General features: G+C 72.8%; 184 protein-coding genes, 1 tRNA gene, 3 rRNA genes and 2 pseudogenes (1 of these 190 only partly in view). 60 read left to right on the top strand and 130 right to left on the bottom strand.

Features of this window, described 5'->3' with window-relative positions; genetic code table 11:
• Positions 1 to 2,156, bottom strand: partial view of a vitamin B12-dependent ribonucleotide reductase gene (locus tag IE326_RS03680; RefSeq protein ID WP_150236079.1) — the 5' portion only. Its footprint begins 748 nt before the window's first position; only the first 2,156 of its 2,904 coding nucleotides appear in the window; its start codon is at positions 2,154 to 2,156; its stop codon lies off the left edge, out of view.
• Between the two features lie 173 nt (positions 2,157 to 2,329).
• Complete coding sequence (nrdR, locus tag IE326_RS03685) at positions 2,330 to 2,836, bottom strand: transcriptional regulator NrdR (RefSeq protein WP_150236080.1); 507 nt, start codon at positions 2,834 to 2,836, stop codon at positions 2,330 to 2,332.
• A 439-nt stretch (positions 2,837 to 3,275) separates the two neighbouring features.
• Here nrdR and lexA point away from each other — a divergent pair, with 439 nt between their 5' ends.
• Positions 3,276 to 4,064 carry a transcriptional repressor LexA gene (gene lexA, locus IE326_RS03690; RefSeq protein WP_030754404.1) on the top strand — a complete coding sequence of 263 codons (789 nt, stop codon included), beginning with the start codon at positions 3,276 to 3,278 and terminating at the stop codon, positions 4,062 to 4,064.
• A 130-nt stretch (positions 4,065 to 4,194) separates the two neighbouring features.
• Here lexA and IE326_RS03695 read toward each other — a convergent pair whose 3' ends face one another.
• The 5 genes from IE326_RS03695 to IE326_RS03715 form a co-directional block, all read right to left on the bottom strand.
• On the bottom strand, positions 4,195 to 6,168 hold the full coding sequence (locus IE326_RS03695) for an ATP-dependent DNA helicase (RefSeq protein ID WP_190040807.1): 1,974 nt from the start codon (positions 6,166 to 6,168) through the stop codon (positions 4,195 to 4,197).
• A gap of 50 nt (positions 6,169 to 6,218) precedes the next feature.
• Positions 6,219 to 8,066, bottom strand: coding sequence for an IucA/IucC family protein (locus tag IE326_RS03700; RefSeq protein WP_190040808.1), 1,848 nt, complete (start codon positions 8,064 to 8,066; stop codon positions 6,219 to 6,221).
• Between the two features lie 60 nt (positions 8,067 to 8,126).
• Positions 8,127 to 8,924: a GNAT family N-acetyltransferase gene (locus tag IE326_RS03705; RefSeq protein WP_190040809.1), complete on the bottom strand. Its 798-nt coding sequence runs from the start codon at positions 8,922 to 8,924 to the stop codon at positions 8,127 to 8,129.
• Between the two features lie 137 nt (positions 8,925 to 9,061).
• A complete protein-coding gene (locus IE326_RS03710; protein ID WP_190040810.1) occupies positions 9,062 to 10,930 on the bottom strand; it encodes an IucA/IucC family protein in 1,869 nt (622 codons plus the stop codon).
• Positions 10,931 to 10,968: 38 nt separating this feature from the next.
• On the bottom strand, positions 10,969 to 12,312 hold the full coding sequence (locus tag IE326_RS03715; protein WP_150236311.1) for a diaminobutyrate--2-oxoglutarate transaminase family protein: 1,344 nt from the start codon (positions 12,310 to 12,312) through the stop codon (positions 10,969 to 10,971).
• Between the two features lie 607 nt (positions 12,313 to 12,919).
• On the opposite strand from IE326_RS03715, the gene IE326_RS03720 reads away from it, so the two are divergent.
• The gene (locus tag IE326_RS03720) at positions 12,920 to 14,095 is read left to right on the top strand and encodes a trypsin-like serine peptidase (protein ID WP_150236085.1); all 1,176 of its coding nucleotides are present in this window, start codon (positions 12,920 to 12,922) and stop codon (positions 14,093 to 14,095) included.
• 78 nt (positions 14,096 to 14,173) lie between these two features.
• Here IE326_RS03720 and hflX read toward each other — a convergent pair whose 3' ends face one another.
• The 6 genes from hflX to miaA form a co-directional block, all read right to left on the bottom strand.
• On the bottom strand, positions 14,174 to 15,667 hold the full coding sequence (hflX, locus tag IE326_RS03725; RefSeq protein WP_150236086.1) for a GTPase HflX: 1,494 nt from the start codon (positions 15,665 to 15,667) through the stop codon (positions 14,174 to 14,176).
• Positions 15,668 to 15,874: 207 nt separating this feature from the next.
• Positions 15,875 to 17,416 (bottom strand): M1 family metallopeptidase, encoded by a 1,542-nt coding sequence (locus tag IE326_RS03730; protein ID WP_190040811.1) that lies wholly within the window; start codon positions 17,414 to 17,416, stop codon positions 15,875 to 15,877.
• A 164-nt stretch (positions 17,417 to 17,580) separates the two neighbouring features.
• Entirely contained in the window at positions 17,581 to 19,740 is a 2,160-nt protein-coding gene (locus IE326_RS03735) for a RelA/SpoT family protein (RefSeq protein WP_190040812.1), read from the bottom strand.
• A 216-nt stretch (positions 19,741 to 19,956) separates the two neighbouring features.
• Positions 19,957 to 20,832 (bottom strand): diaminopimelate epimerase, encoded by an 876-nt coding sequence (dapF, locus tag IE326_RS03740; protein ID WP_190040813.1) that lies wholly within the window; start codon positions 20,830 to 20,832, stop codon positions 19,957 to 19,959.
• A gap of 100 nt (positions 20,833 to 20,932) precedes the next feature.
• Complete coding sequence (locus IE326_RS03745; RefSeq protein ID WP_150236312.1) at positions 20,933 to 21,385, bottom strand: hypothetical protein; 453 nt, start codon at positions 21,383 to 21,385, stop codon at positions 20,933 to 20,935.
• 108 nt (positions 21,386 to 21,493) lie between these two features.
• A complete protein-coding gene (gene miaA, locus IE326_RS03750; RefSeq protein ID WP_150236090.1) occupies positions 21,494 to 22,432 on the bottom strand; it encodes a tRNA (adenosine(37)-N6)-dimethylallyltransferase MiaA in 939 nt (312 codons plus the stop codon).
• Between the two features lie 223 nt (positions 22,433 to 22,655).
• Here miaA and IE326_RS03755 point away from each other — a divergent pair, with 223 nt between their 5' ends.
• Positions 22,656 to 22,946, top strand: coding sequence for a hypothetical protein (locus tag IE326_RS03755; protein WP_229915193.1), 291 nt, complete (start codon positions 22,656 to 22,658; stop codon positions 22,944 to 22,946).
• A 28-nt stretch (positions 22,947 to 22,974) separates the two neighbouring features.
• The gene (locus tag IE326_RS03760; RefSeq protein WP_190040815.1) at positions 22,975 to 23,274 is read left to right on the top strand and encodes an antitoxin; all 300 of its coding nucleotides are present in this window, start codon (positions 22,975 to 22,977) and stop codon (positions 23,272 to 23,274) included.
• Positions 23,275 to 23,370: 96 nt separating this feature from the next.
• On the opposite strand, the gene IE326_RS03765 is transcribed toward IE326_RS03760, so the two are convergent.
• Both IE326_RS03765 and miaB read right to left on the bottom strand, forming a co-directional pair.
• Positions 23,371 to 24,084: a class III extradiol dioxygenase subunit B-like domain-containing protein gene (locus IE326_RS03765; RefSeq protein ID WP_190040816.1), complete on the bottom strand. Its 714-nt coding sequence runs from the start codon at positions 24,082 to 24,084 to the stop codon at positions 23,371 to 23,373.
• Positions 24,085 to 24,322: 238 nt separating this feature from the next.
• Positions 24,323 to 25,852: a tRNA (N6-isopentenyl adenosine(37)-C2)-methylthiotransferase MiaB gene (gene miaB / locus IE326_RS03770; RefSeq protein WP_150236094.1), complete on the bottom strand. Its 1,530-nt coding sequence runs from the start codon at positions 25,850 to 25,852 to the stop codon at positions 24,323 to 24,325.
• A 251-nt stretch (positions 25,853 to 26,103) separates the two neighbouring features.
• Here miaB and IE326_RS03775 point away from each other — a divergent pair, with 251 nt between their 5' ends.
• The 5 genes from IE326_RS03775 to IE326_RS03795 all read left to right on the top strand — a co-directional run bounded on the left by IE326_RS03775 (position 26,104) and on the right by IE326_RS03795 (position 30,683).
• On the top strand, positions 26,104 to 27,135 hold the full coding sequence (locus tag IE326_RS03775; protein WP_150236095.1) for a GlxA family transcriptional regulator: 1,032 nt from the start codon (positions 26,104 to 26,106) through the stop codon (positions 27,133 to 27,135).
• Positions 27,136 to 27,342: 207 nt separating this feature from the next.
• Complete coding sequence (locus tag IE326_RS03780) at positions 27,343 to 27,963, top strand: isochorismatase family protein (protein WP_190040817.1); 621 nt, start codon at positions 27,343 to 27,345, stop codon at positions 27,961 to 27,963.
• A 155-nt stretch (positions 27,964 to 28,118) separates the two neighbouring features.
• A complete protein-coding gene (locus IE326_RS03785) occupies positions 28,119 to 28,841 on the top strand; it encodes a DedA family protein (protein WP_150236097.1) in 723 nt (240 codons plus the stop codon).
• 10 nt (positions 28,842 to 28,851) lie between these two features.
• Positions 28,852 to 30,048 carry a sensor histidine kinase gene (locus IE326_RS03790; protein WP_229915194.1) on the top strand — a complete coding sequence of 399 codons (1,197 nt, stop codon included), beginning with the start codon at positions 28,852 to 28,854 and terminating at the stop codon, positions 30,046 to 30,048.
• Positions 30,039 to 30,683 (top strand): response regulator transcription factor, encoded by a 645-nt coding sequence (locus IE326_RS03795; RefSeq protein WP_190040819.1) that lies wholly within the window; start codon positions 30,039 to 30,041, stop codon positions 30,681 to 30,683. The genes IE326_RS03790 and IE326_RS03795 overlap by 10 nt, the downstream gene beginning before the upstream one ends.
• 90 nt (positions 30,684 to 30,773) lie before the next feature.
• Here IE326_RS03795 and IE326_RS03800 read toward each other — a convergent pair whose 3' ends face one another.
• Entirely contained in the window at positions 30,774 to 31,961 is a 1,188-nt protein-coding gene (locus IE326_RS03800; protein ID WP_190040820.1) for a four-carbon acid sugar kinase family protein, read from the bottom strand.
• 707 nt (positions 31,962 to 32,668) lie between these two features.
• Here IE326_RS03800 and IE326_RS03805 point away from each other — a divergent pair.
• A complete protein-coding gene (locus IE326_RS03805) occupies positions 32,669 to 33,667 on the top strand; it encodes a TAXI family TRAP transporter solute-binding subunit (RefSeq protein WP_190040821.1) in 999 nt (332 codons plus the stop codon).
• 18 nt (positions 33,668 to 33,685) lie between these two features.
• On the opposite strand, the gene IE326_RS03810 is transcribed toward IE326_RS03805, so the two are convergent.
• Positions 33,686 to 35,083 carry a sensor histidine kinase gene (locus tag IE326_RS03810; RefSeq protein ID WP_150236101.1) on the bottom strand — a complete coding sequence of 466 codons (1,398 nt, stop codon included), beginning with the start codon at positions 35,081 to 35,083 and terminating at the stop codon, positions 33,686 to 33,688.
• A gap of 18 nt (positions 35,084 to 35,101) precedes the next feature.
• Positions 35,102 to 35,827, bottom strand: coding sequence for a response regulator transcription factor (locus IE326_RS03815; RefSeq protein WP_150236102.1), 726 nt, complete (start codon positions 35,825 to 35,827; stop codon positions 35,102 to 35,104).
• Positions 35,828 to 36,088: 261 nt separating this feature from the next.
• Between IE326_RS03815 and IE326_RS03820 the strand changes: the two genes are divergently transcribed.
• The 8 genes from IE326_RS03820 (at position 36,089) to IE326_RS03850 (ending at position 42,865) form a co-directional block, all read left to right on the top strand.
• Positions 36,089 to 36,874: an amino acid ABC transporter ATP-binding protein gene (locus tag IE326_RS03820; RefSeq protein ID WP_150236103.1), complete on the top strand. Its 786-nt coding sequence runs from the start codon at positions 36,089 to 36,091 to the stop codon at positions 36,872 to 36,874.
• 54 nt (positions 36,875 to 36,928) lie between these two features.
• Positions 36,929 to 37,747 carry a glutamate ABC transporter substrate-binding protein gene (locus tag IE326_RS03825; protein WP_150236104.1) on the top strand — a complete coding sequence of 273 codons (819 nt, stop codon included), beginning with the start codon at positions 36,929 to 36,931 and terminating at the stop codon, positions 37,745 to 37,747.
• A 114-nt stretch (positions 37,748 to 37,861) separates the two neighbouring features.
• The gene (locus IE326_RS03830; RefSeq protein WP_030757233.1) at positions 37,862 to 38,536 is read left to right on the top strand and encodes an amino acid ABC transporter permease; all 675 of its coding nucleotides are present in this window, start codon (positions 37,862 to 37,864) and stop codon (positions 38,534 to 38,536) included.
• On the top strand, positions 38,533 to 39,423 hold the full coding sequence (locus IE326_RS03835; protein ID WP_190040822.1) for an amino acid ABC transporter permease: 891 nt from the start codon (positions 38,533 to 38,535) through the stop codon (positions 39,421 to 39,423). The genes IE326_RS03830 and IE326_RS03835 overlap by 4 nt, the downstream gene beginning before the upstream one ends.
• A gap of 371 nt (positions 39,424 to 39,794) precedes the next feature.
• Positions 39,795 to 41,588 (top strand): FAD-dependent monooxygenase, encoded by a 1,794-nt coding sequence (locus IE326_RS03840; protein WP_190040823.1) that lies wholly within the window; start codon positions 39,795 to 39,797, stop codon positions 41,586 to 41,588.
• Between the two features lie 32 nt (positions 41,589 to 41,620).
• The gene (locus IE326_RS41805) at positions 41,621 to 41,707 is read left to right on the top strand and encodes a putative leader peptide (RefSeq protein ID WP_350975135.1); all 87 of its coding nucleotides are present in this window, start codon (positions 41,621 to 41,623) and stop codon (positions 41,705 to 41,707) included.
• Between the two features lie 247 nt (positions 41,708 to 41,954).
• The gene (locus IE326_RS03845; protein ID WP_229915195.1) at positions 41,955 to 42,455 is read left to right on the top strand and encodes a cupin domain-containing protein; all 501 of its coding nucleotides are present in this window, start codon (positions 41,955 to 41,957) and stop codon (positions 42,453 to 42,455) included.
• Positions 42,452 to 42,865, top strand: coding sequence for a rhodanese-like domain-containing protein (locus tag IE326_RS03850; protein ID WP_190040825.1), 414 nt, complete (start codon positions 42,452 to 42,454; stop codon positions 42,863 to 42,865). Before IE326_RS03845 ends, IE326_RS03850 begins: the two co-directional genes overlap by 4 nt.
• Before the next feature lie 290 nt (positions 42,866 to 43,155).
• Here the strand turns inward: IE326_RS03850 and recX are convergent, their stop codons facing one another.
• The 6 genes from recX to IE326_RS03880 form a co-directional block, all read right to left on the bottom strand.
• Positions 43,156 to 43,722, bottom strand: coding sequence for a recombination regulator RecX (gene recX / locus IE326_RS03855; RefSeq protein WP_190040826.1), 567 nt, complete (start codon positions 43,720 to 43,722; stop codon positions 43,156 to 43,158).
• A 4-nt stretch (positions 43,723 to 43,726) separates the two neighbouring features.
• Positions 43,727 to 44,863: a recombinase RecA gene (gene recA, locus IE326_RS03860; protein WP_190040827.1), complete on the bottom strand. Its 1,137-nt coding sequence runs from the start codon at positions 44,861 to 44,863 to the stop codon at positions 43,727 to 43,729.
• Positions 44,864 to 45,090: 227 nt separating this feature from the next.
• Positions 45,091 to 45,693, bottom strand: coding sequence for a hypothetical protein (locus IE326_RS03865; RefSeq protein ID WP_229915196.1), 603 nt, complete (start codon positions 45,691 to 45,693; stop codon positions 45,091 to 45,093).
• A 219-nt stretch (positions 45,694 to 45,912) separates the two neighbouring features.
• Positions 45,913 to 46,725 (bottom strand): SGNH/GDSL hydrolase family protein, encoded by an 813-nt coding sequence (locus IE326_RS03870; RefSeq protein ID WP_190040828.1) that lies wholly within the window; start codon positions 46,723 to 46,725, stop codon positions 45,913 to 45,915.
• Positions 46,726 to 47,060: 335 nt separating this feature from the next.
• Positions 47,061 to 48,197 (bottom strand): AI-2E family transporter, encoded by a 1,137-nt coding sequence (locus IE326_RS03875; RefSeq protein WP_150236314.1) that lies wholly within the window; start codon positions 48,195 to 48,197, stop codon positions 47,061 to 47,063.
• A gap of 261 nt (positions 48,198 to 48,458) precedes the next feature.
• The gene (locus IE326_RS03880; protein ID WP_030757261.1) at positions 48,459 to 48,653 is read right to left on the bottom strand and encodes a DUF3046 domain-containing protein; all 195 of its coding nucleotides are present in this window, start codon (positions 48,651 to 48,653) and stop codon (positions 48,459 to 48,461) included.
• 79 nt (positions 48,654 to 48,732) lie between these two features.
• Here IE326_RS03880 and IE326_RS03885 point away from each other — a divergent pair, with 79 nt between their 5' ends.
• Positions 48,733 to 49,683 carry a hypothetical protein gene (locus tag IE326_RS03885; RefSeq protein ID WP_190040829.1) on the top strand — a complete coding sequence of 317 codons (951 nt, stop codon included), beginning with the start codon at positions 48,733 to 48,735 and terminating at the stop codon, positions 49,681 to 49,683.
• A gap of 54 nt (positions 49,684 to 49,737) precedes the next feature.
• Here the strand turns inward: IE326_RS03885 and IE326_RS03890 are convergent, their stop codons facing one another.
• Genes IE326_RS03890 through IE326_RS03900 form a run of 3 tightly spaced genes read right to left on the bottom strand, consistent with a single transcriptional unit; the run spans position 49,738 to position 51,708 of the window.
• A complete protein-coding gene (locus IE326_RS03890; protein ID WP_150236113.1) occupies positions 49,738 to 50,055 on the bottom strand; it encodes an AzlD domain-containing protein in 318 nt (105 codons plus the stop codon).
• Positions 50,052 to 50,837: an AzlC family ABC transporter permease gene (locus IE326_RS03895; protein WP_373310157.1), complete on the bottom strand. Its 786-nt coding sequence runs from the start codon at positions 50,835 to 50,837 to the stop codon at positions 50,052 to 50,054. The genes IE326_RS03890 and IE326_RS03895 overlap by 4 nt, the downstream gene beginning before the upstream one ends.
• A gap of 10 nt (positions 50,838 to 50,847) precedes the next feature.
• The gene (locus IE326_RS03900; protein WP_190040830.1) at positions 50,848 to 51,708 is read right to left on the bottom strand and encodes an AraC family transcriptional regulator; all 861 of its coding nucleotides are present in this window, start codon (positions 51,706 to 51,708) and stop codon (positions 50,848 to 50,850) included.
• Positions 51,709 to 51,866: 158 nt separating this feature from the next.
• Between IE326_RS03900 and IE326_RS03905 the strand changes: the two genes are divergently transcribed.
• From IE326_RS03905 to IE326_RS03915, 3 genes are all read left to right on the top strand, one after another.
• Positions 51,867 to 56,513, top strand: a complete 4,647-nt coding sequence (locus IE326_RS03905; RefSeq protein ID WP_190040831.1) for an Lhr family ATP-dependent helicase — start codon at positions 51,867 to 51,869, stop codon at positions 56,511 to 56,513.
• 185 nt (positions 56,514 to 56,698) lie between these two features.
• Positions 56,699 to 57,517 carry a DNA-formamidopyrimidine glycosylase family protein gene (locus IE326_RS03910; protein WP_190040832.1) on the top strand — a complete coding sequence of 273 codons (819 nt, stop codon included), beginning with the start codon at positions 56,699 to 56,701 and terminating at the stop codon, positions 57,515 to 57,517.
• A gap of 32 nt (positions 57,518 to 57,549) precedes the next feature.
• Entirely contained in the window at positions 57,550 to 58,314 is a 765-nt protein-coding gene (locus IE326_RS03915; protein ID WP_190040833.1) for an SDR family NAD(P)-dependent oxidoreductase, read from the top strand.
• Here the strand turns inward: IE326_RS03915 and IE326_RS03920 are convergent.
• The 10 genes from IE326_RS03920 to IE326_RS03965 form a co-directional block, all read right to left on the bottom strand.
• Positions 58,262 to 58,531: a hypothetical protein gene (locus IE326_RS03920; RefSeq protein ID WP_150236118.1), complete on the bottom strand. Its 270-nt coding sequence runs from the start codon at positions 58,529 to 58,531 to the stop codon at positions 58,262 to 58,264. The genes IE326_RS03915 and IE326_RS03920 overlap by 53 nt on opposite strands.
• A 255-nt stretch (positions 58,532 to 58,786) precedes the next feature.
• The gene (locus IE326_RS03925; protein ID WP_150232211.1) at positions 58,787 to 59,257 is read right to left on the bottom strand and encodes a Dps family protein; all 471 of its coding nucleotides are present in this window, start codon (positions 59,255 to 59,257) and stop codon (positions 58,787 to 58,789) included.
• Between the two features lie 184 nt (positions 59,258 to 59,441).
• A complete protein-coding gene (locus IE326_RS03930; protein ID WP_030757288.1) occupies positions 59,442 to 59,825 on the bottom strand; it encodes a helix-turn-helix domain-containing protein in 384 nt (127 codons plus the stop codon).
• A gap of 94 nt (positions 59,826 to 59,919) precedes the next feature.
• A complete protein-coding gene (locus IE326_RS03935; protein ID WP_150232210.1) occupies positions 59,920 to 60,456 on the bottom strand; it encodes a CinA family protein in 537 nt (178 codons plus the stop codon).
• Complete coding sequence (gene pgsA, locus IE326_RS03940; protein WP_190040834.1) at positions 60,453 to 61,133, bottom strand: CDP-diacylglycerol--glycerol-3-phosphate 3-phosphatidyltransferase; 681 nt, start codon at positions 61,131 to 61,133, stop codon at positions 60,453 to 60,455. Before pgsA ends, IE326_RS03935 begins: the two co-directional genes overlap by 4 nt.
• The gene (gene rimO / locus IE326_RS03945) at positions 61,130 to 62,617 is read right to left on the bottom strand and encodes a 30S ribosomal protein S12 methylthiotransferase RimO (RefSeq protein ID WP_190040835.1); all 1,488 of its coding nucleotides are present in this window, start codon (positions 62,615 to 62,617) and stop codon (positions 61,130 to 61,132) included. Before rimO ends, pgsA begins: the two co-directional genes overlap by 4 nt.
• Before the next feature lie 231 nt (positions 62,618 to 62,848).
• Positions 62,849 to 63,670 (bottom strand): helix-turn-helix domain-containing protein, encoded by an 822-nt coding sequence (locus tag IE326_RS03950; protein ID WP_150232206.1) that lies wholly within the window; start codon positions 63,668 to 63,670, stop codon positions 62,849 to 62,851.
• Between the two features lie 308 nt (positions 63,671 to 63,978).
• A complete protein-coding gene (locus tag IE326_RS03955) occupies positions 63,979 to 66,825 on the bottom strand; it encodes a DNA translocase FtsK (protein ID WP_190040836.1) in 2,847 nt (948 codons plus the stop codon).
• 149 nt (positions 66,826 to 66,974) lie between these two features.
• Entirely contained in the window at positions 66,975 to 67,649 is a 675-nt protein-coding gene (locus IE326_RS03960; protein ID WP_030757308.1) for a response regulator, read from the bottom strand.
• 300 nt (positions 67,650 to 67,949) lie between these two features.
• The gene (locus tag IE326_RS03965) at positions 67,950 to 73,496 is read right to left on the bottom strand and encodes a HAMP domain-containing protein (RefSeq protein ID WP_190040837.1); all 5,547 of its coding nucleotides are present in this window, start codon (positions 73,494 to 73,496) and stop codon (positions 67,950 to 67,952) included.
• A 269-nt stretch (positions 73,497 to 73,765) separates the two neighbouring features.
• On the opposite strand from IE326_RS03965, the gene IE326_RS03970 reads away from it, so the two are divergent.
• The gene (locus IE326_RS03970; protein WP_190040838.1) at positions 73,766 to 76,411 is read left to right on the top strand and encodes a SpoIIE family protein phosphatase; all 2,646 of its coding nucleotides are present in this window, start codon (positions 73,766 to 73,768) and stop codon (positions 76,409 to 76,411) included.
• Positions 76,412 to 76,530: 119 nt separating this feature from the next.
• Here the strand turns inward: IE326_RS03970 and IE326_RS03975 are convergent.
• The 7 genes from IE326_RS03975 to thyX all read right to left on the bottom strand — a co-directional run bounded on the left by IE326_RS03975 (position 76,531) and on the right by thyX (position 85,847).
• Positions 76,531 to 76,603 (bottom strand) — tRNA-Thr (locus tag IE326_RS03975).
• Between the two features lie 5 nt (positions 76,604 to 76,608).
• Positions 76,609 to 76,725 (bottom strand): 5S ribosomal RNA (rrf, locus tag IE326_RS03980).
• Between the two features lie 77 nt (positions 76,726 to 76,802).
• Positions 76,803 to 79,924 (bottom strand): 23S ribosomal RNA (locus IE326_RS03985).
• Positions 79,925 to 80,207: 283 nt separating this feature from the next.
• A 16S ribosomal RNA gene (locus IE326_RS03990) occupies positions 80,208 to 81,732 on the bottom strand.
• The 16S, 23S and 5S rRNA genes sit together here with 1 tRNA gene alongside, the layout of an rRNA operon.
• 512 nt (positions 81,733 to 82,244) lie before the next feature.
• Positions 82,245 to 83,930, bottom strand: coding sequence for a ribonuclease J (locus tag IE326_RS03995; RefSeq protein ID WP_150232200.1), 1,686 nt, complete (start codon positions 83,928 to 83,930; stop codon positions 82,245 to 82,247).
• 99 nt (positions 83,931 to 84,029) lie between these two features.
• Entirely contained in the window at positions 84,030 to 84,929 is a 900-nt protein-coding gene (gene dapA, locus IE326_RS04000) for a 4-hydroxy-tetrahydrodipicolinate synthase (protein ID WP_150232199.1), read from the bottom strand.
• Between the two features lie 177 nt (positions 84,930 to 85,106).
• The gene (gene thyX, locus IE326_RS04005) at positions 85,107 to 85,847 is read right to left on the bottom strand and encodes an FAD-dependent thymidylate synthase (protein WP_150232198.1); all 741 of its coding nucleotides are present in this window, start codon (positions 85,845 to 85,847) and stop codon (positions 85,107 to 85,109) included.
• A 190-nt stretch (positions 85,848 to 86,037) separates the two neighbouring features.
• On the opposite strand from thyX, the gene IE326_RS04010 reads away from it, so the two are divergent.
• A complete protein-coding gene (locus tag IE326_RS04010) occupies positions 86,038 to 86,277 on the top strand; it encodes a hypothetical protein (RefSeq protein WP_030753972.1) in 240 nt (79 codons plus the stop codon).
• A gap of 54 nt (positions 86,278 to 86,331) precedes the next feature.
• Entirely contained in the window at positions 86,332 to 86,880 is a 549-nt protein-coding gene (locus IE326_RS04015) for an SCO5741 family PH domain-containing membrane protein (protein WP_190040839.1), read from the top strand.
• Here IE326_RS04015 and IE326_RS04020 read toward each other — a convergent pair.
• The 6 genes from IE326_RS04020 to eccD all read right to left on the bottom strand — a co-directional run bounded on the left by IE326_RS04020 (position 86,870) and on the right by eccD (position 93,909).
• Complete coding sequence (locus IE326_RS04020; protein WP_150232195.1) at positions 86,870 to 87,322, bottom strand: hypothetical protein; 453 nt, start codon at positions 87,320 to 87,322, stop codon at positions 86,870 to 86,872. The genes IE326_RS04015 and IE326_RS04020 overlap by 11 nt on opposite strands.
• A 5-nt stretch (positions 87,323 to 87,327) precedes the next feature.
• Complete coding sequence (gene dapB / locus IE326_RS04025) at positions 87,328 to 88,080, bottom strand: 4-hydroxy-tetrahydrodipicolinate reductase (RefSeq protein WP_150232194.1); 753 nt, start codon at positions 88,078 to 88,080, stop codon at positions 87,328 to 87,330.
• A gap of 23 nt (positions 88,081 to 88,103) precedes the next feature.
• Positions 88,104 to 89,480 carry a M16 family metallopeptidase gene (locus IE326_RS04030; RefSeq protein WP_190040840.1) on the bottom strand — a complete coding sequence of 459 codons (1,377 nt, stop codon included), beginning with the start codon at positions 89,478 to 89,480 and terminating at the stop codon, positions 88,104 to 88,106.
• Positions 89,477 to 91,687 (bottom strand): polyribonucleotide nucleotidyltransferase, encoded by a 2,211-nt coding sequence (locus IE326_RS04035; RefSeq protein ID WP_150232191.1) that lies wholly within the window; start codon positions 91,685 to 91,687, stop codon positions 89,477 to 89,479. The genes IE326_RS04030 and IE326_RS04035 overlap by 4 nt, the downstream gene beginning before the upstream one ends.
• Before the next feature lie 266 nt (positions 91,688 to 91,953).
• A complete protein-coding gene (rpsO, locus tag IE326_RS04040; protein WP_030753991.1) occupies positions 91,954 to 92,244 on the bottom strand; it encodes a 30S ribosomal protein S15 in 291 nt (96 codons plus the stop codon).
• A gap of 165 nt (positions 92,245 to 92,409) precedes the next feature.
• Complete coding sequence (eccD, locus tag IE326_RS04045; protein ID WP_190040841.1) at positions 92,410 to 93,909, bottom strand: type VII secretion integral membrane protein EccD; 1,500 nt, start codon at positions 93,907 to 93,909, stop codon at positions 92,410 to 92,412.
• 258 nt (positions 93,910 to 94,167) lie between these two features.
• Here eccD and eccCa point away from each other — a divergent pair, with 258 nt between their 5' ends.
• From eccCa to IE326_RS04065, 4 genes are all read left to right on the top strand, one after another.
• On the top strand, positions 94,168 to 98,130 hold the full coding sequence (gene eccCa, locus IE326_RS04050) for a type VII secretion protein EccCa (RefSeq protein ID WP_190040842.1): 3,963 nt from the start codon (positions 94,168 to 94,170) through the stop codon (positions 98,128 to 98,130).
• A gap of 354 nt (positions 98,131 to 98,484) precedes the next feature.
• A complete protein-coding gene (locus tag IE326_RS04055; RefSeq protein ID WP_150232184.1) occupies positions 98,485 to 98,982 on the top strand; it encodes a hypothetical protein in 498 nt (165 codons plus the stop codon).
• Between the two features lie 73 nt (positions 98,983 to 99,055).
• On the top strand, positions 99,056 to 101,323 hold the full coding sequence (locus IE326_RS04060; protein ID WP_190040843.1) for a DUF6571 family protein: 2,268 nt from the start codon (positions 99,056 to 99,058) through the stop codon (positions 101,321 to 101,323).
• A 67-nt stretch (positions 101,324 to 101,390) separates the two neighbouring features.
• The gene (locus IE326_RS04065; RefSeq protein ID WP_190040844.1) at positions 101,391 to 101,939 is read left to right on the top strand and encodes a hypothetical protein; all 549 of its coding nucleotides are present in this window, start codon (positions 101,391 to 101,393) and stop codon (positions 101,937 to 101,939) included.
• 152 nt (positions 101,940 to 102,091) lie between these two features.
• Here IE326_RS04065 and IE326_RS04070 read toward each other — a convergent pair whose 3' ends face one another.
• From IE326_RS04070 to eccB, 7 genes are all read right to left on the bottom strand, one after another.
• The gene (locus IE326_RS04070; RefSeq protein ID WP_030754007.1) at positions 102,092 to 102,388 is read right to left on the bottom strand and encodes a WXG100 family type VII secretion target; all 297 of its coding nucleotides are present in this window, start codon (positions 102,386 to 102,388) and stop codon (positions 102,092 to 102,094) included.
• A gap of 62 nt (positions 102,389 to 102,450) precedes the next feature.
• The gene (locus IE326_RS04075; RefSeq protein ID WP_030754010.1) at positions 102,451 to 102,813 is read right to left on the bottom strand and encodes a WXG100 family type VII secretion target; all 363 of its coding nucleotides are present in this window, start codon (positions 102,811 to 102,813) and stop codon (positions 102,451 to 102,453) included.
• A 94-nt stretch (positions 102,814 to 102,907) separates the two neighbouring features.
• A complete protein-coding gene (locus IE326_RS04080; RefSeq protein ID WP_190040845.1) occupies positions 102,908 to 104,215 on the bottom strand; it encodes a S8 family serine peptidase in 1,308 nt (435 codons plus the stop codon).
• Positions 104,216 to 104,242: 27 nt separating this feature from the next.
• On the bottom strand, positions 104,243 to 106,012 hold the full coding sequence (locus IE326_RS04085; protein ID WP_190040846.1) for a hypothetical protein: 1,770 nt from the start codon (positions 106,010 to 106,012) through the stop codon (positions 104,243 to 104,245).
• A 6-nt stretch (positions 106,013 to 106,018) separates the two neighbouring features.
• Complete coding sequence (locus IE326_RS04090) at positions 106,019 to 106,465, bottom strand: DUF2563 family protein (protein WP_190040847.1); 447 nt, start codon at positions 106,463 to 106,465, stop codon at positions 106,019 to 106,021.
• A 217-nt stretch (positions 106,466 to 106,682) separates the two neighbouring features.
• Positions 106,683 to 107,927: a type VII secretion-associated serine protease mycosin gene (mycP, locus tag IE326_RS04095; protein WP_190040848.1), complete on the bottom strand. Its 1,245-nt coding sequence runs from the start codon at positions 107,925 to 107,927 to the stop codon at positions 106,683 to 106,685.
• Positions 107,924 to 109,447, bottom strand: a complete 1,524-nt coding sequence (gene eccB, locus IE326_RS04100) for a type VII secretion protein EccB (protein WP_190040849.1) — start codon at positions 109,445 to 109,447, stop codon at positions 107,924 to 107,926. The genes mycP and eccB overlap by 4 nt, the downstream gene beginning before the upstream one ends.
• 182 nt (positions 109,448 to 109,629) lie before the next feature.
• Here eccB and eccE point away from each other — a divergent pair, with 182 nt between their 5' ends.
• The 9 genes from eccE (at position 109,630) to IE326_RS04145 (ending at position 121,728) form a co-directional block, all read left to right on the top strand.
• Complete coding sequence (eccE, locus tag IE326_RS04105) at positions 109,630 to 110,991, top strand: type VII secretion protein EccE (RefSeq protein WP_190040850.1); 1,362 nt, start codon at positions 109,630 to 109,632, stop codon at positions 110,989 to 110,991.
• On the top strand, positions 110,988 to 111,707 hold the full coding sequence (locus IE326_RS04110; RefSeq protein WP_150232169.1) for a hypothetical protein: 720 nt from the start codon (positions 110,988 to 110,990) through the stop codon (positions 111,705 to 111,707). The genes eccE and IE326_RS04110 overlap by 4 nt, the downstream gene beginning before the upstream one ends.
• A gap of 179 nt (positions 111,708 to 111,886) precedes the next feature.
• A complete protein-coding gene (locus IE326_RS04115; RefSeq protein WP_150232167.1) occupies positions 111,887 to 112,120 on the top strand; it encodes a DUF397 domain-containing protein in 234 nt (77 codons plus the stop codon).
• A 480-nt stretch (positions 112,121 to 112,600) separates the two neighbouring features.
• Positions 112,601 to 115,774 (top strand): SCO5717 family growth-regulating ATPase, encoded by a 3,174-nt coding sequence (locus IE326_RS04120; RefSeq protein ID WP_229915198.1) that lies wholly within the window; start codon positions 112,601 to 112,603, stop codon positions 115,772 to 115,774.
• Positions 115,775 to 115,972: 198 nt separating this feature from the next.
• Positions 115,973 to 117,841: an ABC transporter substrate-binding protein gene (locus tag IE326_RS04125; protein WP_150233175.1), complete on the top strand. Its 1,869-nt coding sequence runs from the start codon at positions 115,973 to 115,975 to the stop codon at positions 117,839 to 117,841.
• Positions 117,842 to 117,843: 2 nt separating this feature from the next.
• Positions 117,844 to 118,905, top strand: coding sequence for an ABC transporter permease (locus IE326_RS04130; RefSeq protein ID WP_150232163.1), 1,062 nt, complete (start codon positions 117,844 to 117,846; stop codon positions 118,903 to 118,905).
• On the top strand, positions 118,902 to 119,786 hold the full coding sequence (locus IE326_RS04135) for an ABC transporter permease (protein WP_190040851.1): 885 nt from the start codon (positions 118,902 to 118,904) through the stop codon (positions 119,784 to 119,786). Before IE326_RS04130 ends, IE326_RS04135 begins: the two co-directional genes overlap by 4 nt.
• The gene (locus tag IE326_RS04140; RefSeq protein ID WP_190040852.1) at positions 119,783 to 120,751 is read left to right on the top strand and encodes an ABC transporter ATP-binding protein; all 969 of its coding nucleotides are present in this window, start codon (positions 119,783 to 119,785) and stop codon (positions 120,749 to 120,751) included. The genes IE326_RS04135 and IE326_RS04140 overlap by 4 nt, the downstream gene beginning before the upstream one ends.
• On the top strand, positions 120,748 to 121,728 hold the full coding sequence (locus IE326_RS04145) for an ABC transporter ATP-binding protein (RefSeq protein WP_190040853.1): 981 nt from the start codon (positions 120,748 to 120,750) through the stop codon (positions 121,726 to 121,728). Before IE326_RS04140 ends, IE326_RS04145 begins: the two co-directional genes overlap by 4 nt.
• 85 nt (positions 121,729 to 121,813) lie before the next feature.
• Here IE326_RS04145 and IE326_RS04150 read toward each other — a convergent pair whose 3' ends face one another.
• Together IE326_RS04150 and IE326_RS04155 are read right to left on the bottom strand one after the other, a co-directional pair.
• The gene (locus IE326_RS04150) at positions 121,814 to 122,740 is read right to left on the bottom strand and encodes a hypothetical protein (RefSeq protein WP_190040854.1); all 927 of its coding nucleotides are present in this window, start codon (positions 122,738 to 122,740) and stop codon (positions 121,814 to 121,816) included.
• Positions 122,741 to 122,833: 93 nt separating this feature from the next.
• On the bottom strand, positions 122,834 to 123,964 hold the full coding sequence (locus tag IE326_RS04155; RefSeq protein WP_150232153.1) for a type III polyketide synthase: 1,131 nt from the start codon (positions 123,962 to 123,964) through the stop codon (positions 122,834 to 122,836).
• A gap of 189 nt (positions 123,965 to 124,153) precedes the next feature.
• Between IE326_RS04155 and IE326_RS04160 the strand changes: the two genes are divergently transcribed.
• Positions 124,154 to 125,422, top strand: a complete 1,269-nt coding sequence (locus IE326_RS04160) for a cytochrome P450 (RefSeq protein ID WP_190040855.1) — start codon at positions 124,154 to 124,156, stop codon at positions 125,420 to 125,422.
• 3 nt (positions 125,423 to 125,425) lie between these two features.
• Here IE326_RS04160 and IE326_RS04165 read toward each other — a convergent pair whose 3' ends face one another.
• The 9 genes from IE326_RS04165 to rimP form a co-directional block, all read right to left on the bottom strand.
• Positions 125,426 to 126,385 carry a bifunctional riboflavin kinase/FAD synthetase gene (locus IE326_RS04165; RefSeq protein WP_190040856.1) on the bottom strand — a complete coding sequence of 320 codons (960 nt, stop codon included), beginning with the start codon at positions 126,383 to 126,385 and terminating at the stop codon, positions 125,426 to 125,428.
• 40 nt (positions 126,386 to 126,425) lie between these two features.
• Positions 126,426 to 129,884 (bottom strand): S1 family peptidase, encoded by a 3,459-nt coding sequence (locus IE326_RS04170; protein ID WP_190040857.1) that lies wholly within the window; start codon positions 129,882 to 129,884, stop codon positions 126,426 to 126,428.
• Between the two features lie 161 nt (positions 129,885 to 130,045).
• The gene (truB, locus tag IE326_RS04175) at positions 130,046 to 130,945 is read right to left on the bottom strand and encodes a tRNA pseudouridine(55) synthase TruB (protein ID WP_150232145.1); all 900 of its coding nucleotides are present in this window, start codon (positions 130,943 to 130,945) and stop codon (positions 130,046 to 130,048) included.
• Complete coding sequence (gene rbfA / locus IE326_RS04180; RefSeq protein WP_030754072.1) at positions 130,942 to 131,382, bottom strand: 30S ribosome-binding factor RbfA; 441 nt, start codon at positions 131,380 to 131,382, stop codon at positions 130,942 to 130,944. Before rbfA ends, truB begins: the two co-directional genes overlap by 4 nt.
• Before the next feature lie 27 nt (positions 131,383 to 131,409).
• Positions 131,410 to 131,703: a DUF503 domain-containing protein gene (locus IE326_RS04185; RefSeq protein ID WP_150232140.1), complete on the bottom strand. Its 294-nt coding sequence runs from the start codon at positions 131,701 to 131,703 to the stop codon at positions 131,410 to 131,412.
• A 138-nt stretch (positions 131,704 to 131,841) separates the two neighbouring features.
• A complete protein-coding gene (gene infB, locus IE326_RS04190; RefSeq protein WP_190040858.1) occupies positions 131,842 to 134,919 on the bottom strand; it encodes a translation initiation factor IF-2 in 3,078 nt (1,025 codons plus the stop codon).
• Between the two features lie 149 nt (positions 134,920 to 135,068).
• Positions 135,069 to 135,359: a YlxR family protein gene (locus IE326_RS04195; protein ID WP_150232135.1), complete on the bottom strand. Its 291-nt coding sequence runs from the start codon at positions 135,357 to 135,359 to the stop codon at positions 135,069 to 135,071.
• A gap of 95 nt (positions 135,360 to 135,454) precedes the next feature.
• Complete coding sequence (nusA, locus tag IE326_RS04200) at positions 135,455 to 136,450, bottom strand: transcription termination factor NusA (protein WP_150232134.1); 996 nt, start codon at positions 136,448 to 136,450, stop codon at positions 135,455 to 135,457.
• A 2-nt stretch (positions 136,451 to 136,452) separates the two neighbouring features.
• Complete coding sequence (gene rimP, locus IE326_RS04205) at positions 136,453 to 136,950, bottom strand: ribosome maturation factor RimP (RefSeq protein WP_150232132.1); 498 nt, start codon at positions 136,948 to 136,950, stop codon at positions 136,453 to 136,455.
• Positions 136,951 to 137,141: 191 nt separating this feature from the next.
• Here rimP and IE326_RS04210 point away from each other — a divergent pair, with 191 nt between their 5' ends.
• The 4 genes from IE326_RS04210 (at position 137,142) to IE326_RS04225 (ending at position 140,031) form a co-directional block, all read left to right on the top strand.
• Entirely contained in the window at positions 137,142 to 137,702 is a 561-nt protein-coding gene (locus IE326_RS04210) for a hypothetical protein (protein WP_190040859.1), read from the top strand.
• Positions 137,699 to 138,118: a ferritin-like domain-containing protein gene (locus IE326_RS04215; protein ID WP_150232128.1), complete on the top strand. Its 420-nt coding sequence runs from the start codon at positions 137,699 to 137,701 to the stop codon at positions 138,116 to 138,118. The genes IE326_RS04210 and IE326_RS04215 overlap by 4 nt, the downstream gene beginning before the upstream one ends.
• A 32-nt stretch (positions 138,119 to 138,150) precedes the next feature.
• Entirely contained in the window at positions 138,151 to 139,050 is a 900-nt protein-coding gene (locus IE326_RS04220) for an aminoglycoside phosphotransferase family protein (protein ID WP_190040860.1), read from the top strand.
• A 96-nt stretch (positions 139,051 to 139,146) separates the two neighbouring features.
• Positions 139,147 to 140,031, top strand: coding sequence for a slipin family protein (locus tag IE326_RS04225; RefSeq protein WP_190040861.1), 885 nt, complete (start codon positions 139,147 to 139,149; stop codon positions 140,029 to 140,031).
• A gap of 427 nt (positions 140,032 to 140,458) precedes the next feature.
• Here IE326_RS04225 and IE326_RS04230 read toward each other — a convergent pair whose 3' ends face one another.
• The 12 genes from IE326_RS04230 to IE326_RS04285 all read right to left on the bottom strand — a co-directional run bounded on the left by IE326_RS04230 (position 140,459) and on the right by IE326_RS04285 (position 157,589).
• Positions 140,459 to 142,162 carry a proline--tRNA ligase gene (locus tag IE326_RS04230; protein WP_190040862.1) on the bottom strand — a complete coding sequence of 568 codons (1,704 nt, stop codon included), beginning with the start codon at positions 142,160 to 142,162 and terminating at the stop codon, positions 140,459 to 140,461.
• A 71-nt stretch (positions 142,163 to 142,233) separates the two neighbouring features.
• Positions 142,234 to 142,779: a GNAT family N-acetyltransferase gene (locus IE326_RS04235; RefSeq protein ID WP_150232120.1), complete on the bottom strand. Its 546-nt coding sequence runs from the start codon at positions 142,777 to 142,779 to the stop codon at positions 142,234 to 142,236.
• A gap of 28 nt (positions 142,780 to 142,807) precedes the next feature.
• Positions 142,808 to 143,653, bottom strand: coding sequence for a GNAT family N-acetyltransferase (locus tag IE326_RS04240; protein ID WP_150232119.1), 846 nt, complete (start codon positions 143,651 to 143,653; stop codon positions 142,808 to 142,810).
• A gap of 128 nt (positions 143,654 to 143,781) precedes the next feature.
• Positions 143,782 to 144,939: a flavodoxin-dependent (E)-4-hydroxy-3-methylbut-2-enyl-diphosphate synthase gene (ispG, locus tag IE326_RS04245; RefSeq protein ID WP_150232116.1), complete on the bottom strand. Its 1,158-nt coding sequence runs from the start codon at positions 144,937 to 144,939 to the stop codon at positions 143,782 to 143,784.
• Positions 144,940 to 145,043: 104 nt separating this feature from the next.
• On the bottom strand, positions 145,044 to 146,351 hold the full coding sequence (locus IE326_RS04250; protein WP_190040863.1) for a M50 family metallopeptidase: 1,308 nt from the start codon (positions 146,349 to 146,351) through the stop codon (positions 145,044 to 145,046).
• On the bottom strand, positions 146,348 to 147,598 hold the full coding sequence (gene dxr / locus IE326_RS04255; protein ID WP_190040864.1) for a 1-deoxy-D-xylulose-5-phosphate reductoisomerase: 1,251 nt from the start codon (positions 147,596 to 147,598) through the stop codon (positions 146,348 to 146,350). Before dxr ends, IE326_RS04250 begins: the two co-directional genes overlap by 4 nt.
• Before the next feature lie 34 nt (positions 147,599 to 147,632).
• Positions 147,633 to 148,898: a 3-phosphoshikimate 1-carboxyvinyltransferase gene (gene aroA / locus IE326_RS04260; RefSeq protein WP_150232110.1), complete on the bottom strand. Its 1,266-nt coding sequence runs from the start codon at positions 148,896 to 148,898 to the stop codon at positions 147,633 to 147,635.
• A 127-nt stretch (positions 148,899 to 149,025) separates the two neighbouring features.
• Positions 149,026 to 150,471, bottom strand: a complete 1,446-nt coding sequence (locus IE326_RS04265) for an aldehyde dehydrogenase family protein (protein WP_190040865.1) — start codon at positions 150,469 to 150,471, stop codon at positions 149,026 to 149,028.
• Positions 150,472 to 150,659: 188 nt separating this feature from the next.
• On the bottom strand, positions 150,660 to 152,186 hold the full coding sequence (locus IE326_RS04270) for an outer membrane protein assembly factor BamB family protein (RefSeq protein ID WP_190040866.1): 1,527 nt from the start codon (positions 152,184 to 152,186) through the stop codon (positions 150,660 to 150,662).
• A gap of 88 nt (positions 152,187 to 152,274) precedes the next feature.
• A complete protein-coding gene (locus IE326_RS04275; protein WP_308440299.1) occupies positions 152,275 to 153,327 on the bottom strand; it encodes an EamA family transporter in 1,053 nt (350 codons plus the stop codon).
• Between the two features lie 126 nt (positions 153,328 to 153,453).
• On the bottom strand, positions 153,454 to 155,013 hold the full coding sequence (locus IE326_RS04280) for a PucR family transcriptional regulator (RefSeq protein ID WP_190040867.1): 1,560 nt from the start codon (positions 155,011 to 155,013) through the stop codon (positions 153,454 to 153,456).
• 143 nt (positions 155,014 to 155,156) lie between these two features.
• Positions 155,157 to 157,589, bottom strand: a complete 2,433-nt coding sequence (locus IE326_RS04285) for an ATP/GTP-binding protein (RefSeq protein WP_190040868.1) — start codon at positions 157,587 to 157,589, stop codon at positions 155,157 to 155,159.
• A gap of 254 nt (positions 157,590 to 157,843) precedes the next feature.
• On the opposite strand from IE326_RS04285, the gene gabT reads away from it, so the two are divergent.
• On the top strand, positions 157,844 to 159,178 hold the full coding sequence (gene gabT / locus IE326_RS04290) for a 4-aminobutyrate--2-oxoglutarate transaminase (protein WP_150232100.1): 1,335 nt from the start codon (positions 157,844 to 157,846) through the stop codon (positions 159,176 to 159,178).
• 111 nt (positions 159,179 to 159,289) lie between these two features.
• The gene (locus tag IE326_RS04295) at positions 159,290 to 160,057 is read left to right on the top strand and encodes a phosphatase PAP2 family protein (protein WP_190040869.1); all 768 of its coding nucleotides are present in this window, start codon (positions 159,290 to 159,292) and stop codon (positions 160,055 to 160,057) included.
• Here IE326_RS04295 and IE326_RS04300 read toward each other — a convergent pair.
• The 8 genes from IE326_RS04300 to IE326_RS04335 all read right to left on the bottom strand — a co-directional run bounded on the left by IE326_RS04300 (position 159,990) and on the right by IE326_RS04335 (position 169,823).
• Positions 159,990 to 161,813 (bottom strand): chitinase, encoded by a 1,824-nt coding sequence (locus IE326_RS04300; RefSeq protein WP_190040870.1) that lies wholly within the window; start codon positions 161,811 to 161,813, stop codon positions 159,990 to 159,992. The two genes, IE326_RS04295 and IE326_RS04300, sit on opposite strands and share 68 nt — an antisense overlap.
• 206 nt (positions 161,814 to 162,019) lie before the next feature.
• Positions 162,020 to 162,502 (bottom strand): hypothetical protein, encoded by a 483-nt coding sequence (locus tag IE326_RS04305; RefSeq protein WP_150232094.1) that lies wholly within the window; start codon positions 162,500 to 162,502, stop codon positions 162,020 to 162,022.
• Positions 162,503 to 162,630: 128 nt separating this feature from the next.
• The gene (locus IE326_RS04310) at positions 162,631 to 164,049 is read right to left on the bottom strand and encodes an NAD(P)/FAD-dependent oxidoreductase (protein ID WP_150232092.1); all 1,419 of its coding nucleotides are present in this window, start codon (positions 164,047 to 164,049) and stop codon (positions 162,631 to 162,633) included.
• 37 nt (positions 164,050 to 164,086) lie between these two features.
• Positions 164,087 to 164,881: an ABC transporter permease gene (locus tag IE326_RS04315; RefSeq protein ID WP_150232089.1), complete on the bottom strand. Its 795-nt coding sequence runs from the start codon at positions 164,879 to 164,881 to the stop codon at positions 164,087 to 164,089.
• Complete coding sequence (locus tag IE326_RS04320) at positions 164,881 to 165,810, bottom strand: ABC transporter permease (RefSeq protein ID WP_150232087.1); 930 nt, start codon at positions 165,808 to 165,810, stop codon at positions 164,881 to 164,883. The genes IE326_RS04315 and IE326_RS04320 overlap by 1 nt, the downstream gene beginning before the upstream one ends.
• Positions 165,807 to 166,955 carry an ABC transporter ATP-binding protein gene (locus IE326_RS04325; RefSeq protein ID WP_150232085.1) on the bottom strand — a complete coding sequence of 383 codons (1,149 nt, stop codon included), beginning with the start codon at positions 166,953 to 166,955 and terminating at the stop codon, positions 165,807 to 165,809. Before IE326_RS04325 ends, IE326_RS04320 begins: the two co-directional genes overlap by 4 nt.
• A gap of 56 nt (positions 166,956 to 167,011) precedes the next feature.
• Positions 167,012 to 168,259 (bottom strand): ABC transporter substrate-binding protein, encoded by a 1,248-nt coding sequence (locus IE326_RS04330; RefSeq protein WP_150232083.1) that lies wholly within the window; start codon positions 168,257 to 168,259, stop codon positions 167,012 to 167,014.
• Between the two features lie 49 nt (positions 168,260 to 168,308).
• Positions 168,309 to 169,823 (bottom strand): gamma-aminobutyraldehyde dehydrogenase, encoded by a 1,515-nt coding sequence (locus tag IE326_RS04335; RefSeq protein WP_190040871.1) that lies wholly within the window; start codon positions 169,821 to 169,823, stop codon positions 168,309 to 168,311.
• A 175-nt stretch (positions 169,824 to 169,998) separates the two neighbouring features.
• Between IE326_RS04335 and ybiA the strand changes: the two genes are divergently transcribed.
• Positions 169,999 to 170,586 (top strand): riboflavin biosynthesis intermediates N-glycosidase, encoded by a 588-nt coding sequence (ybiA, locus tag IE326_RS04340; RefSeq protein ID WP_150232079.1) that lies wholly within the window; start codon positions 169,999 to 170,001, stop codon positions 170,584 to 170,586.
• On the opposite strand, the gene IE326_RS04345 is transcribed toward ybiA, so the two are convergent.
• The gene (locus IE326_RS04345; protein WP_190040872.1) at positions 170,551 to 171,219 is read right to left on the bottom strand and encodes a DUF4190 domain-containing protein; all 669 of its coding nucleotides are present in this window, start codon (positions 171,217 to 171,219) and stop codon (positions 170,551 to 170,553) included. The genes ybiA and IE326_RS04345 overlap by 36 nt on opposite strands.
• Before the next feature lie 74 nt (positions 171,220 to 171,293).
• Between IE326_RS04345 and IE326_RS04350 the strand changes: the two genes are divergently transcribed.
• Genes IE326_RS04350 through IE326_RS04360 form a run of 3 tightly spaced genes read left to right on the top strand, consistent with a single transcriptional unit; the run spans position 171,294 to position 173,812 of the window.
• Positions 171,294 to 172,325 (top strand): adenosine deaminase, encoded by a 1,032-nt coding sequence (locus IE326_RS04350; RefSeq protein WP_150232075.1) that lies wholly within the window; start codon positions 171,294 to 171,296, stop codon positions 172,323 to 172,325.
• Positions 172,326 to 172,346: 21 nt separating this feature from the next.
• Positions 172,347 to 173,036, top strand: a complete 690-nt coding sequence (locus IE326_RS04355) for a glycerophosphodiester phosphodiesterase (RefSeq protein WP_150232072.1) — start codon at positions 172,347 to 172,349, stop codon at positions 173,034 to 173,036.
• Positions 173,033 to 173,812 carry an SAM-dependent methyltransferase gene (locus IE326_RS04360; protein WP_150232071.1) on the top strand — a complete coding sequence of 260 codons (780 nt, stop codon included), beginning with the start codon at positions 173,033 to 173,035 and terminating at the stop codon, positions 173,810 to 173,812. Before IE326_RS04355 ends, IE326_RS04360 begins: the two co-directional genes overlap by 4 nt.
• 24 nt (positions 173,813 to 173,836) lie before the next feature.
• Here IE326_RS04360 and IE326_RS04365 read toward each other — a convergent pair whose 3' ends face one another.
• Positions 173,837 to 174,487: a nitroreductase family protein gene (locus IE326_RS04365; RefSeq protein ID WP_190040873.1), complete on the bottom strand. Its 651-nt coding sequence runs from the start codon at positions 174,485 to 174,487 to the stop codon at positions 173,837 to 173,839.
• A gap of 74 nt (positions 174,488 to 174,561) precedes the next feature.
• Here IE326_RS04365 and IE326_RS04370 point away from each other — a divergent pair, with 74 nt between their 5' ends.
• Entirely contained in the window at positions 174,562 to 175,254 is a 693-nt protein-coding gene (locus IE326_RS04370) for an IclR family transcriptional regulator (protein ID WP_190040874.1), read from the top strand.
• Here IE326_RS04370 and IE326_RS04375 read toward each other — a convergent pair.
• From IE326_RS04375 to IE326_RS04385, 3 genes are all read right to left on the bottom strand, one after another.
• On the bottom strand, positions 175,217 to 175,756 hold the full coding sequence (locus IE326_RS04375) for a hypothetical protein (protein WP_150232064.1): 540 nt from the start codon (positions 175,754 to 175,756) through the stop codon (positions 175,217 to 175,219). The two genes, IE326_RS04370 and IE326_RS04375, sit on opposite strands and share 38 nt — an antisense overlap.
• Positions 175,757 to 175,818: 62 nt before the next feature.
• Complete coding sequence (locus IE326_RS04380; RefSeq protein ID WP_190040875.1) at positions 175,819 to 177,006, bottom strand: polyamine ABC transporter substrate-binding protein; 1,188 nt, start codon at positions 177,004 to 177,006, stop codon at positions 175,819 to 175,821.
• Between the two features lie 129 nt (positions 177,007 to 177,135).
• Positions 177,136 to 178,572: a gamma-aminobutyraldehyde dehydrogenase gene (locus IE326_RS04385; protein WP_150232062.1), complete on the bottom strand. Its 1,437-nt coding sequence runs from the start codon at positions 178,570 to 178,572 to the stop codon at positions 177,136 to 177,138.
• A 204-nt stretch (positions 178,573 to 178,776) separates the two neighbouring features.
• On the opposite strand from IE326_RS04385, the gene IE326_RS04390 reads away from it, so the two are divergent.
• The 6 genes and pseudogenes from IE326_RS04390 to IE326_RS04415 all read left to right on the top strand — a co-directional run bounded on the left by IE326_RS04390 (position 178,777) and on the right by IE326_RS04415 (position 184,869).
• On the top strand, positions 178,777 to 179,268 hold the full coding sequence (locus IE326_RS04390; protein ID WP_030758710.1) for an Lrp/AsnC family transcriptional regulator: 492 nt from the start codon (positions 178,777 to 178,779) through the stop codon (positions 179,266 to 179,268).
• Positions 179,253 to 180,632, top strand: coding sequence for an aspartate aminotransferase family protein (locus IE326_RS04395; protein WP_190040876.1), 1,380 nt, complete (start codon positions 179,253 to 179,255; stop codon positions 180,630 to 180,632). Before IE326_RS04390 ends, IE326_RS04395 begins: the two co-directional genes overlap by 16 nt.
• A gap of 286 nt (positions 180,633 to 180,918) precedes the next feature.
• Positions 180,919 to 181,566, top strand: a pseudogene (locus IE326_RS04400) (ABC transporter ATP-binding protein); the annotation flags it as partial.
• Complete coding sequence (locus tag IE326_RS04405) at positions 181,548 to 182,699, top strand: hypothetical protein (protein WP_150232058.1); 1,152 nt, start codon at positions 181,548 to 181,550, stop codon at positions 182,697 to 182,699. The pseudogene IE326_RS04400 and the gene IE326_RS04405, both read left to right, overlap by 19 nt.
• A 52-nt stretch (positions 182,700 to 182,751) precedes the next feature.
• Positions 182,752 to 183,879, top strand: a complete 1,128-nt coding sequence (locus IE326_RS04410; RefSeq protein ID WP_190040878.1) for an LOG family protein — start codon at positions 182,752 to 182,754, stop codon at positions 183,877 to 183,879.
• Positions 183,880 to 184,869, top strand: a complete 990-nt coding sequence (locus IE326_RS04415) for a hypothetical protein (RefSeq protein WP_190040879.1) — start codon at positions 183,880 to 183,882, stop codon at positions 184,867 to 184,869.
• Here IE326_RS04415 and IE326_RS04420 read toward each other — a convergent pair.
• The 9 genes from IE326_RS04420 to rpsB all read right to left on the bottom strand — a co-directional run bounded on the left by IE326_RS04420 (position 184,854) and on the right by rpsB (position 194,718).
• Positions 184,854 to 185,912, bottom strand: a complete 1,059-nt coding sequence (locus IE326_RS04420; protein WP_190040880.1) for an ABC transporter ATP-binding protein — start codon at positions 185,910 to 185,912, stop codon at positions 184,854 to 184,856. The genes IE326_RS04415 and IE326_RS04420 overlap by 16 nt on opposite strands.
• Positions 185,912 to 187,525, bottom strand: coding sequence for an ABC transporter permease (locus IE326_RS04425; protein ID WP_190042145.1), 1,614 nt, complete (start codon positions 187,523 to 187,525; stop codon positions 185,912 to 185,914). The genes IE326_RS04420 and IE326_RS04425 overlap by 1 nt, the downstream gene beginning before the upstream one ends.
• Before the next feature lie 38 nt (positions 187,526 to 187,563).
• On the bottom strand, positions 187,564 to 188,652 hold the full coding sequence (locus IE326_RS04430; RefSeq protein WP_190040881.1) for a thiamine ABC transporter substrate-binding protein: 1,089 nt from the start codon (positions 188,650 to 188,652) through the stop codon (positions 187,564 to 187,566).
• Positions 188,653 to 188,873: 221 nt separating this feature from the next.
• A complete protein-coding gene (gene rlmN / locus IE326_RS04435; protein ID WP_150232049.1) occupies positions 188,874 to 189,986 on the bottom strand; it encodes a dual-specificity RNA methyltransferase RlmN in 1,113 nt (370 codons plus the stop codon).
• A 241-nt stretch (positions 189,987 to 190,227) separates the two neighbouring features.
• Positions 190,228 to 191,337: a phosphatidate cytidylyltransferase gene (locus tag IE326_RS04440; RefSeq protein WP_150232046.1), complete on the bottom strand. Its 1,110-nt coding sequence runs from the start codon at positions 191,335 to 191,337 to the stop codon at positions 190,228 to 190,230.
• Positions 191,337 to 191,894 (bottom strand): ribosome recycling factor, encoded by a 558-nt coding sequence (gene frr, locus IE326_RS04445; RefSeq protein ID WP_030758692.1) that lies wholly within the window; start codon positions 191,892 to 191,894, stop codon positions 191,337 to 191,339. Before frr ends, IE326_RS04440 begins: the two co-directional genes overlap by 1 nt.
• A gap of 50 nt (positions 191,895 to 191,944) precedes the next feature.
• Positions 191,945 to 192,709 carry a UMP kinase gene (gene pyrH, locus IE326_RS04450; RefSeq protein WP_030758690.1) on the bottom strand — a complete coding sequence of 255 codons (765 nt, stop codon included), beginning with the start codon at positions 192,707 to 192,709 and terminating at the stop codon, positions 191,945 to 191,947.
• Between the two features lie 166 nt (positions 192,710 to 192,875).
• On the bottom strand, positions 192,876 to 193,712 hold the full coding sequence (tsf, locus tag IE326_RS04455; RefSeq protein WP_030758688.1) for a translation elongation factor Ts: 837 nt from the start codon (positions 193,710 to 193,712) through the stop codon (positions 192,876 to 192,878).
• A gap of 112 nt (positions 193,713 to 193,824) precedes the next feature.
• Entirely contained in the window at positions 193,825 to 194,718 is an 894-nt protein-coding gene (gene rpsB / locus IE326_RS04460; protein ID WP_150232044.1) for a 30S ribosomal protein S2, read from the bottom strand.
• 266 nt (positions 194,719 to 194,984) lie between these two features.
• On the opposite strand from rpsB, the gene IE326_RS04465 reads away from it, so the two are divergent.
• A complete protein-coding gene (locus IE326_RS04465) occupies positions 194,985 to 195,434 on the top strand; it encodes a M23 family metallopeptidase (RefSeq protein WP_190040882.1) in 450 nt (149 codons plus the stop codon).
• 71 nt (positions 195,435 to 195,505) lie between these two features.
• On the opposite strand, the gene IE326_RS04470 is transcribed toward IE326_RS04465, so the two are convergent.
• The 17 genes from IE326_RS04470 to IE326_RS04550 all read right to left on the bottom strand — a co-directional run bounded on the left by IE326_RS04470 (position 195,506) and on the right by IE326_RS04550 (position 208,680).
• Positions 195,506 to 196,072 carry a TetR/AcrR family transcriptional regulator gene (locus tag IE326_RS04470; RefSeq protein ID WP_150233166.1) on the bottom strand — a complete coding sequence of 189 codons (567 nt, stop codon included), beginning with the start codon at positions 196,070 to 196,072 and terminating at the stop codon, positions 195,506 to 195,508.
• Positions 196,073 to 196,125: 53 nt separating this feature from the next.
• Entirely contained in the window at positions 196,126 to 196,962 is an 837-nt protein-coding gene (gene whiG / locus IE326_RS04475) for an RNA polymerase sigma factor WhiG (protein ID WP_150232041.1), read from the bottom strand.
• A 239-nt stretch (positions 196,963 to 197,201) separates the two neighbouring features.
• The gene (dprA, locus tag IE326_RS04480; RefSeq protein WP_190040883.1) at positions 197,202 to 198,362 is read right to left on the bottom strand and encodes a DNA-processing protein DprA; all 1,161 of its coding nucleotides are present in this window, start codon (positions 198,360 to 198,362) and stop codon (positions 197,202 to 197,204) included.
• Positions 198,359 to 199,972 (bottom strand): YifB family Mg chelatase-like AAA ATPase, encoded by a 1,614-nt coding sequence (locus IE326_RS04485; protein WP_190040884.1) that lies wholly within the window; start codon positions 199,970 to 199,972, stop codon positions 198,359 to 198,361. Before IE326_RS04485 ends, dprA begins: the two co-directional genes overlap by 4 nt.
• The gene (locus IE326_RS04490) at positions 199,972 to 200,337 is read right to left on the bottom strand and encodes a YraN family protein (RefSeq protein WP_150233164.1); all 366 of its coding nucleotides are present in this window, start codon (positions 200,335 to 200,337) and stop codon (positions 199,972 to 199,974) included. Before IE326_RS04490 ends, IE326_RS04485 begins: the two co-directional genes overlap by 1 nt.
• A 114-nt stretch (positions 200,338 to 200,451) precedes the next feature.
• Positions 200,452 to 200,760 carry a DUF2469 domain-containing protein gene (locus IE326_RS04495; RefSeq protein ID WP_005311352.1) on the bottom strand — a complete coding sequence of 103 codons (309 nt, stop codon included), beginning with the start codon at positions 200,758 to 200,760 and terminating at the stop codon, positions 200,452 to 200,454.
• Between the two features lie 55 nt (positions 200,761 to 200,815).
• The gene (locus tag IE326_RS04500) at positions 200,816 to 201,277 is read right to left on the bottom strand and encodes an NUDIX hydrolase (RefSeq protein ID WP_030759456.1); all 462 of its coding nucleotides are present in this window, start codon (positions 201,275 to 201,277) and stop codon (positions 200,816 to 200,818) included.
• A gap of 275 nt (positions 201,278 to 201,552) precedes the next feature.
• On the bottom strand, positions 201,553 to 202,308 hold the full coding sequence (gene lepB / locus IE326_RS04505; protein ID WP_190040885.1) for a signal peptidase I: 756 nt from the start codon (positions 202,306 to 202,308) through the stop codon (positions 201,553 to 201,555).
• Positions 202,309 to 202,361: 53 nt separating this feature from the next.
• The gene (lepB, locus tag IE326_RS04510; protein ID WP_190042146.1) at positions 202,362 to 203,336 is read right to left on the bottom strand and encodes a signal peptidase I; all 975 of its coding nucleotides are present in this window, start codon (positions 203,334 to 203,336) and stop codon (positions 202,362 to 202,364) included.
• On the bottom strand, positions 203,272 to 204,279 hold the full coding sequence (gene lepB / locus IE326_RS04515; protein WP_150232033.1) for a signal peptidase I: 1,008 nt from the start codon (positions 204,277 to 204,279) through the stop codon (positions 203,272 to 203,274). Before lepB (IE326_RS04515) ends, lepB (IE326_RS04510) begins: the two co-directional genes overlap by 65 nt.
• Positions 204,272 to 205,213, bottom strand: a complete 942-nt coding sequence (gene lepB, locus IE326_RS04520) for a signal peptidase I (RefSeq protein ID WP_229915199.1) — start codon at positions 205,211 to 205,213, stop codon at positions 204,272 to 204,274. The genes lepB (IE326_RS04515) and lepB (IE326_RS04520) overlap by 8 nt, the downstream gene beginning before the upstream one ends.
• Before the next feature lie 69 nt (positions 205,214 to 205,282).
• On the bottom strand, positions 205,283 to 205,633 hold the full coding sequence (gene rplS / locus IE326_RS04525) for a 50S ribosomal protein L19 (RefSeq protein WP_043229374.1): 351 nt from the start codon (positions 205,631 to 205,633) through the stop codon (positions 205,283 to 205,285).
• Positions 205,634 to 205,760: 127 nt separating this feature from the next.
• The gene (gene trmD / locus IE326_RS04530; RefSeq protein WP_190040886.1) at positions 205,761 to 206,582 is read right to left on the bottom strand and encodes a tRNA (guanosine(37)-N1)-methyltransferase TrmD; all 822 of its coding nucleotides are present in this window, start codon (positions 206,580 to 206,582) and stop codon (positions 205,761 to 205,763) included.
• Positions 206,579 to 207,175 carry a ribosome maturation factor RimM gene (rimM, locus tag IE326_RS04535; RefSeq protein ID WP_150232030.1) on the bottom strand — a complete coding sequence of 199 codons (597 nt, stop codon included), beginning with the start codon at positions 207,173 to 207,175 and terminating at the stop codon, positions 206,579 to 206,581. The genes trmD and rimM overlap by 4 nt, the downstream gene beginning before the upstream one ends.
• 77 nt (positions 207,176 to 207,252) lie before the next feature.
• Positions 207,253 to 207,492: an RNA-binding protein gene (locus IE326_RS04540; RefSeq protein ID WP_005311361.1), complete on the bottom strand. Its 240-nt coding sequence runs from the start codon at positions 207,490 to 207,492 to the stop codon at positions 207,253 to 207,255.
• Between the two features lie 2 nt (positions 207,493 to 207,494).
• Positions 207,495 to 207,932 (bottom strand): 30S ribosomal protein S16, encoded by a 438-nt coding sequence (rpsP, locus tag IE326_RS04545; RefSeq protein ID WP_030759471.1) that lies wholly within the window; start codon positions 207,930 to 207,932, stop codon positions 207,495 to 207,497.
• A gap of 154 nt (positions 207,933 to 208,086) precedes the next feature.
• A complete protein-coding gene (locus IE326_RS04550; protein WP_150232028.1) occupies positions 208,087 to 208,680 on the bottom strand; it encodes a hypothetical protein in 594 nt (197 codons plus the stop codon).
• A gap of 342 nt (positions 208,681 to 209,022) precedes the next feature.
• Here IE326_RS04550 and IE326_RS04555 point away from each other — a divergent pair, with 342 nt between their 5' ends.
• Positions 209,023 to 209,748 (top strand): class I SAM-dependent methyltransferase, encoded by a 726-nt coding sequence (locus IE326_RS04555; protein ID WP_150232027.1) that lies wholly within the window; start codon positions 209,023 to 209,025, stop codon positions 209,746 to 209,748.
• A 19-nt stretch (positions 209,749 to 209,767) separates the two neighbouring features.
• On the opposite strand, the gene ftsH is transcribed toward IE326_RS04555, so the two are convergent.
• The 7 genes and pseudogenes from ftsH to IE326_RS04590 all read right to left on the bottom strand — a co-directional run bounded on the left by ftsH (position 209,768) and on the right by IE326_RS04590 (position 221,082).
• A complete protein-coding gene (ftsH, locus tag IE326_RS04560; protein WP_190040887.1) occupies positions 209,768 to 211,726 on the bottom strand; it encodes an ATP-dependent zinc metalloprotease FtsH in 1,959 nt (652 codons plus the stop codon).
• Positions 211,727 to 211,871: 145 nt separating this feature from the next.
• Entirely contained in the window at positions 211,872 to 213,425 is a 1,554-nt protein-coding gene (gene ffh / locus IE326_RS04565; protein WP_150232023.1) for a signal recognition particle protein, read from the bottom strand.
• Positions 213,426 to 213,544: 119 nt separating this feature from the next.
• Entirely contained in the window at positions 213,545 to 216,004 is a 2,460-nt protein-coding gene (locus tag IE326_RS04570; protein WP_190040888.1) for a [protein-PII] uridylyltransferase, read from the bottom strand.
• A 285-nt stretch (positions 216,005 to 216,289) separates the two neighbouring features.
• Positions 216,290 to 216,628, bottom strand: a complete 339-nt coding sequence (locus tag IE326_RS04575) for a P-II family nitrogen regulator (RefSeq protein ID WP_015036464.1) — start codon at positions 216,626 to 216,628, stop codon at positions 216,290 to 216,292.
• The gene (locus IE326_RS04580) at positions 216,625 to 217,968 is read right to left on the bottom strand and encodes an ammonium transporter (RefSeq protein WP_150232020.1); all 1,344 of its coding nucleotides are present in this window, start codon (positions 217,966 to 217,968) and stop codon (positions 216,625 to 216,627) included. The genes IE326_RS04575 and IE326_RS04580 overlap by 4 nt, the downstream gene beginning before the upstream one ends.
• Before the next feature lie 386 nt (positions 217,969 to 218,354).
• Positions 218,355 to 219,734, bottom strand: a pseudogene (gene nsdA, locus IE326_RS04585) (transcriptional repressor NsdA); the annotation flags it as partial.
• 163 nt (positions 219,735 to 219,897) lie between these two features.
• Positions 219,898 to 221,082, bottom strand: coding sequence for an IS701 family transposase (locus IE326_RS04590; protein WP_190040889.1), 1,185 nt, complete (start codon positions 221,080 to 221,082; stop codon positions 219,898 to 219,900).
• Between the two features lie 592 nt (positions 221,083 to 221,674).
• On the opposite strand from IE326_RS04590, the gene IE326_RS04595 reads away from it, so the two are divergent.
• Complete coding sequence (locus tag IE326_RS04595) at positions 221,675 to 222,328, top strand: bifunctional DNA primase/polymerase (protein ID WP_150232017.1); 654 nt, start codon at positions 221,675 to 221,677, stop codon at positions 222,326 to 222,328.
• A 160-nt stretch (positions 222,329 to 222,488) separates the two neighbouring features.
• Here the strand turns inward: IE326_RS04595 and ftsY are convergent, their stop codons facing one another.
• Complete coding sequence (ftsY, locus tag IE326_RS04600; RefSeq protein ID WP_190040890.1) at positions 222,489 to 223,742, bottom strand: signal recognition particle-docking protein FtsY; 1,254 nt, start codon at positions 223,740 to 223,742, stop codon at positions 222,489 to 222,491.
• Between the two features lie 170 nt (positions 223,743 to 223,912).
• Here ftsY and IE326_RS04605 point away from each other — a divergent pair, with 170 nt between their 5' ends.
• A complete protein-coding gene (locus IE326_RS04605) occupies positions 223,913 to 224,884 on the top strand; it encodes an LLM class flavin-dependent oxidoreductase (protein WP_190040891.1) in 972 nt (323 codons plus the stop codon).
• Between the two features lie 3 nt (positions 224,885 to 224,887).
• On the opposite strand, the gene IE326_RS04610 is transcribed toward IE326_RS04605, so the two are convergent.
• The 3 genes from IE326_RS04610 to IE326_RS04620 all read right to left on the bottom strand — a co-directional run bounded on the left by IE326_RS04610 (position 224,888) and on the right by IE326_RS04620 (position 230,384).
• Entirely contained in the window at positions 224,888 to 226,321 is a 1,434-nt protein-coding gene (locus IE326_RS04610; RefSeq protein ID WP_150232012.1) for a sugar porter family MFS transporter, read from the bottom strand.
• 106 nt (positions 226,322 to 226,427) lie between these two features.
• Positions 226,428 to 229,970, bottom strand: coding sequence for a chromosome segregation protein SMC (smc, locus tag IE326_RS04615; RefSeq protein ID WP_190040892.1), 3,543 nt, complete (start codon positions 229,968 to 229,970; stop codon positions 226,428 to 226,430).
• Positions 229,971 to 230,165: 195 nt separating this feature from the next.
• Positions 230,166 to 230,384: a hypothetical protein gene (locus IE326_RS04620; protein ID WP_030759512.1), complete on the bottom strand. Its 219-nt coding sequence runs from the start codon at positions 230,382 to 230,384 to the stop codon at positions 230,166 to 230,168.
• Between the last annotated feature and the right edge of the window lie 302 nt (positions 230,385 to 230,686).

The following is a 230,686-nucleotide window of genomic DNA, read 5'->3' on the forward strand; positions in this document are numbered from 1 at the left end:
TCGGCCTTCTCGTCCTCCTTCTTCTTGGCGGAGAGCGGCTGGCCGACCTTGCAGTTGTCGCGGTAGATCGCGAGCGCCTTGACGCCCATCTTCCACGCCTCGAAGTAGACCTCCTCGACGTCCTCGACCGTGGCCGTCTCCGGCAGGTTCACGGTCTTGGAGAGGGCGCCCGAGATCCACGGCTGGATCGCGGCCATCATGCGGACGTGGCCCATCGCGGAGATGGAGCGCTCGCCCATGGCGCAGTCGAAGACCTCGTAGTGCTCGGCCTTCAGGCCGGGGGCGTCGATCACGTTGCCGTGCTCGGCGATGTGGGCGACGATCGCCTCGATCTGCTCCTCCTGGTAACCCAGGCGGCGCAGGGCCTGCGGGACGGTGCCGTTGACGATCTGCATCGAGCCGCCGCCGACGAGCTTCTTGAACTTGACCAGGGCCAGGTCGGGCTCGAGACCGGTGGTGTCGCAGGACATCGCGAGACCGATGGTGCCGGTCGGGGCGATGACGGACGCCTGGGCGTTGCGGAAGCCGTTCTTGGCGCCGAGGCGGATCACGTCCTGCCAGGCCTCCGTGGCGGCGGCCCAGATCGGGGTGTCCAGGTCGTCCATGCGGACGGCCTTGGTGTTCTCGTCGGCGTGCTGCTGCATGACGCGCTGGTGCGGCTCGGCGTTGCGGGCGTAGCCGTCGTACGCGCCGACGACCGCGGCGAGTTCGGCGGAGCGCTTGTACGAGGTGCCGGTCATCAGGGAGGTGATGGCACCGGCGAGGGCGCGGCCGCCGTCGGAGTCGTACGCGTGGCCGGTCGCCATCAGCAGGGCGCCGAGGTTGGCGTAGCCGATGCCGAGCTGGCGGTAGGCGCGGGTGTTCTCGCCGATCTTCTGGGTGGGGAAGTCGGCGAAGCAGATGGAGATGTCCATCGCGGTGATGACGAGCTCGACGACCTTGGCGAAGCGCTCGACGTCGAAGGACTGGTGGCCCTTGCCGTCGTCCTTGAGGAACTTCATGAGGTTCAGCGAGGCGAGGTTGCAGGACGTGTTGTCCAGGTGCATGTACTCGCTGCACGGGTTCGAGCCGTTGATGCGGCCGGACTCGGGGCAGGTGTGCCAGTGGTTGATCGTGTCGTCGTACTGGATGCCCGGGTCGGCGCAGGCCCACGCGGCCTCGGCCATCTTGCGGAAGAGCGCCTTGGCGTCGACCTCCTCGATGACCTCGCCGGTCATGCGGGAGGTGAGGCCGAACTTCCCGCCGGACTCGACGGCCTTCATGAACGTGTCGTTCACGCGGACGGAGTTGTTGGCGTTCTGGTACTGGACGGACGTGATGTCGTCGCCGCCCAGGTCCATGTCGAAGCCCGCGTCGCGCAGCGCGCGGATCTTCTCCTCCTCCTTGACCTTGGTCTCGATGAAGTCCTCGATGTCGGGGTGGTCGACGTCGAGGATGACCATCTTGGCCGCGCGGCGAGTGGCGCCACCGGACTTGATCGTTCCTGCGGAGGCGTCGGCGCCGCGCATGAAGGAGACCGGGCCGGAGGCGTTGCCGCCGGAGGAGAGGAGCTCCTTGGAGGAGCGGATGCGGGAGAGGTTCAGGCCGGCGCCGGAGCCGCCCTTGAAGATCATGCCCTCTTCCTTGTACCAGTCGAGGATCGACTCCATGGAGTCGTCGACGGACAGGATGAAGCAGGCCGAGACCTGCTGGGGCTGCGGCGTGCCGACGTTGAACCAGACCGGCGAGTTGAAGCTGAAGATCTGGTGGAGAAGGGCGTAGGTGAGCTCGTGCTCGAAGATCTCCGCGTCCGCGGGCGAGGCGAAGTAGCCGTACTCCTCACCGGCCTTCGTGTAGGTCTTCACGATGCGGTCGATGAGCTGCTTGAGACCGGTCTCGCGCTGCGGGGTGCCGACGGCCCCGCGGAAGTACTTGCTGGTGACGATGTTGACCGCGTTCACCGACCAGAAGTCGGGGAACTCGACGCCACGCTGCTCGAAGTTGATCGAGCCGTCGCGCCAGTTGGTCATGACGACGTCACGGCGATCCCAGTTCACCTCGTCGTACGGATGCACGCCGGGGGTGGTGTGGATGCGCTCGATCCGCAGACCCTTGCTCGCCGCCTTGGCTCCCTTGGTGCGGGAACCACGTGCCGGGCCGCTCGCCGTCTCTGTCATGCCGCCTCCCATATACGGGCAAAACACCCTTTGGCGCCCAGATAATCCCAGAGCACCGTCGTCTGTACTACGTTCTGTACTGCTTGCCCACGGGTACCGCGCAGGTCTCCCGGGGCAGGTCTCCACGGCCGCACCGCGGCCGGTCTCCGGGCCCGCGAGGACCCGGACCGCCGTCAGTCGGCGGCGCCGGCGGGAACGGGCACCTCGGAGGTGCCGGTCCCACCGGTCTCAGCGGGAGGCCGCACGCGGAGTTCCGCGATGGCGGCCTCGAAGTCTTCGAGCCCCTCGAAGGCCTTGTAGACGGATGCGAAGCGCAGGTACGCGACGAGGTCGAGCTCCTGCAGCGGTCCGAGGATGGCCAGGCCCACGTCGTGGGTGGTCAGCTCGGCACTGCCGGTGGCGCGCACCGCCTCCTCGACCCGCTGGCCGAGCTTGGCCAGGGCGTCCTCGGTGACCGGCCGCCCCTGACACGCCTTGCGGACGCCGGAGACGACCTTGGCGCGACTGAAGGGCTCGGTGACCCCGGAGCGCTTGACCACCATGAGGGAACAGGTCTCCACGGTGGTGAAACGGCGGGCGCAGTCGGTGCACTGGCGGCGACGTCGGATCGACGTGCCGTCGTCGGTGGTGCGGCTGTCGACGACGCGGCTGTCGGGGTGCCTGCAGAAGGGGCAGTGCATTGGTTACGACCCTCTTCCTGACGGCACGACCGAACAGCCTCGCCGGGCCCGCCGAGGCCCTCGAAGCGACCACCAGCATAGGCGATCGTGGGCGCCCCGGCAGACCGGGGACCACTATCCCTGGGTGGCCGATGACATCCAACCACTAGATCTTGGGTTGAGGACGTTGCGACACCCCCGCGTGTCGCGGAGCCCCGGAGCCGCGTCCGTGCTCCGCGAATGGGAGACTGGGAGGGCGCGCCGGGCCGGACCGACCCAGCCGCGAAGGCTACCGTAAGGAGCGGGATCGACCCTCCCGAGGGGCCGCCTCCCATACACCCCCACCCCTATACCCGTAAGGCAATTTGCGGATTTTCACTCGAACGTGTGTTTGGCGCAACCTTTCGAAAGCTACTACCGTTGTGCCAGCCAGGGAGACCATTCGAGAGGGGCCGACGACGTGACCACCACCGCAGACAGCGCCACCATCACCGCCCAGGACCGCTCCCAGGGCCGACTCGAGCCGGTGCACGCCATGAACGAAACCGCCATGAACGGCGAGGAGCCCGGGCGGCCCGCCCGGGCCCTCCCCGGACGGCCTCCAGGCATCAGGGCCGACAGCTCCGGCCTCACGGATCGCCAGCGCCGGGTGATCGAAGTCATCCGCGATTCGGTCCAGCGGCGCGGCTACCCGCCGTCGATGCGCGAGATCGGTCAGGCGGTGGGCCTGTCCAGCACGTCGTCGGTGGCCCACCAGCTGATGGCCCTGGAGCGCAAGGGCTTCCTCCGCCGCGACCCGCACCGCCCGCGGGCGTACGAGGTCCGCGGTTCGGACCAGCCCAGCACCCAGCCGACCGACACCACCGGCAAGCCCGCCGCGTCCTACGTGCCGCTGGTCGGCCGGATCGCGGCCGGCGGACCCATCCTGGCCGAAGAGTCCGTCGAGGACGTCTTCCCCCTCCCCCGGCAGCTCGTCGGGGACGGCGAACTCTTCGTCCTCAAGGTCGTCGGCGACTCCATGATCGAGGCCGCCATCTGTGACGGCGACTGGGTCACGGTCCGCCGCCAGCCCGTCGCGGAGAACGGCGACATCGTCGCCGCCATGCTCGACGGCGAGGCGACGGTGAAGCGCTTCAAGCGCGAGGACGGCCACGTCTGGCTGCTGCCGCACAACGCCGCGTACCAGCCCATCCCCGGCGACGAGGCCACGATCCTCGGCAAGGTGGTCGCCGTTCTGCGGCGGGTCTGACCCCACCTCGCCGGCCCGACCGGGCCCCGGGATCCACTGCGCCGGTCCCGGGGCCCGCTCCACGTCACGCGATTCCTGGCACACGAAGGCCCCGGCACCCGCCGGGGCCTTCGTCCGTCCCGGACCGGCCTCAGACGCCGTCCGCCTTGGCCTTCGCGTCGATCGCCGCCAGCGACTTCCGCACCTGATTGCGGTCGAACGTGTACCAGAAGTCCGGCATGGAGGCCTTCAGGTAGCTGCCGTACCGCTTGGTGGCGAGCCGCTGGTCCAGTACGGCCACCACGCCCCGGTCGCCGGTGGCCCGGACCAGACGGCCGGCACCCTGGGCCATCAGCAGCGCCGCGTGCGTCGCCGCCACGGCCATGAAGCCGTTCCCCCCGGCCTCCTCGACCGCCTTCTGGCGCGCGCTCATCAGCGGGTCGTCGGGGCGCGGGAAGGGGATCTTGTCCATGACGACCAGCTGGCAGCTGGCCCCCGGCACGTCCACGCCCTGCCACAGCGACAGGGTGCCGAACAGACAGGTCCGCGGATCCGCCGAGAAGTTCTTGATCAACTCGCCCAGGGTGTCCTCGCCCTGGAGCAGGATCGGGAACTCCGGGATGCGGCCGCGCAGCTCCTCCGCCGCCAGCTGCGCCGCCCGCATCGAGGAGAACAGGCCCAGGGTCCGGCCGCCGGCCGCCTGGATCAGCTCGGTGAGCTCGTCCAGCATGTCGCCCCGGTCGTTGTCCCGCTTCGGGGGCTCCAGGTGCTTGGCGACGTACAGGATGCCCTGCTTGGGGTAGTCGAACGGGGAGCCGACGTCGAGGCCCTTCCAGACCGGCAGGTCGTCCCCGGTGGTGCCCTCGGGGGCGAGGCCCAGCGAGGCGCCCACGCCGTTGAAGTCGCCGCCGAGCTTGAGCGTGGCCGAGGCGAGGACGACGGAGCGCTCGGCGAAGAGCTTCTCCCGCAGCAGGCCGGAGACCGAGAGCGGCGCGACCCGCAGCGAGGCGCCGAACCGGTCGTGCCGCTCGTACCAGACGACGTCGTACTCGGAGCCCTGGGTGATCCGCTCCGCGACGCCGTGCACGGTCTCCACCGAGGCCATCGCCTGCTTGCGGACCGCGTCCTCGTCCTGCACCGAGCGGTCCCGGGTGTTCCCGAGGGCGGTGATCACGGCGCGGGCCGCGTCGCGCAGCGCCATCAGCGCGTACGCGAGGTCTTCCGGCACCTCCTCCAGGCGGCCCGGCAGCGCCAGCTCCATGACCCGCTCGAAGCCCTCGGCGGCGGTCTGGAGCTGGTCGGCGACCTTCTCGTCCACGAGCTTGGCGGCCCGGCGCACCGCCCGGTTCACCTGCCCCGGGGTGAGCTCGCCGGTGGCGACACCGGTCACCCGGGAGACCAGCTCGTGGGCCTCGTCGACGATCAGGACCTCGTGCTGCGGCAGCACGGGGGCGCCCTCGATGGCGTCGATGGCGAGGAGGGCGTGGTTGGTGACGACGACGTCGGCCAGCTTGGCGCGCTCGCGGGCCGCCTCGGCGAAGCACTCCGCGCCGTACGCGCACTTGCTCGCGCCGAGGCACTCACGGGAGGAGACCGAGACCTGGCCCCAGGCCCGGTCGGACACGCCGGGTGTCAGGTCGTCCCGGTCGCCGGTCTCCGTCTCGTCCGCCCAGTCCCGCAGCCGGATCAGGTCCTGGCCGAGCTTGCTGGTGGGCGCGGCCGCCTCGAAGGGGTCGAAGAGGCCCTCCTCCTCGTCCTGCGGCACCCCCTCGTGGAGGCGGTGCAGGCAGAGGTAGTTCGACCGGCCCTTGAGCATGGCGAACTGGGGGCGGCGGCGCAGCTGCGGATGGAGCGCGTCGACCGTCCGCGGCAGGTCGCGCTCGACGAGCTGGCGCTGGAGCGCCAGGGTGGCCGTGGCCACCACCACCCTCTCCCCGTGCGCGAGCGCCGGCACGAGATAGCCGAGCGACTTTCCGGTGCCGGTGCCCGCCTGGACGAGCAGGTGGGAGTTGTCGTCGATGGCCTCGGCCACGGCCTCGGCCATGGTGACCTGGCCGGGCCGCTCCGTGCCGCCGACGGCGGCGACGGCGGCGTGGAGGAGGTCGGGGAGGGATGGCTTCGTCATAGCGGTCCCAGCCTACGGGTCGGCACCGACAGCGACGGCACTCCCCGGGATCACGCGAGGGGGTTGGGAACGGTGCCGTGGACGGCGGCGTGCGGGCGGTCGGAGCGGTCGCGGTAACCGTCCATGTGCAGCCGGTTGCGGTTGAGGCAGAGCCGTTCGATCCGGGGGGTGAGCAGGTCGAAGAGCTCGAACCGTTCCTTCAGCTCGGGGAAGCGTTCCTGGTGGCGGAGGATCTCGGCGCGGACGAGGGCCCAGAAGTCCGCTTCGGGGACGTCGAGTTGTTCCTCGCAGAGCGGGGCGAGGTAGCGGAAGACGCCGACGAAGAGCCCCGAATGGATGAACTGGGTGAGGAAACCGGGTTCCTCGGTGAGGAGGACGGCGCGGACGTCGTCGGGCATCGCGTCGTGCTCGGGGAGCGGGTGGGCGCTGATGTTGACGTCGTCGACGAAGTCCTTGATCGCCAGCCGGACGGGCACGTCCTGCTCGTCGTAGACGACGATCGCGTTCTCGCCGTGCGGGGAGAAGACGGTGCCGTAGCGGTAGAGGAAGTGGAGCAGGGGCGGGAGCAGGGCGGCGAAGAGGCGGCGGAGCCAGACGGACGGGGTCAGGCCGGAGCGCTCGACGAGCTCGGCGACGAAGGCGCGGCCCCCGCGGTCGGTGTGGAGCAGCGAGGCGAGGGTGCGGGCGCGTTCGCCGGGCGGCAGGCGGAGCGGTTCGCGCCAGATCGCACCGAGCAGTTCCTTGTACTGGTACGGGACTTCGGGCAGCCGGTCGTAGAGGGGGTGCTCGACGGTCACGGAGGCGACCTCGCCGAGGAGGATCACGCCGCACTCCTCACGGAGGAAGGGATCGGCGTCGCGCAGGCCGTGGACCCAGGCCGTGACGGCGGGGGCGGCGAGGGTGCGCTCGGTGGGTAGGCCGCGCCAGACGAGGGTGTTGAGCACGGAGAGCGGCAGTTTGACGGTGTGCCGGTCGGGTCTGCTGGTGTTGAGGAAGGTGCGGATGGACTGCTGCGGCAGCCGGAGGTCGTCGTCGGCGGGGAGCGGGACGACGGTGCCGGAGGCGATGGCGGGGGCGTAGAGCGGGAGCAGGACCTCGTCCCACTGCCAGGGGTGGACGGGCAGCAGGAGGTACGCGTCGGGGTCGAGGCCGCGGGCGGCGAGTTCGGCCCGGAACGCCTCCCGGACGGGCGGGTCGAGCTCGCGGTCGTAGAGGCGGTCGGGGGTGCCGAGTCCCCCGACGCCCCGGTAGGCGGCGATGCGGTTGCTGACCGCGATCCAGGGGAGGCGGGTGGCGCGGCGGGCTTCGGGGGCCCAGCGGGCGGCGTCGCCGGCGGAGAAGCCGATGCGGCCCTTGTTGAGGACGAGCCAGGGGTGTCCGGTCTGGTGGCCTTCGAGTTCGGCGTAGGAGAGGTCGGCGAGGCGGTCGGCGGTGAGGGCGGTGTGGTCGAGGCGGGCCTCGGCGGCGAGGGTGGTGGAGAGTTCGCGGATGAGGTGGCCGAGGGTGGCGCCGTCGAGGCCGAGGAGTCCGCGGGCGTGGACGAGGAAGTGGAGGGGGTCGGTCAGCGGCCGGCCGTCGTGGGTGACGGTGCCGGGGTCGACGCGCCAGCTGCCGTAGGCGCCGCGGCGGGCGGTGAAGGCGAGGGCGGTGCCGTCGTCGAGGGTGAGGGCGTACCGGCCGGGGCGGCCGTCCCCGTCTCCGGGGCCGCTGCCGGGGCCTTCGGGCACGGGGACGGGTTCGAGGATCTCCTCGTAGGCGAACTCCCCGAGGGCTTTGGCGAGGGTGCGGGCCGAGGCGCGGGCCCAGGCGGCGGGGTTGAGCTCGGGGGGCGCGAGCAGTTCGGGGGCGGGGGCAGCCTGGGGGCGTGCGGAGTCACGGGGTGCTGGGGACGTCGTCACAAAGACTCCTCGAAGTGGGAACCGCCGTGGGGCGAGCGGTGCGTCGAAGGCGGAGGGTGTTCACAGAACGTGACGGAGGGACCGGTCACGGATCATGAGCGCGGCTCGTTTGTCGGGGAGGTCGATCTCCGCCGCGTAGCGGAAGCCGCCGCCGAGGAAGGCCGAGACGGAGGGGGTGTTGCGGATGTCGGGTTCGGCGACGACGCGGGTGCAGCGGGGACGGTGGTCGAGGACGAGATCGGCGACGGCCCGCAGGAGTGCGGTGCCCATGCCGCGGCCCCGGTTCGCGACGTCTCCGAGGAGGAGGTGGACGCCCGTGTCGTGCGGGCGGGCGGGGTAGGCGCGGGCGAGCGGGTCGAGGTCGGCGCGGTAGATCTCGAAGTAGCTCATCGGGGTGGAGTCGAGCACGCCGAGGCAGGGGACGCTGCGGCCGTCGCCTTCGAGTTGGGCGCGGACGTGGTCGGCGGTGACGGTCTCGGGGCCGGCGAGTTCCCAGAAGGCGGCGACGGCGGGGTCGTTCATCCACCGGGTGAGCAGGGGGAGGTCGCGCTCCAGGCGGACGGGGACGAGGCGGAAGCCGCCGAAGCGGGTGTCCGCGGGGGCCCAGGAGGCGACGGAGTCGAGGAGGTCGCCGTCGAGGCGTCCGTTCGCGAGGGCGTCGTGGTCCGCGGTGCCGGGGGTCCGGCCGGTGCCGTCGGCGGACGGGGGCGGCGGCTTCTCCCCGGCGAGGAGGGCGAAGAGGTCGTCGACGCGGAGGTCGAGGGTGTCCTCCCCCGCCGGGTCTGCCGGTGGGAGGTGGGCGGGCACGGTCTCGGTCTTGATCTCGGTGTCGTGTCCGTGGTCCGGATGTATGGACATGGGGAGGGTCTTCCGTGGGTCGGGGGCGTCCCGGCGGTGGGTGCGCTCGGGACGCGCCGGTGGGTGCGGGTGGGTGGAGGGGCGGGCCGCCTCTCGCAGGTGTGAGGAGACGGGCCGCCTCTCGCGACCGGAGGGGTTCAGGCGCGGAGGGGGTTGGTGATGGTGACGTAGACGGACTGGGTGTCGACGGGGCCGACGAGTTCGTCGAGGCCGTGGAGGCGGGTGAGGAGGTTGGCCTTGCTGCGGAGGGTGGCCGCTTCGAGGAGGCGGTGCGGCAGGGGGGAGCCGAGCGCGGTGGCGGAGGTGAGGAAGCTGCGGAGGGCGGCGAGGAGGATCCGCTCGTCGGCGAGGTGCTGGGCTCCGAAGGCGCCGATCAGGCCGAGGACGTTGTTGATGCCGAGGTAGTAGGCGAAGCGTTCGTCGGTGACCTGGTCGGAGACGAAGGTGTCGCTGTGGGCGCCGATGCCGGGGAGGCGGCTCTCCAGTTCGGCGCGGTGGGACTCGCGGAAGTAGTAGCCCTGGTTGTCGCGGTAGCGGCCGCCGGTGGGCCAGCCGTCGGCGTCGAGGAGGACCAGGGTGTTCTGCTGGTGGGCTTCCAGGGCGATGCCGGCGTGGCCGTCGAGCCAGAGGACGGGGCGGACGACCTGGTCGAGGTAGCGCAGGAACCACTCGGCGGAGACGGCGGTGACGGGTCGGCCGGTGCGGGCGGAGAGGCCGCCGATGAGGTCGGCGAGCCGGGAGACCATGCCGGGGGCGCCGGGGCGGGGGCGGGGGGTGGTGAGGGCCGCGAGGCAGACGGCGTCGTCGCCGGGGCCGAAGGGGTTGTGCCGGATCATCAGGTCGAGTCCGGGGAGGGGGGTGCCGTCGGGGGCGTCCACGCCGAGCCAGGCGGGGTCGCGGACGATGTCGAAGCCGGGGTGGGCCGCCTGCCATTCGTCGACGAGGCCGGTGCGCAGGAGGCGGTGGACCTCGACGCCGCGGTGGAGTTCCTTGCGGAGGTTCTCCCGGCGGGAGTTGGTGATGCGCAGGCCGAGGGAGAGCTTGAGCATGGCGCGGGCGCCGGGGCGGTGGACGGTGCGGACGGAGGAGGTGGGGTGCCAGCGGCTGCCGTGGGGGCCGAGGTCGTGGAGGAGTCCCCGGTCGAGGAGGGCGCGGACGTCGGGGCGGTGGAGGAGTTCGCGGGCCTGCCAGGGGTGGAGGGGCAGGGGGGCGGTGCCGGTGGGGTGGGCGAGTCCTTCGGCGAGGCCGGTGGCGAGCTGTTCGGCGGTGACGGGGCGGCCCTGCTCGGTCCAGGCGGAGTCGGAGGCGAGGAGGGAGTGGTCGACGGCGAACCAGTGGAGGGGGAAGGAGCCGTGGAGTTCGGGCGAGTAGAGGCGGGACTCGGCTTCGGAGAGTCCCTCGCGGCTCTTGGGGGTGGGGTGGAGCGGGTGGCCGAGGAGGAGGGACTGCTCGGCGGCGAGGAAGGGGTCGGCGTCGGGGTGGGGCCGGGGGTCGCGGCGGCGCTCGGTGAGGAAGTCGGCGGTGCGGCGGGCGGAGTCGGCGACGCGGCCGACGAGTTCGGTGGCCTCGGGGCGGCCGGTCTCGCGGCTGAGGAGGGCGGCGAGGGTGACGGCGTCGACGGCGGGGGCCGTGGAGGGCAGGCCCTCCAGGGTGGGGGTGCCGAAGCGGTGCCAGCCGGTGGGCGACCAGTACGCGACGGGGACCAGGAGGGCGGTGCCGCTGGCGTCGAGGGGGATGCGGAGGGTGGGGCCGGTGGGGGCGGGGAGGTTCTTCTCCCGGACCCAGCAGCGCAGGAGGTTCTCGGCGGCGGCGGTGTCGGCGGCCCGCTGGGGGTCGGGGTCGTCGAGCGGGTCGGTGGCGGGCGCGCCGGGCCGGTGGGAGGTGGTCCGGTCGCTTCCGGGGCGGGGGGTCCGGAGCGGGGCGGGACCGATGTGCTGGCGCGGGACCGTGGGCTCCTCGGCGTCGGGGTGGGTCTCGGACAGCGGGGAGGCGGGGGTGGCGTTCACGCGGGTTTCCTTGGGGAGGGGGCCGGGGGCGGTCCGGGTCAGTGGGACGGGCCGGGAGCGGTCCGGTGGGGGCCGGCCGGCCGGGGGACGTGGGCCCGTTCGGCGGCGGCGAGGGCGTCGGCGAAGCGGTCGAGGACGGCGGTCGCCTGCTCGTCGGTGAGGGTGAGCGGGGGGAGGAGGCGGACGACGGCGGAGTGGCGGCCGCCGAGCTCGACGATGAGGCCGCGGGCGAGGCATTCCTGCTGGACGGCGCGGGCGAGGGCCGGGGCGGCGGGCGGGACGGGGTCGTCGGGGCCGGCGGCGTCGGGGTCGACGAGTTCGACGCCGATCATGAGGCCGCGGCCGCGGACGTCGCCGACGCAGGGGTGGGCGGCCTGGAGGCCCTGGAGGCGGCCGAGCATGCGGGCGCCGAGGGTGGCGGCCCGGTCGGCGAGCCGGTTCTCCCGGACGTACGCGAGGGTGGCGGTGCCGGCGGCCATGGCGAGCTGGTTGCCGCGGAAGGTGCCGGCGTGGGCGCCGGGTTCCCAGGCGTCGAGGCCGGAGCGGTACACGATGACGGCGAGCGGGAGGGAGCCGCCGATGGCCTTGGAGAGGACCATCACGTCGGGGACGACGCCGCTGTGTTCGACGGCCCAGAAGGTGCCGGTGCGGCCGACGCCGGTCTGGACCTCGTCGACGACGAGGGGGACGGAGTGCCGGGCGGTGATGCTCCGCATGCGGCGCATCCAGGCGTCGGGGGCGGGGAGGACGCCGCCCTCGCCCTGGACGGCCTCCACGATCATCCCGGCGGGGGCGGTGACCCCGCTCTTGGGGTCGTCGAGGAGGGTGGCGGTCCAGCGGGCGGAGAGTTCGGCGCCGCGTTCGCCGCCGACGCCGTAGGGGCAGCGGTACGACTGGGGGTACGGGAGCCGGGTGACGCTGACGTCGTCGGCGCCGCCGGAGACGGCGAGGGCGCCGGCGGTCATGCCGTGGTAGGCGCCGGTGAAGGCGAACAGGCCGCGGCGGCCGGTGGCGGTGCGGACCAGTTTCAGGGCGGCTTCGACGGCGTCGGTGCCGGCGGGTCCGCAGAACTGGATGCGGGCGTCGGCGGCGAGTTCCGGGGGGAGGGTGGCGAAGAGCTCGGAGGTGAAGGCGTCCTTGACGGGGGTGGCGAGGTCGAGGACGTGGAGGGGGGCACCGGAGTCGAGGACCTTGCGGACGGCTTCGAGGACCACGGGGTGGTTGTGGCCGAGGGCGAGGGTCCCGGCGCCGGAGAGGCAGTCCAGGTACCGGCGGCCGTCGGCGCCCTCGATGGTCAGGCCGCGGGCGCGGACCGGGACGATCGGCAGGGAGCGGGCGTAGGTGCGGGCGGCGGACTCGCGCTGGGCCTGCCGCCGCAGGATGGCCTCGTACCCGCTCCCCGCCGCCGTCCCGTACCCCCGCCGGGTCGACGCGGTGGGCCCGGCGACCGCCGGCGCCTCGGGGCCGGGATCGGAGCCGGAGGCCGTGTCGGGGGCCGCCTCGAAGGCCGTGTCCGCGCCGGCCGTCGGACCCGTGTCCGTGCCGGCCGTCGCGCCCGCACCCGTGCCCGGGGCCGTGTCCGCGCTCGTGTCCGGTTTCGTCTCGGGGGGTGTGGGCTGGGTGGCTGGGGCTGATTCGGTCACGGCCACGGCTCGGTGTCCTCCCGCGATAACGGTTGCGTTGCACATCGACGGGCCGCCGGGCCGCCCTCAAGGGCCCTGCCGAGCGCCGCCGTTGTGTCCCCCGTACGTACCAACGACGGGAACTGCCGGGGAACACGGGCCGGGGGCAAGATCCTTGGCGTGTCCCGGATCACGTCCTGGCAACGGCCGTACCGGCTCCGGAACCGCGGGCGGGGCGCGTACCGTCCCCTCCGGCACCGGCATAGTGGGGGCAGTCGGCCCCGCGCCCGTTCGGACACGGGTGCGACCGATGCCCTGACATGCACCAGTTGACGTGAGTAGTACGTAGTCCCAGGGGGATCACGAGATGCGATCGATTCGTCCGCTGCTGACGGCGGCGTCCGCCGTCGCGGCGCTGACGCTCACCGCGACGGCCTGCGGCCCGACCGAGGAGAACGCGGGAGACAAGCCCAGTGCGCCGGTGAGCGAGAACCCGGTCGACAAGATCAAGATTCCGGAGGACCTGAAGCAGCGGCTGAAGGACCACGGGATCGATGTCGACAAGTGGCGCGACGGCGAGTGGAGGAACTGGGACAAGGACAAGTGGCTCCGCGAGGCGAAGGACTTCGTCAACCCGATCATCGAGGACCTCTGGGACCCGGGCCGGATGCGGGACGCCGAGCGTCCCGAGCGGCCGGTCGAGGAGGAGGACATCTCGGGTGACAAGGGTGTCACCGACCCGACGCCGGACCCGGTGAAGGCGACGGCGGTCGGGGCGAAGTACCACGCCAACTCGCCGGCCTCCGGCAAGGTGTTCTTCGACAGCCCCGAGGGTTCGATGGTCTGCTCGGCCACCGTGGTGAAGGACCCCGCCCACCCGGGCAAGTCCAACATGGTGTGGACCGCCGGCCACTGCGTCCACAAGGGCAAGGAGGGCGGCTGGTACCGCAACGTCGTCTTCGTCCCGTCGTACAACGACGCCGCGCTGGAGACCTCCGCGCTGGAGAAGGCGACGCGTGAGCAGATCGCCCCGTACGGCGTGTGGTGGGCGGACTGGGTGAAGACCTCCGACCAGTGGATCGCCCAGGGCGCGTCCACCGGCGGCGCGGGCGCCCCGTACGACTTCGCGGTGATCCAGGTGACCCCGGAGAAGGGTTCGTCGGGCAAGTCGCTGGAGGAGACGGTGGGCACGGCCCTGCCGGTCGAGTTCAACGCTCCCGCGGTTCCGAAGATCGCGGACATGACGGCGACCGGTTACCCGGCGGCGCCGCCGTTCGACGGCCAGAAGATGTTCCGGTGCACCGACAAGCCGGGCCGGCTGTCGCTGATGGCGGAGCAGCCGACGATGTACCGCATCGGCTGCACCATGACGGCCGGTTCGTCCGGTGGCGGCTGGGTCGCCCAGGGCAAGGACGGACAGCCGGCGCTGGTGTCGAACACCTCGATCGGCCCGTCGACGGCCGGCTGGCTGGCGGGTCCGCGCCTGGGCCCCGAGGCCAAGGCCATGTTCGACGAGGTGAGCAAGAAGTACGCCGGCCAGTAGGCGGCGGAAGACCGTGAAGAAGGCGTCGGCCCCCTCCCGGATCCGGGAGGGGGCCGACGCCTTCTGTGCCGGTGCCCGTCAGTGCGCGGCGGGGACGTACGGTGCGAGGACCGCCGCCAGTTCCTCGTGCACCCGGGCCTTGACCAGGGTGCCCTCGGGGGTGTGCTCCTCGGAGAGCATCTCGCCCTCGGCGTGGACGCGGGAGACGAGACCGCCCTGCGTGTACGGCAGGAGAACCTCGATCTCCACCTCCGGGCGCGGCAGCTCGCGGTCGATCAGGGCGAGCAGCTCCTCGATGCCCTCGCCCGAGCGGGCGGAGACGGCCATGGAGTGCTTCTCGACGCGGAGCAGGCGCTGGAGGACCAGCGGGTCGGCCGCGTCGGCCTTGTTGATGATCACGATCTCCGGCACGTTCACCGCGCCGACGTCGCGGAAGACCTCGCGGACGGCGGCCAGCTGCTCCTCCGGGACGGGGTGCGAGCCGTCCACCACGTGCAGGATGAGGTCGGCGTCGGCGACCTCCTCCATGGTGGAGCGGAACGCCTCGACCAGGTGGTGCGGCAGGTGCCGGACGAAGCCGACGGTGTCGGCCAGGGTGTAGACCCGGCCGGACGGCGTCTCGGCCCGGCGGACGGTCGGGTCCAGGGTGGCGAACAGTGCGTTCTCCACCAGGACGCCGGCGCCGGTGAGGCGGTTGAGCAGCGAGGACTTGCCGGCGTTGGTGTATCCGGCGATGGCGACCGACGGCACCTTGTTCCGGCGCCGCTCCTGCCGCTTGATGTCACGGCCGGTCTTCATCTCCGCGATCTCCCGGCGCATCTTCGCCATCTTCTCGCGGATGCGGCGCCGGTCGGTCTCGATCTTGGTCTCACCGGGACCACGGGTGGCCATGCCGCCACCGCCGCCGCCACCCATCTGCCGGGAGAGCGACTGGCCCCAGCCGCGCAGGCGCGGCAGCATGTACTGCATCTGCGCGAGGGCGACCTGGGCCTTGCCCTCTCGGGACTTGGCGTGCTGGGCGAAGATGTCGAGGATCAGGGCGGTCCGGTCGACCACCTTGACCTTGACGACGTCTTCGAGGGCGATGAGCTGGCCGGGGCTGAGCTCGCCGTCGCAGACGACGGTGTCGGCGCCGGTCTCGACGACGATGTCCCGCAGCTCCTGGGCCTTGCCGGAACCGATGAAGGTGGCCGGGTCGGGCTTGTCGCGGCGCTGGATGACGCCGTCGAGGACGAGGGCACCGGCCGTCTCGGCGAGGGCCGCGAGCTCCGCGAGGGAGTTCTCGGCGTCCTGCACGGTCCCCGAGGTCCAGACGCCGACGAGCACGACGCGCTCCAGGCGCAGCTGCCGGTACTCGACCTCGGTGACGTCCTCGAGCTCGGTGGAGAGGCCCACGACGCGGCGCAGTGCGGCGCGCTCGGAGCGGTCGAACTGGTCGCCGTCCCGGGCTCCGTCGATCTCGTGGCTCCAGGCGACGTCCTCTTCCATCAGGGCATCGGCCCGAAGGCTCTCGGTGCGGCGCGACTGCGCGAAGCTCTGCTCGTCCTGGGAAGGGGAAGAAGAGGAGGTCATTGGATCCTTACGTCGGTGGAAACGATGGTGTCGGTACAACGTGCGGCGGTGCCGGAAGATTCCCTCGCGGGTTTCGCCGGCCGGCCGCGTCGCCGACCTGAAAATGGTGACACGGCCGCCGGGCGCCCGTCACCCGGGTTTCCCGGGCGCCCTCGGGCAAACCCCGCCGGGCCCCCGGGGAGGGCCCCCGGTGCCCCGTGGATCCTCTCAGGGGGCCTTCTGCGCGGGCGGGAGGCTGCGCCAGTCGGGGTGTCCTGGCATGGGCGGGGTCTTCTCCCCGTACAGCCACGCCCGGAAGAAGGCGCCGAGCTCGCGGCCGGAGACCTGTTCCGCGAGGGCCGTGAAGTCGGCGGTGGAGGCGACGCCGTCCCGGTGGACGGCCACCCAGCGCCGTTCCAGCCGGTCGAAGGCGTCGGTGCCGATCGTCTCCCGGAGGGCGTAGAGGACGAGCGCGCTGCCGTCGTACACGACCGGCCGGAAGAGGCTGATCTTCTGGCCGGGCGCGGGCGGGCGGGGTGCCGCCGGCGGTCCTCCGTCCGCGCGCCAGCCGTCGGAGGCGGCGTACGCGGCCTTCATGCGCCGTTCCAGGGACTTGCCGGCCGTCTCGTCGGCGTACAGCGCCTCGTACCAGCTGGCGTGTCCCTCGTTGAGCCACAGATCGGACCAGGTGCGGGGGGAGACGCTGTCGCCGAACCACTGGTGGGCCAGTTCGTGGACCATGACCGCGTCCACGTACCACTGGGGGAAGCGGGGGTCGGTGAAGAGCCGCTCCTCGAAGAGGGAGAGGGTCTGCGTCTCCAGCTCGAAGCCGGTGGTGGCGTCGGCGATCAGCACGCCGTACGTCTCGAAGGGGTACGGGCCGACCTTGCCCTCCATCCACTCCAGGTGGCCGGGGGTGCGGCGCAGCCAGGGCTCCATGGCCTCCCGGTCCTGGGTGCGGACCACGTCGCGGACGGGGAGGCCGTGCGGGCCGGTGCGGTGCAGGACGGTGGAGCGGCCGAGGGAGACCTGGGCGAGTTCGGTGGCCATGGGGTGGCCGACGCGGTAGGTCCAGGTGGTGGTGGCGCCGTGGTCGACGCGGCCGGTGGGCAGGCCGTTGGCGACGGCCGTCAGCTCGCTCGGGGCGGTGATCCGGAAGGTGAAGAACGCCTTGTCGGAGGGGTGGTCGTTGGAGGGGAAGACGCGGTGGGCGGCGTCGGCCTGGTTGGCCATGACGAGGCCGTCGGAGGTGCGGACCCAGCCGCCGTTCGCGGCGGGGCCGCGCGGGTCGCTGGTGTGACGGACGGTGACGGTGACCGTCTCGCCCGCGTCGACGGGGACGATCGGGGTGACGATCAGGTCCTCGCCGCTGGTCTCGTGGGCGGCGGGCAGGCCGTCGACGGTGACGTCCGAGACGGTGCCGTGGGTGAAGTCGAGGTGGAGCCGGTCGAGGTCGGTGGTGGCGAGGGCGTCGACGCGGGTGACGGCGGTGAGCGGCTCGGTGTTCACGCCGCTGTAGGTGAGGTCGATGTCGTACGCGAGGACGTCGTAGCCGGGGTTGCCGAGGTGGGGGAAGAGCGGGTCGCCGATGCCGAGCGGCGTGGGGGCGGGCAGCGCGGCCGCGACCAGGCCCGCGGCGGCGGCGACGAGGGCGGCGGACCGGAGCCAGGGCCGGCGGACCGGCCGGCGCGGCGGACGCGCGGGGCCGCCGGGGGGCGGGCCGGTGGGGACGGGGGCCGGCGGCGGGACGGGCAGGGAGGTGTGCGCCATGCGCCAGGGCTACCAGGGGCCGCCCCCGCTCCCCCGGCCGACGCGCGCACCCGCCACCCGAAGGAGTCACGCGCGGGTGGACGGCACCCCGGGTCCCACCGGTGGCGGGGCGGTCCGGGGTCCGGGTCGGAGCGTGGGCGCGGCCCGCGTCGCAGGACCTCGCCTCAGAGACCGTGGGTGCGGCCCACGTCGTAGACGCCGGGGACGTCGCGCATGGCCCTCATGAGGCGGGGGAGTTCGGCGGCGTCGAGGAGTTCGAGGGTGTACGTGTGGCGGACGCGTTGCTCGTTCGGGGGTTCGACGGTCGCGGAGACGACTTCGGCGCCGGCGGTGGCGATGGCTTCGGTGAGGTCGGCGAGGAGACCGGGGCGGCCGAACGATTCGGCGACGAGGGTGACCCGGCAGTGGGCGGCGTCGCCCCAGCGGACCGGGACGGCGGTCCGGCCGAGGCGGCGCATGGTGTCCACGGCCGGACAGCCGGTGCGGTGGGCGGTGACGGCGCCGCCGCGGACCCGGAAGCCGGTGATCTCGTCGGGGGGCACGGGGGTGCAACAGCCGGCCGGGCGGACCGGGGCCGGAGGCCCACCGTCGAGGTCGGCGTGGAGTTCCGCGCGGGAGTTGCGGTCGGCGGCGACGCTGAGCTGCGGCCGGGGGGCGGCGGCGGGCTGGTGGGCGGCTTCCGGGTGTGCCTGGAGCCAGGCGGTGATGGCGATCCGGGCGGCGGGGGTGCGGGCGTGGTCCAGCCAGGCCGGGGAGGGGCCGGAGCCGGTGTCCTGGGCGAGGAGCAGCTGCACGGTGTCGCCGTCGGAGAGGGGGGTGCTCAGCGGGGCGAGCCGGCCGTTGACCCTGGCGCCGAGGCAGCCGTGGGCGGCCTCGCCGTGCTGTGCGTAGGCGGCGTCGACGCAGGTGGCGCCTGCGGGCAGCCCCAGGGTGCCGCCGTCGGCGCGGAAGACGGTGATCTCCCGGTCCTCGGCGAGGTCGGCGTGGAGCGAGTTCCAGAAGGTGTCGGCGTCGGGGGCGGACTGCTGCCAGTCGAGGAGGCGGGCGAGCCAGCCGGGCCGGGTGGGGTCGGTGCGCTCGCCGTCGCCGGCGGTCTCGAAGCCCTCGGACGGGTCGGCGGCGTCCGGGGCGGTGCTGTCCGGGGTGGTGGCGTGGGGGCTGCCGAGGGCGACGACGCCCGCCTCCGCGACCTTGTGCATGCGGTGGGTGCGGATGAGGACTTCGGCGACGGCCCCGTCGGGGGCGGCGATCGCGGTGTGCAGCGACTGGTACAGGTTGAACTTGGGCGCCGCGATGAAGTCCTTGAACTCGGAGATCAGCGGGGTGAAACAGGTGTGCAGCTCGCCGAGGACCGCGTAGCAGTCGGCGTCCTCGGCGACGAGGACGAGGAGCCGCCCGAAGTCGCAGCCGCGCAGCTCGCCGCGCTTGAGGCGGGCGCGGTGGACGGAGACGAAGTGGCGGGGGCGGACGAGGACGTCGGCGGCGATGTCCGCCTCGCGCAGGACGGCGGCGACCTGTTCGGCGGCGGCGGCGAGGGCGTCCGTGGAGCCGGTGCCGGCGGGGCCGGCGATGAGCGCGCGGGTGGTCTCGTACTCCTCGGGGTGGAGGATGGCGAAGACCAGGTCCTCCAGTTCGGTCTTGAGGGCCTGGACACCGAGCCGTTCGGCGAGGGGGATGAGGACGTCCCGGGTGACCTTGGCGATGCGGGCCTGTTTCTCCGGCCGCATCACGCCGAGGGTGCGCATGTTGTGGAGGCGGTCGGCGAGTTTGATCGACATGACCCGGACGTCGTCGCCGGTGGCGACGAGCATCTTGCGGAAGGTCTCGGGTTCGGCGGCGGCGCCGTAGTCGATCTTCTCCACCTTGGTGACGCCGTCGACGAGGTACGCCACCTCGTCGCCGAACTCCCGGCGCACCTGATCGAGCGTCACCTCGGTGTCCTCGACGGTGTCGTGGAGGAGGGAGGCGGTCAGGGTGGTGGTCTCGGCGCCGAGTTCGGCCAGGATCAGGGTGACCGCGAGGGGGTGGGTGATGTACGGCTCGCCGCTCTTGCGGAACTGGCCGCGGTGCGAGGACTCGGCGAGGACGTAGGCCCGGCGCAGCACCGACAGGTCGGCGTCGGGATGGTGGGCCCGGTGCGCCTCGGCGACGTGGCTGATGGCGTCGGGCAGCCGGTCGCGGGGGGCCGGTCCCGCGGTGGCGCCGAGCAGGGCGGCCCGGCCGATCCTCCGCAGATCCAGGCGGGCGCGTCCGCGCCTGCGGACGCCCGTGTCGGTGATCGCGGCCTCGGCCGCGCTCACGGGGTTCGTGGCCTCTGCGCTCATGGGGCACCTCCGGCGACGTCGACCGGCGGTGGACGGGCGGGGAGAGCCCGGGGGGCCGGTGCTTGATGCTACCGACCCCACCACGTGGCGCAGTCACGCTCTCGCCCAGCGTGAATCGGATCACCCATTCGAGCGATCCCGGAGTCGTTGACTGTTTCGATTCGACCGCCCGGGCGGACGGGCGGTGGACAGCGGGTGAAGGACGGGGGCGGGAACTCAGCCGGCGGCGAGCCAGGAGGGGTCCAGGGTGCCTTCGGCGACGATGACGGCGGGGCCGGTCATCTCGATCTGGCCGTCGGGGTGCTCGGTGATGACCAGGGTGCCGCCGAGGACGTCCACGGTGTACGAGACGGGGGCGCCGGTCTCGGCCGGGTCCGTGCCGTCGCGGCGGGCGGCGGCGACGGCCACGGCGCAGGCGCCGGTGCCGCAGGAGCGGGTCTCGGCGGCGCCGCGCTCGTGGACCCGCATGGCGACGTGGCGGGGGCCCCGGTCCGCGACGAACTCGATGTTGACCCCGTCCGGGTAGACCGCCGCGGGCTCGTACGGCGGCTCGTCGTACAGCGTGCCCGCGTGGGCGAGGTCCTCGACGAAGGCGACCGCGTGCGGATTGCCCATGTTCACGTTGCGCGCGGGCCAGCTGCGGCCGTCGACGGCGACCGTGACGCCCTCCTCGGGGAGGACGGCGCGGCCCATGGCGACGGTGACGGAGCCGTCCTTGTCGAGGTGGACGTGCTTGACGCCGCCGCGGGTGGCGACCGCGACCTCTCCGGCGGTGACGTGGCCGGCGTGCTCCAGGTAGCGGGCGAAGACCCGGACGCCGTTGCCGCACATCTCGGCGACCGTGCCGTCGGCGTTGCGGTAGTCCATGAACCACTCGGCCTCGTCGGCCATGGCGCGGGCCTCGGGGTGGGCGGCGGTCCGCACGACGTGCAGCACGCCGTCGCCGCCGAGTCCGGCGCGGCGGTCGCAGAGCCGGGCGACGAGGGCGGGGGGCAGGTCGATCTCGTTCTCCGCGTCGGGGACGATCACGAAGTCGTTCTCGGTGCCGTGGCCCTTGAGGTAACGGAGCGGGGTGGTCTGCGTGCTGGTCACGAGATCAACTGTACGGTGCCGCCCGGACACCCGTTCCGGGTTGTCCACAGGGCGGGCCCGCGCGGCCCGGCGGGGAGCCGCCGGAAGGGCCCGGCGGGCTTCAGCGGAGCCGGGCGACGCGCCAGACCGCGAGGGCGACGAGGGCCGCGATGGTCGTCACGTACAGGAGGAGGAACCGCCAGTCCGGCCGCTCGCCGGAGCCGCGCTGCGGCAGGCCCGGCCAGGTGTAGCCGACCTTGCGGGCGGCCATCACGCCCCAGCCGGCGGCGCAGAAGCTGATGAGCAGCCCCAGCATGGCGACGACGGCGCCGCCGTCGCCGGAGCCGAAGGCCAGCGGGAAGGCGAACATCAGGGAGCCGACGGCGGCGAGTCCCAGGATGGGGGCGAGCTGCCAGATCCGCAGCAGGCGCCGGGGGCGCAGCTCGACCTCGACCTCGGCCGCGTCGACCTCCACCGCGGTGCCCTCGGCGTCGTCGGGTCCGTCCGGGGTCAGCCCCGGGGCATCCCCGGGGACCGCCTCGTGCTGTTCTCTGTCGCGAGGGCCGGCCTCCATCGCCACGCGCCCTCCCAACTCGGACTCCACTTGGTCGATCGATGCTCGATGATGGCACGCTCCTGACCGCCGAAATGACGGGCAGGGCGTCCCGATGCCATCACGTGATCAGGCTGTAACCGCTCGTTCGACCAACGACAGCGCCTCCCCGGGGAGTTCCCCCCGGTGGTCGGCGGCCCCGCTGAGCCAGTGGACGCGCGGGTCGCGCCGGAACCACGAGTCCTGACGGCGGGCGAAGCGCTTGGTGGCGCGCACGGTCTCCGCGCGCGCCTCGTCCTCGGTGCACTCCCCCGCGAGCGCCGCGAGCACCTGCTGGTAGCCGAGCGCGCGGGAGGCCGTGCGCCCCTCGCGCAGTCCGACCGCCTCCAGGGCGCGGACCTCGTCGACGAGGCCGGCCTCCCACATGCGGTCCACGCGCGTGGCGATCCGCTCGTCGAGCTCCGGGCGGGCCACGTCGACGCCGATCTGGACGGTGTCGTAGACGGACTCGTGGCCGGGGAGGTTGGCGGTGAAGGGCTTCCCGGTGATCTCGATGACCTCCAGGGCGCGGACGATCCGGCGTCCGTTGCCGGGGAGGATCGCGCGGGCCGCCTCGGGGTCGGCGGCGGCGAGCCGGGCGTGCAGGGCGCCGGAGCCGCGCTCGTCGAGCTCCGCCTCCAGGCGGGCCCGGACGGCCGGGTCGGTGCCGGGGAACTCCAGGGCGTCCACGGCGCCGCGCACGTACAGGCCGGAACCGCCGACGAGGACGGGGGTGCGGCCCTCGGCGAGCAGCCGGTCGATCTCGGCGCGGGCGAGGCGCTGGTACTCGGCGACGCTGGCGGCCTCGGTGACGTCCCAGACGTCGAGGAGGCGGTGGGGGACTCCGCCGCGCTCCTCCGGCGTCAGTTTGGCGGTGCCGATGTCCATCCCGCGGTAGAGCTGCATCGAGTCGGCGTTGACGACCTCGCCCCCGAGCTGCTGGGCCAGGAAGACTCCCAGATCGGACTTTCCGGCCGCCGTGGGGCCGACGACGGCGATGACCCGCGGTGCGGGAGCTGCGCTTCTCACCGCCCCAGTCTCGCAAACCTCCCGGGCCGTCCCCGAACGGGCGACGTGACAGGGGGGTGGGGGGTTCGTTGCCCGTTGCGTGGTTCCGGCCGCTCGCCGGACGTGCCACGGCCGTGTTGCGGCCGTCATGTCCGCCGTGCGGCACCCCCGACGAGTAGGGTGTGGAGTAAATATGGGCGTTTTCTCAAGGTTTCGCCGGAAGAAGGCGGTCGCGACGGAGGATGTGGCCGATGTCTCCCCGGTGGGGACCGAGGCCCTCGGGTCCGAAGCGGCGGACGCCGGAGCGGTGGAGTCGGAGTCCGTGGAGCCGGAGGCTGCGAAGTCGGAAGCCACCGGTTCCGGCGGGTCCGGCGGTGGGGTGACGCGGGTGACCGTCGCGGGGCTGCCCGCGGCGGCCGGGGACGTTCCCGGGACGGCGGAGGCCGCCGTGGAGTCCGTGGAGATCCCTCGGCAGCAGTCGGCCGTCACCGCCGCGGACACGGGGAGCGAGACCGGGGAAACCGCCCGCAGGTAGGCAGGACACGGACACGGAGAGGTGCCCCATGGGTCTCCTGGATTCACTGAAGGCCAAGCTGGGCCCGGCCAAGGACAAGGTCTCGGACCTCGCCCAGCAGCACGGGGACAAGATCGACCAGGGTCTGGACAAGGCCGCGAAGATGGTCGACGAGAAGACCAAGGGCAAGTACAGCGACAAGATCCAGTCCGGTACGGGCAAGGCCAAGGAGGCCATCGACCGGATCGGCCAGAAGGACGACGGCACGCCGGGTGACGGCAAGCCCGGCGGGGGCGCGCCGGGTGACGGCAAGCCCGGCGGGAGCACGCCCCCGCCTCCGGCCGCCTGAGTCCCGCCCGTACGGCGGACGGCCGCGGAGCACCCGCTCCGCGGCCGTCCGCCGTTCCGGTGGTCCGGTGGTCCGGTGGTCGGGTGGTCCGGGCCGTCAGGACCAGACGGCGACCAGGTACTCGACGCCGTACGGGACGTCTTTGTACAGGAGGCGGCCGGCCAGGCCCGCGCCCTCCGCGGCGCCCGCGAGGACCTGCCAGGGGGCACGGCCGGCCGCCTTCAGTTCGTACGCGAGGCCCGCGTCGAGCGCGAGGACGCCGGGCACGTCGGCGGAGCCCAGGACGCGGGCGGCCTCGGCGTCGAAGCCGGCGGCCCGCTCGTCGAGGTAGCCGGGAGCCTTCACCGTCCGGCAGGCGCTGCCGTCGCCCAGGACGAGCAGGGCGACCCGCCCGGCCGATGCGGCGAGGCTCCGGCCGGCCTCCGCACACTCCTCGGGGGTGGCGCGCTCGGCGATCCCGAAGCCCTCCACGGCCGCGCCGGAGGCGTCCGCCCCGCCGGTACGGGAGAGCAGCCAGGCGCCCACGGCGAGCGGGGCCGGCAGCGGGCGGCCCCCGGGACCCTCCCCGAGGCGGACCGAGAGGTCGACGCCGAATCCGGCGAAGGAGCCGGTGGAACCGGCCGGGAAGGCGCCCTGGGCGTCCTGGGGCACCGGCCCGACGACGTACAGCCGGTCGGGCCGGGCGGCGGCGAGCACCCCGAGGGCGTCCGCGCAGTGCGCCCGCGCGGCGTCCAGCTCGGGGGCGGCACCGCTCGCGACCTCGGGCACGAGGAGCGGCGGGCAGGGGCACACGGCTGCGGCGACAAGCATGATCCGCAGCCTACTGCCCCGGCACCGCGCGGGGCCTGCCTCTCAGAACCTGCTGCTCAGGGCCTGCCGCACGGAGGGAAGGCCGGGCACCGCCCGGGACCCGGGCCGGAGCCCGTGACTGGAGCGGAGCCCGTACCCGGCGCGGGGCCCGAGCTCGGCCCCAGCCCCGGTCCCGGTCGCCGATCCCGGTCCCGGCCGCCGATCCCGGACCCGGGCCCGGCGGTCGTCGAACCTCCCGTCAGTGCCCCACGCCGCAAGCCGGCGCGTCGGCGGCCGGGAGCGGCTCGGGGACGCCGATCTTCGGCAGGCCGAGCAGGACGCCGGCCGGCTTGGCGGCGGCCTCGGCGGTGCGCTTCTCCCAGGCGTCGCCCGCGCGGGTACGGCGGACGGCCGTGGTCGGGCCCTCGGCGAGCAGGTGGTGCGGGGCGGCGTAGGTGATCTCGACGGTCACGACGTCGCCGGGGCGGACGTCCTGGTCCGGCTTGGTGAAGTGGACGAGGCGGTTGTCGGGGGCGCGGCCGGAGAGGCGGTGGGTGGCGCCGTCCTTGCGGCCCTCGCCCTCGGCGACCATGACCTCCAGGGTGCGGCCGACCTGCTTCTTGTTCTCGTCCCAGGAGATCTCCTCCTGGAGGGCGACCAGGCGCTCGTAGCGGGCCTGCACGACCTCCTTGGGGATCTGCCCGTCCATCTCGGCGGCCGGGGTCCCGGGGCGCTTGGAGTACTGGAAGGTGAAGGCGTTCGCGAAGCGGGCCTCGCGGACCACGTGCATGGTCTGCTCGAAGTCCTCCTCGGTCTCGCCGGGGAAGCCCACGATGATGTCGGTGGAGATGGCGGCGTGCGGGATCGCGGCGCGCACCTTCTCGATGATCCCGAGGAAACGCTCCTGCCGGTACGAGCGGCGCATGGCCTTGAGGATCGGGTCCGAGCCGGACTGGAGCGGCATGTGCAGCTGGGGCATCACGTTCGGCGTCTCGGCCATGGCGGCGATGACGTCGTCGGTGAAGTCGCGCGGGTGCGGAGAGGTGAAGCGGACCCGCTCCAGGCCCTCGACGGAGCCGCAGGCGCGGAGGAGCTTGCTGAACGCCTCGCGGTCGCCGAGGTCGGAGCCGTACGCGTTCACGTTCTGGCCGAGCAGGGTGATCTCGGAGACGCCCTCGGCGACCAGCGCCTCGATCTCGGCGAGGATGTCGCCGGGGCGGCGGTCCTCCTCCTTGCCGCGCAGGGCGGGGACGATGCAGAAGGTGCAGGTGTTGTTGCAGCCGACCGAGATCGAGACCCAGGCCGCGTACGCCGACTCGCGGCGGGTCGGCAGGGTGGAGGGGAACGCCTCCAGGGACTCGGCGATCTCGACCTGCGCCTCCTGCTGGACGCGGGCGCGCTCCAGGAGGACCGGCAGCTTGCCGATGTTGTGGGTGCCGAAGACGACGTCGACCCAGGGGGCCCGGTCGACGATGGTCTGGCGGTCCTTCTGCGCCAGGCAGCCGCCGACGGCGATCTGCATGCCGGGGCGGGCGGTCTTCATCGGGGCGAGGTGGCCGAGGTTGCCGTACAGCTTGTTGTCGGCGTTCTCGCGGACCGCGCAGGTGTTGAAGACGACGACGTCGGCGCCGTCGGCGTCCTTGGGGGCGCGGACGTAGCCCGCCTCCTCCAGCAGACCGGAGAGCCGCTCGGAGTCGTGGACGTTCATCTGACACCCGTAGGTGCGAATGTCGTAGGTCTTCGGTCCTTCGATGCCCACTGTGAGACTCCGGTCGCTGCTGCTGGTCATGACATCCAAGAGTAGGCGCTCCGCCGCGGGGTCCGGGCCGGGCGGCGGGGCGGCGGAGTCCGGCCGCGCCGACGGCCCCCGCGGCGGCCGTGCCACGGGGTCGCGGTATCCGGCCACGGGGTCGCGGCGTCCGGCCGTGGGGTCGGCCGGGCACCCGGTGGTGACGTCGGCGGAGGCGTCCGGCCGCGGTGTCCGGATGTGACAGGGAATCGTCATTGCCGTCACGGGGCGGGGCGGGCGAAGGTGGGGGCATGTCCGAGACCCGTTCCACCGCGGCCCCCGGGGCGCACCCCGTCCACCGGGTCGTCGTCGCGGTCTTCCCCGACGTGGACCTCCTCGACGTCACCGGGCCCGCCGAGGTCTTCGCGCTGGCCAACCGGGAGGCGGGCGGCCCCGCCCGCTACCGGGTGCGGCTCGCCGCGCCCGGCGGCGCCGGGGAGGTGCGGACCTCGGCGGGGGTGCGGCTGGTCGCGGACCTCGGCTTCGACGAGGTCGGCGCGGACGTGGACACCCTCCTGGTGCCGGGGGCGGTGGACCCGGGGGAGCACGGCGGGGTCGTCGCCCGGCTCGACCCCGAGGTCGTGCGGTGGGTGCGGGAGACCGCGCCGCACGCCCGGCGGGTGGCGTCGGTCTGCGTCGGCGCCCACGTGCTGGCGGCGGCCGGGCTCCTCGACGGGCGGACCGCGACGACCCACTGGTCCACGGCCGCGCAGCTGGCGGCCGACCATCCGGAGGTCTCCGTCGACCCCGATCCGATCTTCGTACGGACGGACCGGGGCCGACTGTGGACCGGGGCCGGGATCAGCGCCTGCCTCGACCTGTCCCTCGCCCTGGTGGCGGAGGACCTGGGCGAGGAGACCGCGCTCGCGGTCGCCCGGCAGCTCGTGATGTACCTGAAGCGGCAGGGCGGCCAGAGCCAGTTCTCGGTGCCGCTGAGCCGTCCGGCGGCCGGCCGGAGGGACATCGACGAGCTGCGGCTCTGGATCGCGGACCACCTCGACGAGGAGCTGTCCGCGGAGCGGCTCGCCGCCCGGATGTGCCTGAGCGAGCGGCACTTCGCCCGGGTCTTCGCGCAGGAGACGGGGTCCAGCCCCGCCGCCTACGTGGAGGCGGCCCGGATCGAGGTGGCCCGGCGCCACCTGGAGTCCTCGGACGCGCCGCTCGCCGAGGTGGCGGCGCGGGCGGGGCTGGGCTCGGTGGAGACCCTGCACCGTGCGTTCCGGCGGCAGCTCGCGACCACGCCGGCGGCGTACCGGCGACGGTTCCGCACCGGGACCGGCTGACCTCTCCGCCCCGCCCGATCCCCTGCCTCCCGATTCCCTGCCCTCGATTCCCTGCCCGCGTCCCTCCCCCGGGGCCCCTGCCCCCGGCCCCTGCCCCGATCTCCTCCCTCCCCTCCCTCGATTCCCTCTCCGCGCGGGCGGGCGGCTCCGCCGCGCCCCCGAGCAGTCCGTTTTCCCACCAAAGATCCCTGTCTGAAAGGTTCAGAAATGAGCATCACCCCGTCCACTCCCCTGCGTGCCCTCTCCGGTCTGTCCGGCGAGCCGGCCCGCCTCTCGGAGTCGGTCCTGGTCCTCATCGACGTCCAGAACACCTACCGGTCCGGCGTGATGGCGCTGGAGGGCGCCGAGGAGGCCGTCGCCGAGGCGGCGCGGCTCCTCGCCCGGGCCCGTGCCGCCGGCGCGCCGGTCGTCCACGTCCAGCACGACGGCGGCGCGGGCTCCCCGTACGACCTCACGGCGCCCGTGGGCGCGATCAGCGACGAGGTGGCCCCGGCCGAGGGCGAGCCGGTCGTGGTGAAGACCTTCCCGAACTCCTTCCACGCCACCGAACTGGAGAAGGTCCTGACGGACCTGGGCTTCGCGGCGGGCAGCGGGAAGGACCTGGTCCTGGCCGGGTTCATGACCCACATGTGCGTGAACTACACCGCCCAGGCCGCCTTCAACCTGGGCTACCGGCCCACCGTCGTCGCCGAGGCCACCGCCACCCGGGCCCTCGCCGCGCCGGACGGGACGGTCGTGCCCGCCGCCGAGCTCAAGCGGGCCGCCCTGACCGCGCTGACCGACGTGTTCGCCGTGGTGGTGCCGACGGCGGCGGACCTGCGGGCCTGAGCCGTACGGCCCCGCGGTGGGCGTCCGGCCGCCCTGCGGTTTTCCGCAGGGCGGCCGGACGGGAACACGCATACCGGCTCCGACCTGCGGTTCCTAGGTTGAGGAGCGTCCCCGGCGAGACCGCCCGGGACGCTCCTCACGCCCTTGGAGAGCCCATGACGCCGCCCCCGGCCGCCCTCGTCCTCGCCCTCGCCCCCACCTCAGCCCCCACCTCCGCTTTCGCTGTCGCTTCCGCTTCCGCCCAGGAGCCCGCCGGCGGGATCGCCGGCTGGGCGGCCGGGCTCGTCGACACCCTCGGCGGGCCGGGCGCCGGGCTCGCCATCGCCCTGGAGAACCTCTTCCCGCCGCTGCCCAGCGAGGTGATCCTGCCGCTGACCGGCTTCGCCGCCGGGCAGGGCGTGCTCGGCCTCGCCTCCGCCCTCTTCTGGACGACGCTCGGCTCGGTGGTGGGCGCGCTCGCCCTGTACGTGCTCGGCGCGCTCTTCGGCCGGGAGCGGATGCACGCGGTGTGGGCGCGGCTGCCGCTGGTGAAGGCCACGGACCTGGAGCGCACCGAGGCGTGGTTCCGGCGGCACGGCGCGAAGGCCGTCCTCCTCGGCCGGATGGTGCCGATCTTCCGCAGCCTGATCTCGGTCCCCGCCGGGGTGGAACGGATGCCGGTCCCCCTCTTCCTCCTCCTCACCACCCTCGGCAGCCTCGTCTGGAACGGCGTGCTGGTCGGCGCCGGTTACGCGCTCGGCGACCGCTGGGAACTCGTCGAGGCGTACGTGGGCGTGGCCTCCAAGGCCGTCGCCGTCCTGGTGCTCCTGGCCGCCGCGGCCTGGCTGACGGTACGGCTCCGTGGCCGCCGGGCCGACGCCCGGCACCGGCGCGCCTAGGGTGGGGGACGTGAACGGGGGCGCTGGGAACGGGGCGGAGGCACGGTCGGCGGCGCGTCGTGCGGCGGGGGTGCTCGCCGGGTGCCTGACCGCGCCGCTCGGGTCGGCCTATCTGCTCCTCTCGGGCGTTCCCCTCGGGCCGTTCCTGCTGTGGCCGCGGACGCGTCCGCACGCCCTCGGGCTGCTCGGTTCCGGTGCCCGGCGGCTCGCCGGGGTGGAGCGGAGGCGCCGGACCGTCTTCTTCGGCGACCGGTTCCCCGAGGCGTACGGGCGGGAGGCGTCCGAATCGGAGGCGTACGGGGGCGACGGGGCCGTGCTGCGCTATCTGGCGGTCCGGTCCTGGGCGGGGCTCGTGTGCGGGACCGTGCTCGGGCTGGTCGGCTTCGGCGCGGTGCTCGCCGGACTGCTGGTCGCCGGCGTGGCGCGGGGGACCACCGGGGTGGCGGAGCTGCTGGGACAGCTCGTCCTCGGCGGGGTCCTGCTCTTCCTCGGCCTCCAGGGCCTGGCCGCGCTCACCGCCCTCGACGCCCGGCTGGCCCGGGAGCACTTCGGGCCTTCGGAGCGGGAACTGCTGCGCCGCCGGATCGACGAGCTCTCCGTCAGCCGGGCCGCCGTCGTCGGGGCCGTGGACGGGGAGCGGCGGCGGATCGAGCGGGACCTCCACGACGGGGTGCAGCAGCGGCTCGTGGCGCTCGCCATGCTGATCGGGCGGGCGCGGCGCGGCGCCGGGCGCGACCCCGGGCGGGCCGCGGAGCTGCTGGACCAGGCGCACCGGGAGGCACAGGAGGTGCTGGCCGAACTGCGCGAGGTGGCCTGGCGGGTGTACCCGTCGGCGCTGGACAGCCTCGGCCTGGAGGAGGCGCTGGGCGGGGTGGCGCAGCGGTGCGCGCTGCCGCTGCGGATCGCGTACGAGGTCGAAGGGCCGCTGCCGCGTCCGGTGGAGACGGCCGCGTACTTCGTCGTCTCCGAGGCCGTCACCAACGCCGCCAAGCACTCGGCCGCCTCGGCCGTCTCCGTACGGGTCGCGAGGGCGCCCGGCGGTCCGCTGACCGTGCGGATCGAGGACGACGGCCGGGGCGGCGCGGACCCGGCGGGCAGCGGCCTGACCGGACTGCGCGGACGGGTCGGCGCGCTCGACGGCGTCCTGCGCGTCGACAGCCCCCTCGGGGGACCCACCACCATCGTCGCGGAGCTGCCGTGCGCGTGATCCTGGCCGAGGACTCGACCCTGCTGCGGGAAGGACTCGCCCGCCTGCTCGCCGAGGAGGGGCACGAGGTCGTCGGGGCGTTCGGCGACGCCGTGACGCTGGTCGCCGAGGCGGAGGCGCTGCGCCCCGACGTGGTCGTCGCCGACATCCGGATGCCGCCGACCCACACCGACGAGGGGCTGCGCGCGGCCGTCGAGATCCGCGAACGGCTGCCGGGGACGGGGGTCCTGGTGCTCTCCCAGCACGTGGAGCGGAGCTACGCGGCCCGGCTGCTCGCGGCCGGCGCGGAGCGGGTCGGCTATCTGCTGAAGGACCGGGTGGCGCAGGTCGAGGAGTTCCTCGACGCGCTGGAGCGGATCCACGCGGGCGGGGCGGCGATCGACCCGGAGGTCGTGCGCCAGCTGGTCGTCCGCAGCACGCGCGCCGACCCGCTGGCCCGGCTGACCCCGCGCGAGCGGGACGTCCTCCAGGTGCTCGCGCAGGGCTGCACGAACACGGCCATCGCGCGGCGGCTGCACCTGTCCCTGAGCGCGGTGGAGAAGCACCTCAACGCGGTCTTCGACAAGCTGGAACTGCGCGGGACCGAGGGCCACAGCCCCCGGATCCTCGCGGTGCTGCGCTGGCTGGAGGCGTGACCGTCCGGGCCCGGCTCCCGACGGGGAACGGCTCCCGGCCGGTCCCCGTCTGCCGGCCCGTCCCGGCTGCCGGCCCGCCCCGGTTCCCGGTCAGCCCCGGTTCCCGGTCAGGAGGGCGTGGAGGCGCAGGAGGGTCCGCTCGTCGCCGAAGCCGCCCGCCTTGATGACGACGGGGACCGGGGGGACGTCCGCCGGGCCCGCGAGGGTGCCGCGGGCGATGCCGGGTTCGGGTTCGTCGTGCAGGTCGATGCCGTGGGCGCCGAGCGCGCGCAGGACGGCCTCCGCGGTCTCACCGCCGGTGAGCACCAGGCCGTCGAAGGGGTCGCGGGCGGCCAGGGCCGCGACGGAGTCCGCGAGGAGCCGCGTCAACTCCGCCGGATCCGCCCGGCGTTCGTGGGGCGTGTGCAGGATGCGTACGGGGGCGGCCGCGGCCCCCGGCAGGTCGGCGGGGCCGCCGGCGACGGCGCTCGCCGCGCCCGGCTCGGCGGCCAGCAGGGCGAGCTGGCGGCGGGTGGCGGGGTTGGCGCTGCCGACCGCCACCAAGGGGCGCCGCGCGGGCGGGAGTCCGGCGGCTCCGGCGGCGTCCCCCGGGAGGGCGTGGTGGCGGGCGAGGGCGGCGGCCAGGCCCGGGGAGCCGACCCACAGGACGGCGCGGTGGTCGGGGACGGCGGCGACGATCCGGTCCAGGTCGGCGTCGGTGGCGGCCGAGCAGACGAACAGGCCGCCGTCCGGGAGGAGTTCGGTCAGCTCCTCCGGCCGGTCGGCGCCGACGAGGACGGCCTCCGGGAGCACGCGGGCGAGGTCGGCGGTGCGGACGGGGTGGGCGGGGTCGCGGGCGAACTCGCTCTCGTCGACGCGCACCCCGCGCACGTACTGGACGCCGTGGCGGGTGGTGCGGCCCTCGGCAGGGAAGGCCGGGGCGACGACGACCGCCGGCCGCCCGGAACCCTCCCGCGCGGCCCGGACCTCGGCCGCCACGTGACCGCGCAGGGTCGAGTCCACGGTCTTGAGCAGCAGCTCCGCCCCGGCGAGGTCCCGGGCCGCCTCCCGCGCGCGCTCCGCGGCCGCCGTCTCGTCCAGCAGCCGGCTGCCGAGGTCGACGGCGAGGACCCCGCCACCGCCCGGACCTCCGCCCGGACCTCCGATCGGGCTTCCGGAGAGGAGGACCCGCGCGGGGTGGCCGGTGCGGCGGAAGGGGGCCGCCCCGTCCCCCGCGCTGGTCAGGTCGTCGGCGAGGACGGCGACGCGGGGCGGGGTGACGGACGGGGCGGGGCGCATCGGCGGTTCCTCGGGTCGTACGGACGTGGGCGGGGGCACCTGCCCCCGCCCACCCTCACCCGCGCGGCCCGCCCGGTCCAGCGCCGGAGCCCTTTCCGCCGGTCCGCGCGCGGCCGCGGGGACGGCGGCCGGGGCGCGGGCGGCGGGGGCTGCGGCACGGAGGCGGCGATATGGTCATGGGCATGCCTGAACTCCCTGGGGACGGGGGCGAGTCAGCGGCTCGGCCTGGGCCAGGGGCGGGCAGAGGGGGACCTGCCCTCAAGATCACCGAGCGCCTTCCGACGCTAACCGGACGGGCCCCGGCACCACGGCAGGACACACGGCACGACGCCTCCGGCCGGGCCCGCTCACCACTTCGGCGGAGCGCGTTCGGACTCCGGCGGGACGCGCCCGGCTCCGGCACGCCGCACGACCCGCCACCCGGCGCGGAACCCGCACACCGGAGCCGTACGGACCACGACACGGAAGCGGCGCACCGGAGCCGTACGGGCCGCGGCGCCCCTCCCGTACGGGACACGCCACCCCCTCCCGTGCAGGACACGCCCCCTCCCGTACACGCCCGCCGTGGCTCCCGGTGTCCCCTCCGCCACCCGGAGCCACGGCCGGGGGTCCTGGGCGCGCGCCGGGGCTCCGGCGCAGCGGACATCACAGCCTCCGGGGTCCTCCTCCCTGGCCAGTGGCGCCCGCGACCTGGCAGGATCGCCGACATGCTCGCCTCCCTCACCCGCGCCGCCCGCCGCCGCGTCCTCGCGTTCGCGGCCGTGCTGCTCGCGGTGTGCGGGGTGCTGCTGTGGTGGCTGGCGCCCTTCGGGCCCGCCACGCCCAGCGGGTCGATCACGTTCAGCACCGGGGTCCCGAGCGGGGTCTACCAGCGCTACGGGGAGCTGCTCAAGCAGGCCATGGCCAAGGAGCTGCCCGACGTGTCGATCACCCTCAAGAACAGCGAGGGCTCGCAGCAGAACCTGGCCCGGGTGGCCTCCGGCGAGGCCGACTTCACCGTCGCGACCGCCGACGCCGTGGCGCAGTACATCCGCGACCGCCGCCCCGGCTTCGAGCGGCTGCGGGGCTGCGCCCGCCTCTACGACGACTACGTGCAGCTGATCGTGCGCAAGGGGTCGCCGGTGACCCAGGTCTCCGACCTGCGGGGGCTGCGGGTCGGCGTCGGGCAGGACGGCTCCGGCGTGCGGCTGATAGCGGACCGGGTCCTGGCCGCGGCCGGGCTCACCCCGGACCGGGACGTGCGGGCGGAGCCGGTGGGCATCGACACGATGCCGGCACTGCTGGAGCGCGGCGAGCTCGACGCGTTCTTCTGGTCGGGCGGGCTGCCGACGCAGGCCGTGCAGTCCCTGGCGGAGCGCTTCCCGGTGCGGCTCGTGCCGATGGACGAGGACCTGGTGGACGCGCTGCGGGGGGTGGGCGCCTCGACCCGGCACTACCGCTCGGCGGTGATCCCGGCCGACGCGTACGCGAAGGCGCAGGACGGGCAGGCGGTGGAGACGCTGGCGGTGGCGAACCTGATGGTGACGACGGCGGAGGCCGACCCGGACCTGGTGGAGGGCTTCACCAGGTCGGTGATCGGCAGCCGGGACAGCATCGGCAGCCGGGTGCACCCGGCGCAGCTGGTGGACCTGCGGACGGCCGTCTACACCGAGCCGCTGACCCTCCACGACGGCGCCCGCCGCTACTACCGCTCGGTCAAGCCCTGAGTCCTCCGCCGTCCGCCGTCACCTCTCCGAGGGCGCGTACCTCGGCACGGTGACCGTCACCCGCAGCCCGTGCGGCTCGTTCGGGGCGAAGGCGATGCCGCCGCCCGCGGCGGTGAGCAGGACGCGGGCGATGGAGAGGCCGAGGCCGGAGCCCTTGACGTTCTGGTGGCGGCCGGAGCGCCAGAAGCGGTCCCCGACCCGGCTCAGCTCCTCCTCGGTGAGACCGGGGCCGAGGTCGGCGACGACCACCTCGACGGCGTCCCGCCCGGCGAGGACCCGTACGGTCACCCGTTCTCCCGCCGGGGTGAACTTCAGCGCGTTGTCGACGACCGCGTCCAGGGCGCTGGACAGGGTCACCGGGTCCGCCCAGCCGGTGGCCGCCCCGCACTCCCCCACCAGGGCGACGCCCTTGTCGTCGGCGACCGGCCGCCAGGAGGCGAGCCGCTCGGCGGTGAGGGCGCCGACGTCGGTCAGCCGCAGGTCGGCGGCGGCGTGCTCGGCGAGGGCCAGGCCGAGGAGGTCGTCGAGGACCTGCGCGAGCCGCTTGCCCTCGGTGCGCACGGAGGCGATCTCCTCGTTGTCCTCGGGGAGTTCGAGGGCGAGGAGTTCGATGCGCAGCAGCAGTGCGGCGAGCGGGTTGCGGAGCTGGTGCGAGGCGTCGGCGACGAACGCCCGCTGCTGTTCGAGGGATTCCTCGACATGGTCGGCCATCTCGTTGAACGAGCGGGCGAGGCGGCGCAGTTCGGGCGGCCCGCCGGCCTCGGCGACCCGGGAGTTCATCCGGCCGGTGGCGATGTCGTGGGTGACGCCGTCCAGCACCCGGACCGGGCGCAGCACCCAGCCGGTGAGGCGGACGGCGGCGCCGACGGCGAGCAGCATGGCGGCCGCCTCGCCGGTGAAGATCACCAGCCAGTCGCGCAGGATGCGGGCGCGGAGCTCGCCGGTGGGCGAGTCGGTGACGACGACGGCGACGACGTCCCCGTCGCGGACGACGGGCGAGGCGATGGTGAGGCGGGCGTGCGGCTGCCAGGGCCAGATCTGCGGCGGGTCGTGGCTGCGGCGGCCGAGCAGGGACTCGTTGAAGGCCCGGCGGCCCTCCCCCTCGGAGGGGACGGCCCAGCCCTCGGGGGCGGCGGCCATGGCCCGGTTGTCGCGGTAGAAGATGCCGGCCCGGATGCCGTAGACGTCGTGGTAGCTGACGAGCTCCCCGCCGAGGGTGGCGCGGCGCTCGCCGTCTCCGGTGGCGAGGTCGCCGACGAACTGGGCGAGGGCGGCGAAGCGGGCGGCGTCGTCGAGGCGGTCGACGACGACCCGCTGCTGCTGGGCGGCGGCGGTGCTGGCGGCGAGCGGGAAGCCGAGGGCGAGGAGGACCCCGGCCATCAGGACGATGAGCAGGGGGAGGAGGCGGGTGCGCACGGGCGGGGCGGCCGGGGGTTACGCGGCCGGGGCGACCAGGCGGTAGCCGACGCCCCGCACGGTCTCGATCAGGGCGGGCATGCGCAGCTTGGAGCGGAGCGAGGCGACGTGCACCTCCAGGGTGCGGCCGGTCCCCTCCCAGCTGGTCTGCCAGACCTCGGAGATGATCTGCTCGCGGCGGAAGACGACGCCGGGCCGCTGGGCCAGGAGGGCGAGCAGGTCGAACTCCTTGCGAGTGAGGGCGACGGGCTCGCCGTCGACGCTGACGCGCCGGGTGGGCAGCTCGACGGCGACGGCACCGAGGCGGAGCACGCCGGCCTCGGCGGAGCCCGGGGAGCCCGCGGGGCCCGCGGCGTCGTCGGCGGGGCCGGGGGAGCGCCGGGCGACGGCGTGGATGCGGGCGAGCAGTTCGCCGGTGTCGTAGGGCTTGACGACGTAGTCGTCGGCGCCGAGGTTGAGGCCGTGGATGCGGGAGCGCACGTCGCTGCGGGCGGTCACCATGATCACCGGGGTGGTGGTGAGCTTCCGGACGCGGGCGCAGACCTGGTAGCCGTCCTGGTCGGGGAGGCCGAGGTCGAGCAGGATCACCCCGTACGAGGGCCGGTCGCCCTGCGCGGTGGGCAGGACGGCCTGGAGGGCCTCCTCGCCGTTGCGGGCGTGGGTGACGGCGAAGCCGTGCCGGGCGAGGATCGCGGAGAGGGCCGCGGCGACGTGGTCGTCGTCCTCGACGAGCAGCAGTCGCATGGTCTTCTCCTCTCGTTCGCCGGGGCGTCCCCGATCGGGGCACGAACGCCCATGAACGCCGATCACCGACGTCACAGTCAAGTGTCCCCCTGCGGACCGCCCGCTTCCGTTATCCAGCCGGTACGGCTCCGCGGACCGTCCTCACGGAGGGTGGCCACCCGTGGCCCTATCGTTATCCTCAATTTCCGCTCAGATGTGATGACGGTCATCCGGACGGGTCTCTAGTGTCCTCCCAACCGAGGAGGACGGAGCAAGAGGCCGATGAGCGAAGTGGCAGTGTCCAAGGACCCCGAGGGCTCCCCCCGCCCCCTGGAGGACCTGGTCGTCCTGACCGGGGTGAACAAGCACTTCGGCGCGCTGCACGTGCTGCAGGACATCGACCTCACGATCGGCCGCGGTGAAGTCGTCGTCGTCATCGGGCCGTCGGGTTCGGGCAAGTCGACGCTGTGCCGGACGATCAACCGCCTGGAGACGATCGACGCGGGGACGATCACGATCGACGGGAAGCCGCTGCCCGCGGAGGGCCGGGAGCTGGCCCGGCTGCGGTCGGATGTCGGCATGGTCTTCCAGTCCTTCAACCTCTTCGCGCACAAGACCGTGCTCGAGAACGTGATGCTGGGTCAGATCAAGGTCCGCGGGACGGCGAAGGCCGAGGCGGAGACCAAGGCCCGGGCCCTGCTGGAGCGGGTCGGCGTGGCCGCGCAGGCCGACAAGTACCCGGCGCAGCTCTCCGGCGGCCAGCAGCAGCGCGTGGCGATCGCCCGCGCCCTGGCGATGGACCCGAAGGTGATGCTCTTCGACGAGCCGACCTCGGCGCTCGACCCGGAGATGATCAACGAGGTCCTGGAGGTCATGCAGCAGCTGGCCCGGGAGGGCATGACGATGGTGGTCGTGACGCACGAGATGGGCTTCGCCCGCTCCGCCGCGGACCGGGTCGTCTTCATGGCCGACGGCCGGATCGTCGAACAGGCCACTCCCGAGGACTTCTTCAGCAACCCGCGCAGCGACCGCGCGAAGGACTTCCTCTCCAAAATCCTGCACCACTGAGCGAGTCGACGACCTAGTCTTCGCAACTCAACGCTACCCAAGGGACGTTCACCCATGAAGCTTCGCCACGCCTCCGCGGCCGCCGCGGCCGTCGTCCTCGCCCTGACCGCCACCGCCTGCGGTTCCGGTTCGGACTCCGGCAGCAACGGTGACAAGATCACCATCGGCATCAAGTTCGACCAGCCGGGCCTCGGCCTGAAGACCCCGGACGGCTCGTACGCCGGCTTCGACGTCGACGTCGCCAAGTACGTCGCCAAGGAGCTCGGTTACTCCGAGGACAAGATCACCTGGAAGCAGGCCCCCTCGGCCGAGCGCGAGAACCTCATCAAGAACGGCGACGTGAAGTTCGTCGTCGCGAGCTACTCGATCAACGAGAAGCGCCTGAAGGAGGTCGACTTCGCGGGTCCGTACTTCCTGACCCACCAGGACCTGCTGGTCCGCGCCGACGACACCACGATCACCAAGGTCGAGGACCTCAACTCCAAGAAGCTCTGCTCGGTCACCGGCTCGACCTCCGCGCAGAACGTCAAGGAGAAGCTGGCCCCGCAGGCCGACCTCCAGCAGCTCGGCGGCTACTCCGAGTGCCTCACCGGCCTGGAGAACAAGGCCGTCGACGCCCTCACCACGGACGCCTCCATCCTCGCGGGCTACGCCTCGCAGAAGGAGCACCAGGGCAAGTTCAAGCTCGTGGGCCTCTCCATGAGCGACGAGAACTACGGCATCGGCATCAAGAAGGGCGACTCCGAGCTCAAGGGCAAGATCAACAAGGCCCTGGAGAAGATGGTCTCGGACGGCACCTGGGACAAGCTCGTGAAGCAGAACTTCGGCCCCTCCGGCTACAAGAACGAGCCGGCCCCGAAGATCGCGGGCTGACCCGCCCCCGTCGTGACGGCCGCCCCTCGGGGGCGCGGCCGTCACGGCACCACCGGCCGCTGCCCACGCACCGGCCGTCCGACCGACCGACCACCAGGGGAGAGCGCGGGCATCGTGTTCGACTTTCTTGATTCCGGGCAGTACGACCTGCTCGGCGCCTTCTGGGTGACGGCTCAGCTCGCCCTCTACTCGGCGATCGGCTCGCTGATCTGGGGCACGGCCCTGGTGGCCATGCGGGTGAGCCCGGTCCCGCTGATGCGCGGCTTCGGCACCGCGTACGTGAACCTCGTCCGCAACACCCCGCTGACCGTGGTCATCGTGGCCTGCTCCTTCGGCCTCAACCAGACCCTCCAGGTCACCCTCGGCGGCGACACCTTCGAGCAGATCGGCTTCCGGCTCGCGGTCCTCGGACTCACCGCGTACACCGGCACCTTCGTCTGCGAGGCGCTGCGCTCCGGCATCAACACGGTCCCGGCCGGCCAGGCGGAGGCGGCCCGCGCCCTCGGCATGAGCTTCACCCAGGTCCTGACGCTGGTGATCCTGCCGCAGGCGTTCCGCGCGGCGATCACCCCGCTCGCCAACGTCCTCATCGCCCTCACCAAGAACACCACGGTGGCGGCGGCGATCAGCGCCGCCGAGGCCGCCTTCCTGATGAAGGCGATGATCGAGAACGAGGCGGACGCCCTCTTCGTCATCTTCGGGATCTTCGCCTTCGGCTTCATCGTCCTGACCCTCCCCACCGGCCTCTTCCTGGGCTGGGCGGCCAAGCGACTGGCGGTGAAGCGGTGAACTCCGTCCTCTACGACGTCCCCGGCCCCAAGGCCAAGGCGCGCAACGTCGTCTACACGGTCGTCTTCCTCGCCGTCCTGGGCCTGGTGGCCTACTGGGTGCTCTCCGCCATGGCGGACAAGCACCAGCTGGAAGCCGACAAGTGGAGCCCGTTCGTCACCGACTCCCGGGTCTGGACGACGTACCTGCTGCCCGGCCTGGTCGAGACCCTGAAGGCCGCAGCGCTCTCCATCCTGATCGCGCTGCCGCTCGGCGCGGCCCTCGGCATCGGCCGGCTCTCCGACCACCGCTGGGTCCGGGTCCCGGTCGGCGCGGTCGTCGAGTTCTTCCGGGCCATCCCGGTGCTGCTGCTGATGATCTTCGCGAACCAGGTCTACGCCCAGTTCACTCCGATCAGCTCCGACTTCCGCCCCCTGTACGCGGTCGTCACCGGCCTGGTGCTCTACAACGCCTCCGTCATCGCCGAGATCGTCCGCGCCGGCGTCCTCTCGCTCCCCCGGGGCCAGGGCGACGCGGCCGTCGCGCTCGGCATGCGCAAGGGCCAGACCATGCTGTACGTGCTGCTGCCGCAGGCCGTCACGGTCATGCTGCCCGCCCTGGTCAGCCAGCTCGTCGTCATCGTGAAGGACACCGCCCTCGGCGGCGCGATGCTCGGCTTCGGCGAACTGCTCAGCCAGAACCGGCAGATCACCGCGAACTACGGCGCCAACACCATCGCCGCCTTCACCGTCATCGCCCTGATCTACATCGTGCTCAACGCCCTCCTCACCCAGTGCGCCGCCCTCCTGGAGAAGCGGCTCCGGCAGGGCCGGAAGGCCGCCGCGGTGAAGGACGCCGGCCCGATCACGAACGTCGAGATGGGCGGCGCCGGCGCCACCGGAGTCTGACCACGGCTCGGGCCCCGCCCCGACCGGGCCCGGACTCCCCGCGGCCCGGCCCCTACGACCACCCTCCCGACCGGCCCGGTTTCCCCCAAGTTCCGCGCCCGTCCACTTCCGGCCCCGTCGCCCTCCACCGGACCGCCCGCCTCCGGTGAAAGGGCCGGGGCCGGAGGTCCTGGTGGGGCCGGAAGGGGCGCGAGGGACCGCTCCGAGCGGCCGGGAACCGCCCCGGCCGGGCCCCGACCGCACCACGCCCACCGCGTCACTTGACGCAAAACACCCTGACTGGGTTGCATACGGTCTGTGATCAAGCACCGGGCTCGTGCCACACTCTGCTGTGCTGCCCCCATGACTTTCCGGCCTTTTGGAGCCGCGCCGTGGACCCGGTGATCATCGTGGGCGCGGGGCCGGTCGGCCTCGCGCTCTCCCTCGCGCTCGCCGCGCAGGGCGTGCCCAGCGTCGTCCTCGACGAGGCCTCCGACAAGGAGGAGCCGCGCCCCGCTCGGACCGTCGTGCTGCGCGCCGACATGGCCGCCCTGGTCGAACGGCTGGGCTGCGCCACCGTCCGCGACGAGGGCCTGCGCTGGGTCGGCTGGCGCGGCATGCAGCGCCGTCGGCAGACCCGCCAGGTCGCCTTCGACCTGGGGCTCGGCGGCACCGAGGAGTGGTCCGAGGACCCGGCCGCCCCCGCCGCTCCGGCCGCCCCCCTGCACATCCCCCAGCACGCCCTGGCCCGTGGCCTGCGCGACGCCATCGCCCGCGAACCGCTCGTCCGGCTCGTCACCGGCTCCCGCCTCGACGACGTCGAGCAGGACCGCACCGGGGTCGTCGCCCGCACCCGCGGCCCCGAGGGCACCTGGTGGCGCGGCAGCCACCTCGTCGGCTGCGACGGCGCCCGCTCGACCGTCCGCAAGCTGCTCGGCGTCCGCTTCCCCGGCCGCACGGCGGTCGAGCGGCACGCGGTCGCCGCGCTGCGCACCGAACTCCCCTGGCCCGGCGAGTCCCTGCTGCACCGTCAGCCCCCGTGGCGCGGGGCCGGCGAGGAGATCACCGCCCGTCCGCTGCCCGACGGCGCGTGGCGGATCGACTGGCTGCTGCCCCCGCGCGGCGACCTCGTCACGCCGGACGCGCTCGTCGCCCGGATCCGCGAGACCCTGGCCGGCTGGTGCGAGGGCACCACTCCCCCGTACGAGCTCCTCGACACGGGCGTGCACACCCTGCACCACCGGCTCGCCCGCCGCTGGCGCGTCGACCGGGTGCTGCTCGCCGGGGACGCGGCCCATCTGCTCGGCGCGATCGGCACCCAGGGCCTCGACGAGGGGCTGCGGGACGTCGACAACCTCGCCTGGAAGCTGGCCCTCGTCTGGCACCGGGCCGCCCCGGACGCCCTGCTGGACAGCTACCAGAGCGAGCGCCGCACCGCCGTCGCCGCACGGCTGCGCGCGGCCGACCAGGCCCTGCCCGCCCTGCGCGGCGGAGGCGGGCTGCGCCAGTACCTGCCGGGCGCGATGCGCGGCCCCGACGCGCTGCTGGCCGACGGGCACCTGGGCCGGGGCCCGCTGGGCGCCTCGCCGGCCCATCCGCACTCGCCGCTCGCGGCGCCCTTCACCGAGGGCATGATCCCGGTGGGCACGCCGCTCGGCGCGCCCGTCGAGGACGTCCGGGTGACCGCCCCGGACGACACGACGGTACGGCTCCGGGACCGGCTCGGGCAGGCCCGCTTCCTGGTCGTGCTCGTCGCCCCGGGCACCGGGGTGTGGGAGCGCCGCCACTGGCGGACCGCGGGTCTGATGCCCCGGCTGGAGGAGGCCGCCGAGGCCCTTCCGGTGGCGTCGGAGGTCCTGGTGACGGACGCCTACCCGGGCGCGCCCGCCCACGCCGTGCTGCTCGTCCGCCCCGACGGCCACCTGGTCGCCGCCTTCGCCGGCGTACGGCCGGAGGAGCTGCACGCGGCGGCCGACGCCGCCCGGGGCGCCGCCCCGCAGGAGACCCCGGAAGGCCCCGAGGACCCGGAGGAGGAACCGTCCGGGAAGAAGGCCCGCGCCAAGGCCGCACGGACGGCAGGGGCCGCCGGAACGGCCGAGTCTGCCGCCGAGGCGGCGCTCTCCGTCGAGCTCCCTGCACCCGCCGAGGCGTCCCTGGGACACGACCGGACCGCGGACGTCCATTGATTCGCGCGGGCGCGCGTGGTGTACTCCGGAACGTGACCGACACCGATGTACGCCTGTGGCGGAGGGTCCACATGGACCTGATCCGCTACGCGGGCTGCGTGTGTCGCCCGTCCCGCTGAACTCGCTCCCCTTTCCCCGCGCGCCCGCCCCGCCCGTCCCGGACCTCCGTCCGGCACGGTGTCCCCGGCGTCCCCTCGGGCTCCCGCCGGTCCGCCGCGCGGCGCGCACCCGGCGATTCCAGGACGGTCACCCGTGCCCGCGACTTCTGTCACCCCTCCCCCCGCGCCCCTTTCCTCCGCGCCCTCTTCCCCCGCGTCTCCCGCCCCCTCCCCCGCCCCCGCCTCCCCACTCCCCTCCGCCCGGGCGGTGACCGGTCCGCCGACGGCGGCCGAGCTGCTCGACTTCGCCCGCCGCACCGCCGCCGACCGGGCCCTCGTCGACTCCCTGCCGCTCGACCCGGAGGGCCGCACCTGGGTGCGCCTGGACGGCCCCGGCGGCAGTGAGGCGTGGCTCATCGGCTGGCCGCCCGGCACCGGCACCGGCTGGCACGACCACGCCGAGTCCTTCGGCGCCTTCGTCACCGCCCGCGGCAGCCTGACCGAACACGCCCTCTCCGTCCGCCTCCCGGCGGGCGGCTGGAAGACCCTGGAGCTGGCCGAGGGCCTCGACCGCTCCCGCCGGCTCGGCCCCGGCGACGGCCGTGCCTTCGGCCGCGACCACCTCCACGAGGTGCTGAACCCCTCCCCCGACACCCACGCGGTCTCGGTGCACGCCTACTACCCGCCGCTCCCGCTGATCCGCCGCTTCAGCCGGACCGGCCCGGTGCTCCGGCTGGAGCAGGTCGAGCGCCCGGAGGACTGGCAGTGAGCGGGGAGCGCGTCGGCATCGACGAACTCCTGGAGCGGGTGCGGTCCGGCCTCGACCGGATCGACGCCCGTGGCGCGTACGAGGAGTACGAGGCGGGTGGGGCGCTCCTGGTCGACATCCGTTACGCGGCCCTGCGGGAGCGGGACGGCCTGGTCCCGGGCGCGCTGGTGGTGGAGCGGAACGAGCTGGAGTGGCGGCTCGACCCGCTGGGCAGTCACCGGTCCCCGCGGGCGACCGGGCACGACCTGCGGGTGGTGGTGTTCTGCAACGAGGGGTACGCCTCCTCGCTGGCGGCGGAGTCCCTGCGCCGCCTGGGCCTGCACCGCACGACGGACCTGATCGGAGGTTTCCAGGCGTGGAAGGCGGCGGGCCTCCCGGTCCTGCTCCCCACCGGCCGCCCGCGCATCTGACCCCGGCCGGGACGAACCGGCCGCTCGCGTGGTCTGCCCCCGGCCGGGACGAACCGGCCGCTCGCGCCTCTGACGCCGGGCGGAGCGGACCGGCCGGAACGACCGGCCCAGCCGGAACGGCTCCCCGGGCCAGGCCCGGGGCTCCCCTGGGTCTGTTCCGGAGCTCCCCCGCACCTATTCCGGGAACTCCCCACATCGCTGCGAGGACTTCCCCGCTCCCCGGGCGCAAGGCTCCCGGGGAGCGCCGGCAGCGTCCCTCGGGCTCGGGCTCGGCACCGGGCACCCGGCTCTCAGTAGCCGTCCTCCAGGCCGTCGGTGGACTCGCCCTCTTCTTCCAGCGCCCGGCGCACCACCCGCAGGGCCATGCCCTCCGGGTATCCCTTGCGGGCGAGCATGCCCGCGAGGCGTCTGAGGCGGCGGTCGCGTTCGAGACCGCGGGTGGCGCGGAGCTTGCGCTCCACCAGTTCGCGTGCGGTGGCCTCCTCCTGCTCGGAGTCCAGTCTGTCGACGGCCTCCTGGACGAGGCCGGGGTCGACGCCCTTGGTCCGCAGCTCGCGGGCGAGGGCCCGGCGGGCGAGGCCGCGCCCGTGGTGCCGGGACTCCACCCAGGCGCCCGCGAAGGCGGCGTCGTCGATGAGGCCCACGTCCTCGAAGCGGGCGAGGACCTCCTCGGCGACGTCGTCGGGAATCTCCCGCTTGCGCAGGGCGTCGGCCAGCTGCTTGCGCGTGCGGGGGGTCCCGGTGAGCAGGCGCAGGCAGATCGCCCGCGCCCGCTCGGCCGGGTCCTGGGGTGACAGCTCCTTCTCGGCCCTCGACGAGTCGGGGCTGTCACCCGGCCATTCGGTGCGACCGGTCACCGGTTCAGCTCTTGGCCGCGGTGGCCTTGGTCGCCTTGGCGGTCTTGGCCGCCGTGGCCGGGACGGCCTTGGCGTCGTCCGCGGCAGCGGCCGCGTCCGCCGGGGCCGCCGCGTCGGTGTCCGCTTCGGCCTTCGCGGCCTCGGGACGGACGCCGACGCCCAGCTTCTCCTTGATCTTCCTCTCGATCTCGTTGGCGAGGTCGGGGTTGTCCTTGAGGAAGTTGCGGGCGTTCTCCTTGCCCTGGCCGAGCTGGTCGCCCTCGTACGTGTACCAGGCGCCGGCCTTGCGGACGAAGCCGTGCTCGACGCCCATGTCGATCAGACCACCCTCGCGGCTGATGCCCTGGCCGTAGAGGATGTCGAACTCGGCCTGCTTGAACGGAGGCGCGACCTTGTTCTTCACGACCTTGCAGCGGGTGCGGTTGCCGACCGCCTCCGTGCCGTCCTTGAGGGTCTCGATGCGGCGGATGTCGATGCGCACCGAGGCGTAGAACTTGAGCGCGCGGCCACCGGTCGTGGTCTCCGGCGAGCCGAACATCACGCCGATCTTCTCGCGGAGCTGGTTGATGAAGATCGCGGTGGTCTTGGACTGGTTGAGGGCGCTGGTGATCTTCCGGAGGGCCTGGCTCATCAGGCGGGCCTGGAGACCCACGTGGGAGTCGCCCATCTCGCCCTCGATCTCCGCGCGCGGCACGAGCGCCGCGACGGAGTCGATGACGATGAGGTCGAGGGCGCCGGAGCGCACCAGCATGTCGACGATCTCGAGGGCCTGCTCGCCGTTGTCCGGCTGGGACAGGATGAGGTTGTCGATGTCGACGCCCAGCTTGCGGGCGTACTCGGGGTCGAGGGCGTGCTCGGCGTCGACGAAGGCGACCTGTCCGCCGGCCTTCTGCGCGTTGGCCACGGCGTGCAGGGTCAGGGTCGTCTTGCCGGAGGACTCCGGGCCGTAGATCTCCACGACACGGCCGCGCGGCAGGCCGCCGACACCGAGGGCGACGTCGAGGGCGGTCGATCCGGTGGGGATCACCTCGATCGGCTCCTGGGTGCGGTCGCCCATGCGCATCACGGCGCCCTTGCCGAATTGGCGTTCAATCTGTGCGAGTGCGGCGTCGAGCGCCTTCTCGCGGTCGGTTCCTGCCATGGGTTCCACCCGGGGTGCTTGAGTCGATCGCTTCATGTGAAAGACGCTAACCCCTGCCACTGACAATGGGCCCTCGCGTCCCTCCGACCTGTGGACAACTCGCCGAGTCGCCCGCGATTCCAGGGGCCGGAACCTTCATGAGAATAGATGTTCGATTTTTGTGTCAAGCGCGCCACGCGCCCCCCTGTGGACAACCTCCCCGCCCTTCCCTCCCCTGCCCCCGCGCCCTACTCGACGCCCTCGCCCCAGCCGGGGCCGAACCCCTCGCCGGCCGCCTCCGCGGCCCCCGCGCCCGGCTCCCGGTCGGCGCGGTTCAGCGCGTCGCCGATCAGCCGGGTGGCGAAGTCGGCGTCGCCGGTGATCCGGTTGATGTGCTCCGCCAGCAGCAGGGCGGTGGCCTCCAGTGCGGTCATCTCCTCCTGCGTCCAGTCGCCGTACTGCCGGCGCCAGAGGTTCGGGCTCAGTCCGGTGCCGGCCGCGATCGCCATGCCGGCCATGGTGGGGATCGCCTCGGGGCTGACGCTGCGGGGCATCATCCGCAGCGTGGCGACCAGGCTGGGGACCACGTACTCGATGACGTCCCGGTCGTGCTCCTCGTGGACCCGCCTCAGCCACTTCATGAACATGAAGACGAGCGTGCAGGCGCCGTCCAGCAGGTCGCGGACGCCTTTCAGGTCCAGGGAGGCGACGAGCTGGTCGAACAACTGCTGCTGTTCGGTGTCCGTCCCGGTCCTGCCGTCGTGGACGGCCTTGAGCCGGGAGTCGATCACCATGAGCGCCCCGTCCACGTCACCGACGGGGGCGTAGCGGGGGTCGCAGGGCGATGGCACGGGCTTCCTCCTCGTATGACCGCGTCGGCGCGGTCAGTCCGTACGGTAGGAGGCTCATCGGACGGGTTCGGGCCGATCGCGGAAACGACCTTCTGACGACTGAACCCGCCCGGCACGTTGACCCCAGACCGGACACCCCGGCACGTCGACCCCCGGCACGGCTCCCCACCCCGGCCCTCCAAGCCCCTGCCCGGCCCTCACTGCCGCCGCCCGGCCCCCTCACCTCCCCGCCGCACCGCTCCCGGCGAGCCCTCCGGCGGGGTCCACGGGCAGGAGGTCGGGACGCTTGGCGGCCCGGCCGTCGCCGGACGACCGGCCGCGCACCCGGCGCAGCAGCCAGGGTCCGAGGAAGGACCCCGCCCAGGCGACCTCGCCCGCGGCGGCGCGCAGCGCGCCGGGGACCGGGCGGGGCGGCAGCGGCCGGGTCCAGGCGTCGTCGCTGCCCGGCAGGGCGAGCGCGTCGGCGACCGCGGCCGCGATGCGGGCGTGTCCGAGCGGGGAGGCGTGCAGCCGGTCGGCGCTCCACAGCCGGGGGTCGGTGACGACGTCGTGGTGGGCGGTCTCCGCGACGACGACGCCGTGCCGGCGGGCGGCCTCCCGGATCCGGTCGTTGAGGGCGTGCACGCGGGGCGCGAGCGGGCGGGCCAGCGGGGTGATGCGGCCGACGTCGGGGAAGGTGAGGGTCGCGACCCGGACCCCCTCGCCGGTCAGGGCGGCGAAGACGGCCTCCAGGTGGCCGCCCGTCTCGTCGGCGTCGAAGCCCGGCCGGAGCAGGTCGTTGACCCCGGCGACGACGGTGGCGAGGTCGGGGCGGAGCGCGAGCGCGGCCGGCAGCTGTTCCGCGCGCACGGCGGCGGCCAGCCGGCCCCGCACGGCGAGGTTGGCGTAGCCGACCCCGGGCGCGGCCTCGGCGAGGTGTTCGGCGAGCCGGTCGGCCCAGCCGCGCAGGCCCGTCCGGTCGTCGCCGTCGCCGACGCCCTCGGTCTGACTGTCGCCGAGGGCCACATACCGGCGGTACTCGTGCGTGCCCATCCGTCGGCCACCTCTCCCGTTCCCGTACCCACTCCGCCAACTATTCAACTTTTTTACTATAGAGGGACGGGGCCGTACGGGGAGCGGGCGACCCTGGCACCCGCTCGCCCTCACCGCCGTCCTGCCGGGCGGGCTGCCTCTCAGGGCGGGCGCGGCGCTGCCGCCGGCCGGCCGGGCTGGCGGCCGCCCCGGGACGCCGGCCCCGCTCGTCTCCGCGCTGCCCCTGGTCACCCCGCTGCTCCTCGCCGGCCAGGGACGGGTCCGGCACGCCTTCCGGGGCCGCGTCACCGGCCCCTCGTCCTTCTGGCCCCGCGGTCCCGCCGGTCCGTCGGCCGTCAGTCGTCCCCGGAGCCCCTCTGGCTCTCCTTCTCGCGGTGGAGGGCCTTCTGGAGCCGCGCCACGACCGCCTCGCCGTACCGCCGGTGGCCGTGCACCCGGGGGTCGTCCATGACGTCGTACCGCTTCACGTACGCCCCGAGGAAGGCCTGGAGGGTGGCCACGGCCGGGATGGCGATCAGCGCGCCGACCGCGCCGAGCAGCGCCGTGCCCGCGATCACCGAGCCGAAGGCCACCGCCGGGTGGATGTCGACGGTCTTGGAGGTGAGCTTCGGCTGGAGGACGTAGTTCTCGAACTGCTGGTAGACCACGACGAAGCCGAGCACCCACAGCGCGTACCAGGGGTTCACCGTGAAGGCGATCAGCATCGGCAGGGCGCCGGCCAGATAGGTGCCGATGGTGGGGATGAACTGCGAGACCAGGCCGACCCAGACGGCGAGTGCGGGGGCGTAGGGCACTTCCAGGATCTCGAAGAGCACGAAGTGCGCGATGCCTGAGATGAGGGCCATCAGGCCGCGGGAGTAGAGGTAGCCGCCGGTCTTGTCGACGGCGATCTCCCAGGCGCGCAGCACCTCGGCCTGCCGGGCGGGCGGCAGGACGGAGCAGAGCGCACGGCGCAGCCGGGGTCCGTCGGCGGCGAAGTAGAAGGCGAAGAGGAAGATCGTCAGCAGTCGGAACAGGCCGCCGAGGACGGTCGCGGAGACGTCGAGGACGCCGGTGGCGCTGTTCTGGACGTACTTCTGGAGCCAGTCCGAGTTGAGGACGCTGTCCTGGACCTCGACCCGGGAGAGGTCGGTGTGGAAGGTCAGGTTGATCCACTTGATGAGCGAGTCGAGGTACTTGGGGAAGTTCTCGACCATGTCGACGATCTGGCCGGCGAGCATCGAGCCGAGCAGCACGACGAAGCCGATGCCGGCGGCCAGGACGCCGAAGAAGACCAGGAAGGTGGCGAGGCCCCGGCGCATCCCGCGCGCCGCCATGCGGCCCACGGCCGGTTCGATGGCGAGGGCGAGGAAGAAGGCGAGGAGGATGTTGACGAGCAGGCCGACGAGCTGGTGGAAGGCCCAGTTGCCGAGCTGGAAACAGGCGTAGAGGGCGAGGGCGAGGACCAGCGCGCGGGGCAGCCACCGGGGCATGCGCGCCCCGGACGCCCCGCCGGTGCCGGGGACTTCGGCGGGCGGCTGCCCGCCGGGGCCGCCGGCGGGGACGCCTGGGGCGGTGGCGGGGACGCCGGGCGGCGTGCTCGCGCCGGACGTCCCTCCAAGGACGGCGGCGGACGGCGCCGCCGTCTTCTGGGCGGTCTTCTCGGTGTCGTCAGTCGGGGCCACCCCGCAAGTCTCGCGCACCCGGCGGACAATCCGCCCGGGTCGGCCCGGAGCACTCCGGCGAAGGGCCCGTCAGCGCTTCTCGGCCGGGACGTCCATGGCGGCGCAGACGACCCGCCAGACGTCCTTCGCCTCCCAGCCGGAGTCCAGCGCCTCGTGGACGGTCCGGCCGCCCAGTTCGGACAGGACGTGGTCCCGCGCGAAGGAGTCGGCATAGCCGGAGCCGAAGTGATCGGCCATCCGTTCCCAGAAAATCGTCAACCGCATGACTCCAGTATCCCGCTCCCAAGAGTGCAGCCCGGCCGTCGGGGCTTGCCACCGCGCGGTTCCGCCCTACCGTCGGAACATGGCCGAAAAACCCCTCTCCTCCCCGCCCGCTCCCCCGGCGGCCCCCGGATCGCCGCTGGCCCGTGCCGAGCGGTTCGTCTGGCTGACGGCCCGGGTGCTCGAACAGCGCCGTTTCGCCTACCACTTCCTGCGCGGCGGCGCGGACGCGGTGGAGACGGCCCTCAGCGCGTACCTCGACGAGGACGGCGGTTACGGCCACGCCCTCGAACCGGACCTGCGGGGGCCGGTCAGCCAGCCGCTGCACACCGCGCACGCGCTGCGGGTCCTGGACTCCATCGGGCGCTGCGGCGGCCTGCGGGTGGAGCGGATCTGCCGCTATCTGACGGCGGTCTCCACGCACGAGGGGGCGCTGCCGGCGATCCACCCCTCGCAACGCGGCTACCCGTCGGCGCCGTTCGTGCCCGTCGTCGACGATCCGCCCGGCGAACTGCTCTCGACGGGGCCGGTGGTCGGCGTGCTCCACCGCAACCAGGTCTGGCACGCCTGGCTGTTCCGGGCCACCGAGTTCTGCTGGACCGCCGTGGAGTCGCTGGAGAAGTCTCACCCGTACGAGGTGCAGGCGGCGGTGGCCTTCCTCGACTCGGCCCCGGACCGGCCGCGGGCACGGGCGGCGGCCGACCGGCTGGGGCGGCTGGTGCGCGAGCAGCGGCTCGCGGTGCTGGACCCGGACCACCCGGAGGACTTCCCGGTGGCCGACGGGTACGCGCCCGGCGAGCACCACTATCCGCACGACTACGCGCGCGTGCCGGACTCGCTGGCCCGCGACTGGTTCACCGACGAGGAGCTGTCCCGCTCGCTGGACTTCCTCGCGGCGGAGCAGGCCGAGGACGGCGGCTGGCCGATCCGGTGGCGGGCCTGGGCGCCGGGCTCGGCCCTGGAGTGGCGGCCGATCGTCACGATCGAGGCCCTGCGCACCCTGCGCGCCCACGGGCGTCCCGTGGACGGCTGAGCCCCGCCCGCGCGCGGGTGCGCGGGCGGGGTCGCGGATCCGTGGACGGGCGGCTCAGCCGCCCAGGGCCCGTGCCCCCGCCGTCACCGCGACGGCGGCGCCCACGACGACCAGGAAGGGGGCGCGCAGGACGAGCGCCAGTGCGGCGGCGGCGACGCCGGCGACCCGGGCGTCCAGGACGAGGTCCGTCCCGGTGCCGAAGGTCTGCTGGGCGGTGAGGGCGGCCAGCAGGGCGACGGGGAGGAGCGCGGCGAGCCGCTGGACCAGCGGGCGCTCCAGGGTCTGCGCCGGGACCAGCAGGCCGATCAGCTTGACCAGGTAGCAGCCGGCGACGGTGAGTCCGATCGCGAGCCAGACGTGGGTGCCGTTCATCGGACGGTCTCCTCCTTCCGTGCCCGCCTGCCCCGGAACCAGAGGACGGCGGGGGCGGCGAGCGCCGAGACGAGGACGGGGACTCCGGCCGGGAGCACGGGCAGCAGGCCCAGGCCGAGGAGGACGGCGATCCCGGCGGTGGCCCGCTCGGTCGTGGTCTTCAGCATGGGGGCGAGCAGCGCGAGGAAGACGGCGGGCCCGGCGGCGTCCAGCCCCCAGGCGGCGGTGTCGCCGAGGGCTTCGGCGCCGAGCGCCCCGAGCAGGGTGGTGAGGTTCCACAGGACGTAGAGGGTGAGTCCGGTGGCGGTGAAGCCGAGCCGGGCGGACCTGCGGTCCGGCTGGGCGAGGGCGACGGCGGTGGTCTCGTCGATGACCCACTGGGCGGCGAACGGCTTCGCGAACCCCGGCAGGGCGAGGAGCTGGGAGAGCCGCAGTCCGTAGAAGGCGTTGCGGGTGCCGAGGAAGAAGGCGCCGGCGGCGGCCGTGAACGGGTTCCCGCCCCCGGCGAGCGCGCCGACGAGGGCGAACTGCGAGGCGCCCGTGAAGACGAGCAGGCTGAGCGCGCAGGTCTGGAGGAGGGTGAGGCCGGCGCCCGCCGAGGTCACGCCGAAGGCGAAGCCGGAGAGCCCGACGGCGACGCCGACGCCGAGCGCGTCGCGGACGACGGCGCTGTCGGACCGGCGCGCACCGCCGGTTCCGGCCGCGCGGGGGCCTTCGGCGGGCCCGGTGGGTGTGTCGTCACGTATCTGCCCCGTGGCGGGGTGTGCTGTCTGTTCTGCCACGTCAGGGACGTTACGGGCCGGGCGGCGGCCCGTCTTGTACGTTCTTGCGCCCCGCGCCCCGGGAGCGCTGGTAGGCGCCCGGCGGGACGCCGACGCTCCGGGTGAAGTGCCGGTTCAGGTGCGGCTGGTCCGTGAAGCCGACGGCGACCGCCGCCTCGGCCGGCGGGGTCCCGGCGTCCAGCAGCCGCCGCGCCCGCCGCACCCGGGCGTCGGTGAGCCAGGTGTGCGGCGGCATGCCGTACGCGGCGCGGAAGGCCCGCAGCAGGGCGAAGGGGCTGGTGCCGAGGTCGGCCGCGAGCCGCTCCAGGGTCGGCGGCCGCTCCATCCGCTCCTCCAGGACGGCCCGCGCCCGCGCCGCGTCCCGGGCTCCCGCGCTGCGGGGCGCGAGGGGGCGCACCTGGCCGCCGTGGCTGCGCAGCAGACGCGCGGTGGCCAGGCGGAGCAGGCTGTCGGCGGCGAGCGCGTTGCCCTCCTCGGCGGCCCGGTGGACGCCGATGACGAGCTGGGCGGCGTACGGATCGTCGACGACGGGCCGGGTGAAGCCGACCGGCCCGCGGATGTCGAGGACGTCGGCGGCGATGGAGCGGATGAGTTCCGCGTCGGGATAGATCGTGCGGTAGGTCCAGCCCTCGGGCACCCCCGCGTGCCCGGTGTGCGGGGTGTCGGGGTTCACCAGGGCGATCTGTCCCGGCCCCGCCCTGACGAGGTCGTTCTTGTAGTGGAAGGCCTCGACGCCCTCGGTGATGGCGGCGTAGACGAAGGTCTCGTGGGTGTGCCGGGAGAACGCCTTGTGGATGTAGTGGGCGTGCAGCAGGTCGACGCCGGGCAGCTCGGCGTACTGCCAGTACCGCGCCCTCTCGCCCCTCGCCATTCCCCCATTCTGCGCGTGCCCCGGCCGGACGACGACCGGCCGTCTCACGGTCCGGACGGCCGCCCCCTCTCACCCGATCCGGCGAAGGGCGTCCGGGGCCGGGCACGGTTTTCCACAGGTCCCGGCGGTTGTCGGTGGCGGGGTGCACGATGGGGGGCATGGTCACGTCCGCGCTCGAAGACTTCTCCCCGGCCACCCGCGGGTGGTTCACCGGGGCGTTCACCGCGCCCACCGCCGCCCAGGAGGGCGCCTGGCGGGCCATCGGCGCGGGCTCGGACGTGCTCGTGGTCGCGCCGACCGGCTCGGGCAAGACGCTGGCCGCCTTCCTCGCCTCCCTGGACCGGCTGGCGTCCTCGCCCGTACCGGCCGAGCCGAGGAAGCGCTGCCGGGTGCTCTACGTCTCCCCGCTGAAGGCGCTCGCCGTCGACGTGGAGCGGAATCTGCGCTCGCCCCTGACGGGCATCCGGCAGGAGGCCGTCCGGCTCGGGCTGCCCGAGCCGGACGTGCGGGTCGGGATCCGTTCCGGCGACACCCCGGCCGCCGAGCGCCGCTCGCTGGCCGTCAAGCCGCCGGACATCCTCATCACCACCCCCGAGTCGCTCTTCCTGATGCTGACCTCGGCCGCCCGGGAGGCGCTGTCCGGGGTGGAGACGGTCATCCTGGACGAGGTCCACGCGGTCGCCGGCACCAAGCGGGGCGCGCACCTGGCCCTCACCCTGGAGCGGCTCGACGAGCTGCTGGCCCGCCCCGCGCGCCGGATCGGCCTGTCGGCCACGGTCCGCCCGGTCGACGAGGTCGCCCGCTTCCTCTCACCCAACCGCCGGGTGGAGATCGTGCAGCCCCCGTCGGGCAAGGAGTTCGACCTCTCCGTCGTCATGCCCGTGGAGGACCTGGGCGAGCTGGGCGGCTCCCCCGCCTCCGAGGGGAAGGAGGGCGGCGACCGGCCGTCGATCTGGCCGCACGTCGAGGAGCGGATCGCCGACCTCGTCCAGGCCCACCGCTCCACGATCGTCTTCGCCAACTCCCGGCGCCTCGCGGAGCGGCTCTGCAACCGGCTGAACGAGATCGCCTACGAGCGGGCGACCGGCGAGCCCGCCCCCGAAGGGGCCCCGCCCGCCGAGATCATGGCCCAGTCGGGTGCGGCGAAGGGCGCGCCGCCACTGCTCGCCCGCGCCCACCACGGCTCGGTGTCGAAGGAGCAGCGCGCCCAGGTCGAGGAGGACCTGAAGGCGGGGCGGCTGCCCGCCGTGGTCGCCACCTCCAGCCTGGAGCTCGGCATCGACATGGGCGCGGTCGACCTGGTCGTCCAGGTCGAGTCACCGCCCTCCGTGGCCTCCGGCCTCCAGCGCGTGGGCCGCGCCGGGCACCAGGTCGGCGCGGTCTCCACGGGCGTGGTCTTCCCGAAGTACCGGGGCGACCTGGTGCAGGCGGCGGTGGTCACCGAGCGGATGCGGTCGGGGGCCATCGAGTCGCTGCGGATCCCGGCCAACCCGCTGGACGTGCTGGCCCAGCAGCTGGTCGCGATGGTGTCGCTCGACACCTGGCAGGTGGACGACCTGCTGGCGGTGGCGCGCCGGGCCGCCCCCTTCGCCTCCCTCCCGGAGTCGGCCTTCACCGGCGTCCTCGACATGCTCGCGGGCCGCTACCCCTCGGACGCCTTCGCCGAGCTGCGCCCGCGCGTGGTGTGGGACCGGATCGCGGGCACGGTCACCGGCCGCCCGGGCGCGCAGCGGCTCGCGGTCACCTCCGGCGGCACCATCCCGGACCGGGGCCTGTTCGGGGTGTTCCTCGCGGGCGCGGACCCGAAGAGGGGCGGCGGCCGGGTCGGCGAGCTGGACGAGGAGATGGTGTACGAGTCGCGGGTCGGCGACGTCTTCACGCTGGGCACCAGCTCCTGGCGGATCGAGGACATCACCCGTGACCGGGTCCTGGTGTCACCGGCGCCGGGCGTGCCGGGGCGGCTGCCGTTCTGGAAGGGCGACCAGCTGGGCCGCCCCCTCGAACTGGGCCGCGCGGTGGGCGCGTTCCTGCGGGAGCTGGGCGCGCTCGGCGAGGACGACGCCCGGCTGCGGCTGGCCTCGGCGGGCCTGGACGCCTGGGCGGCGGACAACGTCCTGGCGTATCTGCGGGAGCAGCGCGAGGCGTGCGGGCACGTGCCGGACGACCGCACGATCCTGGTGGAGCGGTTCCGCGACGAGCTGGGCGACTGGCGGGTCGTCGTCCACTCCCCCTTCGGGGCGCAGGTGCACGCGCCGTGGGCGCTGGCGCTGGGCGCCCGGCTCTCCGAGCGGTACGGCATGGACGCGCAGGTGATGCACGCGGACGACGGCATCGTGCTGCGCCTGCCGGACGCCGACCTGATGGACCTCGACATGGGTCTCGACCTGCTGGACCACGAGCCGGTCGGCCCGGGCCCCCGGGCGGACGCGGAGTACGACGCGGACAAGGCGCCGGTCGGCGCCGCGGACACGGTCTTCGACAAGGACGAGGTCGCGCGGGTCGTCACCGACCAGGTGGGCGGCTCCGCGCTGTTCGCCTCCCGGTTCCGCGAGTGCGCCGCCCGGGCCCTCCTGCTGCCGAGGCGGAATCCGGGGAAGCGGACCCCGCTCTGGCAGCAGCGGCAGCGGGCCTCCCAACTGCTCCAGGTGGCGAGCGAGTTCGGCTCCTTCCCGATCGTCCTGGAGACCGTCCGCGAATGCCTCCAGGACGTCTTCGACGTCCCCGGCCTGACCGAGCTGATGGGCGACATCGAGGCCCGCCGGGTCCGCCTCGTCGAGGTCACCACCACCGAGCCGTCCCCCTTCGCCCGCTCCCTCCTCTTCGGTTACGTGGCGCAGTTCCTGTACGAGGGGGACTCCCCCCTCGCCGAGCGGCGGGCGGCCGCCCTCTCCCTGGACGCCCGGCTGCTCGCCGAGCTGCTGGGCCAGGCCGAGCTGCGCGAGCTGCTCGACCCCGAGGTCCTCGCCGAGCTGGAGCGGGAGCTCCAGTGGCTCACCGAGGAGCGGCGGATCAAGGACCCGGAGGGCGTCGCGGACCTGCTGCGGGTCCTCGGCCCGCTGACCGGCGCGGAGCTGGCCGCGCGGGGCGCCGAGGAGGGGTGGGCGCGGGAGCTGGCCCGGTCCCGGCGTGCGATCGAGGTGCGGATCGGGGGCACGGAGCACTGGGCGGCGATCGAGGACGCGGGCCGGCTGCGGGACGCGCTCGGCACGGCGCTGCCGGTCGGCGTGCCCGAGGCGTTCACCGAGCCGGTCAAGGACCCCCTGGGCGATCTCCTCGCCCGGTACGCCCGCACCCACGGTCCCTTGACCTCCTCGCAGGTCGCCGCCCGCTTCGGGCTCGGCGGCGCCGTCACCGACGGCGCCCTCCAGCGCCTCGCGGCGACCGGCCGGGTCGTCCAGGGCGAGTTCCACCCCTCGGGCATCGGCCAGGAGTGGTGCGACGCCACCGTGCTGCGCCGGCTGCGCCGCCGCTCCCTGGCGGCCCTGCGGCACGAGCTGGAGCCGGTGCCCCCGGCGGCCCTCGCCACCTTCCTTCCCCAGTGGCAGCACCTGGGCGGCAGCGGGCTGCGCGGGATCGACGGCCTGGCCCGGGCGGTGGAGCAGCTCCAGGGCGCGCCGGTGCCGGCGTCGGCCCTGGAGCGGCTGGTGCTGCCGTCCCGGGTGCGGGACTACTCCCCGGCGATGCTCGACGAGCTGACCACCACCGGCGAGGTCGTCTGGGCCGGGGCGGGTTCCCTGCCGGGCAAGGACGGCTGGGTGTCGCTCTATCTGGCGGACGCGGCCCCGCTGCTGCTCCCGCCGCCGCATCCGCTGGAGCTCACCGCGCTCCACGAGTCGGTGCTGACGGCGCTGGCGGGCGGGTACGGCCTGTTCTTCCGGCAGATCGCGGACCAGGTCCGGATCACCACCCATCCGGACGCCACCGACCCCCAGCTCGCCGACGCCCTGTGGGACCTGGCCTGGTCGGGCCGGCTCACCAACGACACGCTGGCGCCGCTGCGGGCCCTCCTCGGTTCGGGCCGCACGGCCGGCTCCACCGCGCACCGGGCCCGCCGCACGGTGCCGCGCGGACGTTTCGGGACGCCGGGCGCGACCCGTCCGGTCTCCCGCTCGGGCCCGCCGACGGTCTCGGGGCGGTGGGCGCTGCTGCCGCCCCCGGAGCCGGAGCCGACGCACCGGGCGCACGCGCTGGCCCGCACCCTCCTGGACCGGCACGGGGTGGTGACCCGCGGCGCGGTGGCGGCCGAGGGCGTCGAGGGCGGTTTCTCTGCGGTCTACCGGGTCCTGTCCGCCTTCGAGGACAGCGGCCAGGCCCGGCGCGGCTATGTGGTGGAGGGGCTGGGCGCGGCCCAGTTCGCGATGGACGGGGCCGTGGACCGGCTGCGGGCGGCGTCGACCGCGCGGGACCGGGGCGTGGAGGCGGCCGCGGGTCCGCGCGCGGTGGTGCTGGTCGCCGCCGATCCGGCGAACGCGTACGGGGCGGCGCTGCCGTGGCCGGAGCCGCCGACCGGGGCCGGTCACAAGCCGGGCCGGAAGGCGGGCGCCCTGGTGGTGCTGGTCGACGGCGAGCTGACGCTGTACGTGGAGCGCGGCGGCAAGACGGTGCTGTCCTGGCCGGCGGAGCCGGACGACCCGGCCCTGACGGCGGCGGCCGGCGCCCTGGCCGAGGCCGCGCGGGCGGGCGCGCTGGGCACGGTCACGGTGGAGCGGATCAACGGCACGGCGTCCCTGACCTCGCCCCTGGCCCGCCCGCTGGAGGCAGCCGGTTTCCTCGCCACCCCACGCGGCCTCCGGCTCCGCTCCTGACCCCGCCGAGGAGACGGGCCCGACGCGGGAGACCGGACCTGCGCGGAGGACGGGCCCGGCGCAGGAGACCGACCCCACCGAGGAGACCGACCCGGTGCAGGACACCGACCCCACCGAGGAAACCGGGCCGGCGCAGGAGACCGGACCCGCGTGGTCCGAAGGAACGACCGTGAGGAGGCCGTCCCGTGCCCGAAGGAGACACCGTCTGGCAGGTCGCCCACCGGCTGCACGCCGCGCTGGCCGGGCGGGTGCTGACCCGCGCGGACCTGCGGGTGCCCCGTTTCGCGACCGCCGACCTCACCGGCCGCGCGGTGCTGGACGTCACCCCGCGCGGCAAGCACCTGCTGGCCCGGATCGAGGGCGGGCTCACCCTCCACTCGCATCTGCGGATGGAGGGCGCCTGGAAGGTGTACGCGACCGGGGAGCGCCCCCGGGGCGGCCCCGAGCACCAGATCCGGGCCGTCCTGGGGAACGGGGAGCACACCGCGTACGGCTACCGCCTGCCGGTCCTGGAGCTGCTCCGCACCGCCGAGGAGGACCGGGCGGTGGGGCACCTCGGCCCCGATCTGCTGGGCCCCGACTGGGATCCGGGGGAGGCGGTCCGCCGGCTCCTCGCCGATCCGGCCCGCCCCCTGGGCGAGGCGCTGCTGGACCAGCGCAACCTCGCCGGGATCGGGAACGTGTACAAGTCGGAGCTGGCGTTCCTCGCGGCCGTGACGCCGTGGCTGCCGGTCGGCGAGCTGGCGCCGGACGTCCCCGCCAGGCTGGCGGCGACCGCCCACCGTCTCCTGGAGGCGAACAAGGACCACCCCGACCGGCGCACGACGACGACCCGCCACCCGGGCACCCGGCTGTACGTCTACGGCCGCGAGGGCCGTCCCTGTCTGCGCTGCGGGGGCGCCGTCCGCCGGGCGGAGCAGGGCGACCGGGTGTCCTACTGGTGTCCGGGCTGCCAGCGCGGCCCCGACCGGGCCGCCGGGAATCCCCGCCCGCCACACAATTGACGATCCGTCAGATACGGTCGTACGGTCCCGCCATGAGCCTCTCGGCGTACGACCTCACCGGCCGCACCGCCTTCGTGACGGGCGCCGCGAGCGGCATCGGCCGCGCGAGCGCGGTCCTCCTCGCCCGGGCGGGCGCGGCCCTGCACCTGGCGGACCGGGACGAGCCCGGGCTGAAGGAGACGGCGGCGCTGATCGCCCGCGAGGGCGGCACCGCCGCCGTCCACCCGCTCGACGTGACCGACCGGCGGGCGCTCGCCGCCGCCGTGGACGCGGCGGGCCCCCTCCACGTCATGGCTGCGGTCGCCGGGATCATGCACACCAGTACGGTCCTGGAGACCCGCGAGGAGGATCTCGACCGCGTCCTCTCCGTGAACTTCAAGGGCGTGCTGTACGCCTGCCAGGAGGCGGCCCGCTCGATGATCGCCTCCGGCACGCCGGGGTCGATCGTCACCATGGCCTCGGGCGCGATGGACACCGCGAGCCCCGGCCTGCTCTGCTACAGCGCCGCCAAGGCCGCCGTCGTCCAGCTCACCAAGACCCTCGCGGTGGAGGCGGGCCCGCACGGTATCCGGGTCAACGCGGTCGCGCCGGGCTGGATCCGCACGCCCATGACGGACCGTCACGAGCCCGCCGCCCAGGAGCAGGCCGAGGCCGTGATGGCCCGTCACTCACCGCTGCGGCGGGTCGGCGAGGCCGAGGACGTCGCCCACGCGGTCCTCCATCTCGCCTGCGACGCCTCCGCGTTCACGACGGGGCAGATCCTGCGCCCGAACGGCGGCGTCGCCATGCCCTGGTGAGCCGGGCCCGGGTGAGGAGGGCGGGACGGGAGGAGGCGGCCACGTGCACCGGCAGCAGGCTCAGCCCCCAGCCTCCCGCGACCACGACCCCCTCCACCGGTCCGGTCTCACCCGGAACCAGCAGCAGGCGCAGCACCGCCCACCACCAGAGCCCCCCGGCCACCAGTCCGACCGCGATCAGCGGGAGCGTCACCAGCGGAACCCGTCGCCGTACCATGGCCGCCTCCTGCGCTCGACGCTAGACCGGCAGGATCACCCTGCGGGAGGGCGCACCGGTGTCAGCTCCGGCGCGCACCCCGCGCGCGATCCGGCGGACGCCCCCGCGCGCGCAGTACCACGCACCCTCGGCGCCACCCCGGAGCCCACCGTCACGGGCCGCGTGGACGCGCGCCGCATCGACGCGCGCCCCGTGGACCCTCTCGTCTCCCGCGGCCCGCTTCGCGGCGGCCGCCCGTATCGTCACGCCGGCCGCCTAGGCACTCTCCGCCTGGAACATCCACGCGTGCTTCTCAAGGTCGGCGGTGAGGGAGATGAGGATGTCCTGGCTGATGGGGTCGGGATCGCCGGTGGCGTCCACCCGTTCCCGCATCCGGGTGATGACGGCACCGAGCGAGGCCACCATGATCTGCACGGCCTCCGCGTCCTTGATCCAGCCCTCGGGCACCGTCCCGATCGCGCTGCTGGAAGCCACCGTCGCCGCGCGCCCGTCCGGGTTGACGCCGAGCGCCGAGGCCCGCTCGGCCACGGTGTCGGAGTGCAGACGGGCGGTGTCCACCACCTCGTCGAGCTGGAGGTGGACGGAGCGGAAGCGCGGCCCCACGACGTTCCAGTGCACCTGCTTGGCGACCAGTGCCAGGTCGACCAGGTCGACGAGGGCTCCCTGGAGGGCATTGCCGACCGTCTTGAGGTCGGCCTCGGACAGCGGGCTCTTCACGACAGACATACGGGTATCTCCAACCAGTCGTACGTTCCCCCCACCATGGCACGCCTGTCCGGAATCCGGCATCTCAAACAAAACGCATGAAAAGCTAGACGCGGGGAAAGACCCGTGAGAGAGCCCGGAACGACGGAGCCCCGGCCGGCACCCCGCACAGGGGGTGTCGACCGGGGCTCCGACCCGTTCGGACTCAGGCGGCGACGACGTCCACGGCCTCCGCGGGCGCCTTGATGGTCACCCGCTCGGTGGGCACACCGGCCACCGACGTCACCGACACCGAATTGAGCATCGGACGGACCGGTACGGGAACCGGTTCGCTCGACGCAGCCGACTCGGCCAGCTCGGCCAGGGACAGTTCGTCGCTCACTTCACGCATGAGCTCGGACATCCGTACGTCCAGCGCGTCGCAGATCGCGGAGAGCAGCTCGGAGGAAGCCTCCTTCTGCCCCCGCTCCACCTCGGAGAGATAGCCGAGCGAGACTCGGGCGGACGAGGAGACTTCGCGCAGAGTACGGCCCTGGCGCTGGCGCTGCCGACGCAGCACGTCACCCAGCAGGCGACGGAGCAGAATCATCGGTGGCTCCCTCCTCGGACCGCGTAGCCGCATCCTTCACGCCCCACCGTACCGCCTCGCGCCGCGGCCGTGCGGGGAGCGATGTCGTGTTCACTCAGGGCTGCAAACATCCATTCCCCCCGTTCTGTTCCGTATCCTGTGCCCGCGCATTTCCCGAGAGTTCTTCGTGCAACAGTTCCAGCGCGCTTCGCACGCTCTCTCTACGGATTTCCGCGCGATCGCCGTTCAACCTCAACGACACCACTTTCCCCGCGGCGGCGCCTGTCGTGGCGGGTCCCGCGACGGCCACGTAGACCGTCCCGACCGGCCGGCCGTCCTGGGGTTCGGGGCCCGCGACCCCGGTCGTCGACACCCCCCAGTCGGCGCCCAGCCGGTCCCGCACACCCCGCGCCATCTGCGCCGCGACCTCGGGATCCACCGCCCCGCGCGCGTCCAGCAGGTCGGCGTCCACCCCCAGCAGCCGGTGCTTGAGGGGGGTGGCGTACGCCGTCACGGAACCGAGGAACCCCCGGGACGCCCCGGGGACCCGGGTCAGCTCGGCGGCCACCAGGCCACCGGTGAGCGACTCGGCGGCGGCCACCGTCTGGCCGCGCTCCAGCAGGAGGGCGAGCACCCGGGCCGCGGTGCTCATCGCGCCGAAGCCTCCGACGCCTCCGCCCGGGCGGCCCGCTCGGCCGCGAGCCCCCGGCGCCTCAGTACGACCGCCTGTCGCACATAATCCAGACCGGTGACGACGGTCAGCACGACCGCCACCGCCATCACCCAGAAGCGCAGCGTCGCCAGCGGGCCGGTGAGCATGAGCACGTACATGCCGACCGCCGTGCCCTGGGCGAGCGTCTTCATCTTCCCGCCGCGGCTGGCCGGGATGACCCCGTGCCGGATCACCCAGAAGCGCATCAGCGTGATGCCCAGCTCACGGGCCAGGATCACCCCGGTGACCCACCAGGGCAGGTCGCCGAGGCCGGAGAGGCAGATCAGGCCGGCCGCCATGATCGCCTTGTCGGCGATGGGGTCGGCGATCTTCCCGAAGTCGGTGACCAGGTTGTACGTCCGGGCCAGGTGCCCGTCGAAGACGTCCGTGATCATGGCGACGGCGAAGGCCGCCCACGCCCAGGCCCGCCAGGCGGGGTCGTGACCGCCGTCCTGGAGGAGCAGTACCACGAAGGCCGGCACGAGGACGAGCCGGATCATGGTGAGGATGTTGGCGATGTTCCACACGCTGACGGGGTTCACGGCCACCGCGCCCAGCTTGCCGCGGGGCGCCGGCCTTCCGGTCCCGCCCGTCGCGGATGCCGGGACTCCGGTCATCTGCCCACCTCCTCGACACACTCCGCCACGAGGTCGACGCCTTCGGTGCTCACGACCTTGGCCCTGACCATACGGCCCGGGGCCAGGTCGGGGCCCGCGCCACCACCGTCGACGAGGTAGACCTGCCCGTCCGTCTCCGGGGCCTGGTGGGCGGCGCGGCCGATCCAGCCGTCCTCCTCGTCCTCGGACTCCACCAGTACCTCCAGCATCTCTCCGATCCGCTCCTCCGCGCGCTGCGCGGTGAGCTCCTCGGCGAGCCGGGAGAGGTGGGCGAGCCGCGCGTCCACGACCTCCTGGTCGAGCTTGTGCTCGTACGTGGCGGCCTCGGTGCCGTCCTCGTCGGAGTAGCCGAAGACGCCGATGGCGTCGAGGCGGGCGTGGGTGATGAAGCGTTCCAGCTCGGCGAAGTCGGCCTCGGTCTCGCCGGGGAAGCCGACGATGAAGTTGGAGCGGGCGCCGGCCGTGGGGGCCTTCTCGCGGATGGTGGCGAGCAGGTCGAGGAAGCGGTCGGTGTCGCCGAAGCGGCGCATCGCGCGCAGCACGTCGGGGGCGCTGTGCTGGAACGACAGGTCGAAGTAGGGCACGACCTTGTCGGTGGAGGTCAGCACGTCGATCAGGCCGGGACGCATCTCGGCCGGCTGGAGGTAGCTGACCCGGACGCGCTCGATGCCGTCGACGGCCGCGAGCTCGGGCAGCAGGCCCTCCAGGAGGCGGATGTCGCCGAGGTCCTTGCCGTACGAGGTGTTGTTCTCGGAGACCAGCATGATCTCCTTGACGCCCTGCTCGGCGAGCCAGCGGGTCTCGTTCAGCACGTCCGAGGGGCGGCGGGAGACGAAGCTGCCGCGGAAGGACGGGATGGCGCAGAAGGAGCAGCGGCGGTCGCAGCCGGAGGCCAGCTTCACGGAGGCGACGGGGCTGCGGTCGAGACGGCGGCGGAGCGGGGCGCGGGGGCCGGAGGCGGGCGCGAGGCCCTCGGGCAGGTCGCCGGGGACGTCCTGCGGCTCCTCGGCGGCTCCGTGGCCCGGGAGGGCGACCTCGGCGGCGGCCTGCTGGCGGTCGACCGGGGAGAGCGGGAGGAGCTTGCGGCGGTCGCGCGGGGTGTGCGCCTCGACGCTGCCGCCGCTGAGGATGGTCTGGAGGCGGTTGGAGATGTCGGCGTAGTCGTCGAAGCCGAGCACGCCGTCGGCCTCGGGGAGGGCGTCGGCCAGCTCCTTGCCGTAGCGCTCGGCCATGCAGCCGACCGCGACGACGGCCTGGGTCTTGCCGTGGTCCTTCAGATCATTGGCTTCGAGGAGGGCGTCGACGGAGTCCTTCTTGGCGGCTTCGACGAAGCCGCAGGTGTTGACGACGGCGACGTCTGCGTCCTCGGCGTTCTCGACGAGCTCCCAGCCGTCCGCTGCCAAGCGGCCTGCGAGCTCCTCCGAGTCCACCTCGTTACGGGCGCATCCGAGAGTGACAAGGGCGACGGTACGGCGTTCGGGCATGGGCTCAAGACTACTTCGTCCCGGACGGCACCCGGTCGCTCAGGGTTCACCTGCGCGACGGAGGTCACACCCGACCCCTCCGTCACACGGGTCACATCTGTCATGTCCTTCTCACCGGGATGCGGGGCGGCGCTCCGGTCCGCCCCGGCTCGGACACGGCGACGGCCCGCCGCGCGTCCTGCGCGGCGGGCCGTCGCCCTGCCCTGTCCGTCGTCCGGCGCGGTCCGCGGTTCAGCCGGCCTCGGGGTCGCCCTTGGTGTAGCTGAGCCGCTCCACCTGGCCGTCCTCGAACTTCTCGGAGACCTTCTTGCCGTTCACGTACAGCTCGATCGCGCCCGCGTTGCCGAGGACGAGGTCGACCTGCTCGTCGTCCTGGAAGGTCTTGGTGTCGCCTTCCTGGAGGAAGCCGTCGAAGAGCATCTTGCCGTCGGCGGCCTTGGCCGAGATCCAGCTCTTGCCGTCGGCGGTGAGCCGGATGGTGACCTTGTCCGCCGGGACGGCCGCGATGGCGCTGCCGGTCGGCTTCGGCGCGGGCTTGGCCGGCTTCGGCTTGGCGGCGGAGGTCGCCTTCTCCGGGGCGGGCGCGGGCCCGCCCTCGGCGGCCGTGGTCCCCTTCGGTTCCTCGGCGCCGTTGAACATCGTGAAGCCGACGAACCCGACGACGGCGACGATCGCCGCGACCATGGCCGCGGTCCAGTTGGGCCGCCGGGGCTCGGGACGGATGCGTTCCGCCTCGAAGAGCGGGGCGGCCGGGGTGGGTGAGGGACGCCCGCCATGCTCGGCGTCGTACTGCTCGATCAGCGGGGCCGGATCGATCCCGACGGCGCGGGCGAGCGTCCGGATGTGGCCGCGCGCGTAGACGTCTCCGCCGCAGCGCGAGAAGTCGTCCTCCTCGATGCCGTGCACGATCGGGATCCGGACACGGGTGGAGGCGCTGACCTCTTCGACGCTGAGGCCGGCGGCGATGCGGGCCTGCTGGAGGGTGCGGCCGATCGGTTCCCGGTCGGCTGACGGGAACGTCCGGTCGTCTTCGGGGGAGTTGCCGATGGACACGAGAGCGCCTTTCGAGCGTGTAGCCACCTGCTGGACGTTCAGTCTATGGGTGGTACGAAAGGGTGGGGCAACCGGGCGGGTGCGGTTTGTACGCCATGAGGTTGTACTCCGACGAGGAGAGGACGTCCTTCCGTCCCCTCGTCCAACTTGACGTACGGCCAGGGGAAACGGTTGCCCTCCGTTCCCTTACGAGTGAGTCTCGGCCCGGTCTCGAACGGGTACCCCGGTCCCGAACGGGTACCCCGGGCTTGTCGGCCCGGTCCCGAACGGGTACCCCGGTCCCCCGGTGCCACACCCCGCCGCCCCCGTCACTCGGCGGACTCCCCCCGGATCACCGCCAGCACCCCGTCCAGCTCGTCCGGCTTGACGAGGACGTCCCGCGCCTTGGAGCCCTCGCTGGGCCCGACGATGTTGCGCGACTCCATGAGGTCCATCAGCCGGCCGGCCTTCGCGAAGCCGACCCGCAGCTTCCGCTGGAGCATCGAGGTCGAGCCGAACTGCGTCGACACGACCAGCTCGGCCGCCTGGCACAGCAGGTCGAGGTCGTCGCCGATCTCCTCGTCGATCTCCTTCTTCTGCTTGGTGCCGACGGTGACGTCGTCCCGGAAGACCGGCGTCATCTGGTCCTTGCAGTGCTGCACGACGGCCGCGACCTCGGCCTCGGTGACGAAGGCGCCCTGCATGCGGGTCGGCTTGTTCGCGCCCATCGGCAGGAAGAGGCCGTCGCCCTTGCCGATGAGCTTCTCGGCACCCGGCTGGTCGAGGATGACCCGGCTGTCGGCGAGCGAGGAGGTGGCGAAGGCGAGCCGGGACGGCACGTTCGCCTTGATCAGACCGGTGACGACGTCCACCGAGGGCCGCTGGGTGGCGAGCACCAGGTGGATGCCGGCCGCGCGGGCCAGCTGGGTGATGCGGACGATGGCGTCCTCGACGTCCCGGGGCGCGACCATCATCAGGTCGGCGAGCTCGTCGACGATCACCAGGAGGTACGGGTACGTCTTCAGCTCGCGCTCGCTGCCGGGCGGCAGCTGGACCTTGCCCTCGCGGATCGCCTGGTTGAAGTCGTCGATGTGCCGGAAGCCGAAGGCCGCCAGGTCGTCGTAGCGCAGGTCCATCTCGCGCACCACCCACTGGAGGGCCTCGGCGGCCCGCTTGGGGTTGGTGATGATCGGCGTGATCAGGTGCGGGATGCCCTCGTAGGCGGTCAGCTCGACCCGCTTGGGGTCGACGAGGACCATCCGGACGTCCTCCGGGGTCGCCCGGATCATGATCGAGGTGATCAGGCAGTTGATGCACGAGGACTTGCCGGAGCCGGTGGCGCCGGCGACCAGGACGTGGGGCATCTTCGCCAGGTTGGCCATCACGTAGCCGCCCTCGACGTCCTTGCCGAGCGCCACCAGCATGGGGTGGTCGTCCCCCGCCGCGTCCGCGAGCCGCAGCACGTCTCCGAGGTTGACCATCTCGCGGTCGGAGTTCGGGATCTCGATGCCGACGGCGGACTTGCCGGGGATGGGCGAGATGATCCGCACGTCCGGCGAGGCCACCGCGTAGGCGATGTTCTTCGTCAGGGCGGTGATCTTCTCGACCTTCACGGCGGGCCCGAGCTCGACCTCGTACCGGGTGACCGTCGGCCCGCGGGTGAAGCCGGTTACGGCCGCGTCCACCTTGAACTCGCTGAACACGTTCGACAGCGCGTCCACCACGATGTCGTTCGCGGCGGACCGCGTCTTGCCGGGACCGCCGCGCTCCAGCAGGTCGAGCGACGGCAGCGCGTAGGTGATGTCGCCGGAGAGCTGGAGCTGCTCGGCCCGGGCCGGCAGATCGGTCGGCTCCGGCGCCGGCTTGGTCAGATCGGGTACGGATCCACCCGCCGGCCGCTTCTCCCCGCCCCGCGCGGTCGGCACGTTCGGCGGCGTCTTCTGCGGTCCCTTCGCCAGGGACGGTACGGGCCCGGTGGCCCCGTCCGGCGTCCCCTCGGCCCCCTCGGCCAGGGCGGCGGCCCGCTCGGCGGCCACGTCCCGGGTCAGGTCGGCGACCAGCGGCGACGGCGGCATGCCGTTCAGCACCGCGCCGTCGAGGGCGGCGGCCGCCGCGGCGGCCACGTCGACCGGGTCCAGACCCTGCTCGTGGCCGCTCCTGCCGGTGCGGGACCGGCCGGCGCGCCCGCGCCGCTCCAGCGCCTCCGCCTCCGCCCGGTCCACGTCGTACGGGTCGGCGCCCGGCCCGCCGCGACGCCGGACCGACCGGGCGGTGCGCTGCGGCGCCTCCCGCCAGTCTTCCTCGTACGGTTCCTGCTCGGCGTACTCCTCGACGCCCTCCTCGTACGCGGGTTCGACGAGGCCGAGCCGGACGCCGAGGGCCCGCAGCCGCTGCGGGATCGCGTTGACCGGGGTGGCGGTGACGACCAGCAGTCCGAAGAGGGTGAGCAGCACCAGCAGGGGGACGGCCAGGGCCTCCCCCGTCATGAAGACCAGCGGCTGGGACACCGCCCAGCCGATCAGGCCGCCCGCGTCCTGCATGGCCTCGGACCCGGCGTCCCTGCCGGGCGCGCCGCAGGCGATGTGGACCTGTCCGAGGACGCCGAGGACGAGGGCGGAGAGCCCGATGACGATCCGGCCGTTGGCCTCCGGCCGCTCCGGATAGCAGAAGAGCCGGAAGGAGATGCCGCCCAGCAGCAGCGGGACGAGCAGGTCGAGCCGGCCGAAGGCGCCGGTGACCAGCATCTCCACGAGGTCGCCGACGGGGTTGTCCAGACGGGACCAGGTGCCGGCCGCGACGATCAGCGCGGCGGCGAGCAGCAGCAGGGCGATCCCGTCCTTGCGGTGGGCGGGGTCGAGCCCCTTCGCGCCGCGCCCTATCCCCCGGAACATCGCGCCGACCCCGTGGGCGGCGCCGCGCGCCACCTTGTACACGCCCCCGGTCGGGGACGGCGCCGGGCGGGGCGCGGGCCGTTTCGCCGCGGCCTTCTTCGCGGGCGCGCGCCTGGCCGGAGCGGCCTTCTTCGCCGCGGTCCTCTTCGCGGGCGGTTTCCCGGCGGACTTGGCCGGGGTCTTCGCCGCGGACTTGGCGGCCGTCTTCTTCGCGGCCCCCGCCGTCCGGCCGGCGCGCGATGGTGCGGTGCCCTGGGAACCCTTGCCGGACGTACGTGAAGCCATGGTGCTGAGGTTACCGGTGAGGGGCCGGGCTGTCCGCCTCACCCGAACGTGTCGTCCTTGCCCCGGCGCGGAGCTGACGCCCGGTCACCGACCGGACGGGCCGAAGTGACCCCCGGTCACCGACCGGACGGACCGGGGGTGACGTCCCCTCAGCCCTGCGCGGGCAGCGGGGGCACGCCGCCGGTGCCCGGCTCCAGCGCGTCCAACGCCCGCCGCAGCCCGGTGAGCTTGCGCTCCAGATGGGCGGCGGTGGCGACGGCGGCCGCGTCGGCGGACTCGTCGTCGAGCTGCTTCGACAGCGCCTCGGCCTGCTCCTCGACGGCCGCGAGACGGGCGGACAGCTCGGCGAGCAGCCCCGCCGTCTCCTTGCCCTGGCCGCCCTCGCCGCCGCCCTCCAGCTGGAGGCGCAGCAGCGCGGCCTGCTCGCGCAGCTTGCAGTTCTTCATGTAGAGCTCGACGAAGACGGAGACCTTGGCGCGCAGCACCCAGGGGTCGAACGGCTTGGAGATGTAGTCGACCGCGCCGGCCGCGTACCCCCGGAAGGTGTGGTGGGGGCCGTGGTTGATCGCGGTGAGGAAGATGATCGGGATGTCCCGCGTCCGCTCGCGGCGCTTGATGTGCGCGGCGGTCTCGAAGCCGTCCATGCCGGGCATCTGGACGTCGAGCAGGATGACCGCGAAGTCGTCCGTCAGCAGCGCCTTGAGCGCTTCCTCCCCGGACGATGCCCGCACCAGCGTCTGATCGAGCGCGGAGAGAATGGCCTCCAGCGCCAGCAGATTCTCCGGCCGGTCATCGACCAGGAGGATCTTGGCCTTCTGCACCATGCCCCGTCCTCCTCGTCCCGGCAACGGCTCGACCCGGCTTCCGGAACCGCTTCCGGAAGCGGGGGAAGCACCGGGCGCCGCCCCGGAGGACGGCTTCCTGGCGCCGTCCGTCCCTGTGCCGGTCATCGTAGCCGCACCCCGCCCATCGCCACACCCTGTCACCGTGATGTCACTGTGCACAGTCCGGAAACGGAGCGCGGGTCGAGAAGGTTCCCCGGATCGGAGGCTCTCACACGCCTCCGGCGCAGGTACGCCGAGGGGTACCGGTCCCGGCCGGTCCGGCACCCCTCGGCGGCGCGCTCACGCGCCCCGCATCCACTGCTCCATGACGGACAGCAGGTAGTCCGGGTCGACCGGCTTGGTGACGTAGTCGGAGGCACCCGACTCGATCGCCTTCTCCCGGTCCCCCTTCATCGCCTTCGCGGTGAGCGCGATGATCGGCAGCCCCGCGAACTGCGGCATCCGCCGGATCGCGGTCGTCGTCGCGTACCCGTCCATCTCCGGCATCATGATGTCCATCAGGACGATCGTCACGTCGTCGTTCTGCTCCAGGACCTCGATGCCCTCCCGCCCGTTCTCCGCGTACAGCACCGCGAGCCCGTGCTGCTCCAGGACGCTGGTGAGGGCGAAGACGTTGCGGATGTCGTCGTCGACGATGAGGACCTTCTCGCCGGAGAAGGAGAAGGTGCGGCGCTGCTCCGCACCGGTCCCCGCCGCCGCGGCCTGCTCCGCGAAGTCCGGCCCCTGCGGGCCCGGCTGCCCGGGGACCACGCCCAGCGCCTCGCCCTCCCCGGCCGCGCCCTCGGCACCCGTGGCACCCGTCGCGCCGGCGGCGCCCGCCGCGTCCGCGCTCTCCGCCGCCGCCCCGGCCTTGCGCCGGTGCCGGAAGAGCGCCCCCGAACGCGCCTCGCTCCGCACCGGAGCGGGCGGGAAGTGCGGGTAGGAGTGCCCGGTCGGGCCCTCCTCCGCCTCCTGCTGCGGATCGTCCGCCTCGCCCTGCCCGTAGCCGTGCGGCGGCACCTCGGTCGGGTTCAGCGGCAGGTAGAGGGTGAAGGTGGAGCCGCGGCCCGGCTCGCTCGCCGCGAAGATCTCGCCGCCGAGCAGCCGGGCGATCTCCCGGCTGATCGAGAGCCCGAGGCCCGTGCCGCCGTACTTGCGGCTGGTGGTGCCGTCGGCCTGCTTGAACGCCTCGAAGATGACCCGCATCTTGCTGGCCGCGATCCCGATGCCGGTGTCGGTGACCGAGAAGGCGATCAGGTCGGCGTCGGCCTCGCTCAGCGAACCCGCCTCCAGGAGCTGCTCCCTGATCGACTGCGGCACGTCCGCGCCGGCCGGCCGGATGACCAGCTCGACCGCGCCGGAGTCGGTGAACTTCACCGCGTTGGACAGCAGGTTGCGCAGCACCTGGAGGAGCCGCTGCTCGTCGGTGTGGAGCGTGGCGGGCAGTTCGGGCGAGACGCGGACCGAGAAGTCGAGGCCCTTCTCCGCGGTGAGCGGCCGGAAGGTCGCCTCCACGTAGTCGACGAGCTGGACGAGCGCGATCCGGGTCGGGGACACGTCCATCTTGCCCGCCTCGACCTTCGACAGGTCGAGGATGTCGTTGATCAGCTGGAGCAGGTCGGAGCCCGCGCCGTGGATGGTCTCGGCGAACTCCACCTGCTTCGGGGTGAGGTTGGTCTCCGCGTTGTCCGCGAGCAGCTTGGCCAGGATGAGCAGCGAGTTGAGCGGGGTGCGCAGCTCGTGCGACATGTTGGCGAGGAACTCGGACTTGTAGCGCATGGAGACGGCGAGCTGTTCGGCGCGCTCCTCCAGGACCTGCCGGGCCTCCTCGATCTCCGTGTTCTTGACCTCGATGTCGCGGTTCTGCCGGGCGAGGAGCTCGGCCTTGTCCTCCAGCTCGGCGTTGGAGTTCTGGAGCTCCTTCTGCCGGTTCTCCAGCTCCGCCGACCGCTCCTTGAGCTGCTCGGTCAGCTTCTGCGACTGCTGGAGCAGCACCTCCGTCTTGGTGTTGACGCTGATGGTGTTGACGGTGGTCGCGATGAGCTCGGCGATCTGGTTGAGGAAGTCCCGCTGGATCTGGGCGAACGGCTGGAAGGACGCCAGCTCGATGACGCCGAGGACCTTCCCCTCGAAGAGGACGGGCAGCACGATCACGTGCGCGGGCGAGGCCTCGCCGAGCCCGGACGAGATCTTGAGGTAGCCCGGCGGCACGTTGACCTGGATGGTCCGCTTCTCCTCCGCCGCCGTCCCGATGAGGGTCTCGCCGGGGCGGAAGGAGGTCGGCATGGAACCGGCGGAGTAGCCGTAACTCCCGCGCATGCGCAGCTCGTACGAGCCGTCGCCCTCGCCGACGAGTTCGGTGTCGTGGTTGGCGGAGCCGACCGGGGTCGCCACGAAGAAGGCGCCGTGCTGGGCGGAGACCACCGGCGTCAGCTCGCTCATGATGAGCGAGGCGACGTCGTCGAGGTCCCGGCGGCCCTGCATGAGGCCGGAGATCCGGGCCAGGTTGGACTTCAGCCAGTCCTGCTCGTCGTTGGCGAGGGTGGTGTCGCGCAGGTTGGCGATCATCGTGTTGATGTTCTCCTGGAGCGCCTGGATCTCGCCGGCCGCGTCCACACCGTCGATCTTGACGTTGAGGTCGCCGCGGGTCACCGCGGTGGCGACGGCCGCGATGGCGCGCACCTGCCGGGTGAGGTTCCCGGCCATCTCGTTCACGGAGAGCGTGAGGTCGCTCCAGGTGCCCTCGACGTCCCGGACCCGCGCCTGGCCGCCGAGCTGCCCGTCGGTGCCCACCTCGCGGGCGACCCGGGTGACCTCCTCGGCGAAGTTCGACAGCTGGTCGACCATCGTGTTGATGGTGTTCTTCAGCTCCTGGATCTCGCCCCGGGCCTCGATGTCGATCTTCTTGGTGAGGTCGCCCTTGGCGATGGCGGTGGTGACCGCGGCGATCTGCCGCACCTGGCCGGTGAGGTTGTCGGCCATGCTGTTCACCGAGTCGGTGAGGTCCTTCCAGGTGCCCGAGCCGCCGGGCACCCGGGCCTGGCCGCCGAGGATGCCCTCGGTGCCCACCTCGCGGGCCACCCGGGTCACCTCGTCGGCGAACGACGACAGCGTCGTCACCATTGTGTTGACGGTCTCGGCGAGTTCGGCGACCTCGCCGCGCGCCTCGACGGTGACCTTCTTCGTCAGATCGCCGTTGGCGACCGCCGAGGAGACGCGGGCGATGTTCCGCACCTGGCTGGTCAGGTTGTTGGCCATCAGGTTGACGTTGTCGCTGAGGTCCTTCCAGATGCCGGTGACGCCGCGCACCCGGGCCTGGCCGCCGAGGATGCCCTCGGTGCCCACCTCGCGGGCCACCCGGGTCACCTCGTCGGCGAAGTTCGACAGCTGGTCCACCATCGTGTTGACGGTGGTGACGAGTTCCAGGATCTCGCCCTTGGCGTCGACGGTGATCTTCTTCGACAGGTCGCCGCGGGCGACGGCGGTGGTGACCTCGGCGATGTTCCGGACCTGGAAGGTCAGGTTGTTCGCCATGAAGTTCACCGACTGGGTCAGGTCCTTCCAGGTGCCGGAGACCCCCTGCACCTCGGCCTGCCCGCCCAGGATGCCCTCGGTGCCCACCTCGCGGGCGACCCGGGTCACCTGGTCGGCGAACGACGACAGCTGGTCCACCATCGTGTTGAGGGTGTTCTTCAGCTCCTGGATCTCGCCCCGGGCGTCCACGTCGATCTTCTGCGACAGGTCGCCCCGGGCCACCGCGGTGGCGACCTGCGCGATGTTGCGGACCTGGGCCGTCAGGTTCCCGGCCATGCTGTTCACCGAGTCGGTGAGGTCCCGCCACACGCCGGCGACGCCCGGCACCTGCGCCTGACCGCCCAGCCGGCCCTCGGTGCCCACCTCGCGGGCCACCCGGGTCACCTGGTCGGCGAAGGCGGAGAGCTGGTCGACCATCGTGTTGATGGTGTTCTTCAGCTCCAGGATCTCGCCGCGCGCGTCCACGTCGATCTTCTGCGACAGGTCGCCGCGCGCCACCGCCGTCGTCACCTGGGCGATCTGCCGCACCTGCGAGGTGAGGTTCCCGGCCATGAAGTTCACCGAGTCGGTCAGCTCGCGCCAGCGGCCGGAGACGCCGTCCACCCGCGCCTGACCGCCGAGCCGGCCCTCCGTGCCCACGTCCCGGGCCATCCGCGTGACCTGGTCGGCGAAGGACGACAGCTGCGACACCATGGTGTTGACGGTGTTCTTCAGCTCCAGCATCTCGCCGGCCACGTCGACGGTGACCTTCTGCGACAGGTCGCCGTTGGCCACCGCCGTCGTCACCTGCGCGATGTCCCGCACCTGGCCGGTGAGGTTGTGGAAGGCGTTGTTCACCGAGTCGGTGAGGTCCTTCCACGTGCCGGCGGCGCCGGGCACCTGCGCCTGCCCGCCCAGCCGGCCCTCGACGCCGACCTCCCGGGCCACCCGGGTCACCTCGGAACCGAAGGCGGACAGCTGGTCCACCATGGTGTTGACGGTGTTCTTCAGCTCCAGCATCTCGCCGGCCACGTCGACGGTGACCTTCTGCGACAGGTCGCCGTTGGCGACCGCCGTCGTCACCTGCGCGATGTCCCGCACCTGCGTGGTGATGTTCCGGAAGACGGTGTTGACCGAGTCGGTGAGGTCCTTCCAGGTGCCCGCCGCGCCCGGCACCTGCGCCTGTCCGCCGAGCAGGCCCTCGGCGCCGACCTCCCCGGACACCCGGGTCACCTCGTCGGCGAAGGTCCGCAGGGTCTCCGTCATCTGGTTGATGGTGTCGGCGAGCTGCGCGATCTCGCCGCGCGCGCTCACGGTGACCTTCTGCGACAGGTCGCCGTTGGCGACCGCCGTCGTCACCTCCGCGATCCCCCGCACCTGGTTGGTGAGGTTGCCCGCCATCGTGTTGACGGAGTCGGTGAGGTCCTTCCACACGCCGGCGACCCCGGCCACCTCGGCCTGGCCGCCGAGCTCGCCCTCGGTGCCGACCTCGCGGGCCACCCGGGTCACCTCGGAGGAGAACGACGACAGCTGGTCCACCATCGTGTTCACGGTGTTCTTCAGCGACAGCATCTCGCCGGCCACGTTCGCCGTGACCTTCTGCGACAGGTCGCCGTTGGCCACGGCCGTGGTCACCAGCGCGATGTCCCGCACCTGGGCCGTCAGCTGGTTCGCCATGGTGTTGACGGAGTCCGTGAGGTCCTTCCAGGACCCGGAGACGCCCCGGACGTGCGCCTGACCGCCGAGGATGCCCTCGGTGCCCACCTCGACGGCCACCCGCGTCACCTCGGACGCGAAGACCGACAGCTGGTCCACGAGGTGGTTGACGGTACGGGCGACCTTCAGGAACTCGCCGCGCAGCGGCCGCACCGTCCCGTCGGAACCCTCCGAACGCAGGTCCATCCGCTGTTCGAGGTCGCCCTCGGCGACCGCCGTGAGCACCCGGCTCACCTCGGACACCGGCCGGGCCAGGTCGTCGACGAGCGCGTTCGCCGCCTCGATCGCCGCCGCCCAGGCACCCTCGGTCGCCCCGGCCTCCAGGCGCTCGGACAGCTTGCCCTCGCGCCCGACGACCCGCCGCACCCGCGACAGCTCGCCCGTGACGTGCATCTGCCGGTCCGCGACCTCGTTGAAGACGGCCGCGATCTCGGCCATCACCCCGTCGCCGGAGACCGTCAGCCTTCTCCGCAGGTTCCCGTCGCGCATCGACACCAGTGCGGACAGCAGCCGCTCCAGTGCGGCCACGTCCACCTGCACCGTCCCCCCACGGGAACGCCCGCCCCTCGCGCGCGTGCCGCTGCCGCCGCCGCGCCGCGCCGCCGTGCCAGACTCCACCGTGTCCCTCCCGAAAGGGGTTCGACCGTTCCGCTCCGGCTCCCGCCGAAGCATTCCCAGTGTTTCACCGCGACCGAACCAGGCGATAACAGTTCGGCAGCTTCGCACAACGTCCCCACCCCAGGAGGGCGGAAACAGCGGAGACCGGCATCCGCGGGGACGGCGAAGGTAAGTAACCTGGCATCCGGCTGTCCAGCCGCCCCGGTCCGCCCGGCGGGGGCGGTGCGGAGCGCGTACGACCACCGGGCAGTGGGAGGGGCAGACCGAGCATGGCGGAGCCGGGCGTCGAGACGCGTACGAGGAGTGCTGTGATCACCGCGCGGGCGACCGCCACCTTCGAGCCCGTCGGACGGTCCGTCGCCGCCGCCCGGGCCTTCGTCCGGGACACCCTCCAGGGCTGGGGCCATCCGGAGCTCGTGGACGACGCCGTCGTCCTGACCAGCGAACTGGTCACCAACGCCGTGGTGCACGCGGGCACCGCGGCCGACGTGCTGTGCCTGCGTTCCGAGGACAGCGTCCGCGTCGAGGTCGCCGACCGCTACCCGGAGCGCGAGATCCCGGTCCAGAGCGGCCGGACGATCGCGAGCCCGGACCGGGAGAACGGCCGGGGCCTGCTCCTGTGCGCCGCCCTCGCCGACCGCTGGGGCGTGGACTACTCCCCCACCCGCAAGCACGTCTGGTTCCACCTGGACCTCCCGCAGCGCCCGGTCGGCACCCGTTCTGCCGGCCCGGTCCTCCCCGACGCCCTCCTCCCGGTCGCGGACAGCCGGGTCCGCGTCGCCGTCGTCCAGATCGACCGCGACGGCGCCATCACCTCCTGGAGCGAGGACGCGGAGGAGCTCTTCGGGTACGCCCCCGAGCAGGTCACCGGCAAGCCCCTCGGCGACCTGGCGGCCTGGCCCCACACCCCCGGCATCGGCACCGGCCTCGCCGAGGCCCTGCGCCTGTCCCGCTGGGAGGGCAGCTACGGGCTCCGCCGCTCCGACGGCCGCGTCATCCCCGTGTACGCCTCCCACCTGCGGGTCCGGGACGCCGAGGGCGAGCCCTCCACGGTCTGCCTGCTGGTCCGGGAGGAGGAGCGGGCGGTCCTCCAGACCCCGCAGCGCCCCGCGGCCGATCCGGGCGCGGAGAGCCGCGCCACGGACCCCTTCGAGGTCTTCATCGGCTCTCCCGCCCCCGACGACCTGGACGGGCTGCTCCAGCGCACGGTCGAGCGGGCCCGGGACATGCTGGACGGCGACGCCGCCTTCCTCCTCCTCGCCACCGACGACGAGACCGAGCTGGAGGTGCGGGCGACCACCGGCCTCCCGGCGGCCCGCCAGCGCTTCGCCCGGGTCCCGGTGGAGACCGGCGCCAGCCGGTACGGCTCCGCCCGCATGCCGGCGGTCCACGAGGACCTGGCGGCCGTTCCCGGCGCCGTGCCCCTCCTGGAGGGCACCGGCATGCGTTCGGTCGTCACGGTGCCCCTGAAGGTCGAGGGCAGGCTCACCGGCTCCCTCGGGGTGGCCGCCGAGTCCGCGAACCGGTATTCGAACGAGGAGGCCCTGCGGCTCCAGTTCGCCGCGGACCGCATCGCCCTGGCCGTCGAGTCGGCCCGGCTCGGCGAGCTCGAACGGCTCCGCCGGGGCTCCCTCAGCTTCCTCGTCGAGGCGTCCGACCTGCTGGCCGGCACCCTCGACCGGGACCAGACGCTGGCCCTGATGGCCCAGATGACGGTCCCGACCCTGGCCACCTGGTGCGCGGTCTACACGATCGCCGACCCGGCCTCGGAGCCGTACCTGTCGTACGTGCTCCACGAGGACGAGGACCGCATCGACGGCCTGAAGGACCTGCTGGGCTCCATCGCCCCTCCGGACCCGGTGCCGGCGCCCGGCGCCCGGCTCTGGACGGCGCCCGGCGACGCGGCCCACCGGGCGGCGCTGGCCGCGTCGGCCCGCGAGCTGGACCACCTGGGCAGCCCGCTGTCCTCCGGCATCGACACCGCTCTGGCCACGGCCGGCGCGGTCGCCGGCGAGACGGTCGTGCTGCCCCTGGTCGCCCGCAACCGCGTGATCGGCATGCTGACCCTGGGCCGCCCGGCCGAGGACCACTTCCGCCAGGAGATCCTGGAGCTCGCCGAGGACCTCTCCCGCCGGGCCGCCCTGGCCCTGGACAACGCGCGCCTGTACTCGGAGCGCAACGCCATCAGCCAGTCCCTCCAGCGCAGCCTCCTGCCGCCGGACCTCCCGAAGATCCCGGGCGTCGAGGTGGACGTGATCTACCGCGCGGCCGGCGAGGGCAACGAGGTGGGCGGCGACTTCTACGACGTCTTCCCGATCCGGGAGAACGTGTACGGCTTCGCCATCGGCGACGTCTGCGGCACGGGCCCGGAGGCGGCGGCCGTCACGGGCCTGGCCCGGCACGCCCTGCGCCTCCTGGCCCGGGAGGGCTTCGGCGGCCCGGCGGTCCTGGAGCGCCTGAACACGGCCATCCTCGACGAGGGCGCCCGCAGCCGCTTCCTGACCCTCCTGTACGGCGAGCTCCACCCGCAGGCCGACGGTTCGGCGGTCCTGAAGGTGGTCTGCGCCGGCCATCCGCTCCCCCTCCGCCTGCGCCCCGACGGCACGGTCACCCCTGCCGCCGAACCGCAGCCCCTACTGGGCGTGATGGAGGACCTGGAGCTGTCCGAGGAGACCTTCACGCTCGCCCCCGGCGACGTCCTCCTCTGTGTCACGGACGGCGTCACCGAGCGCCGCGAGGGCACCCGCATGCTCGGCGACGACGGCCTCGCGGAAGCCCTGAAGACCTGCACGGGCCTCACCGCCGGCGCCGTGGGCGGCCGCATCCTCCGCGCCGTGGAACGCTTCGCCCAGGCCCCCGCCTCCGACGACATGGCCATCCTGACCATGCGCCTCCAGGAACCCGATCCCAGCTGACCCGGGAAAGAGTCGAGGGGTACCTCCGGCAGCCGGAGGTACCCCTCGACTCTTCTCTCCCAGGAACTTTCCGGGGAACGCAAAAAGGCCCCCGCCTGATGGCGGGGGCCTTTTCTCTGAGCCCTTTAACGGAATCGAACCGTTGACCTTCTCCTTACCATGGAGACGCTCTGCCGACTGAGCTAAAAGGGCGGGTTGTTCGGCGGTGTCCTACTCTCCCACAGGGTCCCCCCTGCAGTACCATCGGCGCTGAAAGGCTTAGCTTCCGGGTTCGGAATGTAACCGGGCGTTTCCCTAACGCTATGACCACCGAAACACTATGAAGTTGAACTCCAGCCAGATACTTGGCGAGTTCGTTGCTTCAGAACAAACACAGTGGACGCGAGCAACTGAGGACAAGCCCTCGGCCTATTAGTACCGGTCAGCTCCACCCATTACTGGGCTTCCACATCCGGCCTATCAACCCAGTCGTCTACTGGGAGCCTTACCCTCTCAAGGAGGTGGGAATACTCATCTCGAAGCAGGCTTCCCGCTTAGATGCTTTCAGCGGTTATCCCTCCCGAACGTAGCCAACCAGCCATGCCCTTGGCAGGACAACTGGCACACCAGAGGTTCGTCCGTCCCGGTCCTCTCGTACTAGGGACAGCCCTTCTCAATATTCCTACGCGCACAGAGGATAGGGACCGAACTGTCTCACGACGTTCTAAACCCAGCTCGCGTACCGCTTTAATGGGCGAACAGCCCAACCCTTGGGACCGACTCCAGCCCCAGGATGCGACGAGCCGACATCGAGGTGCCAAACCATCCCGTCGATATGGACTCTTGGGGAAGATCAGCCTGTTATCCCCGGGGTACCTTTTATCCGTTGAGCGACGGCGCTTCCACAAGCCACCGCCGGATCACTAGTCCCGACTTTCGTCCCTGCTCGACCCGTCGGTCTCACAGTCAAGCTCCCTTGTGCACTTACACTCAACACCTGATTGCCAACCAGGCTGAGGGAACCTTTGGGCGCCTCCGTTACCCTTTGGGAGGCAACCGCCCCAGTTAAACTACCCATCAGACACTGTCCCTGATCCGGATCACGGACCGAGGTTAGACATCCAGCACGACCAGAGTGGTATTTCAACGACGACTCCACAACCACTGGCGTGGCCGCTTCACAGTCTCCCACCTATCCTACACAAGCCGAACCGAACACCAATATCAAACTGTAGTAAAGGTCCCGGGGTCTTTCCGTCCTTCTGCGCGAAACGAGCATCTTTACTCGTAGTGCAATTTCACCGGGCCTATGGTTGAGACAGTCGAGAAGTCGTTACGCCATTCGTGCAGGTCGGAACTTACCCGACAAGGAATTTCGCTACCTTAGGATGGTTATAGTTACCACCGCCGTTTACTGGCGCTTAAGTTCTCAGCTTCGCAACCCCGAAAGGTCACTAACCGGTCCCCTTAACGTTCCAGCACCGGGCAGGCGTCAGTCCGTATACATCGCCTTACGGCTTCGCACGGACCTGTGTTTTTAGTAAACAGTCGCTTCTCGCTGGTCTCTGCGGCCACCCCCAGCTCAGACAGCAAGTGTCATCACCAGTGATGGCCCCCCTTCTCCCGAAGTTACGGGGGCATTTTGCCGAGTTCCTTAACCATAGTTCACCCGAACGCCTCGGTATTCTCTACCTGACCACCTGAGTCGGTTTAGGGTACGGGCCGCCATGAAACTCGCTAGAGGCTTTTCTCGACAGCATAGGATCATCCACTTCACCACAATCGGCTCGGCATCAGGTCTCAGACTATGTGCACGACGGATTTGCCTACCGTGCGTCCTACACCCTTACCCCGGGACAACCACCGCCCGGGCTGGACTACCTTCCTGCGTCACCCCATCGCTTACCTACTACCACCTTGGTTCGCCGGCTCCACCACTTTCCATTCCCCGAAGGGTCCGGAACGGCTTCACGGGCTTAGCATTAATGGGCTCGATATTGGGCGTTTCAAAGCGGGTACCGGAATATCAACCGGTTGTCCATCGACTACGCCTGTCGGCCTCGCCTTAGGTCCCGACTTACCCTGGGCAGATCAGCTTGACCCAGGAACCCTTAGTCAATCGGCGCACACGTTTCTCACGTGTGTATCGCTACTCATGCCTGCATTCTCACTCGTGAACCGTCCACAACTCGCTTCCGCGGCTGCTTCACCCGGCACACGACGCTCCCCTACCCATCACAGTCCCCGTTGGGGGTATGTACTGCAATGACACGACTTCGGCGGTACGCTTGAGCCCCGCTACATTGTCGGCGCGGAATCACTTGACCAGTGAGCTATTACGCACTCTTTCAAGGGTGGCTGCTTCTAAGCCAACCTCCTGGTTGTCTCTGCGACTCCACATCCTTTCCCACTTAGCGTACGCTTAGGGGCCTTAGTCGATGCTCTGGGCTGTTTCCCTCTCGCCCATGGAGCTTATCCCCCACAGTCTCACTGCCGTGCTCTCACTTACCGGCATTCGGAGTTTGGCTAAGGTCAGTAACCCGGTAGGGCCCATCGCCTATCCAGTGCTCTACCTCCGGCAAGAAACACACGACGCTGCACCTAAATGCATTTCGGGGAGAACCAGCTATCACGGAGTTTGATTGGCCTTTCACCCCTAACCACAGGTCATCCCCCAGGTTTTCAACCCTGGTGGGTTCGGTCCTCCACGAAGTCTTACCTCCGCTTCAACCTGCCCATGGCTAGATCACTCCGCTTCGGGTCTTGAGCGTGCTACTGAATCGCCCTGTTCGGACTCGCTTTCGCTACGGCTTCCCCACACGGGTTAACCTCGCAACACACCGCAAACTCGCAGGCTCATTCTTCAAAAGGCACGCAGTCACGAGACACAAGCAAGCTTGTGTCCGACGCTCCCACGGCTTGTAGGCACACGGTTTCAGGTACTATTTCACTCCGCTCCCGCGGTACTTTTCACCATTCCCTCACGGTACTATCCGCTATCGGTCACCAGGGAATATTTAGGCTTAGCGGGTGGTCCCGCCAGATTCACACGGGATTTCTCGGGCCCCGTGCTACTTGGGAAATACTCAAGCGAGCCGTACAGATTTCGTCTACGGGGGTCTTACCCTCTACGCCGGACCTTTCGCATGTCCTTCGACTATCCATACGGTTTCTGACTCGCCGACCAGCCGGCAGACTGATCAAGAGAACTCCCACAACCCCGCATGCGCAACCCCTGCCGGGTATCACACGCATACGGTTTGGCCTCATCCGGTTTCGCTCGCCACTACTCCCGGAATCACGGTTGTTTTCTCTTCCTGAGGGTACTGAGATGTTTCACTTCCCCTCGTTCCCTCCACACTGCCTATGTGTTCAGCAGTGGGTGACAGCCCATGACGACTGCCGGGTTTCCCCATTCGGAAACCCCCGGATCAAAGCCTGGTTGACGGCTCCCCGGGGACTATCGCGGCCTCCCACGTCCTTCATCGGTTCCTGGTGCCAAGGCATCCACCGTGCGCCCTTAAAAACTTGGCCACAGATGCTCGCGTCCACTGTGCAGTTCTCAAGCAACGACCAGCCACCCATCACACCCTGCCGAAGCAGAGTTTTACTGGGGCCGGCATCGCGAAGATACAACCTTGCGGCCGTACCCTCAGATACCCAACAACGTGCCAGGCACGATCTCTTGAGGTCTCTTCACGTTCCACGCCGAAGCAGTACTGGTGAAGGACTCGCCTGATCGTGCCAACTAATCAACGTTCCACCCATGAGCTGACCGTGCAGAACGTTTGCCTGCAATCGGTACTGTGCTCCTTAGAAAGGAGGTGATCCAGCCGCACCTTCCGGTACGGCTACCTTGTTACGACTTCGTCCCAATCGCTGGTCCCACCTTCGACAGCTCCCTCCCCGAGGGGTTGGGCCACCGGCTTCGGGTGTTACCGACTTTCGTGACGTGACGGGCGGTGTGTACAAGGCCCGGGAACGTATTCACCGCAGCAATGCTGATCTGCGATTACTAGCAACTCCGACTTCATGGGGTCGAGTTGCAGACCCCAATCCGAACTGAGACCGGCTTTTTGAGATTCGCTCCGCCTCGCGGCATCGCAGCTCTTTGTACCGGCCATTGTAGCACGTGTGCAGCCCAAGACATAAGGGGCATGATGACTTGACGTCGTCCCCACCTTCCTCCGAGTTGACCCCGGCGGTCTCCTGTGAGTCCCCATCACCCCGAAGGGCATGCTGGCAACACAGGACAAGGGTTGCGCTCGTTGCGGGACTTAACCCAACATCTCACGACACGAGCTGACGACAGCCATGCACCACCTGTATACCGACCACAAGGGGGGCACCATCTCTGGCGCTTTCCGGTATATGTCAAGCCTTGGTAAGGTTCTTCGCGTTGCGTCGAATTAAGCCACATGCTCCGCTGCTTGTGCGGGCCCCCGTCAATTCCTTTGAGTTTTAGCCTTGCGGCCGTACTCCCCAGGCGGGGAACTTAATGCGTTAGCTGCGGCACCGACGACGTGGAATGTCGCCAACACCTAGTTCCCAACGTTTACGGCGTGGACTACCAGGGTATCTAATCCTGTTCGCTCCCCACGCTTTCGCTCCTCAGCGTCAGTAATGGCCCAGAGATCCGCCTTCGCCACCGGTGTTCCTCCTGATATCTGCGCATTTCACCGCTACACCAGGAATTCCGATCTCCCCTACCACACTCTAGCCTGCCCGTATCGGATGCAGACCCGGGGTTAAGCCCCGGGCTTTCACACCCGACGTGACAAGCCGCCTACGAGCTCTTTACGCCCAATAATTCCGGACAACGCTTGCGCCCTACGTATTACCGCGGCTGCTGGCACGTAGTTAGCCGGCGCTTCTTCTGCAGGTACCGTCACTTTCGCTTCTTCCCTGCTGAAAGAGGTTTACAACCCGAAGGCCGTCATCCCTCACGCGGCGTCGCTGCATCAGGCTTTCGCCCATTGTGCAATATTCCCCACTGCTGCCTCCCGTAGGAGTCTGGGCCGTGTCTCAGTCCCAGTGTGGCCGGTCGCCCTCTCAGGCCGGCTACCCGTCGTCGCCTTGGTGGGCCGTTACCCCACCAACAAGCTGATAGGCCGCGGGCTCATCCTTCACCGCCGGAGCTTTCCAGTCCAGAAGATGCCTCCTGAACTCGTATCCGGTATTAGACCCCGTTTCCAGGGCTTGTCCCAGAGTGAAGGGCAGATTGCCCACGTGTTACTCACCCGTTCGCCACTAATCCACCCCGAAGGGCTTCATCGTTCGACTTGCATGTGTTAAGCACGCCGCCAGCGTTCGTCCTGAGCCAGGATCAAACTCTCCGTGAATGTTTACCGGATATCCGGTCACACTCGCGTTGAGCGGGACAGACGAGCCGGAATAAGGCCCGCTGTCCACAGCGTCCTCGCTGTGTCATCGCCACCCCCCGAAGAGGATGGACTTTTCAAAGGAACCTCGACCATCCGAAGATGGACGGGGTATCAACTAATCTGGCGTTGATTTTTGGCACGCTGTTGAGTTCTCAAGGTGCGGACGCTTCCTTCGATCCCGTTTCCGGGCCCTCCGGGCGCTTCCTTCGTTTCCGACTCTATCAGATCTTTCCGACCCGATTTCCTCGGTGCTTTCCGGTCCGAGTTTTTGTTTCCTCGGGCTTTCCAGCGCTTTCCGACTTTATCAGAAGTTCTGAGTCGGATTTCCCGCCTCCCGTTCAGCTGACCGGGCGCACTGCGGCGCCGGGAGCTTGCCGTTCTGGCGGAGCCGTAAACGTACTGGAGCGGGGCGCCCCGATGCAAATCGAGGCGCCCCGCTCCAGTGGTCGCGCTGGTCAGGCCCTTCGGGCTCAGACCTCGACGACGACCGGGAGGATCATCGGCCGGCGGCGGTAGGTGTCGGAGACCCACTTGCCGACGGTGCGGCGGATCAGCTGCTGGAGCTGGTGGGGTTCGACGACGCCGTCCTGGGCGGACTTGTTCAGCGCCTGCGCGATCTTCGGGAGAACCGCGTCGAAGGCGGAGTCCTCGATGCCGGAGCCGCGCGCGTGGACGTGCGGGCCGCCGGTGATCTTGCCGGTGGAGGAGTCCACCACGAGGAAGACCGAGATGATGCCCTCCTCGCCGAGGATCCGGCGGTCCTTGAGGGAGGTCTCGGTGACGTCGCCGACCGAGAGGCCGTCCACGTACACGTACCCCGCCTGGACCTTGCCGGTGATGCGGGCGCGGCCGTCGACCAGGTCGACGACGACGCCGTCCTCGGCGATGACGATGTGGTCCTTCGGGATGCCCGTCATCGCGCCGAGCTCGGCGTTGGCCCGGAGGTGGCGCCATTCGCCGTGGACCGGCATGAGGTTCTTCGGCTTGCAGATGTTGTAGAAGTACAGCAGCTCGCCGGCCGAGGCGTGGCCCGAGACGTGGACCTTGGCGTTGCCCTTGTGGACGACGTTGGCGCCCCAGCGGGTCAGGCCGTTGATCACGCGGTAGACCGCGTTCTCGTTGCCCGGGATGAGGGACGAGGCCAGGATGACCGTGTCGCCGGGGACGATCCGGATCTGGTGGTCGCGGTTGGCCATCCGGGACAGGGCCGCCATCGGCTCGCCCTGGGAACCCGTGCAGACCAGCACGACCTCGTCGTCCGGCAGGTCGTCCAGCGTCTTCACGTCCACGACGAGACCGGCCGGGACCTTGAGGTAGCCGAGGTCGCGGGCGATGCCCATGTTGCGGACCATCGAGCGGCCGACGAAGGCGACCCGGCGGCCGTACTCGTGGGCGGCGTCGAGGATCTGCTGGATGCGGTGGACGTGGCTGGCGAAGCTCGCCACGATGATCCGCTTCTGGGCGTTCGCGAAGACGTTCCGCAGGACGTTGGAGATGTCCCGCTCGTGCGCCGTGAAGCCGGGGACCTCGGCGTTCGTCGAGTCGGTGAGCAGGAGGTCGATGCCCTCCTCGCTCAGCCGGGCGAAGGCGTGCAGGTCCGTGAGGCGGTTGTCCAGCGGAAGCTGGTCCATCTTGAAGTCGCCGGTGTGGACGACCATGCCCGCGGGGGTGCGGATGGCGACCGCCAGGGCGTCCGGGATGGAGTGGTTGACCGCGATGAACTCGCAGTCGAAGGCGCCCAGCCGCTCGCGGTGGCCCTCGGCCACTTCGAGGGTGTACGGGCGGATGCGGTGCTCCTGGAGCTTCGCCTCGATGAGGGCGAGGGTCAGCTTGGAGCCGATGAGGGGGATGTCCTGCCGCAGGCGCAGCAGGTACGGCACGCCACCGATGTGGTCCTCGTGGCCGTGGGTCAGGACGATGCCGACGACATCGTCGATGCGGTCCTGGATGGTGGTGAAGTCGGGCAGGATCAGGTCGACGCCGGGCTGCTCCTCCTCGGGGAAGAGGACGCCGCAGTCGACGATCAGCAGCTTGCCGTCGTACTCGAAGACGGTCATGTTGCGACCGATCTCGCCCAGGCCGCCGAGCGGGGTGACGCGCAGGCCGCCCTGGGGGAGCTTCGGCGGGGCGCCGAGTTCGGGATGCGGATGGCTCAAAAGACTCTCCTCACCACGCGCGCCACGTACCGGTCGGCACGTGGCGCGCGTGACAATCGTGCACTTTCTGTCGTCTCTATTCAGTTGTGAAGTCGGTGGTCAGAGACCTACCCCGCCGGCGGCGAGGTCGATCTTGAGCTGGTCGGTCTCCGGGCCGGAGAGCTCGACGAGCGGGAGGCGCAGCGGACCGGCCGGGAGGCCCTGGAGGGCGAGCGCGGCCTTGGTGGTCATGACGCCCTGGGTGCGGAACATGCCGGTGTAGACCGGGAGCAGCTTCTGGTGGATCTCGGTGGCCTTCTCGAAGTCGCCCGCGAGGTGGGCGTCGAGGAGGGCACGGAGGTCCGGGGTGACGACGTGGCCCACGACGGAGACGAAGCCGACGGCGCCGACCGACAGGAGCGGCAGGTTGAGCATGTCGTCGCCGGAGTACCAGGCGAGGCCGGAGCGGGCGATGGCCCAGCTGGCGCGGCCGAGGTCGCCCTTGGCGTCCTTGTTGGCGACGATCCGGGGGTGCTCGGCGAGGCGGACGATCGTCTCGGTGTCGATCGGGACGCCGGAGCGGCCGGGGATGTCGTAGAGCATCACCGGGAGGCCGGTGGAGTCGGCGATCGCGGTGAAGTGCCGGTACAGGCCCTCCTGCGGGGGCTTGTTGTAGTACGGCGTGACGGCGAGGAGGCCGTGGGCGCCGTCGCGCTCGGCGGCGCGGGCCAGCTCGATCGAGTGGTGGGTGTCGTTGGTGCCGATGCCGGCGACGACGTGGGCGCGGTCGCCCACCGCCTCCAGGACGGCCCGTACGAGCTCCGATTTCTCCGCGTCGCTGGTGGTGGGGGACTCGCCGGTGGTGCCGTTGACGACGAGGCCGTCGTTGCCTGCGTCCACCAGGTGGGTGGCGAGTCGCCGGGCGCCGTCGAGGTCGAGTGCGCCGTCCGCCGTGAAGGGCGTGACCATGGCGGTGAGGACCCGCCCGAAGGGGGTCTGCGGAGTGGAGATCGGAGCCATGGGTAACACGCTACTCGCTGCTCAGCGCCGGGTGCCCCCTCGGGGGACGTGAGAAGAGGAGCCCGGCACTGCCTGCTCGGGGGTTCAAGCAGTGCCGGGTCCGTTTGATCAGCCTAGATGAACTTCACGAAACGTCGCAATACGGACACTTCATGAGAGTGGACGAACATCTGTGCCCTACGGAGCGACCCGGCCGTTCTTGTTGAAGGCCGCGTGGGTGAGCGGCATCAGCCGGGCCCAGTGCTCCTCCATCTTCTCGCCGACCATCTCGATCTCCCGCTGCGGGAAGGACGGCACCGCGGCCAGTTCGTGCTGGGTGCGCAGGCCGAGGAAGTGCATCAGCGAGCGCGCGTTGCAGGTGGCGTACATCGAGGAGTAGAGGCCGACCGGGAGGACCGAGCGGGCCACCTCGCGGGCGACGCCGGCGGCGAGCATCTCCTGGTACGTCTCGTACGCCCGGCGGTACGAGTCCTCCATCGCGCGGCCGGTCACCTCGTGCTGCTCCGGGGTGCCCTCGACGAAGACGTACTTGCCCGGGCGGCCCTCCTGGACCAGCTTGCGGGAGGCGTCGGGGACGTAGAAGACCGGCTGGAGCTCCCTGTACCGGCCCGACTCCTCGTTGTACGACCAGCCCACGCGGTGCCGCATGAACTCGCGGAAGACGAAGATCGGGGCGCTGATGAAGAAGGTCATCGAGTTGTGCTCGAAGGGGCTGCCGTGGCGGTCCCGCATCAGGTAGTTGATCAGGCCCTTCGAGCGCTCCGGGTCCTTCTGGAGCTCTTCGAGGGACTGCTCCCCCGCCGTGGAGACCCGGGCCGCCCAGAGGACGTCGGAGTCGGCCGCGGCGCTCTTGACCAGTTCGACGGTGACGTCGCTCCGAAGGTCGATCTTCACGGGCTCGGTGGGGGTGTCGGTCACCAGGGGTACCTTCCAGTCGCCATTCGCAGTCGCCCACTCTAACGACGTCCGTCCCGGTGGGGACGCACCCGCCCCGCCCCTCCGTCCGGAGGATGAGATTCGGCTGCTTCGGTGAAAAACGGCACCAAACCCTCGGTTCGCTCGTCTGTACCTGTGAGACGTGCGACAACCACCGAGGAGAGTGACACCCATGTTCAGGCGGGCAGAGGCCGTACCGTTCGCGTTTGTGGCGGAGGCCGACGAGTTCCGCAGTAACGTCACTCCTCCACCCCGGGAGCGACTGCGCCCCGGGCAGGTCGTCGGACGCACGCTGCTCGGGCTGACCGTCGTCGCAGGTCTCGTCGGGTCCCTGGTCCTCGGGATGCCCTCGCTCGACAGCACGAACTCGCCCACGCACCAGCAGCAGTCCGAAGCCTCCGACAACCGCTGAGGTAGCCTCACCGGGCACCGCCCCTTCGAGCGTGCTTGTGAGTGAGGAACCGCCGTGCCCCTGCCCTTTCTGACGGCCGACCGTGCCTTCGACACCACCGACGCCGTCGCGCTCCCGTTCGACGACCACGACCAGTGGCGCCGTCCGTACCGTCCGGGGCCCTACCGGGTCGGCGCGGCGGCGCTCGCGCTGCTGCTCGCCTCGTTCGTGCTGCTCGCCGCGGTGATCATCGCCGCCGCGGGCGCCGTCGGCGGGGCGCTGGTCACCTTCGGCTTCGCCGTGCTGATCATCCTGGCCGCGATGCGCCTGCTGCGCATGGGCACCTGGGTGAGCCGCGCCGGCGTGCGCCGCGTCGGCTTCTTCGCCACCTCCACCACCTCCTGGCAGAAGGTGGCCGCGGTCCGCACCGCCCAGCAGCCGGTGCGCTGGCTGAACTTCCCCCGCACCGTCCAGGGACAGGCCCTGCTCCTCGACCGGACGGCCGGTGAGCAGGTGGTCCTGCTCACCGACCACAACGCCGACTTCCTCTCCCGGACCGAGGCCTTCGACCGGGCCGCCGACACCGTCGAGGCGTGGCACGCGGAGTACGGCGTCAGGCGCTGACCGCCCGGCCCTCGTGGAGGGTGATGGCCCGCTGCATCGCCTTGCGGGCCCGGGGGGTGTCGCGGGCGTCGTGATAGGCGACCGCGAGGCGGAACCAGCAGCGCCAGTCCTCCGGCGACTCCTCCGTCTCGGCCTTGCGCCGGGCGAAGACCTCGTCCGCGGAATCGCGGTCGATGCGGCCGCCCTGGGTGCGCCGCAGCTCGTCGACGGGCAGTCCGCCCTCGGCCTCCAGCTCCGCCGCGAGCAGGTTCGCCCGGCGCGCGAAGCGGGTGTTCTTCCACAGGAACCAGCCGCCGACGCCCGGCAGCAGGAACGCCACCGCGCCCATGCCCATGGCCGCCGGCTCGCCGGTCAGGAGGAGCAGGACGCCCTCCATCGCCACCACCCCGAAGACCAGCACGAGGACGGTGGCGAGGAAGACGTACGTGATCTTGCCGCCCATGACCGTCAGCCCAGGTCCAGGAAGTGCTCCAGGCCGAACGTGAGGCCCGGGGTGTCCACCACGCGGCGGGCACCGAGCAGCACGCCCGGCATGAAGCTGGAGTGGTGCAGCGAGTCGTGGCGGACGGTGAGCGTCTCGCCCTCGCCGCCGAGCAGCACCTCCTGGTGGGCCAGCAGGCCCCGGAGCCGTACCGCGTGGACCGGAACGCCGTCCACGTCCGCGCCGCGGGCCCCGTCGAGGGCGGTCGCGGTGGCGTCCGGCTGGGCGCCCAGGCCGGCCTCGGCGCGGGCCTTCGCGATCAGCTGGGCGGTGCGGGTGGCGGTGCCCGAGGGGGCGTCCACCTTGTTCGGGTGGTGCAGCTCGATGACCTCGACCGACTCGAAGTACGGCGCCGCGAGCTGCGCGAACTTCATGGTGAGGACCGCGCCGATGGAGAAGTTCGGCGCGATGAGGACGCCGGTCGCCGGGGAGGCGGCGAGCCAGCCGTCCAGCTGCGCGAGGCGGTCCTCGGTCCAGCCGGTGGTGCCGACCACCGCGTGGATGCCGTGGCCCACGCAGTACTCGAGGTTGGCCATGACCGAGTCGGGGGTGGTCAGCTCGACGACGACCTGGGCACCCGCCTCGGCGAGGGCCTCCAGCTCGTCGCCGCGGCCCAGGGCCGCGACCAGCTCCATGTCCTCGGCGGCCTCGACGGCCCTGACGGCCTCGGAGCCGATGCGGCCCCTGGCACCGAGGACGGCCACGCGCAGCTTGCTCATCGCACTTCTTCCTTAGGGGTGGATCAGGAGACGGCCTGGTGGAGGCGGTCCGCCTGCTTGTCCTTCAGCGGGCCTATCACCGAGAGCGAGGGCCGCTGGGTCAGTACCTCACGGGCGACCTCCCGGACCTCGTCCGGGGTGACCGCCGCGATCCGGGCCAGCATGTCGTCGACCGACATCTGGGTGCCCCAGCACAGCTCGCTCTTGCCGATGCGGTTCATGATCGCGCCGGTGTCCTCCAGACCGAGGACGGTGGAACCGGAGAGCTGGCCGACGGCGCGGGCGATCTCCTCGTCGGAGAGGCCCTCGGCGGCGACCTTGTCGAGCTCCGCCCGGCAGATCCCCAGCACGTCGTGGATCTGGCTGGGGCGGCAGCCCGCGTACACGCCGAAGAGGCCGCAGTCGGCGAAGCCGGAGGTGTACGAGTACACGCTGTAGGCCAGGCCGCGCTTCTCCCGGACCTCCTGGAAGAGGCGGGAGGACATGCCGCCGCCGAGGGCGGTGTTCAGCACGCCGAGCGCCCAGCGGCGGTCGTCGGTGCGGGCCAGGCCCGGCATGCCGAGGACCACGTGCGCCTGCTCCGTCCTGCGGCCGAGCAGCTCGACCCGGCCGGCCGTGCGGATGGCCTTGCGGCCCTCGCGCGGGGTGATCGGGACGGCGTCGGCGCGGGTGAGGGCGCCGGCCTTCTCGAAGGCGCGGCGGACCTGGCGCACCACCGTGGCGTGGTCGACGTTGCCCGCGGCGGCGACGACCAGGTGGGTGGGGTCGTAGTGCTTCTTGTAGAAGCGGGCGATCTGGCCGCGGGTGAGCGCGTTGATCGTGTCGACGGTGCCGAGGACCGGGCGGCCCAGCGGGGTGTCGCCGAACATGGTCTGCGCGAACAGGTCGTGCACCACGTCGCCGGGGTCGTCCTCGGTCATCGCGATCTCCTCGAGGATCACGCCGCGTTCGGCGTCCACGTCGGAGTCGAGGATGAGCGAGCCCGTGAGCATGTCGCAGACGACGTCGATCGCCAGCGGCAGGTCGGTGTCGAGGACCCGGGCGTAGTAGCAGGTGTACTCCTTCGCCGTGAAGGCGTTCATCTCGCCGCCGACCGCGTCGATCGCGGAGGAGATGTCGAGGGCGGACCGCTCGGTCGTGCCCTTGAAGAGGAGGTGCTCCAGGTAGTGGGTGGCGCCGTTGAGCACCGGGGTCTCGTCCCGGGAGCCGACGTGGGCCCAGATGCCGAAGGTCGCCGAGCGCACCGAGGGGAGGGTCTCGGTGACGATCCGCAGGCCGCCGGGGAGGGTGGTGCGACGGACGGTGCCGATGCCGTCGCGGCCGGGCAGAAGCGTTTGGGTACGGGCGACGGCCCGCCCCCGGGAGGGGCGGGCCGTCGTCTCGGAACTACGGGACGTCACGAGGAGGCGTCGTCCTTCTTCTCGTCCTCGCCCTCGATCACGGGGATGAGGGAGAGCTTGCCGCGCTGGTCGATCTCGGCGATCTCGACCTGGACCTTGGAGCCGATCGCGAGCACGTCCTCGACGTTCTCCACGCGCTTGCCGCCGGCGAGCTTGCGGATCTGCGAGATGTGCAGCAGGCCGTCCTTGCCCGGGAGCAGGGAGACGAAGGCACCGAAGGTGGTGGTCTTGACGACCGTGCCCAGGTAGCGCTCGCCGACCTCCGGCATGGTCGGGTTGGCGATGCCGTTGATCGTGGCGCGGGCGGCCTCGGCCTGCGAACCGACCTGGGCACCGATGTAGATGGTGCCGTCGTCCTCGATCGTGATCTCGGCGCCGGTGTCCTCCTGGATCTGGTTGATCATCTTGCCCTTGGGGCCGATGACCTCGCCGATCTTGTCCACGGGGATCTTGACGGTGATGATCCGCGGGGCGTTGGGGGACATCTCGTCCGGGGTGTCGATCGCTTCCATCATCACGTCGAGGATGTGGAGGCGGGCGTCGCGGGCCTGCTTGAGGGCCGCGGCCAGGACGGAGGCCGGGATGCCGTCCAGCTTGGTGTCGAGCTGGAGGGCGGTGACGAACTCCTTGGTGCCGGCGACCTTGAAGTCCATGTCGCCGAAGGCGTCCTCCGCACCGAGGATGTCGGTGAGGGCGACGTAGTGCGTCTCGCCGTTGATCTCCTGGGAGATCAGGCCCATGGCGATGCCGGCGACGGGGGCCTTGAGCGGCACGCCGGCGTTCAGCAGCGACATGGTGGAGGCGCAGACCGAGCCCATGGACGTCGAGCCGTTGGAGCCGAGGGCCTCGGACACCTGGCGGATCGCGTAGGGGAACTCCTCGCGGGTCGGGAGGACCGGCACGATCGCGCGCTCGGCGAGCGCGCCGTGGCCGATCTCGCGGCGCTTCGGCGAACCGACGCGGCCGGTCTCGCCGACGGAGTACGGCGGGAAGTTGTAGTTGTGCATGTAGCGCTTGCGGGTCACCGGGGAGAGGGTGTCCAGCTGCTGCTCCATGCGGAGCATGTTGAGGGTGGTGATGCCCAGGATCTGGGTCTCGCCACGCTCGAACAGGGCGGAGCCGTGCACGCGCGGGATGGCCTCGACCTCGGCGGCGAGCGTACGGATGTCCGTGACGCCGCGGCCGTCGATGCGGACCTTGTCCTTGATGACGCGCTCGCGGACCAGGGCCTTGGTGAGGCTCCGGTAGGCGGCGGAGATCTCCTTCTCGCGGCCCTCGAAGGCCGGGAGGAGCTTCTCGGCGGCGAGCTCCTTGACGCGGTCGAGCTCGGCCTCGCGGTCCTGCTTGCCCGGGATGGTCAGCGCCTGCGCGAGCTCGCCCTTGACGGCGGCGGCGAGGGCCTCGTAGACGTCGTCCTGGTAGTCCAGGAAGACCGGGAACTCGCCCTCGGGCTTGGCGGCCTTGGCGGCCAGGTCGGCCTGGGCCTTGCAGAGGACCTTGATGAAGGGCTTCGAGGCCTCCAGGCCCGCGGCGACGACCTCCTCGGTCGGCGCCTCGGCGCCGCCCTTGACGAGGGCGATGGTCTTCTCGGTGGCCTCGGCCTCGACCATCATGATCGCGACGTCGCCGTCCTCCAGGACGCGGCCCGCGACGACCATGTCGAAGACGGCGTCCTCGAGCTCGGTGTGCGTCGGGAAGGCGACCCACTGGCCCTTGATCAGCGCGACGCGGACGCCGCCGATCGGGCCGGAGAAGGGCAGGCCGGCCAGCTGGGTGGACGCGGACGCGGCGTTGATCGCGACGACGTCGTACAGGTGGTCGGGGTTGAGCGCCATGACCGTGGCGACGACCTGGATCTCGTTGCGCAGGCCCTTCTTGAAGGACGGGCGCAGCGGGCGGTCGATCAGGCGGCAGGTGAGGATGGCGTCCTCGGAGGGGCGGCCCTCCCGGCGGAAGAAGGAGCCGGGGATCTTGCCGGCGGCGTACATCCGCTCCTCGACGTCCACGGTCAGCGGGAAGAAGTCCAGCTGGTCCTTGGGACGCTTGGAGGCGGTGGTCGCCGAGAGCACCATCGTGTCGTCGTCGAGGTAGGCGACGGCGGAGCCGGCGGCCTGGCGGGCCAGACGGCCCGTCTCGAAGCGGATGGTGCGGGTGCCGAAGGTGCCGTTGTCGATGACGGCCTCGGCGTAGTGGGTCTCGTTCTCCACTATGGGTTTCTCCTACGTTCGTCTTTGGTCCGTGCGCCCGTGTGGCGCGGGACGGGTGCGGGAGAAGCACCGAAGGGGCTGGCCGGTCTTCGATCGAAGCACCCGGGATGAGGTCCGGGGGCCACTACCGAGGACCGGCGGCGTGCCGGCTGCTTCTCGCGCGGGTGTGGCGTTCTGCGACCAGAGTAATTGCCGGTCGGTACTTCGCGCACGTACAGCAAAGGGAGCGGCCCCCTGAAAGTGGGAACCGCTCCCTCCACGGCGTCTTACTTGGCGCCGCCGGCCGCACCGCGGCGGATGCCGAGGCGGTCGACCAGCGTACGGAAGCGCTGGATGTCCTTCTTGGCCAGGTACTGCAGCAGGCGGCGGCGCTGACCGACCAGGATCAGCAGACCACGACGGGAGTGGTGGTCGTGCTTGTGGGTCTTGAGGTGCTCGGTCAGGTCCGAGATGCGGCGGGACAGCATGGCGACCTGGACCTCGGGGGAGCCGGTGTCGCCCTCCTTGGTGCCGAAGTCGGCCATGATCTGCTTCTTGACGGCGGCGTCGAGAGCCACGCGGTTCTCCTCAGGTTTCGTGCCCGCGAGTGCCCCTGGTCTACGTCTCAGGGGGGCTTCCATGACTCGGGAGCGGGTTCCGTCCGGCGCTGCTCCCCGAGGCGGGATCTCGCCTGCTTCCGGGAGCGCGTACACGAACGGCCGTCACACAGCGTACCAGGTGGCTCAGGAGGTGAGCGCCCGGATGGAGTGGTAGACGTCGAAGACCGCCAGGCAGAGCGGCAGCAGCGTGAGCAGGACGAAGGTCTCCGCGATCTCCAGGAAGCGGCCCCAGAAGGGGGTGACGCCCTTGCGCGGCACGATGAGGCCGATGGCCGTGAGGAGGGCGGCGACGGCGGCGACGGCGGCGGAGAGCCAGACCGTACGGATGTCGAGGGCGGTGCCGTCGCCCTTCAGCGCCTCCAGGAGGAGCTCCGCGGGCGGGTTCAGGCAGAGGCCGAGGCCGAGCAGGACCAGGGAGGCGAGGCCCGCCGCGAGGGCGCAGCCGACCTGCGCGGTGTAGCGGAAGAGGTGGGCGCGCATCAGCATGGCGACGCCGGTGGCGAGGGCGAGGAGCTGCCCCCACACGGTGTCGGAGAAGCCGAGGACGGCGGCCGAGCCGGCGGCGACGAGCGCGCAGCCGCCGACCAGGCCGACGAGGAGCTCGTGGCCGCGGCGGGCCTGGGCGGCGATGCGGACGGCGTCGACCGGGCCCTGGGGCTCGGTGTCGGAGCCGTAGCCGCCGACGGCGGTCCGGGGCGGCTCGAAGCCGATGGGGAGGCGGGCGAAGCGGGTGGAGAGGCCCGGCAGGAAGGCGAGCGCGCCGATCGCGAAGGGGGCGCAGACGGCGGCGGTCTCGGCCGGGGTGAGGTTCGTCAGGATGGCGGCGAAGCCGACCAGGAGGCCCACCGCGGAGGCGAGGACGAAGGCGACGAAGGGGCCGTCGCCGTTCGGGGCGACGAGGGTGAGGACCACCGAGCAGACGAGGACGGCGGCGCAGGCGAGCAGGAACTGAAGCCGGCCGACGCCCTGGCCCTCGATGAGGGCCAGCAGTCCGGAGCCGGCGACGGCGGCGTTCGCCATCGCCCCGGTGCCGAGCGCCACGGCGGAGCCCCGGTCGTCGTAGACGCGGGCGCGCACCGCGGCGAGCGCGAGGAGCAGCACGGCGGCGACGGCGGCCAGGACGCCGGGCAGGCCGTGCATGTCGTGCCGGGGCTCGGCCGTCCACAGGACGAAGGCGAGCAGGAGGAGCAGGACCGAGCCGCCGAAGAGGCCGGCGCCGCGCATCAGGGCGTCGGACCACAGGGTGCGGTCGCGGGAGACGGCGGAGGCCACCGCGTCGGAGACGTCGTCGAAGACGGCCGGGGGGAGCGACTCGGCGAAGGGCCGCAGGCTCAGCAGCTCGCCGTCGAGGATGCGCTGGGCGGCGAGCGAGCGGCTGCCGTCGAGGACGGTGCCGTCGCGGCGCACCAGGTGGTAGCCGACCGGGGCTCCGGGGGCGGGGGTCTGGCCGGAGAGGCGCAGCACCTCCGGGTAGAGGTCGGCGAGCGCGACGTCCTCGGGCAGGGCGACGTCGACGCGGCCGTCGGGCGCGACGACGGTGATCCGGCAGAAGCCGGTGCCGCCGTGGAACACGGTGGTGGGAGCCGACTGGCCGGCTCCGCCGGCCGTGGCTGGGGCCGTCATACTCACCTGCTGCTTCCCCTCGTGGTGGTCCCGCTCCGGCCGGCGCGGAGCGCGGTCGGCCGGCGGTCCGCGATCCGCGGACGGCGCGCTCCGAATGACCCGATTTTTGCGATAGTTCATGGGCACGCAAATATTTCGGGCCACCCTACCGCCCGCCCGCGACCCCGCACCAAAGTAGGATCCCTCCCCGCGGATGGATCCCGTCGCCACGGGGGCGCCTGGAGGAACTTTCCGTCCGGCAACGGAAATTGGTGAGCTGTGAGCCAGATCGTCGTCAAGCGCCCACCGCGGGCCCTGCCGTCCGAAGTGCCCGACGAGCAGGTGCAGTTGCAATCTCCGCCGGAGCTGCCCCGCGGCCAGCAGGAGGGTGCCCTGATGCAGCTCCTGCCGATGCTCGGCATGGGCGGCTCGGTGGTCTTCTTCTTCATGACGCCGAACCCGATCATGCGGATCATGGGCATGGTGATGATCGCGTCGACGGTGGCGATGGCCATCGCGATGCTGGTCCGCTACCGGCGCGGGACGCAGGGGCAGCTCGCCGACATGCGGCGCGACTACCTGAAGTACCTGGCGCAGACGCGGCGCTCCGTGCTCCGCACGGCCCGGCTCCAGCGGGACGCGCAGTTCTACCTGCACCCGTCGCCCGAGCAGCTGTGGGCGCTGGTCGCCGAGGGCAGCCGGATCTGGGAGCGGCGGATCGGGGACCACGACTTCGGCCAGGTGCGGGTGGGCCTGGGCAGCCAGCAGCTGGCGACGCCGCTGATCGCGCCCGAGACGGCGCCGGTGGACGAGCTGGAGCCGCTGACCGCGGGGGCGATGCAGCAGTTCCTCTCCGCGCACGGCACCCTGGACGGCCTGCCGATGGCGGTGTCGCTGCGGGCCTTCTACCACCTGACGGTGAGCGGCGAGCCGGAGGCGGCCCGCTCCACGACCCGCGCCATGGTGGGGTCGCTGGCGGCGCTGCACTCCCCCGAGGACCTGGTGATCGTGGTCGCCACCGGGGACGAGGCGGCTCCCGGGTGGGAGTGGACGAAGTGGCTGCCGCACGTGCAGGCGGCGGGGCCCGGTGACGGGGCGGGCAGCCGGCGGCTGATCACCACGGACGCGCGCGAGCTGGAGGACCTGGTCGCCGACCGGCTGGAGGGCCGGCCCCGCTTCCAGGGCCCCGACCATCCGCTGCTCGACTTCCCGCACCTGGTCGTGGTGCTCGACGGGCAGTCGGTGCCGCAGACCTCGGCCCTCGCCTCGCCGGAGGGCGTCCAGGGCGTGACGATCATCGAGGTCGTGCAGGGCCGCGCGGGGGCGCGCGGCGACCTGTCGGTGGTGGTGGAGCCGGGCGCGCTGCGCCTGGAGTCGGGGCACGGGCACGTGTACGAGGGGGTGCCCGACGGGCTGGGTCCGGACGCCGCGGAGGCGCTGGCCCGGCAGCTCGCCCCGCTGCGGGTGGCGAGCGGCGCGGACGACGACGAGCCGCTCCTCGCCAACCTCGACTTCACGGACCTGCTGAACCTCGGCGACGCGGCCTCGGTCGACGTGGCCCGCACCTGGCGGCCGCGGTCCCGGTCGGAGCGGCTGCGGGTGCCGATCGGCGTGGGCGAGGACGGCGTCCCGGTGATGCTGGACCTGAAGGAGGCGGCGCAGGAGGGCATGGGCCCGCACGGGCTGTGCGTGGGCGCGACCGGTTCCGGCAAGTCGGAGCTGCTGCGCACGCTGGTCCTCGGTCTGGCGGTGACGCACTCCTCGGAGACGCTGAACTTCGTCCTCGCGGACTTCAAGGGCGGTGCCACCTTCGCGGGCATGTCGCAGATGCCGCACGTGGCGGCCGTGATCACCAACCTGGCGGACGACCTGACGCTGGTGGACCGGATGGGCGACTCCATCCGCGGCGAGCTGAACCGGCGCCAGGAGATGCTGCGCGACGCGGGCAACTACGCGAACATCCACGACTACGAGAAGGCGCGGGCGGCCGGTGCCCCGCTCCAGCCGATCCCCTCGCTGGTCCTCGTCATCGACGAGTTCTCCGAGCTGCTGACGGCGATGCCGGACTTCATCGAGATGTTCGTGCAGATCGGCCGGATCGGCCGGTCGCTGGGCGTGCACCTGCTGCTGGCCTCGCAGCGCCTGGAGGAGGGCAGGCTGCGCGGCCTGGAGACGTACCTCTCGTACCGGATCGGTCTGCGGACCTTCTCGGCGGCCGAGTCGCGGGCGGCGATCGGCGTGCCCGACGCGTACTCGCTGCCGAACGTGCCGGGCTCGGGCTATCTGAAGTACGGCACCGACGAGATGGTGCGGTTCAAGGCCGCGTACGTCTCCGGCACGTACCGCAGCAACCAGCACGCGGTGGCGCCGGGCGGGCCGCTTCCGGTGGACCGGCGGCCGGTGCCGTTCACGGCGGCGCCCGTGCCGGTGCGCTACCTGGAGCCGGCGGAGCGGGCGAAGGTGCCCGAGGCGCGGGAGCCGGAGGACGACGCGCTGGCCGACTCGGTGCTCGACGTGATCGTGCGCCGGCTGGAGGGGCGCGGCGTCGAGGCGCACCAGGTGTGGCTGCCGCCGCTGGACAACCCGCCGCCGCTCGACTCGGTCCTGCCGGGGCTCGCGGGCGTGGAGGGCCGGGGGCTGACGCAGCCCGGGTACGAGGCGGCGGGGCGGCTCGTCGTCCCGCTGGGCGTGGTGGACAAGCCGTACGAGCAGCGGCGCGACACCCTGTACCGGGACTTCTCCGGTGCCGCGGGCCACATGCAGATCATCGGCGGCCCGCAGTCCGGCAAGTCGACGCTGCTGCGGACGCTGATCTCCGCCTTCGCGCTGACCCACACCCCGCACGAGGTGCAGTTCTACGGTCTCGACTTCGGCGGCGGCGGCATGGCGTCGGTCGCGGGGCTGCCGCACGTCGGCGGGGTCGCGTCCCGGCTCGACCCCGAGCGGGTGCGGCGCACGGTGGCCGAGGTGTACGGCATCCTGTCGCGGCGCGAGGAGTACTTCCGCGCCGCGGGCGTCGACTCCATCCAGACCTTCCGGCGGCTGCGGGCCCGGGGCGACATCTCCGTGGCCGACCAGCCGTGGGGCGACGTCTTCCTGGTGATCGACGGCTGGGGCAACTTCCGCACCGAGTACGAGGGCCTCGAACCGGCCGTCGTCGACATCGCCGCGCGCGGTCTCGGCTACGGCATCCACGTGGTCATCACGGCCTCCCGGTCGATGGAGGTCCGCGCCAACCTCAAGGACCACCTGATGAACAGGCTGGAACTGCGGCTGGGCGACACGATGGACTCCGAGCTGGACCGCAAGATCGCCGCCAACGTGCCGACGGGCGTCCCGGGCCGGGGCCTGACCCCGGAGAAGCTGCACTTCATGGCGGCCGTCCCGCGCATCGACGGGATCAGCTCCGACAGCGACCTGGCCGAGGCGACGGCCGCGATGACGCAGGAGGTCACCCGGCACTGGGCGGGGACCGCCGCGCCGGAGGTCCGGCTGCTGCCGCGCGAGCTCGACGCGCACGCGCTGCCCGCGGGACACGCGGAGCCGGGGCGCGGGGTGGCCTTCGCCATCGACGAGAACAACCTGGAGCCGGTCTTCGTCGACTTCGACCGGGACCCCTTCTTCCTGGTGTTCGGCGAGAGCGAGTCGGGCAAGTCGAACCTGCTGCGGCTGCTGATCAAGCAGATCTCGGAGCGGTACGACGGGAGCGCCGCGAAGTTCTTCGTCATCGACAACCGGCGCGCGCTGCTCGACGTGGCGCCGGCCAGCCACCTGGCCGAGTACGTGCCCATGTCGAACAACATGGAGCACCACGTGGACGCGCTCGCCGACCTGATGCGGCGCCGGTCGCCGTCGGCGGACGTCACGGCGCAGCAGCTGCGGGACCGCAGCTGGTGGTCGGGGCCGGACCTGTTCGTGGTGGTCGACGACTACGACCTGGTGTCCACGTCGAGCGGCAATCCGCTGGCGAAGCTGACGGAGCTGCTGCCGTTCGCCCGGGACGTCGGCGTCCGCTTCATCATCGCCCGCAGCGCGGCGGGCGCCAGCCGGTCGTCGTACGAGTCGTTCATGCAGCGGATGATGGAGCTCGGCGCGCAGGGCCTGCTGCTCTCCGGCGATCCGCAGGAGGGCGACGTGCTCGGCGGCGTCCGGATGCGCCCGATGCCGGCCGGCCGGGGCATCTACGTCTCGCGCCAGCGGGGCAATCCGCTGGTGCAGACGGGGCGGATGCCGGAACTGTGAGGACGGCGGCGCTCGTCTTCGGGGCCGTGGCGGTGACGTCCACGGGCTGAGCGGGCGGGGCCGGGGTGGCGGGCCGCTGCTCTGGAGGCGGTGGGCCGCTGTTCCGGAGGTGGTGGGTTGCTGTTCCGGAGGCCCCGCCCTCCCGGAGGCGCGGTCCGGCGGACGGGCCCGCCCGTGCGCCGCCCTCTGCGGGGGGAGGCTCGCGGTGAATCGTTTTCTCGGCGCCCGGGATTCCGGGCGGATGGGATCCCGGGCGGATGGGATCCCCCGGTGGACGGGATCCCCGGTGGACGGGATTTCCGCCGGCACAGAGCAGCATCGGATGAGATCGAACCGTAAGGAGTGGTGCCGTCCATGGGATGGGACGAGTGGGACCAGCTGAAGTCCGCGGCGGCCGAACGCGATTCGGCCCGGATGCAGCTGAACGGGCTGCCTCCCGAGGACCGGCCGAACGCGGGCAGTGCCTCGGGCGGCTTCCTGAAGGTGAGCCAGCAGGACCTGGCGGCCATCGGGGACGAGGCGTTCAAGCTGTACAACCGGCTGTGGAAGGAGGCGCGCGTCACCTCGACGGACACGACGGCGTCCGACCTCAGCGGGCAGGGCTTCGCGCTCGGCGGGGCGCTCTCGCACGTGTCGACGCGGTGGGACAAGCAGCTCGGGTCGGTCATGGACGCCTGTGCGCTGATCTCCAACCACATGGACTTCACGCAGAACGCGCACGCCGGTGACGAGATCTTCATCGAGCGGCACGTGAGCAGCATCCAGACCCTCGACTCCGGCTTCGACGACGACTGGGCCAAGGCCGGCAAGCCCAACGAGATCTACAAGCCGGACCCGAAGAAGAAGGACTGAGGGCCGGGGCCGCGCGCCCCGGGCCGCAGGCCGACGACCGAGGACCAGGAGCAGGGAGCAGGGGGACCAACCCATGGATTTCGAAGCGCTTCATTCGGCGAACTTCAAGACGCTCGACGACACGGTCGGCGACTGGACGAGCATGCTGACCAAGCTGGAGGCCCTGAAGAAGGACGCCAACGACGGCCTGCACAAGAAGGCCCTGGCGGCCGACTGGGCCGGCGACAACGCCGTCATCTCGCGCGAGTTCGTGGGCAAGACCGCAGGCGAGTTCGGGGACGCGGTCACCCAGGCCACGTCGATCCGGAACATCATGCAGGACACCCGGGACGACCTGAAGGCGCAGCAGCGCCTGCTCAAGGACGCGATAGAACGCGGCCGGGGCAAGAACCTCACCGTCACCGTGTCCGGCGGGTCCTTCACGGTCAGCGAGAACCCCGACAAGAAGGCCCCGAACGGCCAGAGCGACGTCGACGCGCTGCGCGACGAGCTCGACGGCATCGTCAGGGCCGCCACCGAGATCGACACCAGCGCCGCCACGGCCCTGAAGGCCCTCGTCGACCTGACGGACCACGGCTTCTCGGACGCGGCGTACCAGGACCGCGACTCGGCGGTGAACGCCGTCAAGGAGGCCGAGAAGCTGGCGGCGCTCGCCAAGAAGAAGACCGAGGACCTGACCCCGGCGGACTTCGACGCGCTCAACGCCGGGCTGAAGAAGTACTCCGGCGACCCGATCTTCGCGGAGCACTTCGCGACCACGCTCGGCCCCAAGCAGACCCTGGAGTTCTGGCAGGGGCTCAACGACCCCCGCCTCGCGTACAAGGTGGGCAGCGAGCGGGTCGACCAGTACGACGACCTCCAGAAGAACCTGAGCCTCGTCCTCGCCTCCGCGACCCAGGCGGACTCGCCGGAGATGTCGCGCTGGAAGTACGACATGATCAACCTGGGCGACCAGCAGATCGGCAAGGGCGGCACCACCCAGGGCTTCCAGGTGATGAGCAACCTGATGCGCTGGGGCAACTTCGACGACCAGTTCCTCAAGGACTACGGCACGAAGCTGATCGACACCGAGAAGAAGGCCACGGACAACGGCCGGCACAACCCCATGATGTGGCAGCACATGGGCATCGATCCGCTCCTGAACCGCACCGGCACCGACTCCGGTTCCGACCCCATGACCGGCTTCCTGGCGGCGCTGTCGAACAGCCCCGACGCGGCCACCGACTTCTTCAACTCCGACTTCGTCACGAAGGACGAGGACCACGACTTCAAGGAGGAGGACGGCAAGAAGGAGAAGCGCGCGCTGACCAACTTCGACTACCTCTTCGAAGAGCGCGACTGGCCGCAGGACTCGAACGACAAGGGCAAGACCAGCACCGAGGGCCGCAACAACCTCGCGATGGCGCTGGAGGCCGCGACGACCGGCCACCCGGCCGGCCAGATGCCCACGGAGGAGACCCCGCCGCACAACAAGGACCAGGCGGAGCTCATGCAGAAGCTCGTCGCGTCGGTCTCCGACGACCCGGAGCGGCTGACCAAGTACAGCTACATGTCGGACAGCATCGGGCAGATCACCTCCGAGTACCTCCCGGACATCAACCGGGCCATGTCCGACGACAGCCGCGGCAACACCGACAAGCTGTTCCCCGTCGCGGGCACGGCGGCGGACCTGGAGCACTCGGACGTCACCCGCCTCCTGGTCACCCTCGGCCAGGACCCCAAGGCCAACGCGGCCGTCGAGGTCGGCCAGGCCGCGTACCTGGGCAGCCTCATGGACTACCACCTCAACCCGAACACGCCGGAGGAGCTGCGCTACCCGCAGTCGCCGCAGGACACCATCGAGGAGATCTCGCGGCGGTCGGCAGAGGTCGGCGGCTCTCTGGCGGTCGGCCGCCAGGAGGCGATCGTCGGACCGGCGGCCAAGGAGGCCAAGGACTTCGCGGACAGCGTGGCCCAGCAGAAGAACGCCTGGTCCGGCGCGATCGGTACGGGCATCGGCGTGGGCGTCAGCTTCGTCGCCACCCCGGTCGGCGGAGCGGTGGCCAGCGGTGTCGCCGGCACGGTCAGTTCCATGGTGCTGGAGCACATCTTCCAGCAGTCCGAGACGGACGTGCTGAAGGACGCGGGCAAGGACGCGGCCGTCCTCTGGCAGGACAGCAAGGAGAAGAACGTGGAGATGGCGCAGATCGCGGCGGAGGAGGCGGCAAAGGCCCACGGTCACCCGTACGCGAACCAGGTGGCCGACTGGGCCAAGTCCGGCAACGACGACGGCTACAACGACGCCTCGAGCAACACGCGCCACATGGCCGACGATCTGGAGACCGAGATCCAGCCCGGCTGACGCTCCTCCTCTCGGGGCCGTGCCGCTTCATGGCACGGCCCCACCGCCCCCGACCAGAAAACACGTGATGAAGCACGCAAAGGCACGAACCCTGACCGCCCTCGCGCTCGCCCTCCTCGTCTCCGGGTGCTCCGGGGCGAAGGAAGAGGAGAAGCGGGCCTTCCAGGTGCCGGACTCCCTCTGCGGCACACCGGTCCCCGCCGCGCTGCTGTCACCCCTGCTGCCCGCGGGCGGCGACAAGCTGGAGGTGAAACGACGCCACCCCGGCATGAAGGGCGCGCTGAGCTGCGACGTCGTCGTCGACGGCACCACCGACCTGGGGGTCGACTGGGAGTGGCGGGAGACCGGGACCGAGCCGGGCAGGATCGCGCGCGAGAACCCGTACGTGAAGCACGACACGTACGAGAGCGAGGACGGCCGGTACGTCTACGCGGACCGGGGCGGTGTCATCCGGGTGGTCTGCGAGCCGGTCGTCGAGCACCGCAAGGGCGAGGCGGAACTCTTCGCCCGTGTCATGGTCTCCAACGAGGGCAGGTCGGACGCCCAGGCGGTGAAGAACCTGCTGGTGGGTTACGCGGAGGCGTTGTCGGCTTCGGCCGAGTGCGTCCAGAGGTAGGGCGTGCGGGCGGCGGACGGTACCGGTCCGCCGGCGGAAACGCGACGGGGTGGGCGGCGGACGGCGCCGGTCCGTCGCCGGGAACGCGACGGGGTGGGCGCCTCCCGTGCACGCCCACCCCGTGTGTTCGGCTCGCGCCGTGCGGCTTCGGCCTAGAAGAAGCCCGCGGCGCGCTTGTCGCCCGCCTGGTAGGCCGGGGCGGCCTGGCGGACGGCCTTGGAGATGCCCTGGAGCGCGGTGTGGATCGCGCGGGTCTCCTGGTCCCACTTGGCGTGGGCGCCGTCGGCGGCGGTCTTCGCCTCGCCCTCCCAGGTGCTGGAGACCGAGCGGATGCGGGTCTGGATGTCCTCCAGAGCCTGGTCCAGACGCTTGGCCTGCGCCTCGATCTGGTTCGCCGCGTCGTCGAGCGAGGCGTACGTGACAAGCATGATGCCGTCGTTGCCGGCCATGTTCCCTCCGGGTGTCGGTGGTGTCGTTCAGGTGGGGTGGTGCGGTGGCTCCGACCCGGGGGTCAGAGGCCGGCGATGCCCGAACGGGCCGCCTTCTCGGCGCCCGCGTCGCCGGAGAAGCCCGCGGTGACGTCGACGCCGCGCAGGGCCGCCTCGACCTCGTCGTCGGTGTTGCTGGACGTGGTCCGGGTGACCTGGATGGCCTCCTGGAAGTTCAGCATCAGCTTGGCGATGCGCACCATGCCGTTGTTGATCTCGGTCTGCTTGGCGTCGAACGCGCCGGCGCCGATGCCCTTCCAGCGGCCTTCGAGGCTGTCGATGACGCCCTGGAGGGTCTGGAGCTGGCCCTTCACGTCCTCGAACTTGCGGGTGAGCTCGTCCTGGAATTCCTTGAGACTCTGATCGCCGACCTTCAAGACTGACATGTGTCGCTCTCCCTTTCTCGGGTTCTCATTGAGGAAGCCGCGTCCGCGCGTTGGCCCGGACGCAGTTCGGTGGGTGGGGGCGGTCCGCCCGGTGTCAGGCGGTGCGCCGGCGCCTCGCGAGCGCGAAGCCCGCGCCGGCGAGGACGACCACGACGGCGGCCGCAATGCCGATGACGAGGCCCGTGCCGCCGCCGTCCTCCCCCGCGCTCGCCGCGTTCTCGGTGGAGCCTGCCACAGCGGTGCCGTCGGTCGGCTTGCCGTCGGGGGCTTGTGCCGAAGTCGTTGCGGAGGGGGCGGACGAACCGGCCTCGGAGGGCGCCGCCGCCGAGCCGCTCGGGTCCGCCGACGGGGTCGCGCCGCCGGTGGCGGCGCCGCCCGTGGACTCCTTGGTCAGGGGGTTGATGTTCGGGTCGCCGGGCTTGCCGAGGCCGCGGGTGATGTGGGCGTTGGGGCGGATGACGCCGTAGCCCAGGTAGTTGCTGACCGTGCCCGGCTTCCAGTCCTCGCCTCGGCCCGCAGACTCGAGCATGGCTCTGAGGACCTGGTTGCCGGTCCAGTCGGGGTGCGCGGACCAGACGAGGGCGGCGGAGGCGGAGGCGAGGGCCGTGGCAAAACTGGTGCCGCTGCTCACGCAATAGCTCTGGAGCTTCTCGTCGCACCAGTTGGGGATCTCGCTGCCCGGCGCGGCGATGTCCACGAAATCGCCGTGCTGGGAGTAATCGCCCACCTTGCCGTCCCGGCCGGTGGCAGCGACAGCGATCGCTTCCGGGTAGGCAGCCGGGTAACTGTCCTGGCTGTTCCCCTTCTTCGCATCGTTGCCAGCGGCGGCGAAGACCAGCTTGCCCTTGTCCTGAGCGTACTTGACGGCCTTCCGGATGGCGGAGTTGTAGTACTCGTTTCCCCAGGAGATGTTGATGATCCGCGCGTCACTGTCGGCGGCGGCCTTGATCGCCTGCTCCATGTCGAAGGCGTTGACGGCCTGCTGGTTCTGGAGCTCGGTGTCGCTCACCCGATACGGAATCACCTTGGCGTCCGGGGCGAGCCCCTGGATGCCTCCGCCCGCTCCGGATCCGACGATGATCTCGGCGATGGACGTTCCGTGGCCGGTGTAGTCGTCCGTCTCGTCGCCCTTGGCCTCGGCGGCGTCCCAGCCCTTGAGGACCTTGCCCTTGAGAGAAGGGGTGTCCGGGTCGACACCACTGTCGATGACGGCGACCGTGATGCCCTTGCCTGTCGCCTTCTTCCAGATCTCCTCGACGTGCATGGGCCCCAGGTACCACTGCTGCGACCGTGCGTCGGCGGCGACCGCCGCCGGAGCGACCCCGGCGAGGACCGTCGTCAGCGCCATGGCGCCGAGCAGCGCCCGCCGAAGCCTGCCGCTCTCGATCATTCGTGCCGTCATCCTGACTTCCGAGCCTTCCGGGGGGGGTTAGTCGATCACCGGCGGCACGGCGCCGCGCCGACGGTTCGTCCAGGTCTCTTCGTCTTCCGTGAGGTAGTCGGGGCGCGAGGAGCGCTCGCGGTCCTCTTCATCACGGTCCGGACGCTGGTTCCCCCGGCCGGCCATGCCACGCGGACTGCCGACCACCCCGTGGGAGCTGGGGGTGCCACGGCCCGCGGGGCGCTGGGGGCCCTTGCCGTTGTTGGCGCCGACCACTCCGGCCTGGCTGGGGCGCGCCCCGGCCGTGCGACCGGCGGCCGGGGTCTCGCCGCCGACGACGGTGCCCCGGGGGATCCGCGATCCGGTGTTCCCGGAGGTGGCGCGCTGCTGCGTGCCGCCGACGATGGGGTTGGTCCGGGCCGTGCGGCCTGCGGCAGACTGCGCCGGGCCGCCGGGGCGGCCGGTCTGCGGGGTGGCGCGTCCGGCCTGGGCGGACTGGGCGGTGGCCGGTCCGCCGGCGCGGCCCATGGGGCCGTTGGAGCGGCCCGTCGCCGGGGAGCTCGCCGGGTTGCCCGAGCGTCCCATGGCGGGGGAGTTCGCCGGACCTCCGGAGCGGCCCGTGGCGGGGGTGCTCGTGGGGTTGCCCGCGCGGCCCATCGCCGGGGTGCTGCGGGGGCCGCCGGTGGAGCGGCCGGTCGCCGTGGAGGTGGTGGGGCCGGTGGAACGGCCCAGGGCCGTACGGCCGGTGGCGGTGCGCGGCCCGGTGGTGGTCTTGGGGCCTCCGGCGCTCGGCGGGGTGCCGAGCGTGAACGGCGGAGCCGGTGTCGGCCCGGTCTGGTTGGGCGTCGTCGGGGTCGGCATCGACGGCGGCGCGTTGTTCGGGAGCGTCGGCGCCGGAGGCGTGGCCACCGTGTCGATCTGGACCCGGGTGTCCGACGGTCGCTCCTCGACCGGCCGCGAACCGTCGAGCTGGTCGCCGGTGCGGGGCATCGGCTGGGTGGTGCGGCCCTCGGCGGCGCTGACGGGTCCGGAGGACTCGCTCGACAGGCTGCCGCCACGAGACGTGCTCGAACCCGAGCCTCCCGACGAGCCTTCGTCCATTCCCCGCCGGCCGGACGGCGGCGGCACCGCCGCCTTGTACGACTCCGGCGGCTTCGGCATCTGCTGTCCCGCCAGGGTGCTCTGCGACACCGCGTAGAACGAGGCCAGGCGGTTCATCTGGTTGATGGCCTCCTGGCGGTCCTTCTCGACCCGGACGGCCTTCTCGTACTCCTCTTTCTTCTCGGTCTTCTCCAGTTCGGTGAATTCCGAGGGCTTCTTCTGGACGGCACGGGTGTCGCGCGGCGGGGCGGCGCTGCGGACCGACGCCAGGCCGGTGCTGGCGACCTTCATCTGGGCGCCGGCCGCGTTGGCGACCTTGCCGATGTCCCAGGCGTAGGTGACGACTTCGGAGCCGTAGCGCTGGAACTCGGTGGCGGCCTCGCCCTTCCAGTCGACGCTGCCGACGAAGCTGTGCAGCTCCTTCGCGGCCTCGTTGAGGGACTTCGTCGCCTTCTCCAGGGCCTCGCCGGCCTGTTCCAGGTCGGCAGGGTTGGCGCTGTCGAGGAGGTCGAGCATCGCGTTGAGCCGATGGCCGTCGAAGGACGTCGAGCCGAAGACGCTGCCCTTGGGACCGAGGCCGAAGGGCAGGATCTCGTCCAGGTTCTCCAGGACGTTCGTCATCCCGTAGGTGGCCTGGATGTCGGCCGTGTCCTTCGCCTGGGCCTGCTCCTGCGGCGTCAGGTTCGGGTCCGCGGCCGGGTTCTTCTCGTCACTCATCGGTCGTCACCCCATGTCCGTCGTGCCGTGCTGGGCGTCTCCGCGCTGCGACGCGGGCTGCTCGGGCTGCTCGGTCCGCGCCAGCTTCTCGCGCTGGATCGCCTGGTCGCGCTCCTTGTCCAGCCGCGCCTGGATCTCGTGGAACCTGCGCCGCTGGTCGTCCTCCACGTTGGCGTAGCCGACGTCGGCCGCGTGGACGCCGATCTGGAGGAGTTCGATCTGGCCGCTGAGGGACTTCGAAAGGGCCACGAGCGAGCCGTGGATCCGCTCGTACTCCGTGAAGAAGCCGTCCGCCTCGGCGAAGGCGATGCCGGTGCCGAGCGATCCGCGCGTCACGCGCTTCTGGTTCAGCGACGAGGCGCCTCCGGCGCCGGCCTCCAGGTCCTTGATGACGCCGTCGACCCGGTCACGGAACTTCTTCAGCGCGCCTACGCCGGTCTCGAGGTCACTCACTTCGGCCACCCCCGTCACGCGTCACGTGAGACACGAGCCAATCCTCCCCGTTTGCTCCTGCTGCCCTGCATTGCGATCGTGGCGACTCGCCGTCCACCGACCGCGCGTCCACCACTCTAGTGACTGCGTATGACAGCCCCAAGTCTCTTGTTCGTCACGAGACTTCTACAGTTCGTTTCCGCCGTTCGACGCTATCAGCCGTGTGCGTCTGCAATGGTCACCGGGCCTTGGCCGTCGTGCGTACCCGTCTGCGGTGGTCGCGCAGGGCCACCGCGGTGCCGGAGATCGCGGCCACCAGGACGCCGCCGCTGACGACGACGTAGGTCGCCAGGCGGGCGGCGCGCTGTTCGGGGGTCTCGCCGAGGGGGAGGGCGGCCGGGGTCGGGGCCTCGGCGCGGGTGAGGCCCTCGTGGGCGACGGGTTTCTCGATGGGCTTGTCGTCCTCGGTGAGGGCGCGGACGGGGTCGACGACGCCCCAGCCGACGAGGCGGTCGTGGCCGGCGACGGAGCGTTCGGCGGTCTGCTGGATCTGGGCGACGATCTGCTCCTGCGTCCAGTCGCCGTGCTTGGCCTTGACGAGGGCGGCGAGGCCGGCGACGTACGGGGCGGAGAAGCTGGTGCCGTTGTCGGCGCAGTGGCCGCCGCCGGGGACGGTGGAGACCATGTCGACGCCGGGGGCGGCGACGCCGACGAAGTCGCCGGACTGGGAGAACGCGGCGCGTTCGTTGTTGCGGTCGGCGGCGGCGACGGCGAGGACGCCTTCGTAGGAGGCGGGGTAGGTGGGCTTGACGTTGCCGCCCAGGCCGTCGTTGCCGGCCGAGGCGACGACGACGATCTCCGCCTCCAGGGCGGCCTTGACGGCCTGTTCCAGGAGCGGGGTGGGCTTCACGGCGTCGGCGGTGTCCTGGGAGATGTTGATGACGTCCGCCTTCTTGGCGATGGCGTGCCGGATCGCCGTCGCGAGGGTCTCCGCGGTGCCGTGGCCGTCGGCGTCGTTCTGCTGGACGGGGATGATGGTGGCGTCCGGTGCCAGGCCGACGAAGCCGGTGCCCTTGGCGGGGCGGGCGGCGATGATGCCGGCGACCTTGGTGCCGTGGCCGACGGTGTCGGTGGTGCCGTCCTCCTTGCCTCGCTTCAGCTTGTAGCCGTTGGCGTCCTTGGCGTTCTTCGGGAGGAGGTTGATCCCGCTCTTCGTGTCGACGGCCCTGGCCAGTTGCGGGTTCTTCACGTCGACGCCGGTGTCGATGACGGCGACGCGGACGCCCTTGCCCGTGGACTGCGCCCAGAGTTCGTCGAGCTGCACGCGCTGGAGCGACCAGGGGCGGCCCTCGTACGGCTTGTCGGGGAAGGTGCACTGGCCGTCGTCGGCCGCCGCCGTGGAGAGCGGCAGGCCGAGGGAGCAGAGGGTCGCGGCGGCGAGGACGGCGGACAGGCGCCCGGACGGGCGCTGCGGGGTCCTCATGAGCCCTGCGGCTGGCGGGCGCCGCCGGTGGAGAGGCGGGGGCCGGTGGGCAGGAAGGTGGACCACTCGGCGGGGACGGGCAGCGGGGTGACGTCCTTGTAGCCGAGGCGGTTCTGGGCCTGCTGGGCCTCGGCCTGGCGGGCCTGCTTCTCCTCCTCCGAGCCGGAGGAGCCGATGCCGGAGTCGTCGGTGGTGGTGTCGCCGTTGGACTGCATGGCGTAGCGCAGGCCGGTGTCGGTGACGAGGAAGAGGAAGCCGCTGCTGGTGGTGGAGCCCTTGAACTGGCGGAAGAGCTGGCCCGATCCGGGGGTGACGTAGGCGCTGCTGGAGCCGGTGGGCAGGGTGGCGGGGAAGTCCTTGCCCGCCCAGGTGCTCAGGGTGGTGCGGCCGTTGTCGGCGTCGACGGCGCGCAGCACGTTGCAGACGGTGTTGCGGCTGCCCCCGGTGGTGGCGGCGTCGTTGACGGGGACCGGTGCGGCCTGGGGCCACTTCTTGTCCTGGCCGAAGGCGGCGCCGGGCTGGAAGGCGCCGCCGCTGGCCTTGGTGGCCTGTCCGGCCTGGCCGAGGGAGACGAGCTGGCGGCTGTTGAGGAGGAGTTTGGCCACGAAGTCGGAGACGGGGGCGACCCGGTCCTGGAGGACGACGTACATCTGCCGGTCGGTGCCGTCGGTGGCGGAGAGCACCATGCCGACCTTGTCGACGGCGGCGGGCAGGCCGTCGGCGTCGGAGGGGGCGCCGGGCCGTCCGGGAAGGGTGGGGAAGGTGATGGTCTCGCCCTTGTGGAGGGTGTTCAGCCATGCCTCGGAGACGCGCTGGGCGGCGCGGCCCTGGCCGACGAGCTGGCGCAGCAGCAGTTCGTCCTTGTCGACGGGGTACGCGGTCCCCTGCGCGTCGACCACGTAGCGGGTGCGGTCGGGGCCCTCGACGTACAGCAGCTGGCCGCCGGTGAGGCGTTCGGGGCCGTCGGTCCTCGCCTCCTCGCGGGCGGCGAGGACGAAGGCGGCCTTCTGGATGGCCCGGCCGCCCTCGCCGGGGCGCTCGCAGACGGCCCACCGCTTGGCGGCGCCGGCCTCCTTGGGGTCGGGGAGGCGGTCGGGGGCGTAGGGGATGCCGAGGGTGGCGCCGTGCGGGATCTTGCCGCTGTCGAGGACGGATTCGGCGACGTTGATGACCTTGCCCTTGGCGGGGTCGAGGAGGAGCTTCGCCGACGACATGTTGAGGACGGGGTGGAGCTGGGTCTTGTCGCCGGTCTTGAGGACCACGTAGCGGGTGGTCGACTTGCTGGCGATGATGACGTTCTCGCCGGGCTTGTCCCAGTCCTTGGGGGCGACGGGCTTGAACATGCCCCACGCGCCGAAGACGGCGAGGACGACGACGGCGACGACGGCCCCGGGGACGACCGCGCGCAGCGGGCGCGGCGCGCCTTCCTCTGAGCCGCTCGGATTCGGCTGCACGAACTGCGCGACCAATCTCCGCTTCGCGAAGGTGTAGGCGTTCAGCTCGTCGCGTCGTGATGCCATCGGTTGTGTCGTCCCTCTCCCCGCCGGCCGACCAGGTTGCCACACTCGGCGGGTCCGTCCGGTGTCCCGCAGGCCCCTACTATGCCTGGCGGCACCCGTGTCTCACCGCTCAGGTAGGGTGATCGCCCGGTTCAACGCCCAGAGGAATTCGGCTATTACGGACACGAGGGGGCAACGCGGCGATGGGTACGGCGACGCGTGCGCGCGACGGGCGGCGGACCGGCGGACGGACGCCGGGATCTTCCCGACGGCAACGCAGCAACGGCCGGCGTGAGGACCGTTCGGGTCCCGCCTCTCCGGCGGCCCCGCGGGCCGTCCCCGCGACGACGACGCTCCGTCCGCTGTCGCGCACCGGCCGGATCGGCCCGGTCCAGCTCCGTCAGCTGGTGCTCGTGGAGTCGGCGCTGGCGCTGGTGGCCGTGGGCTTCGTGCTGGGCGGCCTCTGGCTCGTCCCCACCTGTGTCGCGGCCGGTGTCCTGATCCTCCTCGCGGTGATACGCCGCCGGGGCCAGGCCGTGCAGGACTGGACGGGGACGGCGCTCGCGCTGCGGGGCCGCCGCCGCGACACGGAGCCGGCCGCGCCGGACTCGGACCCCGCCCTCGCGCCGGTGACGGAGAGCGTGCGGGGCTTCGGCGCGCATCCGTACGTGGACCGGAACCACCGGACCGTGGGCATGCTGGGCGACGGCTCGTTCCTGACGGCGGTGCTGCGCGTCGAGGCGAGCGGCGCGGCGCTGCGGCCGGTGTTCGGCGCGCGTGCCTTCCCGCTGGCGCTCCTCGGCGACGCCCTGGAGGTCGACGACATCGTGGCCGAGTCGGTGCAGCTGGTGCAGCAGGTGCGCCCGGCGCCGGCGCCGCACCTCCCCCAGCAGTCCGTGGCCCGGCTCTCGTACACCCCCCTCCAGGAGCGGACGGGTGCCCCGGCCCTGCGGCTGACCTGGGTGGCGGTGAAGCTGGACCCCGAGCGGTGCAGGGAGGCGGTCGCGGCGCGCGGCGGCGGCCTGGAGGGGGCGCAGCGGTGCCTGGTCCGGGTCGCGGACCACCTGGCGAGCCGGATCACCGGCGCGGGTTTCCAGGCGGTCGTCCTGGACCAGGAAGAAGTCAACTCGACGATCGCGACGGCGGCCTGCACGAGTCCGCACGCCGCCGCCCGGGCGGGCCGTCCGGGTGCGGCGCCGCAGCGGCGGACGGCCGAGACCTCCCGGGTCTGGCGGTGCGACGACCGCTGGCACACCACGTACGCGATCGGGCGCTGGCCCGAGCTCGGCCGGGGTGCGGCTCCGCTGCCGCGGCTGGTCTCGCTGCTGACGTCGGTGCCCGCGTACGCGACGACGTTCAGCCTCACCGTCCGGCGCGGGACGCGTCAGGGCGCGATGGAGATCGGCGGGCACGTGCGGATCACCGGCGGCTCGGACAACGAACTGGTGCGGGTGCGGCGGACGCTGGAGCAGGCGGCGCGCGCCGGGAAGGTCGGCCTGCTGCGCCTGGACCGCGAGCAGCTGCCGGGCGTGCTCGCGACGATGCCGCTCGGGGGCACGCGATGAGGGGAAGTGGTGGAGCGGTGAAGGGGCTGCGCGGGCTGATCGGTCCGCGGCACGCGGGGCACACGGTCCCGGTGGCCGAGCTCGGCGCGCTCTCCCTGCCGGTGGGCGACGACGGCGTGGTGATCGGCGAGGACTCGGAGGGCCGGCCGCAGCTGGTGGGCTTCCACCGCTCGACGGCGTACGACGTCCTGCTGATCGGCGGCCTGTGGACGGCGCAGGTCCTGGCGCTGCGGGCGGCCGCGACCGGGTCCCGGGTCGTGGTGGAGACCGGGCGTCCCCACGCGTGGGTGGGTCTGGCGCAGGCGGCGGGCGCGGGCCTGGAGTGCATCACGCTCCACGACGTGGGCCGGGTGCCGCCGCTGGGCGCGACCGTGGGCAGTCCGGTCGTGGTGGTGCGGGACTGCGGCATGCGGCCGCCGCGCGGGCGGGTCGTCTCCTCGCCGTGGCAGTCCGTGCTGACCCTGCTGCCGTACCTGAGCCCGGTCGCCCCGCGGCTGATGCGCGCGGCGACTCTCGTCGGCGTCCAGCGGGTCTCGCCCCAGGAGGCGCAGCAGACGGGCCGGATCCTGGGCCTCACCCCGCACGAGGTCGACGCGCTGCCGACGCTCGGCGACGGGGTGACGCTGTGGTGCTCCGGCGCGGAGCGGCACTGGGTCCTCACGAACGCCACGGACGCGGAGTCGGGCCTGCTGGGCGCGGCCCGCCGCATGGACTGAGGTCCGGGCCCGTACGGGAACCGGAACCTCGGCCCCCTCCCGCCCCGATCCGCCGAAGGCGCCCCGCGCGCCGGGCGGAATCCCTAGTATTTCTCCAGGTGGCGCGGGGGAAGCCGGTCAACTGGCCCGTGCCACGGGACACATGGTCCGCCGACAGGCCGTGAACGAAAGGAACTCCCATGGGGAGCGCGCAGGAGAAGGACGAGTTGTACGCCCTCGACATCTCGGACGTCGAGTGGATCGGCGCCCCCGGCACGAGCCCGGACGAGGAGCGCGTCGAGATCGCCCACCTTCCGGGCGGGGCCGTCGCCATGCGCTCCTCGCTGGACCACGCCACGGTGCTGCGCTACACGGAGGCGGAGTGGCGGGCGTTCGTGCTCGGCGCGCGGGACGGGGAGTTCGACCTGCGCTGAGCGCCCGGCCCGCCGCGGCCCGGCGAAGACCGTCTCGGACCGGCGGTCGCGCTCCCGGAAACGGGGGACGCGGCCGCCGGTTCGCCGTCCCGCCCACCGGGCAGAACGCCGGACGGGACGGTGGACGGGACGGTGGACGGGACGGTGGACGGGAGACCGGGACGGAGCGGGGGGTGCGGCGCCGTGGGGGACCGTGGGCGAATTGCCGTCGTTTCACGGGGTTTCACCGGAATCACCGATGGATTCGACGGTCTCGTACGGTTTTGGTCCGCGTCGCTCCTCACGCTCCGCCGCACCGGCGTCACCCGGGGAGGACGGGCCTGCCGCGGTGGCGTTGCGGACGTTTAGGGTGGGTGGGGGCGCGGCGGAGGATCCCTCGGAGGGTTCGCCGGGCCCGAGGGGAGAGCCGGCCCGCTCGGCAGTGAACGGTGGCCCCGACGCACGACGGCACGAGGGTGCTCGACCACACCAGGAGGCAAAGTGAACGGCGATCGCGACGACATCCGCGGGGGCTGGGACGTGCCCGCCGACGAGTCCGACGCGGATCCCGCCGAGATGACGGGTGAGTTCACCATCGACTACACCCCTCCCGCCTGGTACACGCAGAGCGCGCCGGGCGGTCCGGAGGGTGTCGGTGTCACTCCCCCGCCTCCGACGGGCGCGCCGGTCCAGGTGCCCGGGGCTCCGCCGGCCGGCTTCCAGCAGCCCGGCTGGACGCACACCCCGCCGCCGCCCGCGCCGGTCCCCGGGCAGTTCCCCGGCCAGGCGCCGGGCCCGCTGCCGGGCCAGGTCCCGCCGCCGGGCGCGTACGGGACGTACGGCCCCGGGGGCGGCGTCCCCGGCGCTCCGGGCGTGCCCGTCGGGCCGCCCGCCCACCCGGCACCCGCTCAGGGCCCGGCCCCGGTGCCCGCTCCCCCGGCGCCCTTCGGCGGCGGGGACCTGGAGAGCGGCGCCACCATGCGCTTCAACCCCGCCGCGCTGCACCCGGACGCGGCCGCGCCGGCCGCGCAGCCGGCCGCCCCCCTCCCGGGCTCCCCCGAGGCGGCGGGCCTGGTCCGCGCCGACGCCCCCGCGGAGACCCGGACGGTGACGGAGCCGCAGACGGAGCGGACGCCGGAGCCGGAGCACCCGGCGGAGACCGCCGCGCCCGCCGACCCGCGCGCGACCGCCGCCCCCGAGGCCGGGGCCGAGGCGGACGGCGACCAGGACGGGGCCGTCACGGCCGAGGTCGGGGCGGAGGCCGGGGCCGGAACCCGGACCGAGACCGACGATCGGCCCGAGGCCGACGGCCGGCCCGAGAACGACACCCGGCCCGAGAACGAGGCCGGTGCCGACGCCGGCGCCGGCCCCGAGGACGACGAGCCGTCGGAAGCCGCGGGCGAGGCCGAGGACCGCGGCACCGAAGCCCGCGGGGACGAGCCCGAGGACGGGACCGAGGCCGAAGCCGGAGCCGGAGCCGAAGCCGGGTCCGCGCCCGAGGCCCCCCTCGCCGACGCCGCCCCCGCCGCGGCCCCCGTCCCCGCCGCCGCGCCCCTCCCCGCCGAGGGCGTTCCGGCCGCCGGTTTCCCCGGTGCGCTGCCGCCGCTCCCGCCGAACTTCCCGGCCGCCTCCCCCGAGGCCCAGCCGGTGCCGCAGGCCGCCCGGCCCGCGCAGCCCGCGCCCGCCGCCCAGCCCGCGCCGCAGTGGCCGGGGCAGCCGGGGGCCGGCGCCCCCGCCCCCGTACCGCCGCAGGGGGGTTACGGCTACCCGCAGGCGGGTCCGGGCGTTCCCGCTCCCGGGCTGCCGCCGCAGGCCCCGGCGCCGGACGCGCCCGCCGGGTACGGCTATCCGCCGCCGCCCGCCGCCGCCCAGGCCGGGTACGGCTATCCGCACCCGGGACAGCCGCAGGCCCCCCAGGCGCCTCAGCCCCAGCCGCCCGCCCCCGGCACCCCCGGTCCGCCGCCGCAGGCCCAGGGCGCCTACGGCTACCCGCAGGGGCCCGGCGCGCCCGGCGAGCTGCCGCCGCAGGGTCCGGAGGGGTACGGGTACCCGCCGGGCGGCGTAGACCCGCGGACCGGGGCGGCCTGGCCGCAGACGGTGACCCACGACCAGCGCGAGCGGTCCGTGCCGGGCGCCCCGCTCGGGTACACGGCGGCCGTCGAGCTCTCCTCCGACCGGCTGCTGCGCAACAACAAGCAGAAGGCGAAGTCGAGCCGGAACCCGGGCGCGGCCTCCCGGTTCAAGCTGGGCGGCAAGAAGGAGGAGCAGGAGCGGCAGCGGAAGCTGGACCTGATCCGCACGCCCGTCCTCTCCTGCTACCGGATCGCGGTCATCTCCCTCAAGGGCGGCGTGGGCAAGACCACGACGACGACCGCGCTCGGCGCGACCCTGGCCACCGAGCGGCAGGACAAGATCCTGGCGATCGACGCCAACCCGGACGCCGGCACGCTCGGCCGCCGGGTGCGGCGCGAGACCGGGGCGACCATCCGCGACCTGGTGCAGGCGATCCCGTACCTCAACTCGTACATGGACATCCGCCGGTTCACCTCGCAGGCCCCGTCCGGCCTGGAGATCATCGCCAACGACGTGGACCCGGCCGTCTCGACCACCTTCAACGACGAGGACTACCGGCGGGCGATAGACGTCCTGGGCAAGCAGTACCCGGTGATCCTCACCGACTCCGGCACGGGCCTGCTGTACAGCGCCATGCGCGGGGTGCTCGACCTCGCCGACCAGCTGATCATCATCTCCACGCCGTCCGTGGACGGCGCCTCCAGCGCCTCGACGACGCTGGACTGGCTGTCGGCGCACGGCTACGCGAACCTGGTGCAGCGCTCGATCACGGTCATCTCGGGGGTCCGCGAGACCGGCAAGATGATCAAGGTCGAGGACATCGTGCAGCACTTCCGGACGCGGTGCCGCGGGGTGGTCGTGGTGCCCTTCGACGAGCACCTGGCGGCCGGTGCCGAGGTGGACCTCGACATGATGCGGCCCAAGACCCGGGAGGCGTACTTCGACCTCTCGGCGATGGTGGCGGAGGACTTCGCGCGGGCCCAGCAGGCGCAGGGCCTGTGGACCGGCGACGGCCAGGGCGGCCTCCCGCCGCACATGGCCCCGCCGATGCCCGGCCAGTACGCCCCCGAACAGCCGGTGCCGGGCCAGCCGTACGCCGGTCAGCCGTACGCGGGACAGCCCCAGCCCGAGCAGCCGGTGCCGGGCCAGCCGATGCCGGGGCAGCCGTACGGCGCTCCGCCCGCGCCCGGACAGCCGTACCCCGGGCAGCCGCCCGTCCCGGGGCAGTACGCCCCCGGTCAGCCCGGCCAGCCGTATCCGGCACCGGCGCAGGCGCAGCCGTACCCCCAGCCGGGACAGCCGCAGCCCGGTCAGCCGATGCCGGGGCAGCCGTACGGCGCTCCGCCCGCGCCCGGACAGCCGTACGCCGGGCAGCCGTCCGTCCCGGGGCAGCCCGGGGAGCCGATGCCGGGGCAAGGCGGATATCCCGGACAGCCGTACGGGCAGCAGCCCCCTCCGCCGGCGGCGACTTCCGGCCAGCCGGGTCAGCCCCCGCAGCCGTACGGGCAGCCGCCGACCGCGGGTCAGCCGTTCGGGCAGCCGCTGCCTCCGCAGGCGCCGCCGCAGGCTCCCCCGCAGGCGCCGCCAGCCCCTCAGCAGTAAGGCGGCACAGGAGTAGACCAATGAGGCCCCGTACCGGTTCACCGGTACGGGGCCTCATTGCATTCCCGCAGCCCACACGGGGTTTGAGTCATCGTTGACGACGGCAGACCACCGCTGATACATCTTCGCTTCACTTGACGTCAGCCCAAGATCCACGACTCCACGACAGCCCCCGACGCGAGGTCACGTCCCATGGTCATGGTCACGAAGGTTCCCGCCCGCCCACGCTCCGGCCGGCCCCGCCGGGCCGCCCGGCTGCTGCTCGCCGCCGGTCTCACCACCGCCTCGCTCACGGCCCTCCCCGCCGCCACCGCGACCGCCGCCCCGGCGGCCGCCGCCGAGGACGGGAAGTCCGGCGGCACGACGCTCACGGTGGCCGTCTCGCAGAGCATCGACTCGCTGAGCCCGTTCCTGGCCCAGAAGCTCACCTCGACCAGCATCCACCGGCTGGCGTACGAGTACCTCACCAACTACGACCCGAAGGACGCCCGGACCGTCCCGGCCTTCGCGACCGAGTGGTCCTCCTCGGCGGACAAGCTGACGTGGACGTACAGGATCCGCGAGGACTCCACCTGGTCCGACGGGAAGCCGGCCACCGCCGAGGACGCGGCCTGGACCTTCAACAAGATGATGACCGACCCGAACGCGGCCACCGCCAACGGCAGCTTCACGGCCAACTTCGCCGAGGTCACCGCCCCCGACGCGCGCACCCTCGTCATCCGGCTGAAGAAGCCGCAGGCGACCATGACCGCCCTCGACGTGCCGATCGTGCCGAAGCACGTGTGGGAGAAGGTCGGCGACTTCTCGAAGTTCAACAACGACCGGCAGTTCCCGATCGTCGGCAACGGCCCCTTCGTCATCACGGACTTCAAGGTCGACCAGTACATCAAGCTGAAGCCGAACAAGACGTTCTGGCGGGGCGCCCCCAAGTTCGACGAGCTGGTCTTCAAGTACTACAAGGACGGGGACGCGGCCGTCGCCGCCCTCCAGAAGGGCGAGGTGTCCTTCGTCCCGAACCTGACGCCCGCCCAGGCGGCGGCGCTGAAGACGCAGAAGGACATCAAGGTCAACGACGCCCCCGGGCGCCGCTTCTACGCGCTCGCCACCAACCCGGGCGCCCGCGCCAAGGACGGCAGGACCTTCGGCAACGGCCACCCGGCCCTCCTCGACCCGGCCGTGCGCAAGGCCCTCTTCCTCGCCGTCGACCGCGCCACCCTCGTCGACAAGGTCTTCCAGGGGCACGCCGTCGAGGGCGAGGGCTACCTCCCGCCCCGCTTCGGCTCCTACTTCTGGAAGCCCGAGGGCGCCCAGCGCCGGGGCTACGACCCGGCGGCCGCGGCGAAGACCCTCGACGACGCCGGATACCGGAAGAACGGCGACGGGAAGCGGCTCGGCAAGGACGGCAGGCCGCTGAACTTCCGGATCCTCTGCCACGCCACCGACCCCAACGACAAGGCGGTCGGCAAGTACCTCCAGGAGTGGTGGGGCGAGCTCGGCATCGGCCTGACCGTCGAGTGCCTGGACAGCGTCTCCGACCCGTGGGTCAAGGGCGACTACGACCTCGCCTTCGACGGCTGGTCGGTCAACCCCGACCCGGACTACGTCCTGTCCATCCACACCTGCGGCACCCTCCCGGCCACCCCGAAGGACACCGGCGCCACCGACAACTTCATCTGCGACGAGGAGTTCGACTCCCTCTACGCGCGGCAGGCCGTGGAGTACGACACCGCCAAGCGGGCGGATCTGGTCAAGCGGATGCAGTCCCGGCTGTACGACACGGGGTACATGAACGTCATGGCCTACCCGAACGCCCTGGAGGCGTACCGCACCGACCGGATCGCGTCGATCACCACCATGCCCGAGGCCGCCGGCAACCTGTGGGGGCAGGACGGCTACTGGTCGTGGTGGTCGGCCGTGCCCGCCGCCTCCGCGGCCGGGTCCGGGGACGGCTCCGGCTCCTCCGCGGCCGGCGTCGCGATCGGCGTCGGGGCGGCCGTGGTCGTCGTCGCCGGCGGACTGCTCCTCCTCCGGACCCGCCGGCGCGCCACCGCCGACGACCGCGAGTAGCGATGACGACGGCAAGCACCCCCGCCGACGTGGCGCGGGCCGAGAAGGCCCCCGCCACGGACGGCGCACCCCGCACCGGCGTCGGCACCGGCTACCTCCGCCACGCGGCGGGGAAGCTCGGCGGCGCGCTCGTCTCCCTCTTCGCCGTCCTGGTCACCAGCTTCTTCCTCTTCCGGATCCTGCCCGGTGACCCGGTGAAGGCGATGACCCACGGCATCCCCACCTCCGCCGAACAACTGGCCACCCTGCGAAGGCAGTTCGGCCTCGACCTGCCGCTGTGGCAGCAGTTCGCCGACTACTGCGCCAAGGCCCTCGGCGGCGACCTCGGCACCTCCTTCCAGTTCCGCGCCCCGGTCGGCGAGCTGATCGCGGCGAAACTGCCCGCGACGCTGCTGCTCACCGGCGTCGCCGTGGTGCTCTACTCGGCCCTCGGACTGTGGCTCGGCACCCGCTCGGCGTGGCGGCACGGCGGCCGGGGCGACCGGCTGAACACCGGACTCGCACTGACCCTGTGGTCGGTGCCGTCCTTCTGGCTCGGACTGCTGCTCATCATCGTCTTCTCGGTGGGCGTGGGGCCGGTCCCGGGGCTCTTCCCGACCGGCGGCATGGAGTCGGGGACCGGCGAGACCGGCTTCGCGTACGTCCTCGACGTCGCCCACCACCTCGTCCTGCCGGTGGTGACGCTGGTCGCGGTCGGCTACGCCCAGACGCTGCTCGTGATGCGGTCCTCGCTCCTCGACGAGATGGGCGGCGACTACCTGACGACGGCCCGCGCGAAGGGACTCAAGGACGACGAGGTGCGGCGCCGGCACGCGGTGCCCAACGCGCTGCTGCCCACCGTCACCATGGTCTTCATCAACCTGGGGCACGTGGCGGCCGGTTCGATCCTGGTGGAGACCGTCTTCTCCTGGCCGGGCCTCGGCGGCCTCTTCTACCAGGCGCTGAGCGTGCCCGACCTGCCGCTCGTCCAGGGCCTGTTCGTCGTCTTCGCCGGAGCGATGATCCTGATGAACCTGATCGCCGACCTGCTCTATCCGCTGCTCGACCCCCGGGTGGGCCGATGACCTCTCTCGCGTGGGAGCGCCGCCGGGGCTCGGCGGCACGCTTCTGGAGGACGTACCGGACCCACCGGGCGGGGCTCTACGGCCTCGCCGGGCTCGCCCTGATCGCGCTGCTCGCCCTCACCGCGCCCTGGACGGTCGGCGCCGACGTGCAGTCGGTGACGAACGCGCCCGGCACGGCCCTGGAGTCGCCGAGCACCGAATTCCCGCTCGGCACCGACCAGTTCGGCCGCTCGCTGCTGGGGCTGCTGATCTGGGGCGCCCGGATCTCACTGCTGGTGGGACTGCTGGCGGCGGTCCTGTCCGTCGCCATCGGCACCCTCGTCGGGGTCCTGGCCGGGCACTACGGCGGGTGGCCCTCCACCGTCGTCATGCGGATCACCGACTGGTTCCTGGTGATGCCGACCCTGGTGCTCGCGATCGTGCTCGCGACCGTGCTGTCCCGGTCGATGTGGACGGTGGTGCTCGCCATCGGCATCACCTCCTGGCCGACAACGGCCCGGCTGGTGCGGGCGCAGACCATCGCCGTCGAGTCCCGCCCGTACATCGAGCGGGCCACCGCGCTCGGCGGCGGCCACCGGCACGTCATGGCCCGGCACGTGCTGCCGAACGTGATGCCGCTGGTGCTCGCGCAGACCACGCTCGGCATCTCCACGGCCATCCTCACCGAGGCCACCCTCGCCTTCCTGGGCCTCGGCGACCCGACGGTGGTGTCCTGGGGCGGCATGCTCCAGGACGCCCGCGAGGCGGGCGCGGTCTCCTCCGGGCACTGGTGGTACCTGGCTCCGCCCGGGATCGCGATCGCGCTGGTCGCGCTCGCCTTCACGCTCTGCGGCCGGGCCGTCGAATCCGTGCTCAACCCGAGGCTGGGGGTGGGACGTTGAGCCTCCTGGAGATCAGGGACCTCAGGGTCACGTACGGCGCGGGGGCCGCGGCCGTACCCGCCGTGCGCGGGGTCGACCTCACCCTGGAGGCCGGGACGAAGCTGGGCGTGGCCGGGGAGTCCGGCTGCGGCAAGTCGACGCTGGCCCTCGCCCTGCTGCGGCTGCTGCCGCGGACGGCCCGGACGGAGGGCGAGATCCTCCTCGACGGGGAGGACGTGCTCACCATGACGTGGGGACGGCTGCGGGCGGTCCGCTGGGCGGGCGCCTCCATCGTCTTCCAGGGCGCGATGCACTCGCTGAACGCGGTCCGCCGGATCGGCGACCAGATCGCCGAACCGCTCCTGGTCCACGGGCGGGCCACCCCGGCGGAGGCCCGCGAGCGGGTCGCCGCCCTGCTCGGACAGGTCGGCCTGCCGGCCGCGCGGGCCGCCGCGTACCCGCACGAGCTGTCCGGCGGGCAGCGGCAGCGCGTGATGATCGCGATGGCGCTCGCCTGCGAGCCGCGCCTGATCGTCGCCGACGAGCCGACCACCGCGCTCGACGTGATGATCCAGGCGCAGATCCTGCGGCTGATCGAGCGGCTGGTCGCCGAGGAGTCCATCGGCCTGATGATGATCAGCCACGACCTGGCGGTCCTCGCCGACACCTGCGACCGGCTCGCCGTCATGTACGCGGGCCGGATCGTCGAGGAGGGCCCGGCCGCCGAGGTGTACCGGGCGGCCGCCCACCCCTACGGGCGGGCGCTGTCCTCGGCCTTCCCCCGGATCGGGGACCCGGCCTCGCGGCGGGCGCCGCGCGGTCTGCCGGGCGATCCGCCGGACCCGGCGGCGCTGCCGGACGGCTGCGCCTTCCACCCGCGCTGCCCGGTGGCGGTCGCGGAGTGCGCCGGCGAGGACCAGGTGTTGCGGACGGCGGGCGCCGGGCACCGGGCCGCCTGCCTCCACGTCGGGAGGGAGCAGGGATGACGGACGCGTTGCTCACCGCCAGCGGGGTGCACGTCGCCTTCCCGGGACGGCGGGGCGCACCGCCGTCCCGGGCGGTCGACGGGGTGGACCTGGAGATCGGGGCGGGCGAGATCGTGGCGCTGGTCGGCGAGTCCGGCTGCGGCAAGACGACCCTGGCGCGGACGCTGCTCGGCCTGGTGAGGCCGGGGGCCGGCACGGTCTCCTTCGCCGGGGAGCCGCTCGCGTACACCTCCCGGGCGCTCAAGGCGTACCGCCGGCGCGCCCAGCTCGTCCTCCAGGACCCGAGCGGCTCCCTCAACCCCCGGCACACGGTGTACGAGGCGGTGGCCGAGGGGCTGCGGATCCACGGGTACGCGGGGGACGAGCGCGCGGCGGTCGCGGAGGCCCTCGCGCGGGCCGGGCTGCGGCCGCCCGAGCGCTTCTTCCTGCGCTACCCGCACGAACTGTCCGGCGGCCAGCGCCAGCGGGTCGTCATCGCCGGGGCGCTCGTCCTGGAGCCCGAACTCATCGTCGCGGACGAGCCGGTGGCCTCCCTGGACGCGTCGGTGCGCGGCGAGATCCTGGCGCTGCTGCTCCGGCTGCGCGACGAACTCGGCCTCTCCGCCCTGGTGGTGACGCACGACCTGGGCCTCGCGTGGAACATCGCGGACCGGGTGGCGGTGATGTACCTGGGCCGGGTGGTGGAGACGGGCCCGGTCGAATCGGTCCTGACGGCGCCCCGGCACCCGTACACCCGGGCCCTGCTGTCGGTGCTCCCGGAGTCGGAGACGGCCCCGGTGGTGCTGTCCGGCGAACCGCCGGACCCGGCCCGCGTCCCGGGCGGCTGCCGCTTCCACGCCCGCTGCCAGGTCCTGGCCTCCGGCGAGGCCGCCCGGGTCGCCGACCGCTGCCGTACGGAACCCCTCCCGGTCCTGCGCGCGGGCGGCGGCGGACGGGGCGTGGCCTGCCACTGGGCGACGGCCCGCGAGGACGGCTGACGCACGGCCGCCCCGCACGGGCACGCGGAGAACCGCCCGGCGCCTCCCCGGGGGTGGGGGCGCCGGGCGGTGGTGCGGGGGCGGGTCAGCCCGCGGGGGGCGCGGTGGCGGGCTTCGGCGCGGCGGGCTTCGGCGTCGCGGGCTTCGGCGTCGCGGGCTTCGGTGTCGCCGGGGCGGTCGCGGCGGGCTCCTTCGGGGCGGGCTTCGGCAGGATCTCGCAGGCGCTGATCGAGGTCCGGGTCGAGACCGACCTCACCGTGCAGGTGTCCTTGCCGACGCCCGCGTCGACCGTGCCCCAGTGCGGGCCGACCGTGAGGACCGCGCCGCCGGGGCCGCTGACCGTGTCGTCGCCGGGGCCCGCCTGGATGAGGCCGCCGGACTCGGGGCCGAGGGCGGCGGCCTCGATGGTGTCGGCCTCGCTGCCGCCGAGGACCCGGCCGGAGAAGTCGACCGTGCCGACCTTGAGGGTGTCGGCGCCGTCGTTGCCGGTGACGATCCCGCCGCCCCGGTTGTACCTGCCGGGCGCGCCGCTCACCGAGCCGGTGGTGATCCGGTCGTCGCCGTCGTCGCCGTGCACGACGGCCCCGTGCTCGGCGCCGTCGCCCGCGACCGTGGCCACCTTGATGACGTCGTCGCCGCGGTTGCCCCGGACCATGCTGGAGGCGTTCTGCGGCACGAGGTGCTTGGTGCGGATGACGTCGTCGCCGTCGCCGCCCATGACGGCCGAGTCGATGACGAGTCCTCGCACCTCGATCACGTCGTTGCCCGCGCCGCCCCAGACCGTGACGTTCTCCAGGTCGCTGTCGCAGAAGATGTGGTCGTCGCCGGAGGTGCCGCTGACGACGTCGCCCGGCGGGGCGGCGGTCTCGTTGACCCAGCACTGGTGCATCGGCACCCGGGCCGCCGCCTGGGCGGGCGTCCCCGCGAAGGAGGCGGCGGCCGTCCCGGCGAGCAGCGCGGCGAGGGCCGCGGGACCGCGGAGACGGCGCCGGGCGGGCGGAGTGGGGGGCATGACGGCTCTCCTTGACGTGACGAGGGGGCGAGGGGACGGAAGGGTGACGGGACGGAGGGGCGGCGGCCCGCCGGACGGGCGGGCCGACGGCGGTCAGGTCTTGCTGCGGGCGTGCTGGAAGCGCGGCGAGTAGCCGACGATCCGGCGGGCGCTGAGCGGCGGTTCGGCCGGGTGGGCGGGGGTGGTCCAGCGGCCCAGGCACATCTCGGCGGTGATGCCGGGGCCGAAGCCCGCGAGGATGCCGCGCGCGCCCTCCTGCTGGTCGCCCTCCTCGAAGAGCCGCCGGACCGCGTCGAGGACGACGGCGCTGGCGATGTTGCCGTACTCCGTGAGGGTCGCCCGGCTGAACCGGAAGGCGTCCGGGGGCACTTCGAGGAAGCGGCTGAGGTCGTCGAGGATCCTCGGGCCGCCCGCGTGGATGATGTAGAAGTCGAGGTCGCCCGCGTCCCAGCCGTGCGCGCCGGCGATCTCGCGGAGCGCGGGGGCGAGCGGCTCCATCGTGGTGGGTACCCGCTTGTCGAGCAGGAAGTGGAAGCCGGTCTCGCGGACGCTGTAGGCGATCCAGTCCTCGGTGTCGGGCACCAGGTGGGAGTTGTTGCGCTCCAGGGCGATGCCGGTGCCGCCCCGGCCGCGGACCACGGCGGCGGCGACGGCGTCGCCGAAGAGGCCGTTGGAGAGCAGCGAGCCGACGCCGAGGTCGGTCGGCTGGTAGCAGAGCGAGCAGAACTCGCAGGCCACGATGAGGACGTTGGCGTCCGGGTAGGCGGTGCAGAAGTCGTGCGCCCGGTTGATGGCGGCCCCGCCGGCGGCGCAGCCGAGCTGGGCGATGGGCAGCTGCCGGGTGTGGCTGGGGAAGCCCATGCTGTTGATCAGCCAGGCGGTGAGCGAGGGCATCATGAAGCCCGTGCACGACACGTAGACGATCATGTCGACGTCCGCCGCGCGCAGCCCGGCGTTGCGCAGGGCCTCCTCGACGACGGCGGGCACCCGGGCCTTGGCCTCCGCCTCGTACAGCTCGTTGCGTTCCTGGAATCCGGGGTGCTCCAGGGTCTTCCCGATGGGCTGCACGATGTGCCGCTTGGCGACGCCGGTGTTGCCGATCAGGCGGAGCGCCAGCGGCAGTTGGGGGTGGCCGGCATGGTGCTTCCGGGCGAGGTCGAGCGTCTCCTCCATCGTGATCACGTGCTCCGGTACGGACACGGCGGGCTTGCACAGGGTCACCACGACACTCGCTCCTTCGTCTCGGTGGCGTGAACTGCCGCCCACACTCGCCCGGCGTCCGGGAGCCCGCAACGCGAGCGTGCCCGGACGGGCACGGAAGGTGACGGGCGGGCGGGGGCCGGGTTCCGCCGTACGAGGGGCTGTCGCCGTCCGGGCGTGTCGCGCCCCTCCCGCACCGGGAACAACCACCGCATGACCTCCGAACCCCTGACCTCCGGCCCCGCCCCGTCCGGGGCCGGCGCCTGCCCCGTGACGGGTGCGGCGACCGGCGGACCCGTCCGCGAGTGGGCGGTCGACGACCTGCCCGCGCTCGACTTCGACCCGCTGCTGGCCGAGCTGCTCGCGAAGGAGCCGGTCTCCCGGATCCGGCTGCCGTTCGCCGCCGGGAACGAGGCGTGGCTGGTCACCCGCTACGCGGACGTCCGGGCGGTCTCCTCCGATCCCCGGTTCAGCCGGACGGCCCTGCTGGACCGGCAGGTCACGAAGATGACCGGCCACATGGTGGCCTCGAGGGCGGCCCTGAACTACGCCGATCCGCCGTACCACACCCGGCTGCGCAAGGCGGTGACCAAGACCTTCACCGGCCGGGGGACGCAGCGGCTGCGGCCCCTCGCCCAGGCGTCCTGCGACCGGCTCCTCGACGCCATGGAGGCGGCGGGCCGGCCCGCCGACCTGATGGCGCACCTGCACGGGCCGCTGCCGATGGCGGTCGTCTGCGACCTGCTCGGCATCCCCGGGGAGGACCGGGCGGAGCTGGCCTCCTGGCCGGACCTGATCCTGTCCTCGGGCCCCGGCCCGGAGAGCAGCCGGGCCGCCAAGGCGCAGATCCACGGGTACGTCACCCGGCTGCTCGACCTCCGCGCGGCCGAGCCCCGGGAGGACCTGGCGACGGAGCTGGCCGAGGCACTGGCGGAGGGCCGGATCGCCCCCGACGAGGCGGTCTCGCTCGCCATGGCGATCCTGATCAGCGGCGCCCACGCGGTCCGCAACAACAGCGCCAACATGGTGTACGTGCTGCTCACCCGCCCGGACCTGCTCGCCCGGCTGCGGGCCGAGCCGGAGCTGCTGCCGCAGGCGGTGGACGAGCTGCTGCGCTGGATCCCGCACCGCAACGGCGTGGGCCTGCCCCGGATCGCCACCGAGGACGTCGAGGTCGGCGGGGTGCTGATCCGGGCCGGGGAGGCCGTCTACGCCTCCTACCTGACGGCCAACCGGGACCCGGAGGTCTTCGCGGACCCGGACGTCCTCGACTTCGACCGCACCGGCACCGGGCACCTGTCCTTCGGGCACGGACCGCACCACTGCATGGGCGCGATGCTGACCCGGATGGAGTCCGAGGTGATGCTGGCGACGCTGCTGGCCCGCTACCCGGAGCTGCGGCTCGCGGGCCGGCCCGAGGACGTGCCCTTCCAGTCCAAGGGCCTGATCCGCGGCCCGAGGGAGCTGTACGTCACCTGGTGACGGTCACTCCCCCGCGGTGTCGTACTCGGCCGTCAGGGCGCGGCACTTGTCGACGTCGGCGGCCATCGCCACCAGCAGGTCGTCGAGGGTGTCGAACTTGAGCATGCCGCGCACGTAGGCGAGGAAGTCGACGGTGACGTGGAGGCCGTACAGGTCGAGGCCCTCGCGGTCGATCGCGTACGCCTCCACCGTCCGCTCCGTGCCGTCGAACTGCGGGTTGGTGCCGACGGAGATCGCCGCCGGCATCCGCTCGCCGGACGCGGTGAGCCAGCCGGCGTAGACGCCGTCGGCGGGGATCGCGGTGTGCGGCAGGGTCTCCACGTTGGCCGTGGGGAAGCCCAGTTCGCGGCCGCGCTGCGCGCCGCGGACGACGACGCCCTCGACGCGGTGCGGGCGGCCGAGGATCTCCGCGGCGCCGGTCATGTCGCCCTCGGCGACGAGACGGCGGGTGAGGGTGGAGGAGAAGGGCTGTCCGCCGCCGGCGGCGCCGCTCACGTACAGGTCGATGACCTCGACCTCGTAGTCGTAGGTGGCGCCCAGCTCGGTGAGGTACGCCACGTTCCCGGCGGCTCGGTGGCCGAAGCGGAAGTTGGGGCCCTCGATGACGGCCCGGGCGTGCAGCTTGTCGACGAGCACCTTGACGATGAAGTCGGCCGGCGACAGCTGCGAGAACTCGGCGGTGAACGGCAGCACGAGGACCGCGTCCACGCCCAGTTCGGCCATCAGCTCGGCGCGCCGGTGGTGCGGGGCGAGCAGCGGCGGGTGGCTGCCGGGCCGCACCACCTCGGAGGGGTGCGGGTCGAAGGTGACGACGACGGCGGGGACGCCCAGCTCACGGGCGCGCTCGACGGCCCGCCCGATGATCAGCTGGTGTCCGCGGTGCACACCGTCGTAGGAGCCGATGGTGACGACGCTGCGCCCCCAGTCCTGGGGGATGTCCTCCAAGCCACGCCAGCGCTGCACTGTGACCGCTCCTCGTCCGCCTGTTCGCCCTGTGCGCCCATTACGCAGGTCTAAGACTGCCATGCCCGGGGCCGTCGGTCCGCATCGGCATGGGCGGTGCCGGCGCTCGGGGCGCGGGCACGGTCTCCGTGAGCAGTGCGGCGAAGGCCGGGTGGTCGGCGGCGAGCGCGGCGAGCAGCCGGACGTGGCGGGCCCCGCCGCCGGGATCGCGGGCGTGGAGGGCCGCCGCGCGGGCCACCAGGTCCCGGGTGCGGAGGGCGGGCCGGCGGGCCGCGCCCTCGGCGGCGGCGGTCAGCAGCGCGTCGGGCACGGCCGGGTCCCCGCGGGTGCCCGCGCGGGTCTCGTGGTCGATCAGGACGTCGAGGAGTTCGGCCCTCAGGTGGCGGGAGGCGCCGGTGCCGGGGGCGGCGAGGACGGGCGCGAGGGCGCGGCGGACGGGGCCGGGGCGGCTCCGGACCAGCCCGGCGACGAGCGGGAAGAGCACGGCCCGCGCGGTCGGCCCCTCCTCGAAGCGCCGGTCGACGTAGGCGGCCACGTGTCCGGCGCCCTCGGGGTGGCGGGCCGCGTACTCCCCGACGAGGGCGGCGATCTCGCGGGTGAGGGCGGGGGCGTCGACGGCGGCGAGGGCCCGCAGGACGTCGGCGGCCCGGGGCCCCGCGCCGTGCAGCCGCTCCCGGAGGGCGTCGAGGACGGGCCCGGGGTGGCCGGGCAGCGCCTCGACGAGCGCGTCGGCCGGCACCCGGGGGTCGGCGAGGGCCCGGTCCAGGTACGGGCCCCGGGTGGACGGGTCGCGGACGAGCATCCCCAGGGCGGCGCCGTGCAGCGCCCGGTCGGCGGCGCGGGCGAGCAGCGCGGTCGCCGCGTGCCGCAGCAGCTCGCGGTCCCGGCCGTCCGGGCCGCGCGCGGCGAGGAGGCTGCCGTACAGGGCGGCGGCCACCCGCCGTTCGGGCCGTCCGTCGTCCCGGGCCCACCGGTCCACGGCCCGGCAGACCGCCGCCCGCTCGTCGTCGACGAGGGCGCCGAGGAGCCCGTCGGCGAGCGGGTGCGCGGTGGCGACGAGCGCGTCGCACAGGTCGTCCACCGCGAGCCCCCGGTGCGCGTGGAGCAGCGTCTGCGCGAAGCCGGCGACGGTGGCGTACGGCTGCGAGGGCAGCGCCCGTCCGTCCGTGAACCACCGGCAGAGCTCCGGCTGCGTCCCCCTCGGGTCGTCGGCGAGCATCCCGACGACGACGTCGAGGAAGCCCTCCTCGCCGGAGGCGGGGTCCGCCCCGGGCAGCCCGGCGGGCTCCGGCGCCTTCGGCGGGTCCGCCGTGAGGGCGCGGCGCAGGAGGTCGAGGCGCTCGTCCTCGGGGACGGGGAGGCCGCGCCACCAGGCGGGGCCGAAGGCGGCGAGGGCGCGGGGGCGGCCGGGGGCCTCGCCGACGCGGTCCGCGAGGTGGCGCAGGACGGGCAGGTACGGGCGGAGGTCGCCGGCCGCCTCCAGGGCCCGCGTCAGCAGCCCGCTGCCCCACCACACCGCGTCCTCGGGCGCCTCCGGGCCGAAGCGGGCCAGGGAGTCGGCGAGGGCGGTGAGCCGGGGCGCCAGGGCGGCCGGACCGCCCTCCCGGTGGGCGAGGAGCAGCGCCTGGAGGACCGGCCCCACCCGGTGGCGGGGCACGGGGGGTCCGGCGGACGCGGGCCCGGCCGCCGGTTCCGGCCGCTGCGGCGGGTGGGCGGCGTCGCCGGACGGGAGGTGTTCGGGGGGAGCCTCGTGGCCGCGGTGGACGAGGGCGTGGAGGGCGGCGTCCAGGTCGAGGTGGGCGGCCTGGAGCCAGTCGGCGAGCTCCTCGTGGGCGAAGCGGTAGCCGGATCCGGCGGGGACGAGGAGGCCCTCGGTGAGGACGGCCGGGGCCCAGCCGTCCCGCCAGGGGAACAGCTCCTCGAAGGAGGCCCGGTCGAGGAGGCCGTGGCCGGGGCCGAGGCAGCGGCGGGCGGCCTCGTGGACCTGGCCGGTGACGCGGGCGGCGAGCCGCCGGACGGCGGAGCCGCCGGGCAGCGGCCGGGTGCCGGCGGCGATCCGGACGGCGATCCGCAGGCACACCAGGTCCAGGTGGGCGGTGAAGATCTCGGCCCGGCCGGGCCGGCCGGGCACCTCGCCGGGGAGCGCGGCCCGCACCTCGGCGAGCAGCCGCAGCGCGAGCGGGTGCCGGGCGTCCGCCGCGTCGAGGTCCTCGTCGCCGAGGCCGTACCCCTGGCGCACGGCGCGCGCCTCGGCCTCGGTGAGGTCGCCGAGCGGCAGGACGGCGGGCGGGGCGCTCCACAGGGCGGCCGACTGCTCCCCGTACTCGGGTCGGCAGGCGAGGACGAGCCGGGCTCCGTGGGCGCGCAGCCAGCGTTCGGTGGCGCGGGTCCAGTCGGCGAGCCGGTGGGCGAGGCGCGGGGGCATCTCCTCGGGGCCGTCGAGGACGACGAGGAGCGGCCGGCCGGCCTCCCGGGCGAGGTCGGCGACCCGTTCGGGGGTGGCGTCGGTGGTGTCGCCCGCGGTGCCGGAGGCGGCGGCGATCCGCGCGGCTTGGTGCAGGGCGCGGCCGACGGCCTCGGCGACCGAGTCGTCCTCGTCCCCCAGGTCGGCGCCGCGCAGCCGGACGGTGGGCGCGGGCGCCGCTCCCCTGCCGCGCTCCTCGCAGACCGCGCCGAGCAGGGTGGTGCGGCCGCTGCCGGGCGCGCCGACGACGGTGAGGACGGGGGCGGCGCGGTCGCCGGGGCCGTCCGGCGCGGCGAAGCCGGTCAGGACGCGGGCGGCGGCCGGGCGGGCGACGGGCGCGGGCCAGGGGGACGGCTCGCGGGCGGGGAGCGCGGTGGTGGCGGTGAGCTCGAGGACGGCGGCGAGGTTGAGGTCGGGGCCGTACGCGGGGATCGTGGCGCCGTTGCGGCGCAGGAGCGCGCCGAGGGGGCCGTGCGGGCGGATCGGGAGGGCGTGCCCGGCGGCGCGCGGGTCGCCCCTCAGGAGGGTGCCGACGACGCCGAGGACGGTGCCGGTGGCGCTGTCGACGACGGGCCCGCCGGCGGCCGGGCGGCCGGGCCGCAGCGCCTCGGCGCCCTCGGTGCCGATGGCGAGTTCGAGGGCGCCGGGGACGAGGTGGGCGCGGACGGCGGTGGCGTACGTGACGGTGGCGGGGCCGAGGACGCGGGCCTCCCGCCAGCCCTGCGCGGCGATCCGGACGTAGGTGCCGGGGACGACGGAGGCGCGGGTGGCGAGCGGCAGGGGGCGCAGGCCGAGGCCGTCGGTGCGGATCAGGGCGAGGCCGTGCTCGGGGAGGGGGACGACGGCGTCGGCGTCGGCGAACCACGTGGGCCGGCCGGGGGCGTGCAGCACGAGGTGGCCGAGCCCGGCGACGGCCTCGTGGGCGGTGACGAGGGTGCCCTCGTGGTCGGCGAGGAACGCGGTGCCGCGCGGGCGGCCCGCCAGATCGCTGATCCGCACCAGCCCCACCGGCTCCGCCGGGTCACCGCGTCCCATGGTGCAGACCGTAGTCGGCGTCGATCTTCCGGCGGCGCTCCCGGGCGAACGCGCCCCCTTCCGCTCCCCCGGTTCACTCCGAGCGCTTCTCCTTTGGGGTGAAAAAACGCCGAAGGGCGGGCGCGCGTCGCGCACCCGCCCTTCGGGCGTACCGGCTCGGCTCAGCCGAAGACGGCCAGGCTCTTCGCCTTGCCCCGCTGGTCCTCCACCAGGGCGAGCAGCTTCCCGTCCGGCCCGAAGACCGCGACCGGGCCCTTCGGGTACTCCGGCATCTCCAGCCGCACCCCGTTGAGCAGCAGTCCGGCCCGCTTCGCGTCGACGTCCCAGCGGGGGAACGCCGCCGCGGCCGCCTCGGCGACCGGCATCACGGTCAGCTCCTCCTGGAGCTGGTCGAGGGTGCGGGCGCCGTCCAGCTTGTACGGGCCGACCCGGGTGCGCCGCAGCGCGGTGAGGTGCCCGCCGACGCCGAGCCCGGCGCCGAGGTCCCGGGCCAGCGCCCGGATGTACGTACCGGAGGAGCAGACCACCGAGACGACCAGGTCGACCACGGGGGTGCCGTCCTCCGCGGTCGCCTCGCGGACGTCGTACACCCGGAAGGAGGAGACGGTGACCGGCCGGGCCGGGATCTCGAACTCCTCGCCGCCGCGCACGCGCGCGTAGGACCGCTTGCCGTCGATCTTGATCGCGGAGACCTTCGACGGGACCTGCATGATGGCGCCGGTCAGCTCCGCGACCCCCGCGTCGATCTGCTCGCGGGTGACCTTCGAAGCGTCGGCCGACGCCGTGATCTCGCCCTCGGCGTCGTCGGTGATCGTGGTCTGGCCCAGGCGGATGGTGCCCAGGTACTCCTTCTCGGTCAGCGCGAGGTGACCGAGGAGCTTGGTCGCCCGCTCCACGCCGAGGACGAGGACGCCCGTGGCCATGGGGTCGAGCGTGCCGGCGTGGCCGACGCGGCGGGTCCTGGCGATCCCGCGCATCTTGGCCACGACGTCGTGCGAGGTGAACCCCGACGGCTTGTCGACGATGACGAGGCCGTCGGGGGTCTTCGTGGGGGTGCTCATTCGGCGGCTTCGTCCTCGCCCGGCTTCTTGTAGGGGTCGGCGTCGCCCGCGAAGGCGGCGCCCGAGGACGCCTCCCGCACCTGGGCGTCCGAGGCCCGTGCCTTGTCGAGGAGGTCCTCGATCGTCTTGGCGTTCTCCGGGAGGGCGTCGGCCACGAAGGCCAGGGTGGGGGTGAACTTGGTCCCCGCCGCCTTGCCCACGGCCGAACGGAGGATGCCCTTGGCGCTCTCCAGGCCGGCCGCGGCGCTCGCCCGGTCCTCGTCGTCGCCGTAGACCGTGTAGAAGACCGTGGCCTCCCGCAGGTCACCGGTGACACGGGTGTCCGTGATCGTCACGTGCGTACCCAGGCGCGGGTCCTTGATGCCGCGCTGCAGCTTCTCGGCGACCACCTCCCGGATGAGGTCCGCCAGTTTCTTCGCCCGCGCGTTGTCGGCCACTGGTCCTTCTCCTTCTTTGCCTTGCGTTCAGTCTTCATCAGTGTGGAGCCTGCGGCGCACCGACAGCAGCTCCACCTCGGGCCGGGCGGCCACCAGCCGCTCGCAGCGGTCCAGGACGCCGTTCAGGTGTCCGAGGTCCCCCGACACCATCGCGACGCCGATCTCGGCCCGCCGGTGGAGGTTCTGGCCGCCCACCTCCGCCACGCTCACCGCGAACTTCCGCTGGAGCTCGGCGACGATCGGCTTCACGAGAGAGCGTTTCTCCTTGAGCGAGTGGACGTCGCCGAGGAGCAGGTCGAAGGACAGGGTCCCCACGTACATGTGTGTCCGGATGTCCCGCCGGTTCGGGGTCAGTGGCCCCGCCCACCACTGGACGGGAACACCGGAACCGTACACGGAACGGCCGGGGCCGATCGACGGAATAACCTCCGCCGACCGGCCCCGGCACTTCACCGCGTGTTACGCGCGCGGCTTCTCGCGCATCTCGTACGTCGCGATGACGTCGTCGATCTTGATGTCGTTGTAGTTTCCGAGGTTGATACCGCCCTCGAAGCCTTCACGAATCTCGGTGACGTCGTCCTTGAAGCGGCGCAGACCGTGGATGGTGAGGTCCTCGGCGATGACCTTGCCGTCGCGGAGGAGGCGCGCCTTGGTGTTGCGCTTGACCTCGCCCGAGCGGATGAGGACACCGGCGATGTTGCCCAGCTTGGACGAGCGGAAGACCTCGCGGATCTCCGCCGTACCGAGCTCGACCTCTTCGTACTCCGGCTTGAGGAGGCCCTTGAGCGCCGCCTCGATCTCCTCGATCGCCTGGTAGATGACCGAGTAGTACCGGACGTCGACGCCCTCGCGCTCCGCCATCTGCGCGGCACGGCCGGCCGCACGGACGTTGTAGCCGATGACGATGGCGTCGGAGCCCATGGCCAGGTCGATGTCCGACTCGGTGACCGCACCCACACCGCGGTGCAGGACGCGGATGTCGACCTCTTCGCCGACGTCGAGCTGGAGCAGCGAGGCTTCGAGGGCCTCGACCGCACCGGACGCGTCGCCCTTGATGATGAGGTTGAGTTCCTGGACGAGACCGGCCTTGAGCACCTTGTCGAGGTCCTCCAGGGACACCCGGCGGACGCGCTTGGCGAAGGCGGCGTTGCGCTCACGCGCGGCGCGCTTCTCGGCGATCTGACGGGCCGTACGGTCCTCGTCGACAACGATGAGGTTGTCGCCGGCACCCGGCACGTTGGTGAGACCGAGCACCAGGACGGGAGTCGACGGGGTCGCCTCCTCGACGTTGTTGCCCTTGTCGTCGAGCATCGCCCGGACGCGGCCGTACGCGTCGCCGACCACCACGGTGTCGCCGATGCGCAGCGTTCCGCGCTGGACGAGGACGGTGGAGACGGCACCGCGACCACGGTCGAGGTGGGACTCGATCGCAATACCCTGCGCGTCCTGGTTCGGGTTGGCCCGCAGGTCGAGCGAGGCGTCGGCGGTGAGGATCACGGCCTCCAGCAGGGAGTCGATGTGCAGACCCTGCTTGGCGGAGATGTCGACGAACATCGTGTCGCCGCCGTACTCCTCGGCCACCAGACCGAACTCGGTCAGCTGACCGCGGACCTTGACCGGGTCCGCGCCCTCGACGTCGATCTTGTTGACCGCGACGACGATCGGGACGCCGGCGGCCTTGGCGTGGTTGAGCGCCTCGATCGTCTGCGGCATGACGCCGTCGTTGGCCGCGACCACGAGGATCGCGATGTCGGTCGACTTCGCACCACGGGCACGCATGGCGGTGAACGCCTCGTGACCCGGGGTGTCGATGAAGGTGATCTTGCGGTCCTCGCCGTTGACCTCGGTGCCCACCTGGTAGGCACCGATGCCCTGCGTGATGCCACCGGCCTCGCCCGCGACGACGTTCGTCTTGCGGATCGCGTCGAGCAGTCGGGTCTTACCGTGGTCGACGTGACCCATGACGGTGACGACCGGCGGACGGGAGACCAGAGCCTCTTCGCCGCCCTCGTCCTCGCCGAACTCGATGTCGAAGGACTCGAGGAGCTCGCGGTCCTCCTCCTCCGGCGAGACGATCTGAACGACGTAGTTCATCTCTTCGCCGAGCATGGTCAGCGTGTCGTCGGAGACCGACTGCGTGGCCGTGACCATCTCACCGAGGTTCATCATCACCGCGACGAGCGACGCCGGGTTGGCGCCGATCTTCTCGGCGAAGTCGGTGAGGGAGGCACCGCGCGACAGACGAATGGTGTCGCCGTTGCCGCGGGGCAGCATCACGCCGCCCACGGACGGGGCCTGCATGGCCTCGTACTCCTGGCGCCTCTGACGCTTCGACTTGCGGCCACGACGCGCGGGACCACCGGGACGGCCGAAGGCGCCCTGCGTGCCACCACGGGCACCCGGACCACCGGGACGACCGCCGAAGCCGCCGGGACGACCGCCGAAGCCGCCACCGCCGCCGGGACCACCCGGACGACCGCCGCCGCCACCGGGACCGCCGGGACGGCCGGCGAAGCCGCCGCCGCCACCGCCGGGGCCGGCCGGGCGACCGGCGAAGCCGGGACGACCGCCACCGCCGCCGGGACCGCCCGGACGACCGCCGGGGCCACCGGGACCACGACCGCCGGGGCCGGGACGCGGGCCGGCAGCGGGACGCTGCGGCATCATGCCCGGGTTCGGACGGTTGCCGCCGGGCGCGCCGCCCGGACGGGGAGCCTGCGGACGCGGCATGCCACCGGGGGTGGGACGCGCGCCGCCCTGGCCCTGCGGGCGCGGGGCGCCGCCGGGACCACCGGGGCCGCCCTGCGGACGCGGGGCGCCCGGAACGGCACCGGGGCCGCCGGGACGCGGGGCACCGCCACCGGGACGGGGCGTCTGCGGACGCGCCATGCCGGTGGAGCCACCCGAGGTGAAGGGGTTGTTGCCCGGACGCGGGCCGGCCGGACGCGGGGCGCCCGGACGCGGGGCCTGCTGGCCGCCGGGACGGGGGGCCTGCTGGCCCGGACGCGGCGCGGCCTGGCCCGGACGGGCACCTGCCGGACGCTGGCCGGGGGCGGCACCACCGGGACGCTGACCACCGGCGGCGGGGGCCGCCGGAGGCGCGGTGAACTCCGGGTTGGTCGGAGCCGGGGCGGCGGGCGCCGGCTTGGGCGCGGGAGCCGCGGGCTTCGGACCCGGGGTCGGACGCGGGCCGGGGGCGGCCGGCGTCGCGGGCTTCTCGGCCGCCGCGGGCTTGGGCGCCGGGGTGGGCGCGCCAGGCTTGGGGGCGGCGGGACGCGCGGCAGCGGGCGCCGAAGGCGCCGGCGCGGCCGGCTTGGGGGCGGGCGCCGCCTTGCGGGGCGCGCCGGGCTTGGCAGCGGTCTTGCCGGCGGAACCGCCGGGACCCTGCAAAGCGTCAGTCAACTTGCGCACGACCGGCGCCTCGATCGTCGAGGACGCCGAACGGACGAATTCACCGAGTTCCTGGAGCTTGGCCATGACGACCTTGCTCTCCACACCGAACTCCTTGGCGAGTTCGTATACCCGGACCTTAGCCACATCGCTCCTTTGTAGGTCCGGTTACCGCCGGACCGTCGCTACTTCATGGGCGTACTCATCGCGTACTCATCGAGTGCTCATCGCAATCTCGACCTACTTCCGACTCGCGAGGTACCTGACCGCACGGTGTTCCGTGCCGTACTTCCTGTTCACTGCGGTGCCGCCTGGGCGGCCTGCTCGATGTGCTCCCGCAGCCCCGCCGCGTCGAGCGGGCCCGGGACCTTGAAGGCCCTCGGGAACGCCCGGCGGCGGACCGCGAGGTCGAGACAGTGCAAGGCGGGGTGCACGTACGCACCCCGGCCGGGCAGCGTACCGCGATCATCGGGGACGCACTCGTCCTTGATCACCACGATCCGCAGCAGATCGCTCTTGGCCGCTCGCTCCCGGCATCCCACACAGGTTCGCTCAGGGCACGCGCGGGCATGCGTCCGGCCAGACACGATTAAGTCTACCTCCCCGTACCGACCTCACCCGTTTGGGGCAAAAATCGAACAGCTGTTGGCCAAAAACGATCTCGGGCTTGCGGCGGTGCCGCTCAGCCCTCCTCGCCCGGGGCCTCGGTGTCCGGGCGGATGTCGATCCGCCAGCCGGTGAGGCGCGCGGCCAGACGGGCGTTCTGCCCCTCCTTGCCGATCGCCAGGGAGAGCTGGTAGTCGGGGACCGTCACCCGGGCGGACCGGGCGGCGGCGTCGACGACCTCGACCTTGGACACCCGGGCCGGGGACAGGGCGTTCGCCACCATCTCGGCCGGGTCGTCGGACCAGTCGACGATGTCGATCTTCTCGCCGAGCAGCTCCGCCATCACGTTCCGCACCCGGCTGCCCATGGGGCCGATGCAGGCGCCCTTGGCGTTCAGGCCCGAACGGGTGGACCTGACCGCGATCTTGGTGCGGTGGCCGGCCTCGCGCGCGATGGCGGAGATCTCGACGGAACCGTCGGCGATCTCCGGCACCTCCAGGGCGAAGAGCTTCTTCACCAGGTTGGGGTGGGTGCGCGAGAGCGTGACGGACGGACCGCGGACGCCCTTGGCCACGCGGACCACGTAGGTGCGCAGCCGCAGGCCGTGCGTGTAGTCCTCGCCCGGCACCTGCTCCTGCACCGGAAGGATGGCCTCCAGCTTGTCGTCCAGCTTGACGAGGACGTTCTTCGGGTCCTTGCCCTGCTGCACCACACCGGCGACGACGTCGCCCTCGCGGCGGGCGTACTCGCCGAAGGTCACGTCGTTCTCGGCGTCGCGCAGCCGCTGCTGGATGACCTGGCGGGCGGTGCTGGCCGCGATCCGGCCGAAGTCCGACGGGGTGTCGTCGAACTCCTTGGGCTCCTGCCCCTCCTCCAGGTCGGCCGGGTCCTCCTCGGCCCACACCGTCACGTGCCCGGTGCGGCGGTCCAGCTCCACGCGCGCGTGGCGGCGGGCGGACGGGGTGCGGTGGTAGGCGATGAGGAGGGCCGACTCGATCGCCTCGACCAGCATCCCGAAGGAGATGTCCTTCTCCTTCGCCAAGCCCTCCAGGAGCTTCACGTCGATGTCCACGGCTACGCCTCCTCTTCCTTCTTGTCCTTGCGGTTGAACTCGATCTCGACACGCGCCTTGGCGATCTCGGCGAACTCCACGCGGCGGGCGGTGGCCTTGCGGCCCTTCACGCCCGGGACCTCGGTGTCGAGGCCCGCCTCGTCCACGGCCAGGATGCGGGTGACCAGGTCGCCGCCCTCGACGAGCTGGAGCCTCACCAGCCGGCCGGTGGCCCGCACGTAGTGGCGGTGCTCGGAGAGCGGACGGTCGGCGCCCGGGGAACTGACCTCCAGGACGTACTCGCCGTCGCCCATGGCGTCGGTCTCGTCCAGCTTCGCGGAGATCGCGCGGCTCAGCTCCGCGCAGGCGTCCAGCTCGACGCCCTCCTCCGAGTCGACGACGATCCTCAGCAGTCCGCGGCGGCCGGCCCGGGACACCTCGATCTCTTCCAGATCCAGGTCCTCCGCGCGGACGAGCGGCTCAATGAGTCCGCGCAGCCTGTCGCTCTGGGTGGTGCTCATCCGGGTGACTCCTCGGCCGCGTGTGCTGTTGTGGGTCCGCCGCTCGTCGCTGCTCGACGCTGCGTGTCGGGTCAAGGGTATCCGGTCCCGGAGGGTGTTGCCGTCCACGCCGGGAGCCCCCACGGGTACGCTCGCCTGCGGTGATCTTCGACGGGCGGCCGGGAGGGGTCCGGAATGCTGAGGGAGAGAGCGTGACGACGACGGGCAGACGCACCCTGCTCACGGCGGGGGCCTCGGCCGCCGCCGCGGCCCTGACCGGATGCACCTCCGACGGGGCGGGCCCGCGCCGCCCGAGCCCCGCCGAGGAGGCGGCGGCCCGCGAGGCCGAACGGGTGGCCCGCGCCGAGGCGGCCCTCCGCCGCCGCGCGGCCGACGCCTCACGGACCCTGCTGGAACGTTACGACGCCGCCCTCGCCGCCCATCCCGCGCTGCGCACGCGCGTGGCACCGCTGCGCGCCGCGGCCGCGGCCCACGTGCGGGCCCTCTCCGAGGGCGACCGGCCGGCGCCCTCCCCCTCCGCGGCCTCCGGCACCGCGGCCCCCGCCGCCTCCACCGCCCCGGCCGCCCCCCGCCCGGCCCCCGCCGACCCGGCGGCCGCCCTGCGGGAACTGGCCGCCGCCGCGCGGACCGCCTCCGGCGCGCACACCGCCGAGCTGCTCGCCGCCCCGCCCGAGTACGCCCGCCTGCTCGCCTCGGTGGCCGCCGCCGGCGCCGCCCACGCCTACCTCCTCACCGAAGGGGCCCGCGCATGAGCGCCCTCGACGCCGCCCAGGCGGCCCTCGCCGCCGAGCACGCGGCGGTGTACGGCTACGGGGTCGTCGGCGGCCGGGTCGCCGAGGAGCGCCGGGCCGAGGCGACCGCCGCGTACGAGGCGCACCGGGCCCGCCGGGACGCGCTGCGCCGCACCGTCCGCGACCTCGGCGGCACCCCGGCCGTCGCCGCCGCCGCGTACGAGCTGCCCTTCCGGGTGGCCGACCCGGCCGGCGCGGTGCGGCTCGCGGCCGTCCTGGAGGACCGGGTCGCGGGCGTCTACTCCGACCTGGTGCGGGCCTCCGGCGGGGCGCTGCGCGGCGAGGCCGCGGCGGCGCTCCGGGAGGCCGCGGTGCGCGCGGTGCGCTGGCGCGGCAGCGACGTACCCTTTCCTGGGCTCGCCGAGCGGGCCTCCTGAGCCCCCACCCGACCAGAAGGAACAAGGCACGCATGGGTTTCGAACCGCCTCGGCGACTGACGACGGCGCTCCGCGAGAAGTACGGGGACGCCGCCGCGGCCGACTGGCTCGGGCGGCTGCCCGGCCTCGCCGAGCGGGTGCCCGAGGAGGCCGGCCTGACCGTCGAGCGGGTGGTGGCCCCCGGCGGGCGCGGCAGTCTGGTGCTGCTCGTCCGGGACGCGGAGGGCGAACCCGCCGCGCTGAAGATCGCGCCGCCGTTCGCCCGCCCGGCGCTGGAGCGGGACGCCCTCGCGCACTGGAACGGCTGGGGCGCGGTACGGCTCCGCGCCGAGGCCCCGGAGGGCTCCCTCGTCCTCGAACGGCTGCACCCGGAGGTGTCCCTCCGCTCGCTGCCGGAGGCCAAGGCGCTCCTGGAGGCCGCCGGGACCGTACGGAAGCTGTGGGTGGAGCCGCCGGCCGGGCACGGCTTCGGCACCGTCGCCGACCGCACCGCGGAGCAGGCGTCCGCCGTGGAGCGCCACCTCTCCGACCCCGTCGCCGGGGGCCTGGCGGCCGCCGCGCTCGCCGCCCGCGAGGAGCTGCTCGCCGGGACGGCCGAGGAACTGCTCCTGCACGGCGACTTCCGGCAGGGCAAGGTGCTCGGCGGCGACCGCGCGCCCTGGCTGGCCGTCGGACCCGACCCGGTCGTCGGCGAGCGCGCCTACGACCTGGCGCGGCTGGTGCGGGAGCGGGTCGAGGACCTGGTCGCCTCCTCCGCCGGCGCGCCGGCGGCCCGGCGGCGGGTCAACAAGCTGGCGGACTCGCTCGACGTCGACCGCGAGCGGCTGCGCGGCTGGACCCTCTTCCGCACCGTCGAGTCCGGCACCCGGGCGCTGGCCGGCGGGCGGCGGCAGGAGGCCGAGTGGCTGCTGGAGTTCGCCGGCTGGCTGTGAGTCCGGTGGCCGGCCTCGCGGCCGACGAACGGTGATCAGTTCGGCGACCCCCTGACAGGGAATACCCTTTTTGTATCCCTTCGTCAGGGGGTCGTGATGATCCAGGAAATCCTGCTGGCGGTCGCGGGCGCGGGCGTGGCGGTCGCCGCCTACGTCGGTGCGGCGGCGCGCGTGGTCAAGCAGTACGAGCGGGGCGTCGTCTTCCGCTTCGGCCGGCTGCGCGGGGAGGTGCGGGCGCCCGGCTTCACCATGATCGTCCCGGTGGTCGACCGGCTCCACAAGGTGAACATGCAGATCGTCACCATGCCGGTCCCCGCGCAGGAGGGCATCACCCGGGACAACGTGACCGTGCGGGTCGACGCGGTCGTCTACTTCCGCGTCGTCGACGCGGCGGAGGCGCTGGTCCGGGTCGAGGACTACCGGTTCGCCGTCTCGCAGATGGCACAGACCTCGCTGCGGTCCATCATCGGCAAGAGCGACCTCGACGACCTGCTGTCCAACCGCGAGAAGCTCAACCAGGGCCTGGAGCTGATGCTCGACTCGCCCGCGATCGGGTGGGGCGTGCAGATCGACCGCGTCGAGATCAAGGACGTCTCCCTGCCCGAGACCATGAAGCGCTCCATGGCCCGGCAGGCCGAGGCGGACCGGGAGCGGCGGGCCCGCCTGATCAACGCGGACGCGGAGCTCCAGGCGTCGAAGAAGCTGGCGGAGGCGGCGCACCAGATGGCGGAGGCGCCGTCGGCCCTCCAGCTGCGGCTCCTCCAGACGGTGATGGCCGTCGCGGCGGAGAAGAACTCGACGCTGGTGCTGCCGATCCCGGTCGAGCTCCTCCGCTTCCTGGAACGCGCCACGCCGGAGCCCGCCCGGCCGCCCGCCGCCCCTCCCTCCCCCGCGCCCCCGCCCCTCCCGCCCGTGGAGGACCTCACCGGCCCCTCCGTCGACCCGGCCCCCCGGGAAACCCGGGACGACCTGGCGGCGTAGCCCCCCGTACGGGCTCACGCCCGCGCCCCGTCGCCCCCTGGGAACTGCCGCTCGCGCCCGTCGTCCCTCCCGGCTGCGCCCGCTGTCCCGGTGCGGGGCTGTCGCCGCCGTCCCTGTGGGCAGGCGTCCCGCAGGGCGGGACGGGTGGGCACGGGGACGGCGCCCGTAGCCGGGCCGAGGCTTTCCGGGCCTGGACCCGCACCCGGGGTACGGCTCCGTACAGGTGCGGGTCCAGACACTGGTGCGGAGGCACCCGCGAAGGGTGCCGTTCCGTCGTGCCCACCCGTTCCGCCCCGGCGGAACGACTGCCCACGACGAAACGGCGGCGGCACCGCCGCACCGCCCCCGGCGAAACGGCGCGGCCGCCACCCCGTCGAGGGGGCGGCGGCCGCGCAGGGAGAGCCGGTAGGCCGGAGGGCCGAGGGGGTCAGGCCGTCAGGGCGGCGAGGGCCTCCTCGACCGTCAGCTCCTCGCGCTCGCCCGTGCGGCGGTCCTTCAGCTCCACGACGCCCTCGGCGGCGCGGCGGCCGGCGACGAGGATCTTCGGGACGCCGATGAGCTCGGCGTCGGTGAACTTGACGCCCGGGGAGACGCCGGCGCGGTCGTCGACGAGGACCCGGAGGCCCGCGGCGGACAGCTTGTCGGAGACCTCCAGGGCCAGCTCGGTCTGGAGCGCCTTGCCGGCGGCGACGACGTGGACGTCGGCGGGCGCGACCTCGGCCGGCCAGCACAGGCCCTTCTCGTCGGCGGTCTGCTCGGCGAGCGCGGCGACGGCGCGGGAGACGCCGATGCCGTAGGAGCCCATGGTGACGCGGACGGGCTTGCCGTTCTGGCCGAGGACGTCGAGCTTCAGCGCGTCCGCGTACTTGCGGCCGAGCTGGAAGATGTGGCCGATCTCGATCGCGCGGTCCAGCTTGAGGCCGGTGCCGCACTTGGGGCACGGGTCGCCGTCCTGGACGACGACGACGTCGACGTACTCGGACACCTCGAAGTCACGGCCCGCGACGACGTTCTTCGCGTGCGTGCCGTCCTTGTTGGCGCCGGTGATCCAGGAGGTGCCGGGGGCCACGCGCGGGTCGGCGAGGTAGGTGACCTTCTCCAGGCCCTGCGGGCCGACGTAGCCGCGGACCAGGTCGGGGCGGGCCGCGAAGTCCTCCTCCGTCACCAGCTCGACGGTGGCGGTGGGGCCGAAGTGCTCCTCGACCTTGTCCATGTCGACCTCGCGGTCGCCGGGGACGCCGATGGCGACGATCTCGCCGTCGACCTTCACCAGGAGGTTCTTGAGGGTGGCGGAGGCCGGCACGCCGAGGGAGGCGGCGAGGGTCTCGATGGTGGGGGTGTCCGGGGTGGGGATCTCCTCGGCCGCGGGGACGGCGGAGCCGTCGACGGCCTTGACCTCCTGGTACACGGCCTCCGTGTTCGCGGCGAAGTCGCAGTTCGGGCAGTCGGCGAAGGTGTCCTCGCCGGCCTCGGCCGGGGCGAGGAACTCCTCGGACTTGGAGCCGCCCATGGCGCCGGCGGTGGCGGCGCAGATGCGGTAGTCGAGGCCGAGGCGCTCGAAGATCCGCTGGTAGGCCTGGCGGTGGACGCCGTAGGACCGGTCCAGGCCCTCGTCCTCGGTGTCGAAGGAGTAGGAGTCCTTCATGAGGAACTCGCGGCCGCGCAGGATGCCGGCGCGGGGGCGGGCCTCGTCGCGGAACTTGGTCTGGATCTGGTACAGGATGACCGGCAGGTCCTTGTAGGACGAACACTGGTCCTTCACCAGGAGGGTGAAGATCTCCTCGTGGGTGGGGCCGAGGAGGTAGTCGCCGCCCTTGCGGTCCTGGAGGCGGAAGAGCTCGGCGCCGTACTCGTCCCAGCGGCCGGTGGCCTCGTAGGGCTCGCGGGGCAGGAGGGCGGGGAGGGTGACCTCCTGGGCGCCGACGGCGTCCATCTCCTCGCGGACGATCCGCTCGACGTTGGAGAGGACCTTCTTGCCGAGCGGCAGCCAGCTCCAGATGCCGGCGGCGGTGCGGCGGACGTAGCCGGCGCGGACGAGGAGCTTGTGGGAGAGGACCTCGGCGTCCGCCGGGTCGTCGCGCAGCGTCTTCGCCATCAACTGGGACATGCGCTGGACCGGTGCCTTGGCCATGGTTCTCGTACTCCTGCCGGGACTGAAGGTGATGGCCCCGAGGTTAGCCGGGGGGCACCGTCCGCGAGAAATCAGTTCCGGCGGGCGAGCGGCAGCGGCGCGCCCATCACCGCGTACGGGCGGGCGGCGCTCGGGAAGTGGACCTGGCGGGCGAGGTCGGCGTAGCCGAGGGAGCGGTAGAGGCCGCGGGCCGGGGACTCGGTGTCGATGGCGGAGAGGATGGAGCGCTTCTCCTCGGCGGTGTCGGTGATGGTGGTGATCAGCCCGCGGCCGAGGCCGAGGCCCTGGAAGGCGGGGTGGACGTGGAGCTCGGTGATCACGAAGGAGCCTTCGAGCCAGTCGGCGGTGCCGGTGGCGCGCAGGTACGGCTCCACGACGGTGGACCACCAGTGGGTGCGGTCGTTGGGCATCCCGTACACGAAGCCGGCGAGCCGTCCGTCGGGGGTGGTGGCCCCGTAGGCGCGGGCGCCGGGGCTCATCAGGTGGCGCAGCACGATGTGCCGGCGTACGGCGACCTCCTCGGCGTCGAGGCCGAAGGCGACCGCCTGCACGGCGAGCGCCTCGTCCACCCGGGCGGCGAGGTTGACGGGTCCGATCACGGCCTGTGCGTCGTCCATGCGGCGCACCCTACAAGCCGTCCGGGCCTCAGAACAGGACGCTCATGAAGGCGCCGGTCTCGCGGAAGCCGACGCGGCGGTACGCGGCGCGGGCGGGGGTGTTGTAGTCGTTCACGTACAGGCTGACGACGGGTGCGACGTCGGCGAGGGCGTACTGGAGGACGGCGGCCATGCCGGTCTCGGAGAGGCCCTTGCCGCGGTGTTCGGGGGCGACCCAGACGCCCTGGATCTGGCAGGCCTGGCGGGTGGCGGCGCCGATCTCGGCCTTGAAGACGACCTTGCCGTCCTCGATGCGGGCGAAGGAGCGGCCGGAGCCGACGAGTTCGGCGACGCGGGCCTGGTAGAGCAGGCCGCCGTCGCCGGCCGTCGGGGAGACGCCGACCTCCTCGGTGAACATGGCGACGCAGGCCGGCATGATCACCTCCATCTCGTCCTTGCGGACGCGGCGGACCAGGGGGTCGGGGGCGACGGTCGCGGAGGGTTCCTCGGCGACCATGAGGGGCTGGTGGGCGCGGACGTCGCGGGCGGGGCCCCAGGAGGGTTCGAGGAGCCGCCAGAGCTCGGCGGTGGGTCCGGCGGGGCCGACGATCGAGGAGCAGCGGCGGCCGATCCGGCGGGCCCGCTCGGCGAAGGCGCGGACGGCCTCGGGGGTGGCGCAGATGGGGACGAGGTTGGCGCCGGAGTAGCAGAGGGAGGTGAGCCGGCCCTCGGTGTACCAGCCCCACATCTCGCCGCCCAGGCGCCAGGGGTCGAGTCCGGCGATCCGGACGCGGGCGGTCACGAAGGCGTTCTCGACGGGGGCGCTCTCCAGGACGGCGAGGGCGGCGCCGAGATCGGCGGGTTCGAGGACCCGGGTGGTGGTCTGTGTCAACACGAGGGGCCTCACCGTGCGGGTTCTGCTGGTCCTGGCACTGTACCCCCAGGTTCCGTGCCGGGGCCCGGTACGAAGGCGAAACCCCGCCGCTCCGGAGGAGGGCGGGGTTCCGTGCGGCGGGGCCGGGGTCAGCCGGCGACGGCGATGGTCGGCTCGCCGCTCTCGACGCCGTCCTTCTCCATCTGCTCGGCGATCTTGAGGGCTTCCTCGATGAGGGTCTCGACGATCTTCGACTCGGGGACGGTCTTGATGACCTCGCCCTTGACGAAGATCTGGCCCTTGCCGTTGCCGGAGGCGACGCCGAGGTCGGCCTCGCGGGCCTCGCCGGGGCCGTTGACGACGCAGCCCATGACGGCGACGCGGAGCGGGACGGTCATGCCGTCGAGACCGGCGGTGACCTCCTCGGCGAGCTTGTAGACGTCGACCTGGGCGCGGCCGCAGGACGGGCAGGAGACGATCTCCAGGCGGCGCTGGCGGAGGTTGAGCGACTCCAGGATCTGGATGCCGACCTTGATCTCCTCGGCCGGCGGGGCGGAGAGGGAGACGCGGATGGTGTCGCCGATGCCCTGGGAGAGGAGGGCGCCGAAGGCGACGGCCGACTTGATGGTGCCCTGGAAGGCGGGGCCGGCCTCGGTGACGCCGAGGTGCAGCGGGTAGTCGCACTGGGCGGCGAGCTGGCGGTATGCCTCGACCATGACGACCGGGTCGTTGTGCTTGACCGAGATCTTGATGTCGCGGAAGTCGTGCTCCTCGAAGAGGGACGCCTCCCAGAGGGCGGACTCGACGAGCGCCTCGGGGGTGGCCCTGCCGTACTTCTTGAGGAGGCGGGCGTCGAGCGAACCGGCGTTGACGCCGATGCGGATCGGGGTGCCCGCGTCCTTGGCGGCCCTGGCGATCTCCTTGACCTTGTCGTCGAACTGCTTGATGTTGCCCGGGTTGACCCGGACCGCGGCGCAGCCGGCGTCGATCGCGGCGAAGACGTACTTCGGCTGGAAGTGGATGTCGGCGATCACCGGGATCTGCGACTTGCGCGCGATGGTGGCGAGGGCGTCGGCGTCGTCCTGGGTGGGGCAGGCCACGCGGACGATCTGGCAGCCGGAGGCGGTCAGCTCGGCGATCTGCTGGAGGGTGGCGCCGATGTCGGAGGTGCGGGTCGTCGTCATCGACTGCACCGAGACGGGTGCGTCACCGCCGACGGCCACGCTGCCGACCTGGATCTGCCGGCTCTTGCGGCGCTCGGCGAGCCGGGTCGGAACGGTCGGGATACCGAGAGAAATCGCGGTCATGAGTCTGTGCAACCTCAAGGTCGTGCGTCGGCGGGCTCGGGCTTCCGAGGTTACCGCCCCGGGGGCGGGGGGCCGGACACGGTCGTGCCCGTCCCCCCTGGGAGTCACGTCAGCTTCACCGGATTGACGATGTCGGCGGCGAGGACGAGCAGGGTGAAGCAGACGAAGACGCCGGCGACCACGTAGGCGGCGGGCATCAGCCGGGCCACGTCGAACGGGCCGGGGTCGGGGCGCTTGAAGATCCGGGCCGTGTGGCGGCGGACGGACTCCCACAGGGCGCCCGCGATGTGACCGCCGTCGAGCGGCAGCAGCGGGAGCATGTTGAACAGGAACAGCGAGACGTTGAAGTACACCAGCAGGTTCATGAACATGACGAGGATCGCCGACGGGGGCGCCTCGATGGTCATGAGCTCGCCGGTGATCCGGGCGGCGCCGACGACGCCGACGGGCGAGTCCTCGGCGCGCTCGCCGTCGCCGAAGGTGGCGTCCCACAGGCCGGGGATCTTGCCGGGGAGGGCGATGACCGAGTGGACGCCGTTCTCCAGCAGGTCGCCCATCCGCTCGGTGGACTCGCCGAAGGAGAGGGCGGCGACCTCGGTCTTGGAGGCGAAGCCGAGGTATCCGGCGTCGACGTAGGCGGCCGGCCGGACGACCTGGCCGTCCTCGTCCTTCTTCAGGACCTTGTTGGCGACCAGCGTCGGGTGCAGGTCGATCCGCTGCCCGGCCCGCTCCACGGTGAGGGTGGCAGGGCCGATGGTGTCCCGGATGCGGTCGGAGAGGGTGTCCCAGTCGGCGACGGGGGTGCCGTTGAAGGCGACGATCCGGTCGCCCTCCTTGAGGCCAGCCTCGAAGGCCGGGGAGACCGGGTCGCCCGGAGCGCACTTCTCGCGCTGGTCGTCCTGCTCGATGACGCACTTCTGGACGCCCGCGACCTTGGTGGTCTGGCCCTCGATGCCGAGGGTCATCATCGAGCCGTAGAAGAGGCCGAGGGCGAGGACCAGGTTCATGAACGGTCCGGCGAACATGACGATCACGCGCTTCCACGGCTTGCGCGTGTAGAAGAGCCGGGTCTCGTCGCCGGGCTGGAGCTCCTCGTACGACGCCTCGCGGGCGTCCTCGATCATGGAGCGCCAGGGCGAGGTGGAGCGGGCCTCGATCTTGCCGTCCTCGCCGGGCGGGAACATGCCGATCATGCGGATGTAGCCGCCGGCCGGGATGGCCTTGATGCCGTACTCGGTCTCGCCGCGCTTCTTCGACCAGATGGTGGGGCCGAAGCCGACCATGTACTGCGGCACGCGGATGCCGAAGAGCTTGGCCGTGGAGAGGTGGCCCAGCTCGTGCCAGGCGATGGAGACGAGCAGTCCCAGGGCGAACAGGACGATCCCCAGGACGTAGAGGAGTACTTCCGTCATGCGCGCGCCTCCGCCGTTGCCTTCGCTGCGAGTTCCCGGGCCCGGGCGCGGGCCCAGGTCTCCGCTTCCAGGACGTCCGGCACCGTCAGGGAGGTTCCCCCGGCGGGCCGGCCGTGTTCGGTGACGACCGCGGTGACGGTGTCCATGATGCCGTTGAAGGGGAGCCGTCCGGCGAGGAACGCCTCCACGCACTCCTCGTTGGCGGCGTTGAAGACGGCGGGGGCGGTGCCGCCCAGCTCGCCGACGTGCCGGGCCAGGTTCACCGACGGGAACGCCTCGTCGTCCAGCGGGAAGAACTCCCACGTGGACGACTTGGACCAGTCGAAGGCGGGGGCCGCGTCGGGGACCCGCTCGGGCCAGCCGATGCCGATGGCGATGGGGCCGCGCATGTCCGGCGGGGTGGCCTGGGCGAGGGTGGAGCCGTCCGTGAACTCGACCATCGAGTGGACGTAGGACTGGGGGTGGACGACGACCTCGATGCGGTCGAAGGGGATGTCGTAGAGGAGGTGCGCCTCGATGACCTCCAGGCCCTTGTTGACCAGGGTGCTGCTGTTGACCGTGATGACCGGTCCCATCGCCCAGGTCGGATGGGCCAGCGCGTCCTCGCGGGTGACGTGCTCCAGCTCGGCCCGGGTCCGGCCGCGGAAGGGGCCGCCGGAGGCGGTGACGACCAGCTTGCGGACGTCGGCGCGGGTGCCGGCGGCGAGCGCCTGGAAGAGGGCGGCGTGCTCGGAGTCGACCGGGATGATCTGGCCGGGCTTCGCGAGCGCCTTCACCAGCGGGCCGCCGACGATCAGCGACTCCTTGTTGGCGAGGGCGAGGGTGCGGCCGGCCTCCAGGGCGGCGAGGGTCGGCGCGAGGCCGATGGAGCCGGTGATGCCGTTGAGGACGGTGTGGCACGGGGAGGCGGCCAGCTGGGCGGCGGCGTCCGGGCCGGCCAGGATCTCGGGCAGCGGCTCGGAGCCGTACAGCGCCTTCAGGGCCGTGCGCAGCTCCTCGACGGCCTCCTCGCGGGCGACGGCGACCTGGGCGACCCGGAGGCGGTGCGCCTGCTCGGCGAGGAGCGCGACCCGGCCGCCGGAGGCGGCCAGGGCGGTGACCCGGAAGCGGTCGGGGTTGCGCAGCACCAGGTCGATGGCCTGGGTGCCGATGGATCCCGTGGAGCCGAGGACGACGACGTCCCGGCGGCCTTCGGCCGGATCGAAGGCGATGTGCGGGTCGGCGAGAGGAGAGGGGCGGTCGCTCATGCCCCCCATTCTTGCCCCAAACGCTGTGCGCTCCTCACGGGGTCCGGGCGAACGCGCCGAATGTTCCGAATCCCCCGAACACCCGGTGGAAGTCCGGGAAGGTCTTCTTCACGCAGCCGGGGTCGTCGAAGGTGATGCCGGGGGTGCGCAGGGCGGTGACCGCGAAGGACATGACGATCCGGTGGTCGCCGTGGGTGGCGATCTCCACGGGCCCGGCGGGGGTGCCGGGCCGGATCTCGATCCAGTCGGGTCCGGTGGTCACGGGGACGCCGAGGCGGCGGAGGTTGTCGGCGCAGGCGTCGAGCCGGTCGCACTCCTTGACCCGGGTGTTGGCGACGTCCTCGATGCGGACCGGGCCGTCGGCGAAGGGCGCGAGCGCGGCGAGGGTCGGCATGGTGTCGGAGATGTCCCGCATGTTGACGGTCAGCCCGCGCAGGGTGCCGGTGGAGCGGACGGTGGTGGCCCCGTCGGTGACCTCGACGTCGGCGCCCATGCGGCGCAGCACGTCGACGAAGGCGAGGTCGCCCTGGAGGGCGCCGGTGCCGAGCCCGGGGACGGTGACCGAGCGGCCGGGTCCGAGGGCGGCCGCGGCGAAGAAGTAGCTGGCGGTGGAGGCGTCGGGCTCGATCGCGTACGTCCGGGCGCGGTAGCCGGTGGGGGCGACGCGGTAGGTGCGGCCCCGCTCGTCGTCCTCCCGGGTGACCTCGGCGCCGAAGGACCGCATCATCGCGAGGGTGATCTCGACGTACGGCTCCGAGACCAGGTCGGTCACGGTGACGGCGAGGCCCTCGGCGGTGAGCGGGCCGAGCATCAGCAGGGCGGTGAGGTACTGGGAGGACTGCCCGGCGTCGAGGGTGAGCGCGCCGCCCCGGACGCCGTCCGCGTGGACGGAGAGCGGGTGGTGGCCTTCCTTCCCGCCGTGCCGCAGGTCCACGCCGAGCTCGCGCAGGGCGGTGGTGAGCGGGCCGAGGGGACGGCGGCGCATCTGCGCGGAGGCGTCGAAGCGGAAGGTGCCCCGGCCGGCGGCGGCGAGGGCGGGCAGGAAGCGGGCGGTGGTGGCGCCGTCGCGGCAGTACACGTCGGCCTCGGCGGTCCCCGGTCCGGCGGGACGGCCCTCGACGTGCCAGGCGCCGGGCTCGCGGCGGACCGCGTAGCCGAGGGCGGCGAGCCCTTCGGCGAAGCCCTCGGTGTCGTCGGAGACGAGCGGGCGCAGGAGGGTGGTGGTGCCCTCCGCGGCGGCGGCGAGGAAGAGCGCGCGGGCGGTGACGGACTTGGAGCCGGGGATGTCGATGACGGTCACGCCGGTCATCCTGCCGTGGCCGGCCGCGCCGTCGCCTCGCGGTCCGCCTGCTGGACGCGGACGCGAGGAGGCGGCCCGAGCCCCCGCACAGTGGGCTCGGACCGCCTGGTCTCGTGGGACGCGGGTCCTACAGGGCGAGGCCGGTGAGGACCAGCACGCGCTCGTAGGTGTAGTCGTCCATGGCGTACGCGACGCCCTCGCGGCCGACGCCGGAGCGCTTGGCGCCGCCGTACGGCATCTGGTCGGCGCGGTACGAGGGGACGTCGCCGACGATCACGCCGCCGACCTCCAGGGCGCGGTGGGCGCGGAAGGCGGTCTGGAGGTCGTGGGTGAAGACGCCGGCCTGGAGGCCGAAGTCCGAGTCGTTGACCGCGGCGAACGCCTCGGTCTCGCCGTCGACCCTGGCGACGGTGAGGACCGGGCCGAAGACCTCGGAGCGGGCCAGGGTGACGTCGGCCGGGAGGTCGGTGAGGACGGTCGGGGCGTAGGCGGCGCCCTCGCGCTTGCCGCCGGCGAGGAGCTTCGCGCCGGCCGCGACGGCCTCGTCCACCCAGGACTCGACGCGCCGGGCGGCGGCCTCGTCGACGAGCGGGCCGACGTCGGTGGCGTCGTCCGCCGGGTCGCCGGTGACCTGGGCCTCGACGGCCGCGACGATCTTCGGCAGCAGGCGGTCGTAGACGGTGGCGTCGGCGATCACGCGCTGCACGGAGATGCAGGACTGGCCGCCCTGGTAGTTGGAGAAGGTCGCGATGCGGCTCGCGGCCCAGTCCAGGTCGGCCTCGGAGGACCAGTCGGCGAGGACGACGGCGGCGGCGTTGCCGCCGAGCTCCAGGGTGCAGTGCTTGTGCGGCACCGACTGCTGGATGGCGTAGCCGACCTTGTCCGAGCCGGTGAAGGAGATGACCGGGAGGCGCTCGTCCTGGACGAGGGCGGGCATCCGGTCGTTCGGCACGGTGAGGATCGACCAGGAGCCGGCCGGCAGGTCGGTCTCGGCCAGGATCTCGCCCAGGATGAGGGAGGAGATCGGGGTGGCCGGGGCCGGCTTGAGGATGATCGGGGCGCCGACGGCGATGGCCGGGGCGACCTTGTGGGCGCTGAGGTTCAGCGGGAAGTTGAAGGGCGCGATGCCGAGGACGACGCCCTTGGGCACGCGGCGGGTGAGGGCGAGGCGGCCCGCGCCGCCGGCCTCGGTGTCCAGGCGCTGGGCCTCGCCGGCGTTCCAGCGGCGGGCCTCCTCGGCGGCGAAGCGGAAGACGGAGACGGCACGGCCGACCTCGCCGCGGGCCCACTTGATGGGCTTGCCGTTCTCGGCGGAGATGACCTGGGCGATCTCCTCGGTGCGCTCGGCGAGCCGCTTCGACACGTGGTCGAGGGCGGCGGCGCGGACGTGCGCCGGGGTGGCGGCGAACTCGTCGACGACCGCGTGGGCGGCGGCGACGGCCTCCTCGACCTGGGCCTCGGTGGGCACGGCGACCTTGCCGACCAGACGTCCGTCGTACGAGTTCGTGACGTCGAAGGTGGTGTCGCCGGTGGCCTCACGGCCGGCGACCCAGAAGGCGTGGGTGGTCGTCATTGCGCGTCCCGGCCCTTTCCGTTGCTGCGGGTGCGAGCGGTCGCCCCGTGCGGGCGGCCGTCCTCCAGAGCGGTTGCTCTCCAGACACGTTAGGGCCGGGGACGCGAACGGGCGTTTGTCCGCGATGGAGTGGTGCGCCGGCGGCCCTGTCCGCTTTGGCCTGCCGGGCGGGGTGCGGGGACGTGCCGTCAGCGCTCCTCGTACGCGGTGAGGGGCGGGAAGTAGCCGTCGCCCCAGCGGACGGCGATCAGCCGGTCCTCGAAGCCGTGGAGCGCCTTGACCTCGCCGGCGGAGCCGCCCACCGAGTCGGGGAAGGTGCGCAGGTCGCGCTCGTCGCCGTTGTCGGCGTCGAGGACGACGAGCCCGTCCTCCCCCTGCGAGCCGTACACGTCGACCAGGGCGGTGACCCTGCCGTCCGCGACCCGCAGCCCGATGACGTCCTCCCGGTCGTCGAGCTCCGCGCGCCAGAGCCGCTGCCCGCTGCGCAGGTCGAAGGCGCTGACGACGTCGTCGTAGTCGATCTCGGCGACCGTGTAGAGGCGCCCGTGGGCGATCCGGGTGAGGGCGGGCTCGTCGACGGGCGACCGGAGGGTGCCGTTGGCCGGGCCGGAGGCGATGCGGCCCTGGGGGCGCCCGTCGTCGCCGAAGGAGAGGAAGGTCGGACGGCCGCTGTCGTCCAGGCTCTGGACCGCCACCACGGGCGGGTCGGCGGAGACGAGGACCGGGTCGTGCTGCATCGGCATGACCTTCTGCCGCTCGTCGAGGGGGGTGGTCCAGCGGACCCCGCCGTTCGCCGGGTCGAGGGCGGTGAGGCTGATGTCGTCGTCGCAGACCACCAGGGCCAGGACCTGGCTCCGGCCCGCGGCGACGCCGTACGGCACGCAGCCCGCCGGCAGCCGCGCCGACCACTTGGGCGCGCCGGTGCGCAGGTCGAGGGCGCGCAGCGCGCGGTCGGCGCGGAGCACCCCGGGATCGCCCGGCCGGGCGTACGTCCAGGCGCCGTCCTCGTCGCGGACGACGGCGAGGCCGCCGCCGACGGCGACGACGTCGTGCTCGGCCTGGAGGGCGGTGTCCTCGGGGACCCGTGCGCTCCGCCACAGCGCGCGCCCGTCGGCGAGGGAGAGCGCGGTGACGGTGGAACAGCCCGCGCCGGAGCCGGTGGGGGCGGTGCCGGTGCCGGTGCCGGCGGAGTCGCTGCCGGTGGGGGCGGGGTCCGTGGCGGCGGGATCGGCGGTGGGGTCGGCGATGGGATCGTACGTGCCGAGGACGACGAGGGCGATGCCGTCCTCGGCGGCGGTGCTCACGGCGCACACCCGGGCGCGGCCGGGCGGGGTGAAGGTCCAGCGCTCGCGCCCGGACCGGGCGTCGTGGCCGGTGACGGACTCGGCGTGGCTGCGGACGACGGTGTCGCCGCTGAGCCAGGAGCCGTTGCCGTACTCGCGGGCGCGCGACCCGGCCGGGGTGCTCCAGACCTCGCGCATCGAGTCGCCGGGGAGGTAGCCCTCGCTCGCGAGGATGCCGGCGGTGGCGCCGCCGCAGCCCGCGAGGACGGCGAGGAGGACACCGCCCACGACGGCGTACCGGGCGAGCCGGGAACCGCTCCCCTTCCCCCTGCCGCCGGCGGGCGCGCTCCCCGCCGGTCTGCCGCCCTTCTCCCCCGCCGTGCCCCCGGCGCCCTTCGCGCCCCCGGCACCCTTCGTCCCCGCCGTCGCCATCCGGATCCCCGCCCCTGCCGTCCCGTGTCGTCGTGCGCACGCCCGGACGGCGTGCGGGGTCAGCGTAGGACCCGGACGATCTCTCCCGTCACCCCCTCCGCTCGGTGGAGACGATGAGGCAGACGGCCGCCACGACGATCCCGCCGCCCAGGAGGATCGGCCAGGTCAGGGCCTCGCCGAGGATCAGCGCGCCGAGCAGGACGGCCACGACCGGGTTGACGTACGCGTAGGTGGCGGCGAGCGAGACCGGGGCGGACTGGAGCAGCCAGGCGTACGCGGTGAAGGCGATCAGCGAGCCGAAGACGACCAGGTAGGCGAGGGCCGCCCAGGAACGGCCCGACACCGCTCCGGGGTCGAAGCCGTGGTGCTCGCCGCGGAGCAGGCCGAGGACGATGCCGCCGAGACCGCCGGCCAGCATCTCGTACACGCTCGCGGTGAAGGGGTTGGCGGGCATGGGCAGCCGGGCGGAGGAGACCGTGCCGAGCGACCACAGCAGGGCGGCGAGCACGACGAGGAGCACGCCGCCGATGCCGATGTCGCCGCTGAGCCCCGGCAGGGTCAGGACGGCGAGGCCGGCCATCCCGATCAGGACGCCGCCGTACGCGCCGGGCCCCGGGCGCTCGCCGGTGGCGGTGCGCAGCAGGACGACCCAGACGGGGACGGCGGCGATCAGGAGGGCGGCGAGACCGGAGGGGACGGTGGTCTCGGCGAGGTTGACCAGCCCGTTGCCGCCGAGGATGAGGAGCAGCCCGACGAGCGCGGCGGAACCGAGCCGGCGCCGGTCCACCTTGAGGGCGGCGGGCCCGTGCCGCCAGGCGACGATCGCGGCGAGGAGCACTCCGGCGACGACGAAGCGGGAGCCGGAGGCCAGGAACGGCGGGACGGTCTCGACGACGATCCGGATGCCGAGGTAGGTGGAGCCCCAGACGACGTAGACGATGCCGAGGGCGGCCCAGACGGCACCGGTGATGCGCCGGGGGGCGGGGGCCGCGAGCGTGCCGGACGCGGGGATCGTCGTGGTCGTCGTGGTCGTCGTGGTCATCTTGATCGTCGTGGCCGTCTTGGCCGTCGTGGTCGTCTTGGCCGCGGAGGCCGAGGCGGGGGCGGGATCGGGATCGGGATCGGCGGCAGGGCTTGTCATGAGCAGGAGAGTATTGAACCGCCGGGAACCCGGCCAGGAATTCTGCCCGGCTTCGGGCAGGGAGCCCGCGGTCGGACCCGGATCCGGGCAGGCCCCGGGGGGGAGGCCGACGGGACCGAGGGAGCCTCACGCCCCCTCCCCCTCCTCCCCCGTCGCCTTGAGGGCCAGCCACAGCTCCATGCGGACGTCCGGGTCGTCGAGCGAGCGCCCCAGGATCTCCTCGACGCGCCGCATCCGGTAGCGCAGGGTGTGCCGGTGGACGCCGAGGTCGGCGGCGGCGGCGTCCCACTGTCCGTGCCGGGAGAGCCAGGCGCGCAGGCTGGCGACCAGGTCGCCCCGGCCGGTGGCGTCGTGCTCGCGCAGCGCCCGCAGCATGCCGTCGGCGAAGGCCCGTACGGCGTCGTCGGCGAGGAGCGGCAGTACGGAACCGGCCGCCAGGTCCTCGTGCTCGACGAGGGCGCGGCCCCGGCGGCGGGCCACCGACAGGGCCTGCTCGGCCTGCTTGTACGCGGTCGCCGCGGTGGCCCGGCCGGCGGGGGCGGAGAGCCCGACGACCACCCCGGCCTCGTCGGCCTCGCGCTCGGCGTACCCGGCGCAGGCCGCGACGACCGCGCCGCCGTCGCCCGCGAGGACGACGAGCCGGTCCTCGCCCTCGGGGACGGCGAGCACGGCCTCTCCGGCGCGGGCGGCGGCGGCCTCCAGGGACTCGGCGAGCACCGGCAGCGGGGGTTCGGCACGCTCGGCGCCGGAGCCCGGCTCCGCGACGAGCAGCCGGAAGGGGGCGTCGAGCAGGTCGCCGTACACGTCGCCGGCGACAGTACGGGCGTGCTCCGGCTGGCCCGCGAGCATCATGCGCAGCACGGCGGCGCCGAGGCGCTGCTCGGCGGCCTGGAGGGAACGGGAACGCTCGGTGGTGAGGGTGAGCAGCGCGATCGCGGAGTGGACGGCGTAGCGCTCGGCGGTGCCGAGGGGGGCGCCGGTGCCGACGGCGAGCGCGCCGCGGACCCGGCGGCCGGTGCCGAGGGACTGGAGCTCGACCCGGTCGTCGGTGCCGCCGACGACGGCGCTGGCGGGGGCGGGGCGTTCGCGCAGCCGCTCGACGTCCGGGGTGAGGCGGGCGGCGCGGCGGGCCGCCCAGTCCGGGGAGACGGCGACGACCGCGCCGGAGGCGTCGTAGAGCGCGGCCCAGCCGTCGACGTGCGCGGCGAGCCGGGAGACGACCGCGTCCGGGCCCTCGGCGAGCGCGGCCCGGGTCAGCTCGCGCTGCGCCTCGAAACCGGCGGTCACGGCCCGGTACTGGTCGGCGGCGATGGCGGCGGAGACGGCCTTGCTGATCGCGAGGAACGGGGTGCGGCGCGGCACTTCGAGCAGCGGCAGGTGCTCGTCCCGGGCGGCTTCCAGGAGCGCGCCCGGGATCTCGTCGTAGTTCACCCCCACGGCGAACCCGAGCCCCACGACCCCCGCGCCGAGCAGCCGCCGCACGTACCGGCGCATCGCCTCGCCGTCCTCGGCGTCCAGCGTGAGGGCCGTGGTCAGCAGCAGCTCCCCGCCCTCCATGTACGGCACGGGATCCGCCAGCTCGCTGACGTGGGCCCAGCGGACGGGCGTGTCGAGACGGTCCTCCCCGGCCCGGACGACGAGCCGGAGCGAGGAGTGCTGGACGAGCGAGGCGAGGGTGGGCGGCATAGGGACCGGCGGACCTTAGAACAGCAGGACCGGACCCGGAGACGCCCCGGCCCGGCGACGGAACGCCGCTGGGGAGGGCGGCGCCCCCGATTGTGCCAGGGCCACCGACCCCCCGCCCCTCACCCGCCGCCCGCCGCCCGCCGTCAGGCGCGGAGGTCGACGAGGAGCGGCGGCGTGCTCGCGCCGTCGACGGTCGTCAGCGAGACGACGGCGTGGCCGGGCGGGACGGAGTGCGCGAGCTCGGAGGCGGACCAGCGCTCGCGCTCGACCTTCTTCAGCGTGACGGCGTCGGTGGTGACGGCCTTGCCGGTGACCTTCTTGCGCAGGGCGTGGATGGCCCGGGTCATCGGCTGGTTGGCGAAGACCGTGTGGTGGGCGACCTCCTCGGTCTCCACCCATTCGGTGCCCCATGCCTCCGCGAGGCCCCGGCCGTCCCAGGTGGTGACGCCGGAGAGGGCGGCGCGGCAGCCGACGGCCGCGAGCAGCGGTCCGTGCAGCGGTTCGGGCACGTCGCCGAGGGTCCGCAGGCCGAGGACGACGCCGGCCCGGTGGGTGCGGAGTCGCTGGAGGGAGCGGATGGTGCCGCCGGTGAGCGCGCCCGTGGCGTCGTCGAGGGTGAGCCCCACGAAATGGGACCGGCGGCCGCCGGTCCGGGCGGCGGCCAGGAACTGGGCGAGGATCAGGCGGGCGAGGAGCTGGGCCGCCTCCTCGTGCCCGTGCTCGGGAAGCTGCACGCGGACGCGGAGCGGATGGTGGGCGACGGCGTCCAGGGAGAAGGGCTGGGCCCCTCCCGTGCCGGCGCCGAAGAAGTCCGCGAAGGCGGGACGGTCGAGGAGGGCCAGCCGGTCGGCGAGCACCGGCCCGGGGTCGGCGGGCCCGCCCGCCTGGCGGATCCGGCCTTCCAGCTCACGCCGCAGGGCGGCGGCTTCGGCGGGCAGCCGGTCGAGCAGCGCGGTGAGCCGCCCGGCGTCCGCCTCCAGGAGTTCGCGCAGCACCGGCACGGAGGGGAAGGTCCCGTGGACGGCCCGGTAAGGGCCGAGGAGCTGGGCGAGGACGGTGGCGGCACGGCGCGGGTCGAGCGATGCGACGTCCCCCGCCAGGCCCTCGGCGAGGAGGGCGGCGGCCTCGTCCGGCCCGGTGAGCCCGCCGTAGAGGTCGAGGTCGTACGGGGAGGCGGGGTCGCCGAGCCGGACCACGACGTCGTACGCCGCGTCCGGACCGTACGCGGGGGACGATCCCCCCACGGTGACGACCGCGCAGGTGCCGGTGAGGGCCTGGAGGGTGAGGGCCTCGGCGGCGGTGGCGGTGAGGCTGCCGACCGGACCTCCGCCGGACGGCCCGACGACCAGGAGCGAGGTGCCGAGCACGGTCGGATCGAGCGCGACGCCCACACCCCGGTAGGCGGCCGGGTTGCGCTCGGCGGCCGCGGCCCGGCCGATCCGCACCTGTCCGAGGAGCAGGTCGTGGGGGAAGAGCCGCCGCGGCAGGTCGCGGTCGCCTGAGGGATGCGCCCAGGCCGCAGCACCATGCCGCAGCACGGTGTCGACGAACCCGGCGAGCCGTCCCGCGTCCTCCCGGCTCTGTTCCCAGTGCCGCCGGATCCGCGCGCAGTCGACCTCGTTCATGCGTCCGGAGAGCAGCTCACCGGAGAGCAGCTCGGCGACCTGCCCCTGCCCCGCGGCCCTCGGCCCGGGCCAGGTGGAGAGGGGGGCGGGGGCGTCGGGGGCGGCCGGGGCGGGGCCGGACCCGCGTGAGGCGAGCCAGTGGCGGACGAAGCCGCGCCAGTCTCCGAGGCGGGCGAAGGGCCACAGCACCCCCGCCGTGATCACGGCGTACAGGGTGTAGGTGAGCACGGGCGAGGTGAAGATGGAGAGGTCGTCGGCGACCAGGGCGACGAGGTACAGGACCGGCATGGCGATGGGCAGGGGATCCCAGCCGACGAGCGGGAACGCTTCCGGCCAGACGAAGGTGAGCGCGATCAACGCCGCTCCCGCGGCGATCGCGGCCCGGACGGCCGGCTTGTGCGGCTCCAGGAAGTAGCGCGCCAGCTGTCCCCAGGAGCCGAGCTTACCCATCCCGTACACGATCGCGGCGAGGACGATGCCGCTGTACACGGAGGTGGCCGCTCTTCCGTGCCAGTCGCGGGGCGTCGTCGAACCGGCGAAGAACCAGTCGTCGGGGGTGAGGGCGGCGAGCGGCAAGGAGAGGTAGGGCAGACCGCCCTCGTTCCACACGGACCACAGGAGCAGCCCGAGCAGCAGAGGGACCACGACACCGACCGTGGTGACGGGAGCGAGCCGCCGGGCATCCGTACGGGCCGGCGGCACGTGCCGGAACCGCCAGACGCCAGGGGGCGCCTCCGGCCGAGGCGCGTCCAGCCACTCCGCGACGGCGTTGCGCGCACCGGGCACGCCGGGGGCGCCGGGGGGCCGGGGCGGTGTCGCGGGAGGGACAGGCGGCGATCCGGGAGGGCCCTCCGGGAGGGCCGGCGGCGCAGGAGGCAGCGGCGGTCCGGCCGGGCGTGGGACCGCCGCGCCTCTCGTGTCGCGTGACTCGTACGTGCCGTCGGTCTCCATGAACCCCTGCCCCCTGACCAGCCAGGTCGCCGCGTCTGTGCCAGCGCCAATCTAGTGGGCGCGGGCCTTCCGGGGAGGGTTTCGGGGAGCCGGGGGGACGCGCGGCGGGGAGAGGGGGCCGGGAGGTCGGCCTGTCCACCGCGTCCAACGACACGCCGGCAACACTCCCGATCGGCGCATGCCTGGAGCCCTTCGCCCCGCCTAGCCTGCGGAGGAAACCCGCAAGAGCGTCCAGAACACCCCAGGAGCCCCGCATGAACGCTGTCCCGCAGGAGCGGCGCGTCGTCACCGCCATTCCCGGTCCGAAGTCGCAGGAGCTCCAGGCTCGCCGGCTGGAGACGGTCGCCGGGGGCGTGGGTTCCACGCTGCCGGTGTTCACGAAGCGCGCGGGCGGCGGGATCATCGAGGACGTCGACGGCAACCTGCTGATCGACTTCGGGTCCGGCATCGCCGTGACGTCCGTGGGCGCCTCGGCGGAGGCCGTGGTGCGCCGCGCTTCGGCGCAGCTCCAGGACTTCACCCACACCTGTTTCATGGTGACGCCGTACGAGGGCTACGTGGAGGTCTGCGAGGCGCTGGCCGAGCTGACCCCGGGCGACCACGCCAAGAAGTCCGCGCTGTTCAACTCGGGCGCCGAGGCCGTCGAGAACGCCGTCAAGATCGCGCGCTCGTACACCAAGCGCCAGGCCGTCGTCGTCTTCGACCACGGCTACCACGGCCGCACGAACCTCACCATGGGCATGACGGCGAAGAACATGCCGTACAAGCAGGGCTTCGGCCCGTTCGCGCCCGAGGTCTACCGCGTGCCGGTCGCCTACGGCTACCGCTGGCCCACGGGTGCCGAGAACGCCGGCCCCGAGGCCGCCGCGCAGGCGATCGACAACATCACCAAGCAGATCGGCGCCGAGAACGTCGCCGCGATCGTCATCGAGCCGGTCCTCGGCGAGGGCGGCTTCATCGAGCCGGCCAAGGGCTTCCTGCCGGCGATCGTGAAGTTCGCCAACGACAACGGCATCGTCTTCGTCGCGGACGAGATCCAGGCCGGCTTCTGCCGCACCGGCCAGTGGTTCGCCTGTGAGGACGAGGGCATCGTCCCGGACCTCATCACCACCGCCAAGGGCATCGCGGGCGGTCTGCCGCTCGCCGCCGTCACCGGCCGCGCCGAGATCATGGACTCCGTCCACGGCGGCGGTCTGGGCGGCACCTACGGCGGCAACCCGGTGGCCTGCGCCGGTGCGCTCGGCGCCATCGAGACGATGAAGGAGCTGGACCTCAACGGGAAGGCCAAGCGCATCGAGGAGGTCATGAAGGCCCGCCTCTCCGCGATGCAGGAGAAGTTCCCGGTCATCGGCGACATCCGCGGCCGCGGCGCCATGATCGCGATCGAGCTCGTCAAGGACCCGGTGACGAAGGAGCCGGCCGCCGAGGCCGCCGCCGCGCTCGCCAAGTACTGCCACAACGAGGGCGTCCTCGTCCTCACCTGCGGCACCTACGGCAACGTGCTGCGCTTCCTCCCGCCGCTGGTCATCGGCGAGGACCTGCTGAACGAGGGCCTGGACGTCATCGAGGCGGCGCTCGCCGCCCTCTGACGGACGGTCCCGCGCGAGGAGTCGCAAAGAGTGAAGACTCTGTGGGGGGCCGATGGCGGGACGCGTTTCCCGCTGTCGGCCCCCCTGCGCGTGGCGTACGGTCTTCCCCAGATGAGAGAAACACCCCGGGCAGAGCCACCCCAGCCCCGCCCGCACCGTGCCGAAGCGCACACCGCCGGAGCCTCGTGCTCCGGGACTCCTCACCGATCGGACGGCCGCCCGCCCCACACCCCCCGGGGCGCGCGGCAGCCCGGTCCTCCCGGCCGCCCCGGAACCACCCCCCCTGTTCCAGGGCGGCCGGCTCTCTTCTCGGCGCTCGTCGCCCTCGCCGTCGTGACCTGGCAGGTGCTCGTCCACGGCCCCTTGGCCAGGCTCGACGAGCGGGTGTCCCGGTCTCTCGTGGACACCGTCCCCCGGTGGCTGAGCGAGCTCGCCTCCGACCTCGGCAATCTGACGGTCGCCCTCCCCGTGCTCGCCGCCGCGATGGCATACGCCGTCTTCCGCGGTCGTCGCCGCCAGGCCCTGTCCGCCGGTCTCGCCATGGCCTCCGTGCCGCTCCTGGTCGTCCCCCTGAAGGAGTGGACGGCCCGCCCCGGCCCCCTCGAACCCTGGGCCCACGGCTACTACCCGTCCGGTCATACGGCGACGGCGATGGTGGCGTACTTCGGGGCCGCCTGGCTGGTCTCGCGACGGCTCGTCCCCGTCGCCGCCGTGCTGACGGCGGTGACGGGGACGGGGCTGGTCCTCCGGGGCTTCCACTGGCCGCTGGACGTGGTGGCCAGTGGCTGCCTCGGCTTCCTGATCCTCGGGATCAGCTCTGCTTCGCTGCGTTCTGGCCGAAGTAGGCGTCGAAGTTCTTCGAGAACTCCCACTGGTTGAAGCGGTCCCAGTTGATCGACCAGGTCATCAGGCCGCGCAGGGACGACCAGGTGCCGTGGGTCTGGTAGCTGCCGCAGTTGGTCTTCTTCGTGAGGCAGTCCAGGGCCTTGTTCACCTCGGTGGGGCTGGTGTGGCCGTTGCCCGCCTGGGTGGAGGCCGGGAGGCCGATGGCGACCTGGTCGGGGCGCAGGCCGGGGAAGAAGCGCTCGGTGTTGCCGGCGACGGGGAAGCCGGTGAGCAGCATGTCGGTCATGGCGATGTGGAAGTCGGCGCCGCCCATGGAGTGGTACTGGTTGTCCAGGCCCATGATGGAGCCGGAGTTGTAGTCCTGGACGTGCAGCAGGGTGAGGTCGTCGCGCAGGGCGTGGATGACCGGCAGGTAGGCGCCGGCGCGCGGGTCCTGGCCGCCCCAGGGGCCGGAGCCGTAGTACTGGTAGCCGAGCTGGACGAAGAAGGTCTCGGGGGCCATCGTCAGGACGAACTTCGCGCCGTACTTGGCCTTGAGGGTCTTGACCGCCTGGATGAGGTTGACGATCACCGGCGAGGTGGGGCTGCGGAAGTCGGTGTCGCCGGTCTGGAGCGACAGCGAGTGGCCCTCGAAGTCGATGTCGAGGCCGTCGAGGCCGTACTCGTCGATGATCTTCGAGACGGAGGAGACGAAGGTGTCGCGGGCGGCGGTGGTGGCGAGCTGGACCTGGCCGTTCTGGCCGCCGATGGAGATGAGGACCTTCTTGCCCGCGGCCTGCTTGGCCTTGATGGCGGCCTTGAAGTCGGCCTCGGACTCGACGGTCGGGCACTCGGCGACCGGGCAGAGCTTGAAGCGGATGTCGCCGGAGGTCACCGAGGTGGGCTCGCCGAAGGCGAGGTTGATGACGTCCCAGGAGTCGGGCACGTCGGCCATGCGGGTGTAGCCGGAGCCGTTGGCGAAGCTGGCGTGGAGGTAGCCGACGAGGGCGCGGGCGGGGAGTTCGGCGCCGCCCCCGCCGCCGCCCCCGGAGGTCGTGGTGGCGGTGACGGCCGCGGACTTCGCGGACTCGCCGGCGCTGTTGACCGCCGAGACCTGGAAGGAGTACGCGGTGCTCGGGGTGAGGCCGGTGGCGGTGTACGAGGTGCCGGTCACGGTGCCGACGGCGGTGGCGCCCCGGTAGACCTTGTACGAGGTGGCGCCCGCGACCGCGGGCCAGCTGAGCGGCACCGTGGTGGAGGTCGGGCTGCCGGCGGCGAGGCCCGTGGGGGCGGCGGGGATCTCCGCCGGGGCGCCGCCGGGGCCGAAGAGCGAGAGGTCGTCGGCCTGGTAGGCGGGGGTGCCGTACCAGCCGTGGGTGTAGACGGTGACCGAGGTGGTGTTGGCGCCGGTGGTGAAGGTGGTGGAGAGCTTCTGCCAGTCGGCGGCGGCCTGGGTCCAGGTGGAGACGTCGGTGGTGCCGGTGCCGGTGGCGCCGAGGTAGACGTAGCTGCCGCGGACCCAGCCGCTGAGCGTGTAGGCCGAGTTGGGCTTCACGGTGATGGTCTGGGAGCACTTGGCGTTGTCGCTGCCGGCCGGGGTGGCCTGGAGCGCCTTGGTGCCGCCGTGCACGGGGGTGGTGACGACGGCGCCGCTGCCCGCCGTACAGGTCCAGCCGTCCAGGCCGGCCTCGAAGCCGCCGTTGCGGGCGAGTTCGGAGTCGGCGGCCTGGGCGGCCGGGGAGAGCGCGGCGAGCCCGCCGACGGCGAGCGCGCCCGCCAGCAGCAGGGTGAGGGGTCTGGTGCGGTCCACGGCTGCCTCCGGGGGTGGGGGAATCGGAGTGGAGCGCGCCACAGCATGGTCCAGACCAATCGAGTGGTCAAGACCTCTGCACGGGAAGGGACTTGGGGAGGGACGCGGGAGCCACTCCGGGCGGGGGCCCGGGGGCGGGCCCTGAGGCGGGTCCGGGGACGGACTCGGGGACGGCCCCCGGAGCGGGCGTATGCACGGGGGTGGGTTCAGGAGGCGCCCCCTCCCTGCGGCTCCTCGCGGGCCAGCGCGCCCGCCGCCTCGTGCATGGCCAGTTCGAGCAGCGAGGGGTCGGTGAGGGTGCCGAGGCCGTCCGGGACCACGAGCCAGCGCACTCCCCCGGTCGACCGTCCCGGGTGCGGGACGACGATCCAGCTCCCGGCGCCGGCGCCGCGGACTCCGGTGCCGAGCCAGCGGGCGGCCGTGCCGGGCGGGACGAAGAAGCCGATGCGGGAGTCGCCGAAGTCGGCGAGGACCGGGCCGGGCCGGTCGACCAGGCGGACGAGGACGTCGAGGGTGGGGTGGCCGAGGCCGCCCGGCAGGATCAGGACGTCCCAGCGGCGGCCCGCGGGCAGCAGGGCGACCCCGTGCGGGTTGCGCTCCCACTCCCAGCGGCAGGCTTCGGGATCCGGTGCGACGGCGGCCAGCCACTCCACCGCGGCCTTGGCGCCGGGAGCCCCCGTAGATGTCATCGTGCGTACTCCTCTCCGTGGGGACGCGCGGAGTGCGCGTCCACACGGAGAGAGCGCGAGGGTTCCCCGCTCTTACGCGGGTTTCCCTACCCATCGGTTGTGATCTGAATCACATCACCGATCGGGGGTCAGCTGTCGAAGCCGAGGCCCATCTTGTCCAGCGTCTTCAGCCACAGGTTCCGCCGCCCGCCGTTGGCGTCGGCGCGGGCCAGCGACCACTTGGTGATCCCGATGCCGGCCCAGGCGATCGGCTCGGGCGGGAAGGGCAGCGGCTTGGAGCGGACCATGGCCAGCTCGGTCCGCTCGGTGCGCTCCCCGGCGAGCAGGTCGAGCATCACCTCGGCGCCGAAGCGGGTGGCGCCCACGCCGAGGCCGGTGTAGCCCTGCGCGTACGCCACCTTGCCCTGGTGGGCGGTGCCGAAGAAGGCGGAGAAGCGCGAGCAGGTGTCGATCGCGCCGCCCCAGGCGTGACTGAAGCGGAGCCCCTCCAGCTGCGGGAAGCAGGTGAAGAAGTGCTCGGCCAGCTTGAGGTAGGTCTCCGGGCGGTGGTCCATCTCCGCCTGCACCTTGCCGCCGAAGCGGTAGACGGCGTCGTAGCCGCCCCACAGGATGCGCCGGTCGGCGGTGATGCGGAAGTAGTGGAACTGGTTGGCGGAGTCGCCGAGGCCCTGCCGGTTCTTCCACCCCACGGAGGCGAGCTGCCCGTCGGTGAGCGGTTCGGTGACCAGCGCGTAGTCGTAGACCGGGACGGTGTACGGGCGCAGCCGCTTGACCAGCGAGGGGAAGACGTTGGTGCCGAGGGCGACCCGGCGGGCGGCGACCCGGCCGTACGGGGTGCGGACGGCCATGCCGGCGCCGGCCGCGACCAGGTCGAGGCCCGGGGTGTTCTCGAAGATCCGCACGCCCGCGTCGAGGCAGGCCCGCTTGAGGCCCCAGGCCAGCTTGGCCGGGTGGAGCATGGCGACCCCGCGGCGGTCCCACAGGCCGCCGCGGAAGGTCGGCGAGTTCACCTCGGCGCGGACCGCGTCCTGGTCGAGGAGGGTGAGGCCCCCGGCGAGGCCGAGCCGGTCGGCCTCCTCGTACAGCTCGTGGAGCTCCTCCAGCTGGTACGCCTCGGTCGCCACGTCGATCTCGCCGGTGCGCTCGAAATCGCAGTCCAGGGAGTAGCGGGCGACGGCCTCCTCGATGGCGTCGAGGTTGGCCTCGCCCAGTCGCTCCAGCTTCGGCAGCTCGTCGGGCCAGCGGGCCAGGCCGTTGCCGAGGCCGTGGGTGAGGGAGGCGGCGCAGAAGCCGCCGTTGCGGCCCGAGGCGGCCCAGCCCGCCTCGCGTCCCTCGATGAGCACGACGTCCTGGGAGGGGTCGCGCTCCTTGGCGAGGAGCGCGGTCCACAGCCCGCTGTAGCCGCCGCCGACGACGAGGAGGTCGCACTTCTCGGTGCCGGTGAGGGCGGGCAGGGCGCCGGGCTTGCCGGGGTCTTCCAGCCAGAAGGGGACGGGCTGGGCGTCGGAGAGAGATTGTGCAGCGAGACGCATGGCGACTGGGGCCATGGTTTCCAACTCCTTCGGTGCCTGAGACGGCCTTCGCTCAGGCTGTTGCTGTTTTCTTGCGCCGGTTCGTGACGATCTGACCGGCCACGACCATCAGTACCGCGAGGACGAACATCGCGGTGCCGATGACGTTGATCTGAACGGGGGTTCCGCGCTGTGCCGAGCCCCAGACGAACATGGGGAAGGTCACGGTGGAGCCCGCGTTGAAGTTGGTGATGATGAAGTCGTCGAAGGAGAGCGCGAAGGCGAGCAGCGCGCCGGCGGCGATGCCGGGCGCGGCGATCGGCAGGGTGACCCGCAGGAAGGTCTGCGCGGGTCCCGCGTAGAGGTCGCGCGCGGCCTCCTCCAGACGCGGGTCCATGGACATGACCCGGGCCTTGACCGCCGTCACGACGAACGACAGGCAGAACATGATGTGGGCGATGAGGACCGTCCAGAAGCCCAGCTGGATCCCCATGTTGAGGAAGAGGGTGAGCAGCGAGGCGGCCATGACGACCTCGGGCATCGCCATCGGCAGGAAGATCAGCGAGTTGATCGCGCCGCGCGCCCGGAAGCGGTAGCGGACGAGCGCGAAGGCGATCATGGTGCCGAGGACGACGGCGCCGACGGTGGCCCAGGCGGCGAGCTGGAGCGAGAGCGAGAGCGACTCGCACATGTCGGCGACGCCGCAGGGGTCCTTCCAGGCGTCGAGGGAGAACTGCTGCCACGAGTAGTTGAAGCGCCCGTTCGGCTTGTTGAACGAGAACACCATGACCACGACGTTCGGCAGGATCATGTACGCGAGCGTCAGCAGGCCCGCGACGACGACGAGGTTCTTGCGCAGCCAGGTCATCAGACGAGGTCCTCCGTTCCGGCCTTGCGGATGTAGAAGGTGACCATGAGCAGCACGATCGCCATGAGGATGAAGGACAGGGCGGCGGCCGTCGGGTAGTCGAGGACCCGGAGGAACTGCGACTGGATGACGTTGCCGATCATCTTGGTGTCGGTGGAGCCGAGGAGTTCGGCGTTGACGTAGTCGCCGCTCGCCGGGATGAAGGTGAGCAGGGTGCCGGAGACGACGCCGGGCATCGACAGCGGGAAGGTCACCTTGCGGAAGGTGGTCGCCGGGGAGGCGTAGAGGTCCTGGGCGGCCTCGTGCAGCCGGCCGTCGATCCGCTCCAGGGAGGTGTAGAGGGGCAGGATCATGAACGGCAGGAAGTTGTACGTGAGGCCGCAGACGACCGCCATCGGGGTGGCGAGCACCCGCTCGCCCTCGGTCCAGCCGAGCCAGCTCGTCACGTCGAGCACGTGCAGCGCGCCCAGCACGTCCACGACGAGGCTGTCGTCGGCGAGGATCGTCTTCCAGGCCAGCGTCCGGATGAGGAAGCTGGTGAAGAAGGGCGCGATCACCAGGACGAGCAGCAGGTTGCGCCAGCGCCCGGCCTTGAAGGCGATGAGGTACGCGAGGGGGTAGCCGAGCAGCAGGCAGAGCACGGTCGCGGTGCCCGCGTACAGCAGGGAGCGCAGGAGCTGCGGCCAGTACTCGGTGAAGGCGTCGACGTACGTCTGGAAGTGCCAGGTGACCTGGAAGCCCTCTTCGAGGGAGCCGGTCTGCACCGAGGTGGAAGCCTGGTAGACGAGCGGCAGGGCGAAGAAGACGAGCAGCCAGAGGATGCCGGGGAGCAGCAGCCAGTAGGGGACGAGCCGCTTGCGGGTGGGGGGCTTGCGCAGCACCGGTTCCCCGACCGGTCCCGGGGCCTCCTTGGCGAGGGTGGTGGTCACGAGGCGTCCTCCACCGTCTCCACGCCCGCGTCGATGTCCTGGGCGGCGTCGAGGCCGAAGGTGTGGGCCGGGTTCCAGTGCAGGACGACCTCGGCACCGGGCACCAGGCGGGAGTCGCGCTCGATGTTCTGCTCGTACACCTGGAGCTCCGCTCCGGCCGGCGAGTTCACCACGTACTGGGTGGAGACGCCGATGAAGGAGGAGTCGACGATCCGGCCGGTGACCCGGTTGCGGCCGTCGGCGATCGTCCCCGCGTCGTCGGCGTGCGTGAGCGAGATCTTCTCGGGGCGGACGCCGACGAGGAGCTTGCCGCCCTGGCGGACGGCGTCGGTACAGCGGTCGCCGGGCACCTTGAGCTTGCCGCCGCCGGCGGTGACGACCACGTCGGAGCCGGTCCCGACGACCTCGGCCTCGATGAGGTTGGAGGTGCCGAGGAAGTTGGCGACGAAGGTGGTCTTCGGGTTCTCGTACAGGTCGGCGGGGGCGCCGAGCTGCTCGACCCGGCCGCCGTTCATGACCGCGACCTGGTCGGCCATGGTCATGGCCTCCTCCTGGTCGTGGGTGACGTGCACGAAGGTGATGCCGACCTCGGTCTGGATCCGCTTGAGCTCCAGCTGCATCTGGCGGCGCAGCTTGAGGTCGAGGGCGCCGAGCGGCTCGTCGAGGAGGAGCACCTGCGGGTGGTTGATGAGGGCGCGGGCGACGGCGACGCGCTGCTGCTGGCCGCCGGAGAGCTGGTGCGGCTTGTGCTTGGCCTTGTCGCCGAGCTGGACGAGCTCCAGCATGTCGTCGACCTGCTTCTTCACCGACTTGATGCCGCGGCGGCGCAGGCCGAAGGCGATGTTCTCGGAGATGTCCATGTGCGGGAAGAGCGCGTAGGACTGGAAGACGGTGTTGACCGGCCGTTTGTAGGGCGGGAGGTCGGTGACGTCCTTGTCGCCGAGGAAGATCGTGCCGGTGGAGGGGTCCTCCAGGCCGGCGATCATGCGCAGGGTGGTGGTCTTGCCGCAGCCGGAGGCGCCGAGCAGGGCGAAGAAGGAGCCCTGCGGGACGGTGAGGTCGAGCGGGTGGACGGCGGTGAAGGAGCCGTAGGTCTTGCTGATGCCGGTGAGTCGGACGTCGCCGCCGGTGGTGTTCTCAGTCATGGGTTCGCGGTCCCGGATCTTCGTGGCTTCGTGGCCTGGTGACGGTGGACGACGGCTCAGGCGCCGATGAGCTTGGCGAACTTCTCCTCGTACGCCGTCTCCTCCTCGGCGGTCAGCGAGCGGAAGGCGCGCGACTTCTTCGCCATGGCCTTGTCCGGGAGAATCAGCGTGTTGGCGGCGAGCTCGGGGTCGATCTTCGCCAGCTCGTCCTTGACCCCGTCGACGGGGCAGACGTAGTTGATGTAGGCGGCGAGCTGGGCGGCCACCGGGAGCTCGTAGTAGTGGTCGATGAGCTTCTCGGCGTTGGCCTTGTGGCCGGCCTGGGCGGGGACCAGGAGGTTGTCCGTGGAGGTGATGTACCCGGCGTTGGGGATGGTGTACTGGATGTCCGGGTTGTCCGCCTGGAGCTGGATGACGTCGCCGGCCCAGGCGAGACAGGCGGCGAGGTCGCCCTTGTCCAGGTCCGAGGTGTAGTCGTTGCCGGTGAAGCGGCGGATCTGCTTCTTGTCGACGGCCTTCTGGAGGCGGCCGATCGCCGCGTCGTAGTCGGCGTCGGTGAACTTCCCGGGGTCCTTGCCCATGTCGAGCAGGGTCATGCCGACGGTGTCGCGCATCTCGGTGAGGAAGCCGACCCGGCCCTTGAGGGCGGGGTCGTCGAGGAGCTGGCTGACCGAGTCGACCTTCTTCCCGCCGGTCGCCTTCACGTTGTAGGCGATGACGGTGGAGATGCCGGTCCAGGGGTACGAGTAGGACCGGCCCGGGTCCCAGTCGGGGCGGCGGAACTGCGCGGAGAGGTTCGCGTAGGCGTTGGGCAGGTTCGCCGGGTCCAGCTTCTGCGCCCAGCCGAGCCGGATGATGCGGGCGGCGAGCCAGTCGGTGACGCATATCAGGTCGCGGCCGGTGTCCTGCCCGGCCGCGAGCTGCGGCTTGATCTTGCCGAAGAACTCGACGTTGTCGTTGATGTCCTCGGTGTACTTGACCTTGATCCCGGTGCGCTCCGTGAACGCCTCCAGGGTCGGACGGGACTTCTCGTCCTCGCTGACGTCCATGTACTCGGTCCAGTTGGAGAAGCTGACGGTCTTCTCCTTGGCGGACCGGTCGGTGGACGCGGGGCCCTGTCCCTCCCGCTTGGCCGGCGGGATGCCGCAGGCCGTGAGGCCGGCGAGACCGCCGGCCGTCAGCGCGCCCACGCCGCCGGCCCGCAGCAGCGAGCGGCGGCTGAGGGCGCCACGGCCGCTCGTCATGCTGCGCCGGATCGCCGCGAGCTGGGCGGCGGAGAGGCGGTCGGGCTCGTACTGCTCCATGCGCTGTGCCCTTTCGGGATGGTTGCGCCGCTGGTCGGGCGGCTGACTGCTATCGGTCCCCGAAGATCGTGCGGTGCCAGTCCTTGGCCGCCACCGCGGTGTTGTCGAACATCACGTGCTTGACCTGCGTGTACTCCTCGAAGGAGTAGGCCGACATGTCCTTTCCGTAGCCCGATGCCTTGTATCCCCCGTGGGGCATCTCGCTGATGATCGGGATGTGGTCGTTGACCCAGACGCAGCCGGCCTTGATCTCGCGGGTGGCCCGGTTCGCCCGGTAGACGTCGCGGGTCCAGGCGGAGGCCGCGAGGCCGTACGGGGTGTCGTTGGCGAGCCGGATGCCCTCCTCGTCGGTGTCGAAGGGCAGGGCCACCAGGACCGGGCCGAAGATCTCCGACTGCACGACCTCGCTGTCCTGCGCGGCGCCGGTGATCAGGGTGGGACGGTAGTATGCGCCGTTCTCGAGCTCTCCACCAGGGGCTTCGCCTCCGGTGACGACGGTGGCGTAGCCGCGGGCCCGCTCCACGAAGCCGGCGATCCGGTCGCGGTGGACGTGGGAGACCAGCGGGCCGAGGTCGGTGGCCGGGTCGGCGGGGTCGCCCAGCCGGACGGTCTCCATGAGCTCCGCGACCCGGGCGACGAAGGCGTCGAAGAGCGGGCGCTGGACGTAGGCGCGGGTGGCGGCGGTGCAGTCCTGGCCGGTGTTGATGAGGGAGGCGGCGACGGCGCCGTGCGCGGCGGCCTCCAGGTCGGCGTCGTCGAAGACGACGAAGGGCGCCTTGCCGCCGAGCTCCAGGTGGAGCCGCTTGACGGTGGCGGTGGCGACCTCGGCGACCCGCTTGCCGACCTGGGTGGAGCCGGTGAAGGAGGTCATGACGACGTCCGGGTGGCCCACCAGGTGCTCGCCGGCCTCCCGGCCGGAGCCGGTGACGACGTTGACCACGCCGTCGGGGATGCCCGCCTCCTTCGCCGCCTGGGCGAACATCAGGGAGGTCAGCGGGGTCAGCTCGGCCGGCTTCAGGACGATCGTGTTGCCGGCGGCGATCGCCGGGAGGATCTTCCAGGCGGCCATCTGGAGGGGGTAGTTCCAGGGGGCGATGGAGCCGATCACGCCGATCGGCTCGCGCCGGACGTACGAGGTGTGGTCGCCGGAGTACTCGGCGGCGGACTGGCCCTGGAGGTGGCGGGCCGCGCCGGCGAAGAAGGCGGTGTTGTCGATGGTGCCGGGCACGTCGAACTCGGTGGTGAGCCGGATCGGCTTGCCGCACTGGAGCGACTCGGCCAGGGCGAAGTCCTCGGCCTGCGCGGCGAGGACCGCGGCGAAGCGGTGCAGCGCGTCGGAGCGCTCCCCGGGGGTGGCGCCCGCCCAGCCGGGGAAGGCGGCCGCGGCGGCGGCCACGGCCGCGTCGACGTCCGCCGTGGAGGCGAGCTCGTAGGTGTACACGCTCTCGCCGGTGGCGGGGTCGACGACGCTGTGCGTCCGTCCCGAGGTCCCCGGGCGGAGCCGTCCGCCGATGTACTGCGCGCCGTCCGCGAAGCGGTCCGTCACCTGGAAGCGGTTGCCCATGACGCTCTCCGTTGTCCCAGCTCGAATTGAGTGCCGATCCTGACAGAGGGATACGGCCCTAACAAGGGATTCCGTTGTTGCCTTTTGGTTACTCGACGGAATCGGTCGACCAAGTGTCGAGGTCGCGGGAAAATCTTCGTACGGATTGTCGGTCGCGGATGCCAGACTCGCGTGCATGACCACGATCGAGGAGCTGACGCAGCAGGTCAGCAGGGGTGCGAAGGTGAAGTGGCTGCATTTCTGGGGCCATCGTCCGGCCCCCGACGGACGGCTCGCGGCGAGCTGTCTGAGCCAGTGGTGGCCGTCACCCTTCGTGGTGGACGGCGTGCGGTACGCCACGGCCGAGCACTGGATGATGGCCGGGAAGGCGCGCCTCTTCGGCGACGCCGACGCGGAGCGGGCGGCGCTCGCCGCGCCCACCCCGGCCCAGGCGAAGAACGCCGGCCGGCTGGTCCGCGGCTTCGACGAGACCGTGTGGGCGCGGGAGCGCTTCGGGATCGTCGTGGCCGGCAGCGTCCACAAGTTCGCCTCGGACGAGGGGCTGCGGAGCTATCTGCTGGGGACCGGCGGCCGGGTGCTGGTGGAGGCGAGCCCGGTGGACCGGATCTGGGGGATCGGGCTCGCCGCCGACGACCCCGGCGCCCGCGATCCGGCCCGCTGGCGCGGGCTCAACCTGCTGGGCTTCGCCCTGATGGAGGCCCGGGAGCGGCTGCGGGCGGGCGACGGCTCAGCGGCCGCCGGCGTCCGCCACGAGGACCGTTGAGGTGACGTCCCGCTCGTTCTCCTCGTACTCCGCGAAGGTGGCGAAGGCCCAGACCACGAAGGCGATCATCGCCACGCCGAGGGCGATGGCCACGCTGCCGAGGACGATGCCCGCCGTGGCCACGCCGCCGTTGCTCGCCTCGCCCCGGTTGGCGCGCCTGCGGCCGACGATCCCGAAGATCAGGCCCAGGACGCCGAGGACGATCGCCGGGACGCCGTAGAACCAGAAGAGGCAGGTGCCGACGATGCCGAGCACCATGCCGGCCGTCCCCATGCCGTTGTTCTGCCCGGGCAGCGGCCCGTACGGGGAGGGGTGGGCGGGCGGATAGCCGTACGCGGACGGGCCCGGGGCCGGGTAGCCGTACGCGGGCGGGCCGGCGGGCGGGTAGCCGTACGCGGGCGGGGGCGTCGGCGCGCCGTAGGCGGAGGGTCCGCCGGGGGCGACCGGGGGCGGCGGGAGCTCCGTGCCCGCCGGGTCGCCGACGGGTATCGAGGTCACCGTCCGCTGGTCGTGGACCGACGGGTCGGCGGCGGGCCGCTTGCCCAGGTCCAGCGGCTCGCTCCGCCGCTCCGGCGGGGCCCAGGGGTCGGTCGCCCCCCGGTCCTGCGGGGGCTGGTCTGCGGTGTCGGACAAAATGGGCTCCCTCCGTGGTCCGGTCATGCTACGGCGTCCGGCCCCGCCGGCCCCGCCCGGCCTACGATGATCCGATGACCGACCTCCACCCCTTCATCGCGGGCCTGCCCAAGGCCGAGCTGCACGTCCACCACGTGGGCTCCGCCTCTCCCCGGATCGTCTCCGAACTGGCCGCCCGGCACCCCGACTCCAAGGTCCCCACGGACCCGGAGGCGCTGGCCGACTACTTCACCTTCACCGACTTCGCGCACTTCATCGACGTGTACCTGTCCGTCGTGGACCTGGTGCGCACCCCGGAGGACGTCCGGCTGCTGACCTTCGAGGTCGCCCGGGACATGGCCCGGCAGAACGTCCGCTACGCCGAGCTGACCATCACCCCGTACTCCTCCACCCGCCGGGGCATCGACGAGCGGGCCTTCATGGCGGCGATCGAGGACGCCCGCAAGGCGGCCGAGGCCGAGTTCGGCACCGTGCTGCGCTGGTGCTTCGACATCCCCGGCGAGGCCGGCCTGGAGTCCGCGGAGGAGACCGCGCGGCTCGCCACCACCGACGGCATCCGCCCCGAGGGCCTCGTCTCCTTCGGCCTCGGCGGCCCGGAGATCGGGGTGCCGCGCCCGCAGTTCAAGCCGTACTTCGACCGGGCCCGGGCGGCCGGGCTGCACTCGGTGCCGCACGCGGGCGAGACGACCGGTCCGGAGACGGTGTGGGACGCGATCCGCGAGCTGGGCGCCGAGCGCATCGGCCACGGCACCAGCTCCGTCCGGGACCCCGAGCTCCTCGCGTACCTGGCGGAGCACCGGATCGCCCTGGAGGTCTGCCCGACCTCCAACATCGCGACCCGCGCGGTGACCACGCTCGACGAGCACCCGATCCGGCAGATGGTGGACGCCGGGGTGCTGGTGACGGTCAACAGCGACGACCCGCCGATGTTCGGCACCGACCTGAACAACGAGTACGCGGTGGCCGCCCGGCTCCTCGGCCTCGACGAGCGCGGTCTCGCCGGACTCGCGAAGAACGCCGTGGAGGCGTCCTTCCTCGACCCGGCCGGCAAGGACCGGCTGGCCGCCGAGATCGACACGTACACGGAGGAGTGGCTGGCGCGCTGAGCCCCGCCCGAGAATGGCCCCATGCGATCCGTCACTGTCGTAGGCCACCGCGGCGACCCGTACCGCGCCCGTGAGAACACCCTCCCCTCGATCGCCTCCGCCTTCGGGCGGGGCGCGGACGTGGTCGAGGTCGACGTCCGGCTGACGAAGGACCAGGTGCCGGTCCTGCTGCACGACGACACCCTGAAGCGGCTGTGGGGCCACGACCGGGCCCTGTCCTCGCTCTCCCACGAGGAGCTGCGCGCCCTCACCGGCGGCGGGGTGCCGACGCTGCGGGAGGCGCTGCTCGCGGCCGGGGCGCACCGGCTGATGCTCGACCTGCCCGGCGGGAACGAGGCGTCGGTGCGGAAGATCGTCGGCGCGGTCCGCGAGGCGGGGGCCGGGGAGCGGGTCCTGTACTGCGCGGGCTCGGTCGCGATGCTCCAGGTGCGGGCCGCCGACCCGCACGCGGAGATCGCGCTGACCTGGACCTCGCTGGCCCCGCCGCGGCCGGTGCTGCTGGACGCGGTCCGGCCGAAGTGGCTCAACTACCGCTTCGGGCTGGTGAGTCCGGCGCTGACCGAGCGGGTGCACCGGGACGGGCTGCTCGTCTCGGCCTGGACTCCGGACACCCGCAGGACCATGCGTAGGCTGATCGCGAACGGGGTCGACTCGATCACCACCAACCGGGTCGACGTACTCGCCGCCGTCCTGCGAAAGGCTCCCTCATGAACAACCGGATCCGCACCGACATCGCCCACAACGCCCGGGTGTGGAACTACTGGCTGGGCGGCAAGGACAACTACCCGGTGGACCGGGCGGTCGGCGACCAGGTCACCTCCTTCTACCCGAGCATCGGCGAGGTCGCCCGCGCGGACCGGGCGTTCCTCGGCCGTGCGGTGACCCGGCTGGCCGCCGGGGAGGGCGTCCGCCAGTTCCTCGACATCGGCACGGGGCTGCCGACCGCCGACAACACCCACGAGGTGGCGCAGCGGATCGTGCCGGACGCGCGGATCGTCTACGTCGACAACGACCCGATCGTCCTCACCCACGCCCGGGCGCTGCTGACCAGCTCCCCCGAGGGCGTCACCGAGTACGTGGACGCCGACGCCCACGACCCGGAGAAGGTCCTGGCCGGGGCCGCCGAGGTGCTCGACCTGTCGCGCCCGGTGGCGGTGCTGATGCTCGGCCTCCTCAACTTCGTGATGGACACGGACGAGGCCCGGTCGATCGTGCGGACGCTGATGGCGGCCGTGCCGTCCGGCAGCCACCTCGTCCTCACCCACCCCACGCTCGACCCGGAGCTCGGCGGCGAGGGCAACGTGGCGGCGATGGCCTTCTGGAACGAGAACGCCACCCCGCCCATCACCGCCCGCACCCGCGAGGAGTTCGCCTCCTTCTTCGACGGCCTGGAGCTCCTCGACCCGGGCATCGTCTCCTGCTCCCGCTGGGGTGCCCCGGAGGCCGCCGCGGTGGCCCAGTTCGGCGCGGTGGCCCGCAAGCCGTGAGGCGGGGACCGGTGCGGGGGCCGGTCACCAGCGGTTCCAGTGCAGGACCTGTTCGCGCGGGATGCGGCGGGCGGGGCGGAAGTCGGTGCCGACGGTGTACGCGACCGGGATGAAGGCGGCCTGCATGACCTCCTCGTACGGGATGCCGAGCTCGGCCGCGAACTCCCTTTCCAGCGGCAGGTTCCCGGTGGTCCACACGGTGCCGAGGCCGCGTTCGCGGGCGGCCAGCATGAAGCTCCACGCGGCGGGCAGGATCGATCCCCAGGTGCCGGCCTGGTGGGTGACGGAGAGGCCCTCGGTGCGTCCCTCCACGCAGGGGATGACGTAGGCGGGCACCTCGTGCAGGTGCCGGTGGAGGTGGCCGACGCCCGCGTACACCCGGTCCATCACCCCCGGCGCGACCTCGGCCCTGCGCACGTCCCGGTCGGGCAGCGGCTGGTGGGCGCCGGGCGCGACCAGGCTCGCCCGCCACAGGTCGGCGAGGACGGCCCGGCGGGCCGGGTCGGTGACGATCACGAAGTGCCAGCGCTGCCGGTTGCGGCCGGTGGGCGCCTGGACGGCGAGGTCGACGCACTCCTCCAGGAGGGTCCGGGGCACCGGCCGGGTGAGGTCGAGCCGGTGCCGGACGGCCCGGGTGGTGGAGAGCAGGGTGTCGGAAGTGAGGCGGAGGTTCATGCATGGAGCCTCGTACGGGCCGGACGGGGGCGGGAAGTCCGGCCTTTCACTGAGTGGAAGACGAGGGGGACGGGATGGCGGACGGGGCGGGCGGCAGCGTGGCGGGGCGGCTCTTGTCGGTGCTCGACGCCTTCGGGGACGGCGGTCCGGTGGCGCTGCGGCTGACCGACATCGCGGCGCGGACGGGGCTTCCGGCGCCGACGGCGCTGCGGCTGGTGCGGGAGCTGGTGGCCTGGGGCGGTCTGGAGCGGGGCACGGACGGGCGGTACCGGCTGGGGCTCCGGCTGCGGGTGCTCGGCGCGGCGGCGCCCTGTCCGCGCGGGCTCCTCGACGCGGCGCTGCCGGCGCTGCGGGCGCTGGGCGCCAGGACCGGGGGCCACGCGGACCTCGCGGTGCGCTCCGCCCCTCCGTCCGGCGGGGTGCTGTGCCTGGTGAGCGGGGAGCGGCCGCCGCCGCACGCGACGGCGTACGGGCAGGTGCTGCTGGCCGCCCCACCGGTGGAGCGGCCCCGGTTCACCCGGCACACGGTGGTGGCGCCGGGTGCGCTGGCGGGCCGGCTGGCGCGGGTGCGGGCGGCGGGACTGGCGGTCTGCGCGGAGGAGTTCCGGCTGGGCGAGGTGTCGGTGGCCGCGCCGGTGCGGGGCCCGGCGGGGACGGTCGCCGCGCTGGGCGTGACCGTGCCCACCGGCGTGCCGCTGGACCGGGTGGCGGCGGCGGTCCGGGAGGCGGCTAGGCGGGTACGGCCGCCGGAGCCGCCGCCGTCGTGACGGCCTCCAGCCGCTTGACGAGCCGGCGGACGTGGAGCAGCGGCAGGATGCCGACGACGCCGAAGGACATGTCGATCACCGACCACCAGAAGGGGATGTCCCGGATCGGTCCGCAGATCAGGGCGAGGGGGATGATCCCGGCGCAGGCGATCATGCCGAACTCGACGACCCAGACGTTGCGGACCGGGTCGCGGTAGGGCCCGAGGAAGGCGACGGCGATGACGAGGTGCGCGAAGGCCAGCCAGTCGGTGCCGTAGAGGAGGTACGGGGCCTCCTCCCCGGCCGCCTCGACCCCGCCGGCCACCCGGTGGATCCACTCGGCGAGCCCCGGCAGGGCGTCCGCGACGGGGGCGGCCCATCCCGTCAGGGACGAGTCGAGCCAGCGGAGTTCGGTGACGAGCGGGAAGGCGGTGACCCCGCTCAGCACGAGGCAGACGACGAAGAGGATCAGCCATGCGCGAATGCGCGCGAGAAGGGCTCTCGGCCCGTTCGAGTCGCTCATGAGGGCAGCGTACGCCCCTCTTGAACGTGTTCAGAAACGAGGGTCCTCCGGGTGCGCGGGGGTCACAGCCCGACGATCCCGTTCCAGCGCCTGGTGAACTCCCGTCGTTCGGAGGCGGCGATGTCGCGGGCGATGGCGAGGCGGGTGCGCATCTCCTTGTCGGGGAAGATCAGCGGGTCCTCGGCGAGGGCGGCCAGTTCCCCGTCTCCGGAGTCGGCGAGGACGGCCTGGGCGGCGGGGACGGGGCAGACGTAGTTGACCCAGGCGGCGAGTTCGGCGGCGACCTCGGGCTCGTAGTAGTAGTCGACCAGCTTCTCGGCGTTGGCCTTGTGGCGGGCGAGGTTGGGGACCATCAGCGACTCGGCCCACAGCTCGCCGCCCTCCTCGGGGACGACGAACTCGATGTCGGGGTCGTCGGCCTGGAGCTGGATGACGTCGCCGGAGTACGCCTGGCAGGCCAGCACGTCGCCGGCGGCGAGGTCCTTGATGTAGTCGTTGCCGGTGAAGCGGCGGATGTGCTTCTCGCGGACCAGCGCCTCGATCTGGTCGCAGACGGCGTGGAAGTCGTCGGCGGTCCAGCGGGTGACGTCGGCGCCGTTGCCCTGCATCAGCAGGGAGACGGCCTCGTCGAGGCCGGAGAGGAGGGTGACCTTGCCGCGCAGCTCGGCGTCCCACAGCTGGCGGGTGGAGCGCAGCTCGCGGCCGAGCCTGCGCCGGTTGTAGGCGATGCCGGTGATGCCGGACTGCCAGGGCACGGAGTGGGTGCGGCCGGGGTCGAAGGCGGGGCGGCGCAGCTGGGGGTCGAGGTTGCGGTCGACGTTCGGCTGGGCGGCGCGGTCCATCTCCTGGACCCAGCCGAGGCGGACGAAGCGGGCGGCCATCCAGTCGCTGACGACGATGAGGTCGCGGTCGGTCCGCTGCCCGTTCATGAGGGCCGGTCCGACCTTGCCGAAGAACTCGTCGTTGTCGTTGATCTCCTCGGTGTAGCGGACGGAGATCCCGGTGCGCTCGCGGAAGGCGTCGAGGGTGGGCCGCTTCTGCGTGTCGGTGTCGTCGGTGTCGATGTAGAGCGGCCAGTTGGCGAAGGTGACGCTCCGCTCGCGGGCGGACAGGTCGCGCCCGGCCCGCTCGTCCTCGGCGACGTAGGCGGGCCTCACCCCGCAGGCGGCGAGGAGCCCGGTGGCCCCGGCCGCGCCGAGCCCCCTCAGGACGGACCGGCGGGGGAGGGGGTTTCTGGCGATCGCTCTCACCCGCGAAGCATCCCGTCCGGCCGCGAACCCCCGCAATGGACGGTCCGTCGAGCGGCACGGCACGGCCCCGACACCTTGTCGATCACTGGTCGACGGGTGCCGGGGCCGTACGCGGTGCTACCGGGCGGTTCAGCCCAGGGAGGTCATCACGTGCTTGATGCGCGTGTAGTCCTCGAAGCCGTACGCGGAGAGGTCCTTGCCGTAGCCGGACTTCTTGAAGCCGCCGTGCGGCATCTCGGCGACCAGCGGGATGTGGGTGTTGATCCACACGCAGCCGAAGTCGAGCACCTTGGACATGCGCATGGCGCGCTGGTGGTCCTTGGTCCAGACGGAGGAGGCGAGGGCGTACTCGACGCCGTTGGCGTACTCGACGGCCTGGGCCTCGTCGGCGAAGGGCTGGACGGTGATGACCGGGCCGAAGACCTCGTTCTGGACGATCTCGTCGTCCTGCTTGAGGCCGGAGACGACGGTGGGGGCGTAGAAGTAGCCCTTGTCGCCGACGCGGTGGCCGCCGGCCTCGACCTTGGCGTGGGCCGGGAGGCGGTCGATGAAGCCGGAGACCTGCTTCAGCTGGTTGGCGTTGTTCAGCGGGCCGTAGAGCACGTCCTCGTCGTCCGGCTGCCCGGTCTTCGTCTCGCTCGCGGCCTTGGCGAGGGCGGCGACGAACTCGTCGTGGATGGACTCGTGGACGAGCACGCGGGTGGCGGCGGTGCAGTCCTGGCCGGCGTTGAAGAAGCCGGCGACGGAGATGTCCTCGACGGCCTTGGCGATGTCGGTGTCCTCGAAGACCACGACGGGGGCCTTGCCGCCCAGCTCCAGGTGGACGCGCTTGACGTCCTTGGCCGCCGACTCGGCGACCTGCATGCCGGCCCGGACGGAGCCGGTGATGGAGGCCATCGCCGGGGTCGGGTGCTCGACCATCGCGCGGCCGGTCTCGCGGTCGCCGCACAGGACGTTGAAGACGCCCTTGGGGACGATGGAGCCGATGATCTCGGCCATCAGGACGGTGGAGGCCGGGGTGGTGTCCGAGGGCTTGAGGACGACCGTGTTGCCCGCGGCGAGGGCCGGGGCGAACTTCCACACGGCCATCATCATCGGGTAGTTCCACGGCGCGACCTGCGCGCAGACGCCGACCGGCTCGCGGCGGACGATGGAGGTCATGCCCTCCATGTACTCGCCGGCGGAGCGGCCCTCCAGCAGACGGGCGGCACCCGCGAAGAAGCGGATCTGGTCCACCATCGGCGGGACCTCCTCGCTCGCGGTGAGGGCGACCGGCTTGCCGGTGTTCTCGACCTCGGCGGCGATCAGCTCCTCGGCGCGCTCCTCGAAGGCGTCGGCGATCTTGAGGAGCACCTTCTGGCGCTCGGACGGCGTGGTGTCGCGCCAGGCGGGGAAGGCGGCCGCGGCGGCCTCCATGGCGGCGTCGACGTCGGCCTGGCCGGAGAGCGGGGAGGTGGCGTACACCTCACCGGTGGCCGGGTTGATCACGTCGATGGTGCGGCCGTCGGCCGCGTCGCGGAACTCCCCGTCGATGTAGTTACGCAGCCGGCGCAGCTCGGTGGTCACTTGCCACCCCTCCTGTCACTTTCGTTCCGCACGGCCTTGTGCGGGCGTCCCGATGGGTGAGACACCTCAGCCTACTTGTTCGGCTGACGCTTTCAACAGCCCCGGGCCCCCTCGACTTCGGATTCAGTGCCTCCGGAGCCCGCAGACAACGAATTACATCGCTCCGGGGTTGCGCCACTGCGCATCTCGGTGCACAGTGAGGACGTGGCCAGTCGAAGCGCAGACTCCAGAACCGGAACCGGTTCGTCCCCGACGATCGATGCCGTCTCCCTGGCGATCATCGAGCAGCTCCAGGAGGACGGCCGCCGCCCCTACGCCGCCATCGGCAAGGCCGTCGGCCTCTCCGAAGCGGCCGTGCGGCAGCGCGTCCAGAAGCTCCTCGACCAGGGCGTCATGCAGATCGTCGCCGTCACCGACCCGCTCACCGTGGGCCTGAGGCGACAGGCGATGGTCGGCATCCACGTCGAGGGTGACCTGGATCCGGTCGCGGAGGCGCTCACCGACATGCCCGAGTGCGAGTACGTGGTGATGACCGCGGGCTCCTTCGACCTGATGGTGGAGATCGTCTGCGAGGACGACGACCACCTTCTGGAAGTGATCAACAAGCGGATCCGCACGCTCCCCGGCGTGCGCTCCACCGAGAGCTTCGTCTACCTGAAGCTCAAGAAGCAGACCTACATGTGGGGAACCCGATAGCCGTGACCCAGGACCTCTCCAAGACTGCCTACGACCACCTGTGGATGCACTTCACCCGCATGTCGTCGTACGAGAACAACCCCGTCCCCACCATCGTCCGCGGTGAGGGCACCTACATCTTCGACGACAAGGGCAAGCGCTACCTCGACGGCCTCGCCGGCCTGTTCGTGGTCAACGCCGGCCACGGCCGCAAGGAGCTGGCCGAGGTCGCGTACAAGCAGGCCCAGGAGCTCGCGTTCTTCCCCGTGTGGTCGTACGCGCACCCCAAGGCCGTCGAGCTCGCGGAGCGCCTCGCGGACTACGCCCCGGGCGACCTCAACAAGGTCTTCTTCACCACCGGTGGCGGCGAGGCCGTCGAGACCGCGTGGAAGCTCGCCAAGCAGTACTTCAAGCTCCAGGGCAAGCACACCAAGTACAAGGTCATCTCGCGTGCGGTCGCCTACCACGGCACCCCGCAGGGCGCCCTGTCCATCACCGGCCTGCCGGCCCTGAAGGCCCCCTTCGAGCCGCTGGTCCCCGGCGCGCACAAGGTGCCGAACACCAACATCTACCGCGCCCCGATCCACGGCGACGACCCCGAGGCCTTCGGCCGCTGGGCCGCCGACCAGATCGAGCAGCAGATCCTCTTCGAGGGCCCCGACACCGTCGCGGCCGTCTTCCTGGAGCCGGTGCAGAACGCCGGCGGCTGCTTCCCGCCGCCGCCCGGCTACTTCCAGCGCGTCCGCGAGATCTGCGACCAGTACGACGTGCTCCTCGTCTCCGACGAGACGATCTGCGCCTTCGGCCGCCTCGGCACGATGTTCGCCTGTGACAAGTTCGGCTACGTCCCGGACATGATCACCTGCGCCAAGGGCATGACCTCGGGCTACTCCCCGATCGGCGCCTGCATCGTCTCGGACCGCATCGCGGAGCCGTTCTACAAGGGTGACAACACCTTCCTGCACGGCTACACCTTCGGTGGCCACCCGGTGTCCTCGGCGGTCGCCCTCGCGAACCTGGACATCTTCGACAAGGAAGGCCTGAACCAGCACGTCCTCGACCAGGAGGGCAACTTCTTCGACACCCTGAAGAAGCTGCACGACCTCCCGATCGTCGGCGACGTCCGCGGCAACGGCTTCTTCTACGGCATCGAGCTCGTCAAGGACAAGGCCACCAAGGAGTCCTTCAACGACGAGGAGGTGGAGCGCGTCCTGTACGGCTTCCTCTCCAAGGCGCTGTACGACGCCGGCCTGTACTGCCGCGCCGACGACCGAGGCGACCCGGTCATCCAGCTGGCCCCGCCGCTCATCGCCGACCAGGGCACCTTCGACGAGATCGAGGGCATCCTGCGCAACGTGCTGACCGAGGCGTGGACCAAGCTCTAGGGGTCTCCTCCCCCAGGCACCACGCCGCCCTCACGGCGTGACCCCACGGCCCGGGCGTGCCGCCATCCGAGTGGATGGCGGCGGCCCGGGCCGCGTGCCGTCCGTACAAACGGATCCGAATACTTACGGTGCCCAGTGACCGACAGGCCCGGCCCTCGTTCCCCCGGACGGGGGAACGAAAGAATCGGATCCGACAGAGGTGTACGCGATGGCCCCACCGGACGACGTGCTCTGGGCGCGTTCCCTGCACTGCTCCCTGGGCGGCACGGAGGCCCTCAGCGGCGTCTCCGTCGGTGTCCGCGAGGGCGAGATCCTCGCCGTGACCGGCCCCCGCGGCAGCGGCAAGACCACCCTCCTGCGCTGCCTCTCCGGCGAACTCGCCGCCCAGCAGGGCGAGGTCTGGTTCAACAGCTCCCCCGTCCACACCCTGCCCCCCGCCCGGCGCGACCGGCTCCGCCGCGAACGCTTCGGCTGGATCGGCCCCGAGGCCGGCCTGGTCCCCGAACTCACCGCCTGGGAGAACACCGCCCTCCCCCTGCTGCTGCGCGGCGTCCCCCGCCGGGCCGCGAAGACCGCCGCCGGCGAGTGGCTGGACCGCCTCGACATCGGCACCTGCGCCCGCGTCCGCCCGCACGCCCTCACCCGCTCCCAGCGCCAGCGCACCGCCATCGCCCGCGCGCTCGCCGCCGCCCCCGCCGTCCTCTTCGCCGACGAACCCACCGCCGCCCTGCACCGGGCCGACGGCGCGCAGGTGCTCCGCACCCTCACCGCCGCCGCCCGCTCGCACGGCATCACCGTGCTCCTCGCCACCCTCGACGACGAGGTCGCGGCACTCGCCGACCGCACGGTCACCCTCCGCGACGGCCGCCGGACCGGCGGCACGCCGCCCGCCACGGGGGCGGAGGGCGTCGCCGCGTGCTCGCTCTCCGTCTAGTCCGCGGCTCCCACCCGCTCGTCCAGCTGCGGCGGCTCCTCGTCGCCGCGGCCGCCGCCGGCGTGGGCTTCCTGCTGCTGTGCACCCTCGGTTACGCCGTCGGCCACCCCGCGCACTCCTCCGCCTCCGTCCTCCGGCTGCTGTGGTGCGCGCTGCCGATCGCCGCCACCGTCCAGTTCGCCGTCGCCGTCGCCCGCACCGACCCGGCCACCCGGCCCCGCCCCGGGCTCTCCTCCGCCGGCCTCGGCCCGGCCCGGCTCACCGCCATCGCCGCCGCCTCCACCGCGGTCGCCTGCACCCTCGGCTCCCTGGTCGCCCTCCTCCTCTACCTGCACCTGCGCGGCGACATCACCGGCCTCCCCTTCGACGGGGCCGCCGCCGGGCTCCTCGCCGCCGACCAGCCGCTGCCGCTGGCCGCCGCCCTCACCCTGCTCGCGATCGTGCCCGTCGCCGGCAGCGTCGCCGCCGGCCTCGCCCTGCGCCCCCGCGGCGCCCGGGCCCCCGCCCCCGAGGGCGCCGCCCGGCCCGTCCCCACCGGACTGCCCTGGGGCGTCGCGCTCGTCGCCGCCGGCCTCGCCGTGGAGACGTACGCGGGCCGCGGCGGCGGGGCGGGCGTCGCCCTGCCCGGCCGCTTCGACGGCTCCCCCGGCGGCGTCCTCGCCGGCTGGGTCCTCACCGCCGCCGGCCTCGCGCTCGCCGGGCCCGGCCTCACCCACCTGTGCGGCCGGCTCCTCCAGACCGCCCGTCCCGGAGCCGTACGCCTCCTCGCCGGCCGGGTCCTCATGACCGAGGCCACCCGCATCGGCCGCCCCCTCGGCGTGGTCTGCGCGGTCCTCTCCGGCACCCTCGCCGCCGCCACCCTGTACGGCGCCGCCGGCGGCGGCACCGCCTTCGGACCGCTCACCGGCCTCGGCGCCGGCGTCGTCATGGCCTGCACCACGGCGACCCTGCTGACCGCCGCCCTGGAATCCCGCCAGTGCCGGACCCACACCGCCGAGGCCCTCCAGCGGCTCGGCGCCCCGCCGACCGTGCTGCGCACCGCCGCCCTGCTCCGGGCCGGCGCGCTGACCGCCGTCTTCCTCCCCCTCACCTGGCTGATCGGCGAACTGGCGGCCCTGCCGCTGACCGCCTGAGGGCCCGGAGAACCAGCGGGCCCCGTCGCCACGGGCCGCCTATCGTGGGCCCATGGCGACGCCCCCACCCCCACCCCGCCCCCGCCGGGGCGGGCGCGAGATCCACACCACGGGCGAGTTCGACGCGGCCCTCGCCCGGCCCGGCGGCCTCGCCGGGCTCCGGATCCAGTCCGTCGACCTCACCGACCGCACCTTCGCCCTCCTCACCGCCTCCACCGCGACGACCGTCTTCCTCGGCTGCCCCATGGAACCGGAGGCGGCGGCCAAGGTCGGGGCGGACGGCGCACTGGTCTTCCCGCCCGTCCCCGACCTCCCCTTCGACCCGTACCGCAACCGGCTCTACACCCCGGACGAGCTGTACGAGGGCGTGACCGGGCCCGGCGGCTACCAGGCCACCCCCGACGCCCTCTCCCACGCCTGGTTCGGCACCACCCGCGCCGACGGCGACGTCCTCTCCTCCATGCTCCGCTCCCTCCACGACGACGCCGTCGGCGACGCCCTCGACGAGCACCTCGCCGGCCGGCGGGTCGTCGGCGTCATGGGCGGCCACGCCATGGTCCGCGGCGGCGGGGCGTACGCGGGCGCGGCCCGCCTCGGCCGCACCCTCGCCCGCGCCGGATACACGGTCGCGACCGGCGGCGGACCCGGCGCGATGGAGGCCGCGAACCTCGGCGCCTACACGGCCCCCTTCGACGACCCGGCCCTCGACGACGCCCTCGCCCTCCTCGCGAGGACCCCGTCCTTCACCCCCTCGGTGACCGCGTGGGCCCGCGCCGCCTTCGCCGTACGGGCGCTGCTCCCCGGCGGCGGCGACTCGACCGGCATCCCCACCTGGTTCTACGGCCACGAACCGCCCAACGCCTTCGCCGGCCACATCGCCAAGTACTTCGCCAACGCCCTCCGCGAGGACGGCCTCCTGGCCCGCTCCACCGCCGGCCTCGTCTTCCTCCCCGGCGCCGCCGGCACCGTCCAGGAGATCTTCGACACCGCCACCCCGAACTACTACGACGCCCCCGGCACCCCCATGGTCCTCGTCGACCGCACCCACTGGACCACCAGCCTCCCCGCCTGGCCCCTCCTCGAAGCCCTCGCCGGGAACCGCCCCATGGCCACCCGCGTCGCCCTCGTCGACTCCGTCGACGAGGCCCCGGCGGCACTGGCCCGGCTGGGAGCCGCGTAGGTGGACCTCTTCGTGTGCGCGGGCTGCGGGGCGGAGCTGTCGGTGCCGGTGGAGCGGGTGGCGCTGCCCCCGGAGGCCCACGCCTGGATGCCCGCGCTCATGGAACCGGGGACCTACGCCGTCGACCCCGACCCGTGGGGACGGCCGTGGCGGCACCGGGAGGAGATCGGCGCTTCCGAGGCCGCGGCCCTCGGGGTGTACGCGCCGCTGTACGCCGTCGCCACCGGCCCCCGGAACATGATCGTGCTCGCCCCGGGCGACACCCGCGGCACCCGGCTGCTGCCCGAGCGGTCCGGCGACTCCTGCCTCGGCGTGGTCGCGGGCGACGAACCCGGCCTGCTGTGCGCCGGCTGCGGGCTCGGCGTCGGCTTCCGCGAGGACGACTGCGGGGTCCGGCAGACGGTCCGGTACGACCCCGGGGCCGTCGTCCGGCGGTCCCTCGGCGTCCCGCCGCCGGCCGCCCCGGTCCGGCTGCTGCCTCCGGTCGACCCGGAGGGCCACTGGGACGTGCGCTGGACGGCCGCGGCCGGAACCGCGCTCGCCCGGCTGCTGGCCGCCTCCGGCGGCCGGGCCCTGCGCCTGCCCGCCGGGCTGCCGACCGTGATGTTCGGCCGGGCCGTCGAGCGGCTGCTCCCCGCCGGGCCGCCCTTCCTGACCGTGGGCCTGGCCGGTCCCGGCCTTCCCGGGACGGACGCCGACATCGTCCTCGTCCCGGCCGACCGGCGGACCGGAGAGCCCTGGCGGCCGGCCGGGGACGCCGTGCCCGTCCCGCTCCCCGCCCCCGTCTGGGCCCGACTGACGGGGGCCGGCGAGACCTCGCCGACGCCGGTGTCCGGGACGCTGCCCGCCCAGGTCGTCCGCGACGACTACCCGCACCCGGACCGCCCCGCGTACCTCTTCCACCCCGACCACCGCACGCTCCGCAGGACCCTCGCCCGGATGCCCGAGGTCCGGCAGCCCTGGCTGCGCGCCCTCTACGACCGGCTCTGACCGCCCGGCCCGCCCCCGCCCTTCGCCTCGTCCCCGTCCAGCACCACGACCTCCTCCGTCCGGAAGGCCACTGTCACCTCCGCGCCCACCTCCGGCACCTCCCGCAGCGGGAGTTCGGCCTCCAGCGGCGGGCCGTCCGCCGGGCGCAGCACGACCGTGACGTGGTGGCCGCGGAAGGTGCGGGACTCGACCCGGCAGGCGAGGCCCCCGTCCGTCACGAGGACGCCGGCCGGGCGGACCAGGAGGGTGCGGGAGCCCTGCGGGGAGCCGTCCGGGACCGGGATCCGGCCCCACGCCGTCTCCGCCACCGCGCCGGACACCGTCGCCGGGACGACGTTCTCGAAGCCGAGGAAGCGGGCGACGAACTCCGAGCCCGGCTGCCGCCACACGTCCACCGGCGTGCCCGAGCGCACGATCCGGCCGTCCCGCATGACCACCACCCGGTCCGCGAGGGCGAACGCCTCGCCCTGGTCGTGGGTGACGGCGAGGACCGTCGTGCCGAGCCGCCCGAAGAGCGCCCGCAGCTCCACCACGAGGCGCTCCCGCAGCCCCCGGTCCAGCTGCCCCAGCGGCTCGTCCAGCATCAGGAGCCGGGGCCTCGGCGCGAGCGCCCGCGCCAGCGCCACCCGCTGCTGCTCGCCGCCGGACAGCGCGGCGACCGACCGGCGCCCGGCGCCCGGCAGCCCGACCAGGTCGAGGAGCTCCCCGACCCGCGCGGCCCGCTCCTCCTTCGGCACCCCGTGCATCCGGGGCCCGAAGGCCACGTTCCCGGCGACGTCCTTCTGCGGGAAGAGCTGGTGGTCCTGGAACATGAGGCCCACCCCGCGCCGGTGCGCCGGCACCCCCGCCTGGTCGGCGCCGCCCAGCAGCACCCGGCCGGCGTCCAGCGCCTGGAGCCCGGCGACGGCCCGCAGCAGCGTCGACTTGCCGGACCCGCTCGGCCCGAGCACGCACACGATCTCGTGCTCGCCGACCGTCAGGTCCACCGCGTCGAGGACCGCCCGCGCCCCGAACCGCACCGTCGCTCCGTCAAGGGTCAGCATCAGAACTCCCCGGTGGTCCGGTCGGTCCGCAGCCGTTCGAGCAGCAGCAGGGACACCGCGCACACCACCATCAGAATCGTCGACAGGGCCATCGCCTGCCCGTAGTTGAGCTCGCCCGGCCTGCCGAGCAGCCGCGCCACCGCGACCGGCAGCGTCGGGTTGTCGGGCCGGGCGATGAAGACCGTCGCGCCGAACTCGCCCAGCGACACCGCGAAGGCGAACCCGGCCGCGATGAGCAGCGCCCGCCGCACCAGCGGCAGGTCGACCTCCCGCCAGGCCCGCCACGGCGACGCCCCGAGCACCGCCGCCGCCTCCCGCAGCCGCTGGTCCACCGCCCGCAGCACCGGCAGCATCGTCCGTACGACGAACGGCACGCCGACCAGCGCCTGCGCGAGCGGTACGAGGATCCAGCTGGCCCGCAGGTCGAACGGCGGCTCGTCCAGCGTGATGAGGAACCCGAAGCCGACGGTCACCGCCGACACTCCGAGCGGCAGCATCAGCAGCGCGTCGAAGCCCCGCACGAGCCGCCCGGCCCGCCGGGTCAGCGCCGCCGCCGCGAGCCCGCCGACCACCACCGCGATGGCGGTGGCGGCGACCGCGTACCGCAGCGAGTTCCCCACCGCCTCCAGCGGCGGCACCAGGAACGTCCCCGACGCGTCGAGCGACCCCAGCGCCCGGTAGTAGCGGAGCCCGTACCCCTCCGGCGTGGCGAAGGAACGCTCCACCAGGACGCCCAGCGGCAGCAGGACCAGCAGCGCCACCGACACCAGCACCCCGCCGAGCAGCGCCCACTGCCCGGCCCCGCGCGGCGGGCGCGCGGTCAGCTCCGGGGAGACGAGCCGCAGCGACGTCTCCCGGCGCCGCACCGTCCGCGCGTGCACGGCGAGGATCGCGCCGACCGCCGCGAACTGCACGAGCGTCAGCACGGCCGCCGTCCGCAGGTCGAGCAGCCGGGCCGTCTGCCGGTAGATCTCGGCCTCCAGCGTCGTGTACGCGTCCCCGCCGAGGATCTGCACGACGCCGAACGACGTGAACGTGAACAGGAAGACCATCAGCGCCGCCGCCGACACCGCCGGCACCAGCGCCGGCAGCGTCACCGTCCGCCACGCCGCCCAGCGGGACGCCCCGAGCACCCGGGCCGCCTCCTCCTGGCGCGGGTCGAGCTGCGCCCACAGCCCGCCGACGGTCCGGACGACGACCGCGTAGTTGAAGAAGACGTGCGCGAGGAGGATCGCCCACACCGTGGTGTCGAGCCGCAGCCCCCACAGCTCGTCGGTGAACCCGCCGCGCCCCACGAGCGCCAGGAAGGCCGTGCCGACGAGCACCGTGGGCAGCACGAACGGCACGGTCACCACCGCCCGCAGCACGCCCTTCCCGGGGAAGGCGAAGCGGGCGAAGACGTACGCCCCCGGCAGTGCCACGAGCAGCGTCAGACCGGTGGAGGCGGCCGCCTGCCAGACGGTGAAGCCGAGCACGCCGAGGATGTCGGACCGGCCCAGGGTCGTGCCGATCTCCCCGAGGTCCCAGGCGCCGTCCGGCCGCAGCCCGCGCTCGACGATCGACACGACGGGCCAGGCGAAGAAGACCGCGAAGAACGCGACGGGCAGGACCATCAGGCCCAGCCGCGCCGCGTTCCCCCTCAGGTCGCGCCTCACTTCAGGACGAGCGACGACCACTGCTGGATCCACGCCTCGCGGTTCTCCGTGATCTTCTCGGGAGCCACCGTCTCCGGCTTCTCGACGACCACGCCGTGCTTCGTGAACAGCTCCGGCAGGGCCGCGTCCTTCGCCACCGGGTTCACGAACATCTGGAGCGGCATGTCGTCCTGGAACTTCTTCGAGACCAGGAAGTCGATCAGCGCCTTGCCGCCCTCGGGGTTCTTCGCCCCCTCCAGCAGGCCCGCGAACTCGATCTGCCGGAAGCAGGTGCCGGTGGACACGCCGGTGGGGGCCTCCTTCGGCTGCGGGTCCGCGTACAGCACCTCGACCGGCGGGCTGGAGGCGTAGGAGACGACCAGCGGGCGGTCGCCCTTGGCCTCCTTGCCGCCGGCCGAGCCGGAGAACTCCTGGTTGTAGGCGAGCTCCCAGCTGTCGACGGTCCGCACGCCGTTCGCCTTCAGCTTCTTCCAGTAGTCCTGCCAGCCCTCGTCGCCGTACTTCGCGACGGTGCCGAGGAGGAAGCCGAGGCCCGGGGAGGACCGCTCGGGGTTCTCCACCACGAGGAGGTCCTTGTACTCCGGCTTCGCCAGGTCGTCGAAGGTCTGCGGCGGCGCCAGCTTCTTGTCGGCGAAGTACTTCTTGTCGTAGTTGACGCAGACGTCGCCGGTGTCGACCGGCGTGACCCGCTCGTCCAGCTTGAAGGTCTCCGGGATCCGGTCCGCGCCCTTCGCCTCGTACGGCACGAAGATGCCGTTGTCGACGGCGCGGGAGAGCAGGGTGTTGTCCACGCCGAAGAAGACGTCGCCCTGCGGGGAGCCCTTGGTCAGGATCTCCTTGTTGACGGCCTCGCCCGCGTCACCGGCCTTCAGCACCTTCACGGTGAGACCGGTCTGCTTCGTGAACTCCGCCAGCACCTCCTTGGAGGCGTTGAAGGAGTCGTGGCTGACCAGGGTCACGGTCTTCGGCGCGGGCGCCCCGGTCTTCCCCGCGGCCTCGCGGGCGTCCTCGGTGGAGCAGGCGGCGAGGCCCGTGACTCCGAGCGCCGCGGCCAGGGCGACGGCGGCGGCCTTCTTGGTGTGCATGTGTTGTCCTCCTGGGTGGGACCAGGAAGAGACGCGGCCCTGCCCGCGGCCGGCGGGACCGGACGCGGGCAGGGCGCAACAGCTCGAGTTACGACCGAACTTCCTACCCGGAATGACCCGGGCGAGGTTCAGAGGGTCTGCGGTCTACGGTCACCGCACTCTCAGCGCTGTGGCGCTCCCCTGTCGGAATATGCAGATGTGTTCGAGCACAGGGTACAAGGTCAGCGTTCGGCGGCCGCGAGCTGTCCACAGGCGCCGTCGATCTCCTGGCCGCGGGTGTCGCGGACGGTCACCGGCACGCCGTGCCGGGCGATCGCCTCGACGAACGCCTTCTCGTCCTCCGGGCGGGACGCGGTCCACTTCGAGCCCGGCGTCGGGTTCAGCGGGATCAGGTTGACGTGGACCCGCTTGCCCTTGAGCAGCCTGCCCAGCAGGTCACCGCGCCAGGCCTGGTCGTTGATGTCCCGGATGAGGGCGTACTCGATGGAGACCCGGCGGCCGGACTTCTCCGCGTACTCCCAGGCGGCGTCCAGCACCTCCCGGACCTTCCAGCGGGTGTTCACCGGCACCAGCGTGTCCCGCAGCTCGTCGTCCGGGGCGTGCAGCGAGACCGCGAGCCGGCACTTGAAGCCCTCGTCGGCGAAGCGCAGCATCGCCGGCACGAGGCCGACCGTGGAGACGGTGATCCCGCGCTGCGACAGGCCGAGGCCGTCGGGCTCGGGGTCGGTCAGCCGGCGGATGGCGCCGACGACCCGCTTGTAGTTGGCGAGCGGCTCGCCCATCCCCATGAAGACGATGTTCGACAGCCGCGCGGGCCCGCCGGGGACCTCGCCGTCGCGCAGCGCGCGCATGCCGTCGACGATCTGGTGCACGATCTCCGCGGTCGACAGGTTCCGGTCGAGACCGGCCTGGCCGGTCGCGCAGAACGGGCAGTTCATGCCGCAGCCGGCCTGCGAGGAGATGCACATCGTCACCCGGTCCGGGTAGCGCATCAGCACCGACTCGACGAGCGTGCCGTCGTGCAGCCGCCACAGGGTCTTGCGGGTGGTGTCGTCGTCGCACGAGATGTGCCGCACCACCGACATCAGGTCGGGCAGCAGCTCCCCGGCCAGCTTCTCCCGCGAGGCGGCCGGGATGTCCGTCCACTCGGCGGGGTCGTGCGCGTACCGCGCGAAGTAGTGCGTCGACAGCTGCTTGGCGCGGAAGGGCTTCTCGCCGATCGCGGCGACGGCCTCCTTCCGCTCCGCGGGCGTCAGGTCGGCGAGGTGCCGCGGCGGCTTCTTGGCCCCGCGGGGGGCGACGAAAGTGAGTTCTCCGGGGGCCGGACGAGCCACGGCGGCGTCTCTCCTCAAACAGGCACGAGGTCGGACGTCCCGCGACGGCGGGGAGCACGGCACGGCGGTGCCGGAGCGACCTCACTGGACCGTCCCCGCGGCGGCGAGGACGACGAAAGGGCCCGGACCGCACGGCCCGAGCCCTTCCAGAGTACCCGCTGTCCGTCAACCCGCTCCGACGGACGGGACGAGCGACCGCGCGGTCACCCGGTGCCCTCCGGCGGCACGGAAGGACTTCCGCTCAGCCCGTGCCCACGAACAGCGCCAGCAGCAGCCACACCACCGGCGCGGTCGGCAGCAGCGAGTCCAGGCGGTCCATGATGCCGCCGTGGCCCGGCAGCAGGGTGCCCATGTCCTTGATGCCGAGGTCCCGCTTGATCATCGACTCGCCGAGGTCGCCGAGCGTCGCGCTCGCCGCCACCGCCAGGCCGAGGACCAGGCCCTGCCACCAGGTGCCGTCGTCGATCAGGAACTGCATGCACAGCGCGCCGGCCGCCATCGCGAAGGCCACCGCGCCGAGCAGGCCCTCGCGGGTCTTGCCGGGGCTGATCCGCGGCGCCAGCTTGTGCTTGCCGAAGCGCCAGCCCACCGCGTACGCCCCGGTGTCGCTGACCACCGTGAGCAGCAGGAAGGTCAGCACCCGCCACGGACCGTCGTCCGCGGTCAGCAGCATCGCCACGAACGTCGCCAGGAACGGCACGTAGAACGCCGCGAAGACACCTGCCGTGACGTCCTTCAGATACCCCTCGGGGGGTTCCGTCATCCGCCACACGAGCACCGCGAGCGCCGTCAGGGCCATCGCGACCCAGGCGCCCTCGGGGCCCCGCACGTACCCGGCGACGACCATCGCCGCGCCACCGACCGCGAGCGGCACCAGCGGCGCCTTGATCGCCTTGCGCTCCTGGAGCCGGGAGGTCAGCTCCCACAGGCCGACGACCACGGCCACCGCCACCACGCCGACGAACGCCGGCTTCCAGATGAACAGCGACGCGATGATCACGGCCCCGAGCCCGACGCCGACCCCTATGGCCGCGCCCAGGTCCCGGCCCGCGCTCTTCTTCTGCCGGGGCGCGGGGGCCTCGGACGGCGGAGGAGGCGGTACGGGGCTGGGCATGGGCTCCTGCGGGTGCTCGTGCGGGGTCTCGTCACGGAACAGGGGACCGCTCGGGTGAGCGGCCCCCCGTCCGTGTCCGTCCTGGAATCCGCCGGCGGGTACGTCGGGCACGATGGGCATGGGCCGAGTCTGCGCCGCCCGGTGCCGATCGTGGGCGGGACCCGCCGGGGCAGGCCCCTGGTCGGGTCCGCCGAGACCGGAACCGGCCGCCGGCGCCCCCCAGGATGAGTCGTTCATCAGACCTCGAGGAGCTCGGCTTCCTTGTGCTTCAGCAGCTCGTCCACCTGCGCGACGTACTTCGCGGTGGTGTCGTCGAGCTCCTTCTCCGCACGGCGGACCTCGTCCTCGCCGGACTCCTTGTCCTTGACGAGCTTGTCGAGGGCGTCCTTGGCCTTGCGGCGGACCGAGCGGATGGAGACCTTCGAGTCCTCGGCCTTGGTCCGCGCGACCTTGATGTAGTCGCGGCGGCGCTCCTCCGTCAGCTCGGGGAAGTTCACCCGGATGATGCTGCCGTCGTTGCTGGGGTTCACACCCAGGTCCGAGTCGCGGATGGCCTGCTCGATGTTGCGCAGCGCGCTCTTGTCGAACGGGGTCACCACGGCCATGCGCGGCTCCGGCACCGAGAACGACGCCAGCTGGTTGATGGGAGTGAGGGCGCCGTAGTAGTCGGCCACGATCTTGTTGAACATCGCCGGGTGCGCACGGCCGGTGCGGATCGCGGCGAAGTCCTCCTTGGCGACCACGACGGCCTTCTCCATCTTCTCCTCGGCCTCGAGGAGGATTTCTTCGATCACCACTTGCTCCTGCGTGTCGTCGCGTTGTGTCGGTTGAGGGCGGGCCTGGGTCAGGCCCGGGTGCCCTGGTCGCTCACGAGTGTGCCGATCTTCTCACCCGTCACGGCACGCGCGATATTGCCCTCGGCGAGCAGTTCGAAGACGAGGATCGGGAGCTTGTTGTCGCGGCACAGGGTGATGGCGGTGGCGTCGGCGACCTTGAGGTCGCGGGTGATGACCTCGCCGTACTCCAGCGCGTCGAACTTGACCGCGTTGGGGTTGGTCTTGGGGTCGGAGTCGTAGACGCCGTCCACCCCGTTCTTGCCCATGAGCAGGGCTTCTGCGTCGATCTCCAGGGCGCGCTGGGCGGCGGTGGTGTCCGTGGAGAAGTACGGCATGCCCATGCCCGCACCGAAGATGACCACGCGGCCCTTCTCCAGGTGGCGCACGGCGCGCAGCGGGATGTACGGCTCGGCGACCTGGCCCATGGTGATGGCGGTCTGGACGCGGGAGTCGATGCCCTCCTTCTCCAGGAAGTCCTGGAGGGCGAGGCAGTTCATCACGGTGCCGAGCATGCCCATGTAGTCGGAGCGGGCCCGGTCCATGCCGCGCTGCTGGAGCTCGGCGCCCCGGAAGAAGTTGCCGCCGCCGATGACGATGGCGATCTCGGCGCCGTCGCGGACGACGGCCGCGATCTCACGCGCGATGGCGTGCACGACGTCGGGGTCGACACCGAGACCGGTACCGCCGGAGAAGGCTTCTCCGGACAGCTTCAGCATGTAGCGGCCGAGCTTCTTGCCGCTCTTGTCGTCGCCCTGTACGGCGCCCTGGTTCATGGAGATCTCCTCGTGCACATACGAAGAAGGCCATTGCCTTGGGTCCCTCGTGGGTTTCCCGTACGGCAATGGCCTCCTCGTCACATCTGCGGTCGTCCCGCACGGGGCGGGACGACTGTCTCAGACCCTACCCGGGTCCGGTGTCCGTCGCGTGGACGCAGCGGACTCAGATGCCGACCTTGATGCGGGTGAAGCGCTTCAGGGTGACACCGGCCTCGTCCAGGATCTGCTGGACGGACTTCTTGTTGTCCAGGGCGTACGGCTGGCCGAGCAGCGTGGCGTCCTTGAAGAAGCCGTTGACGCGACCCTCGACGATCTTGGCGATCGCGGCCTCGGGCTTGCCCTCGGCGCGGGTGGTCTCCTCGGCGATGCGCCGCTCGGACTCGACGACCTCGGCCGGGACGTCCTCACGGGTGAGGTACTTCGGCGCGAAGGCGGCGATGTGCTGGGCGACGCCCTTGGCGACCTCGGCGTTCTCCTTGTCGAGCTCGACGAGGACGCCGATCTGCGGCGGGAGGTCCGGCATGGTGCGGTGCATGTACGCGGAGACGTAGCCGTCGGCGTACGCGGCGAAGCGGTCGAGGACGATCTTCTCGCCGAGGTTGGCGTTGGCCTCGTCCACGAAGGCCTGCACGGTCTTGCCGGCCTCGATCTCGGAGGCGAGCAGCGTCTCGATGTCGGCCGGCTTGGTGGCGGCGACGTGCGCGGCCAGCGCGTTGGCGACGGCGAGGAACTTGTCACCCTTGGCGACGAAGTCCGTCTCGCACTTCAGCTCGACGAGGACGCCGGAGGTGTTGTCGTCGGCGATGAGGGAGACCACGGCGCCGTTCTCGGCGGAGCGGCCCTCACGCTTGGCGACACCCTTCTGGCCCTTGATGCGCAGGGCCTCGACGGCCTTGTCGACGTCGCCGTCGGCCTCTTCGAGGGCCTTCTTGCAGTCCATCATGCCGGCGCCGGTGAGCTCACGGAGCTTCTTGACGTCAGCGGCGGTGTAGTTCGCCATGAGTCTGTTTCTCTCTCGAAGTCAGAAAGATCTACGAAGATCTGCGGCGGGACGGCGGGGGCTTCATGGGCCCCCGCCGTCACCGACCGTGGTTTTCCGGAGTGCGGAAGGGTCAGGCCTGCTCGGCCGGAGCCTCGGCCTCGGCGGCCGGGGTCTCGACCTGGGCCTCGGCCTCGACGGCCTTCTCGGTCTCGGCGGAGGACTGGACCTCGGCGGCCTCGTCCTTCTTCTCGCCCTCGAGCAGGTCGCGCTCCCACTCGGCGAGCGGCTCGCCGGCGGCCTTCTCGCCCGGCTTCGAGTCACCGGTCGCGGCACCGGAACGGGCGATGAGGCCCTCGGCGACGGCGTCGGCGATCACGCGGGTGAGCAGGGTGACGGAACGGATCGCGTCGTCGTTGCCCGGGATCTTGTAGTCGACCTCGTCGGGGTCGCAGTTGGTGTCGAGGATCGCGACGACCGGGATGTTGAGCTTGCGAGCCTCGCCGACGGCGATGTGCTCCTTCTTGGTGTCGACGATCCAGACGGCGCTCGGCACCTTCTGCATCTCGCGGATACCACCGAGGGTCTTCTCCAGCTTGGCCTTCTCGCGCGAGAGGACCAGGAGCTCCTTCTTGGTGAGACCCGACGCCGCGACGTCCTCGAAGTCGATCTGCTCGAGCTCCTTGAGGCGCTGCAGACGCTTGTAGACGGTCGAGAAGTTGGTGAGCATGCCACCCAGCCAGCGCTGGTTGACGTACGGCATGCCGACGCGCGTCGCCTGCTCGGCGATGGCCTCCTGGGCCTGCTTCTTCGTACCGACGAACATGACGGAACCGCCGTGGGCGACCGTCTCCTTGACGAACTCGAAGGCGCGGTCGATGTACGACAGCGACTGGAGCAGGTCGATGATGTAGATGCCGTTGCGCTCCGTGAAGATGAAGCGCTTCATCTTCGGGTTCCAACGACGGGTCTGGTGACCGAAGTGGACGCCGCTCTCCAGCAGCTCCCGCATCGTGACGACGGCCATGGCCGTATCTCCTTGGGTTTCTCGGTTGTGTTCCTGACGCCCCGGCGCGCCGTGCCACGAAGGACCGAAAGGCGCTGCCACCACTCCCGACTCTCGCCGGAAGGCCGATGGCGGGGCGTGCGAAGTCGACCCGGTGACCCGGGTCGCCATAGGAAGTGTACGGGAACCAGGGAGCGGCGGGTGACGGCACTGTCCACAGGCAGCCCGTCATCCACAGAAAACGCCCGCCCCCGTCACACCCCCCGCCCGGCGGACAAGCTCACCCCATGAACACCACGACGCTCCTCCTCGCCCTCGCCCTCTGCTGGCCCCTCGGCCCACCCGCCCCCGACATCGTCCGCCCCTGGCAACCCCCCACCGGCCCCTACGCCCCCGGCCACCGCGGCATCGACCTCGCCGCCCCCGAAGGCACCACCGTCCACGCCCCCGCCGACGGCACCGTCACCTTCGCCGGCCCCGTCGGCGGCCGCGGCGTCCTCACCCTCACCCTCCCCCACACCGGCACACCCCCGCTCCGCACCACCTTCTCCCCCGTCACCCCCCTCACCCGCACCGGCGACCACGTCCGGGCAGGAACTCCCCTCGCCCGCGTCGCCCCCGGCACCCACTGCCCCGAAACCTGCCTCCACTGGGGCCTCCTCCGCGGCAAGCAGTACCTCGACCCCCTGCTGCTCCTGCACAGGGCACCTTCACGACTGCTGCCTCTGCTGAGCTGAGGAACTGGGAGGGGAGGAGGGGAGGGGGAGGGGAGGGGGAGGGGGAGGGGAGGGGGGAGCCCCCCGGAGCATCAGGAGGTGGGGCCGGTCACTCCGTGGAGGGCCATGGTCACGGCGGCCTCGGTGATGAGGGTGGGGTCTTCGGCGGCGCCCAGTTCGATGCGGCGGACGGCGGCGTCGACGACGCCCTGGAGGAGCATGGCGCCGAGGCGGGGTTCTGGGGTGCCGAGGGCGGCGAGGGCTTCGACGACCATGGTGACGAGGCCGCCGTGGGCGGCGCGGATCTTCTCGCGGGCTCCGTCGTCGAGCTCGCCGGCCGAGATGGCGACGACGGCGCGGTGGCGGCGGTCGCCGACGAGGTCCAGCTGCTTGCGGACGTAGGCGGCGACCTTGGCCTCGGGGGTGTCGGCGTCGGCCATGGCGAGTTCGACCTCGGCGGCCCAGACGGGGAAGTCGACGGCGCAGAGTTCCTCGACGACGGCGGCGCGGGAGCGGAAGTACTCGTAGACCGAGGAGCGGGCGAGGCCGGTGCGCTCGGCGAGCGCGGGGAAGGTCAGCGCCTCCGTCCCGCCCTCGGACAGCAGGGAGCGCGCGGCGTCCAGCAGGGCGCCGCGCTGCATGGTCCGGTGCTCGGCCACGGAGGCCGCTCGAATCCTGGGCACGGCTCCACTGTACGACCGGTGGGGCGGGGTCAGCGCCCGACGTCGGCCAGCTTGGCCCGGAGCTGGAGGACGGATTTGGTGTGGATCTGGCTGACGCGGCTCTCGGTGACGCCGAGGACGTGGCCGATCTCGGCGAGGGTCAGGCCCTCGTAGTAGTAGAGCGTGACGACGGTCTTCTCCCGTTCGGGGAGGGTGTTGATGGCGCGGGCGAGGAGCCGGCGCAGTTCGCGGTCCTCGGCGACCTCGACGGGATTGTCGGCGGCCGTGTCCTCCAGGGTGTCCATGAGGGAGAGCCGGTCGCCGCCCTCGCCGCCGACGTGCAGCAGTTCTTCGAGGGCGACGACGTTGGCGAGGGACAACTGGCTGAAGACGGCGTGGAGTTCTTCGAGCTGGATGCCGAGTTCGGCGGCGACCTCGCTCTCGCTGGGGGTGCGGCGGAGCTGGGCTTCCAGGGTGGCGTAGGCGCGCTCGACGTTGCGGGCCTTCTGGCGGACGGAGCGGGGGATCCAGTCGAGGGCGCGGAGCTCGTCGATCATCGCGCCGCGGATGCGGGTGATGGCGTAGGTCTCGAACTTGATGGCGCGCTCGACGTCGAACTTCTCGATGGCGTCGATGAGGCCGAAGACTCCGGAGGAGACGAAGTCCGCCTGTTCCACGTTGGACGGCAGGCCGACGCTGACGCGTCCGGCGACGTATTTGACGAGGGGCGAGTAGTGCAGGATCAGCTGTTCCCGCAGCCGCTCGTCGCCGGTGGTCTTGTACGAGCGCCAGAGTTCGTCGAGGGAGGTCGGCGCGGGCGGCCGCACGGTGCCCCGGGCTGCTGGGGGCACCGCAGCGCGGTCAGACCCGGAGGTGTGCTGGGGCATGCGTTGCCTTGAGCCGTTCTGCTGTCGGGTGTGTCGGTCTGGGTGTCCTGTGGGGAATCCTGGTGAGCGTAGCGTGAGTGCGGTGTCGCGGTGAGCGAACAGGAGCGGATGGTGCCGGTCCGGGGGGACGTGGTCGGCCACACCTTCGAACCGGGGCCGTGGCACGTGTCGGCCCCGTGGGCGTGACCGAGAGAACTCGGTTGTTCATCGGCTTCACCTTTTCACCCGAATGCGCCGGGTCAAGGAGCGCCTCGCCGCGCGTTCGACACCGGTTTGCCGCTGTTCGTCAACCTCCATCCGTCGCCGTCCCGCTCGGCGTGGCCGAGGGCGTGGAGTTCGTACAGCCGGGCGAGGGCGTCGTCGGGGGTGGTTCCGGCGCGGCGGGCGATCTCCGTGGTGGGGGCGGGTGGGTGGGTGGGGAGGGCTTCGAGGACCTGGGCGGCGGCGGGGGCGAGGAGGTCCCTGGGGAGGACGGGGCCGCGGCGGGCGGGGGCGAGGTCGCCGATGGCTCCGACGAGTTCGACGATCTCGTCGGCGTCGGTGACGAGGGTGGCGCCGCCGCGCAGGAGTTCGTGGACGCCGGCGGAGAGGGCGCTGGTGACGGGGCCGGGGACGCCCATGGTGTGGCGGCCGAGGCGGGTGGCGGCGCGGGCGGTGACGAGGGAGCCGCTGCGGTGCTGGGCTTCGACGACGACGGTGCCGCGGGTGAGGGCGGCGATGACGCGGTTGCGGAGGATGAAGCGGCTGGGGGTGGGGTGGCTGCCGGGTGGGAGTTCGCCGATGAGGAGTCCTTGGCGGGCGATGCGGTCGAGCAGGCCGGTGTGGCCGCGGGGGTAGGAGGTGTCGACGCCGCTGGCGAGGACGGCGGCGGTGGCTCCGCCGGCGGCGAGGGCGCCTCGGTGGGCGGCGCCGTCGATGCCGTAGGCGGCGCCGGAGACGACGACCCAGCCGTGGCGGGTGAGGCCGGTGGCGAGGTCGGCTGCGGTGTGGGCGCCGTACGGGGTGCAGGCGCGGGCGCCGACGAGGGCGACGGAGCGGAGGGCCCAGGTGCGGAGGGGTGCGGGGCCGCGGGTCCAGAGGCCGAGGGGGCGGGAGTCTCCGAGGTCGTCGAGTTGGGTGGGCCAGTCGGGGTCGCCGGGGATGAGGAAGCGGCCGTCGAGGCGGGTGATGTGGTCGAGGTCGGCGTGGGGGTCGGTGGTGCGGGCGCGGTGGCGCCAGCCGGCGAGGCGGCGGGGGCCGGTGCCGGGGAGCGGGGGTTCGTGGGGGTCCTGGAGGAGGGCGAGGAGGGTGGTGGCGCCGTGGGTGCGGAGGGCGTGGCCGGCTTGTTCGTCGCCGGGTTCGACGATGCGGGTGAGGGCGGCGCGGGCGAGGCGTTCGTCGTCCGGGGGGCGGGGGGTCACGGGCGGTCTCCGGTGGTGAGGGGGACGCCCCGGGTGATGCCGGTGCGCAGTTGGAGGGCGTGGGCGATGTCGTCGTGGTCGGGGCGGTCGTGTCCGGCGAGGTCGGCGATGGTCCAGGCGACGCGGAGGACGCGGTCGAGGCCGCGGGCGGTGAGGAGTCCTCGTTCGATGTCGCGTTCGGCGTGGGCGAGGGCTCCGGGGGCGGCGAGGTGGCGGGTGCGGAGTTCGTGTCCGGGGATCTCGCTGTTGAGGGTCCAGGGGGTGCCGGTGAGGCGGGCGGTGGCGCGGGCGCGGGCTTCGCGGACGCGGTCGGCGACGGCGGTGGTGGGTTCGCCCCGGCCGCCGTGGCCGAGGAGGTCGGCGCGGGTGACGGGTTCGGCTTCGACGCGGAGGTCGACGCGGTCGAGGAGGGGGCCGGAGAGGCGGGCCTGGTAGCGGCGGACGACGGAGGGCGGGCATTCGCAGCCGGCGCCGTGGAGGGTGTGGCGGCCGCAGGGGCAGGGGTTGGCGGCGAGGGCGAGGAGGAAGCGGGCGGGGAGGCGGACGACGCCGGCGGCGCGGGCGATGACGACGTGCCCGGATTCGAGGGGTTGGCGGAGGGCGTCGAGGGCTTTGGTGGAGAACTCGGGGGCTTCGTCCATGAAGAGGACGCCGCGGTGGGCGAGGGAGACGGCGCCGGGCCGGGGGATGCCGTTTCCGCCGCCGACCAGGGATTGCATGGTGGCGGAGTGGTGGGGTGCGCAGTAGGGGGCGCGGCGGACGAGGGGTTCGCCGGGCGGGAGGATGCCGGCGACGGAGTGGACGGCGGTGACTTCGAGGGATTCCTGGCGGGTGAGGGGCGGGAGGATGCCGGGGAGTCGTTCGGCGAGCATGGTCTTTCCGGCGCCGGGTGGTCCGGTGAGGAGGAGGTGGTGTCCGCCGGCGGCGGCGATCTCCAGGGCGCGGCGGGCGGTGTGCTGTCCGGCGACGTCGGCGAGGTCGGGGCCTTCGCCGGGGTCGGGGGCGAGTCCGGTGCCGGTGCCGGCGCCGGGGATGAGGAGGCCGGCGAGCATGGCGTCGGGGCGGCCTTGTTCGGTGGGTTCCTCGTCGGGGACGGGTTCGCCGTTGAGGACGGCGATGAGTTGGCGGAGGCTGCGGATGCCGAGGACGGAGACGCCGGGGACGAGGGAGGCTTCGCCGGCGGTCTGTTCGGGGACGACGACCTGGTGGTAGCCGGCGTCGGCGGCGGCGAGGACGGCGGGGAGGATGCCGCGGACGGGGCGGGCGCGTCCGTCGAGGCCGAGTTCGCCGATGAGGACGAGGTCGGCGATGGAGCGGGGGTCGACGTGTTCGGCGGCGGCGAGGACGGCGGCGGCGACGGCGAGGTCGAATCCGCTGCCGGATTTGGGGACGGAGGCGGGGCTGAGGCCGACGGTGAGTTTCTTCTGGGGCCATTCGGCTCCGGAGTTGACGACGGCGGCGCGGACGCGGTCGCGGCTTTCGCTGAGGCTCTTGTCGGGGAGGCCGACGAGGGTGAAGGCGGCGACGCCGGGTTCGAGGTCGGCCTGGACCTCGACGACGACGCCTTCGACGCCGACGAGGGCGACGGAGCAGGTGCGGGCGAATCCCATCAGGCCACCCCCTGGACGTGGGTGAGGACGGGGGCGCCTCGGCGGGGCAGGACGATGCCGACGAGGTCGACGCGGACGCCGCCCGCGGGCGGCGGGCTGTCGGTGTGGTCGAGCCAGCATCCGGCGAGGTACAGGAGCCTGGCCGTCTTGTGCGGGGTGACGGCGGCCATGGGGTGTTCGAACCGGCCGATGCGGCGGGTCTTGACCTCGCAGATGACGAGGGTGTCGCCGTCGCGGGCGACGATGTCGATCTCTCCGGCGCGGCCGTAGCGCCAGTTGCGGGCGAGGATGTGCAGGCCGGTCTCGGTGAGCCGGCGGGCCGCCAGCTCTTCTCCGTACCGTCCGAGTGCTTGGGTCGCGTTGATGTGGACCACCTCCGTCACCGACTGTGACGGAGGTGGTCCGGGGCGTGTGCGGGGCTGTGGACGAGTGGGCGGCGGTGGAGAACCGGCTCACTCACACGGGTGAGAGGAGCGGGGTCAGCTGCCGGGCAGTTCGAGGTCGCTCTTGTTGAGTTCCTCGATGTTCACGTCTTTGAAGGTGAGGACGCGGACCTGCTTGACGAACCTGGCCGGCCGGTACATGTCCCAGACCCAGGCGTCGGCCATGCTGACTTCGAAGAAGACCTCGCCCTGGACCGAGTGCACCTGCATCTCGTAGTCGTTGGTGAGGTAGAACCGTCGCTCGGTCTCGATCACGTATTTGAACAGCCCGACGACGTCGCGGTACTCCCGGTAGAGCTTCAGCTCCATCTCGGTCTCGTACTTCTCGAGGTCCTCGGCGCTCATGGCATGTTCCCCTTCAGCCGTGCGTCCCCCTATTGTGCGCCAGCCGCACGCGCCCCTAGACGATTTCCGGGGCGAGCACGACGGGCGTGCTCGGGGGTCCCTCGTCGAGCAGCGTGCGCAGCAGCTCGGCGAGCCTGATGGGGTACACGGTCTCATGGGCCGCCGACAGTTCGGCGGAGGTCCACCATCTCAGGCCGGAGAGACTGCGGGTCTCCAGTTCGGTGAGGGCCTGGGGGCCGGGTGCGGGGGCGGTGCGGCGGGTGCGGGCGAGGAAGTACCACTCGTCCTGGTCCCAGCGGCGGCCCGCGAAGGGGAAGGAGCAGTGGCGGCGCCAGAGGACGGGGCCGAGTTCGGCGTCGGTGATGCCGGTCTCCTCGGCGAGTTCGCGGAGGGCTGCCTGTTCGCGGGTCTCGTCGCCTTCTAGGCCGCCGCCGGGGGTGAACCACCAGGTGTGGGTGGGGTCGTCGGGTTCGTGGCCGTGGACGAGGAGGACGCGGTCGTCGGGGTCGAGGAGGATGAGCCGCGCGACCTGCCGGAGGCCGACGGAGGCGGAGCCCGTACCGGCTTCGCCGCCGGGAGCGGAGCCGGTACCGGTTTCGCCGCCGGGGACGGAGCCCGTGCCTGCGTCACCGCCGGGAACGGATCCTGTACCTGCGTCACCGCCGGAGACGGAGCCCGTACCCGCGTCGCTCTCGGGGGCGGAGCCCGTACCGGCTTCGCCGCCGGGGGTCGTGCCCGTGCCGCCGGCGGGGGCGTTCTTGTCAGGTCCCGTGCCGTCCCCGCTGTCCGGGGTCATGCCTTCACCTTCTCGCGCGCGGGCTTGGTGCGGCGGGTCAGGCGGGTGCTCAGGGGGCCGTAGGCGGCGCCGGCGAGGATCAGGGCGGCGCCGGCGGCGATGGCGGTCATGAGGGGGACGGCGGGGCCGGGGGTGGAGGTGCCGCCGGGGAGGGCGGCGAAGGCGGCGGGGCGTTCGACGGTGCCGCCGGAGAGGGGCCAGACGACGGTGTCGACGCGGGCGACCACGGTGGAGCGGGGGACGGAGCCCTGGGCGGCGTCCTCCAGGTGGGTGCGGGAGTCGAGGGAGGCGGTGCGGTCGTCGCCGAGGAGGAAGAGGCTGTCGGCGGGGACGGTGGCGGTGAAGTCCTCGCCGGAGGCGCGGAGGCTGCCGCCCGGTCCGGGCCGCAGATACGGTTCTTCGACGGGGGTGCCGTTGACGGTGAGGTGGCCGTCGTCGTCGCAGCAGGCGACGGTGTCGCCGCCGACCGCGACGACCCGCTTGAGCATGGGCGAGTTGCCCCAGAGGGGGTCCTTGAAGACGACGACGTCGCCGCGCCGGACCTCGTCGCCGTCGATGCGCTGGGCGAGGACCTTGGAGCCGATGGCGAGGGTGGGGGTCATGGAGCCGGTGGGCACGGTGTACGGCTGGTAGAGCAGGGCTCCCCCGGCGAAGCCGCCGAGGAAGAGCAGACAGCCGACGGCCACGGCCAGTCCCGACAGCGTGCTGCCGAGCCGGCCGCGGCCGTCACTCTTCTTGGTCGTTCCGCTCATGCGCACCCCAGAGGTCTGTCGACGTTCCGGGACGGCACCCTACCCGCGGGAAGCTACTCGGCGGTATGCCGTGCGGCCCGCTTCTTGCGGCGCCAGAGCACCAGCGGGAGCGCTCCGGCGAAGCCGGCGGCCGCGGGGAGCGCCTGGTCGAGGCCGGGCTGGTCGAAGACGTCCGGCACCGGGAGCGTGGCCCAGCGGGTGACGGGCCAGACGACGAGGACGGCGCGGCCGACGACCTGGTCCTCGGCGACGGTGCCGCCGCCGGGCAGCTCCTGGTGGAAGCGGGAGTCGAGCGAGTTCTGCCGGTTGTCGCCCATGACCCAGATGCGGTCCTGGGGGACCTTGATCGGGCCGAAGGAGTCCTGGCAGGGGACGGAGCCTGGGAAGAGGTAGGCGGTCTCGTCGAGTTCCTTGCCGTTGAGGACGACCTTGCCGCCCGCCTTGCAGGAGACGGTGTCGCCGCCGACGGCGATGACGCGCTTGATGAGGTCCTTCTCCTCGGCGGACGGCATGAGGCCGATGAAGCTGAGGAACTTCTGGATCGCGTTGGGCGCGGGCGTCTGCGCGGTCTCCAGCCAGCCGCCCGGGTCGTGGAAGACGACGACCTCGCCGCGCTCGGGCTCGGAGCCGAACCAGGGGGTCAGTTTGTCGACGAGGACCCGGTCGCCCTTCTTCAGGGTGTTCATCATCGATTCCGAGGGGATCGAGAACGCCTGCACCAGGAAGGTCTTGATCAGCAGGGCGAGAATCAGGGCGATGCCGATGAGGAGCGGCAGTTCCTTCCAGAAGGAACGCTGCTTCCTCGGGTGCGCGCCGGATCCGCCGGTCTCGTCGGCGGATCCGGTGCCGTCGGCTCCGTCGCCGAACCCGCCGGTCCCGCCGGACCTGTCGGTCCCGCCGGTTCCGTCCGGTTCTCCGCCGGGCGACGACGTCCCGCCGCTGGTGTTGTCTTCCGTCACGCTCTCACCTCTGGCCCCGTCGGCCCTGTCCTCGGGCCCGTCCTGTCCGGAACGCGCGCCGACGGCCACTTCCCCCACGTCCACTCCTCGATTCGTGCGAACGCCGGTCCCCGAACAGGAACAGGCCCGCCATTCCCATAACGAGCAGGAGTTCCCCGGGGGTCGGTGGCCGGGGCGATCCGTTCACGTTCCGAGGGGACACACTATGCGAGATGCCGAGCGCGGTCCCGGAGGCCGCGGGTCCGTCCGGCACGGCGGCGAAGGTCTCGCGTTCCTCCAGGCGGCGCCAGTGGCCGAGGGGCCAGGCGATCACGACCGCGCGGCCGACGACCTGTTCCTCGGCGATGGTGCCCCGGCCGGGTTCGTCGAGGTGGTAGCGCGAGTCGGCGGAGTCGGAGCGGTGGTCGCCGAGGACGAAGATCCGGCCCTCGGGGACCTTCACCTCGAAGGGGATCGTGGAGGGCTTGTCGCCGGGGTTGAGGTACGGCTCGTCCAGGGGCACGCCGTTGACGGTGATCCGGCCGTCCTGGCCGCAGCAGCGGACGGTGTCGCCGCCGACCGCGACGACGCGCTTGATGAGGTCGCGCTCGTCGGCGGAGGGCATGAGTCCGATGAAGGTCAGCGCCTGCTTGAACTGTTTCACGCCGATCGGGTCGTCGGCGGCGGGTGCCGTCTCCTGGTGGAGCCAGTTCCCGGGGTCCTCGAAGACCACGACGTCCCCGCGCTGCGGCTTCGCGCCGAACCACGGGGTGAGCTTGTCGACGAGGACCCGGTCGTCGATCCGGATCGTCTGCTCCATGGAGCCGGACGGGATGACGAAGGCCTGGACGAGGAAGGTCTTGAGGACGAGCGCGATCAGCACGGCGACGCCGACGAGGAGGGGGATCTCGCGGAGCGCGGAGCGCTGCCGGCGCCGCTTGACCTTGCGGGCCAGCCGGCGGCGGTCGGCCCTGCCGGGGGGTGCCGGGGCCTCGCCCGGTTCCGTGGCGGCCCGGCGGCCGCGGCTACCCATGTCCGCTCCCCCGGGGCCCGGTCGGGTGCCCGCCGGCCGGCGGCGCCGGTACGGCGTCGTACGCGCCGCTCTCGGGGACGGTGGTCCAGCGGGCGACGGGCCAGACGATCCAGTCGGCGCGGCCGACGACCTTGTCGACGGGGACCATGCCGCCGCCGGGGCTGCCGAGGTGGTCGCGGGAATCGCTGGACTGGCTGCGGTGGTCGCCCATCACCCACAGGGTGCCCGGGGGGACGACGACGTCGAAGGGGACGTCGGAGGGGCGGTCGCCGGGGGTGAGGTACGGCTCCTCGACGCGGGTGCCGTTGACGGTGATCCGGCCCTTGGCGTCGCAGCAGACGACCCGGTCGCCGCCGACGCCGACGACCCGCTTGACGAAGTCGGTCTCGTCGGGGGCGGCGAGGCCGAGGGCGGCCGCGGCGTCGCGCAGGGGGCCGGTGACGGGGTTGTCCGCGGGCTCCTCGCGGACGAACGATCCGGTGCCGTCGAAGACGACGACGTCACCGCGGCGCGGCTCGCTGCCGAAACGGTACGCCAGTTTGTTGACCAGGATCCGGTCCCCGACCTGGAGGGTGGGCTCCATGGAGCCGCTGGGGATCAGGAAGGGCTGGGCGACGAAGTGGCTGAGGAGCAGCAGGAAGCCCACGCAGGCGACGCCGAGGAGGCCGGTCCTGCGCCAGGAGGGCCCGGCGCCGCGCCCGGAGGCACCACCGTCCGCGTCCTCCGGGCCGTCCCCGCCCTTCGGGCTTTCCGAGCCCGCCGCCCCCTTCGAGCCCTTCGGGTCCGCCGTGTCCTCCGCGTCGCCGGGGCCGTCCGGGGCTCCCTGCGTCCCGGAAACGCGCACGGAGCGCGACCCGTCGTCCGTGGCGGGATCCGGTGGGGGATCCGCCGGGGACGAGGGGTCGCGCTCCGTGTGCTGTGCTTCGGTGTCCATCGGGGGGTGAGCCTATCCGGCCCGCCTGTACGAGGAGCGTGAAGCGTCACGCGGGCGGTGAGCCGGGGCTCAGCGGTCGCGCTTCTCCTTGATCTTCGCGGCCTTGCCGCGGAGCTCACGGAGGTAGTAGAGCTTGGCGCGACGGACGTCACCGCGGGTCACGACCTCGATCTTCTCGAAGATCGGGCTGTTCACCGGGAAGGTGCGCTCGACGCCGACGGAGAACGAGACCTTGCGGACGGTGAAGGTCTCGGAGACGCCGGAGCCCTGGCGGCGGATGACGACGCCCTTGAACTGCTGGATACGCGAGCGGTTGCCCTCGATGACGCGCACGTGGACGTTCACGGTGTCGCCGGGACGGAAGGCGGGCAGGTCGGAGCGGAGGGAAGCCGCGTTCACCTGGTCGAGCAGGGAGGCCATGGAGGTCTCTTTCCTCGCCGATGCCACAGGTCATCAGCGGTGACGTACGAATCATGGGAGCGCCGTACGGTCGTTGGCGGGCGGCTCCCCCTGTGGCAGGGGCGCGCGCCGGACGTACGGCAGTCGCCTATTCTTCCACGCCCACGACCCTGCGCCAAAATCGGCCGCCGGGCTCGGGGGCCCAGCCGAGGATGGAGAGGGTCTCGCGGTCCTTCTTGTCGAAGGCGGCCGGGTCGCAGCGCTCGATGAGGTCGGGCCGGTTGGCCGTGGTGCGGCGGAACGCCTCGTCGCGGCGCCAGCGGGCGATCTTGCCGTGGTGGCCGCTGAGCAGCACCTCGGGGATCTCGCGTCCGCGCCACGTGGGGGGCTTGGTGTAGACGGGGCCTTCGAGGAGGTTGGCCATGGCGCCGGGGGCGAAGGAGTCGTCGCGGTGCGATTCGGCGTTGCCGAGGACGCCGGGGAGGAGGCGGGCGACGGCCTCGGTGACGACGAGGACGGCCGCTTCGCCGCCGGCGAGGACGTAGTCGCCGATGGAGACCTCGTAGACCGGGATCCGGGTGGCGTACTCGTCGATGACGCGGCGGTCGATGCCCTCGTAGCGGGCCGGGGTGAAGATCAGCCAGGGGCGCTCGGAGAGCTCGACCGCGAGCTCCTGGGTGAAGGGCCGGCCGCTGGGCGTGGGGACGACGAGGGCGGGGCTGTGGGCGCCCGCCTCGTAGCCGTCGGCGAGGGTCTGGTCGAGGGCGTCGCCCCAGGGCTCGGTCTTCATGACCATGCCGGGGCCGCCGCCGTAGGGGGTGTCGTCGACGGTGTTGTGCCGGTCGTACGTCCACCGGCGCAGGTCGTGCACGTGGACGTCCAGCCGGCCACGGGCGCGTGCCTTGCCGACGAGGGAGACGTTCAGCGGTTCGAGGTACTCGGGGAAGATCGTGACGACGTCGAGCCTCATGCCTGGCCGTCCTCTTCGGAGCCGTCCTTCTCCGCGTCGGCCCCGTCCTCGGCCTCGGCGTCGCGGGCGGAGGCGATCTCGGCGCGGTCGTCGATGAGGCCGGGCGGCGGGTCAATGACGGCCCGCTGGTTCTCCAGGTCGATCTCGGTGACGATCTGCTCGACGAAGGGGATCATCAGCTCGGTGCCGTCGGGGCGTTCGACGATGAAGAGGTCCTGCGAGGGCAGGTGGGAGATCTCGGTGATCGCGCCGACGAGGGTGCCGTCGGCGAGGACCACGTCGAGGTCGACGAGCTGGTGGTCGTAGTACTCGTCCTCCTCCTCGGGGAGTTCCGCGGGGTCGACCTCGGCGATGAGGAGGGTGTTGCGGAGCGCCTCGGCGGCGTTGCGGTCGCGGACGCCCTCGAAGCGGAGCAGGAGCCGACCGCTGTGCACCTTGCCGGACTCGACGGTCAGCGGACCGGCGGAGGCGGGGTCGGTGAGCAGGACGGCGCCGGGTCCGAGCCGCAGCTCGGGCTCGTCGGTGCGCACCTCCACGGTGACGTCGCCCTTGATCCCGTGGGCGCGGCCGATCCGCGCGACTACCAACTGCACTGGTGAACTCTCCTGTCGTACGGCAACGGGCCGGGGTGGGCGGTCTGCCCTCCCCGGCCCGTGCCGGTGTCAAACTTTCAGCGGACCTGGTCCACGTCGACGAGGTCGACGCGGATGCCACGACCGCCGATGGCGCCCACGACGGTGCGCAGCGCACGCGCGGTGCGGCCGTTGCGGCCGATCACCTTGCCGAGGTCGTCGGGGTGGACCCGGACCTCCAGCACGCGGCCGCGACGCAGGTTGCGCGAGGCGACCTGCACGTCGTCGGGGTTGTCGACGATGCCCTTCACGAGGTGCTCGAGAGCCTCCTCGAGCATGATCAGGCCTCGGTCGACTCGGTGGACTCGGCCTCGGCCTCGTCCGCCTTGGCCTTCTTGGCCTTCGGGGTGATGGCCTCGCCCTTGTCGTCAGCGCCCTCGAGGGCCTTGGCGAACTCGTCGAAGGAGGCGCGCTTGGCTTCCTTGGTCGCCGGGACGAGCAGAGCCTTCTCGGGGGCCGGGAGGCCCTTGTGCTTCTGCCAGTCGCCGGTGAGCTTCAGGATGGCGAGGACGGGCTCGGTCGGCTGGGCGCCGACGGACAGCCAGTACTGCGCACGCTCGGAGTCGACCTCGATACGCGACGGGTTGTACGTCGGGTGGTAGAGGCCGATCTCCTCGATCGCGCGACCGTCGCGGCGGGTGCGCGAGTCGGCGACGACGATGCGGTAGTGCGGCTGGCGGATCTTGCCGAGGCGCTTGAGCTTGATCTTGACTGCCACTGGAGTGGTGTCTCCTGGTCTTGACGTGGTGGGGCACTTGAGATGCCACGTGGGGTTGCGGTACTCGGGTGCCCGATGGACGCGTCAGCCGGAGGAGAGAGGGGTCCTGTGCGACTGTCGAGTACAGCTGTCCATTGTGCCACACGCCGTGGGGTCAGCTTGCGGCGCCCACCGTCTCGGGGATGCGGAACGGCTTGCCGCAGCCGCCGCACACGATCGGGGCCTGGGCGAGGACCGAGGGCACCACGCGGACGTTGCGCCCGCAGTCGCAGACGGCCTTGACGCGGACGCCGCCGCCCGAGGAGCCGTGCCGGGCGGCCGGTCCGCGGAAGGAGCGCTTGGTGTCGGCCGCCGTGGCGACGGTGTGGGCCTTGAGGGCCCGCTGAAGCCGCTCCATGGTGGGCCGGTAGCGCCGCTTCGCCTCGGGGTTGAGCGTGACCAGGGAGAAGCCGCTGCTGGCGTGCGGCTCCTCGGGATGGTCGAGGCCCATCTCCTCGGCGATCGCGAGGAATCTGCGGTTGTGGTAGCGGCCGGCGCGGGAGGTGTCGCGGACACCCCGGGCGGCGGCGATGCCGTGGACTGCCTCGTGGAGCAGTCGCTCGAAGGAGAGCTCGGCGCCGCAGGCGGACGAGGACTCTCCGATCAGGGACTCGGGCGCGGCGAGGTCCGGCAGCTCGGGGTGGTGCCGCTGAATGTCGGCCCACGCCTGCGCCAGCTCTGCGGCGAGGACAGGTGGTGTCGTGCTCACGTCGGGTACAACGAGCCTGGGCGCCTCCGGGTTCCATTCCGGGGCAACTCAAATATTTTGCACGTACCCGTCAGTCGGTACTCAGGCGTCCACAGCCGGTGCACAGCGGCGCATACGCCCCGGCGCGCGGTGTCGTCACGCGCGCCGGAGCGGTGTGGGAGGGGACACTACCGGGCCGCTGCCCGACTTCGGGCACCGCCCCCCTCCCCCGGACGCGGCCGTGCCCGGCAGGGGGCGCGAACTCGTCCGGGGCCGTCCGGCGCGAGCACTGGACGCCGGGCGCGAAGCGCAGTTCCCTGGCTACGGGGGGCTGTCGTCCAGACAAGGAATGGGGCCTCGTCCATGACACCCACGCTCGTCCCGCACCACCCCGCGCGCGACTGGGCCGAGATCCAGGAACGGATGCTCGTCCCGCTCTACGAGGCCGTCTACGCACGGCTCGGCGTGGGGCCCGGCACCCGGCTGCTCGGCCTGGACTGCGGCACCGGCCTCGCCCTGCTGATGGCGGCGGCCCGCGGGGCGGTGGCCGCCGGGGCGGAGCGGGACCACGCGCGCGCGGAGCTGGCGAGGGTCCGGCTCCCGGAGGGCGTGACGGTCGCCTCGGAGGTGCCCGGGGACGGCCCGTACGACGTGGTCACCTCCTTCCACGCCGCCGACCGCACCTCCTTCGGGCCGGGCGACCTCACCCGGGCGGCCCAGCCGGGCGCGGCGGTCGTGCTGGCCGGCTGGGGGCCGCCGGAGCGGTGCGCGACGGAGCCCCTGCTGCGGCTGGCGGACCGGCTCGCGGACCGGCGTCCCTCCCCCCGCACGGATCTCGGCGCCCTCGTCGTCCGGGCCGGGCTGCGGCCGGTGGGCTCGGGGCGGGTGGCCTGTCCCTTCGGGTACGCGGACGAGGCGAGCGCGGTGCGCGGGCTGCTCTCCACCGGGGTCTTCGACGCGGCCGTGCGGACGGCCGACCCCGCGCAGGTCGAGAAGGAGATCGGGGAGGCGCTGGCCCCGTACCGGCGGGCCGACGGCACGGTGTGGATGCCGAACGCCTTCCGGTACGTGGTCGCGCGCGTGCCGTAGGGGGAGGGGGGCGGGCGGCTCAGGCGGGCGGCTCGGGGTTGGGCCCGACCCCGGGCTCGGGGGCGTCCGGGGCGGGGCGTTCGATGCCCGCCGCGCGGTAGGCCGCGTCCTCCTCCAGGGTCTCGTCGGCGAGGAGGGCGGTGGAGAGGGCGTCCAGCTTGTCGCGGTGCTCGTTCAGGAGGCGTACGGCGTCCTCGTAGCACTCGTCGACGATGCGGCGCATCTCGGCGTCGACGGTGTCGAGGGTCGCGGGGGCGGCGGAGAGGCCGTACGCCTGCTGGGCGTCGCTCGGGATGGCGGTGAGCCGGCCGACGGTCTCGCTCATGCCCCAGCGGCCGACCATGCCGCGGGCGATGTTGGTGACCTGTTCCAGGTCGCTCTCGGCTCCGGTGGTGATGACGCCGAAGACGACCTGTTCGGCCGCCATGCCGCCGAGGGCGCCGATGATCCGGCCCCGCAGATACTCCTCCGTATAAGCGTATTTATCGGCGTCGGGTGTGGACAACGTGACGCCGAGGGCGCGGCCTCGGGGCACGATGGTGATCTTGCGGACGGGGTCGGCGCCGGGCTGGAGCATGCCGAGGAGGGCGTGGCCGCTCTCGTGGTAGGCGGTGCGGCGGCGTTCCTCCTCGGGCATGACGAGGGGGCGTTCGGCGCCGAGCTGGACCTTCTCCAGGGCGTCGGAGAGGTCGGACTGGGTGACGGCCTTCTGGTCGCGCTTGACGGCGAGGAGGGCGGCCTCGTTGGCGAGGTTGGCGAGTTCGGCGCCGGTCATGCCGGGGGTGGTGCGGGCGACCTGTTCGAGGTCGACGTCTTTGGCGAGCGGGATCTGCCGGGTGTGGATCCTGAGGATGGCCTCGCGGCCGCCGCGGTCGGGCGGGTTGACGTGGACGACGCGGTCGAAGCGGCCGGGGCGGGTGAGGGCGGGGTCGAGGACGTCGGCGCGGTTGGTGGCGGCGAGGACGATGACGCCCTCGGAGCCGGTGAAGCCGTCCATCTCGGTGAGGATCTGGTTGAGGGTCTGTTCGCGTTCGTCGTGGCCGCCCATGCCGGAGCCGCCGCCGCGGGCGCGGCCGATGGTGTCGATCTCGTCGATGAAGATGATCGCGGGGGCCACCTTGCGGGCCTCGGCGAAGAGTTCGCGGACGCGGGAGGCGCCGACGCCGACGATCATCTCGATGAACTCGGAGGCGGAGGCGGAGAAGAAGGGCACGCCGGCCTCGCCGGCGACGGCGCGGGCGAGGAGGGTCTTGCCGGTGCCGGGCGGGCCGGCGAGGAGGACGCCGCGGGGCATCTTGGCGCCCATGGCGCGGTAGGCCTGGGGGTTCTTGAGGAAGTCGACGACGTCGTTCAGCTCGCCCTCGACCTCGTCGATGCCGGCGACGTCGGCGAAGGTGGTGCGCTTGCCGCCCTCCAGCTCGACCGGTTTGGGCGGCTGTTTGCGGCCGAGCATGCCGCCGCCCCCGCCCATGCCCGCGCTCATCCGGCGGGCGATGAAGACCCAGAGGAGGACGAGGAGCAGCATCGGGGCGAGCGAGAGCAGGAGATTGGCGAGGAACGAACGTTCCTGCACCACTGGTTCGGCGGTGACGGTGACCTTCTGCTTGGTGAGCTGGGCCCACAGGTCGTCGTCGGCGAAGGCGGGCCGCTGGGTCTGGAACTTGGTGTAGTCGCCCTTGCCGTCGGGGACGGGCTGCTTGTTCTTGAGCTGGCCCTGGATCGCGTCGCCCTTGGAGTAGATCTTGGTGACGTTCCCGGCCGCGACCTGCTTGTCGAACTCGGTGTACGAGATCGTCGGCCCGTCGCCCTCGTTGAAGAAGGAGAGCACCACGTTGGCGATGAGGTAGACGGCGAGGGCGGTGAGGACGAGGCTGCCCCAGCCGCCCGGCATCCGCTTCTTCGGCGCCGGGGGCGGCGGCGCCCCTTCCGAGCGCCAGGGCTGGTCGGTCCGGTCGCGCGGGGGTACGGGGTTGGCCACTGGGCTCTCCTCGGGGCGGCAGTGGCCTCAGTATCGAAGATCGCGACAAGGGCGGCATTCCGGGTGGTCCGGGCGGACGAAGAAGGGCCCGGTCCGGTTTCGCGGAGGCGAAACCGGACCGGGCCCTTCCCCAGGGGGGCCGGTGTCAGCCCATGAACTTCTTGAACTCGTCCGGCAGCTCGAAGTCCTGCGGGCCCTGGCCGGCGCCCGGCAGGCCGAAGGCACCGCCCTGCTGGGCCTGCTCCCGCTTCTCCTGGGCGGCCTGCTCCTCGGCCTTCCGCTTCATCGGGTTGCCGCTCTTGCGCTTGCCCTTGGCCTGCTTGATCTGCTTCTTCTGCCGGCCGGGGCCGCCGCCCATGCCCGGGATGCCGGGCATGCCGGGCAGGCCGCCGCCCTGGGCCATGCGGGACATCATCTTGCGGGCCTCGAAGAACCGCTCGACCAGGCCCTTCACGGCGCTGACCTCGACGCCGGAACCCTTGGCGATGCGGGCGCGGCGGGAGCCGTTGATGAGGGTCGGGTCCTGGCGCTCGGCCGGGGTCATCGACTTGATGATGGCGGCGGTGCGGTCCACGTCCCGCTCGTCGATGTTGGCGATCTGCTCCTTCATCTGGCCCATGCCGGGCAGCATGCCGAGGAGCTTCGAGATGGAGCCCATCTTGCGGACCTGCTCCATCTGGGCGAGGAAGTCGTCCAGGGTGAAGTCCTGGCCCTTCTTCGACGCGAGCTTCGAGGCCATCTTGGCGGCCTCTTCCTCGTCGAAGGTCTGCTGGGCCTTCTCGATGAGCGACATCATGTCGCCCATGCCGAGGATGCGGGACGCCATGCGGTCCGGGTGGAACGCGTCGAAGTCGTCCAGCTTCTCGCCGTTGGAGGCGAACATGATCTGCTTGCCGGTGACGTGCGCGATGGAGAGCGCGGCACCGCCCCGGGCGTCGCCGTCGAGCTTGGAGAGCACGACGCCGTCGAAGCCGACGCCGTCGCGGAAAGCCTCGGCGGTGTTGACCGCGTCCTGACCGATCATGGCGTCGACGACGAAGAGGATCTCGTCGGGGCTGACGGCGTCGCGGATGTCCGCGGCCTGCTGCATCAGCTCCTGGTCGATGCCGAGGCGGCCGGCGGTGTCGACGATGACGATGTCGTACATCTTGGTCCGCGCGTACTCGATCGAGTCCTTCGCGACCTGGACCGGGTCACCGACGCCGTTGCCCGGCTGCGGGCCGTAGAAGGCCACGCCCGCGCGGTCGGCGACGACCGAGAGCTGGTTGACGGCGTTGGGGCGCTGGAGGTCGCAGGCGACGAGCAGCGGGGAGTGGCCCTGGCCCTTCAGCCAGAGGCCGAGCTTTCCGGCGAGGGTGGTCTTACCGGCACCCTGGAGACCGGCGAGCATGATCACGGTGGGCGCGGTCTTGGCGAACCGCAGGCGGCGGGTCTCGCCGCCCAGGATGGACACCAGCTCGTCGTTGACGATCTTGATGACCTGCTGGGCGGGGTTGAGGGCCTGGGAGACCTCCGCGCCGAGCGAGCGCTCCTTGACCTGCTTGATGAAGGAGCGGACGACCGGAAGGGCCACATCCGCTTCGAGCAGGGCGATCCGGATCTCGCGTGCGGTGGCGTCGATGTCCGCCTCGGACAGACGGCCCTTGCCGCGGAGGTTCTTGAAGGTCGCTGCAAGGCGGTCGGAGAGGGTATCGAACACGGCGGTCGCGGATCCTCAGGTGTCGTGGGCGGTCGGATTGCCCTCCAGGGTATCGGGCCGTCCGGCGGGTGTGGCCCCGGCCGCCCGATCCGGTGTGCTCCGGACGTCCGGGGCGGCCCTCATCGCAGCGCCTCCTCCAGCGCCCGGGCCAGGTCGACGGCCTCCTCGTCGGGGAGGAGGGAGCCGTCGGGGCGGGTCACGTAGAGGGTGTCGACGGCGTTGGCGCCGAGGGTGGAGACGTGGGCGCTGCGGACGCGGACGGCCGCTCCCTCCAGGGCGCGGCCGATCCGGTGCAGCAGTCCCGGGGCGTCCTGGGCGCGGACCTCCAGGACGGTGGCGAGGCGGGACTCGGCCGGGGCGACGGTGACGCGGGGCGGCGGGGCCTGGACGCCGCGGCGGCGCGGGTAGGCGGCCTCGCGTTCGGCGAGCCGGGCGGGGATGTCGAGGGAGCCGTCGAGGGCGCGCAGCAGGTCGGCGCGGAGCCGGTGGCCCTGGGGCAGGGAGCCGTACTCGGCGGCGACCCGCCAGTCGAGGACGAGGACGGAGCCGGGGCCGGGGCCGGGGCTGAGCGCGGCGGGGAGCTCGACGGCGCGGAGGTCGGCGGCGCGGACGGTGAGCCGGTGGAGGGCGAGGACGCCGGCGACGGCGGGCAGGACGCCGGGCTGGTCGGGGAGGGCGATGAGGAGCTCGACGCCGACGGGTTCGGGTTCGTCGGGGTCGAGGGGCTGTTCGCCCTGCGCGTGGAGGGCGAGGACGGGTTCGCCGGTGCGCAGGGCCTCGACGGCGAGGCGTTCCTGTTCGGCGCTGGGGGCGGCGGCCTCGGGGTCGGGGAGGGGTTCGCCGGCGAGGACGCCGGTGACGCGTTTGACGAGGTCGGCGACGAGGGAGGCGCGCCAGGCTGACCAGGCGGCGGGGCCGGTGGCCAGCGCGTCGGCCTCGGTGAGGGCGTGGAGGAGTTCGAGGGTGCCGACGGTGCCGACGGCGGCGGCGACGGACTCGACGGTGGCGGGGTCGTCGAGGTCGCGGCGGGTGGCGGTGTCGACGAGGAGGAGGTGGTGGCGGACGACGGTGGCGACGGTGGCGGTGTCGGTGCGGTCGAAGCCGATGCGGGCGGCGAGGTCGCGGGCGATGGTCTCGCCGGCGACGGAGTGGTCGCCGGGCCAGCCCTTGCCGATGTCGTGGAGGAGGGCGGCGACGAGGAGGAGGTCGGGGCGGCCGACGCGGCGGGTGAGGGAGGCGGCGCGGACGGCGGTCTCCACGAGGTGGCGGTCGACGGTCCAGGTGTGGACGGGGTTGCGCTGGGGGCGGTGGCGGACGCGCTCCCAGTCGGGCAGGAGGCGGGTGACGAGTCCTTCGGCCTCCAGGGCCTCCCAGACGGGCACGGCGGTGGCGCCGGCGCCGAGGAGGGTGACGAGGGCCTCGCGGGCCTCGGCGGGCCAGGGCACGGGCAGCGGCTTGGCGGTGGCGGCGAGGTGGCGGACGGCGTGCGGGGAGAGCGGCAGGCCGTGCTGGGCGGCCGCGGCGGCGGCGCGGAGCGGGAGGGCGGGGTCGCGTTCGGGCCGGGTGGTCAGGGCCAGGACGGCCTCGCCGTCCATCTCGACGACGCCGTCCGCGAGCGGGGTCCTCTCGACGGGCGCCTTGGGACCGGTCCGGCCGCCGAGGAGGCCGCGGAAGCGGGGGCGGGCGGAGCGGGCCTTGAGGACACGGCCGACCTCGCGCCAGGTGACGTCGGAGGCGTACGTGACGGTGCCGGCGGCCTCGTACACCTCGCGGAGCAGGGTGTCGGCGTCGAGGAGGCCGAGTTCCTTCGCGACGGCGTCCTGTTCCTGGAGGGCGAGGCGGTCGGTGGCGCGGCCGGTGGCGAGGTGGAGGGCGTCGCGGGCGTCGAGGAGGCGGCGGCGGGCGGTGTCGAGGCCGTCGCGGGGGGCGTCGGCGAGCCAGGAGGCGGCGACGGCGCGCAGGGCCTGGACGTCGCGGAGGCCGCCGCGGGCCTCCTTGAGGTCGGGTTCGAGGAGGAAGCGGAGCTCGCCGGAGCGTTCGGCGCGGTCGCGGCAGAGTTCGGCGAGTTCGGGGAGGCGGCGGACGGCCTGGTTGCGCCAGTCGGCGAGGACGGTGGAGCGCAGGGCGCCGGCGAGGGCGGTGTCGCCGGCGAGGGGCCGGGCGTCGAGGAGGCCGAGCTGGACCTTGAGGTCGTCGGCGGCGGTGGCGCGGGCCTGGGCGGGGGTGCGGACCGAGTGGTCGAGGGCGATCCCGAGGTCCCAGACGGGGTACCAGAGGCGGTCGGCGAGGGCGGCGACGGCCTCCTGGGGGGCGGTGCCGTCGTGGAGCAGGAGGAGGTCGAGGTCGCTGCGCGGGGAGAGCTCGGCGCGGCCGTAGCCGCCGACGGCGACGAGGGCGACCCCCTTGGGCGGTGCGGCGGCGGCGAAGAGGGCGGCCAGCCAGTCGTCGGTGAGGGCGGCGAGGGCGGTGCGGCGGTCCGGTCCGGACGGCGCCCTCTCCTGGAGGAGCCGCAGCCGGGCCGCCGCGTAGCCGCCGGGTCCCTGTGCTTCGGTCGCGTCCTGCGGTTCGGGGGTGGTCACCGGCGGCTCCTTCGCTCAGCGGGGCGGCGGGGTGGGACGGTTCACGGCTCCGGGCACGGCCGCCCGGGGTCCTGCCTCCCGGGGCACGACGTCCTGGCACGGCCGCCGGGAGGGCACGGCCGCCGGGAGGGCACGGGACCCGGGTACGCGGCCCGGGCACGGGACCCGGGTACGGCTCCAGGGGCACGGAGCCCGGGTACGGCTCCGGGGGTACGGCCTCCGGGACCGGAGGCCGTACCCCTGACCGGGGTGTTCCCGGAAGCCGTACCCCCTGGGGTGCCGCTTCTAGAGCGCGTCGGGTCCGCGCTCCCCCGTGCGGACGCGGACGGCGGTCTCGACGGGGACGCTCCAGACCTTGCCGTCGCCGATCTTGCCGGTGCGGGCGGCCTTGACGACGACGTCGATGAGCTGCTCGGCGTCCTCGTCCTCGACCAGGACCTCGATGCGGATCTTGGGGACGAGGTCGACGGTGTACTCGGCGCCGCGGTAGACCTCGGTGTGACCGCGCTGGCGTCCGTACCCGCTGGCCTCGGTGACGGTGAGGCCGTGGACCCCGAAGGCCTGGAGGGCCTCCTTGATCTCGTCGAGCCGGTGCGGCTTCACGACCGCGGTGATGAGCTTCATGCGTCCACCTTCTTGTTCTCCGTGACAACCGGCGCGGGGGCGGTGGCGCGCCCGGAGGCGCCGCCGCCGGCTCCGCTGAAGTCGTAGGCGGTCTCGGCGTGCTCGACCTGGTCGATGCCGGAGACCTCGTCGTCCTCGTCGACCCGCATGCCCATGGTCTTGTCGATGACCAGGGCGAGGATCGCGGAGACGACCAGGGAGTAGGCGAGGACGGCGCCGACGCCGACGGCCTGCTTGCCGAGCTGCTCCAGGCCGCCGCCGTAGAAGAGGCCCTTGGCCTCGGACTGGACGCCGCCGGTGGCGAAGAAGCCGACGAGGAGGGAGCCGAGGATGCCGCCGACGAGGTGGACGCCGACGACGTCGAGGGAGTCGTCGTAGCCGAACTTGTACTTGAGGCCGACGGCCATGGCGCAGACGAGGCCGGCGACGGCGCCGATGGCGATGGCGCCCAGCGGGGAGCAGGAGCCGCCGGCGGGGGTGATGGCGACGAGGCCGGCGACGGCGCCGGAGGCCGCGCCGAGGGTGGTGAAGGAGCCGTGGCGGAGCTTCTCGTAGGCGAGCCAGGCGAGCATGGCGGCGCCGGTGGCGACCTGGGTGTTGACGAACATGACGGCGCCGACGCCGTCGTCGTTGCCGAGCCAGGAGCCCGCGTTGAAGCCGAACCAGCCGAACCAGAGGAGGCCGGCGCCGAGCATGACCAGCGGGAGGCTGTGCGGGCGCATCGGGTCCTTCTTGAAGCCGACGCGCTTGCCGATGACGAGGATCACGCCGAGGGCCGCGGCGCCGGCGTTGATGTGGACCGCGGTGCCGCCGGCGAAGTCGATGACGCCCATCTCGAAGAGCCAGCCGCCGGCGCCCCAGACCCAGTGGGCGACGGGGAAGTAGACGACCGTGACCCAGAGGGTGATGAAGAGGGCCCAGGCGGTGAACTTGACGCGGTCGGCGAGGGCGCCGCTGATGAGGGCCGGGGTGAGGATGGCGAACATGAGCTGGAAGACGGCGAAGACGTACACCGGGATGGTGTAGCCGTCCCAGAGTTCGGTGACGCCGATGCCGCTGAGGCCGAGGTAGTCGGAGGACCAGCCGACGAGGCCGCCGGAGTCGGTGCCGAAGGCGACGCTGAAGCCGTAGAGCACCCACAGGACGGTGACGATCCCGAGGCTGATGAAGCTCATCATCAGCATGTTGAGGGTGGACTTGACGCGGACCATGCCTCCGTAGAAGAAGGCGAGGGCCGGGGTCATCAGCATGACCAGGGCGGAGCAGATGAGCATGAACCCGGTGTTGGCGGCGGACAGCTCGGGGGCGTCTGCTGCCAGGGTCGTGATGGCTGGTGCCATCGGCGTCTCCTCGTCGTCGGATGCGGCCTGTGCGGGGCGGGGCCGGCGGTGAGCGGCGGCCTGAGGGGTGGCCGGTTATGGGCCAGAGATTCGCGCAGCGCGGTTTCCGACGATGCCGCTCGATGTTTCGGGGCAGTGACGAAGGAGGGTGACGTGTTACGTGGCCGTGAACGCCCGGGGCACGGGGCAGCGGCGGACGTACGCTCCCGGCCCGGCGGACGGTTCCCGGGCGTACGGGAGGCGGGGCGCGGGGATCGCGGACGGGCCCGGGACGGGGGCCGGCCGCGCCGGCGTCCGTGTGTCCTGTGCGGCGGGGGAGCCGGTTCGGGCGGTACGGGACGGCCGGCGCGGCCGGGGCGGTGGGGCTCGTGGCGGTCCGGGGCCGGTCAGACGGCCTCGGCGGACTCGGGCAGGAGCTGGGTGAGCCGGTCGGTGAGGTCGACGACCTCGGCGACGTCGCCGAAGTCGCGGGCGGCGGTGTCGACGGTCTTGCGGAGCCGGTTGTTGACCCGCTCGGAGCGGATGGAGCGGGCGACCCCGAGGGCCTTCTCGGCGAGGACGACGGACTGCTCGGGTTCGCGCTTGAGCAGGTGGACGGTGGCCATGCCGATGAGGTTGAGGGCGTAGGACCGCTGGTGGTCGGGGTCCTTCCCGAAGAGGTCGACGGCCCGCTCCATGACCGGCTCGGCGAGGGAGGCGTAGGTCGGGGAGCGTCCGGCGACGTAGGCGAGGTCGCGGTAGGAGTGGGAGTTCTCGCCGTTGAGCTCGGCCTCGGTGAAGAAGCGGATCCAGTCGGGCTCGGGCTCTCCTTCGAGGCCGACGTCGGAGAAGGTGTCCTCGGCCATCCGGACGGCCCGCTTGCACTTGGAGGGCTGGCCCATGTTGGCGTAGGCGCGGGCCTCCATCGCATACAGCATGGCCTGGGTGCGGGAGGTGGCGCAGTCCCGACTGCCGTACTGGGCCAGGTGGATGAGTTCGAGGGCGTCCTCGGCGCGGCCGAGGTGGATCATCTGCCGGCTCATGGAGGAGAGGATGTACGAGCCGAGCGGCTTGTCCCCGGCCTCCTTGGCGGCGTGCAGGGCGAGGACGAAGTACTTCTGGGCGGTGGGCTGGAGGCCGACGTCGTAGCTCATCCAGCCGGCGAGTTCGGCGAGTTCGGCGGCGACGGTGAAGAGCCGTCTGGCGGTGGCGGGCGGCTGGGGCTCCTGGAGGAGGTCGGTGACCTCGTGGAGCTGGCCGACGACGGCCTTGCGGCGCAGTCCGCCGCCGCACTGGGCGTCCCACTTGCGGAACATGGCGGTGGTGGATTCGAGGAGGTCGAGCTCGATCTCGGAGAGCCTGCGGGGGCGGCGGCCGTCGGGGGCGGGGTCGGCCGGGACGGGGTCGCCGGCGGGGGTGGGCACCAGCCAGCGCTGCATGGGCTCGATGAGGGCGGGTCCTGCGGCGAGCTGGAGCGAGGAGCCGAGGAAGCCGCGCCGGGCGAGCATGAGGTCGCTGCGGGAGAACTCGCTGAGCAGGGAGACGGTCTGGGGCCCGGCCCAGGGCAGGTCGACGCCGGATACGGAGGGCGACTGGTGGGCGGTGCGCAGGCCGAGGTCCTCGATGGCGACGACGGAGCCGAAGCGCTCGGAGAACAGCTCGGAGAGGATCCGCGGGATGGGCTCGCGGGGTTGTTCGCCGTCGAGCCAGCGGCGCACCCGGGAGGTGTCGGTGGAGATGTGGTGCGCGCCCATCTGGCGGGCTCTGCGGTTGACCTGGCGGGCTAGTACTGCAACGGTGTTTGCTGTGACTGGTGGCCAGGTTATGGGGGTGTGTGGCCGCGTTGTTTGTAGTGGCTGATGCGGGCTTGGTGTTGTCGTCGGCGGCGCCAGGTCGACCAGTGCAGGACGTGGTCGACCGAGACCGGTCGGCGGTGGGTGAGGCGGTGGATCAGGCGTCTGAGCTCGGGAAGGCTGAGGGGGACGAGGCCGGAGGATCCGTTTCTGCTTTCCCGGCGTCGAGTTCGCGGGCCCGCAGCACGGTCAGGCAGGCATGGGCGGCCATGGCCAGAGTCATGTGTCGGTGCCAGCCGGGGTAGCGGCGGACCTGGTAGTCGTCCAGGCCGCACTCCTGCTTCGCGCTCTGGAAGCACTCCTCGACCGCCCACCGGCTGCCGGCGACATGGATCAGCTGGTCAAGTGTGGTGCCGGCGGGGCAGTAGGCGATGTAGTAGGAGATCTCCTCGGGCCGGCGGACACTGCGGCGGGCGATCACCCAGTGCCGCCGGTCCTCCCGGTGCCAGGGCCGCACCTCGACCCTGGCCCAGTCGAAGACCCGCGGTCCGTGGGCCCCGTTGCCGCAGGAACGGCGTTTCCACTTCTGTCTGGGCAGGTCGTGGAACAGGTCGTGAACCGGATGGTCCAGGGCCCAGCGGGTCACGACGGTGTCGTGACGGGTGGTGGCCATGACATGGAAGACATCCGCCCGCTCCAGCTCGGACCGCCAGCTTTTCGAGTAGCCGTAGCCGGCGTCCGCGGTCACCCACCCGAACGGAATCTTCTCCTCGATCGCCCGGCGGACCATCGCCCTCGCCATCGCGACCTTGGTCTCGAAGACAACCGTGTCGCCGATACCGGCCCGCCGGCACCGTTCACGGTCGTCGGTCCAGGACGCCGGCAGGTAAAGGCGCCGGTCGATCAGGGTGCGGCCGCGGCCGGTGGCATAGGCGAGGAAGACCCCGACCTGGCAGTTCTCCGTCCGGCCGGCCGTGCCGGAGTACTGCCGCTGAACCCCGGCCGACCGGACCCCTTTCTTCAGGAAGCCGGTGTCGTCCACGATCAGCACCGCACCTGGGTCTCCGAGGTACTCGACGACGTACTCGCGCACGTCGTCCAGCACCTCGTCCGCGTCCCATTCGATCCGGTTCAGGAGCCGGTGGAGCCGGTCCGGGCCCGCATGCCCGGCCTCCTCGGCAAGCGTCCAGCCGTTCTTCCGCTCCAGCGGAGCGATCAGTCCCCGCATATACGCAAGCGCCGACTCACGCGGCTCCGACCTGGCAAACCGGTGCACGAACCGCTCATGCAGAGACCTCAGTTCACCCGCCCACGACCGGGCATCAGCAAGTTCCCCACCCATGAACACACCAACGAACGACCTGGCCACCAGTCACGGCAAACACCGTTGCAGTACTAGTTCGCCCTTGGACCAGCCGCTGCGCACGAACCACGAGCCGAGCCGCTCGTTGGGGCGTTTGCCGACAGTCGTACCGTCTGCGCCGTTGCCGCCCACTGGAACGCCCCCCATCCACCTGATTGCCTGTCGTGCGAACCCCTATCAGAATGCCGCGTCCCGCGGCACTCCGCCCGGGGTTCCGACTCCTTCGAACGGGAAACCGGGTTGCCTCCGGCATACCCGCTCGTGCACGCGCCCCTGGGTTACGGGTACCGAAAGTAATCCTACGATCACCCCTCCCGTGAGGCCGTTTCAAGAAACGCCACCATTCGCCACCCCTTCGAATGAACTCGCCGGGCGCTCCACGCGATTCACTTGACATGCGAAGAACCGGAGTCGGCGGACAGAGGCGTGAAGAGGCGCGCGCCACCGTGCGCACCACCCCGTTCACGACCGTGCGCCACCCCGGGCGACGAGCCCCGGGCCGTGCGTCACGGTGCGTGACGGAGGTGTTCCGGGTCGTAACCACCGGCGCGTCCGACCCGTTGGAGGGGGCATGGGCTTCACGATCGGCGGCATCCGCGAGATGCGGTCCGGCACACGGCGCCGCGCACGCACGACCGAGTGCACGGCGGTGACCGAGTACACCGGACTCTGGGGCTGGGACGTCCAGCCCGGCGCGCGGGCCGTCTCCGGCCGGTGCTCCTGCGGCGACCGGGCCTGCGCGGCCCCCGGCGCGCATCCCCTCTCCTTCGCGCCCCCCGTCCCGGCGGGCGCGTCGCTCGACGAGGCGGCCGGGGCGTGGGCGGAGCATCCCGGGGCGGCGCTGCTGCTGCCGGTGGGCCGCGCCTTCGACGTGATCGAGGTGGCCGAGGCGGCGGGCCGGCGGGCGCTGGTCCGGATGGAGCGGATGGGGCTGCCGCTGGGCCCGGTCTGCGCGACCCCGACCGGGCGGGCGCAGTTCTTCGTCGCGCCGGGCGCGGCGGCGGAGCTGCCGAGGCTGCTGTACCGGATGGGCTGGGACGACGCGGACCTGGACCTGCACTGTCTGGGGCCGGGCAGCCACATCACCGCTCCCCCGTCGGACCTGGGCGGGTTCGGGCCGGTGCGCTGGCTGCGGCCGCCGACGCTGGACACGGCGGGGGCGCCGCCGCAGGCCCGGCTGCTGCTCGGCACGCTGGCGTACATGTGCCATCGGACGCACGCGTAGCCGGATCCACCGGGCGCGCACGCGGGCGGACGCACGCGGAGGCGGACACCCGCCGGACACGCACGCGGGCGGCGCGGACGCGGGCGGACGCGGGCGGACGCGGAGAAGGGCCCCCGCTCCTGGACAGGAGCGGGGGCCCTTCCGTGTGCCGGTGCGGCGGTCAGTCGCCGATGAGGGCGTCGACGAAGGCGGCCGGCTCGAAGGGGGCCAGGTCGTCGGGGCCCTCGCCGAGGCCGACGAGCTTGACCGGGACGCCCAGCTCGCGCTGGACGGCGACGACGATGCCGCCCTTGGCGGTGCCGTCGAGCTTGGTCAGGACGATGCCGGTGATGTCCACGACCTCGGCGAAGACGCGGGCCTGGATGAGGCCGTTCTGGCCGGTGGTGGCGTCGAGGACGAGGAGGATCTCGTCGAGCGGGCCGTGCTTCTCGACGACGCGCTTGACCTTGCCAAGCTCGTCCATGAGGCCGGTCTTGGTGTGCAGGCGGCCGGCGGTGTCGATGAGGACGACGTCGGCCTTCTCGGCGATGCCCTCCTTGACGGCGTCGTACGCGATCGAGGCGGGGTCGCCGCCCTCGGGGCCGCGGACGGTGCGGGCGCCGACCCGGTCGCCCCAGGTCTGGAGCTGGTCGGCGGCGGCGGCGCGGAAGGTGTCAGCGGCGCCGAGGACGACGGACTTCCCGTCGGCGACCAGGACGCGGGCGAGCTTGCCGGTGGTGGTGGTCTTGCCGGTGCCGTTGACGCCGACGACCATGACGACGCCGGGGACGTCCTCGGGGCTCTCGGTGTGGACGGTGCGGTCGTAGTCGCCGAGGAGGGCGATCAGCTCCTCGCGGAGCAGGCCGCGCAGCTCCTCGGGGGTGCGGGTGCCGAGCACCTTGACGCGCTCGCGCAGCCGGTCGACCAGCTCCTGGGTGGGGGCGACGCCGACGTCGGCGGTGAGGAGGGTCTCCTCGATCTCCTCCCAGGTGTCCTCGTCGAGGTGCTCGCGGGACAGGAGCGTGAGCAGCCCCTTGCCGAGCGAGTTCTGGGAGCGGGCGAGGCGGGCCCTGAGGCGGACGAGGCGGCCGGCGGTGGGCTCGGGCACCTCGATCTCGGGCGCGGCGGGAGCCTCCGGCTCCGCGGCGGCCGGGGGCGCCTCGGCGACGACCGGGTCCTCGACGGCGGCGGGGGTGCCGGTCGCCTCCTCGGCGGTCGGGAGGCCGACCTCCTCGACGGTGCGGCGTGGTTCTTCCCGCGGTGTCTCCGCCTCGTCGCCGACGTGCGGCTCGGCGGGCGGAGCGGTGATGGTCGGCGTGGTGGACGGCGGCTCGGCCGGCGGCAGCTGCTTCTTCTTGCGGCCGCTGATCACGAGCCCGCTCGTCACGGCGACCGCGACGACCAGAGCGATGACTACAGCAAGGATGAGTTCCATAACGCGTCCAGTATCGGCCACGACCCGCCCGGTGACGCCGTACGCACGCAGCGTGGGTCGTGTCCCCGTGCCGGGGGGTGCCGCCGGGCGGGGGTCGCGGCCGTTCTCATCTGACGATACGTCAGCTATGGTCGCCCCTCGCCGGCCGCCCAGTCACGGAGGGGACTCCCATGACCTTCAGCGTCGTACGGTTCAACCTCGTCGATCCCCGCGCCACCCCCGAGTCCCTCGCGGAGCGCTACCGGGCCGCCCTGGAGATGGCCGCGTACGCGGACGGGCACGGCGTGGACACCGTGCAGACCGAGGAGCACCACGGGGTGGAGAACAACTGGCTCCCCTCCCCCTTCGTCTTCGCGGGCGCGGTCTTCGGCGCCACCCGCCGGATCGCGGTCACCGTCTCCGCGGTCATCGGCCCGCTGCACGACCCGCTGCGGCTGGCGGAGGACATCGCGGTGCTCGACCTGCTGAGCCGCGGCCGGCTGATGACGGTGGCGGGGATCGGCTACCGGCCGGAGGAGTACGAGGAGCGCGGGGTCGACTGGGGGCGGCGCGGGAAGCTCCAGGACGAGCTCCTGGAGACCCTCCTGGCCGCCTGGACGGGCGAGCCCTTCGCGTACCGGGGCCGTACGGTACGGGTCACCCCGCGGCCCTTCACCCGGCCGCACCCGCTGCTGCTCGTCGGGGGCTCCTCGAAGGCCGCGGCGCGCCGGGCGGCCCGGCTCGGGCTGCCGTTCTTCCCGTCCGCGCACCTGCCGGAGCTGGAGGCGTACTACACCGGGCTGTGCGCGGCGTACGGCACCGAGGGGTGGACGATGATGCCGGCCCGGGAGACCCCGCTGCTGCACGTGTCGGAGGACCCGGACCGGACCTGGGCGGCGTACGGGGAGCACTTCCTGCACGAGGCGCGGACCTACGCCTCCTGGCAGTCGAAGGACATCCGGTCGGCGGTGCGGTCGGCGGCGGGGACGGTCGCGGAGCTGCGGGCGGAGGGGGTGTACCGGGTGGTGACCCCGGAGGAGTGCGTGGCGCTCGGGCTGGAGAGCCCGGTGCTGCACCCGCTGTGCGGGGGGATGCCGGTGGAGGAGGGGTGGCGGAGCCTGCGCCTGTTCTGCGAGGAGGTGCTGCCCCGCCTGGGGGCGTAGCCGTCAGCCCATCTCCTCCAGGGCCTTGCCCTTGGTCTCCTTGACGAAGAGGAGCACGAAGGGGATGGAGAGGACGGCGAAGACGGCGTAGATGACGTAGGTGCCGGAGAGGTTCCAGTCGGAGAGGGACGGGAAGCTGGCGGTGATGGCCCAGTTGGCGATCCACTGGGCGGAGGCGGCGACGCCGAGGGCGGCGGCGCGGATCCGGTTGGGGAACATCTCGCCGAGGAAGACCCAGACGACCACGCCCCAGGAGAGGGCGAAGAAGAGCACGAAGACGTGGGCGGCGACGAGGGCCACGACGCCCTGGGTGGTGGGGAGCTTGCCGTCGACGAGGTCGGCGGAGAAGGCCCACGCCTCGCAGGCGAGGGCGGCGGCCATGCCGACGGAGCCGACGAGGGCGAGCGGCCGGCGGCCGACCCGGTCGACGAGGACCATCGCGATCACGGTGCCGACGATGTTGATGATCGACGTGGTGAACGAGTAGAAGAACGAGCCGGACGGGTCGATGCCGACGGACTGCCAGAGCGTCGAGGAGTAGTAGAAGGCGACGTTGATGCCGACGAGCTGCTGGAAGACGGAGAGGCCGATGCCGACCCAGACGATGGGCAGGAGGCGGAAGCTGCTGCCGGGGACGAGGAGGTCCCTGAAGGTGGACTTGTGCTCCCTGCGCATGGCGAGCTCGATCTCGGCGACGCGGTGGTCGAGGTCGACGCCCTTGCCCTCGACCTCGGACAGCACCTCCTTGGCGCGTTCCTTCCTGCCCACGGAGATGAGGAAGCGGGGGGACTCGGGGATGGCGAAGGAGAGCAGTCCGTAGAGGAGCGCGGGGACGACCATCACGCCGAGCATCCACTGCCAGGCCTCCAGGCCGCCGATCTTGCCGCGCTGGTCGCCGTCGGCGAGCTGGAGGATGCCGTAGTTGACGAGCTGGGAGATGGCGATGCCGATGACGATGGCGGCCTGCTGGAAGGAGCCGAGGCGGCCGCGGTAGGCGGCGGGGGCGACCTCGGCGATGTAGGCGGGGCCGATGACGGAGGCCATGCCGATGGCGAAGCCGCCGACGATCCGCCAGAAGGCCAGGTCCCAGAGGGCGAAGGGGAGGGCGGAGCCGACCGCGCTGACGGTGAAGAGGACGGCGGAGATCTGCATGCAGCGGATGCGGCCGATGCGGTCGGCGATCCGGCCGGCGGTCGCGGCGCCGATGGCGCAGCCGATCAGGGCGATGGCGATGACCTGGGCGAGGGTGGCGGAGCCGATGTCGTAGCGGTCGCGGATGGCCTCGACGGCGCCGTTGATGACGGAGCTGTCGTAGCCGAAGAGGAAGCCGCCCATGGCGGCTGAGGCGGTGATGAAGATGACGTGGCCGAGATGGTCCGGGTGCGCCGCCCGGCCTTCGGAGGGCGGCGGGGAGGGCGCCTTCTCGGTGCTGGTCACGTGGGCTCCTCGGTGCGGCGGTCCTGTCGGTTGCTTCCTGGGGTTCCAGGAGGGTTCCGGTTACCCAGGATTCCCAGTGGCGCACACCTTCGGCCCGTCCACCACTTCAGCGGAGCCGCTGGCTGATGACCTTCGAGACCCCGTCGCCCTGCATGGAGACGCCGTAGAGGGCGTCCGCGACCTCCATCGTCCGCTTCTGGTGGGTGATCACGATCAGCTGGGAGGACTCCTGGAGCTCCCGCATGATCCCGATGAGCCGCTGGAGGTTGGTGTCGTCGAGGGCCGCCTCGACCTCGTCCATGACGTAGAAGGGGCTGGGGCGGGCCTTGAAGATGGCGACCAGCAGGGCGACGGCGGTCAGCGAGCGCTCGCCGCCGGAGAGGAGGGAGAGCCGCTTGACCTTCTTGCCGGGCGGGCGGGCCTCCACCTCGACGCCGGTGGCGAGCATGTCGTCGGGGTCGGTGAGGACGAGCCGGCCCTCGCCGCCGGGGAAGAGGCGGGAGAAGACGCCCTCGAACTCGCGGGCGGTGTCGCGGTAGGCCTCGGTGAAGACCTGTTCGACGCGCTGGTCGACCTCCTTGACGACCTGGAGGAGGTCGGCGCGGGTCTTCCTCAGGTCCTCCAGCTGTTCGGAGAGGAAGCGGTGGCGGTCCTCCAGGGCGGCGAACTCCTCCAGGGCCAGCGGGTTGACCTTGCCGAGCTGCTGGAAGGCGCGCTCGGCGGCCTTCAGCCGCTTCTCCTGCTCCGAACGGATGAAGGGGCGCGGCCGGTTGCGGGGGTCGTCGGGGTCCTCGGGGAGGGTCTCGCCCTCGGCGGGCGGGGACGGCGGGACGGGCTGGTCGGGGCCGTACTCGGCGGTGAGGGCGCCCGCCTCGACGCCGAACTCCTCCAGGGCCCGCGCCTCCAGCTGCTCGATCCGCAGCCGCTTCTCGGCGCCCAGGACCTCGCCGCGGTGGACGGAGTCGGTCAGCTTGTCCAGCTCGTCCTTGAGGGCGCGGCCCCGGGCGCGGGCGGCGGTGAGGTCCTGCTCGCGGTCGGCGCGGTCGGCGGCCGCGGCGGCGCGCTCGCGGCCGGCGCGTTCCAGGGAGACCTCGACGTGGGCGAGGAGGGTACGGGCTCCGCCGGCGACGGCGGCGGCGACGCGGGCCTCGTGGCGCAGGCGGGTGCGGCGCTGTTCGGCACGCGCGCGTGCGTCCCGTTCGGCGCGGGCGGCCCGGTCGAGGGAGTCGGCCCGGCCGGCGAGGGCCTTGGCCCGCTCCTCGTGGGTGCGGACCTGGAGGCGGGCCTCCAGCTCGGTCTGGCGGGCGGTCGCGCCGTCGAGGGCGAGCCGGTCGCGGACGGTGGTGTCGGGTTCCTCCTCGGCGGGGGCCTCCTCGGCGGCGAGGAGCCGTTCGGCCAGTTCCCCGGCCTCGGTCTCGGCCCGTTCCAGGGCCTCCTGGGCGCGGGCGACGGCGGCGGCGGTCCGTTCGGCCTCGCCCGCGGCCGCCCGGGCCTGGCCGGCGAGGCGGCCGAGTTCCTGGGCGACGGACGCCTTCTCCTTCTCGGTGCCGCGGCGCAGCGCGTCGAGCTCCTCCACGCGGGCGGCGGCGTCCCGGCGGCGCCCGGCGGCCTCCTCCTGGGCGCGGGCCAGCTCCTCGCACCGCGTGCCGAGGGCGGCGAGTTCGGCGGCGGCCTCGTCGACCTGGGTGCGCACTTCGAGGAGGCTGGGGGCGCCGGCGGAGCCGCCGTGCGCGTAGTGGGCGCCGAGCAGGTCGCCCTCGGCGGTGACGGCGGTGAGTCCGGGGTGGCGGCGGACGAGTTCCAGGGCCTCGTCGAGTCCGCCGACGAGGACGACGCCGTCGAGGAGGCGCCGGACGGCACCGAGGAGGCCGGGGGGTCCGTCGACGAGTCCGGCGACGGGCACGGTGCCCTCGGGGAGGGCGGCCGGGGGCTGTTCGGGGGCGGTCAGGAGGAGGGTGGCGCGGCCCGCGTCCTGCTTGCGCAGGAGGCGGAGGGCTTCGGCGGCCGCGGCGGGGCCGTCGGCGGCGAGGGCGTCGGCGGCGGCGCCGAGGGCGGCGGCGACGGGGACCTCGTGGCCGGGGACGACGGTGAGGAGGCCGGCGGCCGGGCCGAGGACGCCGGTGAGGCCGGCGGAGAGCAGGGCTCCGGTGCCGTCCTTGCGGCGCAGGCCGAGGGCGAGGGTGTCGTGGCGGGCGCGGACGGCGGCGCGGCGGCGTTCGGCGTCGGCGGCGGCCTCGCGGGCGGCGGTCAGGTCGGCCTCCGCGGCGGCGAGGGCGCGGCGGGCCTCCTCGTGCCGTTCGCCGTGGGCGGTGTCGGTGGCGTCGAGGCCGTCGACCTCGGCCTTGAGGAGTTCGTACTCCTCCTGGGCGGTGACGGCCCGTTCGGCGGCGGCGTCGCCGGCGTCGGCGAGGCGGTCGATCTCGGCCCGGGCGGAGGCGGCGCGCGAGCGGGCGGCGTCGACCTGGCCGTGCAGCCGGGCGAGGCCCTCGCGGCGGTCGGCGAGGGCGCGGGCGGCGTCCTTGAGGCGCCGTTCCTCGGCGGCGAGGGCGCGCTCCAGTTCGGCCCGGTGCTCGACGGCGTCCTCCAGGGCCTGTCGGGCGGCCTCCAGGGCGGCCTCCAGCTCGGCCTCCTGCTCGCGGACGCGGGCGGCCTCGCGCTCCAGGTCCTCGGGGTCGCGGCCGCGCCGTTCCTCGGCGGGGGCGGCGGTGGCGCTCTTCACGCGCGCGTCGGCGAGGGAGACCGTGCCGCGGACGCGTTCGGCGAGCTGGGAGAGGGCGTACCAGCTCTGCTGGGCGCGCTCCAGTCGGGGGGCGAGGTCCCGGACGGCGGCCTCCAGGGCGGCCTCGTGGGCGAGGGCGGCGCGCAGCTGCTCCTCGGTGGCCTCCTTGCGGGCGAGGAGGGCGGCCTCGTCGGCGAGTTCGGCGCGCAGCGCCCCCTGGAGGCGGACGAGGTCGTCGGCGAGGAGGCGGAGGCGGGCGTCGCGCAGGTCGGCCTGGATGACGACGGCGCGGCGGGCGACGGCGGCCTGCCGGCCGAGGGGCTTGAGCTGGCGGCGGAGTTCGTCGGTGAGGTCCTGGACGCGCGCGAGGTTGGCCCGCATGGCGTCGAGCTTCCGCAGCGCCTTCTCCTTGCGCTTGCGGTGCTTGAGGACGCCCGCGGCCTCCTCGATGAAGGCGCGGCGGCCCATGGGGTCGGCGTGGAGCACGGAGTCGAGCTGTCCCTGGCCGACGATGACGTGCATCTCGCGGCCGATGCCGGAGTCGGAGAGGAGGTCCTGGATGTCGAGCAGCCGGCAGGTGTCGCCGTTGATCTGGTACTCGCTGCTGCCGCCCCGGAACATGATCCGGGTGATCGTGACCTCGGCGTAGTCGATGGGGAGGGCGCCGTCGGAGTTGTCGATGGTGAGCGAGACCTCGGCGCGGCCGAGCGGGGGCCGCCCGGTGGTGCCGGCGAAGATGACGTCCTCCATCTTGCCGCCGCGCAGCGACTTGGCGCCCTGTTCGCCCATGACCCAGGAGAGCGCGTCCACGACGTTGGACTTGCCGGAGCCGTTGGGGCCGACGACACAGGTGATTCCGGGTTCGAACCTCAGTGTGGTGGCGGAGGCGAACGACTTGAATCCGCGGAGCGTCAAGGCCTTGAGGTGCACGCCGGGGACTCTACCCGGGGTGTCGCGTTTCGCCCGTGATCGTGCAGGGCAGACCCTCGGGTGAACGGAGGGTGTGACGAGGGGGACGGGACGGTGGGGGACGGACGGTGAGAGCGGGCGGGGAAAGAAAAGAAGGGACGCCGAAGCGTCCCTTGCCTATTCAGCTGTTCCCACCTGAGCCCGTCGGGGCGGGTGTCAGGTGAGCGCAGGCTCCGCCTGGGGTACGTCGAGGTCGATGCGGTCGAGCAGCGACTCGCCCTGGTGCTGAGCGGCGGCCGCGGCGAGCGTGTCGTTCTCGGTCTGGATCCGTACCAGCTCGGATTCCAGATCCTGGACACGCTGCTGAAGCCGTCGCATCTCGGCGAGGAGTCGCGGGTCGGAGCCGCCGACGTAACCGAGAAGCGCCTTTGCCATGATGAGTGGTCCTCCACACTGAGTGACCGACCGATTGCGGTGTGGGTCGTGAGGGATGGATTCGCACCCGCGGTGCTCGGCAGTACCTGAGTCGTGCCGGTGTTCTACTGCCACACAGCTAAGGTGCGCGGGGCTTCCAGAGTCTCACCAAAAAGTTTGACGGTCAACACGATCACGCCCCGATCGGTGCGGCGGACGGGGAGTTCGCGGCCGCGTCGCAGGCGGCGGCGCCTCTCGACCCGTTGCCCCGGGGCGTGGCGATCATCCTTGTGCGGGAAGCCTGGCACGAGCGCCGAGTCTTG

The sequence above is a fragment of the Streptomyces filamentosus genome (genome assembly GCF_014654895.1).
GTDB classification, from domain to species: domain Bacteria; phylum Actinomycetota; class Actinomycetes; order Streptomycetales; family Streptomycetaceae; genus Streptomyces; species Streptomyces filamentosus.

Excerpts from the sequence above, each read along its gene's own strand:
- IE326_RS03695 (WP_190040807.1), bottom strand. The coding sequence starts at position 6,168 with ATGACGAAGCCATCCCTCCCCGACCTCCTCCACGCCGCCGTCGCCGCC.
- lepB (WP_190040885.1), bottom strand. The coding sequence starts at position 202,308 with ATGAGCGGAACGACCAAGAAGAGTGACGGCCGCGGCCGGCTCGGCAGC.
- IE326_RS04085 (WP_190040846.1), bottom strand. The coding sequence starts at position 106,012 with ATGAGTGACGAGAAGAACCCGGCCGCGGACCCGAACCTGACGCCGCAG.
- IE326_RS04115 (WP_150232167.1), top strand. The coding sequence starts at position 111,887 with ATGGGGAGCGCGCAGGAGAAGGACGAGTTGTACGCCCTCGACATCTCG.
- rimP (WP_150232132.1), bottom strand. The coding sequence starts at position 136,950 with ATGAGCACCACCCAGAGCGACAGGCTGCGCGGACTCATTGAGCCGCTC.
- IE326_RS03870 (WP_190040828.1), bottom strand. The coding sequence starts at position 46,725 with ATGGGCACGCACGAGTACCGCCGGTATGTGGCCCTCGGCGACAGTCAG.
- IE326_RS04020 (WP_150232195.1), bottom strand. The coding sequence starts at position 87,322 with ATGGGCGGCAAGATCACGTACGTCTTCCTCGCCACCGTCCTCGTGCTG.
- ybiA (WP_150232079.1), top strand. The coding sequence starts at position 169,999 with ATGACCACGATCGAGGAGCTGACGCAGCAGGTCAGCAGGGGTGCGAAG.
- IE326_RS03820 (WP_150236103.1), top strand. The coding sequence starts at position 36,089 with ATGAGCGAAGTGGCAGTGTCCAAGGACCCCGAGGGCTCCCCCCGCCCC.
- IE326_RS04270 (WP_190040866.1), bottom strand. The coding sequence starts at position 152,186 with ATGGCGACGGCGGGGACGAAGGGTGCCGGGGGCGCGAAGGGCGCCGGG.
- IE326_RS04215 (WP_150232128.1), top strand. The coding sequence starts at position 137,699 with ATGAGCGCCCTCGACGCCGCCCAGGCGGCCCTCGCCGCCGAGCACGCG.
- recA (WP_190040827.1), bottom strand. The coding sequence starts at position 44,863 with ATGGCAGGAACCGACCGCGAGAAGGCGCTCGACGCCGCACTCGCACAG.
- IE326_RS04605 (WP_190040891.1), top strand. The coding sequence starts at position 223,913 with ATGACCTTCAGCGTCGTACGGTTCAACCTCGTCGATCCCCGCGCCACC.
- IE326_RS03970 (WP_190040838.1), top strand. The coding sequence starts at position 73,766 with ATGGCGGAGCCGGGCGTCGAGACGCGTACGAGGAGTGCTGTGATCACC.
- IE326_RS03720 (WP_150236085.1), top strand. The coding sequence starts at position 12,920 with ATGCGATCGATTCGTCCGCTGCTGACGGCGGCGTCCGCCGTCGCGGCG.
- IE326_RS04230 (WP_190040862.1), bottom strand. The coding sequence starts at position 142,162 with ATGGCCAAGGCACCGGTCCAGCGCATGTCCCAGTTGATGGCGAAGACG.
- lepB (WP_150232033.1), bottom strand. The coding sequence starts at position 204,279 with ATGGGTAGCCGCGGCCGCCGGGCCGCCACGGAACCGGGCGAGGCCCCG.
- IE326_RS04125 (WP_150233175.1), top strand. The coding sequence starts at position 115,973 with ATGGTCACGAAGGTTCCCGCCCGCCCACGCTCCGGCCGGCCCCGCCGG.
- eccE (WP_190040850.1), top strand. The coding sequence starts at position 109,630 with ATGGGTACGGCGACGCGTGCGCGCGACGGGCGGCGGACCGGCGGACGG.
- truB (WP_150232145.1), bottom strand. The coding sequence starts at position 130,945 with ATGAGCACCCCCACGAAGACCCCCGACGGCCTCGTCATCGTCGACAAG.
- IE326_RS04315 (WP_150232089.1), bottom strand. The coding sequence starts at position 164,881 with ATGACCTGGCTGCGCAAGAACCTCGTCGTCGTCGCGGGCCTGCTGACG.
- IE326_RS03955 (WP_190040836.1), bottom strand. The coding sequence starts at position 66,825 with ATGGCTTCACGTACGTCCGGCAAGGGTTCCCAGGGCACCGCACCATCG.
- IE326_RS04430 (WP_190040881.1), bottom strand. The coding sequence starts at position 188,652 with ATGCACACCAAGAAGGCCGCCGCCGTCGCCCTGGCCGCGGCGCTCGGA.
- IE326_RS03780 (WP_190040817.1), top strand. The coding sequence starts at position 27,343 with ATGAGCATCACCCCGTCCACTCCCCTGCGTGCCCTCTCCGGTCTGTCC.
- IE326_RS03800 (WP_190040820.1), bottom strand. The coding sequence starts at position 31,961 with ATGCGCCCCGCCCCGTCCGTCACCCCGCCCCGCGTCGCCGTCCTCGCC.
- IE326_RS04010 (WP_030753972.1), top strand. The coding sequence starts at position 86,038 with ATGTTCAGGCGGGCAGAGGCCGTACCGTTCGCGTTTGTGGCGGAGGCC.
- IE326_RS04420 (WP_190040880.1), bottom strand. The coding sequence starts at position 185,912 with ATGCTGACCCTTGACGGAGCGACGGTGCGGTTCGGGGCGCGGGCGGTC.
- IE326_RS04595 (WP_150232017.1), top strand. The coding sequence starts at position 221,675 with ATGGGCTTCACGATCGGCGGCATCCGCGAGATGCGGTCCGGCACACGG.
- rimO (WP_190040835.1), bottom strand. The coding sequence starts at position 62,617 with ATGCCCGAACGCCGTACCGTCGCCCTTGTCACTCTCGGATGCGCCCGT.
- IE326_RS04465 (WP_190040882.1), top strand. The coding sequence starts at position 194,985 with ATGAACACCACGACGCTCCTCCTCGCCCTCGCCCTCTGCTGGCCCCTC.
- dapA (WP_150232199.1), bottom strand. The coding sequence starts at position 84,929 with ATGGCTCCGATCTCCACTCCGCAGACCCCCTTCGGGCGGGTCCTCACC.
- IE326_RS04170 (WP_190040857.1), bottom strand. The coding sequence starts at position 129,884 with ATGGGACGCGGTGACCCGGCGGAGCCGGTGGGGCTGGTGCGGATCAGC.
- mycP (WP_190040848.1), bottom strand. The coding sequence starts at position 107,927 with ATGAGGACCCCGCAGCGCCCGTCCGGGCGCCTGTCCGCCGTCCTCGCC.
- IE326_RS04070 (WP_030754007.1), bottom strand. The coding sequence starts at position 102,388 with ATGGCCGGCAACGACGGCATCATGCTTGTCACGTACGCCTCGCTCGAC.
- IE326_RS03890 (WP_150236113.1), bottom strand. The coding sequence starts at position 50,055 with ATGAACGGCACCCACGTCTGGCTCGCGATCGGACTCACCGTCGCCGGC.
- IE326_RS04295 (WP_190040869.1), top strand. The coding sequence starts at position 159,290 with ATGAGAGAAACACCCCGGGCAGAGCCACCCCAGCCCCGCCCGCACCGT.
- ftsY (WP_190040890.1), bottom strand. The coding sequence starts at position 223,742 with ATGGAACTCATCCTTGCTGTAGTCATCGCTCTGGTCGTCGCGGTCGCC.
- IE326_RS04540 (WP_005311361.1), bottom strand. The coding sequence starts at position 207,492 with ATGCTCGAGGAGGCTCTCGAGCACCTCGTGAAGGGCATCGTCGACAAC.
- IE326_RS04310 (WP_150232092.1), bottom strand. The coding sequence starts at position 164,049 with ATGGCCCCAGTCGCCATGCGTCTCGCTGCACAATCTCTCTCCGACGCC.
- gabT (WP_150232100.1), top strand. The coding sequence starts at position 157,844 with ATGAACGCTGTCCCGCAGGAGCGGCGCGTCGTCACCGCCATTCCCGGT.
- IE326_RS04620 (WP_030759512.1), bottom strand. The coding sequence starts at position 230,384 with ATGGCAAAGGCGCTTCTCGGTTACGTCGGCGGCTCCGACCCGCGACTC.
- IE326_RS03880 (WP_030757261.1), bottom strand. The coding sequence starts at position 48,653 with ATGCGGTTGACGATTTTCTGGGAACGGATGGCCGATCACTTCGGCTCC.
- IE326_RS04335 (WP_190040871.1), bottom strand. The coding sequence starts at position 169,823 with ATGGGCAACCGCTTCCAGGTGACGGACCGCTTCGCGGACGGCGCGCAG.
- IE326_RS03905 (WP_190040831.1), top strand. The coding sequence starts at position 51,867 with ATGGTCACGTCCGCGCTCGAAGACTTCTCCCCGGCCACCCGCGGGTGG.
- IE326_RS04355 (WP_150232072.1), top strand. The coding sequence starts at position 172,347 with ATGCGATCCGTCACTGTCGTAGGCCACCGCGGCGACCCGTACCGCGCC.
- IE326_RS04065 (WP_190040844.1), top strand. The coding sequence starts at position 101,391 with ATGAAGCACGCAAAGGCACGAACCCTGACCGCCCTCGCGCTCGCCCTC.
- IE326_RS03775 (WP_150236095.1), top strand. The coding sequence starts at position 26,104 with ATGTCCGAGACCCGTTCCACCGCGGCCCCCGGGGCGCACCCCGTCCAC.
- nrdR (WP_150236080.1), bottom strand. The coding sequence starts at position 2,836 with ATGCACTGCCCCTTCTGCAGGCACCCCGACAGCCGCGTCGTCGACAGC.
- IE326_RS04425 (WP_190042145.1), bottom strand. The coding sequence starts at position 187,525 with ATGGTCCTGCCCGTCGCGTTCTTCGCGGTCTTCTTCGCCTGGCCCGTC.
- IE326_RS03730 (WP_190040811.1), bottom strand. The coding sequence starts at position 17,416 with ATGGCGCACACCTCCCTGCCCGTCCCGCCGCCGGCCCCCGTCCCCACC.
- IE326_RS04250 (WP_190040863.1), bottom strand. The coding sequence starts at position 146,351 with ATGACGGAAGTACTCCTCTACGTCCTGGGGATCGTCCTGTTCGCCCTG.
- dapB (WP_150232194.1), bottom strand. The coding sequence starts at position 88,080 with ATGAGCAAGCTGCGCGTGGCCGTCCTCGGTGCCAGGGGCCGCATCGGC.
- IE326_RS04555 (WP_150232027.1), top strand. The coding sequence starts at position 209,023 with ATGACACCCACGCTCGTCCCGCACCACCCCGCGCGCGACTGGGCCGAG.
- rplS (WP_043229374.1), bottom strand. The coding sequence starts at position 205,633 with ATGGCCTCCCTGCTCGACCAGGTGAACGCGGCTTCCCTCCGCTCCGAC.
- ispG (WP_150232116.1), bottom strand. The coding sequence starts at position 144,939 with ATGACCGCGATTTCTCTCGGTATCCCGACCGTTCCGACCCGGCTCGCC.
- IE326_RS04075 (WP_030754010.1), bottom strand. The coding sequence starts at position 102,813 with ATGTCAGTCTTGAAGGTCGGCGATCAGAGTCTCAAGGAATTCCAGGAC.
- IE326_RS03815 (WP_150236102.1), bottom strand. The coding sequence starts at position 35,827 with ATGCGACTGCTGCTCGTCGAGGACGACGACCACGTCGCCGCGGCCCTC.
- hflX (WP_150236086.1), bottom strand. The coding sequence starts at position 15,667 with ATGACCTCCTCTTCTTCCCCTTCCCAGGACGAGCAGAGCTTCGCGCAG.
- tsf (WP_030758688.1), bottom strand. The coding sequence starts at position 193,712 with ATGGCGAACTACACCGCCGCTGACGTCAAGAAGCTCCGTGAGCTCACC.
- IE326_RS04365 (WP_190040873.1), bottom strand. The coding sequence starts at position 174,487 with ATGAACCTCCGCCTCACTTCCGACACCCTGCTCTCCACCACCCGGGCC.
- IE326_RS04370 (WP_190040874.1), top strand. The coding sequence starts at position 174,562 with ATGGCGGACGGGGCGGGCGGCAGCGTGGCGGGGCGGCTCTTGTCGGTG.
- IE326_RS04375 (WP_150232064.1), bottom strand. The coding sequence starts at position 175,756 with ATGAGCGACTCGAACGGGCCGAGAGCCCTTCTCGCGCGCATTCGCGCA.
- IE326_RS04485 (WP_190040884.1), bottom strand. The coding sequence starts at position 199,972 with ATGGGATTCGCCCGCACCTGCTCCGTCGCCCTCGTCGGCGTCGAAGGC.
- pgsA (WP_190040834.1), bottom strand. The coding sequence starts at position 61,133 with ATGACCGGAGTCCCGGCATCCGCGACGGGCGGGACCGGAAGGCCGGCG.
- IE326_RS04220 (WP_190040860.1), top strand. The coding sequence starts at position 138,151 with ATGGGTTTCGAACCGCCTCGGCGACTGACGACGGCGCTCCGCGAGAAG.
- IE326_RS03825 (WP_150236104.1), top strand. The coding sequence starts at position 36,929 with ATGAAGCTTCGCCACGCCTCCGCGGCCGCCGCGGCCGTCGTCCTCGCC.
- miaB (WP_150236094.1), bottom strand. The coding sequence starts at position 25,852 with ATGACCAGCAGCAGCGACCGGAGTCTCACAGTGGGCATCGAAGGACCG.
- IE326_RS03705 (WP_190040809.1), bottom strand. The coding sequence starts at position 8,924 with ATGTCCATACATCCGGACCACGGACACGACACCGAGATCAAGACCGAG.
- IE326_RS03885 (WP_190040829.1), top strand. The coding sequence starts at position 48,733 with ATGGCCGAAAAACCCCTCTCCTCCCCGCCCGCTCCCCCGGCGGCCCCC.
- rpsB (WP_150232044.1), bottom strand. The coding sequence starts at position 194,718 with ATGGCCGTCGTCACGATGCGGGAGCTGCTGGAGAGCGGCGTCCACTTC.
- IE326_RS04350 (WP_150232075.1), top strand. The coding sequence starts at position 171,294 with ATGACCGACCTCCACCCCTTCATCGCGGGCCTGCCCAAGGCCGAGCTG.
- IE326_RS04285 (WP_190040868.1), bottom strand. The coding sequence starts at position 157,589 with ATGGAGACCGACGGCACGTACGAGTCACGCGACACGAGAGGCGCGGCG.
- IE326_RS03760 (WP_190040815.1), top strand. The coding sequence starts at position 22,975 with ATGGGTCTCCTGGATTCACTGAAGGCCAAGCTGGGCCCGGCCAAGGAC.
- IE326_RS04080 (WP_190040845.1), bottom strand. The coding sequence starts at position 104,215 with ATGACGGCACGAATGATCGAGAGCGGCAGGCTTCGGCGGGCGCTGCTC.
- trmD (WP_190040886.1), bottom strand. The coding sequence starts at position 206,582 with ATGAGGCTCGACGTCGTCACGATCTTCCCCGAGTACCTCGAACCGCTG.
- IE326_RS03930 (WP_030757288.1), bottom strand. The coding sequence starts at position 59,825 with ATGATTCTGCTCCGTCGCCTGCTGGGTGACGTGCTGCGTCGGCAGCGC.
- IE326_RS04055 (WP_150232184.1), top strand. The coding sequence starts at position 98,485 with ATGGGATGGGACGAGTGGGACCAGCTGAAGTCCGCGGCGGCCGAACGC.
- whiG (WP_150232041.1), bottom strand. The coding sequence starts at position 196,962 with ATGCCCCAGCACACCTCCGGGTCTGACCGCGCTGCGGTGCCCCCAGCA.
- IE326_RS04440 (WP_150232046.1), bottom strand. The coding sequence starts at position 191,337 with ATGAACGACTCATCCTGGGGGGCGCCGGCGGCCGGTTCCGGTCTCGGC.
- IE326_RS04185 (WP_150232140.1), bottom strand. The coding sequence starts at position 131,703 with ATGTACGTGGGGACCCTGTCCTTCGACCTGCTCCTCGGCGACGTCCAC.
- IE326_RS04280 (WP_190040867.1), bottom strand. The coding sequence starts at position 155,013 with ATGCCGCCCACCCTCGCCTCGCTCGTCCAGCACTCCTCGCTCCGGCTC.
- IE326_RS04360 (WP_150232071.1), top strand. The coding sequence starts at position 173,033 with ATGAACAACCGGATCCGCACCGACATCGCCCACAACGCCCGGGTGTGG.
- dxr (WP_190040864.1), bottom strand. The coding sequence starts at position 147,598 with ATGAGCGACCGCCCCTCTCCTCTCGCCGACCCGCACATCGCCTTCGAT.
- IE326_RS04275 (WP_308440299.1), bottom strand. The coding sequence starts at position 153,327 with ATGACAAGCCCTGCCGCCGATCCCGATCCCGATCCCGCCCCCGCCTCG.
- IE326_RS04135 (WP_190040851.1), top strand. The coding sequence starts at position 118,902 with ATGACCTCTCTCGCGTGGGAGCGCCGCCGGGGCTCGGCGGCACGCTTC.
- lepB (WP_229915199.1), bottom strand. The coding sequence starts at position 205,213 with ATGGACACCGAAGCACAGCACACGGAGCGCGACCCCTCGTCCCCGGCG.
- eccB (WP_190040849.1), bottom strand. The coding sequence starts at position 109,447 with ATGGCATCACGACGCGACGAGCTGAACGCCTACACCTTCGCGAAGCGG.
- IE326_RS04330 (WP_150232083.1), bottom strand. The coding sequence starts at position 168,259 with ATGGAGCAGTACGAGCCCGACCGCCTCTCCGCCGCCCAGCTCGCGGCG.
- IE326_RS03900 (WP_190040830.1), bottom strand. The coding sequence starts at position 51,708 with ATGGCGAGGGGCGAGAGGGCGCGGTACTGGCAGTACGCCGAGCTGCCC.
- IE326_RS04495 (WP_005311352.1), bottom strand. The coding sequence starts at position 200,760 with ATGAGCGCCGAGGACCTCGAGAAGTACGAGACCGAGATGGAGCTGAAG.
- IE326_RS03785 (WP_150236097.1), top strand. The coding sequence starts at position 28,119 with ATGACGCCGCCCCCGGCCGCCCTCGTCCTCGCCCTCGCCCCCACCTCA.
- IE326_RS04130 (WP_150232163.1), top strand. The coding sequence starts at position 117,844 with ATGACGACGGCAAGCACCCCCGCCGACGTGGCGCGGGCCGAGAAGGCC.
- IE326_RS04590 (WP_190040889.1), bottom strand. The coding sequence starts at position 221,082 with ATGGGTGGGGAACTTGCTGATGCCCGGTCGTGGGCGGGTGAACTGAGG.
- IE326_RS04580 (WP_150232020.1), bottom strand. The coding sequence starts at position 217,968 with ATGGCACCAGCCATCACGACCCTGGCAGCAGACGCCCCCGAGCTGTCC.
- IE326_RS03745 (WP_150236312.1), bottom strand. The coding sequence starts at position 21,385 with ATGGAGGCCGGCCCTCGCGACAGAGAACAGCACGAGGCGGTCCCCGGG.
- IE326_RS04110 (WP_150232169.1), top strand. The coding sequence starts at position 110,988 with ATGAGGGGAAGTGGTGGAGCGGTGAAGGGGCTGCGCGGGCTGATCGGT.
- IE326_RS04150 (WP_190040854.1), bottom strand. The coding sequence starts at position 122,740 with ATGCCCCCCACTCCGCCCGCCCGGCGCCGTCTCCGCGGTCCCGCGGCC.
- IE326_RS03805 (WP_190040821.1), top strand. The coding sequence starts at position 32,669 with ATGCTCGCCTCCCTCACCCGCGCCGCCCGCCGCCGCGTCCTCGCGTTC.
- IE326_RS04225 (WP_190040861.1), top strand. The coding sequence starts at position 139,147 with ATGATCCAGGAAATCCTGCTGGCGGTCGCGGGCGCGGGCGTGGCGGTC.
- IE326_RS04575 (WP_015036464.1), bottom strand. The coding sequence starts at position 216,628 with ATGAAGCTCATCACCGCGGTCGTGAAGCCGCACCGGCTCGACGAGATC.
- IE326_RS03915 (WP_190040833.1), top strand. The coding sequence starts at position 57,550 with ATGAGCCTCTCGGCGTACGACCTCACCGGCCGCACCGCCTTCGTGACG.
- IE326_RS04325 (WP_150232085.1), bottom strand. The coding sequence starts at position 166,955 with ATGACTGAGAACACCACCGGCGGCGACGTCCGACTCACCGGCATCAGC.
- IE326_RS04235 (WP_150232120.1), bottom strand. The coding sequence starts at position 142,779 with ATGGACGACGCACAGGCCGTGATCGGACCCGTCAACCTCGCCGCCCGG.
- IE326_RS04265 (WP_190040865.1), bottom strand. The coding sequence starts at position 150,471 with ATGACGACCACCCACGCCTTCTGGGTCGCCGGCCGTGAGGCCACCGGC.
- IE326_RS04060 (WP_190040843.1), top strand. The coding sequence starts at position 99,056 with ATGGATTTCGAAGCGCTTCATTCGGCGAACTTCAAGACGCTCGACGAC.
- IE326_RS03935 (WP_150232210.1), bottom strand. The coding sequence starts at position 60,456 with ATGAGCACCGCGGCCCGGGTGCTCGCCCTCCTGCTGGAGCGCGGCCAG.
- IE326_RS03735 (WP_190040812.1), bottom strand. The coding sequence starts at position 19,740 with ATGAGCGCAGAGGCCACGAACCCCGTGAGCGCGGCCGAGGCCGCGATC.
- IE326_RS03920 (WP_150236118.1), bottom strand. The coding sequence starts at position 58,531 with ATGGTACGGCGACGGGTTCCGCTGGTGACGCTCCCGCTGATCGCGGTC.
- IE326_RS03925 (WP_150232211.1), bottom strand. The coding sequence starts at position 59,257 with ATGTCTGTCGTGAAGAGCCCGCTGTCCGAGGCCGACCTCAAGACGGTC.
- IE326_RS04160 (WP_190040855.1), top strand. The coding sequence starts at position 124,154 with ATGACCTCCGAACCCCTGACCTCCGGCCCCGCCCCGTCCGGGGCCGGC.
- IE326_RS03960 (WP_030757308.1), bottom strand. The coding sequence starts at position 67,649 with ATGGTGCAGAAGGCCAAGATCCTCCTGGTCGATGACCGGCCGGAGAAT.
- pyrH (WP_030758690.1), bottom strand. The coding sequence starts at position 192,709 with ATGAACCAGGGCGCCGTACAGGGCGACGACAAGAGCGGCAAGAAGCTC.
- IE326_RS03875 (WP_150236314.1), bottom strand. The coding sequence starts at position 48,197 with ATGCCCCGGTGGCTGCCCCGCGCGCTGGTCCTCGCCCTCGCCCTCTAC.
- IE326_RS04145 (WP_190040853.1), top strand. The coding sequence starts at position 120,748 with ATGACGGACGCGTTGCTCACCGCCAGCGGGGTGCACGTCGCCTTCCCG.
- IE326_RS03765 (WP_190040816.1), bottom strand. The coding sequence starts at position 24,084 with ATGCTTGTCGCCGCAGCCGTGTGCCCCTGCCCGCCGCTCCTCGTGCCC.
- eccD (WP_190040841.1), bottom strand. The coding sequence starts at position 93,909 with ATGACGGCCCCAGCCACGGCCGGCGGAGCCGGCCAGTCGGCTCCCACC.
- IE326_RS04305 (WP_150232094.1), bottom strand. The coding sequence starts at position 162,502 with ATGACATCTACGGGGGCTCCCGGCGCCAAGGCCGCGGTGGAGTGGCTG.
- IE326_RS04410 (WP_190040878.1), top strand. The coding sequence starts at position 182,752 with ATGGCGACGCCCCCACCCCCACCCCGCCCCCGCCGGGGCGGGCGCGAG.